This is a genomic window from Halobium salinum (assembly GCF_026586625.1).
In the GTDB taxonomy this organism is placed as follows: Archaea; Halobacteriota; Halobacteria; order Halobacteriales; family Haloferacaceae; genus Halobium; species Halobium salinum.
Window position 1 is genome coordinate 1 of the sequence record NZ_JAODIW010000005.1, and the last position, 226974, is coordinate 226974.

The 226974-nt window shown below is 65.7% G+C and carries 206 protein-coding genes and 7 pseudogenes; 122 read left to right on the forward strand and 91 right to left on the reverse strand.

What is annotated here, in order from left to right; translation table 11 throughout:
- Nucleotides 1-276: 276 nt before the first annotated feature.
- Nucleotides 277-753 carry a cation:proton antiporter regulatory subunit gene (locus N5095_RS01460; protein WP_267620284.1) on the reverse strand — a complete coding sequence of 159 codons (477 nt, stop codon included), beginning with the start codon at nt 751-753 and terminating at the stop codon, nt 277-279.
- Nucleotides 754-882: 129 nt separating this feature from the next.
- Between N5095_RS01460 and N5095_RS01465 the strand changes: the two genes are divergently transcribed.
- Nucleotides 883-2568 carry a cation:proton antiporter gene (locus tag N5095_RS01465; RefSeq protein WP_267620286.1) on the forward strand — a complete coding sequence of 562 codons (1686 nt, stop codon included), beginning with the start codon at nt 883-885 and terminating at the stop codon, nt 2566-2568.
- The gene (locus tag N5095_RS01470; RefSeq protein WP_267620288.1) at nt 2561-4219 is read left to right on the forward strand and encodes a cation:proton antiporter; all 1659 of its coding nucleotides are present in this window, start codon (nt 2561-2563) and stop codon (nt 4217-4219) included. The genes N5095_RS01465 and N5095_RS01470 overlap by 8 nt, the downstream gene beginning before the upstream one ends.
- A gap of 247 nt (nt 4220-4466) precedes the next feature.
- Here N5095_RS01470 and N5095_RS01475 read toward each other — a convergent pair whose 3' ends face one another.
- Nucleotides 4467-4889: a hypothetical protein gene (locus tag N5095_RS01475; protein ID WP_267620290.1), complete on the reverse strand. Its 423-nt coding sequence runs from the start codon at nt 4887-4889 to the stop codon at nt 4467-4469.
- Nucleotides 4890-5107: 218 nt separating this feature from the next.
- Between N5095_RS01475 and N5095_RS01480 the strand changes: the two genes are divergently transcribed.
- The 4 genes from N5095_RS01480 to N5095_RS01495 all read left to right on the forward strand — a co-directional run bounded on the left by N5095_RS01480 (nt 5108) and on the right by N5095_RS01495 (nt 9332).
- Entirely contained in the window at nt 5108-6004 is an 897-nt protein-coding gene (locus tag N5095_RS01480; RefSeq protein WP_267620291.1) for a universal stress protein, read from the forward strand.
- 49 nt (nt 6005-6053) lie between these two features.
- Nucleotides 6054-6935 carry a universal stress protein gene (locus N5095_RS01485; RefSeq protein ID WP_267620292.1) on the forward strand — a complete coding sequence of 294 codons (882 nt, stop codon included), beginning with the start codon at nt 6054-6056 and terminating at the stop codon, nt 6933-6935.
- Nucleotides 6936-7007: 72 nt separating this feature from the next.
- Nucleotides 7008-8408, forward strand: a complete 1401-nt coding sequence (locus tag N5095_RS01490) for a sodium-dependent transporter (RefSeq protein ID WP_267620293.1) — start codon at nt 7008-7010, stop codon at nt 8406-8408.
- 66 nt (nt 8409-8474) lie between these two features.
- Nucleotides 8475-9332, forward strand: a complete 858-nt coding sequence (locus N5095_RS01495; protein ID WP_267620294.1) for a universal stress protein — start codon at nt 8475-8477, stop codon at nt 9330-9332.
- 38 nt (nt 9333-9370) lie between these two features.
- On the opposite strand, the gene N5095_RS01500 is transcribed toward N5095_RS01495, so the two are convergent.
- On the reverse strand, nt 9371-9802 hold the full coding sequence (locus tag N5095_RS01500) for a universal stress protein (RefSeq protein ID WP_267620296.1): 432 nt from the start codon (nt 9800-9802) through the stop codon (nt 9371-9373).
- 153 nt (nt 9803-9955) lie between these two features.
- Here N5095_RS01500 and N5095_RS01505 point away from each other — a divergent pair, with 153 nt between their 5' ends.
- The gene (locus N5095_RS01505; RefSeq protein ID WP_267620298.1) at nt 9956-11485 is read left to right on the forward strand and encodes an SLC13 family permease; all 1530 of its coding nucleotides are present in this window, start codon (nt 9956-9958) and stop codon (nt 11483-11485) included.
- A 105-nt stretch (nt 11486-11590) separates the two neighbouring features.
- Here the strand turns inward: N5095_RS01505 and N5095_RS01510 are convergent, their stop codons facing one another.
- On the reverse strand, nt 11591-12370 hold the full coding sequence (locus N5095_RS01510; RefSeq protein ID WP_267620300.1) for an SDR family NAD(P)-dependent oxidoreductase: 780 nt from the start codon (nt 12368-12370) through the stop codon (nt 11591-11593).
- Nucleotides 12371-12739: 369 nt separating this feature from the next.
- On the opposite strand from N5095_RS01510, the gene N5095_RS01515 reads away from it, so the two are divergent.
- The 3 genes from N5095_RS01515 to N5095_RS01525 all read left to right on the forward strand — a co-directional run bounded on the left by N5095_RS01515 (nt 12740) and on the right by N5095_RS01525 (nt 15384).
- A complete protein-coding gene (locus N5095_RS01515) occupies nt 12740-13747 on the forward strand; it encodes a hypothetical protein (RefSeq protein ID WP_267620303.1) in 1008 nt (335 codons plus the stop codon).
- Nucleotides 13748-14072: 325 nt separating this feature from the next.
- Entirely contained in the window at nt 14073-14522 is a 450-nt protein-coding gene (locus tag N5095_RS01520) for a universal stress protein (protein ID WP_267620306.1), read from the forward strand.
- A 700-nt stretch (nt 14523-15222) separates the two neighbouring features.
- On the forward strand, nt 15223-15384 hold the full coding sequence (locus tag N5095_RS01525) for a hypothetical protein (RefSeq protein WP_267620308.1): 162 nt from the start codon (nt 15223-15225) through the stop codon (nt 15382-15384).
- Nucleotides 15385-15928: 544 nt separating this feature from the next.
- Here the strand turns inward: N5095_RS01525 and N5095_RS22615 are convergent.
- Both N5095_RS22615 and N5095_RS01530 read right to left on the reverse strand, forming a co-directional pair.
- A complete protein-coding gene (locus N5095_RS22615) occupies nt 15929-16111 on the reverse strand; it encodes a DUF8029 family protein (RefSeq protein ID WP_464368996.1) in 183 nt (60 codons plus the stop codon).
- Between the two features lie 129 nt (nt 16112-16240).
- A pseudogene (locus tag N5095_RS01530) lies at nt 16241-16465 on the reverse strand (DUF7995 family protein); the annotation flags it as partial.
- 290 nt (nt 16466-16755) lie between these two features.
- On the opposite strand from N5095_RS01530, the gene N5095_RS01535 reads away from it, so the two are divergent.
- The gene (locus tag N5095_RS01535; protein WP_267620310.1) at nt 16756-17214 is read left to right on the forward strand and encodes a hypothetical protein; all 459 of its coding nucleotides are present in this window, start codon (nt 16756-16758) and stop codon (nt 17212-17214) included.
- Between the two features lie 166 nt (nt 17215-17380).
- Here N5095_RS01535 and N5095_RS01540 read toward each other — a convergent pair.
- A pseudogene (locus N5095_RS01540) lies at nt 17381-17695 on the reverse strand (cation transporting ATPase C-terminal domain-containing protein); the annotation flags it as partial.
- Here N5095_RS01540 and N5095_RS01545 point away from each other — a divergent pair.
- Nucleotides 17691-17828: pseudogene (locus N5095_RS01545) on the forward strand (universal stress protein); the annotation flags it as partial. The pseudogenes N5095_RS01540 and N5095_RS01545 sit on opposite strands and share 5 nt — an antisense overlap.
- 632 nt (nt 17829-18460) lie before the next feature.
- On the opposite strand, the gene N5095_RS01550 reads toward N5095_RS01545, so the two are convergent.
- The 5 genes from N5095_RS01550 to N5095_RS01570 all read right to left on the reverse strand — a co-directional run bounded on the left by N5095_RS01550 (nt 18461) and on the right by N5095_RS01570 (nt 21143).
- The gene (locus N5095_RS01550; RefSeq protein ID WP_267620312.1) at nt 18461-18802 is read right to left on the reverse strand and encodes a type II toxin-antitoxin system PemK/MazF family toxin; all 342 of its coding nucleotides are present in this window, start codon (nt 18800-18802) and stop codon (nt 18461-18463) included.
- Entirely contained in the window at nt 18799-19164 is a 366-nt protein-coding gene (locus N5095_RS01555) for a MarR family transcriptional regulator (RefSeq protein ID WP_267620314.1), read from the reverse strand. The genes N5095_RS01550 and N5095_RS01555 overlap by 4 nt, the downstream gene beginning before the upstream one ends.
- Nucleotides 19165-19258: 94 nt before the next feature.
- Nucleotides 19259-19585, reverse strand: coding sequence for a DUF7558 family protein (locus N5095_RS01560; protein WP_267620316.1), 327 nt, complete (start codon nt 19583-19585; stop codon nt 19259-19261).
- Nucleotides 19585-19875, reverse strand: coding sequence for a DUF8069 family protein (locus N5095_RS01565; protein ID WP_267620318.1), 291 nt, complete (start codon nt 19873-19875; stop codon nt 19585-19587). Before N5095_RS01565 ends, N5095_RS01560 begins: the two co-directional genes overlap by 1 nt.
- Nucleotides 19876-20342: 467 nt before the next feature.
- Nucleotides 20343-21143 (reverse strand): tyrosine-type recombinase/integrase, encoded by an 801-nt coding sequence (locus tag N5095_RS01570; protein ID WP_267620320.1) that lies wholly within the window; start codon nt 21141-21143, stop codon nt 20343-20345.
- Nucleotides 21144-21352: 209 nt separating this feature from the next.
- Between N5095_RS01570 and N5095_RS01575 the strand changes: the two genes are divergently transcribed.
- From N5095_RS01575 to N5095_RS01585, 3 genes are all read left to right on the forward strand, one after another.
- Entirely contained in the window at nt 21353-21628 is a 276-nt protein-coding gene (locus N5095_RS01575; RefSeq protein WP_267620322.1) for a hypothetical protein, read from the forward strand.
- Nucleotides 21625-22053 carry a type II toxin-antitoxin system VapC family toxin gene (locus tag N5095_RS01580; protein WP_267620324.1) on the forward strand — a complete coding sequence of 143 codons (429 nt, stop codon included), beginning with the start codon at nt 21625-21627 and terminating at the stop codon, nt 22051-22053. The genes N5095_RS01575 and N5095_RS01580 overlap by 4 nt, the downstream gene beginning before the upstream one ends.
- A gap of 574 nt (nt 22054-22627) precedes the next feature.
- Nucleotides 22628-22858 (forward strand): hypothetical protein, encoded by a 231-nt coding sequence (locus N5095_RS01585; RefSeq protein ID WP_267620327.1) that lies wholly within the window; start codon nt 22628-22630, stop codon nt 22856-22858.
- 164 nt (nt 22859-23022) lie between these two features.
- Here N5095_RS01585 and N5095_RS01590 read toward each other — a convergent pair whose 3' ends face one another.
- Together N5095_RS01590 and N5095_RS01595 are read right to left on the reverse strand one after the other, a co-directional pair.
- A complete protein-coding gene (locus tag N5095_RS01590; protein ID WP_267620329.1) occupies nt 23023-24297 on the reverse strand; it encodes a phage NrS-1 polymerase family protein in 1275 nt (424 codons plus the stop codon).
- 331 nt (nt 24298-24628) lie between these two features.
- Nucleotides 24629-26530 (reverse strand): hypothetical protein, encoded by a 1902-nt coding sequence (locus N5095_RS01595; RefSeq protein ID WP_267620331.1) that lies wholly within the window; start codon nt 26528-26530, stop codon nt 24629-24631.
- Between the two features lie 31 nt (nt 26531-26561).
- On the opposite strand from N5095_RS01595, the gene N5095_RS01600 reads away from it, so the two are divergent.
- Together N5095_RS01600 and N5095_RS01605 are read left to right on the forward strand one after the other, a co-directional pair.
- Entirely contained in the window at nt 26562-27092 is a 531-nt protein-coding gene (locus tag N5095_RS01600) for a DUF7342 family protein (protein WP_267620333.1), read from the forward strand.
- 2 nt (nt 27093-27094) lie between these two features.
- Nucleotides 27095-27535: a toxin-antitoxin system TumE family protein gene (locus tag N5095_RS01605; RefSeq protein WP_267620335.1), complete on the forward strand. Its 441-nt coding sequence runs from the start codon at nt 27095-27097 to the stop codon at nt 27533-27535.
- Between the two features lie 161 nt (nt 27536-27696).
- On the opposite strand, the pseudogene N5095_RS22620 reads toward N5095_RS01605, so the two are convergent.
- Nucleotides 27697-27804: pseudogene (locus N5095_RS22620) on the reverse strand (DUF6788 family protein); the annotation flags it as partial.
- Nucleotides 27805-27990: 186 nt separating this feature from the next.
- Between N5095_RS22620 and N5095_RS01610 the strand changes: the two are divergent.
- The 3 genes from N5095_RS01610 (at nt 27991) to N5095_RS01620 (ending at nt 32011) form a co-directional block, all read left to right on the forward strand.
- Complete coding sequence (locus N5095_RS01610; RefSeq protein WP_267620337.1) at nt 27991-28731, forward strand: fumarylacetoacetate hydrolase family protein; 741 nt, start codon at nt 27991-27993, stop codon at nt 28729-28731.
- Nucleotides 28732-29436: 705 nt separating this feature from the next.
- Complete coding sequence (gene treF, locus N5095_RS01615) at nt 29437-31029, forward strand: alpha,alpha-trehalase TreF (RefSeq protein WP_267620339.1); 1593 nt, start codon at nt 29437-29439, stop codon at nt 31027-31029.
- A gap of 100 nt (nt 31030-31129) precedes the next feature.
- On the forward strand, nt 31130-32011 hold the full coding sequence (locus N5095_RS01620) for a potassium channel family protein (protein ID WP_267620341.1): 882 nt from the start codon (nt 31130-31132) through the stop codon (nt 32009-32011).
- 52 nt (nt 32012-32063) lie between these two features.
- Here N5095_RS01620 and N5095_RS01625 read toward each other — a convergent pair whose 3' ends face one another.
- Together N5095_RS01625 and N5095_RS01630 are read right to left on the reverse strand one after the other, a co-directional pair.
- On the reverse strand, nt 32064-33437 hold the full coding sequence (locus tag N5095_RS01625; protein WP_267620343.1) for a metallophosphoesterase: 1374 nt from the start codon (nt 33435-33437) through the stop codon (nt 32064-32066).
- Nucleotides 33438-33577: 140 nt separating this feature from the next.
- The gene (locus N5095_RS01630; protein ID WP_267620345.1) at nt 33578-34294 is read right to left on the reverse strand and encodes a hypothetical protein; all 717 of its coding nucleotides are present in this window, start codon (nt 34292-34294) and stop codon (nt 33578-33580) included.
- A 198-nt stretch (nt 34295-34492) separates the two neighbouring features.
- Here N5095_RS01630 and N5095_RS01635 point away from each other — a divergent pair, with 198 nt between their 5' ends.
- Nucleotides 34493-35104: a hypothetical protein gene (locus N5095_RS01635; RefSeq protein WP_267620347.1), complete on the forward strand. Its 612-nt coding sequence runs from the start codon at nt 34493-34495 to the stop codon at nt 35102-35104.
- On the forward strand, nt 35101-35769 hold the full coding sequence (locus tag N5095_RS01640) for a DUF2238 domain-containing protein (protein ID WP_267620349.1): 669 nt from the start codon (nt 35101-35103) through the stop codon (nt 35767-35769). Before N5095_RS01635 ends, N5095_RS01640 begins: the two co-directional genes overlap by 4 nt.
- 454 nt (nt 35770-36223) lie before the next feature.
- On the opposite strand, the pseudogene N5095_RS01645 reads toward N5095_RS01640, so the two are convergent.
- A pseudogene (locus N5095_RS01645) lies at nt 36224-37953 on the reverse strand (MFS transporter).
- Nucleotides 37954-38152: 199 nt separating this feature from the next.
- Between N5095_RS01645 and N5095_RS01650 the strand changes: the two are divergent.
- Nucleotides 38153-39472, forward strand: a complete 1320-nt coding sequence (locus N5095_RS01650; protein WP_267620351.1) for an AI-2E family transporter — start codon at nt 38153-38155, stop codon at nt 39470-39472.
- Between the two features lie 133 nt (nt 39473-39605).
- Complete coding sequence (locus N5095_RS01655) at nt 39606-40970, forward strand: TIGR00341 family protein (protein ID WP_267620353.1); 1365 nt, start codon at nt 39606-39608, stop codon at nt 40968-40970.
- 96 nt (nt 40971-41066) lie between these two features.
- Here N5095_RS01655 and N5095_RS01660 read toward each other — a convergent pair whose 3' ends face one another.
- Together N5095_RS01660 and N5095_RS01665 are read right to left on the reverse strand one after the other, a co-directional pair.
- Entirely contained in the window at nt 41067-41660 is a 594-nt protein-coding gene (locus N5095_RS01660) for a DUF308 domain-containing protein (RefSeq protein WP_267620355.1), read from the reverse strand.
- 135 nt (nt 41661-41795) lie between these two features.
- Nucleotides 41796-42407: an HdeD family acid-resistance protein gene (locus tag N5095_RS01665; protein ID WP_267620357.1), complete on the reverse strand. Its 612-nt coding sequence runs from the start codon at nt 42405-42407 to the stop codon at nt 41796-41798.
- 148 nt (nt 42408-42555) lie between these two features.
- Between N5095_RS01665 and N5095_RS01670 the strand changes: the two genes are divergently transcribed.
- Nucleotides 42556-43053, forward strand: a complete 498-nt coding sequence (locus tag N5095_RS01670) for a DUF1269 domain-containing protein (RefSeq protein WP_267620359.1) — start codon at nt 42556-42558, stop codon at nt 43051-43053.
- Between the two features lie 761 nt (nt 43054-43814).
- On the forward strand, nt 43815-44993 hold the full coding sequence (locus N5095_RS01675) for a M24 family metallopeptidase (protein ID WP_267620361.1): 1179 nt from the start codon (nt 43815-43817) through the stop codon (nt 44991-44993).
- A 35-nt stretch (nt 44994-45028) separates the two neighbouring features.
- Here the strand turns inward: N5095_RS01675 and N5095_RS01680 are convergent, their stop codons facing one another.
- Complete coding sequence (locus tag N5095_RS01680) at nt 45029-46009, reverse strand: NAD(P)-dependent oxidoreductase (protein ID WP_267620363.1); 981 nt, start codon at nt 46007-46009, stop codon at nt 45029-45031.
- 463 nt (nt 46010-46472) lie between these two features.
- Between N5095_RS01680 and N5095_RS01685 the strand changes: the two genes are divergently transcribed.
- The 3 genes from N5095_RS01685 to N5095_RS01695 all read left to right on the forward strand — a co-directional run bounded on the left by N5095_RS01685 (nt 46473) and on the right by N5095_RS01695 (nt 49657).
- Nucleotides 46473-47753 carry an amidohydrolase gene (locus N5095_RS01685; RefSeq protein ID WP_267620365.1) on the forward strand — a complete coding sequence of 427 codons (1281 nt, stop codon included), beginning with the start codon at nt 46473-46475 and terminating at the stop codon, nt 47751-47753.
- On the forward strand, nt 47750-49018 hold the full coding sequence (ilvA, locus tag N5095_RS01690) for a threonine ammonia-lyase (protein ID WP_267620367.1): 1269 nt from the start codon (nt 47750-47752) through the stop codon (nt 49016-49018). The genes N5095_RS01685 and ilvA overlap by 4 nt, the downstream gene beginning before the upstream one ends.
- A gap of 102 nt (nt 49019-49120) precedes the next feature.
- Nucleotides 49121-49657, forward strand: coding sequence for a DUF1349 domain-containing protein (locus tag N5095_RS01695; RefSeq protein WP_267620369.1), 537 nt, complete (start codon nt 49121-49123; stop codon nt 49655-49657).
- A 50-nt stretch (nt 49658-49707) separates the two neighbouring features.
- On the opposite strand, the gene N5095_RS01700 is transcribed toward N5095_RS01695, so the two are convergent.
- The 6 genes from N5095_RS01700 to N5095_RS01725 form a co-directional block, all read right to left on the reverse strand.
- Nucleotides 49708-51090 carry an aminotransferase class III-fold pyridoxal phosphate-dependent enzyme gene (locus N5095_RS01700; protein ID WP_267620371.1) on the reverse strand — a complete coding sequence of 461 codons (1383 nt, stop codon included), beginning with the start codon at nt 51088-51090 and terminating at the stop codon, nt 49708-49710.
- A 266-nt stretch (nt 51091-51356) separates the two neighbouring features.
- Nucleotides 51357-52979 (reverse strand): BCCT family transporter, encoded by a 1623-nt coding sequence (locus N5095_RS01705; protein WP_267620373.1) that lies wholly within the window; start codon nt 52977-52979, stop codon nt 51357-51359.
- Nucleotides 52976-53140, reverse strand: coding sequence for a hypothetical protein (locus tag N5095_RS01710; RefSeq protein ID WP_267620375.1), 165 nt, complete (start codon nt 53138-53140; stop codon nt 52976-52978). Before N5095_RS01710 ends, N5095_RS01705 begins: the two co-directional genes overlap by 4 nt.
- A gap of 108 nt (nt 53141-53248) precedes the next feature.
- Complete coding sequence (locus tag N5095_RS01715) at nt 53249-53473, reverse strand: Rid family hydrolase (protein ID WP_308203521.1); 225 nt, start codon at nt 53471-53473, stop codon at nt 53249-53251.
- Nucleotides 53470-54852, reverse strand: a complete 1383-nt coding sequence (locus N5095_RS01720; RefSeq protein WP_267620377.1) for an aspartate aminotransferase family protein — start codon at nt 54850-54852, stop codon at nt 53470-53472. The genes N5095_RS01715 and N5095_RS01720 overlap by 4 nt, the downstream gene beginning before the upstream one ends.
- 106 nt (nt 54853-54958) lie before the next feature.
- Nucleotides 54959-55750 carry an IclR family transcriptional regulator gene (locus N5095_RS01725; protein WP_267620379.1) on the reverse strand — a complete coding sequence of 264 codons (792 nt, stop codon included), beginning with the start codon at nt 55748-55750 and terminating at the stop codon, nt 54959-54961.
- Nucleotides 55751-56406: 656 nt separating this feature from the next.
- Between N5095_RS01725 and N5095_RS01730 the strand changes: the two genes are divergently transcribed.
- The 3 genes from N5095_RS01730 (at nt 56407) to N5095_RS01740 (ending at nt 59905) form a co-directional block, all read left to right on the forward strand.
- Entirely contained in the window at nt 56407-56778 is a 372-nt protein-coding gene (locus tag N5095_RS01730; RefSeq protein ID WP_267620381.1) for a VanZ family protein, read from the forward strand.
- A gap of 417 nt (nt 56779-57195) precedes the next feature.
- A complete protein-coding gene (gene rdfA / locus N5095_RS01735; RefSeq protein ID WP_267620383.1) occupies nt 57196-57819 on the forward strand; it encodes a rod-determining factor RdfA in 624 nt (207 codons plus the stop codon).
- A 145-nt stretch (nt 57820-57964) separates the two neighbouring features.
- A complete protein-coding gene (locus N5095_RS01740) occupies nt 57965-59905 on the forward strand; it encodes an archaea-specific SMC-related protein (protein WP_267620386.1) in 1941 nt (646 codons plus the stop codon).
- A gap of 296 nt (nt 59906-60201) precedes the next feature.
- Here N5095_RS01740 and N5095_RS01745 read toward each other — a convergent pair whose 3' ends face one another.
- The 3 genes from N5095_RS01745 to N5095_RS01755 form a co-directional block, all read right to left on the reverse strand.
- On the reverse strand, nt 60202-60966 hold the full coding sequence (locus N5095_RS01745; RefSeq protein WP_267620388.1) for an IclR family transcriptional regulator: 765 nt from the start codon (nt 60964-60966) through the stop codon (nt 60202-60204).
- A gap of 266 nt (nt 60967-61232) precedes the next feature.
- Nucleotides 61233-62327 (reverse strand): 4-hydroxythreonine-4-phosphate dehydrogenase PdxA, encoded by a 1095-nt coding sequence (gene pdxA / locus N5095_RS01750; protein ID WP_390202444.1) that lies wholly within the window; start codon nt 62325-62327, stop codon nt 61233-61235.
- A complete protein-coding gene (locus N5095_RS01755; protein WP_267620390.1) occupies nt 62320-63687 on the reverse strand; it encodes a four-carbon acid sugar kinase family protein in 1368 nt (455 codons plus the stop codon). Before N5095_RS01755 ends, pdxA begins: the two co-directional genes overlap by 8 nt.
- Nucleotides 63688-64006: 319 nt before the next feature.
- Here N5095_RS01755 and N5095_RS01760 point away from each other — a divergent pair, with 319 nt between their 5' ends.
- Entirely contained in the window at nt 64007-65146 is a 1140-nt protein-coding gene (locus N5095_RS01760) for an acyl-CoA dehydrogenase family protein (protein WP_267620392.1), read from the forward strand.
- A 32-nt stretch (nt 65147-65178) separates the two neighbouring features.
- On the opposite strand, the gene N5095_RS01765 is transcribed toward N5095_RS01760, so the two are convergent.
- Nucleotides 65179-65994 (reverse strand): enoyl-CoA hydratase/isomerase family protein, encoded by an 816-nt coding sequence (locus N5095_RS01765; RefSeq protein ID WP_267620394.1) that lies wholly within the window; start codon nt 65992-65994, stop codon nt 65179-65181.
- Between the two features lie 269 nt (nt 65995-66263).
- Between N5095_RS01765 and scpC the strand changes: the two genes are divergently transcribed.
- Nucleotides 66264-67736, forward strand: a complete 1473-nt coding sequence (scpC, locus tag N5095_RS01770) for a succinyl-CoA:acetate CoA-transferase ScpC (RefSeq protein WP_267620396.1) — start codon at nt 66264-66266, stop codon at nt 67734-67736.
- A gap of 49 nt (nt 67737-67785) precedes the next feature.
- Here scpC and N5095_RS01775 read toward each other — a convergent pair whose 3' ends face one another.
- The 3 genes from N5095_RS01775 to N5095_RS01785 form a co-directional block, all read right to left on the reverse strand.
- Complete coding sequence (locus tag N5095_RS01775) at nt 67786-68037, reverse strand: hypothetical protein (protein WP_267620398.1); 252 nt, start codon at nt 68035-68037, stop codon at nt 67786-67788.
- Entirely contained in the window at nt 68034-70025 is a 1992-nt protein-coding gene (locus N5095_RS01780) for a TRAP transporter permease (RefSeq protein ID WP_267620400.1), read from the reverse strand. The genes N5095_RS01775 and N5095_RS01780 overlap by 4 nt, the downstream gene beginning before the upstream one ends.
- A gap of 62 nt (nt 70026-70087) precedes the next feature.
- On the reverse strand, nt 70088-71230 hold the full coding sequence (locus N5095_RS01785) for a TAXI family TRAP transporter solute-binding subunit (RefSeq protein WP_267620402.1): 1143 nt from the start codon (nt 71228-71230) through the stop codon (nt 70088-70090).
- 800 nt (nt 71231-72030) lie between these two features.
- Between N5095_RS01785 and N5095_RS01790 the strand changes: the two genes are divergently transcribed.
- Genes N5095_RS01790 through N5095_RS01800 form a run of 3 tightly spaced genes read left to right on the forward strand, consistent with a single transcriptional unit; the run spans nt 72031 to nt 74803 of the window.
- Entirely contained in the window at nt 72031-73221 is a 1191-nt protein-coding gene (locus N5095_RS01790; protein ID WP_267620404.1) for a UxaA family hydrolase, read from the forward strand.
- The gene (locus tag N5095_RS01795) at nt 73218-73568 is read left to right on the forward strand and encodes a UxaA family hydrolase (protein WP_267620406.1); all 351 of its coding nucleotides are present in this window, start codon (nt 73218-73220) and stop codon (nt 73566-73568) included. The genes N5095_RS01790 and N5095_RS01795 overlap by 4 nt, the downstream gene beginning before the upstream one ends.
- Nucleotides 73565-74803: a UxaA family hydrolase gene (locus tag N5095_RS01800; RefSeq protein WP_267620407.1), complete on the forward strand. Its 1239-nt coding sequence runs from the start codon at nt 73565-73567 to the stop codon at nt 74801-74803. The genes N5095_RS01795 and N5095_RS01800 overlap by 4 nt, the downstream gene beginning before the upstream one ends.
- Nucleotides 74804-74834: 31 nt before the next feature.
- Here N5095_RS01800 and N5095_RS01805 read toward each other — a convergent pair whose 3' ends face one another.
- From N5095_RS01805 to N5095_RS01815, 3 genes are all read right to left on the reverse strand, one after another.
- Nucleotides 74835-75800 carry a C-terminal binding protein gene (locus N5095_RS01805; RefSeq protein WP_267620410.1) on the reverse strand — a complete coding sequence of 322 codons (966 nt, stop codon included), beginning with the start codon at nt 75798-75800 and terminating at the stop codon, nt 74835-74837.
- Between the two features lie 68 nt (nt 75801-75868).
- A complete protein-coding gene (locus N5095_RS01810) occupies nt 75869-76903 on the reverse strand; it encodes a zinc-dependent alcohol dehydrogenase (protein ID WP_267620412.1) in 1035 nt (344 codons plus the stop codon).
- Nucleotides 76904-76993: 90 nt separating this feature from the next.
- Nucleotides 76994-78085: a mandelate racemase/muconate lactonizing enzyme family protein gene (locus N5095_RS01815; RefSeq protein WP_267620413.1), complete on the reverse strand. Its 1092-nt coding sequence runs from the start codon at nt 78083-78085 to the stop codon at nt 76994-76996.
- Between the two features lie 179 nt (nt 78086-78264).
- On the opposite strand from N5095_RS01815, the gene N5095_RS01820 reads away from it, so the two are divergent.
- Complete coding sequence (locus tag N5095_RS01820; protein WP_267620415.1) at nt 78265-78993, forward strand: fumarylacetoacetate hydrolase family protein; 729 nt, start codon at nt 78265-78267, stop codon at nt 78991-78993.
- A gap of 49 nt (nt 78994-79042) precedes the next feature.
- Here the strand turns inward: N5095_RS01820 and N5095_RS01825 are convergent, their stop codons facing one another.
- The 3 genes from N5095_RS01825 to N5095_RS01835 all read right to left on the reverse strand — a co-directional run bounded on the left by N5095_RS01825 (nt 79043) and on the right by N5095_RS01835 (nt 82746).
- The gene (locus tag N5095_RS01825; protein WP_267620417.1) at nt 79043-80149 is read right to left on the reverse strand and encodes a Gfo/Idh/MocA family protein; all 1107 of its coding nucleotides are present in this window, start codon (nt 80147-80149) and stop codon (nt 79043-79045) included.
- Between the two features lie 11 nt (nt 80150-80160).
- Nucleotides 80161-81336 carry a mandelate racemase family protein gene (locus tag N5095_RS01830; protein ID WP_267620419.1) on the reverse strand — a complete coding sequence of 392 codons (1176 nt, stop codon included), beginning with the start codon at nt 81334-81336 and terminating at the stop codon, nt 80161-80163.
- A gap of 543 nt (nt 81337-81879) precedes the next feature.
- Complete coding sequence (locus N5095_RS01835; protein ID WP_267620421.1) at nt 81880-82746, reverse strand: fumarylacetoacetate hydrolase family protein; 867 nt, start codon at nt 82744-82746, stop codon at nt 81880-81882.
- A gap of 111 nt (nt 82747-82857) precedes the next feature.
- Here N5095_RS01835 and N5095_RS01840 point away from each other — a divergent pair, with 111 nt between their 5' ends.
- The 7 genes from N5095_RS01840 (at nt 82858) to N5095_RS01870 (ending at nt 90753) form a co-directional block, all read left to right on the forward strand.
- Complete coding sequence (locus tag N5095_RS01840; protein ID WP_267620423.1) at nt 82858-84210, forward strand: nickel pincer cofactor-dependent isomerase, group 22; 1353 nt, start codon at nt 82858-82860, stop codon at nt 84208-84210.
- 96 nt (nt 84211-84306) lie between these two features.
- Nucleotides 84307-85368 (forward strand): Ldh family oxidoreductase, encoded by a 1062-nt coding sequence (locus N5095_RS01845; protein WP_267620425.1) that lies wholly within the window; start codon nt 84307-84309, stop codon nt 85366-85368.
- Between the two features lie 81 nt (nt 85369-85449).
- The gene (locus N5095_RS01850; protein ID WP_267620427.1) at nt 85450-87048 is read left to right on the forward strand and encodes an ABC transporter substrate-binding protein; all 1599 of its coding nucleotides are present in this window, start codon (nt 85450-85452) and stop codon (nt 87046-87048) included.
- A gap of 40 nt (nt 87049-87088) precedes the next feature.
- On the forward strand, nt 87089-88036 hold the full coding sequence (locus tag N5095_RS01855) for a carbohydrate ABC transporter permease (protein WP_267620429.1): 948 nt from the start codon (nt 87089-87091) through the stop codon (nt 88034-88036).
- A 76-nt stretch (nt 88037-88112) separates the two neighbouring features.
- Complete coding sequence (locus N5095_RS01860) at nt 88113-89015, forward strand: carbohydrate ABC transporter permease (RefSeq protein WP_267620431.1); 903 nt, start codon at nt 88113-88115, stop codon at nt 89013-89015.
- A 115-nt stretch (nt 89016-89130) separates the two neighbouring features.
- Nucleotides 89131-90327 (forward strand): ABC transporter ATP-binding protein, encoded by a 1197-nt coding sequence (locus tag N5095_RS01865; protein ID WP_267620433.1) that lies wholly within the window; start codon nt 89131-89133, stop codon nt 90325-90327.
- A 99-nt stretch (nt 90328-90426) separates the two neighbouring features.
- Nucleotides 90427-90753, forward strand: a complete 327-nt coding sequence (locus N5095_RS01870; RefSeq protein WP_267620435.1) for a hypothetical protein — start codon at nt 90427-90429, stop codon at nt 90751-90753.
- Between the two features lie 286 nt (nt 90754-91039).
- On the opposite strand, the gene N5095_RS01875 is transcribed toward N5095_RS01870, so the two are convergent.
- From N5095_RS01875 to N5095_RS01890, 4 genes are all read right to left on the reverse strand, one after another.
- Entirely contained in the window at nt 91040-91816 is a 777-nt protein-coding gene (locus tag N5095_RS01875) for an SDR family NAD(P)-dependent oxidoreductase (RefSeq protein ID WP_267620437.1), read from the reverse strand.
- Between the two features lie 81 nt (nt 91817-91897).
- Entirely contained in the window at nt 91898-92239 is a 342-nt protein-coding gene (locus tag N5095_RS01880; protein ID WP_267620439.1) for a cupin domain-containing protein, read from the reverse strand.
- A 64-nt stretch (nt 92240-92303) separates the two neighbouring features.
- Nucleotides 92304-93446 carry a mandelate racemase/muconate lactonizing enzyme family protein gene (locus N5095_RS01885; RefSeq protein WP_267620441.1) on the reverse strand — a complete coding sequence of 381 codons (1143 nt, stop codon included), beginning with the start codon at nt 93444-93446 and terminating at the stop codon, nt 92304-92306.
- A 113-nt stretch (nt 93447-93559) separates the two neighbouring features.
- Nucleotides 93560-94480, reverse strand: a complete 921-nt coding sequence (locus N5095_RS01890; protein WP_267620443.1) for an NAD(P)-dependent oxidoreductase — start codon at nt 94478-94480, stop codon at nt 93560-93562.
- Nucleotides 94481-94629: 149 nt separating this feature from the next.
- On the opposite strand from N5095_RS01890, the gene N5095_RS01895 reads away from it, so the two are divergent.
- The gene (locus N5095_RS01895; RefSeq protein WP_267620445.1) at nt 94630-96324 is read left to right on the forward strand and encodes a TCP-1/cpn60 chaperonin family protein; all 1695 of its coding nucleotides are present in this window, start codon (nt 94630-94632) and stop codon (nt 96322-96324) included.
- A 52-nt stretch (nt 96325-96376) separates the two neighbouring features.
- On the opposite strand, the gene N5095_RS01900 is transcribed toward N5095_RS01895, so the two are convergent.
- Nucleotides 96377-97993, reverse strand: coding sequence for a TCP-1/cpn60 chaperonin family protein (locus N5095_RS01900; RefSeq protein ID WP_267620448.1), 1617 nt, complete (start codon nt 97991-97993; stop codon nt 96377-96379).
- Between the two features lie 134 nt (nt 97994-98127).
- On the opposite strand from N5095_RS01900, the gene N5095_RS01905 reads away from it, so the two are divergent.
- The 6 genes from N5095_RS01905 to N5095_RS01930 all read left to right on the forward strand — a co-directional run bounded on the left by N5095_RS01905 (nt 98128) and on the right by N5095_RS01930 (nt 105272).
- A complete protein-coding gene (locus N5095_RS01905; RefSeq protein WP_267620450.1) occupies nt 98128-99720 on the forward strand; it encodes an ABC transporter substrate-binding protein in 1593 nt (530 codons plus the stop codon).
- Nucleotides 99721-99807: 87 nt separating this feature from the next.
- Nucleotides 99808-100755: a carbohydrate ABC transporter permease gene (locus tag N5095_RS01910; RefSeq protein WP_267620453.1), complete on the forward strand. Its 948-nt coding sequence runs from the start codon at nt 99808-99810 to the stop codon at nt 100753-100755.
- 12 nt (nt 100756-100767) lie between these two features.
- Nucleotides 100768-101607, forward strand: coding sequence for a carbohydrate ABC transporter permease (locus tag N5095_RS01915; protein ID WP_267620455.1), 840 nt, complete (start codon nt 100768-100770; stop codon nt 101605-101607).
- A 92-nt stretch (nt 101608-101699) separates the two neighbouring features.
- A complete protein-coding gene (locus N5095_RS01920) occupies nt 101700-102866 on the forward strand; it encodes an ABC transporter ATP-binding protein (RefSeq protein ID WP_267620457.1) in 1167 nt (388 codons plus the stop codon).
- Between the two features lie 113 nt (nt 102867-102979).
- Complete coding sequence (locus tag N5095_RS01925) at nt 102980-104035, forward strand: isocitrate/isopropylmalate dehydrogenase family protein (RefSeq protein WP_267620459.1); 1056 nt, start codon at nt 102980-102982, stop codon at nt 104033-104035.
- Nucleotides 104036-104045: 10 nt separating this feature from the next.
- On the forward strand, nt 104046-105272 hold the full coding sequence (locus tag N5095_RS01930) for a hypothetical protein (protein ID WP_267620461.1): 1227 nt from the start codon (nt 104046-104048) through the stop codon (nt 105270-105272).
- Nucleotides 105273-105308: 36 nt separating this feature from the next.
- Here N5095_RS01930 and N5095_RS01935 read toward each other — a convergent pair whose 3' ends face one another.
- The 4 genes from N5095_RS01935 to N5095_RS01950 all read right to left on the reverse strand — a co-directional run bounded on the left by N5095_RS01935 (nt 105309) and on the right by N5095_RS01950 (nt 108851).
- On the reverse strand, nt 105309-106130 hold the full coding sequence (locus N5095_RS01935; protein WP_267620465.1) for a fumarylacetoacetate hydrolase family protein: 822 nt from the start codon (nt 106128-106130) through the stop codon (nt 105309-105311).
- A gap of 1 nt (nt 106131) precedes the next feature.
- Nucleotides 106132-106482, reverse strand: coding sequence for a cupin domain-containing protein (locus tag N5095_RS01940; RefSeq protein ID WP_267620468.1), 351 nt, complete (start codon nt 106480-106482; stop codon nt 106132-106134).
- Between the two features lie 188 nt (nt 106483-106670).
- Entirely contained in the window at nt 106671-107459 is a 789-nt protein-coding gene (locus tag N5095_RS01945) for an SDR family oxidoreductase (protein WP_267620471.1), read from the reverse strand.
- Between the two features lie 93 nt (nt 107460-107552).
- Entirely contained in the window at nt 107553-108851 is a 1299-nt protein-coding gene (locus tag N5095_RS01950; RefSeq protein WP_267620474.1) for a nickel pincer cofactor-dependent isomerase, group 22, read from the reverse strand.
- 112 nt (nt 108852-108963) lie between these two features.
- Here N5095_RS01950 and N5095_RS01955 point away from each other — a divergent pair, with 112 nt between their 5' ends.
- From N5095_RS01955 to N5095_RS01990, 8 genes are all read left to right on the forward strand, one after another.
- Nucleotides 108964-109941 carry a D-2-hydroxyacid dehydrogenase gene (locus N5095_RS01955; protein WP_267620476.1) on the forward strand — a complete coding sequence of 326 codons (978 nt, stop codon included), beginning with the start codon at nt 108964-108966 and terminating at the stop codon, nt 109939-109941.
- A gap of 117 nt (nt 109942-110058) precedes the next feature.
- Nucleotides 110059-110340 (forward strand): hypothetical protein, encoded by a 282-nt coding sequence (locus N5095_RS01960; protein ID WP_267620479.1) that lies wholly within the window; start codon nt 110059-110061, stop codon nt 110338-110340.
- Nucleotides 110341-110346: 6 nt separating this feature from the next.
- Entirely contained in the window at nt 110347-111486 is a 1140-nt protein-coding gene (locus N5095_RS01965) for a hypothetical protein (protein ID WP_267620481.1), read from the forward strand.
- Between the two features lie 127 nt (nt 111487-111613).
- On the forward strand, nt 111614-112360 hold the full coding sequence (locus N5095_RS01970; RefSeq protein ID WP_267620484.1) for an SDR family oxidoreductase: 747 nt from the start codon (nt 111614-111616) through the stop codon (nt 112358-112360).
- Between the two features lie 85 nt (nt 112361-112445).
- Nucleotides 112446-113549: a mandelate racemase/muconate lactonizing enzyme family protein gene (locus N5095_RS01975; RefSeq protein WP_267620487.1), complete on the forward strand. Its 1104-nt coding sequence runs from the start codon at nt 112446-112448 to the stop codon at nt 113547-113549.
- A gap of 323 nt (nt 113550-113872) precedes the next feature.
- Entirely contained in the window at nt 113873-114994 is a 1122-nt protein-coding gene (locus tag N5095_RS01980) for a Gfo/Idh/MocA family protein (RefSeq protein WP_267620490.1), read from the forward strand.
- A 235-nt stretch (nt 114995-115229) separates the two neighbouring features.
- Entirely contained in the window at nt 115230-116450 is a 1221-nt protein-coding gene (locus N5095_RS01985; RefSeq protein WP_267620492.1) for a mandelate racemase/muconate lactonizing enzyme family protein, read from the forward strand.
- The gene (locus N5095_RS01990; protein WP_267620495.1) at nt 116447-117334 is read left to right on the forward strand and encodes an HpcH/HpaI aldolase family protein; all 888 of its coding nucleotides are present in this window, start codon (nt 116447-116449) and stop codon (nt 117332-117334) included. Before N5095_RS01985 ends, N5095_RS01990 begins: the two co-directional genes overlap by 4 nt.
- A gap of 30 nt (nt 117335-117364) precedes the next feature.
- On the opposite strand, the gene N5095_RS01995 is transcribed toward N5095_RS01990, so the two are convergent.
- Entirely contained in the window at nt 117365-118609 is a 1245-nt protein-coding gene (locus tag N5095_RS01995; RefSeq protein ID WP_267620498.1) for a mandelate racemase/muconate lactonizing enzyme family protein, read from the reverse strand.
- 89 nt (nt 118610-118698) lie between these two features.
- On the reverse strand, nt 118699-119700 hold the full coding sequence (locus N5095_RS02000) for a C-terminal binding protein (RefSeq protein WP_267620500.1): 1002 nt from the start codon (nt 119698-119700) through the stop codon (nt 118699-118701).
- A gap of 133 nt (nt 119701-119833) precedes the next feature.
- Here N5095_RS02000 and N5095_RS02005 point away from each other — a divergent pair, with 133 nt between their 5' ends.
- Nucleotides 119834-121585 (forward strand): thiamine pyrophosphate-binding protein, encoded by a 1752-nt coding sequence (locus tag N5095_RS02005; RefSeq protein WP_267620503.1) that lies wholly within the window; start codon nt 119834-119836, stop codon nt 121583-121585.
- Nucleotides 121586-121704: 119 nt separating this feature from the next.
- On the opposite strand, the gene N5095_RS02010 is transcribed toward N5095_RS02005, so the two are convergent.
- Nucleotides 121705-122628, reverse strand: a complete 924-nt coding sequence (locus tag N5095_RS02010; protein WP_267620505.1) for a dihydrodipicolinate synthase family protein — start codon at nt 122626-122628, stop codon at nt 121705-121707.
- 268 nt (nt 122629-122896) lie between these two features.
- Here N5095_RS02010 and N5095_RS02015 point away from each other — a divergent pair, with 268 nt between their 5' ends.
- Nucleotides 122897-124183 (forward strand): MFS transporter, encoded by a 1287-nt coding sequence (locus N5095_RS02015; protein ID WP_267620507.1) that lies wholly within the window; start codon nt 122897-122899, stop codon nt 124181-124183.
- A 36-nt stretch (nt 124184-124219) separates the two neighbouring features.
- Here N5095_RS02015 and N5095_RS02020 read toward each other — a convergent pair whose 3' ends face one another.
- A complete protein-coding gene (locus tag N5095_RS02020; RefSeq protein ID WP_267620510.1) occupies nt 124220-124630 on the reverse strand; it encodes a cyclophilin-like family protein in 411 nt (136 codons plus the stop codon).
- Between the two features lie 111 nt (nt 124631-124741).
- Here N5095_RS02020 and N5095_RS02025 point away from each other — a divergent pair, with 111 nt between their 5' ends.
- Entirely contained in the window at nt 124742-125905 is a 1164-nt protein-coding gene (locus tag N5095_RS02025; RefSeq protein WP_267620513.1) for an enolase C-terminal domain-like protein, read from the forward strand.
- 104 nt (nt 125906-126009) lie between these two features.
- Nucleotides 126010-126978, forward strand: coding sequence for a mannonate dehydratase (locus N5095_RS02030; protein ID WP_267620515.1), 969 nt, complete (start codon nt 126010-126012; stop codon nt 126976-126978).
- Between the two features lie 19 nt (nt 126979-126997).
- Here the strand turns inward: N5095_RS02030 and N5095_RS02035 are convergent, their stop codons facing one another.
- Nucleotides 126998-128041 carry a zinc-dependent alcohol dehydrogenase gene (locus tag N5095_RS02035; RefSeq protein WP_267620517.1) on the reverse strand — a complete coding sequence of 348 codons (1044 nt, stop codon included), beginning with the start codon at nt 128039-128041 and terminating at the stop codon, nt 126998-127000.
- Between the two features lie 122 nt (nt 128042-128163).
- Between N5095_RS02035 and N5095_RS02040 the strand changes: the two genes are divergently transcribed.
- On the forward strand, nt 128164-129405 hold the full coding sequence (locus N5095_RS02040; protein ID WP_267620519.1) for a mandelate racemase/muconate lactonizing enzyme family protein: 1242 nt from the start codon (nt 128164-128166) through the stop codon (nt 129403-129405).
- A gap of 88 nt (nt 129406-129493) precedes the next feature.
- On the opposite strand, the gene N5095_RS02045 is transcribed toward N5095_RS02040, so the two are convergent.
- Nucleotides 129494-130300, reverse strand: coding sequence for an aldo/keto reductase (locus tag N5095_RS02045; RefSeq protein ID WP_267620521.1), 807 nt, complete (start codon nt 130298-130300; stop codon nt 129494-129496).
- Between the two features lie 304 nt (nt 130301-130604).
- On the opposite strand from N5095_RS02045, the gene N5095_RS02050 reads away from it, so the two are divergent.
- Both N5095_RS02050 and N5095_RS02055 read left to right on the forward strand, forming a co-directional pair.
- A complete protein-coding gene (locus N5095_RS02050) occupies nt 130605-131114 on the forward strand; it encodes an LUD domain-containing protein (RefSeq protein ID WP_267620524.1) in 510 nt (169 codons plus the stop codon).
- A complete protein-coding gene (locus N5095_RS02055) occupies nt 131115-133337 on the forward strand; it encodes an LUD domain-containing protein (RefSeq protein ID WP_267620527.1) in 2223 nt (740 codons plus the stop codon).
- A gap of 33 nt (nt 133338-133370) precedes the next feature.
- Here the strand turns inward: N5095_RS02055 and N5095_RS02060 are convergent, their stop codons facing one another.
- Complete coding sequence (locus N5095_RS02060) at nt 133371-134309, reverse strand: dihydrodipicolinate synthase family protein (RefSeq protein WP_267620530.1); 939 nt, start codon at nt 134307-134309, stop codon at nt 133371-133373.
- 274 nt (nt 134310-134583) lie between these two features.
- Here N5095_RS02060 and N5095_RS02065 point away from each other — a divergent pair, with 274 nt between their 5' ends.
- Nucleotides 134584-135456 (forward strand): amidohydrolase family protein, encoded by an 873-nt coding sequence (locus N5095_RS02065; protein ID WP_267620532.1) that lies wholly within the window; start codon nt 134584-134586, stop codon nt 135454-135456.
- A 54-nt stretch (nt 135457-135510) separates the two neighbouring features.
- Here N5095_RS02065 and N5095_RS02070 read toward each other — a convergent pair whose 3' ends face one another.
- Nucleotides 135511-136482 carry a carbohydrate kinase family protein gene (locus tag N5095_RS02070; RefSeq protein ID WP_267620534.1) on the reverse strand — a complete coding sequence of 324 codons (972 nt, stop codon included), beginning with the start codon at nt 136480-136482 and terminating at the stop codon, nt 135511-135513.
- Nucleotides 136483-136554: 72 nt separating this feature from the next.
- Nucleotides 136555-137211 carry a transaldolase family protein gene (locus N5095_RS02075; RefSeq protein WP_267620536.1) on the reverse strand — a complete coding sequence of 219 codons (657 nt, stop codon included), beginning with the start codon at nt 137209-137211 and terminating at the stop codon, nt 136555-136557.
- A gap of 161 nt (nt 137212-137372) precedes the next feature.
- On the opposite strand from N5095_RS02075, the gene N5095_RS02080 reads away from it, so the two are divergent.
- From N5095_RS02080 to N5095_RS02105, 6 genes are all read left to right on the forward strand, one after another.
- The gene (locus N5095_RS02080) at nt 137373-138575 is read left to right on the forward strand and encodes a sugar ABC transporter substrate-binding protein (protein WP_267620538.1); all 1203 of its coding nucleotides are present in this window, start codon (nt 137373-137375) and stop codon (nt 138573-138575) included.
- Between the two features lie 19 nt (nt 138576-138594).
- Nucleotides 138595-139602, forward strand: coding sequence for an ABC transporter permease (locus N5095_RS02085; RefSeq protein WP_267620540.1), 1008 nt, complete (start codon nt 138595-138597; stop codon nt 139600-139602).
- The gene (locus N5095_RS02090) at nt 139599-140444 is read left to right on the forward strand and encodes an ATP-binding cassette domain-containing protein (RefSeq protein WP_267620543.1); all 846 of its coding nucleotides are present in this window, start codon (nt 139599-139601) and stop codon (nt 140442-140444) included. Before N5095_RS02085 ends, N5095_RS02090 begins: the two co-directional genes overlap by 4 nt.
- Before the next feature lie 77 nt (nt 140445-140521).
- A complete protein-coding gene (locus N5095_RS02095) occupies nt 140522-141427 on the forward strand; it encodes an SMP-30/gluconolactonase/LRE family protein (protein WP_267620546.1) in 906 nt (301 codons plus the stop codon).
- Nucleotides 141428-141498: 71 nt separating this feature from the next.
- Nucleotides 141499-141846, forward strand: a complete 348-nt coding sequence (locus N5095_RS02100; protein WP_267620549.1) for an L-rhamnose mutarotase — start codon at nt 141499-141501, stop codon at nt 141844-141846.
- Between the two features lie 46 nt (nt 141847-141892).
- Nucleotides 141893-142354: a universal stress protein gene (locus N5095_RS02105; RefSeq protein ID WP_267620551.1), complete on the forward strand. Its 462-nt coding sequence runs from the start codon at nt 141893-141895 to the stop codon at nt 142352-142354.
- Nucleotides 142355-142396: 42 nt separating this feature from the next.
- On the opposite strand, the gene N5095_RS02110 is transcribed toward N5095_RS02105, so the two are convergent.
- The 3 genes from N5095_RS02110 to N5095_RS02120 all read right to left on the reverse strand — a co-directional run bounded on the left by N5095_RS02110 (nt 142397) and on the right by N5095_RS02120 (nt 145693).
- Nucleotides 142397-143398 (reverse strand): TIGR03560 family F420-dependent LLM class oxidoreductase, encoded by a 1002-nt coding sequence (locus tag N5095_RS02110; RefSeq protein WP_267620554.1) that lies wholly within the window; start codon nt 143396-143398, stop codon nt 142397-142399.
- 126 nt (nt 143399-143524) lie between these two features.
- Nucleotides 143525-144313 (reverse strand): SDR family NAD(P)-dependent oxidoreductase, encoded by a 789-nt coding sequence (locus N5095_RS02115; RefSeq protein WP_267620556.1) that lies wholly within the window; start codon nt 144311-144313, stop codon nt 143525-143527.
- Between the two features lie 60 nt (nt 144314-144373).
- On the reverse strand, nt 144374-145693 hold the full coding sequence (locus N5095_RS02120) for a nickel pincer cofactor-dependent isomerase, group 22 (RefSeq protein WP_267620559.1): 1320 nt from the start codon (nt 145691-145693) through the stop codon (nt 144374-144376).
- A gap of 151 nt (nt 145694-145844) precedes the next feature.
- Between N5095_RS02120 and ilvC the strand changes: the two genes are divergently transcribed.
- The 6 genes from ilvC (at nt 145845) to xacF (ending at nt 152661) form a co-directional block, all read left to right on the forward strand.
- Nucleotides 145845-146882 carry a ketol-acid reductoisomerase gene (ilvC, locus tag N5095_RS02125; RefSeq protein ID WP_267620562.1) on the forward strand — a complete coding sequence of 346 codons (1038 nt, stop codon included), beginning with the start codon at nt 145845-145847 and terminating at the stop codon, nt 146880-146882.
- 142 nt (nt 146883-147024) lie between these two features.
- Nucleotides 147025-147237 (forward strand): hypothetical protein, encoded by a 213-nt coding sequence (locus tag N5095_RS02130; RefSeq protein WP_267620564.1) that lies wholly within the window; start codon nt 147025-147027, stop codon nt 147235-147237.
- Nucleotides 147238-147406: 169 nt separating this feature from the next.
- Complete coding sequence (gene fba, locus N5095_RS02135; protein WP_267620566.1) at nt 147407-148420, forward strand: class II fructose-bisphosphate aldolase; 1014 nt, start codon at nt 147407-147409, stop codon at nt 148418-148420.
- Complete coding sequence (locus N5095_RS02140) at nt 148417-149961, forward strand: FGGY-family carbohydrate kinase (protein WP_267620567.1); 1545 nt, start codon at nt 148417-148419, stop codon at nt 149959-149961. The genes fba and N5095_RS02140 overlap by 4 nt, the downstream gene beginning before the upstream one ends.
- The gene (locus tag N5095_RS02145) at nt 149958-150989 is read left to right on the forward strand and encodes a 2-hydroxyacid dehydrogenase (RefSeq protein WP_267620569.1); all 1032 of its coding nucleotides are present in this window, start codon (nt 149958-149960) and stop codon (nt 150987-150989) included. The genes N5095_RS02140 and N5095_RS02145 overlap by 4 nt, the downstream gene beginning before the upstream one ends.
- Nucleotides 150990-151209: 220 nt before the next feature.
- Entirely contained in the window at nt 151210-152661 is a 1452-nt protein-coding gene (gene xacF / locus N5095_RS02150; protein ID WP_267620571.1) for a 2,5-dioxovalerate dehydrogenase, read from the forward strand.
- Nucleotides 152662-152838: 177 nt separating this feature from the next.
- Here the strand turns inward: xacF and dgoD are convergent, their stop codons facing one another.
- Nucleotides 152839-153987, reverse strand: a complete 1149-nt coding sequence (gene dgoD / locus N5095_RS02155) for a galactonate dehydratase (protein ID WP_267621069.1) — start codon at nt 153985-153987, stop codon at nt 152839-152841.
- A gap of 195 nt (nt 153988-154182) precedes the next feature.
- On the opposite strand from dgoD, the gene N5095_RS02160 reads away from it, so the two are divergent.
- The 4 genes and pseudogenes from N5095_RS02160 (at nt 154183) to N5095_RS02170 (ending at nt 157927) form a co-directional block, all read left to right on the forward strand.
- Nucleotides 154183-155403 carry an enolase C-terminal domain-like protein gene (locus tag N5095_RS02160; protein WP_267620573.1) on the forward strand — a complete coding sequence of 407 codons (1221 nt, stop codon included), beginning with the start codon at nt 154183-154185 and terminating at the stop codon, nt 155401-155403.
- 162 nt (nt 155404-155565) lie between these two features.
- Nucleotides 155566-155700, forward strand: a pseudogene (locus N5095_RS22460) (cell division control protein Cdc6); the annotation flags it as partial.
- A 147-nt stretch (nt 155701-155847) separates the two neighbouring features.
- Nucleotides 155848-156942: a substrate-binding domain-containing protein gene (locus tag N5095_RS02165; RefSeq protein ID WP_267620576.1), complete on the forward strand. Its 1095-nt coding sequence runs from the start codon at nt 155848-155850 to the stop codon at nt 156940-156942.
- Between the two features lie 178 nt (nt 156943-157120).
- Nucleotides 157121-157927 carry an SDR family NAD(P)-dependent oxidoreductase gene (locus N5095_RS02170; RefSeq protein WP_267620579.1) on the forward strand — a complete coding sequence of 269 codons (807 nt, stop codon included), beginning with the start codon at nt 157121-157123 and terminating at the stop codon, nt 157925-157927.
- Nucleotides 157928-157950: 23 nt separating this feature from the next.
- Here N5095_RS02170 and N5095_RS02175 read toward each other — a convergent pair whose 3' ends face one another.
- The gene (locus N5095_RS02175; protein ID WP_267620581.1) at nt 157951-158745 is read right to left on the reverse strand and encodes an ATP-binding cassette domain-containing protein; all 795 of its coding nucleotides are present in this window, start codon (nt 158743-158745) and stop codon (nt 157951-157953) included.
- A gap of 178 nt (nt 158746-158923) precedes the next feature.
- Between N5095_RS02175 and N5095_RS02180 the strand changes: the two genes are divergently transcribed.
- Nucleotides 158924-159859: an ABC transporter permease gene (locus N5095_RS02180; protein WP_267620583.1), complete on the forward strand. Its 936-nt coding sequence runs from the start codon at nt 158924-158926 to the stop codon at nt 159857-159859.
- 225 nt (nt 159860-160084) lie between these two features.
- On the opposite strand, the gene N5095_RS02185 is transcribed toward N5095_RS02180, so the two are convergent.
- Both N5095_RS02185 and N5095_RS02190 read right to left on the reverse strand, forming a co-directional pair.
- Complete coding sequence (locus N5095_RS02185) at nt 160085-160492, reverse strand: DUF8160 family protein (protein WP_267620587.1); 408 nt, start codon at nt 160490-160492, stop codon at nt 160085-160087.
- On the reverse strand, nt 160489-161295 hold the full coding sequence (locus tag N5095_RS02190) for a ParA family protein (RefSeq protein WP_267620589.1): 807 nt from the start codon (nt 161293-161295) through the stop codon (nt 160489-160491). Before N5095_RS02190 ends, N5095_RS02185 begins: the two co-directional genes overlap by 4 nt.
- Before the next feature lie 604 nt (nt 161296-161899).
- On the opposite strand from N5095_RS02190, the gene N5095_RS02195 reads away from it, so the two are divergent.
- From N5095_RS02195 to N5095_RS02220, 6 genes are all read left to right on the forward strand, one after another.
- Nucleotides 161900-162322, forward strand: a complete 423-nt coding sequence (locus tag N5095_RS02195) for a hypothetical protein (protein ID WP_267620591.1) — start codon at nt 161900-161902, stop codon at nt 162320-162322.
- A gap of 400 nt (nt 162323-162722) precedes the next feature.
- The gene (locus N5095_RS02200; protein WP_267620593.1) at nt 162723-163388 is read left to right on the forward strand and encodes a helix-turn-helix domain-containing protein; all 666 of its coding nucleotides are present in this window, start codon (nt 162723-162725) and stop codon (nt 163386-163388) included.
- 379 nt (nt 163389-163767) lie between these two features.
- On the forward strand, nt 163768-165144 hold the full coding sequence (locus N5095_RS02205) for a glycine cleavage T C-terminal barrel domain-containing protein (protein WP_267620595.1): 1377 nt from the start codon (nt 163768-163770) through the stop codon (nt 165142-165144).
- 53 nt (nt 165145-165197) lie between these two features.
- The gene (locus tag N5095_RS02210; protein ID WP_267620597.1) at nt 165198-166367 is read left to right on the forward strand and encodes a thiolase C-terminal domain-containing protein; all 1170 of its coding nucleotides are present in this window, start codon (nt 165198-165200) and stop codon (nt 166365-166367) included.
- On the forward strand, nt 166364-166795 hold the full coding sequence (locus N5095_RS02215; protein ID WP_267620599.1) for a Zn-ribbon domain-containing OB-fold protein: 432 nt from the start codon (nt 166364-166366) through the stop codon (nt 166793-166795). The genes N5095_RS02210 and N5095_RS02215 overlap by 4 nt, the downstream gene beginning before the upstream one ends.
- A gap of 180 nt (nt 166796-166975) precedes the next feature.
- Nucleotides 166976-167299 (forward strand): DUF8170 family protein, encoded by a 324-nt coding sequence (locus N5095_RS02220; RefSeq protein WP_267620601.1) that lies wholly within the window; start codon nt 166976-166978, stop codon nt 167297-167299.
- 489 nt (nt 167300-167788) lie between these two features.
- Here N5095_RS02220 and N5095_RS02225 read toward each other — a convergent pair.
- Nucleotides 167789-168506: pseudogene (locus tag N5095_RS02225) on the reverse strand (IS6 family transposase).
- A 665-nt stretch (nt 168507-169171) separates the two neighbouring features.
- On the opposite strand from N5095_RS02225, the gene N5095_RS02230 reads away from it, so the two are divergent.
- Entirely contained in the window at nt 169172-170026 is an 855-nt protein-coding gene (locus N5095_RS02230; protein WP_267620603.1) for a CPBP family intramembrane glutamic endopeptidase, read from the forward strand.
- A 177-nt stretch (nt 170027-170203) separates the two neighbouring features.
- Here the strand turns inward: N5095_RS02230 and N5095_RS02235 are convergent, their stop codons facing one another.
- On the reverse strand, nt 170204-170422 hold the full coding sequence (locus N5095_RS02235) for a hypothetical protein (protein ID WP_267620605.1): 219 nt from the start codon (nt 170420-170422) through the stop codon (nt 170204-170206).
- A gap of 809 nt (nt 170423-171231) precedes the next feature.
- Between N5095_RS02235 and N5095_RS02240 the strand changes: the two genes are divergently transcribed.
- The 5 genes from N5095_RS02240 (at nt 171232) to N5095_RS02260 (ending at nt 173594) form a co-directional block, all read left to right on the forward strand.
- Nucleotides 171232-171465, forward strand: coding sequence for a DUF2178 domain-containing protein (locus N5095_RS02240; protein WP_267620607.1), 234 nt, complete (start codon nt 171232-171234; stop codon nt 171463-171465).
- 3 nt (nt 171466-171468) lie between these two features.
- Nucleotides 171469-171669, forward strand: a complete 201-nt coding sequence (locus N5095_RS02245) for a helix-turn-helix transcriptional regulator (RefSeq protein ID WP_267620609.1) — start codon at nt 171469-171471, stop codon at nt 171667-171669.
- A 619-nt stretch (nt 171670-172288) separates the two neighbouring features.
- Nucleotides 172289-172624: a PepSY domain-containing protein gene (locus N5095_RS02250; protein ID WP_267620611.1), complete on the forward strand. Its 336-nt coding sequence runs from the start codon at nt 172289-172291 to the stop codon at nt 172622-172624.
- Between the two features lie 107 nt (nt 172625-172731).
- Nucleotides 172732-173013, forward strand: coding sequence for a hypothetical protein (locus N5095_RS02255; RefSeq protein WP_267620613.1), 282 nt, complete (start codon nt 172732-172734; stop codon nt 173011-173013).
- A gap of 35 nt (nt 173014-173048) precedes the next feature.
- On the forward strand, nt 173049-173594 hold the full coding sequence (locus tag N5095_RS02260; protein WP_267620615.1) for a winged helix-turn-helix transcriptional regulator: 546 nt from the start codon (nt 173049-173051) through the stop codon (nt 173592-173594).
- 38 nt (nt 173595-173632) lie between these two features.
- On the opposite strand, the gene N5095_RS02265 is transcribed toward N5095_RS02260, so the two are convergent.
- The 4 genes from N5095_RS02265 to N5095_RS02280 all read right to left on the reverse strand — a co-directional run bounded on the left by N5095_RS02265 (nt 173633) and on the right by N5095_RS02280 (nt 178150).
- Complete coding sequence (locus N5095_RS02265) at nt 173633-174649, reverse strand: phosphatase PAP2 family protein (protein WP_267620617.1); 1017 nt, start codon at nt 174647-174649, stop codon at nt 173633-173635.
- Nucleotides 174650-175039: 390 nt separating this feature from the next.
- On the reverse strand, nt 175040-175435 hold the full coding sequence (locus N5095_RS02270) for a PIN domain-containing protein (protein ID WP_267620619.1): 396 nt from the start codon (nt 175433-175435) through the stop codon (nt 175040-175042).
- The gene (locus N5095_RS02275; RefSeq protein ID WP_267620621.1) at nt 175436-175714 is read right to left on the reverse strand and encodes an antitoxin VapB family protein; all 279 of its coding nucleotides are present in this window, start codon (nt 175712-175714) and stop codon (nt 175436-175438) included.
- A 963-nt stretch (nt 175715-176677) separates the two neighbouring features.
- Nucleotides 176678-178150: a S8 family peptidase gene (locus N5095_RS02280; protein WP_267620623.1), complete on the reverse strand. Its 1473-nt coding sequence runs from the start codon at nt 178148-178150 to the stop codon at nt 176678-176680.
- Between the two features lie 616 nt (nt 178151-178766).
- Between N5095_RS02280 and N5095_RS02285 the strand changes: the two genes are divergently transcribed.
- Both N5095_RS02285 and N5095_RS02290 read left to right on the forward strand, forming a co-directional pair.
- Nucleotides 178767-180005, forward strand: a complete 1239-nt coding sequence (locus N5095_RS02285) for an RNA-guided endonuclease InsQ/TnpB family protein (RefSeq protein WP_267620625.1) — start codon at nt 178767-178769, stop codon at nt 180003-180005.
- A gap of 161 nt (nt 180006-180166) precedes the next feature.
- Nucleotides 180167-180994, forward strand: a complete 828-nt coding sequence (locus N5095_RS02290; RefSeq protein ID WP_267620627.1) for a DUF6159 family protein — start codon at nt 180167-180169, stop codon at nt 180992-180994.
- Nucleotides 180995-181334: 340 nt separating this feature from the next.
- On the opposite strand, the gene N5095_RS02295 is transcribed toward N5095_RS02290, so the two are convergent.
- Together N5095_RS02295 and N5095_RS02300 are read right to left on the reverse strand one after the other, a co-directional pair.
- On the reverse strand, nt 181335-182747 hold the full coding sequence (locus N5095_RS02295; protein ID WP_267620629.1) for a DUF6498-containing protein: 1413 nt from the start codon (nt 182745-182747) through the stop codon (nt 181335-181337).
- A 212-nt stretch (nt 182748-182959) separates the two neighbouring features.
- Nucleotides 182960-184378: a DUF6498-containing protein gene (locus tag N5095_RS02300; protein WP_267620631.1), complete on the reverse strand. Its 1419-nt coding sequence runs from the start codon at nt 184376-184378 to the stop codon at nt 182960-182962.
- Between the two features lie 336 nt (nt 184379-184714).
- Between N5095_RS02300 and N5095_RS02305 the strand changes: the two genes are divergently transcribed.
- Nucleotides 184715-185392, forward strand: a complete 678-nt coding sequence (locus tag N5095_RS02305) for a TIGR00266 family protein (protein WP_267620633.1) — start codon at nt 184715-184717, stop codon at nt 185390-185392.
- Nucleotides 185393-185430: 38 nt separating this feature from the next.
- On the opposite strand, the gene N5095_RS02310 is transcribed toward N5095_RS02305, so the two are convergent.
- The 4 genes from N5095_RS02310 to N5095_RS02325 all read right to left on the reverse strand — a co-directional run bounded on the left by N5095_RS02310 (nt 185431) and on the right by N5095_RS02325 (nt 187734).
- Nucleotides 185431-185637, reverse strand: a complete 207-nt coding sequence (locus N5095_RS02310) for a hypothetical protein (RefSeq protein ID WP_267620635.1) — start codon at nt 185635-185637, stop codon at nt 185431-185433.
- Nucleotides 185638-185729: 92 nt separating this feature from the next.
- Nucleotides 185730-185939: a hypothetical protein gene (locus tag N5095_RS02315; RefSeq protein ID WP_267620637.1), complete on the reverse strand. Its 210-nt coding sequence runs from the start codon at nt 185937-185939 to the stop codon at nt 185730-185732.
- A gap of 114 nt (nt 185940-186053) precedes the next feature.
- On the reverse strand, nt 186054-186404 hold the full coding sequence (locus N5095_RS02320) for a hypothetical protein (protein WP_267620639.1): 351 nt from the start codon (nt 186402-186404) through the stop codon (nt 186054-186056).
- A gap of 370 nt (nt 186405-186774) precedes the next feature.
- Complete coding sequence (locus tag N5095_RS02325; protein WP_267620641.1) at nt 186775-187734, reverse strand: inositol monophosphatase family protein; 960 nt, start codon at nt 187732-187734, stop codon at nt 186775-186777.
- A 68-nt stretch (nt 187735-187802) separates the two neighbouring features.
- Here N5095_RS02325 and N5095_RS22625 point away from each other — a divergent pair, with 68 nt between their 5' ends.
- A complete protein-coding gene (locus N5095_RS22625) occupies nt 187803-187970 on the forward strand; it encodes a DUF8030 family protein (RefSeq protein WP_464368998.1) in 168 nt (55 codons plus the stop codon).
- A 7-nt stretch (nt 187971-187977) separates the two neighbouring features.
- Nucleotides 187978-188256, forward strand: a complete 279-nt coding sequence (locus N5095_RS02330) for a DUF7347 domain-containing protein (RefSeq protein ID WP_267620643.1) — start codon at nt 187978-187980, stop codon at nt 188254-188256.
- 374 nt (nt 188257-188630) lie between these two features.
- Here the strand turns inward: N5095_RS02330 and N5095_RS02335 are convergent, their stop codons facing one another.
- Together N5095_RS02335 and N5095_RS02340 are read right to left on the reverse strand one after the other, a co-directional pair.
- Nucleotides 188631-188879, reverse strand: a complete 249-nt coding sequence (locus N5095_RS02335) for a hypothetical protein (RefSeq protein ID WP_267620645.1) — start codon at nt 188877-188879, stop codon at nt 188631-188633.
- A 158-nt stretch (nt 188880-189037) separates the two neighbouring features.
- Nucleotides 189038-189562 carry a hypothetical protein gene (locus tag N5095_RS02340; protein ID WP_267620647.1) on the reverse strand — a complete coding sequence of 175 codons (525 nt, stop codon included), beginning with the start codon at nt 189560-189562 and terminating at the stop codon, nt 189038-189040.
- A 439-nt stretch (nt 189563-190001) separates the two neighbouring features.
- On the opposite strand from N5095_RS02340, the gene N5095_RS02345 reads away from it, so the two are divergent.
- Together N5095_RS02345 and N5095_RS02350 are read left to right on the forward strand one after the other, a co-directional pair.
- Nucleotides 190002-190808 (forward strand): CPBP family intramembrane glutamic endopeptidase, encoded by an 807-nt coding sequence (locus N5095_RS02345; protein WP_267620651.1) that lies wholly within the window; start codon nt 190002-190004, stop codon nt 190806-190808.
- A gap of 119 nt (nt 190809-190927) precedes the next feature.
- Nucleotides 190928-191455, forward strand: a complete 528-nt coding sequence (locus N5095_RS02350) for a hypothetical protein (protein ID WP_267620653.1) — start codon at nt 190928-190930, stop codon at nt 191453-191455.
- 557 nt (nt 191456-192012) lie between these two features.
- Here N5095_RS02350 and N5095_RS02355 read toward each other — a convergent pair.
- The 3 genes from N5095_RS02355 to N5095_RS02365 form a co-directional block, all read right to left on the reverse strand.
- The gene (locus N5095_RS02355) at nt 192013-192258 is read right to left on the reverse strand and encodes an acetyl-CoA carboxylase (protein ID WP_267620655.1); all 246 of its coding nucleotides are present in this window, start codon (nt 192256-192258) and stop codon (nt 192013-192015) included.
- 175 nt (nt 192259-192433) lie between these two features.
- Nucleotides 192434-193411: a 5-oxoprolinase subunit C family protein gene (locus N5095_RS02360; RefSeq protein ID WP_267620657.1), complete on the reverse strand. Its 978-nt coding sequence runs from the start codon at nt 193409-193411 to the stop codon at nt 192434-192436.
- A complete protein-coding gene (locus N5095_RS02365; protein WP_267620659.1) occupies nt 193408-194313 on the reverse strand; it encodes a 5-oxoprolinase subunit B family protein in 906 nt (301 codons plus the stop codon). The genes N5095_RS02360 and N5095_RS02365 overlap by 4 nt, the downstream gene beginning before the upstream one ends.
- A gap of 204 nt (nt 194314-194517) precedes the next feature.
- Between N5095_RS02365 and N5095_RS02370 the strand changes: the two genes are divergently transcribed.
- Nucleotides 194518-195870: an acetyl-CoA carboxylase biotin carboxylase subunit gene (locus N5095_RS02370; RefSeq protein ID WP_390202479.1), complete on the forward strand. Its 1353-nt coding sequence runs from the start codon at nt 194518-194520 to the stop codon at nt 195868-195870.
- Nucleotides 195871-195885: 15 nt separating this feature from the next.
- Here the strand turns inward: N5095_RS02370 and N5095_RS02375 are convergent, their stop codons facing one another.
- Nucleotides 195886-196647 (reverse strand): LamB/YcsF family protein, encoded by a 762-nt coding sequence (locus tag N5095_RS02375; RefSeq protein ID WP_267620661.1) that lies wholly within the window; start codon nt 196645-196647, stop codon nt 195886-195888.
- Nucleotides 196648-196780: 133 nt separating this feature from the next.
- On the opposite strand from N5095_RS02375, the gene N5095_RS02380 reads away from it, so the two are divergent.
- A complete protein-coding gene (locus N5095_RS02380; RefSeq protein WP_267620663.1) occupies nt 196781-198196 on the forward strand; it encodes an aspartate aminotransferase family protein in 1416 nt (471 codons plus the stop codon).
- Nucleotides 198197-198429: 233 nt separating this feature from the next.
- Here the strand turns inward: N5095_RS02380 and N5095_RS02385 are convergent, their stop codons facing one another.
- Entirely contained in the window at nt 198430-199911 is a 1482-nt protein-coding gene (locus N5095_RS02385) for a CoA-acylating methylmalonate-semialdehyde dehydrogenase (RefSeq protein ID WP_267620665.1), read from the reverse strand.
- Nucleotides 199912-200080: 169 nt separating this feature from the next.
- Between N5095_RS02385 and N5095_RS02390 the strand changes: the two genes are divergently transcribed.
- The 6 genes from N5095_RS02390 to N5095_RS02415 all read left to right on the forward strand — a co-directional run bounded on the left by N5095_RS02390 (nt 200081) and on the right by N5095_RS02415 (nt 207919).
- Complete coding sequence (locus tag N5095_RS02390; protein ID WP_267620667.1) at nt 200081-201430, forward strand: aminotransferase family protein; 1350 nt, start codon at nt 200081-200083, stop codon at nt 201428-201430.
- A gap of 7 nt (nt 201431-201437) precedes the next feature.
- Nucleotides 201438-202004 carry an Lrp/AsnC family transcriptional regulator gene (locus N5095_RS02395; protein ID WP_267620669.1) on the forward strand — a complete coding sequence of 189 codons (567 nt, stop codon included), beginning with the start codon at nt 201438-201440 and terminating at the stop codon, nt 202002-202004.
- Nucleotides 202005-202118: 114 nt separating this feature from the next.
- Nucleotides 202119-203636 (forward strand): amidase, encoded by a 1518-nt coding sequence (locus N5095_RS02400; RefSeq protein ID WP_267620672.1) that lies wholly within the window; start codon nt 202119-202121, stop codon nt 203634-203636.
- Nucleotides 203637-203724: 88 nt separating this feature from the next.
- Nucleotides 203725-205104, forward strand: coding sequence for a dihydroorotase (locus tag N5095_RS02405; RefSeq protein WP_267620674.1), 1380 nt, complete (start codon nt 203725-203727; stop codon nt 205102-205104).
- A 97-nt stretch (nt 205105-205201) separates the two neighbouring features.
- The gene (locus N5095_RS02410; RefSeq protein ID WP_267620676.1) at nt 205202-206959 is read left to right on the forward strand and encodes a TCP-1/cpn60 chaperonin family protein; all 1758 of its coding nucleotides are present in this window, start codon (nt 205202-205204) and stop codon (nt 206957-206959) included.
- Between the two features lie 120 nt (nt 206960-207079).
- Complete coding sequence (locus N5095_RS02415) at nt 207080-207919, forward strand: polysaccharide deacetylase family protein (protein WP_267620678.1); 840 nt, start codon at nt 207080-207082, stop codon at nt 207917-207919.
- A 69-nt stretch (nt 207920-207988) separates the two neighbouring features.
- Here the strand turns inward: N5095_RS02415 and N5095_RS02420 are convergent, their stop codons facing one another.
- From N5095_RS02420 to N5095_RS02430, 3 genes are all read right to left on the reverse strand, one after another.
- Nucleotides 207989-209344 carry an MmgE/PrpD family protein gene (locus tag N5095_RS02420; protein WP_267620680.1) on the reverse strand — a complete coding sequence of 452 codons (1356 nt, stop codon included), beginning with the start codon at nt 209342-209344 and terminating at the stop codon, nt 207989-207991.
- Nucleotides 209345-209430: 86 nt separating this feature from the next.
- Nucleotides 209431-211239, reverse strand: a complete 1809-nt coding sequence (locus N5095_RS02425) for a hydantoinase B/oxoprolinase family protein (protein WP_267620682.1) — start codon at nt 211237-211239, stop codon at nt 209431-209433.
- Nucleotides 211239-213332, reverse strand: a complete 2094-nt coding sequence (locus tag N5095_RS02430) for a hydantoinase/oxoprolinase family protein (protein WP_267620684.1) — start codon at nt 213330-213332, stop codon at nt 211239-211241. Before N5095_RS02430 ends, N5095_RS02425 begins: the two co-directional genes overlap by 1 nt.
- 151 nt (nt 213333-213483) lie before the next feature.
- Between N5095_RS02430 and N5095_RS02435 the strand changes: the two genes are divergently transcribed.
- The 6 genes from N5095_RS02435 to N5095_RS02460 all read left to right on the forward strand — a co-directional run bounded on the left by N5095_RS02435 (nt 213484) and on the right by N5095_RS02460 (nt 219436).
- Nucleotides 213484-214014, forward strand: coding sequence for a GNAT family N-acetyltransferase (locus N5095_RS02435; protein WP_267620686.1), 531 nt, complete (start codon nt 213484-213486; stop codon nt 214012-214014).
- A gap of 82 nt (nt 214015-214096) precedes the next feature.
- Complete coding sequence (locus N5095_RS02440; RefSeq protein ID WP_267620688.1) at nt 214097-214531, forward strand: universal stress protein; 435 nt, start codon at nt 214097-214099, stop codon at nt 214529-214531.
- Nucleotides 214532-214659: 128 nt separating this feature from the next.
- Nucleotides 214660-215808: an ABC transporter ATP-binding protein gene (locus tag N5095_RS02445; RefSeq protein WP_267620690.1), complete on the forward strand. Its 1149-nt coding sequence runs from the start codon at nt 214660-214662 to the stop codon at nt 215806-215808.
- A 2-nt stretch (nt 215809-215810) separates the two neighbouring features.
- Nucleotides 215811-217052 (forward strand): ABC transporter ATP-binding protein, encoded by a 1242-nt coding sequence (locus tag N5095_RS02450; protein WP_267620693.1) that lies wholly within the window; start codon nt 215811-215813, stop codon nt 217050-217052.
- A 90-nt stretch (nt 217053-217142) separates the two neighbouring features.
- Nucleotides 217143-218402: a Zn-dependent hydrolase gene (locus N5095_RS02455; protein ID WP_267620695.1), complete on the forward strand. Its 1260-nt coding sequence runs from the start codon at nt 217143-217145 to the stop codon at nt 218400-218402.
- Nucleotides 218399-219436, forward strand: coding sequence for an LLM class flavin-dependent oxidoreductase (locus N5095_RS02460; RefSeq protein WP_267620697.1), 1038 nt, complete (start codon nt 218399-218401; stop codon nt 219434-219436). The genes N5095_RS02455 and N5095_RS02460 overlap by 4 nt, the downstream gene beginning before the upstream one ends.
- 15 nt (nt 219437-219451) lie before the next feature.
- Here the strand turns inward: N5095_RS02460 and N5095_RS02465 are convergent, their stop codons facing one another.
- Nucleotides 219452-220123, reverse strand: a complete 672-nt coding sequence (locus N5095_RS02465) for an isochorismatase family protein (protein WP_267620698.1) — start codon at nt 220121-220123, stop codon at nt 219452-219454.
- A gap of 131 nt (nt 220124-220254) precedes the next feature.
- On the opposite strand from N5095_RS02465, the gene N5095_RS02470 reads away from it, so the two are divergent.
- Together N5095_RS02470 and N5095_RS02475 are read left to right on the forward strand one after the other, a co-directional pair.
- On the forward strand, nt 220255-221010 hold the full coding sequence (locus N5095_RS02470) for an SDR family NAD(P)-dependent oxidoreductase (protein WP_267620700.1): 756 nt from the start codon (nt 220255-220257) through the stop codon (nt 221008-221010).
- 70 nt (nt 221011-221080) lie between these two features.
- The gene (locus N5095_RS02475) at nt 221081-221929 is read left to right on the forward strand and encodes an ABC transporter permease (protein WP_267620703.1); all 849 of its coding nucleotides are present in this window, start codon (nt 221081-221083) and stop codon (nt 221927-221929) included.
- A gap of 141 nt (nt 221930-222070) precedes the next feature.
- Here the strand turns inward: N5095_RS02475 and N5095_RS02480 are convergent, their stop codons facing one another.
- From N5095_RS02480 to N5095_RS02490, 3 genes are all read right to left on the reverse strand, one after another.
- Nucleotides 222071-222505: a DUF3830 family protein gene (locus N5095_RS02480; protein ID WP_267620706.1), complete on the reverse strand. Its 435-nt coding sequence runs from the start codon at nt 222503-222505 to the stop codon at nt 222071-222073.
- Complete coding sequence (locus N5095_RS02485; RefSeq protein ID WP_267620708.1) at nt 222502-223269, reverse strand: SDR family NAD(P)-dependent oxidoreductase; 768 nt, start codon at nt 223267-223269, stop codon at nt 222502-222504. Before N5095_RS02485 ends, N5095_RS02480 begins: the two co-directional genes overlap by 4 nt.
- A 90-nt stretch (nt 223270-223359) precedes the next feature.
- Nucleotides 223360-224355, reverse strand: coding sequence for an asparaginase (locus N5095_RS02490; RefSeq protein ID WP_267620710.1), 996 nt, complete (start codon nt 224353-224355; stop codon nt 223360-223362).
- 180 nt (nt 224356-224535) lie between these two features.
- Between N5095_RS02490 and N5095_RS02495 the strand changes: the two genes are divergently transcribed.
- Both N5095_RS02495 and N5095_RS02500 read left to right on the forward strand, forming a co-directional pair.
- Complete coding sequence (locus N5095_RS02495) at nt 224536-225948, forward strand: extracellular solute-binding protein (protein WP_267620712.1); 1413 nt, start codon at nt 224536-224538, stop codon at nt 225946-225948.
- A 48-nt stretch (nt 225949-225996) separates the two neighbouring features.
- Nucleotides 225997-226914 carry an ABC transporter permease gene (locus N5095_RS02500; RefSeq protein ID WP_267620714.1) on the forward strand — a complete coding sequence of 306 codons (918 nt, stop codon included), beginning with the start codon at nt 225997-225999 and terminating at the stop codon, nt 226912-226914.
- Nucleotides 226915-226974: the final 60 nt, after the last annotated feature.

A 226974-nucleotide genomic window follows, 5' to 3' on the forward strand; every position in this document is an offset into this window, starting at 1 on the left:
GCTGATTTCTGGCATAGAGCACCAAGAAATCACGTCGCCTCACTTTTCACGCTTAACTAAACACGACCCTGTTTCGTGCCATCAATTAGGAAAACCCCTCGTACCGTTCTATTACATAACATATTAACCGCGACGCAATGTGTAGCTTCGGTACGGACTGCTTTGGCCGCTGATTTCCCGGGTTGTCATTCAATTGGCTTAGACTGGTACTGGAGTGTACTCGGCGTGGCCTCTTCGTACGAGGACACTGCCTTTCAGACGGTGGATGTCGAGTTATCAACCCGTTACCAACTCTTCTAAGGTTTCGAATGCGTCTTCCGAACCTACGACAACCAGTACGTCGTCTGCTCGGATCTGGGTATCCGGTGACGGGTTCGAGACCGTAGTCGTCTCCCGCTGAATACCGATGATGGAAGCGTTCGTCTGCGTCCGAATTTTCCCCTCTCGAATCGTCTTTCCGGCAAGCGGAGAATTCACTGGGACTGCTATCCAGCGAATCCTGGCATCCTGAAACACATTCTCCAGATCTTCGGGTACCGGTTCGAAATACGTCCCATCGAAAATCTCCGCCAGCTTCCGGGCCTGCGACTCCGTCGTTTTGAACAGGCGCTCACTGTCGCTGTCTTCGTCTTCGCTCCAGAAGGCCTCACGATCTCCGTCGTTGTGCAGGAGGAGCGTGAAGACCCCGCTTTCCGCAAACGAAACCTGGTATCGCGTCCCCACACCGGGGAGTTGTGTCTCGCGTACTTTCATACAGTCTCGTTCTTCGGCCAACCATATCGCTGTTCGGCCCCAGAACGGAACCAGCCCCACATCATAACTCACCGGAGAGCAATGTATAGGTGAACGCCGGGCCGAGAATCAGGTGGAACACATATTCTGATGCAAGCAGAGACTGTCTCACTCACCGTCGATTTCTCTCTGATTATCGTCACAGCGGTCACGTTGAGCTACATCGCGCAACGAACCGGTCAACCGACGATCATCGCCTACATTTTCACCGGAATCGTCCTCGGGCCCGTCTTTCTGAACGTCGTCTCCGAAACCGTCATCGTCGATCTGATGGCGGAACTCGGGTTGGGCTTCTTGCTCTTTCTCCTCGGAATGAAGATGCGTATCGACGACATCCGCGAGATTCTTCGACCGATCATCAACATCGCGGTCTGGCAGACCATCCTTCAAACGGCGTTAGCCTTCGCTGTCGCGTGGCTGCTCGGATTCACGCTCGTCGAAACCGTCATCATCGCACTCGCAACGGTCTTCGGGGCGACGCCGATCATCGTGAAACTGCTCACCGATAAGGACGAACTTTCGACGCTTCCGGGACGGATCGACATTGGCGTCCTCATCATTCAGGACATCTACCTCGTCGTGCTCCTCGCATTGCTGAGTGCCGAGTCCCTCGGTTCGACGAGCGAGGTTGCGCTCAGTATCGGAACTATCTTTGCACTTATCGCGGGAATCGGTGCGTTCTCGTACATCTCTTCGAAGTACATACTGCCACGGTTGTTTGACCTCGTCGCTGACGATCAAGAGAGCTTCTTGGTTGTCGGAATTGCGTGGGCGTTTTTATTTATCGCCGTGGCAGAACAACTCGACCTCTCGATCGAGGTGGGTGCATTCCTCGCCGGGCTCAGCCTCGCTCAGGTATCCTACACGAGTGAACTCACCGAACGCGTCCGTCCACTAACTGACTTCTTCATGGTGGTGTTCTTCTCGAGTATCGGACTCCGACTCGCCGCCGACCAACTATTCGCGTACTGGGAAGAAGCGCTCATCGCATCTGCCCTGATGATGGTCGGGAACTTCCTCATTATGTTCGGGCTCATCAACTACGAGGATTTCACGCCCGAAACGTCGTTCATCGGGTCGATCAACCTGATCCAAGTCAGCGAGTTCTCACTTGTCGTCGGAGCAATCGCCGTGTCGCGTGGATTCGTCGACCTTGACATCCTCGGATTTCTCAGCCTGATGGCTATCGTCACAATGGCTCTTTCGACGTACGTCATCAATTACAACTATCAGATCTGGTCGCGCGTCGAGCCCTACTTTGCCCGATTCGAGAGTCCGGACAAGCGCGACGTCGAACTGCGGACGTACCGCGACCACGCCGTCGTGATCGGCTACGACGACGTTACGAAGCGGGTTCTCCCCCGCCTGAAAGAGTCGTACGGAGACGTCGTCGTTATCGACCGCAACCCGGGCCACCTGGAATTTCTCCAAAACTCCCCGTACGAGTACATCTACGGAGATTTCAAGCACGGGGAACTCCGGAAAGCCGCCGGGATCGGACGTGCAGCGTTCGTCCTCAGCTCGTCGGTGGAGCCAGACGTAAACTGGACGGCACTACGGGATGCCGATGAGGACGCGCTCGTTTTCGTCGAGGCTGATTCGAAAACCGACGCAGTCGAACTCTACCGACGAGGCGCGACGTACGTTATCATCAGCACTGCACTCACGGCAGATCAACTCGCGGCGACGGTCGAATCATATCTCGTCGATCCCGAAACGTTCCGTCGAGAGATAACCCGTGACAGGACGACGCTCGGTGGTGAAATCGATGGTTGAGTTGCTGACGCCACTGGCGACCATCTTCATCATCTCAGCTGTATTTTTGCTCGCGGCAAAGTACGTCGGAGTCCCGTCTGTTCCGGTATACATCGTCGTCGGTATAGTGATCGCTCCCCTTATCGGGCGTGGAGAGACGTTGGAACTGGCTCAGTTCGGAATCGCGTTTCTCGTCTTCGTATTCGGCGTCTACGTGGAGCCACAACGACTCCGCGTCGTCGCCAGGGATAGCGAACACATTGCAGCGATCCAATTCCTCATCGTCGGCGGGGGAGCAGTTGCGGGTGCCCTTCTGCTTGGTCTCCGACCGCTGGATGCCGTCTATATCGGGATTGGGGCGTCGCTCAGCTCGTCGCTCGTCGGACGCGAGTTACTGGGTGAAAACGTCCACCTCGACCTTGTCTACGGACGACTCACGCAGTCGATTCACTTCGTCCAGGATCTCTTTGCCGTCCTGTTCGTTCTCCTGTTGAGTGCCGCGGCCTTCGAGCTGGACGCGATTGCACTGGAACTCGGGTACGGCGTTATGGTTCTGATCGCAGCTCTATTCGTGCGGGTCTACCTCTTTGATCAACTCGTGCGGCTGGCTTCCGGCTCCGAAGAAGTGATCGCACTCACGGGTATCGCACTTCTCGTCGTGTTCGTCGCGGCAGCCGAGTTACTCGGCATTTCAATCGTCGTCGGTGCCTTTGCCGCCGGAGCGGCGATCAACCTCCGCTTCGAGGACAACCTGGCTTTGCTCAACGCCCTGGATTCGTTGGAGAGTTTCTTCACTGCGATTTTCTTCGTGACAGTCGGAAGTCTCGTTGCGCTGCCGACGGTCTATACTGCACTGCTTGCAGTCGGTCTGACGCTGATTGTCGTTCTGGTGAAACCACTCGTGACGATCGCTGCGCTCGTCCGCCGAGGATATGAGGTCCGCACAGCGACGCTGACAAGTTTGGGACTTGACCAGGTGAGCGAATTCACCCTCATCATCGCTATTCAGGCATTGATTTTGGGAAGGATCGGCCCCGAGGTCTTCGATGCCATCGTGCTCGCCGCAGCAGGAACGATGATCACGTCCACAGTGACACAGCAGTACGACGAGCGTCTGTTCCGATGGCTGGACGGTTGGATTCCATACGAATCTGCCCACGAACGGACGCGAAATCGGAGTTCAGTCGATCCAGGTCTCACCGATCATATCGTTATTGTCGGCTACGGTCAACTCGGACGACAGCTCGTCCGGGTATGTGAACAACTGGAGCGACCGTACGTCGTCGTAGACCATAATCCGGAAGCGCTCGATGAGATTCGATACGAATGTGAAAACTACGTCTTCGGCGATATACTGGCCGATGTCTCCCGTGAGATAGCTCACGTGAACCAGGCACAGGTGCTCATCTCTACGAGTCCCGACCGACGAGTGACAAAACATCTGCTCGCACTCGATATCGCTCCGGATGTCTTCGTGCGTTCGAGAACGGGTGAAGAAACAAACGCCCTATACGAAGCGGGAGCGGAATACGTGATCGTTCCGGACGATCTCGCAGCAGGTGCACTCCTTGATACCCTGGAGTCCGTGTTTGCCGGTGATATTGCGCCGGAGGATCTCCGGCGTTCAGAACTGCGGTCCCTTCTCAAATCCGGTCGGCTCGAAGAGGGATAGTTCCGAGCGGAATGCTCCCCCTTCCTCGACCCCTGTATGAGGTTCTTTCAGATCTATTGCCGTCAGCGTTGAGCGTCACTGTTCGCCACCCATCCCACAATTGATCTCAGCCCATCCATACCTGTATCTATCCATCTCGTGGTGTCGTGCGATATTCTCCATCTTCAAAAACCGTTACACGTCCGGTTTCTGCGCTCAGCGTGATTGTTGTAACTACCTCTGGACGAGCAGAGGTGTTCTAATGCGTTCATGTGCCGGGACCCATCCAGTCGGCGTCCTGTTTCGAGTGCTTCGGTGGATGTTCCGAACCGGCCGGATAATCGCGGAACCGAACCATTTGCTCTTGAACGATGCCATCCACGCTAATGACAACTGCCCCATCCCGTGACCGAGCAACCTCGGCCGTCGCTTCGTAGAAGCTATCTACGTCGTCAAGGACGTCACGACTGTCAGAGACAGGCCAGGGATTGTCACCCATCGGATCCGCGTGATCGCGGACAGGGTATCCCGATATGATTGCGAAGTAGATACCTGGGCCGGTGATGTAGGCCTCTTCCCAGCGCTCGAAGGATAAACTAATTTCTTCGATACAAAATCGAATAGTGTCGATTGGTTTCTGCACTCGTTTATGAGGTCTGTATTTAATGTCCAATGGATCGATCTGAGGCATACTCTGTACTCGGGGAGTCGTGAGTTAAGAGCGTCCGTTCCAATTACGGTCTCCTGAACACCCCCACCGGGAACTCACCTCTGCTGCTGACATTGTAGATGAAACGTGGCCGTTTCTAAGTACCCATGCGGGCGATCCGACTCGCTCTCATAACATTCTCCACTTGAGGTCGCTCTGGCAAACGATGAAGGAAGTACCCGACAAAACCTCATCCAGAGATGTACGACCATATAATAATCGCTGTGGACGGGAGTGACGAAGCGAGACGAGCAGCAAGACGTGGGCTCCGGCTCGCTCAGGACTTCGACGCGACTGTCGATGTTCTCTCCGTCGTCGAGCAGAAAGCACTCCGACTCACAGAAACGTCTGCTGAGAAAGCGCAGTTACGCGAACGTGGGGAGGCCGCCCTCACTGAAATCGAGGAACTTGCGTCAGAGATTGGACACCCTGTTACCACGAAACTGCCAGAAGGAAAGCCCGCTGTCCGAATCAGCGAGTACGCTGACGAACAGGACGCAGACCTGATCGTCGTCGGGCGACAGGGTTTGACCGGGCTCGGTCGGCGTCTCTTGGGTGGTGTCACCGAAAGGCTCCTCCACCGAAGTGACGTCCCGGTGCTCGTCATCTCCGGCGAGGACAACGGAGATGATGTGGAGGCCGAGTATTCACGAGTCCTCATCACGACGGATGGCAGTGAAAACGCCGAAGTGGCGATTCCCCACGGAACAGCCATCGCGCAGCATTACGGTTCAGACGTTCACGTGCTGAACGTCGTGGATATTCAGGCTGCAGGCGGTGCGTTCAACGCTGGGGGCCTCGAAGAGGAGTTCCTCGAACGACTCGACGCGAGAGGACAAGAAGCCGTTGACAGCGTTGCAAACAAAATCCAGGAATCCGCCCCAGATTTACCTGTTGAGACTGCCGTCGAACGGACGGCATCGTTCGAAGGAGCGGCTGCGGGTGTCCGTGAATACATCGAGGAAAATGAGATCGATCTCGTCGTGATGGGTTCGCACGGTAGGTCAAATCTCAAGCGACAGCTTCTCGGCAGTGTTGCCTCCACCGTGCTTCGAACGGTCGATATCCCTGTCCTCGTGGTCAAGCGGTCTGATTGACGCCCTCTTCGAGAGAGCTATTTTGTAGTTCCGGAGTGAACCGTAGAGTATGTCCTCTCGCATTTTAGTGCCAGTCGATGGCTCGGCCGAATCACGACTTGCGCTCACCCACGCTACCACGCAGTTCCCCGAAGCGCACATCGTTCTTCTCCACGTAATCGAACCATTTGCCGACCACTCGAAGGCTGCGGGACACCAAGGACAGCGAACAAAACAGGTCTTCGAAGAAAGACAGCAGCTATTAGACGAGATGGTGGAACGAGGGGACGAGTACGCAGGGACGTTCTCGACGGAACTCGTCTACGGGCGGCCAGTTCACGTAATTCCGAGGTTCGTCGACACACACGGAATCGATGAGGTCGTTATCGGCTCACGTGGGCGCGACGGGACGGCCCGGCTCTTGTTGGGGAGTGTCGCAGAAACGGTTGTACGTCGTGTTCCGGTTCCGGTGACGGTCGTCCGATCGAGAGCCGAAGACGACGAAGACGATTACCAGTCACCAGAACACGTGCTCGTCCCATTTGATCGGTCATTCTGTTCACGTAATGCACTCGAATACGCTTTCGAGCAGTTCCCGGATGCAACGGTGACCGCGCTCTTCGTGAAGTCTCCGTTATTCGAAGCGTACGAAACCATCGAATCAGAAGATGATCTCGACGACGTAATCGCTGAAGACGAAGAGATCGATGACGAGACTCATAATGTCTTTGAGATGGCACGGCGAATCACTGATCAGAACGAACGGACTGTCGAAACCGCAACGGCGGAGGGTGATCCGTCACGTGGGATTCTCGGCTGGCTCGACGAGAACGATGTTGATCATGTGGTGATCGGGTGTCACGGACGAGATGGTGTCGCCAGATGGGTACTCGGAAGCGTCGCAGAGACCGTCGTTCGCCGTGCACCCGTTCCAGTCACTGCGATAAAATAAGTAGTTCAGCTTCTGCTACCGCGTTGGGCAATACTGAGCTATAACAAACCGGAATCTGAAGAGAACTGTATAATGGATTTGTGGTCGTCACGCACCGGCTTTATTCTCGCTGCGACAGGTGCAGCTGTCGGTATCGGAAACATCTGGCGCTTCCCGTCGGTCGTCGGTCGAAACGGCGGGGGTGCGTATCTGATTCCGTTCCTTATCGCCGTGTTCGTCTTCGCAGTGCCGCTGATGATCCTCGAAATCAACAGTGGCCGGCGGACACGCACCGATATTGTCGCCACGTTCCGTGACGTTCGGCCACGATTCAGGATCTTTGGGTGGTTCATCGTCGCTATCGTCATTCTGGTTCTCAGTTACTATCTCGTCATCACGGGCTGGATTCTCGCGTTCTTGGGGGCAGCGGTAACTGGAGGAGACATTTCGTTGGCTAGCTTCACCGCGACGTACGCACCGGTGCTTTCCTTTACTGTCTCGCTCGGTATCGTTGCAGCTGTGCTTTCCCTCGGGGTGCGAGAGGGAATCGAACGATTGACGACGATACTCATGCCGCTCGTGTTCGTGATCCTCCTCGGCATGGCGGCCTTCTCGGTGACGTTGTCGGGATTTTCAGAGGGAGTGGCATTCTTTTTGACGCCCGATCTATCTGTGCTCTCTGATCCGCTCATCTGGAGCGCTGCATTCGGACAGGCCTTCTTCTCGCTATCAGCAGGCATGGGGATTCTCATCACGTACGGGAGCTACGTGGGCGAAGAGATGGACATTCCCGAGGCCGTGGCTATCATTGCGGTGGCGGACGTGATTGTTGCCGTCTTGGCTGGCATCGTCATCTTTCCCATCGTCTTTACGTTCGATCTCGAACCATCGCTCGGCACTGAACTGGCGTTCTCGACTCTTCCTGCAGCGTTCTCGCTTCTTCCCGGTGGCCGAATCGTTGCGGGGGCGTTCTTCGGTCTCCTCTTCGCGGCCGCGATCACGTCAGCCGTCTCAATGATGGAAGTTGGTGTCTCGACCGTTCGGGGTGAAACGCAATTCTCACGGCGACAAGCGACAGTACTCGTCTCCGTCATCGTTTTCTTCCTCGGGATGCCGTCGCTGTTGAGTTACACGCCGTTCCAACTCCACGTGTGGGGGACACCGTTCCTCGATCTCTTGGACAACTCCGTTGGGACGCTCGGGCTGCCGGTCACGGCGCTCATCATCTCGATCACGTTCGGCTATTTTGCGAAACACGAGGAGGTCCGGGTACCACGCATCGAGCGATTGACTACCACGTCTACGAAATACCTCCTTCCCCCGGTTCTCGTCGCAATTATCGCCTCACAGCTGTTCCTCGGGTTCGATTTCCCCGGCTGGCATACACTTCCTGGTAGTACGCTGGACCGAGCGCTCGTCTCCGCCGCGATCCTCGTCTGTATCGGTGTCCTGGCCTATCTCCTGCTTCGACTCCAACGAACGGCGGCTAAGTGACTACGACGCCTATTCTAGAGAGAGGGTAGTGAGAGTGTTAATGCATCATCCATACTAATAATCGCCATGGTCACAGAAACTCCGGGCGGGACACTTTTAGTGCCTGTAGCGAATCCAGAAACAGTCGAACGATTACTGGATACGGCTATCGATATCGCACACGGCCAGTCGATGCGTATCGTCGTGTTACACGTTGTCGAGGTTCCGCCCCAAGTTCCACTCTCCGCGGGTGACAGTCTTATCGACGACGATGGTGGAGAGGTACGACTTCTCGATGATGCAGTCAAACAAGCCGCAGACGCTGACGTCACGGTCGAATCACGGATGCGCTATGCACGGGACGTTGCGACCGGAATCGTGGGAGCAGTCGATGTGCACGATGCTGACGCCCTCCTCGTGGGATGGCGGGGACGACCTCGACGACGCGACATCATATTGGGGAGTTTCCTCGACCGAATTCTCGGTGAAGCACCGTGTGACGTCTTCGTCAAACGCATCCGCACAGCATCAAGAGACATTGACTCCATCTTAGTTCCAGTCGCAGGTGGCCCACACTGTGAGCTGGCCGTCGAACTCGCCGGTACAATCGCAGCACAGCACGACGCGCCCGTTCATCTTCTTCACGTTACCCACCCCGATGCAGATGACTCGACGCAGGAAGATGCCTCAGCACTTCTCCAGAACTATGGTTCTTCCCTCAGCGACATGGATATCAAAGCCGAGTCAACAACACTCCGGAGTGACCACGTTGCGGGTGCGATCACAGACGAAACTGCGGACCATGACCTCACCATCCTCGGCGCGACACGCGACCCATTTCTCAAGCGAAAGCTCGTCGGATCGGTCGCCGAAGGCGTTGGTCGGGCAGCTGCCAGTTCGGTCATTTTGACGCGTAAAGCTCCGAAAGACGAAGACGGCCGATGATACACGAGAGCGCTTAGAGCAATGAAACATCAAGTGGCTCACTCACCAGTACTATTGACCACCAAAACTGGTACTTGATCTGCCCGTAGAAGCGCCTCCGTTGTGCTTCCAAGCAGAATCGTCTTGAAGACGGATCGGCCTTTGGCACCCATGACTACGAGGTCGATTTCCTGCTCCTCTACGTACGAGAGGAGCTCTTCATGCGGGATCCCTTCTCGAACTGAGGTGACGATGGAAACGTCGGGCTCTCCCTCCGTCTCAACGGCTGTCAGTGCCTTTTCTCCATCTTCTCGAAGGTTCTGCCGTACGGTGTTGGGATCGACGATTGCGTTATCGTACCCTGTTCTGGTTTCGATAACGTAGACTGCGTGGAGTTCGGCTCCGTACTGTCGAGCCAAGTCGAGAGCTTGGCGTGTCGCGCGCTGTGCATTATCACTCCCATCCGTGGCGACGAGAATCCGGTTGTACATCACACCCAGCTACGTGTTGCGGAGCAAAGAACCAAGGGCTGACAAACGATATTCGGGACTGCTTCCCCCGTACAATTGTTTTCGTACCCGAAGCTTCACTGATACGTACCGTGTAGCCGTTCACACCCCTCGTAAACTAACTCAGTCTCAGAAATGGTCCTTCACAGTCGCGTCTCTACTCTCGCCACCCGACAGCAGGTCGGATTGGTTCTGGGGCCAGCACTGTTCACTGGCTTTCTCCTGTTTCCCTCGTTTAACATCTCGCCGTCCGCAAATGCAGCGCTCGCAAGCACTCTCTGGATCGCAGCTTGGTGGATAACCGAAGCGATCCCGATCCCAGCGACCAGCCTTCTTCCAATCGTTCTCTTCCCGCTAACGGGTGTGGTTGATGCCACCGGAGCGACAGCACCCTATGCTGACCCAGTTGTGTTCCTCCTCCTGGGTGGATTCCTCCTTGCACTCGGGATCGAACGCTGGGATCTCCACAGGAGAATCGCCCTCACCGTTGTGAGCCTCGTCGGCGTTCGAGCTGACCGCCTCCTGCTCGGGTTTATGATAGCAACTGCTTTCCTCTCGATGTGGATCTCGAACTCGGCGACGGCGATGCTGATGGTGCCAATTGGGACCGCGGTCATCATATCAGTCGGGACCGTTGACGAGTCTGATCGGGCACTAGTGGAGGGGGACGAAGAAGATGAACTCGTCGTGGGAGTTCGCACGGATCCGGATGACCGGCCCGCGACTGACTTCGGTCTCGCATTGATGCTCGGGATAGCGTATAGTGCATCGATTGGTGGTGTGGCAACCCTGATCGGGAGTCCTCCGAACGCGGTCTTCGCAGGCATCGCAGCATCCCGTCTGGACGTGCAGATCAGTTTCCTCGACTGGCTCGTGTTCGCGGGGCCACTCTCTATCGTGTTCCTGTTCGTCACGTGGCTGTTGCTGGTGAAACTCCTTCGACCTGAGATTCCACTCGACCGGGGGGCTGAGACCGTAGTTCGGGTACAACGTGAGGAACTTGGGAGGATCTCTCGTGGCGAACGGCGGGTATTGGTGGTGTTCACGCTCGTCGCAGCGGGATGGCTCCTCCGACCATTTGTCCTTCAATCATTGTTCCCAGCAATAACGGACACGGTCATTGCTATCGTTGGCGGGGTGCTCCTGTTCGTCGTTCCTGTTGACTACGAAAACCGTGAGTTTCTGCTCGACTGGAGTGATGCAATACGCTTGCCATGGGGCGTGCTCCTGCTCCTCGGGGCTGGGTTTTCACTGGCGAATGGATTTCGGGAGAGTGGACTTGACACCGTCATCGCCCAAGGTTTCGCTGGTATTGCGGGCGTCCCAGTGGTCGTGCTCATCCTTGTGATTGCTACAGTTGTGGTGTTTCTGACGGAAGTCACCTCGAACACGGCGACAGCGACGGTCTTTATGCCGATAATGATCAGCCTGGGGGTGACCCTCGGCGAATCACCGCTAATGTTGATGGCGACCGCTGCACTCGCGGCCTCAATGGCGTTTATGCTTCCGGTGGCGACGCCACCGAACGCGATCGTTTTCGGCAGCGGCTACGTGACGATTCCCCAGATGTCGCGCATCGGCCTGTGGTTGAACCTGCTTGGCATCGTCGCCATTATCGTACTCACGTACCTGTGGCTGCCAATCGCCTTCGCATTCGCTGGGTAGGCTGAGAAGTCGTGAACCATTGGGCGGTCCCTTCTCTTTCCTCAGGAAAAGTCCGGACACGGGTATCCCAACGTGCCGTCGTCCGGGAGTAGCTTCGGATACAGGTTATCGCCAGCTCGTCCACCCGCTGTCCACGACGAGCGATTCACCAGTGACGTAACTCGCCAAATCACTTACGAGGAATGTTGCAGCTCCAGCAACATCATCTGGTTGGCCGTATCGGCCGAGTGGTACCATCTGAGTGAACTGTTCGGCCTGTTCAGCGGCCGCCTCGGGTTCAGTCGCTTCGCCGCCAATCATCGTCTGAATGCCTCCTGGGTGGATTGTGTTGACACGAATCCCGTGCTCGCCGAGTTTGTGCGCGAGGGAATAGGTAAACGTCGTTAGTCCACCCTTCGATGCGGAGTACGTCGGCCAATTCCCGTTTCCGAAGAGACCAGCGATGCTGGAGATGTTGACGATGGATCCGCCGTCGCCGTTCTTGACGAGGTGTTCTCCCACGATCTGGGACCTAAAGTATACGCCTTTGAGATTGATGTCCATCATCCGTTGGTAGTCGTCTTCAGTCACCTCGAAGAAGTCTTCAGCGTGCCATATTCCCGCGTTGTTCACCATCACGTCGAGACCGTCGTATTTCTCTCCAGCCTCAACAGCTTCTCTGAGGTCTGCGCGTTTCGTGACATCGCACTCTACGAACTCTGACGATGTGTCGGTCTCCGTCTCAAGTAATTCGTGGGTTGGTGGACCATCTTCTTTCGGGTCTTCGCGGATATCGGCGACGATGACCGCTTCAGCTCCGTGCTCTGCAAACCCGTGTGCGATCCCTCTACCGATACCTGAAATCGCACCGGTGACGACCGCTGTCTGTCCATCGAGGAGTGCCATCCTTGTACACCCCCGTAAACCTATGCGGCTAGTTGCACGATGAGAGATGAAAGAGTGTCAATTTTAGAGGAGTACTTGAGATCGAAACTCAAACTATCACACCTGAGAGAGACAGTGTGTCGTTTTTCATTTGGCCACAGCAATGAAAACTGGTCCAGATAAAGCGATGATGTGCACGACAATTTTCAAACCCCGAGACGGACGATACTTCGAACCACGGGCGTAGCCGTCGCGGCCGCCGGTCTTAGCAGCACTAGAATGTCGGCCACATCAGAGAACGCGACAGAGGAGTCAGACGCTTCAATCTCGAACGAGACGGATTTAACGCCCATTACCGGACGGCGACGTTCGATCGGCGGAGGTCCCGTTGTGGACTTCGTTCAAACTGACGAGGGATACATCGCACTCCAAACAAGTGAACCGACAAGCACTCACGAACCCCCGGATAGCACCGGCGACGTCTGCATCCGACTAGTCGAAGTTGGGGCCTGCGGAGATGTCGTCGGCCAGATAACCGTTGGATGGGATGGATCGCAACATCCGCATGCATTTGCTCGAAGCAACGATGGGTACATTGTGGCCGGAACCACCCACCGCGAGGAGGATACAAACGACCGACAGTCGGGGTTCGTCGCCGAAATCAGCCCGGGAGGTGACGTCCAGTGGTGCATTGAAGCAGGCTCCAGACTCCAAGATGTCGTCACTGTTCTCAGTGGCGAGTACGTTGCAGTCGGGTCGGGAGGAGATGTAAACGAGCCTGGACCGGGAGAGAACGGTTTAGCGGTTCGCTTCGACGCTGGCGGTGAGGTTGATTCGGTTCGAGAATACCCCCGTGAGCGGCCTAATATTAATGGACAACGGTTCTATTCGGTCGCCCCGATGGAGGACGGTGGTGTTGTTGCTGCCGGTCAGCAGTCTCGTGGAATCTGGGTACTTGCAGTTTCCCCGACAGGGGGAGAGCGGTGGAGCGCTGGCCTCGAAGTAGACGAGGGACAAATACGTGACATCGTTCGGACGACAGATGGTGGGTACGCCTTAGTTGGATACGCGTTCTTTTCCGAGGGAGGATATGGCAGCGGTTGGGGTATAGGGCCGTTTCTTTGGAAACTAGACGGAAGTGGAAGCACACAGTGGGTGACGCGATTTTCAGATCCACCGTACGCCCGCGCAGTCGTTGAGACGGAGGCAGGGTACGCCGTTACTGGCGAGGAGTTCTCCGTCCTTGGCACTACTGCGCAAGGGACTCCACAGTGGTTAGTGCCGAGGACAGAGGGAATCGGACGGACTCTTCTCGCGAGGTCTGATGGTAGTCTCGTCGCTGGTGGATTCAATCGGGGGAGTGGGGAGCTCTTGGAGGTTCCGGCGTCCAAGCTTTAGCCGAAAACAGATTCGAAGTTGGGGTCAAAAAGCCTCAACGTATAATAGACGGTATCACGATGGCGATATATTGATCCTTGCCGACCGGAGTGGTAATAATCCGTGATTGCCCGGTAGACCCCCGGTTCATCGATAACCCTACAGGAATCAATGGCCCTGGATTCCTCGGTGCTCGGAACTGAGAGATAGCTGCCAGAGTTTGAGTATCGAAAGCAATGAGATATAGACGAACAGCCACCAGTAGCGCGCCCGTCGTTTTGAGGTCCCTCTCGAATGGTCGGAACCGGGACTGCTTTTATTTCCCTTGTCGACGAAGCCCAACCGAATGTACGACCATATTTTGCTCTCAACCGATGGTACGAACGCCTCCGAGGAGGCCGAATCGCATGCGATTGAATTGGCTGCAACTCATGACGCGGTATTGCACGTGCTCTACGTCGTCGACGAGGACTTAGTGACTTCCTATAGTGGTGACGAGTACGTCGACGAAGCGGAAGGTCTAGAACACGGCTTGGAAGAGCTGGGACGAGCTACAATTGATGATGTCCGTACTAGAGCGGGCGAACAAGGGGTTGAAGTCGTTGAAGCTCTGCAGCACGGCCAGCCCACCGAGAGAATCATTACATACGCTGACGAGAACAATATCGATCTGTTGGTACTCGGAACGAAGCGCCGACCGGCGGAGTACCGGGCACTTCTCGGGAGCGTAACTGAACGGGTCCTCCGGTTGACCGATCGGCCAGCGACGGTCATTAAGACCGAAGTCAACACATAGACGCAGTCACCGCTCCCGATTCTCCGAATTGGGCTAGAAATCACATGTGCTACTCTCGGACACCCCGTTTCTATTCAGAGAATAGTGGACGGAGTGCATGTCACCACAAGAGAAATAATACGATCCATACGTGGCACGCGTATCGGTACTGAGTCACGCCGATCGCATCGGAACTAGATTTTTTATGCTGATTAAATGTATATTCTATCTATGGTTGGTTTTCCTCCTAGTAGCCAACCACGCCAGAACCAGCAGTCGTCCTGAGAATCCGAAAATGAGTGACGAGCGTTATAGTCAAGAGAATTTCACCACCAACTCAAATCAGAACTCCAAAGAGTTCTAGCCCTCCCAGCAGAAAATCCCAGAAGCAATCACTCCCAGAAGAAACAGGGACGAACCAATCCAGAAAGCTTCGTTACGTGGGAGAGGGCTGTGAGCGTTTCCGTCTTATAGTCAAGTAAGTCATCGTGTGAATAATTATTTCTGCTCTGCAGGACTCGCGGCATGACCATAGGAACTGACTCACGTCAAGGCTGGCCAGAACAAAGTTCGTTTCTTTCAGCGTCGGCCAGCCTGACTCAGCCCTGCAGACAGAGCGTGTATCTAGTGCGGAAAGAACTCGAAAGATGTACGCAACGGGAAGAACTGTTAGTGTAACCCACTAGAAAAGAATTAACCCACATCCGATACAAGCACCTGTATGGACAGCCGAGGCAATCTCTACGTCGCTGCGTTTATTAGTGCGTCACTCTCGTACATATTCAACGTCCTCGCGTTTACTGGTAGCTTTGATGTCTTCCGTTGGTTCGTGTTCGCTGTCGTCTTTCTCGGGTTTACCTATGGGTTCGAGAAGTTCATATAGTGGCAGACTGGATAGCGGTGCCTCAATTGGGCCGAGTCGGTTTACCGTGCTGACTGCACTTTCTGTATGCAGCAAGCCGGGAGACAGTACGCACCCGCACCGTCTAGTTAAGGAGTGAGCAGGTCGAAGAGCTAGTTTCCTATGCTGCTCGAAGACCTGCTCATCCTTATCTAGACAGTGCCAAGTGGTCGTTTGGACTGGAAATGTGACACCTCTCAAAACCCGCCGTTGGCGGTGAGACGGGTGTTGTCGGGGGCTGGTGGAGGCTCCGACCCTTCACGGACGCGTCGAGCGTTCGGGTGTTAATTCCAACCGACCCGTGAGGGAAGGTCGAGAGGAATTAGTTTCACCTGCGGGTGCAGTGCATGCCCAAAACGGTGAAGGCTCGGAGCTTGGCCCCCGAGGAACTTCACAAAGTCGTCATCGGCGGACGTCCTGTCGAGGTTACGCAGCAGGCTGCCTCTGCCAGTCAGACCGAGTAGTTCTCTCTGACCTAAGTTAGCAGAAGAGGGCGGCCTGTTACTCACCACACGTCTCATCACAATCATGTGAGGAGAACCGTCACGACCCAGAGGGTACTAAAGATGACCATCGCCGCAACTACGATCTTCCAAGCCATGTCAAGTAAGACTCGGGCGACAAAAATGACGAGGCCTGCAACCATTAGCAACCCTATGGTTCGGGTGAACGGTAAGGAAGTCAGATATCTTTCCAAGCTGGGTGACATGTGGAGGGGTACACGTAAGGGAGACACGGAGTCACCGTGGACCTCTTCGTCGACAGCTAAATTAGTGGCGAGATGGCTGTCCGTCTTTGAATGATAGTAGATGGCACCGGAAGGACAAGCAGGCACGATCTAGAGGTCTTCACTCTCCCCCAGGAGTCGGTCCAACTGTCCACGGTGGCGAATGCCAGTTCCGTGTTCGGTGTACAGGAAGATCGTCGGGCCGTCGTACGCACCGACCTGGTAGAAAGCGTGCCGGGCGAGGTCCTCGTCGCGCATGATCTGCTCGTCTGAGAGCTCGTCGATGGTCTCTTTCACCCGGTCGAGATTGCGCTCGAATTCCTCCTTCGTCGCCTCCTATTTCGTTCTGAATGCCCTCCTATAGGTTTCCGATTCGGCTTCCCAAAGCATGGACACAAAATATGGGACAAGAGTCGTCAAGGCCCTCCATGTCCGACAAAATATTCGTTCCAGCTGACGGAAGTCGAAGTATGGGGGCGGCCGTTCGATATGGGCCCCGGTTGGCAGACGAATTCGTGGGAGTCGAAGTTCGACCCAGTCTCGTCGCCCGACAGACGGGTCGAACGTCGAAAGTGCCCGAAGCGATGAGTAGCCGAGGGGAGATGGAGTGACCGTGCAAGCTACTCATGAACGACCAGATTCACTCGCTCCGAGAACGGATTGGACAAGTCGACGATAGAATCGTCAGCTTCCTCGAACAATACGGACACCGCCTCCATAGGCGGTCTCTCGGTGTGTTGTTCATCTGGCTCGGGTTGCTCAAACCGATGGGCCACGAGACAGCGACGTCTCTGCTCGCACACACGGTCTACTGGGGGTCGCCCGATACGATGGTGCTCGTTCTCGGGTGGTGGGAGGTCGCCATCGGGCTTGCGATGCTCTACAAATCGTTCGTCCGGGTCGCTCTCTTCTTGCTCTTACTCCGAATACCGGGAACGATCTTGGCGTTCGTGCTTCTTCCCGACGTGACGTTCATCGAGTTCCCTCTAGTGCCGACCCCGGAAGGGCAGTACCTGCTGAAGGACCTCGTGCTGTTTTTCGCGGCTATGGCCATCGGTGGATCCATCCGACACGAGTATTCCTAAGAGCGTTCACGTCGAGCGAACCACGGAGTCCGTTCCGGCCCACGACAGGCGCTCGATTGCGGAACTCCCGTTGTCGGATGGGGTTCGGACGCAGCTTCGTGGACGACGCCCCGGCTCGGTACTGAGTGCCCTGCAAGCCGGATTCGGGTGAACAAGCACCGAAAGTTCAGCGAGAGTGTTCTTCGAAGCCTCCGTCGAGAGGGAGATATCGCTCAACCGTACGAGCGACGGCGAGATACGCGGCGAGACTGACGGCGAGCACCGCGCCGATAATACCCCAGTCTCCGAACCCGAGTGGCACTGTTCCAAAGTACTGATTGAGTGGGGTGTACAGAACGGCGAGGTGAAGTACGACTGAGGCTGCGACAGCGACCGTGAGCCACGGATTCGAGAACGTCGGCGTCTCGCGCATCCAACGGATGACATACAGTCCCACCAACTCGAGGAGGACCAACCCCGTAAACACCAATATCACCGCCCAAGGGATCGATCTGGTCGTGATGGGGATCAAAGGTCGAAGCGGTGTTGACCGCGCCCTGATGGGTAGCGTCGCCGAACGTGTGGTCCGACGCCCACCAGTTTCGGTCCTCATAGTACGAGGCAAACAAGCCTAACAGAATCCGGTTCCATTGATATCATTTTCCCACCGCGTAGCAGCCCTTATCGGAGAAGGGAGTAGCTGATGGCCTCGCCGCCGTGAACACGCCCGCGCAACAACCCACAGAGAAACGAATCAGACGAGGGCGTCGTCGTGGTTTGCGTAGATAGGTTGGTTCGAGTAGCCCGCACCGAGGGCCGACCGGTGACCGACCTGCGATCTGTATTCAACACGGGTGTGAAAAACTGTCACCAACTCGGTGATTACATCGAACTCTCTACGAATAGTCGGTCGCGAGCGACGCGGAGGGCGGCAGCGGCGAGCGAGGCGGGCCGGAGAGAAACACCGTTCAACTGGGCCCGACGCTCAGTAACCCAACCACCATCCTGGTGGACTCAGAAAGGGCGAGGCCGCCTCGGTTATCCCCCGACCCCGTAAGCACCGTAGGCACGAGGAGCGCAGCGTGGGTCGCGGGATGCCGAGCGGCCGAGGGCTTTCAGAGATGACGCTCTCGGTCAACGTTCCAAGGTCTTCAGAAACCAGCCGGCGGTCGTCCCGAAACAAAACTGTTAGCCGACACGCGATCGGGATTCCCAGTCCTCTCTCAGAGGTCGTACGGGTCGTCAAGCCCGGTCGTGATTCGGTCGGTTATTCTTCGGTCGGTGCCTCGAGATAGGTCTCAAGCTCGTCGACGACGGTTTGGACGAACGATTCCTTGAGTCGCCCCTGCCGTCGGACAATCGCGGCGTGCTTCGGCGACGCGACTGCCCACGGTGAGGCGTAGCTCTGCCTGGGCATCCCGCCCTCAACCCAGTCGGCGTCGTCGAGGGAGATGCCCTCGTCATGGGGTGTCGTCGTCAGCGTGACCGTCATGTACTCTTCGTCGCCGAACGGATGGCTGTCGTTGTTCAAAATCAGCCAGGGACGCGGGTTCTCACCCGACTTGAACGGATCGGGTCCCCAGACGACGTCCCCGCGCTGGTAGCTCATTCAGTCGCCTCGTCCTCGTCGTCGACGGCGTGCTCCAACCACTCGTCCATGTCTTCCTCGCCGAAGCGGTCGTTGGCCGCCCGCGTACTCTCGAGCATGCTGGCGTACGCGGCGACATCGTCGGCTTCACCGAGCGCCCAGTAGGTGCCCTTGTGCCGGACGAGACCCCGATCCTCGAGTCGAGAGAGGACGACGCTGATGCTCCCGGCTTTCACGTCGGTCGCATCCCGAATCTCGCTCTGGGTGAACGCCTGATCGGGATGGGCGGCGAGGAATCGCATCACGCGATCGGCGTTCGTCTCCCCAGAGTGCTGGAGGCGGTCCTCGGGGGAGGATTCGAACGTCTCGATGTCGATGGGCATATGTATTGCTTTGTCGCTGTATGTATTAGATGTATCGACGTATTTTAAGCCAGTTCGTTCTCGCTGATCGACTGGGAGTGGTGGGCCGAGCGGGCTATCCATCGACGACGTGCGTCTCGAGGTCCCGTGTCCAGTACGTCGCGGGGCCACCGGGGTTACAGCGAGTACACAGCTGCAACGGCCCTTCGAGATGCCCGAGTTCGACACGGAATCGCGTCAGTGCAGTGAGCGTATCGACGACGAGACCACAGCCATCGCAAACGTGGTAATCACGCTCGTCGGGGTCGGGCCGCGCTTGGACGGCACAGGCGACACAGATCTGGTGGGTGACCCGCTCGTCTTCCCCCCACGTATACGCTGTTCCTGCCGTGAATCCAGGTGCTGCATCACAGAAGGCACAGCCGGAGAGCGTCTGCTGCATCACTCGTCAGCCTCCCCTGTATCGTGGGCAGCCGACCAGCCGCAGTGGAACACGGCGAGTTGCCGAATCGAGTCGAACGCTTCGCCACTCGGTTCGTGGACCAACACTCGCTGCTCGGCGACCGCCGTCACGATACCGTCGTCGACGAGGTTACTGACGAGTTGTCGCGCCGTCGTCTTGTCGACGTCCGCCGTTGACACCCGGGCTGCATCCCGGTCCTGTGCGAGAAGTTCGGTTTCGAACCGCTCGTGATCGGCTGCTGTATCATCGAATGCGTCTGGAGCAGTCATGTAAATTCACGCTCCGGCACGCTCGCAGGCGCGCCTCGCGCCTTGGGCGTCGACAGACATGCCTCTTTACTGGGGAGGACCTGGCATACTCACTGCTTCGGAGAATGGATCAAATTCACGACTTTCTTTCACCGTAGTTGTCGGTGACTCAGCTTCTAGAGACAGAGCGTGAGTCTCCGAAAAGCGTTGAGCGAGAATAGACAGAAAAGCTATAATCAGTCGAAAGGAGCCTTCGATGTGTACCTCCTATTCGGTTCGCCTTCGACTGGTCCAGATATACTTCTAATCGGCGTTTTTTGGATTCTGGTAGCCCTCATGTTCGTCGGGATTTTACGGATTCTCGTTAGGAGATGGTCGTCACGGAACGGGGAATAACGGAATCGTCACCGTCCACGTATTCCTGTAGTTGCGGCACAACTCTAGGAGCTGACTCACGTAGGTTCCGCGTGAAAATAAAGGCCGAATCGCTACCGGGAGGAGTGAACTGATCGGAGCGCTCGACGCGTGGCCTCGGCAGTTCCATTGAGATACGTCTCGGCGGTTGCGAGCTTCTCCCAGCCCATGAACGACTGAAGTGGGAGTCCCGTCAGTCCGCGTGAGGCGTGGAACGTGCTCGCGGTCGCACGAAGTGCATGCGGGTAGACCCGGTCGCTGTCGAGTCCGTCAGCCACTTCGGCCGCGTCCGTCACGCGCCGATTGACGCTCCCGCGACAGTGTGGGTATGATTCCAAGTCCTCGAAGAACCGCTCGATCTCCATCTCGACCCGTATGTCGAAATCGAACGGGATTGCACGGGCACCCGCAGCAGTTTTCGGCGACCACCGCGTCGAAAGCGCCTGTTCAACGGATAGCTCCTCGTTGTGTTCGGCGATGGAGTGAGCGAGCCTCCGACAGTATCCGCATGGTCCGTCGTCAGTACGGCCCTTCTGACACCGATCGAATGCCGGGATGCGGATGACTTTCTCGCGCCAGTCGACCCATTGTTCGGTCATGTGAGTGACTTCGCCGGCTCGCATCCCGAGCCGCCCGGTCGCGAAGATCACGAACCGCGCGAGACTGGCGTACGGTTCCTCGAGTCGCCGGGCTCCTTCGAGGAGCAGTTGGAACTGACGGTCGGTCAACGCATCCTCTTTCGAGTTCAGAACCTGTTCCGAGCCGATCAGTCGATCACGCCAGAACCCATCCTGAGATTCACTAGTGTTCGCGGGGTCGACTTTCGAGCTACCGTGTCGTCTCTCGTCTGCTCTCCCGCTCGATGTGAACCGCATTGTATTCTCAAATACGAGAGTTCATACAACTAGGTTTCCTCGTGAGTCAGCTCCTAGAGTCGTGCCGCGAGTGTAGCGCTGGAATTCCTAACAGATTGAGTTCATATTGGAATTGGCGTGACCAACTTAGAGGGTAAGTTCAGCAGACTTTGGTTACACTAGTGGGCACAGTAGCAAACTTTACCCAGTAGTATGTTCTACTAAATGGCATGGCCACGTCGGTAAAGATGGACGACGACACCAAATCCCGTCTCGAACGGTTACAGGCCGAGATTCGGCTAAAGACGGGAAAGCGAGTGACGCAGCAGGAAATCTTGGCACGGCTCGTCGAGCATGCCATCGAGTCCAAGGCAGACCTCATCGACTCGTTCCGCGAGAAGCGTGTTCCGCTTGCTGAATCCGAGCGCGAGAAGTTCCACGAGGGGATGGTCTCGTCCGGAGTCACGACGACCGAGGAAGACATCGACGACGTGCTGTACGGATGAGTGTCTTCGTCGATACTGGCGTGTTCTTTGCGCACCACGATACGGATGCTGACCGACACGACCAAGCCGTCAGTGCATTCGACGACTTGTTCGACGGGGAGTTCGGACAACCGTACACGAATGACTACGTTTTCGACGAGACTGTGACGCTTACGCGTGCTCGAACGGGTTCGTTCGAGGCTGCAGATACTGTCGCCAGTCGCATTCTTGGAGAAGACCCGTTTCCGCGTGTCTTCGAGATGATTCACGTTGAGCCAGATGATGTACGCGCGTCACTGGAAACGTTTCGTCGATACAACGACCACGATCTCAGTTTCACTGACGCGTCAATAGTCACTCTGTGTGAGTCACGTGGCATAGATGCAGTGTTGAGCTTCGACACAGATTTCGACGGACTCGTTGACCGTATCGAACCAGGGTACTAGTGACTCACCGGGAGTGTCTTACTCAACCCATACAAAAGTTGTCAGATGTGGCGTGCTGAACGTAGAGGGTGAGTTCAGCACGCCTACCGCTCTTCGGTTCACACTGGATGAGTTGAAGAGACCGATAGGAAGAGCGCACGTGTCTCGCAGAAAGTATTTGTCTCACGAATCGGCATAGTGCATATGGACACCTCACTCGCCCTTGCCGTAGTCGTCGTTTTAGGACTAATTGCTATAATAGTGGAGATAGGACTCGAACTGAAGCAATATCTAAACAACCGAAGTGAGCAATCCGACTCGAGTACGGCTGAATCAAATACGTAATTCCTCTGTATCTATGATTCCGACTCTCCTCTACAGATGACGACCACCCAGTGACCGACTTGCGCCCTGAGTTCAGCACGACGAAACTGGCAGAGCTGCGAGACGTCGTGTCTCCTGGCGATAGACTTACGCTCTGTCTCTAGAAGCTGAGTCACCGACAACTACGGTGAAAGAAAGTCTCGAATCAGCCCTATCCTCTGAAGCTGTGAGACCCCAATCGTCAAACCGGAAGACACCGATACAGTCTGTAATGGAGAATTCGCGGACGCCGCTCACCTCCAGCGAGGAAGCTGCGCTCGATCACCTCGAGCGGTACCTCGACACAGCAGATGACGAGGTCCCCACGCGAGAGGGTGCTGTCGTCTATCTCATGGAGCAGGATATCGAACGTGCCGATGCGCGAGCGTACGTTGAGCAGTTACTGCTGAAGGGCTACCTCTACGAAGTCGAAGACGAACTGCGGTTGCCATCACGACTCTGAGGAGGTGGCCGGCCACTGTATCCTGTTGCCAGCTGTTACCGCTGGAGCACCTGATGGCTGTGAATAGAATGATACCGAAGCGGCCGCAGCCCGGAATCGGCTCAAAGCACTTCTTCTCGAAGAATATTGGAAATCGATAGGACGTTTCGAGGTTCGCTTCCTTTCTATGAACGACCCCCACCCACTAGCCGTTTCGCCTTCTCCCAGATCGACTCACCAGCTGATCCTGGCTCGTCAGCAACCTCCTGATCTCGGGCGGTCTGCTCTTGCACGGTTGACGCGGATGATGCTCTCAACTCGGCGATTTCCGCTTCGAGAGACTCGATTTGTTCCTGCTGTTGTTCGATGGTTTCCGCCTGCTGTTCGAGTTTCGCGGACAAAATCTGGTTCTGCTCTTTGAGATAAACACGCTCGCGACTATCCAACTGCTCGTCGGCTCCCGTCTGTGGCGTCCCAATTGACTCATTCACCTCTGTCGTGGGTGGCTGCTTGGGCTGACCTCTCGTATCGGAATGGTCGCTCTCTTCTTCAGTAGGTTCGAAGAAGTCCGTCGTGCTCCCGATAGCGCGCTCGATGGTTCGCTCACCGTAGGTCGCCCCATCAGCGAAGTGCTGTTCGTCCCACTTCGGGCGGATCAGTCCGGACTCACGAAACAGACGGTCGACACGCGTTGGGTCGCCGCCAGTCCAGAACGCAAGCAGGCAACAGAGCGCCATATCAGCTTCTGACTGGCTCTCGTAGCCATGGATGTCCCCACCCCACAGTCGGTCGAACTTCTCGCCGTTGGCGGCGGTCTGGGCCTTCTCGATGAGTTCCTCGTCAGTAAGATCGACATCTCCCGTCGGTGACTTCGTGGTACCCGTCGCCTGTTTTGGTTCCCCGCTGGCCATCGACGGCTTCCGGACGTATTCACGATGAACCTCCGCAAGTGCCTCCTGTCGTGCTTCGACCGTTTGCGGCGTGACATCGACGCGATCGCCAGTCATTGTGAAGAATCGCGCCGAGTCGTACATTTCCACGCTTCCCGTTCGATTCCGGCCCTCGGGTAACTCGCCCTCAACGAGGACGTGGAAGCCGGTTCCTGACGGTGATACCTCGGTGTAGGAGTCGAGTCGATTGACGATGTCTCGAGCATCGTCGTCTACGTGTCCTGTTTCAGGGTCACGGCAGTCGTCAAGGTCGACACCGACGAACGGATCGTTGTCGGTGAACACAAAGCCAAGTCCATCCGCTTCGTCGTTTTGAGCGTACTCGACTGCAGTCTCGAAGTCGGTCCATGTGTCTCGATCAGTCGATGACGCGAAACCACCGGTCCGGGGTGTGATGGGAATCTTCGTCGGCTTTCCATCGCGGGTTTGCTCGTTCCAACAGACCCACTGGTCACGTTCGACGAGCGCAGTCGGCAACACCCCTCTGTCGATGTGTTCTCGTTCACTCATACTCAGTAACTCCAATTGCGAGCCACCGCTCTCTGCTCGCTGACAAAATCCCCTTTTGAAACGCGCTTCAGCGCAACCTCCCGCCCAACGGCAACCCCCTTCTCTATATTAGTTGGTTTTCGGCTTCCGTTTACCCGGACCACCGCTGCCGTCTTGCGATTTACTCGGGACAGCTGGTCTGGCGATGATTGGCCGACTTGCTTTACCCGGGACAGCCGTCCCGTCTTGCGATTCCCGGTTCGATTCATTTTACCCAGGACAGGTACCCAGACCAGCGGTTCCGTCTGGCGATTTCGGCGAGCTATCGCCGAATGGAAGAACAATCCGAACATCAGTCAAGCAACTCCCATCCGGCTTCCGTCAGATCAGCGCCAACGTAGCACCTCACTCGACTTCCATCGACGCGGCGACGACTCGTCTCGATATCGAGGAGGCCGCGGAGGTTCCGCGAGAACCACACCTTTGTCTCAGTTGGTTCATCGTGATGCTCGGCGCAAATCACGTATGCTTGGTACAGGTCGTTTTTCGGTACGATTGCGTCGGGGTCCTCCTCAACGTATGTCTGTACGAATCGCTCCAAGTTCCACTCACCGTCGTCTAATGTCTCGATATCAGGTACAGTCTCATCGCTAAACGAGGGCTCAACAGTATCTGTGTTCTCGATCTCATCGGCGCTCTCCTCACTAGTTTCGCTCTCTTCTATCGATTCTCCGCATTGTCCAGTACAGTCCTTACCGGCTATCCGTGGTGAGTCCGTAATTAGTGTAGAGAGTGGTTGTGTTGTTCCATCTCCCCCATAGACTACCGGATCGCCTCCCTCGGGGAGGATGAGAATTCGATAGGTGTCGTGAGTGAATGCAGGAACCGGTAGCTCAACCTCTGGGACGAATGGCTTCTTGACCGTCACCCACTCCGCCTCGAACGCAGCCTTCGAGTCGTAGGTCTGGCGGGCATCACCAGTAGTGACGACGTATTCTCCCATCGTCTCATCGTAGGTATATACGCCGGGAACTGCGTGCTCGGAAATTGACTCGTCTTGCGAAACCCGGGTGTACTCCGTCCCATCACCGTCGAGGAGTACTATCTGATCGTCTTCGACACGCCAGACAGTCCGCCGCGAATCATCGGGACCGGTCACTGGCCGTACGGCCGAGAGCCGTTCACCGGTTGATGCTCGTCGAGCTTTGAGCGGTTCGTCAAACGTGTAGAGGTGTGGCGTTTCGTTCTCACCTGCACGTTCCTTGACCGGTGGTCGAAGAATGCGATCGACGCGCTCAGCCCAGAACGTCTCGGTTTTCTCTGGCCGAACGACGAATAGCGGGATCGTTTCCTCGTCCTGTGCCTTTCGGAGGTTCGTGAGCACTTTGACCGGGTTTTCGGGTGTCGTCGTCTCGACCTCGATAGCGAACTCCACATCCAACTCTGGATGGGTTGCCCGACCGTCGGGCTGTTCGCTTCGATCCTGTGTGAGAACACGAGCGTCGAACCCCGCCGCGGTTAACGCTCGCTCGATTTCGTAAACACCATCGTCGTGGTCGCTTCCTCCTGCCGCTTGCACGTCACCTGTGTCGGGCGTGACGACCTCCTCACCGCGTTCGGTGAGCGAGATGGCTAACTCCCCAGTATCGGTGTCCAAATCCACAGCAAGCAACTGTGAGCGCTCTCGGACTGCACCGAGTTCTTCGTAGCTCGGCGGGTCGGCATCGACGTCGGCGAATAGGCTCCGAAGCTCGTCGTCCACCTCCTCTACCGGAACGTCGCCATTCTCTTCTCGAACTCCATTGCGAAGCTGAATCGTACGGATGACCTTTGCGAGGGCCTGATCGAGATTTCCATTATCCGTCCCGAGCCTCACTTGCACATCCTCAGGCGAATCACGTGGCTCCGGGACCGAATCAGCAATTCCGAACTCCGCGTTCGTCCGCTCTTTTACGCGCTCAATTGCTGCCTCGACGCGCACTTCCTCGTCGCCAGTAAGTGGCTGGTCGCTCTCAGGGTGACCCGGAGGAATTGGAAGCGGGGCAACGCTGAACGGTGTCGGACCGGATTTGCAAAACTCCGGACTCGGTACCTGTGCGGGCGATACTGAGACGTTCCCAATCCCATCACGCAGATAATTATCGCTCCTTCGTACGTTTGAGTCATTCATTTGCAACAAACGTTTGTAACACGTGTTTGCAGCAGCCACGTGAATCAACGCTTCAGCCTCCGCCAATGCATCACTACCGGTCATTATATTACGCACACGCTCTAATAGATGCTCGATGGGAGCACCGAAACGCGAACGCAGCCCGCCCACCTCGGATTTCTCCGAGGGACTCGCCGAGCGACTGCAGGACGCGCCAGCCGACGAACGAGTCTACCGTATCGCGCTCGAGCTCCACGAACCCACACGAGTCACCGACGTCGCTGAGCGAGCTGACTGCTCGAAGAACGCCGCCCGTCGCCACCTCCGTCGACTCGTCGACATCGGACTCCTGACCCGCGTCACGGACAATCCAGAGACGTTCAGACGGAACGAGTCATACTTCGAGTGGCGACGCCTCAATCGTCTCTCGGAACTCAGCAACGAAGAGTACACAGAACGGCTCAAGGAACTCCTCTCCGAGCACGAGTCGTACCAGGACAAGTACGGCGTCGAGAAACCGGACGACATCGACCCGTTGAACTACGGTGACCACGGGGACGCAGAGCAGGTGTGGCTCGACTTGAACAACTGGGAAGCGGTCCGGACAGAGATTCGTGATCTCCGTCGGTCGCGTCCGGACGAGACGGTCGACGAAGGAGTCGTCTGACGGTGGACTACGGCGGTCACGAGCGGTCACCGAACCGCGCCCAGCTTCGTGAACTCGCGTCCCTACTCGAATCGGAATCGTGGATCGAGACGGTTTCGGTGTTCCCTCCGAACCGGCCGGAATCAATCGTCCTCGAACTCGTCGAGCACCACTACCCCGAAGAACAGATCGCGGAAGCCTACGTCGAGATTCGGTCTTACACGAACGGCGACTTCCATATCACCTACATTGAGGACCACTATGGGGAGCGGTGGATGTGTCGGTGGGATCGCCACGAAAGCACCGAGTACACACGCGACCATTACCACTCCCCTCCCCGAGCCCGTCATGAGGATGGAGAAAACCGGGACTACCCTCGAGAATTCGCGGCAGTAGTTGCTGAAGTGGTTGTACCATGGGTGTATGATCGGATGGGTGAGGTTTGGGAAAACGTCGATACGTAGCTTCGTCCGAAGAGAACCTGCTCGGGAGAATGTAGTCCGTTCCCGAAGCTGGGATGTAGGTGACTAGTTAACCAACATTGTCGGGGTGAAGCAGATATTCTTAACCAACACGCAGAATCCCAACGACAGTACACTCAACCGTTCAAGATGAGCGGCACTAGTCAACTCTTGTTCACAGGGCCTTTGTACTGACTCTTGATCGAGTCGCCTTCGCGCCACTGCCAGTACCAGTACCCGTTATCGTTGATTGTTTTCTTGGTTATCGTTGCCTTCGTAGGAACTCCTTCAGGAGGGGGGTCGCCTTTCTAGTCCACGTTCGCGTCTCGTTCTCCCGGAGTTTCTCTGTCCGCCCATCGGCGGTCGACGGAGATACGTGCTCTCGGACACCGGCTGAAGCCGGCAAGATGCGTCGACTTCTCCGTCATTGATATCCGCATAGAGAAGAGTACAGAATCGTGCAACTCGCGCGATTGCTGACAGCTGATGGTCCGGTCACTGGGCGTCTCGAAGACGGCGTCATTCACGCAGATGAGGGACGCTATCAGGTGGGTGTGGACGGACGACTCTTACCTCCGTGTACTCCCTCAGCGGTCTACTGTGTCGGGAGGAACTTCGCGGAGACATTAGAGCAGCGAGAGTACGACCGACCAGAGGAACCCGACTTCTTCATCAAACCCCCCACGTCGGTCACCGGTCACGAACAACCGATTACATACCCCGAATTTACCGAAGAGCTCACCTATGCGGGTGAGTTAGCAGCAGTAATCGAAGAGCGCTGCCGTAACCTTTCACCAGAGACGGTCTCGGACGTCGTGCTCGGGTACACGATTTTGAACGACGTCGATGCCCTAGACCAGCAGGGCAGAACCGCCCGAAAAGCGTTCGATGGGTCGGGTCCACTCGGGCCGTGGATCGAGACAGAAGCCGACCCTCGGGACATCGATATGTGGACCGATATCTCTGGGGAGCGCAGACAAGAGTCGAACACGAGTTTGATGCTGTTCAAGCCGTCCGAAGTCATCTCGTATCTTTCGAAGCGGTTCACGTTCCAACCGGGGGACGTGATCTCCTTCGGGAGTCCCGCGAATCCGGGTACCGTAGAACCCGGGGACACCATCGAAATAACGTACGAGGGCATTGGGACGCTCAGGAATACTATCGTAGATCAGCCCAGAACGGAGACTCCGACAGACTAAGTGGTTCGTACAGCTCTACGGCGCCTGCTGGTTTCCCACTAAGCATACGGGTTGCTTGATGGCCGCCGACCTCGACTTGTTCGTCCTCGCCGATGTCGGTGTCGGGGTCGACGCTTATCAGGAGTTGACCCTGCTGACCCGCTCACCACCCATCGTTGCACAGGTCTCGTCCTCCCGGTACGGAGGTAGATGTATATCTCGTCGTCCATCGATTCTAGCATGCCGGTCACATAGTGAACACACCTACCAGATGAGACCATCACCGGAACGACCGGGGAGATAGACGTTCTCGGGATGGACGCCGAGGGTGATTGTTTCGTCGACCGGGACGCTGGCGGCTCTTAGGTCGAATACAGTGCCGATGGCTTCGCTCGTGAAACCCGTTCTCGGTGGCCTCCCCTTCGATGAAGTTCGCCTCGGTCAATTGACTCGACACCGAATTCCAAGGCGATTCACCGATTCCGAGTATCGGTCGGACAGACCGATCTTCCAATTACTTCTACGTCGAACTGTGGTGCCAACGGTCGAGTCGTCCTCCCCGGACGAAGGTCCGAGGGAGCAGTCCCGACAAGTTCGACACGTCGGTGGTCGGAAACCCGCTGTGTCGACAGTTTCGCGCCACCAGCACGGTCGCTCAGGAACGTTCACGACGCTTTCGAGACCCGTTCGACGACGTTAAGAACGTGAACCCGGTTCGTAGTTGACGTGCCCTATCTCTCGTATCTGGAGGACGCTCTCTTCGAGGCGGTCCAGCGCCACGACGTGTTCGAGGACTCGAAGACGTTCGTCGACAGCGTGCCCGCCGAGGACCCCGAGACCATCAGCGAACGGTTCGAGTCGGTCAGGACCGACGAGGTGCCCGCCGTCGAGTCGTTCGTCTCCAACAACTTCCGTGTATCTGGTGACGACGAGTCGGTGACCGTTCCCGACGCCGGGTCGATGGAAGAGCACGTCCGAAAGCTGTGGCCCGCACTCGTCGAACACCCCACTGCGACCGACCCGGAGGTCGAGCGGGGAACCCTCCTCGCGCTTCCGCATCCCTACGTTACCCCCGGCGGGCGGTTCCGCGAACTGTACTACTGGGACAGTTACTTCACCGCCGAGGGACTGGCGGCGAGCGACCGGTTCGACCTCGTCGAGGCCTTCGCCGACAACCTGGCGTGGTGTGTCGACCGCTTCGGCTTCGTTCCCAACGGAAACCGGGAGTACTTCACCACGCGCTCGCAGCCGCCGACGTTCGCCGCGCTGGTCGACATCGTCGCCCGCGAGCGCGGCGTCTCGGCGGTCGAAGAGTACCTTCCGGCGCTCGAACGCGAACACGCCTTCTGGATGGACGGTGCCGCCTCGGTCGACGCCGCAGTCGAGACGGCGTCGGAGACGACCGCGGCCCAGCGAGCGGTCACGCTCCCCGGAGGGACGCTGAATCGCTACTGGGACGACGCCGCCATCCCCCGACAGGAGTCGTTCCGGGAGGACATCGACCTCGCGGAGCGGGCGACCGACCGCGACCCGAAGCGACTGTACCGGGACGTGCGGGCCGCCTGCGAGTCCGGGTGGGACTTCTCCACTCGGTGGTGCTGGGGGGAGGGGCTGGAGACGGTCCACACGACCGACCTCGTCCCCGTCGACCTCAACGCGGCGCTGTACGGGCTCGAGTCGTCGCTCGCGACGTGGCATCGGGCGCTCGGTAACACCTCGAAGGCGGACCGGTTCGATGCCGCGGCGACCCGCCGCCGGGAACTCCTCGACCGCCACTGCTGGGACGACGACGCCGGCTGGTACTTCGACTACGACTTCCGCGCCGGTGAGCACACGTCGACGTGGAGCCTCGCCGCCGCTGCACCTCTCTTCTTCGGCGCCGCGAGCGACGCCCAAGCGGCGCATGTGGCGTCGCATATCAGACAAAAGTTCTTGGAACCTGGCGGGCTGGTGACGACGCTCGTCGAGAGCGGCGAGCAGTGGGACGCGCCGAACGGGTGGGCGCCCCTGCAGTGGTTCGGAGCCGTCGGCCTCGAGCGGTACGGTCACGACGCGCTCGCCCGCGAGGTCGCGACGCGGTGGGTCGACCACGTCCGGAGTGTCTATCGGCGGACGGGGAAGCTCGTCGAGAAGTACGACGTCCGCGGCGACGGCCGAGGCGGCGGCGGGGAGTACCCGCTCCAGGACGGGTTCGGCTGGACCAACGGCGTCACCCTCGCGCTCGGCGACCGGTTCGACCTCGGTGTCGACGACGAGGCCACGAGGACCGTCGGCGACGGAGGACGGCGCGGACGAGGCGGCGAGAGCCGGTCGCAGTAGCGCGGTCCCGGAGGCCGTCGCGAGAGTATCCGTCATCACGGCTGGGGCCTCGACGTGGCGACCCGGCGAAGATATACTTCCTGTCGACGAACCGTTTCGTATGGTCAGAGCCTCACGACGCCGGGTCAGCGAACTGGTCGACCCGGGAACGGAGGACCGCTGGGGACGGCGTCTCACCGCCGCCGTCGTCCTACTCGCGTCGCTGAACGTTGTCGCCCTCGTTCTTCAGAGCGTCCCCGCGGTCTACCGGAGTTCCCCCCGGTTCTTTAGTGCGTTCTCGTTCGGGTCGGTCCTCCTGTTCACGCTGCTCTACGCCCTCCGCGTGTGGTCGGTGACCGCCTCGGCGAACAGACGCGACGCCGACGGTCGGCTCCGGTTCGTACGGAGCCCCATCGCGGTCGTCGACGTCGTCGTCCTCACCCTCTTCTGGGGTGGGCTCCTCTGGGAGGTCCTGTGGCCCACCACGGTACCGTCGGTGTTCGGGGCCGGAGCGGTCCGCGTGCTCTGGTTGGCGCACGTCTTCGAGCTTCCGCAGCTCAAACGGTCCCGAAGACGGTTCAAGCGCGTCCTCCTCGCTCAGCGCGAGGACCTCGCCATCGCGTTCAGCGGGGCCGGAATGCTCGTCCTCGTCTCCTCAACGCTCATGTACTTCGCGGAGCGCGGCGCACAACCCGACGCGTTCTCGTCAATCCCGGCCGCACTCTGGTGGGGCGTCGTGACGCTCACCACTGTCGGGTACGGCGACGTGATACCGGTCACGCCTCTGGGCCGTCTCCTCGGCGCCATCACGACGTTCGGCGGCATCGCCTTCTTCGCACTCCCCTCGAGCGTACTGGCCGCCGGGTTCTTCTCGGAGCGGACGGCCGAGCGAGAGGGGACGACCGAAGACGGACGAACGTGTTGTCCGCACTGTGGCAAGTCGCTCCATTCGGCGGCAGGCGGCGTCCGACCGGCCCTCGGTTCATCTTCGGAGGACGACTGAGCGGGCCCACCCGCTCGTCGGTGCGGGGACCCGGCGAAACCGGGGTGGCTACTCAGTCCTCGGCCTCGTCGGGTCGCTGTCGCAGGGCTGTCGCCCTCTCTTGTCGCTCCGCGGCCCACTGGTTTCCCACGACGGTTCGGCGTGGGACCGGGCTGTCTAGGTTCGGATGCCGCGTGAGGAGCCGTTCCAAGAGGCTCAGGTCCTTCGGGTCCGACTTGCCGATAACCTCGTACTCCACGACGACGGCCCCGTCTTTCTCGAAGAGCCGGACGTAGTTCAGCTGATACCACGGGTAGAACACTCGCGGGAGGATGCCGAGCACGACGGACTGCCGGGACAGTCGCTTCAGCCACGTCCCCGTGTTCACGACCGCGCGGTCGTCTATCTCTGTGACCGACGCACGGTGGGTGTGCCCGTAGACGAAGACGGCGACCTCGGGGTGGGAGTCGAACACGTCTCTCGCTCCGTCGAGGTACGTATCCCGCACCTCCTCGGGGTCGTCGCCCTCGTCCAAGAATCCGAACCTGCGCAGCGTCTGACGGACGTCTCTGACGAGGACTAACAGTGGGATAGCGATCACCGTGAGTAGGCCGATGACCACGACGTTGACGGCGAGGACGGTGTCGATGAGCGCCCCGACGACGCTCAGTTGGCCGAGTACGGAGAGGACGAGTTGATGCGGGGTCGACCAGAGGCCGACGACGTCAAGCAGAACGATGGCGAGATAGAGGAGGCTGACGTTGAACAGGAGGAGAAACGGCACCGCGGCGTACCGGATGAGTGGACTCATCTCGCGGTAGAAGTAGTTCGATATCATCCAGTCGGGGATCTGCGTCATCGGGGTCACCGACTGGATGTCCTTGAGCCAGTTGAACCGTCCGCGCTTCGAGAGCTTCCCCGCGCGACTCGTGATGTGGCGGTTCACGTAGTAGCCCGGCGGGTTCGCGTACGGGTTACCGAAGTCGGGGCTCTCGTTGTTCGGGTCGCGCTGTTGACCGTGTTCGATCCAGGCGACGCGGTCGCCGACGGGGCGGGTGAGGACGACCTCCTGTTCGAGCGTGACGTTGTACTCGGCGAGTCGGTCGACGTACTCCGGGTAGCAGGCGAGTTCGTAGTCGTGGTTCCCCGGCATGAACGTGATGGGAATCCGCTCGCCGGTCGCCCTGAACTGCTCGAAGAGCTCCGGGTAGCGTTCGACGAGCGTGTCGAACTTCGCGAGCCCCTCGAGTTCCGTGTACTCCCACAGCCCGAACGCGTCGCCGTTGACGATCAGCTCTACGTCCTCGTCACTCGCTTCGAGTTCACGGAGGAACGACAACAGTTCCGCCTCGAACTCCACGTTCTGGAGCTCCTCGTCCCCGCCGATGTGCAGGTCGCTGATGAAGTAGTACGCTGTCGGGTCCGACCGTGCCGTCTGTGGTGCCATTGGTGTGCTGTCCCGTCACCCAAGTCGTCGGCCGAACAACCGGCGTCGGCTCGGGACGACGCGATGGATACCCCGAGTACGTCGACCAGGTACTTGAACGGGTACGCCCGAGTCGATTTCGACGTGTGTCGGGTCGGCGATCACAGGACCGGTTCCCACTCCTCTGTCATCGCTCCCTCCCTCTCTTCGTTGATAGGGTGGTCTCCTGTCACAGTCCTCGCGAAGCGGAGTCGACCACCTCTTTCGAGACGGGTGATACAGCCCAAGTCGACGAGTCGGGAGATCGCGTGTCGGAAGGCGTCGTCGTCGGAGAACCCGTCGAAGAAGTGTCGGTCCCCAACGCTCCACCGGCGCTCGTACACCTCCACGACGAGGTCGCGTTCGGTGAGGACTTCACGGTGGAACGGCCGGTGACCTTCGTATACCACCTTGTCGTACCCCACTGCGTAGACAAACGCGTCCTGTGGGGTCAACTCGATCGGAGTGCCAGTGAAAACCCACCCGGCCATCCCGAGAACTGCCATCAGCCTCGATATCCCGGTTTCGTCGGCGACGACGAACGGGGAGACGGCGGGAAGCAACCCGGTAGCGTCCTCGACAGCAGCGCCGACGTCGAAGGTGAGATGCTGCTGCGTGACTCGGGTCACAGACCGTCCATCGTTGGGGCCGGCGCTCAGCAGTCCGCCCATCCTGGTGATCAGCCGCTCAACGAATGTCGGGGAGTCGACGACTGGTCGCACCGATAGGTGGTGCTCTAGCACCGGCCGGGCCAGCGCCGAAAAGCGGTGGTCCACAAGTATCGGCTCGGGGGAATCGACCTCGGCGAAGTCGCTGCTCCGAACGTGAACTGTCTCCATCGTCGGTCACGGCTAGTACGCACCCGGCTCGGATCAGCCTTGCCCGCGCCGAGTTCTGAACGGTGCCACGTCCTCCCGTTTCCGTATCAGATATCTTGATACCGGCTCAGGGTGTATCGTGGAGTGAACGCCGGAGATGTAGGCGTCGGGGTCGGAAGCGGTCGAGACGCCTGAAGTCCCTCCGGAAGGTAACCAATCATGAGTCAAGCGCTACCCGAAGAGTGGTTCATCAAGGACGCCCGCCTCAACGCGGCAATCGCGTGGGTGCTGACCGGACTACTCGTGTTGACAGCCGTCTCGAACTTCTTCTCCGGCCTGTTAGTCGCGATGGCCATTGCGGCCGTCGCTGCGGCCGTGGCGGTCGTCCCGGCGGCGGCTCACCGGTCCTGGACACGGACCGTCCCGTGGCCGATGTTGCTACTCGCGTCGCTTCCCCTGCTCGTCGGCGCCTTCAGCCCCTCGTTTCTCGGTGACACGCTGTCCGCGCTGGGGATTGCCGCGTTGGCGATTCTCGTCGTCGTCGCGCTCGAGATGACGACGACGATTCGGATGACACCGAACTTCGCCATCGGGTTCGTGATGATCGCGACCCTCGCGACCGCGGGGTTCTGGGCGCTCGGTTCGGCGGCGTCCGCCCGCTACCTCGGTACCGCGTTCGTCGAGACCAACGCGCAGTTGATGACCGTCTTCACGTCCGCACTGCTGGCGAGTGTCGTCTCCGCGCTGCTCTTCCGGTGGTACTTCCGGCGGCAGTTGGAGGCGAACCGTGAGCGCGAGCGTGGCCTCGTCGACCAGCGGGGTGTCGCATGAGAGTCAGAGACCGCGCCCGCCTCACCCCGGAACGGCAGGGTCGACTCGTTCGGGTCCTGCAGGTGGTGATGGCTGGCATCCTCGCCGTCGGACTGTGGTACGGAAACGGAGGTGTCGCGGTCAACGCCGCCGTCGGGCTCCTCGTCACGTTCCTCCCGGCGCTGTTGAAGCGCAACTACCGGTTCACCATGGACGTCGGCCTCGTCCTCTGGATTACGACGGCCATGTTTCTCCACGCGTTCGGGACGCTCCCGCTTCCGGGACTGGAGTTCCTGAGCCTCTACAGCGCGACGTGGTGGTGGGACCACATGACCCACGCGCTCTCCTCGTCGCTGGTCGCCGGGGTGGCGTACACCATCGTCCGCGCCCTCGACGAGCACAGCGAGTTCATCCACATGCCGCCCCGATTCCTCTTCGTCTTCCTGCTCATGTTCGTCATGGCGTTCGGCGTCGTCTGGGAACTCCTCGAGTTCTACATCGGCGTCTCGGCACAGCTGTTCGGCACGGCGGGGGTGCTCACGCAGTACGGACTGGACGACTCCGTCCTCGACCTGTTCTACAACACGCTCGGCGGGCTCCTCGTCGCCATCTTCGGTGCTGCCCACCTCACGGGGGTCTCCGGTCAACTCGCCGAACGACTGGGCGGTGCGTCCGCGAAACGCTGATCGACACCGTTCCATCGTTTTCGACTACCGAATCGGATTCGGCCCGGCTCGTCCCCCCACCGGAAGGTTGTCGCGTCGAAGAAGGCCCGGGATGAACTGAGAACGACAGGCGTTGTCGTCACCCATCTCGGGTGCCGTCGACCGCCGCGAACGGATGGTCGGGTACGTAGAGAGATGGAGAACACGCCGATGGGTCGAGTACTGGCGAGACCGCAATCAGACGCCGCAGTCGAGAAACGGTCGCGTGTGTCGAACGGTTTCACCGACGCAGTCGCGTCACCGGGGGCCGCAGGGTCCCGATTTCGACGGAAACCGTGTGTTACCTGGGCACGGTCGGACTAACGCTGTTACCGATGTTACGTACTGTCCGCGAACCGGTCGATTCCGTCTCGTTCGACCCGAGTCGCGAGGCGGTGCACTGGGAGAACCAGACCGGACCGGACCCCCGTCCGGGTCAGTCCTGCTCGGCGGGGTCGGACGGGACTCGCTCACCGGACTCCGGCGCGAACCCGCTTTGGTCGGCCGAACCCGCAGTCTGTGAACTCCCTCGCGGGAGCAGCGCAGAGAGGACCAGCGTGAACAGAACGACCACGACCAGTAGCAACAGCGTCTCCCGCTGCGCGGCGGTGATAGCCGCCTCGAAGACGGCCGCGAGCAGTTCCCGCTCCGAAGGCGTCAACCCCTCAGGAACGCTCGCTGTGTCTCGGCGGTCGCCGTCTCGGCGGCGTCCTGAAGCGCCAGTACGAGTTCGGTCCGCCGGTCCGCAGCCACCGGGCGGTCGGTCGCCGAGAGAACCCCGTCGACGACACCACCGTAGAACCGCTGGAGCAGGAACGACCCCACGACGGCCGTCCCGAGCGCGTACCCGAGCATCCCGACCGCGTTCAGCACGCCCGAGGCTTCCGCGGAGTTCGACGCCGGAACGGCGGAGAGCGTCATGTCTACCAACTGTGCCATCAGCAGGCCGAGGCCGAGGCCGAACAGCGTCATCGGGAGGACGGTCGACCCGATGGTCTGTTCGGGACCTGTACGCGCAACCAACAGTAGGAGCCCGACGCCCATGACGACGATGCCCGACTGGACGAGCGTCTTTTGGGGTACGTACGCACGCCAACCCGTCGTGAACATCGACGTGACGAGGGTCGCGACCGAGAAGGGGAGCATCGCGAAGCCGGCCTCGAATGCGGTGTACCCGAGCCCCGCCTGGAGGTAGACGGGGACGACGAAGATGAACCCCGCCATGACGACGGACCGGCTGCTGAACGTGAGGACTCCCGAGGTGAACCGGCCGTTGCTGAACACCTCGGTGGGGACGAGTGGTGACCCTCCCGCCCGCTCGATGCGCGCCTCGTACTGGAGGAAGGCCGCGAAGGCGAGGAGTCCGGCCGCGATACACCAGATTGCGGGGGAGGTCCCGGCGGGGGTGAACTCGACGCCCGCGACGACGAACGGCCGTGTCGCGGTTAGCCAGCCGTACCGCCCGCCGAGGAGGAAGCCGGTCACGAGCCCCGTCACCGAGACGACCGACAGGAGCGTTCCGCCCACGTCGAGCGACTCGCGCGTCTCGGTCAGCCGGTCCGGGGTCAGGTATCGGACGAACAGTAGCGTCACGGCGACGACCACCGCTTCCAACGCGAACCCCCACCGCCAGCTGGCGTAGGTCGTCAGCGCGCCGCCCAGGATTGGACCGACGGCCGCGCCGGTCGCGCTCACCCCCGCCAACGTGCCGAGCGCCTTCGCTCGGTCCGCCCCCTCGTAGCTGACGACGAGGACGGTGAACGTCAGCGGGAGGAGGACGGCGGCCGCCGCCCCTTCGATGACGGACCACCCGAGATACAGGACGGTCGTGTTCCAACTCACCGCCGCCAGTAGCGTCCCGACGGCGTACACGACGAGCGTGGCGGCCGTGAGTCGTCGAATCCCGAAGATGGAGGGAAGCTTTCCACCCGGGAGGATGAGCGCCGCCATCACCAGCGAGTAGAACGTGATGGCCCCTTGGACGACGGTGACCGTCGTATCGAGGTCGGAGACGATCGCCGGGATAGCCACGTTCATCATCGTCGAGTCGATGACCGCGATGAACATCGCGAGGTTCACCGCGATGGCCGGCCCCCAGTACGAAAGCCCGCGGTCGGCGGGGCGGGCGGGCGACTCCCCGTCGACCGTGTCGGTTGCGGAACCCATGTGTCTCGGGAGGGATACGTCCCCACGATAGAAATAGTGGCCTGTCGGTCGGACACCCGTGGACGATTCCAAACTCTGAGTCGGATATTCGGATTCGAACGCTCGAACTCGACCCTCGGGCGAGCGAAAGGCTATGTTCCGGCCGCACGTGCATCGACGTGTCGCGACCGTCCGAGAAGTGTCGTCGAACTACCCTGCCATGGCCGAAGAACACACCGAGACACCACCGACAGCGAACTCCGTAGCGGAACCCTCCGTACGACGCATCACGGCGACCGTAGAGTGGGGCCCCATCGACCGGGCCCGCGCGGCGCTGTGGGTCGTCGCCGTCGTACTGCTTCTCGGGCTCCTCTACGTCGGATGGCGGTACGTCGGAACGCTCGTCATGGGCGTGTTCGTCTACTACGTCGCACGACCGGTGTTCCGGCGCATCAACACCCGAATCGAGCGTCGGACGGTCGCCGTCGGGGTGACGCTCCTGGCGGTGGCGCTCCCGCTGCTCGTCGTCGTCGGGTGGGCGGTGGTGATTCTGGCCGAGGCGTTCGGCGACCTTCTAGGGTCGGACGCGTTTGCCGACCTCGAGGGGTTCGTCGGCTCCTACGCCGACCTGCTCGTGGGACTGGAGGCCGTAGTCGACGAGGTGCTCACGAACCCGAGGAGCCTGGCGGACCTCGAGTTCGGCCCCCTGCTGAACGACCTGCTCGGGTCGTTGCTCGCTTGGGTGGGGACCGTGTTCGACGTCGGGATTCACGGCTTCATCGTCCTCATCCTCGTGTTCTACCTGCTCAGGGACGACTACCGCCTCGCCCGCTGGAGCCGCGCCACGTTCGTCGACGCCGACGGGGTGTTGGAGTCGTACTTCGCGACCGTCGACCGCGACCTCCACAACGTCTACTTCGGAAACATCCTGAACGCACTCATGACCGGTCTGCTCGCGGCGGTAGTGTACACCGTCCTCAACTTCTTCGCACCCTCCGTCACCCGCATCCCCGAGGCGGCCTTCCTCGGACTGCTCGTCGGCGTCGCCAGCCTCGTCCCGGTCATCGGCATCAAGCTCGTCACCTGGCCGGTCGGCGCGTCCCTCCTCGGCCGTGCGCTCTGGCTGGACCCCGAAGCGGTTTGGTTCCCGGTCGTGTTCCTCCTCGTCTCGTTCGTCGTCGTGGACTACATCCCCGACCAACTGCTTCGGCCGTACGTCAGCGGTCGAACGCTCCACGTCGGCGCCGTGATGCTCGCGTACACCCTCGGACCCCTCCTGTTCGGCTGGTACGGCATCTTCCTCGCGCCGTTGTTGTTCGTCGTCGTCTTCGAGTTCGGCCGGCTCGTCTTCCCGTGGTTGCTCGCCCCGGAACGTCTCGAGGCGTCGCATTCGGGCTGGGACGAGCGCCCCACGGGGCCCGACCCGGAGACGGGTGACAGTCGGCCGGTGAACTCGACGGAGGACGTCGACCTCGCCGACGGCGTCGACGACGGAGGGCTCTCCACCACGACCGAGAGCGCCGACCCGACCGGAGAGTAGCTCCCGTCTCGGGCCTGCCGACCGCAGAGCCGTCTCTCGACTCGAGCGACTGAGGTACGGAGCGCGTTCTCCCCACGCGGTCGCCGTGCTCCCCGACGTACCGCTTTATCTTGACACGCATCCTACCCGTTGCATGCGGCTCGTTCAGGTACTGATTCCGGAGGGGACGCGCGAGAGTGTCGTCGCTACACTCGACGAGCAGGGTATCGACTACGCGATCTTCGACGAGGTCGGCCGCGGGGACTTCGAAGCGATGGTCCAGTTCCCCGTCCCACCGAGCGGCGTCGAGCCGATCCTCGACGAGCTGACGGTAGCCGGTGTCCAGGAGGACGCGTACACCATCGTCCTCCCGACCGAGACGGTCGTATCACGACGCCTCTCGGGGCTGGTCGAGCGATTTCCCGGCTTGCGAATCTCCCGGGACGAACTCTACGCCCGTGCCCAGGACCTCGCACCCGCGAACTCCACGTTCTTCGCATTTCTCCTGTTGAGTACGGTCATCGCGACTACGGGGCTACTCCTCGACTCGGCGGCGACCATCATCGGCGCGATGGTCGTCGCCCCGCTCATGGGGCCGGCGGTCGCCGCGAGCGTCGGGACGATTCTCGACGACCGCGACATGACGGCCCGCGGCATACGGCTCCAGGTGACGGGGCTTCTCGCCGCAATCGCGACCGCGGCGGTTCTCGGCTGGCTGCTCCAACAGACCGTCCTCATCGCGCCGGGGTTGGACATCCGGGCCGTTCCGCAGGTCGCCGAGCGGACGAGCCCGAACTTCCTGTCGCTGTTCCTCGCGCTCGGGTCCGGCATCGCGGGCGCCATCAGCATCATGCGGGGGTCGGGGTCGACCCTCGTCGGCGTCGCTATCGCCGTGGCGCTCGTCCCCCCCGCAGCTACGTCCGGACTCGGAATCGCGTTCGGGCTCCCCGGAGTCGCCATCGCCGGCGCGGTGCTGGTCATCGTCAACCTTCTCGCCATCAACCTCTCCGCGCTCATCCTCTTCTACCTGGCCGGGTTCAAGCCGCTGGACGCCGGAAAGTACGAGGGTATCAGGTCGTCCGTAGCCTCCCGGGTCGTCACCATCGTGGTCGCCATCACCGTCCTCTCGCTCGTCCTCGGGACCGTTACGCTGACCACCTACCAGACACAGGCGTTCGAACGACAGACCGAGGCCCTCATCGAACAGGAGTTCGAGGCGGCGGACGTCGAGGGGGTCGTCCTCGTTGGCGTCTCCGTCGACTACCAGCCCGTGGACCGACTCCTCGGCGACGAACCGGTAGTCGACGTGCTCGTCGGCATCCCACGTGACCTCGAAGCACCGCCCGACCTCGCCCAGCGGTTCGACGATCAACTGACCGAACGGCTGGGTCAGGACGTGATCGTCCGCGTCGGATTCATCGAGGCACAAGTCTCGGACGGTGAGCCGCCGAGCAGTCCGCTCGGGGACCGCTCCGCCACGACCACACGGCCGAGTGTCGTCCGGCTCCCGACTCACTGACCGTCGGCGCCCCGCCGCTGACCGTTCGTTGCCGTCTCGCTCGTCACCTTCAGGTGCGTCGAAAGAGGCGTCCACGCCGCGTCCCGCTCCGACCGTTCACCGGGCCGTCGACCCGGAGCCGACGACCCCTCGCGACCCGAGCATCGCGGCGACGCCGACCACCATCAGTCCGAGGCCGAACAGGGTTCCGAGCGCCCACGAAGCGTTGCTCGGCCAGGAGACCACGAGCAGCGCCGCGATAGCCACGAGGGCCACACCGAGAACCGTCGACGCGATGCGGTCGGCTTCCCGATGAAGCACTCCGGTGAGCCTGCCGACGCCGTCGAGGAGGAGCGGGACCGCGAGCACCACCGACAGTCGCGACGCGTCGAGAGGGAAGAACACGAGCAGTATCCCGACGAGGACGTACCCGGCCGCGCGGAGCAGTTCCGCGGCCACGTCGCCGAGCGGTGTCGTCTCCCGACGCTTGAGCCCCTCCACACGGACGACGCCGAGCACGACGAGCAGCAGACCCAGCCAGACGCTGAGGACAGCGCCGGTGAGCAGCGGCATCGCCACGGCGATTACGCCGACACCGGCGGCAATCACGCCGACCGCGAAGCCGTAGTCGTCGGTCGCCGCTTCGCTACCGGGTTCGTCGTCGGTCGGCTGATTCGGCTGGTTCGGTCGTTCCTCTCGTGTCGTCGTCATCGTATCGTACGAGTTCGAAGCCTCCGAAGCGTCGGAGAGGCGTTCGGGAGCCGACCGACGGACGGGTCGGTGTCAAGCGCTCCGTTTCGGTTCGCGGGCTCGCGTTTCGAGGGTCGGCTGTGCTGACTCACCCTGTCAGACCCCACCGACGCCGGCCGCGGGTTCCGTGGTCGTTTCGGTGAGGCTCCGCGCGCCGAGGGCCAGGGCGACCATCGAGGTACCGGTTACGAGGAGGTTGGCTCCGAAGAGGACCCCGACGGCCCAGAGTGCGGTGGTGGGGAACCCGAGCCACAGCATCGCGGCCAGCGCGATTCCGACGACCCCACTCGCGACCGTCCACACCCAGTACTTCTCACCGCGCAGTTGGAGCCCCATCACGACCTCGACGACCCCAGTAGCGAGGAGGTAGCCGATGACGAGCAGGGTCAACGTCGCGAGGCCGAACGCGGGGTTCAGCAGGACCGCGCCACCGGCGATGAGAGTGACGACCCCGAGAACGACCTGCCAGACGAACCCCCTCCACCCTTGCCCCCTGAACGCACCGACGAAATGGAGGACGGCGCTCCCGACGAGGAGCAATCCGACCAGCAGCGCGATAGAGATGCCGGTCAGGAGCGGGGAGAGCATCGCGAACACGCCGAACGCCGCGATGACGACACCGGCGACGAGGAACATCCGCCAGTTCGACTGGAGCGTGTTCGTCAGCGATTCTGTCGACTCCGGCATGTCCGCTTCACTCGTCGCCATATGTACGACCGTACGATGGCATCGTGTCGACTTAAGTAGCGTTCTCGTCTGCGTGGAGAATCACGTTCTTCAGAGGATCGTAACTGGCTGATTTCCCGTTTTTCCGTCAACAATGTTGATGATTAGCCACTGCCAGCTACCCGGTGCGATGAGTAGCTTGGTTGTACTCGCATTCGACACCGTAGACGGTGCAACGGACGTACGCGACAGGCTCTACGAACTACAGAAGCAGGAGCTCATCACGCTCGAAGACGCCGCAGTGGTCGTCCGCAACGAGGACGGAAAGGTGAAGGTCAATCAGGCACACAGTCTGGTCGGCGCCGGGGCGCTCGGCGGCGCGTTCTGGGGGATGCTCATCGGGCTCCTCTTCTGGGTGCCCTGGCTTGGGATGGCGATCGGGTCGGTGACCGGCGTGATATCCGGGAAATTCACCGACATTGGGGTCGACGACGACTTCATCAAGAGCGTGAGCGAATCCATCGACCCCGGCAACTCGGCGATCTTCCTCCTCATCCGCGACGTCCAGAAGGACCGCGTCCTGGAGGAGATCGAGGGGCACGCCCCCACCGTCCTCCGAACGAACCTCTCCCCCGAGCAGGAGCAGAACCTCCGCGAGGCCTTCGGCACCGAAGCACCCCCGGCCTGAGTCACGAGGGTAGTTCGACCGTCGCCGCTGTCCGGACGGCGGCACTCACCGGACGGACCACGGCTCCACCCTCCCCGGTCACACCTGGGTGTCGATAACCCCGGTCGATTGAAAGCTACATTGGTACAATTACTTACGAAGTATAGCCAAAGTAGATACGATACTCGACCACGGCCTGGCTAGATGGCGTGACTTCCAGACGAAAGAGCGTATGCGAGTTTTTGAATCTCTGGTCGAATCTGAGCGAGTCAGGCTTTAGTTCGATCGAGCGACTATTTCCCAACTGTCGATTATTAGTTTTTATTATACTGAACCGTAAGATATGTGAATTCTGCCTTTGCTCTCCATAATATCGAATATAATGGCCAGAGTGCGTCACTAACTGAGATTTTGTAGACAACTCACAACGACCGAGCCTGAGGTTGTTTTAACAATTATAATTGTATTTTTATGGAGGCCCATTCCGTGGCGTCGTTTAGCCGGCAGTCCGCTCTCGGGTTCCGACCTCCCGACGTAAGACACCCGTCTACAGGAAGCGAGGAGCGAGTCAGTACACGTCGTCACCTGGCAACGACAACCGAACCGACGGCACGTGTCGTCCCCGATACCGACAGCGACAGTCCCACACCGGCAGTCTGCCGGTGGACCACCGTGACGGACGAACCGACCACGTACCGCGAGGCGCCGCCCGCCGACTTCGACCGACCGTTCGGGCCAAACTATTTACAATCGCTTCACCAACCCCCGAGAGAGTCGTTCACATGCCCCGAGCCGTCTTCGACAGTAGCGAGTACGACCGTCGTATCGCCCGGACGAGAGCGCGGATGGAGGAGGAGGGGGTGGACGCGCTGTTCGTCAGCGACCCGGCGAACATGAACTACCTCACGGGCTACGACGGCTGGTCGTTCTACGTCCACCAGGGCGTCGTCGTCACGCGTGACCGCGACGAGCCGGTGTGGGTCGGTCGCGGGATGGACGCCAACGGCGCGCGGGCGACCACCACCCTCTCCGAGGACAGTATCCGCGCGTACAGCGACGACCACGTTCACTCCCCCCACGACCTCCACCCGATGGACTTCGTCGCCGAGGTGCTCCGCGACCTCGGCGTCGACGACGCGACCGTCGGCCTGGAGATGGACGCCTACTACTTCACGGCGAAGTCCTACACCCGTCTGCAGGAGCAACTCCCCGAGGCCGACCTCGTCGACACCACGCTGCTCGTCAACTGGGTTCGAGTCAAGAAATCCGACCAGGAGTTGGCGTACATGGAGGAGGCCGCTCGCATCTCCGAGAACGCGATGCAAGCCGGCCTCGACGCTATCGAGGAGGGCGTCCCGGAGTACGAGGCCGCCGAGGCCATCTACTCGGCGCTCGTCGACGGCACCGACGACTACGGCGGCGACTACCCCGCCATCGTCCCGCTGATGCCCTCCGGCGACCACACGGGGACGCCGCACCTCACCTGGACCGACCGACCCTTCGAGAACGGCGACCCCGTCATCATCGAACTGTCGGGCTGTCGTCACCGGTATCACTCTCCCCTCGCCAGAACGACGTTCGTCGGCGACCCACCGCAGGAGATCGAGGAGACCGCGGACATCGTCGTCGAGGGGATGGAAGCCGCACTCGACGCCGTCGAGCCGGGGGTGACCTGCGAGGCCGTCGAGAAGGCGTGGCGCGACGAGATAGCCAAACACGGCGTGAAGAAGGAGGACCGCATCGGTTACTCGATGGGGCTCGGCTACCCGCCGGACTGGGGCGAGCACACCGCGAGCCTCCGCCCCGGCGACGAGACCGTTCTCGAGGAGAACATGACGTTCCACACCATCCCCGGGCTCTGGTTCGACGACTTCGGCGTCGAGTTGAGCGAGACGTTCCGCGTCACCTCGTCGGGTGCGGAGGCGCTCGCCGACTTTCCGCGTCGGCTGTTCACCGCCTGAGTCGAACCCGCCCCCGGGCCGACCTGCTCTTCGTCCTACTCCCCGACCGGGGCTCGAACCAGATTCTCCAGCCCCGCCGCATCCTCGCCGGCGTCCAGTCGCTCGACGTTGCGTGCGACGATGTCGGCCAGTCGGTCCCAGTGCTTCGGCGTGTGGCCGCCCGTGTGTGGCGTGATGAGACAGTTCTCGAGGTCCCACAGTGGGTGGTCCCCCGACAACGGCTCGGGGTCGGTCACGTCGAGGGCGGCGCCACGAATCTTGCTCGTCCGGAGCGCCGAGACGAGCGCGTCGGTGTCGACGATTCCGCCGCGGGCCGTGTTCACCAGTACGGTCTCGGGTCCCATCGTCGCGAACGCCGCCTCGTCGATGAGCCCCCGCGTGAGGTCGGTGAGCGGGCAGGCGAGGACGACGTACTCGCTGCGAGCGAGGGCGTCGTGAAGGTCGTCGTCGTCGAAGCCGACCACCTCGTCGGTCGGACCGCCCTTCTCCGGGCTGTACCGTACGCCGATCGTGTCGACCTCGAACCCCTGCAGGCGCTGCACCACCGCCTTCCCGATGGAGCCGAGGCCGACGACGGCCACGGTGCTCCCCGTCAACTCGCCGGACTGGAAGTGGCGCCACTCCGAACGTTCCTTCCGGCGCCACCCCTCGTGGAGCCGTCGAGCGAACACCAACATGTTGCCGACCGCCTGCTCGGCGATGCCGGGCGCGTGGATGCCGCCAGCGTTGGTGACGGCGACACCGCGCTCCGCTAGCGCCGCCACCGGAACGTGGTCGGTGCCGGCGAACGTGCAGGCGAACAGTTCGAGCCGGTCTGCACGCCCGAGCAGGTCCTCCTCGACGGTGATGCCGGTGACGACCCGGGCACCCGGGACGAGTTCGCGCTCCTCTCGGGGCGTCCGAGCGAGCGCGACCGACCGGTCGGGGAGTCGGTCGCGGAGCGTCTCGGCGTACGACTCCATCGACAGCCCTTCGGTCCCCTCGCGGAGGACGACGACGTCGTTGTTCTCGGTCATCGGTTCTCGTTGTGTGTGAGTTCGTCTTAGTCCTTTCCGGTGTCTGGTGGGGCGATGTTCAGTTGAGAGGGATTGAGTCGGTAGAAGTGCTGTGTCGGTAGTTCACGAAGCCCCCGCGCTCGCGACTCGGGCGGCTGGCGAGACTCGTTCCACTCGTCTCGCTGCTTCCCGTTCGCAACGCTCACGGGTATCTCGCTGCGCTCCTCGGCTCGCTCACTGGGTTCGCTCGCCTGCGGTGATTACGTCGTCCCGAGAAGTGCCGTCGGCACTTCTCGTGGGCTCACGAGAGCGAAGCTCTCGTGAACGCCGGCCTTCGCCGCGAGCACGGCCCCTTCCGGAGTCCCACCCCGTATCGGAAGGCTGGCGGTCGTCGTCCCACTCCCAGCTCGGTGAGTCGCTCCCGAAACACGAGCCCCAGCGGCCGCGTCCACAGTTAAGTGTGTGGGGTGTGTTAGTGGCGGCCATGCCAGACCCCATCCGCGAGCGACTCACGGGGCTCCGTCGCGACCTCCACCGCTACCCGGAGCCGGGGTGGTGTGAGTTCTGGACCACGGCCAGGCTGGTCGAGGAGGTGGAGCGAATCGGCGTCGACGAACTCGCCGTCGGCCCCGAGGCGTACGACCCCGAGGACCGGATGGCGATTCCCCCCGAGGACCGAATCGAGGAGTGGTTCGAGCGCGCCCGCGAACGCGGCGTCGACGACGACCTACTGACGACGATGGCGGGCGGCAACACCGGTGCCGTCGCCGTCCTCGACCGGGGCGACGGTCCGGCCGTGGGCCTCCGCGTCGACATCGACGGGCTGTTCATCGAGGAGTCCGGCGAGCCGGGTCACCTCCCCGCGGACGAGGAGTTCCGCTCGGAAACCGGCGAGACGATGCACGCCTGCGGCCACGACGCCCACGTGACGTGGGGGTTGGCGACGCTCGAAGCGATAGCCGAGAGCGACTTCTCCGGACGGCTCGTCGTCTTCTTCCAGCCCGCCGAAGAGGTCTCGGGGGGCGGCCACCCGATGGCCGAGAGCCCGTACTGTGCGGACCTGGACTACCTCTTCGCGGTCCACGTCGGCTTGGACCACCCGACCGGCGAGGTGGTGGCGGGCATCCAGAAGCCCCTCGCGATGTGTCACGTCGACGTGAACATCCGGGGCACCTCGGCGCACGCCGGGAAGGCACCGGAGGAGGGGAACAACGCGATTCACGCCCTCGGAACCGCCATCGAGAGCGTGTACGGTATTCCCCGCCACTCGGAGGGGATGACGCGGGTGAACGTCGGCCGGGTCGAGGGTGGCACTGCCAGCAACGTCATCGCCGAGCACGTCGACGCCGTCGCCGAGGCTCGCGGGGAGACGACCGAGGTGATGGAGTACGCGAAGTCGGAGCTGATTCACCGCTTCGAGACGGCCGCCGAACTACACGGCTGTGAGGCCGACGCCACCGTCGAGAGCGAGAGCCCCCGCGCCGACAGCGACCCCGAACTCGCCGAGGTCGTCGCCCAAACGGCGGAGGGCGTCGACGGCGTCGACACCGTGCTCCCGGCGGCTGACTTCGGCGCCAGCGAGGACGCCACCTTCCTCATGAACCGCGTCCAGGCGGACGGGGGGCTCGCGACGTACCTCGTCGTCGGCACCGACCACCCGACCAGCCACCACACGCCGACGTTCGACGTGGACGAGCGGAGCCTCGACCACGGCGTCGACCTACTGACCGAGTCCATCCTCGCGGTCGCCGAGGACGGACCGTGAGCGGGAACTCGGAACTCGCCGCCGACGACGTGGTCACCCTCGCCGACGTGGAAGCGGCCCGGAAGCGCCTCGACGGGGTCGTCCATCGCACACCGCTCGACGGGTCGACGACGTTCGCCGAGCGGTCGGAGGCGGCGTCGGTGGGGCTCAAACTGGAGAACACGCAGCGAACGGGCTCGTTCAAGATTCGCGGCGCGTACAACGCGATGGCGCGGCTGGACGAGGACGCCCGCGGGCGCGGCGTCGTGACCGCCAGCGCCGGCAACCACGCACAGGGCGTCGCGCTCGCCGGTCGACTACTGGGTGTCGACGCGGCGGTCGTCGTCCCCGAAGTGACCCCCGCCGCGAAAATCGACGCCACGCGGGGGTACGGCGCCGAGGTCGTCGTCGAGGGTGCGGACTACGAGCGCGCCTACGAACGCGCCCGCGACCTCGCCGACGAACGCGGGGCGACGTTCGTCCACCCCTTCGACGACGCCGACGTGATCGCCGGGCAGGGGACGGTCGGACTGGAGATGCTGGCGCAGACGACGGAGCTCGACACCGTCCTCGTCTCCGTCGGCGGCGGCGGGCTCGTCTCGGGTGTCGCGACCGCACTGAAAGCCCACGACCCCGACGTACGGGTCGTCGGCGTCCAGCCCGAGGGGGCCGCCCACGCGAAGCCCTCCATCGAGGCTGACCGCATCCACCGCCTCGACGAGGTCGACACGGTCGCTGAGGGCATCGCCGACGCGCGTCTCCTCGACCTGACGTTCGCCGTGATTCGCGAGCGCGTCGACGACGTGGTCGCCGTGAGCGACCGCGAGCTCGCCGTCGCGACGACGTTGCTCGCCGAGCGCGCGAAGACGGTCGCCGAGGCGGCCGGTGCGGCCCCCGTCGCCGCGCTCCTCTCCGGAGCGGTCGACGTCGCGGACGAACACGTCGTCGCCGTCGTCTCCGGCGGGAACACGGACCTCACCGCCCACGCCGAACTGACGCGGACCGGGCTCCTGGAACTGGGTCGCTACGTCGAGGCCCGTCTCGCACTCGCCGGCTGGCCGACGCGTCTCGGCGACGTGACGGAGACGGTCGAAGCGGAAGGGGCCGAACTCGACAGCCTCGAACGCGTCCGCCGGGGCGGCGGCGACGACCCGAACCGGGTGCCGGTGACGGTCGGGCTGGCGGGGAGCGGCCCGGACCACCTCGCGGACGTCTTGGCGGCGCTCGACGACCTCGACGGGGTGGCGATTGTCCGGGACCCACCGCCCCAGCAGGGGCCAAAGTAACGCTCCGTGTCCGCGAACAGTTGTGCGGGGTAGTCGTGTGAAACGCCGGCCGTCCGAATACGCTACCGGGAGGCTTATCGACGGACGTGGAGACGCTCGGACATGGACTGGTACAACGAACCGACCTCGTGGAGCCAAGCGGACGACGAACTCGTGGTGGACGCCGACGGCGACACCGATTTCTGGCGGGTCACCGTCCACGGTTTCGTCGCGGACGACGGGCATTTTCGCTACGAGGAGGTCGAGGGGGATTTCACCGCGACGGTCGAAGTCGCCGGGGAGTACGCGACGCTGTACGACCAAGCGGGTCTGATGGTACGCGAAGACGAGGAGACGTGGCTGAAGTGCGGGATCGAGCTCGTCGACGGCGTCCAGCAGGCGAGCGCTGTCGTGACACGGGAAGTGTCCGACTGGTCGGTCGTACCACTGGAGGACGACCCCGACTCGGTGTGGTTCCGCGTCGAACGCACCGGTCCGGCTGTCGAGGTATCGTTCTCGCGTGACGGTGATTCCTACGCGATGATCAGACAGGCGTACCTGAGCGACGCCGACAGCCTCCACGTCGGCCCGATGGCGGCCGCCCCGCAGGGAGAGGGCTTCCGTAGCACCTTCGAGGGGTTCGTCGTCGAGAGCGAGTGAGCGAGTGGGTCAGGGGCCTCGTCGTCTGTCGGACCCTTCCCCGGCCTTCGTTACATCGGCGCCTTCGACGCCACGGCGTCCACCGCCTCGCAGAACAGTCCGATTCCGAGGTCTATCTCCCGCTCGGTGACGTCCAGCGGCGGGAGCAAGCGGACGGTCTTCTTCCCGCAGCCGAGGGTGAGCAGCCCCCGACGCAGCGCCTGTTCCACCGCCTCGTTCCGTCGCTCGGCCGTGTCGAACTCGACGGCGAGCATCAACCCCTTCCCGCGCACGTCCACGACGCAGTCGGGAGCGTCGTCGCGCAGGAACTCTTTGGCCTGCTCGCCGCGCTCGGTCGCGTTGTCGAGCAGGTCGTACTCCTCGATAGCGTCGAGGGTGAACGCCCCCTGCATCGACGCGAGGAGGTCGCCGCCGCCGAACGTCGAGCCGAGGCGATTCTTCTCGCTCGGGAACAGATCGGCACGGGAGACGGTCGCGCCGACGCGCAGCCCCTTCGCACTCGCGATTACGTCCGGCTCGATATCGTAGTGGTCCGAGGCCCACAGTTCGCCCGTCCGACCGACGCCGGACTGAATCTCGTCGACGACGAGCGGGATGTCGTGTCGCGCACACACGTCGCCGACCTCGGTCATGAACGCCTCGCTCGGGAAGCGGTAGCCGCCGACGCCCTGGATGGGTTCGAGCACCGCGAAGGCGACCTCCGCGGGGTCGAGGTGGCCGCCCTCGGGGGTGAGGGCGTTCCGGAACTGGGAGCCGTCGCCGGTGAAGAACCCGCAGCCGCAGTCGTCGGCCCGAGAGCCGGCACTCGACGCCGCGTCACAGCCGCGGTCGGCACAGAACGGCACGGTCTCGATGCCGGCAATCTGCGGGTAGTGGCGGGTGTACACGTCCTTGGATTTCGTGAGCGAGAGCGTCCCCAGCGTCCGGCCGTGGAAGCTCCCCGAGAACGCGACGCCGTACTTCGCGGCGGGCGCGTGGTCGTGGCAGATTTTCACCGCGTTCTCGACGGCCTCGGCGCCCGAGTTGGAGAGGAACACCGTGTCCATACCGTAGTGACTCGTCGCCTCGACGAGTCGGTGCATGAGGTGACTGGAGCCGGGGAACTCGGCGGTCTTCGGGTCGGGGCCGGCGCCGAAGTACACGTCCTGGCCGGCGATTTTCATCGGCTCGACGAGGTCGAACTCCCGGAGCTTCGAGAGCATCTTCTCGTTGTTGTACCCGAGCGGCGCGGCGCCGATGTGGCTGGTGAAGTCGAGCAGCACGTTACCGTCCACGTCGGTGACGAAGGGGCCGTCGGCCTCCGCTGTCACGTCCCAGACGAACTCGTGGGAGTACTCGCTCGGGGCGGCGTGCTCGCCGTGGAACGCTATCCACTTCCGGGCGTTCGGGCCGGGCAGCGCCTCCGCTGTCGGCTCGGCGGTGTCCCTGTCCATGCCACCAAGATACGACCGAGGTGAGTTAAAGATTACCACGACACGACCGAGCACACGACACGATTCGGCCGCCGTGACTCCGACGGGCGAGCGAGTTCGGCCGCGTCGTGACGCTCGGCTGGCCTTCACCGACGGAATCGTCGCACCACCGCGTCAGCGAGGCGGCCGCGCACGAACGCGCGCCCGTCGTTGCGCTCAGTCCCGGTGGTCGTCACACCACCACGTCGGCGAGACGAGCACGCACGAGCGCGTGCTCGTCGTGGCGCTCAGTCGTCGTCCTGTGCCACTTGGGACCTCCCCGCCGCCCCGTCACTCCGGCTCGGCTTCCCGAAGATGTTCGTGCGGTCCTGTAGGAGGACGCCGCCGGTCTCGGCCTGGAACGTCCGGATGAGCCCGAGCATCGCGACGAGACAGACCACGGCGAACGGTGCGCCGGTGATGATGGCCGCCGACTGGAGCGCGTTGACGCCGCCGACGACCATCAGGATGGACGCGACGGCACCCTGAAGCAGCGCCCAGAACACGCGGTTGATGGAAGAGGGGTGCTCCTTCCCGCCGGTCGTCATCATCGACACGGCGAGCGTCGAGGAGTCCGCCGAAGTGACGAAGAACGTCGTCACGAGCATGAGGAACCCGAACAGGAGCAGGGGGCCGACGAGCGGGAGTTGGCCGAACAGCACGTAGCCGGAGACGGCTTCGCTGTACTCGGTGACGGGGCCGAGGATGTTCGCGGTCCCCGAGTTCTGCATGATGACGCCGGTGCCGCCGACGATGGCGAACCACGGAACCGTCGCCATCGAGGTCGCGCCGATGCCGGCGAAGGCCACCTCGCGGACGCTCCGGCCGCGGGAGACGCGGGCGATGAACAGCCCGGCGAACGGCGACCACGCCAGCGGCCACAGCCAGTAGAACACCGTCCACGCGTTGACCCACTTGTCGCCGGCCTGGGTGGCGGCCTGCGTGTAGAGGCTCATCTCGAAGAACTCGCCGACGAACCCGCCGACCGCCTGGGTACCGAGTTCGAGGATGCGGATGGTCGGCCCGAAGACGAGCGTCGCGACCATCAGCAAGAGAAAGAGCACCATGTTGAAGTTCGACAGCCGCCGGATACCGCGGTCGACGCCGAGCACGAGCGAGACGGTGAAGATGACCGTCATCCCGGTGATGACGAGGATGGTGCCGATGTCGCCGAGCTGGATGCCCCACTGGAAGTCGAGACCGGTGATGAACTGGCTCCCGATGAACCCCAGCGACGTGGCGACCCCGCCGAGGGTCGCGAACACGGCGAGAATGTCGACGGCCTTCCCGAGGGGGCCGTCGACGTTGTCGGCGCCGAGAATCGGGGTCAACACCGCCGAAACGCGCAGCGGCGCGTCGTAGTTGTAGACGAAGTAGCCGATGGCGAGCCCCATCACGGTGAAGCAGGACCACTGGGTCAGACTCCAGTGGAAGATGGAGTACTGGACGGCGACGGGCATCGCCGCCGCCGACTCCGCGGGCACGTCGTACAGCGGCGGCACCGAGGAGTAGTGAAACAGCGCCTCGGCGGGCCCCCAGAAGACGATGCCCGCCGCCAGTCCGGCGGAGTACATCATCGTGAAGTACGAGAAGTAGCTGTACTCCGGGTCGTCGTCGCCGAGTCTGAGCCGGCCCCACGGCCCGAAGATGACGAAGCCCAGAAAGAGGACGAACCCGAGCATCACGAGGAGGAAGAACCAGTTGAACTGCGCGAGAATCCACACCCGTACGCCGTCGACGGCGTTGTAGGCGGCGTCCGGGCTGAGTGCGAAAGCGGCGACGAACAACAGGGTGATGAGCGCCCCGGCTCCGAAGATGACCGGTTCGACCTCCTCGAGGAACTCGGAAATCGCCCCGTCCGAGGTGCTCACCGTCGCTCACCCCCGTCGTCACGCGTGGCCGCGCCGGCCGCGACCCGGTCGCCCCCGTCGACGGCTCCCCGCCGCGTCTGCCGTCCGCCGCCCGCCGTCGGTCGACGGACGGACTGTACCCCGCTCCGGTCGTGTCGCCGGTCGTATGCTGTCGGTCGCATGGGAGTTCCCTCGGAACCGTGTGGTACGGTGCCGTTCGGCACGATAATCGGTGACGAACCGAATAAACGTTGTGGTCGCTCGAACCGGTCGAAACGGGAGCAGAGCCGCTACGGGCGCCGACCGCGGAGCCGACGCCTTCGGCCGGGGTACGCGACTGCGTCCACCTCGACAGGCACGTCGTCGGGCAGGCGCGACGCCTTGGCACAGACGCGGGCGGGTGGCTCCCCGTCAAACGCTCCGCCGTAGGCCCCGTTCACCCGGCCGTAGTCGTCGAGGTCGGTGAAAGGTGGTCGGTAGATGGGAGTCAGTGGAAGGTAGTCGCCCGTGGTCAGTCGGCGCGCTGTGTCGCAGTCGTCGCCGCCTCGATGGCGTCGACTATCACGTCGAGCGCCGTCTCGGCGAGTTCCTCGGTGAGCACGAGCGGTGGGAGCAGTCGAAGCACGTTGCCGTGGCGGCCGGCCTTCCAGACGAGCACGCCGTGTTCGAAACAGTAGTCCTGCACCGCGTCGGCGACGTCGTCGGCCGGGTTCCCCTCGGCGTCGACGAACTCACAGCCGACGAACAACCCCCGACCGCGCACGTCGGCGACGTGCGGGTTCCCCTCGCCGGCTTCCCGTAGCCGGCCGCGGATGTACTCGCCGAGGTCGCGGGCGTGGGCGAGCAGGTCGTGCTCCTGGATGTACTCGATGGTGCGGGTGCCGGCGCGCATCGCGACGACGTGACCGCGGTAGGTGCCGGCGTGGTCGCCGGCGTCCCACGTGTCGAGGTCCTCGTGGTAGATCGTCGCCGACAGGGGGAAGCCGGTGCCGCCGAGCGCCTTCGCGGAGGTCATCACGTCGGGGGTGACACCCTCCCACTCGCTGGCCCACCACTGTCCGGAGCGACCCAGCCCGCTCTGAATCTCGTCGAAGACCAACGGTACGCCGTGGTCGTCCGCCACGTCCCTCAGTCCCTGCAGGAACCCTTTCGGGGGGACGACGACGCCGCCCTCGCCCTGGATGGGTTCGACGAAGATGCCCGCCGGGTTGGCGAGCCCCCCGTAGGGGTCCTCGAAGATGGCCTGCACCTCCTCGAGCGCGTGCTCGACGGCGGCCTCGGGCGACTTCCCCATCTCGACGGGGTTCGGATACGGCGCGTGGACCACGTCGGAGAGGAGGGGTGTATAGTTGCCCTTGAACTTCTTGTTGCCCGTGATGCTCATCGCGCCGCTGGTCGCGCCGTGGTAGGCGCCGCGGAAGGCGACCAGCCCCGAACCCTCGGTGTTGTACTTCGCGAGTTTGATGGACGCCTCGATGGCGTCGCTCCCGGTCGGGCCGCCGAAGACGACCCGGTTGTTCCCGGAGAGGTCCCCAGGTGCGATTTCGTCGAGCTTCTCGATGAGTTCGATGCGTGCCTCGGTGGGGAAGTCGACGGTGTGGACGAGTTTGTCGGCCTGTTTGTGGACCGCGTCCAACACGTAGGGGTTGGCGTGGCCGACGTTCAACACGCCGATACCGGCGAACATGTCGATGTAGGTGTTGCCGTCGACGTCGCGGACGGTCGCCCCTTTGCCCTCTTCGAAGGCGACGGGGATATCCTCCGGGTAGGCGACCGCGCTGCTGTCGACCTCGCGCTGGCGCTCCAGCAGGCGCCGGGAGTTCGGTCCCGGGACCGTGTCCACGTTCGGTGCGTCGTCGTAGTGGAGCTCCTGAATCGGCGGACCTGCGCCCATGGCCGCGACAACGTGTAACAGTGCTAAATAGCTTGCCCACGTCTCCCACGGTGAGTGGACACGGTGCCCGTCGACCTGGAGTCCCCGCCCGAGTCGCCGACTTCGCTCACTCCCCCCGGTCTTCGGGGGTCCGGTACATCGCCGCGGCCTCCCGTTCGAAGCGGTCGACGGCCCGTTCGAGCAGTTCGACCTGAGCCGCCCGCGTCTCGTCGTCCACGAGGTACGCGGGGCCGCTGAGGTTCAGCGAACCGTACACCTCCCCGCGAGGCGAGCGCACGGCCTTGCCGACGGCCCAGAACCCCTCTATCGCCTCGCCGTCGTTCTCGGCGAACCCCTGCTCGCGGACCCGCTCGAGCTCCGCGAACAGCGCCTCCTCGGTCGTGATGGAGCGCTCGGTCGGGGCGGGGAGCCCCCAGCGGTCGAGTATCTTCCGCACGCGCTCTTCGTCGTAGTGAGCGAGGATGGCCTTCCCGGACGCGGTCGTGTGAACGTGAAACGGGCTGCCGTCGACGAGAAAGCGCGGGGAGTTCGCGAATTCGAGGTCGCCGTACAGCGAGATGACCCGGCCGTGCTCCTCGACGGCGAAGTCGGCGTCCATCGTCGACTCGTTGGCGAGCCACGCCACCGCCTCCTCGGCGACCCGGTGGTACTCCTTGCGCGTCCGGACGTAGTCCCCTAGGTGACAGAACTTCGCACCGAGGTGGTACCGGTTGTCCTCGTTGACGACGTACCCGTACGCGGCGAGCGTGTGGAGGTGGCTGTGGACGGTGCTCTTGGCCAACCCCGTCGCCTCGACGAGTTCGCGCAGGCTCGCGCCGCCGAGTTCGAGGATGTGCTCGACGATACGAAGCGACGCCGCGGTCGTCTGTAGCACCTGTTCCCCGTCCGGCTGTGTCATGTCCACACATCGAACGGCCGCCCCTAAATGCGTTCGTGCCTCACGGTGAGCCGGTGCCGACCGACCCGTCCTGTGCCGGGTGGCCGCGCGATAGAGAGGAACAACGTAAGGGAGCCGACTGAGCAACGTATCGACCAGTTTGTACAGTGACAACTCGTTCGTGGGAGGCGAACGTTCTTGTACTCGGTCCGACGCCTCGTCCCGGTCGGTACCGTGATTCGTCGCTCCGATTCCGTGTGACTCCGTGTCATTGTCCGTCGAGTCGTCCCTTCTGTCCTTTTCTTGTATAACTGTTCGGCTCCCAGGAACCGAGTCAGAGCTGTAGCGAGTCGAGTCGCCCAAATCAGGTGAGCGAAGACATTATGGACGGGGTATTCATCTGTCGTTCGGCAGAGCCGGACTGCCAAGTGGGGGTGTCGAGAGGCGGAGAGCGTGGCGACGAGCGTCGGCAGGGTGGACGGTCGTGACGGCTGCGCCCGGACGGGTTGACCCGACTACCGGTGTCTGACGAGACGGTCGGCGTGCGGACGGGAGAGGGTCGTTCGAGTGTGTCGTCGCCGTCCGAGTCACTCGCCGGTCGTCGCGAGTATCGGTCGCGACTCCACGGTCCAGCCGTGAGACGCAGATTCATCGTGCGTGGGCCCGTACGGTCGGCAATGACCCCGCGAGTAACGGAGGAGTGGAATCGGTGGCTGCCGACGCTCGTCGCCGCCCTCCTGCTCTTTGTCGGTACCGTCGTCCCGCTCCCCCGGCGACAGAACGCGTCATTCGGCCCCCTCGGTCCGGACAAACTCGGTCACGCCGTCGGTCACTTCGGCCTGACGGCCGTGTTCCTCCGCGCGCTCGGCGAGGGGCGCCCGGACGGTCGGTCGGCACTGGCCGCGGTCCTGCTCTCGCTGTGCTTCGGGACCTGCACCGAGCTGTTACAGGAGGCAGTCCCGGGGAGAGGGTTCGAACGTGCGGACGTTTTCGCGGGCGTCGTCGGCTCTCTCCTCGGCGTCCTCCTCGCGACCGGATGCTCGGAGTGAGTTCGGTGTCCCGGCTTCGTGCGAGAGTTCTATTCGGCCGAATCCGTCGATGACGCCGGCAGGTGGCGGCGCTCGCCCCCCACTCGTGTAGAGTGAGCACACCGCTCCCGTCGCGCCCGCATCCGTCGCGTGTCCCGGAGCGGCCAGCTCCGGCGCGTCGCCGTGGTTCTCGCGTGCTGACGTACCGTCTCGCCAGCGTGCTCGTGTGGAATCGTTCTACGACTCCCAACACGTTCGGAACGTTCTGCGGGTTCGGTGGTCCGTACAATCACGACTCGCGGGCCGAGGTCTCGACTGAGCCGGCCACGGGGTCGAACACCGGTCCGCGGGGGCCAGCCGCGACCGGGAACGAGGACCCACCGGTGAGCGACGACGGAACCGGGAGCTACTTGAGTTCGCATCCCCATCGTCGACATCATGACCGACAGCGACTCGGCGGACCCCCCGAGCCGTACCAAAGTGGGTCGGCTGATCGGAGAGTACGGCCTCGACGGCATCGGCGAGGAGTTCGAGCGCCGCTGGACGGGGCAGTCGGGCGAACGCGACAGCCTCCGGACCCTCGCGGACGCGTTCAACGAGCGCCTGCTCGAACGGGCGATGCGCGACGCCGGGATGGACCCCCTCGAGGGCGAGGTGGAGAACGTCTACCGTCTGCTCACCGACGAGGACGTGAGCCGAGGGGTCGAGACCGAGGTGACGGCCCGGCTCGAGGGGGAAGGAGTCGACGTGGAGCGTCTCATGACGGACTTCGTCACCTACCAGGCGATTCGGACCTTCCTCAAGGACGTCCGCGGCGCGGAGTACGAGGCGGACGACGGCGACAGCGTCGAACGCGCTCGGTCGAGTTTCGCCCGTCTCGTGGGGCGTACGACTGCGGTGGTCGAACAGAAACTGACGCAGCTCCGTTCGTCCGACGAACTCACGCTCGGGTCGTTCCGGGTCCGGACGGCCATCACCGTCTACTGTGAGGACTGCGAGACCCAGTACGAGGTCGATGCGCTCCTGAACGCCGGGGGCTGTGAGTGTGAGTCGGGTGACTAACGTTGTTAGTGGTGTTATTTTGACCGGCCGCTCGAACCCGAAAACCGCCCGACTGCGGCTCCGTCCCGCTGATTTGGTTCGAGCGCTCGCTGACCGACGCGCCCAGCAGTAGAATTAACTATCCCCAACCCCCAGTTGGCTATACATGAGTACGGAAGAGCTTTCGAAAGGGAGCGTGACGGTTCACGCCCGAAACGTGGGTGGTATCTCCGAGGCGGAGGTCAGCTTCGAGCCCGGCGTGACCATCCTCGCCGGGCGAAACGCGACCAACCGAACGTCGTTGCTGCAGGCGATCATGCTCGGTCTCGGGAGCGACCGGGCGTCGTTGAAGGGTGACGCGGACGAAGGGGAGGTGGAACTCGTCGTCGACGACGAGCGGTACACGCGGACGCTCAGCCGGACGGGCGGTGGCGTCGCCCTCGGCGGCGACCCCTATCTCGACGACCCCGAGGTCGCCGACCTGTTCGCGTTCCTGTTGGAGGAGAACGAGGCACGACGCGCGGTCGCCCGGGGCGAGGACCTCCGCGAAATCATCATGCGCCCCATCGACACGGACGCCATCAGGGCGGAGATCGACGAACTCGAACGCGAGCGGCGGGAGATCGACGACGACCTGGAGGAGCTCGAGGAGGTCGAACGCCGACTCCCGGAGCTCGAGTCGCAGCGGTCGAGCCTCGAATCGGAGATCGAGGAGCGGCGTGCGGAACTCGAGACCGCCGAGTCCGAACTGGAGGACCTCGACGCGACGGTCGAGGAGTCCCGCCAGGAGCGAGACGAGTTGGAGGCGAAACTCGACGAACTCCGGGAGACTCGCTCCGAACTCGACCGCATACGCCGGCGCATCGAGACGGAGGCGGGCAGTATCGAGTCGCTCACCGAGGAGCGCGAGGAAGTGGAGGCCGAACTCGACTCGATGCCGGCCGAAACCGACGTCGACGTCGACGACGTCGAGCGCGAGATCGACCGGCTCCGCGAGCGAAAGCGGACGCTCGACGGCGTCGTCACCGAACTCCAGAACGTCGTCCAGTTCAACGAGGAGATGCTCGAGGGGGACCGCACCGACGTGCGCTCGGCGCTGGACGTCGACGACGACGGCGCCGTCACCGACCAGCTCATCGAGGACCAGACGGTGTGCTGGACCTGCGGCAGCGAGGTCGAGAAGGAGCAGATCGAGCGCACCCTCGACCGGCTGAAAGGGTTCAGAAAGGAGAAGCTCGAATCCATCCGAACGACGGAGGACCGCCTCTCCGAGCTTCGCGAGGAGCTCCAGTCGGCGAACGCCGAGCGCGAGCGACGGGCCGAGCTACGCTCGAAGCTGGACCGCACCGAGAGCGAACTCGACTCCCGCCGCGAGCGCCGGGAGGAGCTCCGAGCGGAGCGCGAGGACGTGGAAGCCGAGCTCGAGCGGTTGGAGGGCGAGGTCGACCAGCTGGAGGACGACGAGTTCGGCGAGATTCTCGACAAACACAAGGAAGCAAACGAGATAGAGTTCGCGGTCGGCCGACTCCAGAGCGACCTCGACGACGTAGTCGACGAGATCGAGGAACTCGAGGGGCGCCTCGCGGACCGCGAGGCCCTCGAAGCGGAGCGCGAGGAGGTCTCGGACGCGCTGACCGACGCGCGGACCCGCATCGACCAGATCGAAGAGCAGGCCGTCGCCGAGTTCAACACCCACATCGAGACCGTCCTCGACATTCTCGAGTACGACAACCTCGACCGAGTGTGGATCGAACGCGTCGAGCGGACGGTGCGGGAGGGCCGCCGGAACGTCGAGCGCACGCAGTTCGAACTGCACATCGTTCGGACGAACGAGGCCGGGACGGCGTACGAGGACACCGTCGACCACCTCAGCGAGTCCGAGCGCGAGGTGACCGGGCTCGTGTTCGCGCTGGCCGGCTACCTCGTCCACGAGGTGTACGAGACGCTCCCGTTCATCGTCCTCGACTCCCTCGAGGCGATCGACTCCGACCGCATCGCCAAACTGGTGGACTACTTCAGCGACTACGCCGACTACTCGGTCGTCGCGCTGCTCCCCGAGGACGAGCAGGCGCTCGACGACGACTACCGGCGCGTCAGCGGCATCTGAGCGGGGGGCCGCTGAGGCCCCGTTTTCGCCCCGGACTGGCGTTTCTCGACCCGCTCTTGCCCTCTCTTGCCGACCCCGGCAGGCGGAATCGGCCCCGACGTCGGACCACCGCCACCCGGAGGCGACAGCGACGGGTGACGTCGGGGCGAGCTACCGTTCGAGTGAACCGAACGTCGTTTTGCATCGTCTCTGGCGACCGAACGACGATGCGTCTCGGCCAGGCCGTCCGGGGACGGACGGTCGGGGCCTCAAAAAGCGCGAAAAGTCGGGCCGAGCGGTCCGGTTTCCGCTCGAAGCTACGAGTACGACATGTTGAGTTCGATCACGTTGGCGGCGCTCATCACGAGTTCGGGAACTTCGGTCTCCAGCCGTTCGCCCTTCATGCGGCTCGAGGGGCCCGAGACGCTGACGGCGCCGACGGCGACGTCGTCGTCGTCGGTGACCGGGGCGGCGATACAGCGCAGTCCCGAGAGGCGCTCACCGTGGTCGATGGCGTACCCGCGCTCGCGAATCGCCGCCAGGTCCTCTTCGAGCGTGTCGCGGTCGGTGACCGTCGTCTCGGTTCGCGGTTCGAGTCCCCGCCGGTCGAGAATCTCGGAGACGCGCTCCTCCGGCATGTGTGCGAGCATCGCCTTGCCGAGGCCCGTACAGTGGAGGTGAACGCGCATCCCGGCGTAGGTGTCGACGCGCACCGCCTGGTCGCCCCGGGCACGGCAGAGGTAGACGCCGAGACCGTGCTCCTCGACGAGGAGGTTCGCCAGTTCCCCGGTCTGCTCGGCCAGCGCCTCCACCTCCGGCCGCGCGACGTCGTATATCTTCATCCGGTTGCGGGTGTGCTCGCCGAACTCCAGGAACTGCAGTCCGACGCGGTACGTCGTCCCGTGCTTGACGACGTACTCGTTCTCCCGCAGGGTGACGAGGTGGTTGTGAGCGGTGCTCTTCGGGATGTCGAGTCGCGTGGCGAGCTCGGTGACCCCCGCCCCATCGAGCTCCTTCAGCATCTCCAGGATGCGGAAGGTGGTCTCGGTCGCGTCGATGGTGACGTCGTGTTTCGTTGCCATGGTTGAAACACCCATGCACACGGAGCTACAAAACACTTGTTCCGTTCTACTGAACGTATTACGGGAAGCGCATGATTTAACACGGCCGACGCATCCCTTTCAGACGGAGCGAGTGGCACGTATCCGGCCAGTTCGGTCGCCGTCTCGGAGGCCAGCCGTTCGAGCGACGTGTTCGGTCGGTGTGAACGGGAGTTCTCGGAGCGACGACTGCTCGGCGGGGGGCGCGAGAACGTGGTCGGCCGGGAAGTCGGAGTGGGACGGCGCCGTCAGCGGGACCGGTTCCGCGCCATCCGGACGGCCACGTCGACGGCGTCGACCATGCTCGTCGGCGACGCGACGCCCTGGCCGGCGATGTCGAACGCCGTCCCGTGGTCGACGCTCGTCCGGATAATCGGGAGTCCGACGGTGACGTTGACGCCGCTGACGCCGCCGGCCTGCTCGAAGCCGAGGAGTTTGATGGGGATGTGGCCTTGGTCGTGGTACATCGACACGACACAGTCGTAGTCGCCGGCCGCGGCCGCGACGTACACCGTGTCGGGCGACTCGGGGCCGACGACGTCGACCCCGTCCGTGCGCGCCGACTCGACCGCGGGCGCGATTTCGGCGTCGTCCTCGTCGCCGAGCAGGCCCCCGTCGCTCGCGTGTGGGTTCAACCCCGCGACCGCGATTCGAGGGTCGTCGACGCCGAGGTCCCTGAGCGCCGCGTCCGTCACGTCGATAGTCGTCCGGACGCGCTCCTCGGTGACGAGGTCACAGGCCTCGCGGAGCGGGACGTGCGTGCTGACGTGCGTGACGCGGAGGTCGTCCTCGACGAGCATCATCGAGTAGTCCTCCGTGTCGGTGTAGTCGGCGAGCATCCCCGTGTGTCCGGCGTACTCGCTGCCGGCCATGCGCGTCGCCTGTTTGTTGATAGGAGCGGTGACCATGGCGTCCAGCGACCCGTCGACGCAGCCCTCGATGGCGCGCTCGACGTACTCGAGGCTCGCCCGGCCGAACGCCTCGCGGAGTTCGCCGTAGGCGTGGTCGTCGACGTTGTCGAGGTCGAGGACGGGAATCGCGTCGGCGCCGACCGCGTCGGTCCCGGCGCCGTCCACGGCGCCTCCGGACCCGCCCCGCGCCGCCCCGAAGTCGTCGACGGCACGGACCGCGAGTTCGCTCCCGCAGACGCGGACCGCGTCGCGCAGCACGTCGGCGTCGCCGACCACGACGACGTCCGCGCGGTCTCTCAGCTCCGGGTACGCCTTCACGATCACCTCGCTACCGATACCTGCCGGGTCGCCCATCGTCACGCCGACCAGCGGCCGGCGAGCGCCCGACCCGTCGGCGGCCGCGGCGTCGTCGCTGTCACGGGAGTCACGCATCGTCAGTCACCTCACCGCCGAGGTAGTTAGCGATTACGCCGTCGCCGCCGAACGCGCCCGCTTTCGTCACGAGCGGCGTCCCGTCCGCGACGCCGCCGCGGACCAGCCCGACCGGGATGCCGGCGCCGAGTTCTCGACCGACCGGGGCGACGGCCGCCGCGTCGAGCGCGTCGAGGGTCGCGCGGGCGACGGCACCGCCGGTGAGCAGCGAGTCGGTCGGCGGCGGGTCGGCGTCTCGCCACACCGCCGCGGCCGTCGCCGCCAGCGCCGTCGCCACTCGTTCCCCGACGCCGTCCGGCGGAACGCCGGCCGCCCGTCCCGCCTCGCGCGCGGCCGTCACGTCGTCCCGGTCCGTCGCGGCCGTGACGAGCGCCTGTCCGGTCGCTTCGAGCCGGTCGAGGCAGGCGACCGCCGCGTCGGTCGCCGCCGCCTCGGGTTCTCGAACCGCGGCCGCGGCGTCGAGTCGTACGACCGCGTCGTCCGGGACCCGGGCCACCTGGTCGAGCGTCGCCGCCGCCACGCTGCCGACGACCGCGAGCGCACGCCGGTCGGCCGCCGTCGCCGGGTCGAGGGTCGGAGGTCGCGACCCGTCGTCGGGGAGCGGAACGTGCCGGGCCAACCCGCCGCTCCCGGCGAACACGACCGAACCGGGGTCGGCGCCGTCGGCCAGCGCGGCGAGATGGTCGTCGTGGACGGCGTCGCAGGCGACGAGCGTGCCGGCCGCCGGCCTCGACGACCCCGACGACCTCCCGGCGTCGAGCGCCGCGAGAGCGCCGAGGCGCTCCGCGACGGCGTCCGGACCGCGGGCGACGGTGGCCGACGCGATACGGGGGACGGACGCTCGCTCCCGCCCACCCTCCGACTCCCCCAGCAGACGGGGGAGGTACGACGTCGCCGGGGCCTTCGCGTCGTCCCCGGCGGCGGTCGCCGTCACGGGCACGCCGTCGACGAGGTGATGACCCTCGGCCGTGAGCCGGCCGTTGGCGGGGAACGCCGGGGCGACGAGGGCGAGCGGGCGGTCCGCGGCCGCCCGCGCCGCCGTAACCTCGGCGGCGACGTTCCCCCGGAGCGTCGAGTCGACCTTCTTGTAGACCACCGCGTCCGGGTCGGCGGCGACGGTTTCGCGCACGACGGTAGCCACCGACTCCCGCGCCGCGTCGGCGTCGGCGTACCGGGAGTCGGTGTCGACCACCGTCACCGAGGCATCGTCGTCCGACTGGTCGGCCGAGGCCTCCGCCGGGCCGTCCCCATCGTCACCACCCACCTGGACCGTCGTCCGACAGCCACGGGCGGCGAACTCGTGGCCAGTGTCCATCGCCCCCGTCAGGTCGTCCGCGACGACCAACACCCGTCGAGTCATGGCAGCGAGTTCGGGGTGAGGGGCGAAAAACGCTCGGATGAGTGGGACTGCGGGGCGCGCGGACGGCGGTGTTCAGTTTCGCGCCTTCCGGACGGGGAAGGGACGGTGACCGCCCAACAGCCGTGGTGGGGTGGACCTCGGCAGGGAGACGCTCGTCGCGACGGTCTGAGCCGGTCAGAGACGCGACGGGGGATAGCCCCGACGCGACCAGGGATGGCTCCGAACGGACGTAGCTGCCCGGTCACTCATCGAGGCGTACACGGAGGACCCCGGCCAGCGATACCGACCATTTATGCTGTGGTATTCGAAAGAGTACGTGATGCGAAGTTTGACAGCGGAGCAACGCGACTACGCCGAGCGTGCGGAGTCGGTCGCAGCGGAGTTCGAGGAGAAGGCCTACACATGGGGCGGCGACGTCCCGTGGGAGAACCTCCATCGACTCGCGGAAGCGGACCTGTACTGCCCCTCTATCTCCGAGAAGTACGGTGGGCAGGGGTTGTCCGACGTGACGGCCATGCTCCTGACCGAGGCGGTCGGTCGGGTGTGTCCCGACACCGGCTGGTTCACCTACATGCAGAGCTCCGTCGCGCCGCGGGCTATCGACCTCTTCGGGTCCGAGGCGGTCAAAGACGAGTTCCTCCCCGCCGTGACCGCCGGGGAGAGCTTCGTCTCGATCGCCATCTCCGAGCCCGAGGCCGGTTCGGACGTCGGGTCGATGACGACGGAAGTGACCGAGGAGGACGGTCAGTTAGTCTGTAACGGCGAGAAGACGTGGGTCGGCGGGGTCCCGTTCGGCGACGCCGCGGTGACGTGGGTCCGGTTTCCGGAAGGGCTGGGGTCGGTCGTCGTCCCCTTCGACGACCCCGGCGTCGAAATCGAGGAGGTGTACACGAACATGGCCGGCTACGCACAGACACACTTCACCATCGACGACGTCGTGATTCCGGAGACGCACGTCCTCACCCGCGGGGAGGGGGCCTTCAAAGAGCAGTTGGTGTCGCTCAACTGGGAACGCCTCGGCAGTTCGATTCTCACCGTCGCGTGGGCCGAGGCGGCGCTGGAGCAGGCCTTAGCGTACGCCGGCGAGCGCGAGCAGTTCGGCCAGCGCCTGGACGGGTTCCAGGGTATCGAGTGGAAACTCGCCGAGATGTACCGACAGGTCGAGACGGCCGCCTCGTTGGTGTACATGTCCGCCGCGGGCGCGCAGGGACACGAACGGGCCCCGCCGCGGCTACAGACCTCGACGGCGAAGCTCCACTGCTCGCAAGTCGCCGAGGACGTCGTCAGCGAGGCCGTCCAGATCGTCGGCGCTCGAGCCTACCAGCAGGGCCACCCGCTCGAGCACCTCTATCGCTTCGCGCGGAGCAGGCGCATCGCCGCGGGCACCGACGAGATGCAACTGAACACCATCGCCGGCGCGTTGAAAGACGACGGGCTCCCGGTCGTCTCCGAACGGTAGCCGACCCGCTCTTTCTCTCGTCCCCTCCGGTCTCAGTCGTCGTACGACCGGTCGAACGCCGGCTCGCGGCCCTCGTTGAACGCCGCGACCGCCTCCTTGTGCTCGTCGTCGACGACGCAGTCCCACTGGTACTCGGCAGCTTTCCGGCAGTACTCGTCGAAGCTCTGCTGGGGGTCGACCAGCCGGTTCGTGTGCTGGACGGCCGTCGCGGGCTTGTCCCTGATCTCCGCCGCGAGGTCGCCGGCCGCGGAGAGCGCGTCGTCGGCGCGCTCGACGGCGAGACCGATGTCGACGGCGTCCTCGGGGGTGATGTCCCGCCCGGTGAGCAGGTACTCGCGGGCCTTCGACTCGCCGACGAGGCGGGGCAGGAGCCACGCGCCGCCGTCACCGGGGACCAGTCCGACGTTGACGAACCCCTCGCGCATCACGCCCTCGTCGCCGACGACGCGCAGGTCACAGGCCAGTGCGAAGTCACAGCCGGCGCCGATAGCCGGGCCGTTGACGGCGGCGATGGAGGGCGTCGCCATCGTCCGGAGGTTCCAGACGAACTGCTGGATGAGCCAGAGGAACGCGCCGTACTCCTCGGGCGATTGGGCGTCCCAGTCGGGCATCTCCGTCGTGTCCGCGCCCGAGCAGAATCCCTTCCCGGCCCCGGTCAGCACGACCGCGTAGACGTCCTCGTCGTCCTCTGCGGTCCGCGCCGCGTCGTTGAGTTCGAGCACCGTGTTCCGCGTGAACGCGTTGTAGACGTCCGGGCGTTCGATAGTGATGGTCGCGATCCCGTCGGTGACGCCGTAGCTGATATCCTCGTAGGTCTCCACGTTCCCGTCGTCGGTCCGTTCCCACATATAGATAGTCGTCGGGTCGCGGGTCGTTCGCTCGGCGGTACGTACCCGACGATTTATTATCTCAGATGCAGTCGTTCGAGTAGCGACTACCTATCGGCGGTCAGTCCGAGCGACAGCGGGCGCTACGGCGCGCGTCGCCGGCCGCTGCGCCGTCAACTACCCACAACAATGTCTACCCTCACGGACGGTGGCGGCAGGACCGCCACCAGCGACAGTCGTATCGTTCGCACGGCCGACTCGCCTCGACGGTCTCTCGGAGGGACGCACTCGTGACTCGCGCGCCGCCGGAGGGCGGGCCGGTCGAACGCCGGCTGTACGGTGACCTCCCGCTCGTCGACGCGGCCGACGCCGCGGCGGGCATCGCGGCCGACGCGACGGTGCTCACCAGCGGGTTCGGGAGCGTCGGCTACCCGAAAGCGGTCCCGCTCGCACTCGCCGAGGACGACCGCGACCTCGAACTCACCGTCGTCCACAGCGGCAACGTGGGCGAGGAAATCGACGTCGACCTCGTCGAGTCGGGCGCCATCGCACGACGCTTCAGCTATCAGTTCTCCAGTAGCGCCAGAGCGGCGAGCAACCGACGCGAAATCGCGTTCAGCGACCGCGACGCCTCCTCCCTCGGCGACGAGGTGCAGTACGGTGGCCTGGTCGACCCCGACGTCGCGGTGGTCGAGGCCGTCGCCGTCGGCGAGGGCTGGTTCGTCCCGTCGACCTCCCTCGGACAGGTGCCGGCGTTCGTCGACGCGGCCGACGAACTCGTCGTCGAACTGAACCGCACGCAGCCGCTCGAACTGCAGGCGCTCCACGACGTCTACCGGCCCGGGAAGCCGCCAGACCGGGAGCCGATACCGCTCACCGACCCGGGAGAGCGCATCGGGACGAACCACGTCAGTTTCGACCCCGGGAAACTGGTCGGCGTCGTCGAGACCGACATCGCCGACTCGACGTACACGTTTCGGGACCCGACCGACGACGACCTCGCCATCGCGACCAACCTCGGGTCGTTCCTCGCGGCGGAGATGGAGCGGTCGCCGGTGTTCGACGACGCGATCCACCTCCAGTTCGGCGTCGGGTCGCTCGGGAACGCGCTGATGGGCGAACTGAAGGAACTCGACTTCGGCGGCCGCGACGTCGTGTACTTCGGCGAACTCATCCAGGACGGCCTACTCGACATGCTCGACGCCGGTCGGCTCGAGTGTGCCAGCGCGACGTCCATGGCGCTCACCGAGGCGGGACAGGAGCGTCTCTTCGCCGACGTCGAACGCTACGCCGAGGAAGTCGTCCTCCGACCGGCCGACGTGGCGAACCACCCGGGGCTCATCGACCAGTTCGGGGTCGTCGGCGTCAATAGCGCCATCGAGTTCGACATCTACGGCAACGTCAACTCCACGCACGTCGGCGGAACGCGGATGATAAACGGCGTCGGCGGGTCGGCGGACTTCAACCGCAACTCGCTGGTCACCGTCTGCGCGCTCCCGTCGAGCCTGAAGGGCGGCGACGTCTCCCGGGTCGTGCCGATGACGTTCCACGTCGACCACACCGAACACGACGTCGACGTCTTCGTCACGGAGCAGGGCGTGGCCGACGTTCGCGGCCTCTCGCCGGTCGAGCGAGCGGAGCTGATAATCGAGAACTGCGCCCACCCGTCGTTCGCCGACGACCTGTGGGCGTACTTAGACGACGTGCGAGAACAGGACAGTCACGTCCCACACGACGTCGAACGCGCGGCGGCGTGGCAGTAGGCGGGTCCCCCTATTTTCGGAGAAATGGCGGTGAGAGCGGCGAGCGCAGTCAGAGCGGCGCGCCCGAGCCGCCGAGTAGGTAGAGGTACACCCACCAGATGTAGCCGCCGGTGAGCACGACGGCGGTCAGGACTTCGAGGACGGTGACGTACGTCTCGCCGTGGCGCTCGCGGAACGACTGGACGCGCTCGAACTGCCGCCACGCCGGCATGAGCGGTTCGGGGACGATCTCTCCGAGCCCGCCCGCGTTCTCCATCGATTCCTCTGCCATCGCTTCCGGGGATTCCTCGTTCGAACTCATGGGCTTGCACCTCTGTTGAACGGCAGTTCAAGGCCGTAGTTCATCACCTTCTCACCGACGAAGATGCCGGCGAACACCAGGATGCCGACGATCTTCACGAGCCTGCCCGGATACGCCATGATGAGGACGCCGAGCATGGCCAGCCCGGCCCGAAGAAGGGTGCGCTTGCCGAGGCTCATCTGGAACGGGTAGTTCAGCCCGTAGATGATGGTGATCGCACCCAACATCACGAGCGTCCCGACGATGAGGGTGGTGAGACCGACGTCCATGGCGACGAGTCCGGGGTTGTAGACGAACGCGACCGGGAGGACGAACAGCGGCGCGGCGATTTTGATGGCCGCCCCGCAGGTCTTCCAGAAGTTCGCCTCGGCGATGCCGGCCGCGACCACCGCCGCCGTGGCCACCGGCGGCGTAATGCCTGCCAAGATGGCCGCGTAGAAGACGGTGTAGTGGGCCGTGATCTCGGCGACGCCGAAGTCGGAGACGAACGTCGGCACGATGAGGATGGCGACGATGACGTAGGCTGCCACAGTCGGCATCCCGACGCCCATCAGGATGGCGACGCCCATCCCCAGCAGGACGGCGAACAGCAGGACGCCGCCCGAGATGTTGATCATCAGGAGCGCGATCTTCGCCGGGACGCCGGTCGTCCCGAAGATGTTGACGACGCCGCTGATGACCACGAGGATGATGGCGATGGGCGCGAGGATGATGGCCCCGCGGCGGAAGCCGAAGACGGTCTTGCGCACCTGCGAGACGAGCGTGCTGCCGGGACCCTCGTCGGAACCGGTCGCGAAGCTCTGGAGCACGGGTATCGTGATACCGGTAATCACCATGGCGATGACCGTGTACAGCGCGGAGGTCATCACGGTGTACTGCGCGAACCCGAGCAGGTAGATGAGCAGGCCGAACGGAATCCCGAACCGGACCGCCTCGAACAGTTTCTCCTGGTTCGACAGCGGGTCGGCGAAGAACTCCGAGAACTCCATCTCCTGGCTACTGGAGTCGCTGATCGCGGTGTAGTGGACCGCGATTCCGATGGAGGCCACCAGAATCGCCGCCGGCATGAGTCCCGCGACGACGATGTTGAGGTACGGAACGCCGAGGTACGACGCCATCACGAACGCCGAGGCCCCCATGACCGGCGGGAGCACCTGCCCGGAAGTCGAGGCGACGGCCTCGATGCCGGCCGCGCGGTGGCCGGCCATCCCGCTCTCCTTCATCGTCGGGATGGTGAACGACCCCGTCATCGCGGCGTTAGCGGTGTAGGAACCGTTGATAGAGCCGATGACGGCCGAGGACAGTACGGCGGTCTGTGCGACGCCCGATTTGACGTACCGCGCCGCCACGATGGCGATGCGCAGAATGAGATCGAACGCGCCGTAGGCGAACAGGAGACCCGCGTACAGCAGGAACGGTGCGATCCACGACGCCGTCAGCTGCGTGAGCGAGCCGTAGAACCCGTACAGGTCGGTCACCGTCGCCTGCAGCAGGGTCAGCTCGGTCATCCCCGCGTGCCCGAGGACGCCCGGGACGGCGTCCCCGAAGAGGGCGTATATCATCACCGCGATGACCAGCCCGAGGAACAGGTTCCCGAACTCCCGCCAGGTCAGATACAGCAGGGAGATGATGATGAGCCGCGCCAGCATGTACTCGTGTTCGAGCGCGAACCCCTGTCGGAGGAGGTACACCTGCTCGAAGTTCACCGCGAAGTACGCCGACGCGGAGATGAGGACGATGGACGCCGGCAACAGTACCGCGCCGTCTATCCAGTCCCCGTCTACCAGCGCCTCGCGGGTCTCGTTGAGGGCGTACACCGTCATGATACCGCCGACGAACACCGTCGCGTATCGCACCGTCGACCACGTCTGAGTCGTGGACCACCAGATGACGATGGCCCAGAAGAGAAGTGCGGCCGCCGTCACCGAGACCTCCAGCCCCTGGAGGAGCCCCGAGGAGTGATCAGTGTGTTCAGTTTGTGTGCTCATTATTGATTGGACCTATGTGTTGGTCGGCGTCCGTCACCGAGGGACGCCGCGCTCTGCATCGCTCACTCACCGACAGTGAGGCTGTCGTCCCACGCGTCGTTGTCCTTGTAGTACTGGGCCGCACCGGGGTGGACCGGGATGCTCTCGCGGGCCGAGCCGTACATCTCCTCGACGTTGGCGAAGTCGTTGAACTGGGCCTCGCCCTCGTTGACCACGTCGTTGTTCTCGTAGACGACGCGGCAGAGCTCGTAGACGGCGTCGTTGTTTGCCGCGGGGTTGAACGTGTAGTTGACTTCGAGGTCCCAGTGGAACAGCTCGTCCGTGTCGAACTCCAGGTTGCCGAGCTGCCAGTCGCTGTACGGCGTCGTGCTGGCACCGGCCCCGCCGTAGGACTCGGCGGACTCACGGAGCGCGTCGGTCGGTTCGACGTAGTGGACGTCGAGCCGCGACGCGATTTCGGTCACCCAGCCGGTGTACCGGACGCCGGGGGTCCCATAGGCGATACAGGCGTCGATGTTGCCCTCCTCCATCGCGCCGGGCGCGGAGTCGACGCCCATGTTCTGGATTTCCATCTGGTCGTAGACGTCGGCCGTCGGGTCTTGTGACCAGACGTCGAGCGTCGTCGCCCGCGTCGAGTAGCCCGGTTCGGCCGGGTAGACGTTCGCGCCCGCGAGGTCGTCGAACGTCTCGATGCCCGTGCCGTCCCGAGCGATGACGTAGATGCTGTAGGGGAACGCGTAGAACCCGTAATGCGGGATGCGCTCGACGCCTTGCTCGGAGAACTGACCCCGGCCCTCCTGTGCCTTGAGCAGGGAGTTGTTGTCGGTGATACCCGCGTTGAACTGACCCTGAGCCATCCGGTAGATGGTCCCGATGTATCCGGGGCTCTCGATGGTGGAGTAATCGAGCGAGTCGCTGGACTGGCTGACGGCGCGTTCGACGGCCAGTCCCACGTCGCGGGTCCCGCCGGCGGAGGTCCCGACGCGCAGCGAGAGGTCGCCCGAGCCGCCACCACCGCCGCCGCCGGACCCGCCGTCGCCGCCGCTGCTATCGTTGCCCGAGCCGTTGTCGCCGCCGGACTCACCGTCGCCGCCACTGCTATCGTTGCCCGAGCCGCCACCGCCGGTACAGCCGGCCAGGCCGATGACGCCAGTAGCTGCCGCACCGTACAGGAACTTGCGCCGCTGCATGCTTTCGTCAGACATCGTCATTGATGGACAATACCGGCGTGCTTAACAATCTATTCATTTTTTTCGCACACGTTTGTTGGCGACGCTCGTTCACTTCTCGAGCGATATCGCCGCTGGAATTGGAGAAGCTACGTGAAAGCGGTGAAGACCCGCTCTGCAGTGGCCAACGTGCTAGCTCGCCGTTCGGTTGCGCCGGCGCGGCGGTGTGGCCCGCGTCACGGGCGCGTCGACAGAATTAATCGACTTCGACGGTCACGCGCACGTCGCCGCCGGATTCGGTCGGGGCTGCACGAGGGTCCCGTACTGAACAGGTCGCCGGATTCTCGACGAAGGCCGGCGTTCACGGGAGCGCTGCTCTCGTGCAGTGTGGAAGACGCGCCGCGTTGTCCGTGCACACCGGAACGGCTCCGTCGCTCCGGATACTGCCCACGAGAAGTGCCATCGGCACTCCTCGGGACGACGCAAGCACCGCAGGAGAGCGAACGCAGTGAACGACCCGAGGGGCATGATTCGAGAGAGCAAAGCCCTCCCGTCGTTGTCGGACTGCGTCCGGCGAGCGGTCAGAGCCCTTCGAGTTCTGACGACATCACCGGAACGCGAAGCGTTCCGGTTTGCAACTGGAGCCGACGGCTCCGGCGACGTCACGATAGGCCGGCGGTGCCGGCCTTTCGAACGACCGCGAGCCGTCCGAGTCGAGGACTCGGGGCCTTCCGTAACTTGCTCACACGTTCCCCCTGCTGCCGGTCTCTCTCCCGACTAAATACCGCCGTGCGAGCAAGGGAAAGGCTAAACAGGAATGAACGTGACCATCAACCATGGTAGATACGTTCACGGGGTACCGGCGAGCCGACGGCCGCGTCGGCGTCCGCAACCACGTCGCGGTCCTCCCGACGTCGGTGGCGGCGTCGGCCGTGGCGGCCCGCGCCGCCGAGGAGGCGGGCGACTGGGCGCGGGCGACCCCACACCAGATGGGCACCTCACAGCCGGACCCGGCACGGGAACAGACCGAGCGCGTCCTCGCGGGCGTCGGGCGCAACCCGAACGTGGGCGCCGCGCTGTTGCTCGAACTCGGCACCGAGGACGTCGACGCCGACCGTATCGCGGACCGAATCGTCGAGACGGGGACGCCGGTCGAGACGCTCTCGATTCGGGAGGTCGGGGGTACCCGCGCCGCGGTCGAGCGGGCGGGGGAACTGCTCGCCGACCTGAACGCCGTCGCGGCGGACACCCGCCGCGAGGAGGCCGACGCGAGCGAACTCGTCTTCGGCGTCGAGTGCGGCGGGAGCGACGCCACCAGCGGCATCGCGGCGAACCCCGCCGTCGGCAACGCCTGCGACCGACTCGTCGAGGCCGGCGGCACCGCCAGCTTCAGCGAGACGCCGGAGTTCATCGGCGCGGAGCACGTCCTCGCCGAGCGCTGTGTCGACGACGAGACCAGGGAGCGACTCCTCGACCGCGTCGAGTCACGCGAAGCCGCCGCAGACCTGATGGGGGTCGACCTCCGGGGTGCACAGCCCTCCCCCGGCAACAAGGAGGGCGGGCTGACGACCATCGAGGAGAAGAGCCTCGGCGCGATCTCGAAGGGCGGGACGACGGCCGTCCGAGGAATCGTCGACTACGCCGAGCAGTTCCCCGTCGGCGGCGGGCTCGTCCTCATGGACACGCCCGGCTACGACGTGGAGAGCGTCGTCGGCAAGGTCGCCGGCGGCGCCCAAGTAGTCGCGTTCACGACGGGCCGGGGGAGCACCACCGGAAACCCCATCGCGCCCGTCATCAAGGTGACGGGCAACCCGAAGACCTGGGACCGGATGGCCAACAACATGGACGTGAACGCGAGCACCGTCATCGGCGGGGAGTCCCTCGAATCCGTGGGGGGGCGCGTGTACGACACCCTGCTCGACGTCGCGGGCGGCAGGCGCACGGAGGCCGAGCGCCGCCGACTGGAGGAGTTCGCCGTGAACGAACTCCAGCCGAACGAACTCGCGGCCGGGAGGGCCGAGCCATGAAGGGTGACGTGTTCGGCGACGTCGCGCTGCGGATGGCCCGCTCGGACAACGTGGCCACCGCCATCGCCGACCTCGACGCCGGCGTCGAGGTGGAGACCGACGCCGACCCGGTGGCGCTGGTCGACGACGTCGAGTTCGGCCACAAGTTCGCCCTCGCCCCCATCACGGCCGGCGAGGAGGTGCGCAAGTACGGGGAGGTGATCGGCCGCGCGACCGCCGACGTCGCCCCCGGCGAACACGTCCACGTTCACAACTGCGAGAGCATGCGCGGACGGGGCGACCTCGCCGCCGAGGCCTCGGAGGCGAAGGACGCCGCCGCCTCGGACAGCGGGGGTGAGAACGCGTGAGCGACGACCGGTACCGGCGGACGGCTCGACGGACGGGGGGTGACCACCGTGTACGGACGGACGGCGCCGGTACGTCCGACGCGTCGGACGGGGTCGACGGCCCGACAGGGTACCGCCGGGGCGACGGCTCCATCGGCGTGCGCGACCGGGTACTCGTCCTCCCGTCGGTCATCTGCTCGCACGTCGTCGCCGACCGCATCGCGGAGCGGGTCGACGGCGCCGTGAGCACGCCCCACGACCACGGCTGCGCCCAACTCGGCGCCGACGCCGACCAGACCGAGCGCACCCTGGTGAACGTCGCCCGCAACCCGAACGTCTCCGGCGCGGTCGTCGTCGGCCTCGGCTGCGAGGAAGTTCAGAGCGGGGACGTCGCCGCCGCGCTCGAGGAGTTCGGCGTCCCGGTGCGCGAAGTGTCCATCCAGGACGCCGGCGGGACCGACGAGTGTCTCGAGCAGGGGGTCGACGCCGCCGAGTCGCTGCTCGCGGGCGAGAGGTCCGGAGGGACCGCCGGCGCCGACGGCGCCCACAGCCCCGCCAGCGCCGACCCGACGCGCGTCCCCATCGACCTCGGCGACCTCACGCTGGGCGTCGTCTCCGGCGACCTCGCCGACTCGACCGTCGAAACGGCGGACCCCCTCGTCGGCGAACTCGCCCGCGAGGTGGTCGCGGCGGGCGGGCGCGTCGTCGCCGCCGGCGTCGAGCGCCCGGTCGCACACCCCGAGGAGGCCCGGGCGGCCGCGACCGACGGGGCACGCCCCGCCGTCGACGCGCTTCTCGACCGGCACGCGGACCGGCCGGCGAAGGTGACCCGCGTCCGTCGCGAGGCCGCCGACCGGTCGTACGCGGAGACGACGCGCGCCTGGGGGGAGCTTCCGGTCGCCGACGTGCTGTCGTACGGCGAGCGGGCCACGCACGACTCGGGGTTGGCGCTCGTCGACTCGCCCTCGGAGTTCGCGACCGCCGCGACGGGCCTCGCCGCCGCCGGCGCGCACCTCGTCGTCCACGTGACCGCCGACGGCGTGCCGGCCGGCCACCCGGTCGTGCCCGTCCTGAAGGTGACCGGCGACCCCACCACGGCGGGGGCGCTCCCGGACGACGTCGACGTCGACGCCAGCCGCGTCGACGCCGCCGGCCTGCGTCGAGCGGTCAAGCGCGTCATCGCCGGCGACTTCTGCTGTGCCGAGCGCCACGGGTTGACGCAGTTCGCCATCGACAGGGTGGGCCCCTCGGTGTAGAGGAGGTAGATGGCGGCGCCCGCCGACGCCGTCACTCCCGCACGTCCCCGTTCACGAGGTTCCGCGGCGCGTCCCCGTCGAGCGTCCGGAGGACGTCCTCGGTCACCGTCCGCCGGAGCTCCTCGAACGACTCCTCGGAGTACCAGGCGACGTGGGGCGTGAGCACGACGTCGTCGCGTCCGACGAGGGGCGACCCCTCGGGTGGCTCCGACGGGAGGACGTCGAGACCGGCGCCGGCGAGTTCTCCCGCGTCGAGCGCGTCGGCGAGGGCGTCCTCGTCGACGACCCCACCGCGAGCGGTGTTGACAAGCACCGCGGTCTCCTTCATCGAACCGAACGCGTCGCGGTCGAACAGCCCCCGCGTCTCGTCGGTCAGCGGCGTGTGGACCGACACCGCGTCGGCGCGCCCGAGCAGTTCGTCGAACTCGACCTTCTCGACGCCGTGTTCGGCGAGTACGTCCGCCGAGACGTACGGGTCGTAGGCGACGACGTCGAGGTCGAACGCGGCCGCCTTCTCGACGAGTCGCTGGGGGATGCGCCCGAATCCGACGAGCCCGAGGGTCGCGCCGGCGAGGCGGTGTATCGGCCGCTCGGCCGTCCAGTCCCACGTCCCGTCGGCGATGGCCGAGTCGTACGCAGAGGTACGCCGGACGCAGGCGAGCAGCAGCGCGAACGCGTGCGTCGACACCTCGTCGAGGCAGTAGTCCGGCACGTTGAGCACCCGCACCCCGTTCGCGCTCGCGGCGTCGAGGTCGACGCTGTCGACCCCGATTCCGTAGCGTCCGACCACCGCGAGGTCGTCGAGGGCGTCGAAGACGTCGGCACCGACCGGCGCGTACTGGACGAGCAGGGCGTCGGCCCCCGCGGCCGCGTCGACCACCTCCGCGGGGGTCTCGGCCTGTGCGGTCACGAGGCGGCCGCCGCGCTCCTCGACGAGTTCGCGCTCCAACTCCACGTCCGGGTAGTCGTAGTCGGTGACGACGACGGTGAACGTCATTCGTCCGACGAAGTCGGGTCGGACGCGAAAAAGCGCTTCGCCCCGGGTCGAGTCGACTCTCCTCTCCGTTACTCCCCGAACCGGAACGTCGGCTTGCACACCGCGCCGTCGAGGAAGTCCTCGAACGCCGTCACCGGGTCATCCGGGTCGTACGGCTCCGTGATGGCCGTCGGGTCGACGGAGCCGTTCTCCATCAGCCGGAGCGCCTGCTCGAAGTTGCGCCAGACGGAGCCGTAGGAGGCGTCGAGCGACACCTCTCCACGGACGAGCGGCGTGAGAAACAGTTCGCTCTCGCTACCGGGGAGGCCGACGACGACGATCTGACCGCCCTTCCGGACGTGCTCGGCCGCGACCTCGACGCCGGAGTGATGGCCGGTCGTGTCGAACACCACGTCGAACCCGCCGCCGGCCGTCTCGCGCTCGGCGACGTCGCCGAGGTCCGCCTCCTCGACGTTGATGGCCGTCAGGCCCTGCTCCTCGACGAGCGGGAGGCGGTACTCGGCGTCCTGTCCGAGCCCCGAGACGGTGACGTTGGCGCCGACGGAGTCGGCGACGAGGGCGGTGAGCACGCCGATGGGTCCCGGCCCCTCGACGAGCACGTCGTCGCCGGGGGTCATGACCGACCGTTCGAGCACCGCCCGCGTGGCGATGCTCGTCGGCTCCGTCAGCGCCGCCTCCTCCAGTGGGACGTCGTCGGGAATCTCGTGGAGGTGGTGGGCATCGACGGTGTGATACTCCCGCCACGCACCGTCGCGATGGAACCCCGTAATCTCGAAGTTCTGACAGACGTTCGACTGGTCGTTCTTACACTGGAAACACTCCCCGCAGTCGTGGATCGGCTCCTCGACCACCTTCGTGCCCGGCGAGAGCGTCGTCACGTCCGACCCCACCTCGACGACCTCGCCGGCGTACTCGTGGCCCATGACGCGCGGGACGTCGACGAACTCGTAGCCGGGGACGTACTTGTACGCGTGGGCGTCGCTTCCGCAGAGTCCCGCCGTGTGTACGCGGACGAGCGCCTCGTCCGGTCCCGGTTCCGGTCGCTCCCGTTCGCCGACCTCTACGCCGCCGCGTTCGCGTTCAGTCTGAATGATAGCCTTCATGCTCGCTCAACCGTGTGTCGTGTGCACGCACCACCCGCCGGTACCTAAAGGTTGGCTCCCTGGGGTGACGGCGGAGAGCCGTTTCCACGGTCAGGTCTCGTACCCGTACTCCGCGCGGGCGTCGTCCGAGACGGCGTAGCCGTGTCCCGGCGCCTCGGACAGGTGGACCCGACCGTCCTCGATTCGGGGCGCGTTCTCCAGCACGTCGCCCGCGTCGTACTCGGGAATGTACTCCACGAGCCACCCGCTCGGCGCGGCGCTGACGAGGTGTGCGGCGACCGGGTAGTAGACGTGCGGCGCGAGGCGGGCGCCGTGACTCTCGGCGAGACGCGCGACGTCGAGCAGCCCGGAGACACCGCCGCAGCGGGCGAGGTCGGGTTGGGCGACGCCGAGGCGCCCCCGCGTCAGGAGGTCGGCGAAGCGCTCGGGGCGGTACAGCATCTCGCCGCCGGCGACCGCAGGGCGCACCCGGTCGGCGAGGCGACAGTACCCCTCGATGTCGTACGCCGGGACCGGCTCCTCGACCCACGTTACGTCGTGCGGTTCGAGGCGGTCCAGGGTCCGGACCGTCTCGTCGACCGTCCAGGAGCCGTTCGCGTCGACCAGGACGTCGGCGTCGGGGCCGACCGCCTCGCGGACCGTCTCCACGCGAGCGGCCTCCGCCGACGGCGACCGGCCGCCGAGTTTGGTCTTGAACGCGGTGAACCCCGCGTCGGCGTAGTCGCCGTGGAGGGTCGCGAGGTCGGCCTCGTCCCGACGGGCGTCGAGCCGCGAGACGTAGGCTCGTGCCGACGGCTCGTCGCCGCCGAGAAACCGGTACAGGGGTTGGTCGGCGGCCTTCGCCTTGAGGTCCCAGAGCGCGACGTCGATGGCGCCGCGGGGCGGCGCGGAGAACCCCACTTCTCCCGGGTAGTACTGCGTTTTCTCGCGGGTCGCCGCTCGAATCGCGCCCGTCTCGAACGGGTCGCGGTCGACGACGACCTCGGCGAGCGTCCCGTCGACGAACTCGCGGTACAGGTCGGGCACGCGCCACGTCCCGAACCAGCCGGTCCCCCGCAGGCCGACGTCCGTGTCGAGTTCGACGACGACCCAGAAGCGCTCGCTCACGGTCGCCCGCGCGTCGCCGAACGCGTCGCCGGTCGGGATTCGCAAAACGGACGTCTCCACGTCAGTGATTCGCATGGGGAGACGTGTCTTTCGGAGGGGATAACTGCTCGGACGGGGACTGGTCGGCCGGTGACCCCACCCTCCTCACGGGGGGGCGAGACCGCACGGCGCGGCGCGGTGGAGCGTGCTTCTGCTCGCCGGAGTCGGTTGTCACCACCGGAACGGTTTTCACCGCCTCCGAACACATCGGACGTATGCAGCACGTCCGATTCCGAGACCCGGCGGGAGCCGTACGCACCGGCGAGTGGACCGACGAGGGCCCGGCGTTCGCCGGCCACACATACGACGTGGACGACGTCGACGTCCTCCCACCGACGACCCCCTCGAAGGTGGTCTGTGTCGGTCTCAACTACGCCGACCACGCCGAGGAGTCGGGAATGGAGGTTCCTGACCGGCCGCTTCTGTTCCTGAAGCCGCCGAACGCGCTGGCCGGCCACGGCGACAGCGTCCGGCTCCCGGCCGGAAAGGAGCGGGTCGACTGGGAGGCGGAACTCGGCGTCGTCATCGGCGAACAGTGTCGGCACGTCGACGAGGCGGACGCGATGGACGTCGTCCGCGGCTACACCTGCGTGAACGACATCTCCAACCGCGACGACCAGGAGGTCGAGCAGAACTGGGTGCGCGGAAAGGCGTTCGACGGCGCCGCCCCGATGGGGCCGACCGTCGCCACGCCCGACGAAGTGCCCGACGACGCCGGCATCAGCCTTCGCGTGAACGGCGAGACGAAGCAGGAGTCCTCGCGCTCCGAGTTCATCTTCTCGGTGCCGGAGCTGGTCGCGGAGATCACGACGTACATGACGCTCGAACCGGGTGACGTCATCTCGACCGGGACCCCGGCCGGCGTCGGCGCGCTGTCGCCAGGCGACCGCGTGGAAGTCGACGTCGAGGGGATTCCGACGCTCGAACACACCGTCGCGGAGTAACGGAGGCCTGCCACCCCGGCGGGGGTCGACGCCCCGCCGGTTACTCACCTCACCAGGAGGTTATCTCGACGTCCCTGAGCGGCCGCTCCAGCGGCACTTCGACGTGGCCGCCGGTGTACTCCGAGAGGTAGAAGCCGACGATTATCTCGAGCGAGCGGGTCGCCTCCTCGCCGGTCGAGGGGTTGTCGGCGTCGTCGTCGAGCATCGACTCGATGTGGCGGGCAGCGTTCGGGAACGCCCGTCGGTAGTCCTCCTCCCACGTCCACGCCCCGTCGATTCCGGGGAGCGACTGCTCGACGTGGTCGCCGTCCTCCAACGACCAGTAGCGCCACTCGCCGTCGTCGTTGTTCATGTACAGCTTCCCCGCGGAGCCGACGAACTGGAACGTCATCGAGGAGTCCGCGCGGGGGATGGTGCAGTCGACGGTCGCGAACGTCCCGTCGTCCATCACGACGAACCCGCCGCCGCCGGCGTCGTCGACGCTCCGCGTCGCCGACAGCGACTCCGCCGCCTCGTTCTCGCCGGTGACGTGACCCGCCACACGCGACGCGCGGGCGTCGAGCAGGTAGACGAGCGTGTCGAGGAGGTGCGTCGAGTTGCGCAGCAGCTCCATCCGGAACTGGGCGGTCACCGAGTGCATCTCGCCCAGCAAGTCCTCCTCCTGGACGAGCTCTCTGAGCCGGCGGAGTTTGTCCGTGAACCGAAACGAGTGGTTGACCACGAGTTCGACGCCGCGCTCCTCACAGACCCGACACATCTCCTCGGCGTCGGAGACGGCCGAGGCGATGGGTTTCTCACACCATATGACTTCGGGGGGGTTCTCCGCCCGCGCCGCGTCGAGCACGTGTTCGTGGTGGAGGTAGGAGGGGGTACAGACCGAGACGACATCGAGGTCCTCGGCGGCGAGCATCTCCCGGTGGTCCTCGTACAGCCCCGACTCGGGGAGCCCCCACGCGTCGCCGAACGTCTCCAGCTTCTCGCCGTCGACGTCGGCGACGGCGACGAGTTCGATTCCCTCCGCCGCCTCGAACCCGCCGGCGTGGCTGGCCTCGAAGCGCTTCGTTCCGATGTCCGCGGCGTCGTGCATGCCGAGGATGCCGAGCCCGGCGATGCCGCCCGCACCGACGATGCCCGCCCTGTAGGTCGGTTCGCTCATGCGTGCTCACCTCACTCGTAGACGTGGACGCTGCCGGTGGCGTTCTCCTCGATGTACTCCCAGTCGTAGTCGACGCCGAGGCCCGGCCCGTCGGGGACCGGCACCGTCCCCTCGTCGTCGATGGCGTCGATCATGTCCGAGTAGCCGCCGCGGTAGACGGGTGGCTGAGTGTTCGGGCAGTCGGGGTGGACCAAGGCGAGTTCGTAGTAGTTCGCGTTCCGGGTCGCGGCGATGCAGTGGCGCTGGGCCGGCCCTGGAGCGTGGAACTCCACGTCGAGGCCGAACGCCTCGGTCATGCGCGCGACCTTCATCGCGCCGGTGATACCCGCGTCGTACTCGGGGTCGGCGCGGACGAAGTCGGTGGCGTCGTTGGCGACGAAGTCGGCGTGGGGTTCGAGTCCCCGGACGTGCTCGGTCTGGAGAATCGGCGTGTCGAGCTGTTCCCGGAGCTTGCGGTGGCCGTGCTGGGAGATGCCGCCGTCGCGGTAGGGGTCCTCGTACCAGAAGAACCCCTGTTCGTCACACGCGCGACCCACGGTCAGCGCGTCGCCGAACGTCTCGTACTCGCAGGCGGGGTCGAGCATCAGGTCCATCTCGTCGCCGACGGCCTCGCCGACGGCGTGGACCGCCGCCACCTCCCGGGAGACATCGCGGGCGTCGTCGCCGCCGCCCCAGCCGTGGATCTTGAACCCGCCGTACCCCATCTCCAAACAGTCCTCCGCGAAGTCGGCGAACGCCTCGGGGGAGTCGAGTCCGCCCGCGTCGTCGCCGTGGTACGTCGACGCGTACGCGGGGATGCGCTCGCGGTAGGTGCCGAGCAGTTCGTGGATGGGCGCGTCGTAGTACTTCCCCGCGAAGTCCCACAGCGCGATGTCGACGGGGCCCATCCCCATCCGGTCGTACTTCCGGAGGGCACGTTTGATTTCGCTCCAGTGGCGCTCCCGGTGGAGCGGGTTCCGACCGATCAAGTAGTCGGCGAACGTGTTGATCTGGGCGGCCGCCGGGGAGTTCCCGCCGACGTACTCCCCGGTTATCCCCTCGTCCGTGTGAATCTGCAGGGCGAACAGTTTCCGCGTCGTGGTCTCGCCGGGGGCGTACACGAGGTTGAACCCGTGCTCGTCCGTCCCGACGTCCTCCAGCGGGTACTCGAACTCCGTACTCTCGATGCGCGTAATCTCCGGGCCCATGTGTGGGCCTCTACGGCACGCCTGATAAAATGTGGAGGTCAGCGACGCCTGGGTGCTGCTCCGGGCCGGGACGCCGAACGCTCGGAACCGCCGTCTCGCCGGTCGGGAGGCCTGAACGACGGGGTTCCACGGCGCTTCTCCGGCGGGGCTCGTTGCATCACACGAAAACCGGGCGCCTTTCGTCGAATTCACCGGTTATTTCGCACTCTGCCGTCGAATCAGCCTCCCACTCCGACGCACATCGTTCAGCCAGGATGAACAGCGTTTGTGATTCGACCGGCGTGCCATGCGGCCACACGCATCACGGACCTCGGTCGACCCTCGGCGTATAACAGGCATATGTTCGTTATTCTCGACGCTGATTTGTCAGTATTGACTCTTTCGGCCGTCGGCCGGCCGTTCATCCTAGCTGAACACATGTTCATGCGGTCGATTCCAGAGAAGCACGGCGTTTCAGCCCCGAGTTCGTGGGCCACGGTATCGTGAGTCGTGCGACAGAGCCGAACGGTGACGGGAGCGCGCGAAAAAAGTGGATTCGGGCGATTAGACGGTGACGACCGGGTTCTCGAGTCGGCCGATGCCGTCGACGTCGATGGCGACGAGGTCACCCGGTCGGAGCGTGAACTCCTCGGAGGGGACGAGCGAGGTGCCGGTCAACAGCACCGCCAGTTCGGGCACGGCGTTGTGGCGCGTGTAGTAGGAGGCGAGTTCCTCACAGCTTCGCACCATCTCGCCGGTGGAGGTGGACTCGTCGTACATCGTCTCGCCGTCGCGCGTGATGGTCATCGACATCCCGAGGTCGTGCGGGTCGTCCACGGCGTCGGCGGAGACGATACCCGGGCCGACTGCACAACAGCGGTCGTATATCTTGGCCTGCGGGAGGTACAACGCGTTCTCACCTTCGATGGACCGGCTGCTCACGTCGTTGCCGACCGTGTAGCCGACGACCTCCCCGCCGTACAGCACCATCGCCAACTCGGGTTCGGGCACGTCCCAGTCGGAGTCCTCGCGGACGCCGATGGCCTCCCCTGGACCCACGGTCCGCCCGGCGGTGGCCTTGAAGAATATCTCCGGCCGGTCGCCCTCGTACACGTCGAGATACATCTCGGGCATGCCGCTCTCGGCCTCGCGAGCCTGCTCGCTTATCTCGTAGGTGACGCCCGCCGCCCACACCTCGTCGGGGTCGAGCGGCCGCCTGGCGTCTTCGAGCGCCGCCGTCCCGACCGTCGGCGCCCGGTCGAGCAGGCGCTCGGTCACCGCGTCGATCGAGTCGCCGGCGATGGACGCGGCGGCAGCGAGGTCCCGGAACGAGCCGACGCTCCGGTTCGCTGCGGTCAGGTCGTACGCGAGGTCGCCTTCCTGGACGGCGAGGCGGTCGCCGTCCTCGCCGCGGATGCGAAAGTATCGCATACCATCTACGGCCGAGGCCCCGCGTAAATAGTTTTCTTCGTCCCCACCGAGGGGACGGAGCCGGGAGCGGGGTGCAGATTTATGTGGGTGCCCGTGACATGGGGTAGACACATGCACGAACCGGCAGCGCCGACAGTCACCCCCGTCTCCGAGGCGACGGTCCTCGACGCCTGCGGCGGGCGGGACCTCCCGCGGCTGGGGACCGTCGAACAGCAGTGGGAGACGGACCCCATCCCGGAGGCGGCGATTCCCGAGCGCGCGGCCGCGGCGGTCGACGCCCTCGCGCTCGACGACGTGCCCGACGGCGGCAGCGTCGCGGTCGGCGTCGGGAGCCGGGGAATCACGAACCTCCCGGCCATCGTCGCCGGCGTCGTCGGCGAACTCGACGCGCGGGGGTACGAGCCGTTCGTCGTCCCCGCGATGGGGAGTCACGGGGGCGCGACCGCCGAGGGCCAACGCGCGAAGCTCGAAGCACTCGGCGTGACCGCCGAGCGGGTCGGCTGTCCGATTCGCCCGACGATGGAGACCGTGACCGTCGGGACGACCTCCGAGCGCGGAATCGACGTCGCCCTCGACGCCAACGCGGCGGCCGCCGACGCCATCGTCCCCATCAACCGCGTGAAACAGCACACCGACTTCGAGGGGCGCGTCGAGAGCGGCCTCTCGAAGATGCTCGTCATCGGCCTCGGGAAGCAGCGCGGCGCCAAGACGGCCCACGAGTGGGCCATCGACTGGAGCTTCCGGCGGATGATCCCGGAGATCGCCTCCCTGATCGTCGAGGAGGCGCCCGTCGTCGGGGGGGTCGCCCTCGTCGAGGACCAGCGCGACGACACCGCCGTCGTCGAGGGAGTTCCCCCGTCGGGCTTTCTCGACCGCGAGGCCGAACTGCTGGAGACCGCCCGTGAACTTCTCCCCACGCTCCCCTTCGACGACGTGGACGTGCTCGTCGTCGACCGGATGGGGAAGGATATCAGCGGCTCGGGGATGGATACGAACGTCATCGGGCGGCGGGTGTACGGGCTCAACGAGCCGCCGCCGGAGCGCCCGGATATCAAGCGAATCTACGTCCGGACGCTCACCGAGCCCTCCCACGGTAACGCCGCGGCGCTGGGACTCGCGGACTTCGTCGGCGCCGACCTGCTCGCCGACCTCGACCTCTCGAAGACCGTCATCAACGGGCTCACCGCGAGCACCCCGCGCGGGATGCGCGTCCCGCCGCCCGTCGAGACCGACCGGGCGGGGCTCGTGGCCGCGCTCTCGACCGTCGGCGTCACCCCGACGGAGGAACTGCGGGTGCTCCGCATCACCGACACGATGCGTCTCGAGCGCGTGTACGCCTCCGGGGCGCTGGTCGCGGAGGCACGCGAACGCGACGACCTCCGCGTCGTTTCCGAACCCGAACCCGTCGACTTCGACGACGACGGGTCGTTCGCAGCGCCCTCGCCCGTCGACCCGGAGCACTGACCCGGGGGCCTCCACCTCACCCAACCCCATCACTCGACGAACGCGGCGTACAGCGCGACGGACCACCCTCCACCGACTACCACACCGACACTTCCAATGGCAGACGAACCCACCGACGGCGTCGTCGTCGACGCCGACTCGCTCGAACAGTTCACCGCCGACGTGCTCCGCGGGGCCGGTCTCGCGTCGGACGCGGCGGACACCGTCGCCGACACGCTCGTCGACGCCAACCTCCGCGGCGTCGACACCCACGGCGTCGTCCGGCTCGAACCGTACGCCGACCGGCTGGAGGCCGGCGGCATCGCCCGCAATCCCGACGTCTCCGTGTCGGACTCCCGCGCCGGGGCGGCCGTCGTCGACGCCGACGACGGGCCCGGCCAGGTCGCGACGCTCCGGGCCACCGACGAGGCGGTCGACCGCGCCGCCGACGCGGGCGCCGCCTTCGTCGGAGTGCGCAACAGCAACCACTACGGTACGGCCTCCTACTACACGAACCACGCCGCGGACCGTGGGTGTATCGGCATTTGCATGACTCACTCCGGGCCGAACGTCGCCCCGTTCGGCGGCGCGGACCCCTTCTTCGGCACGAACCCGCTCTCGATATCCATCCCCCGCGAAGAGGGGTTCCACGTCACCCTCGACATGGCGACGAGCGTCGTCGCGAAGGGCGCCGTCATCCTCGCGGAGGAGGAGGGGGAGTCCATCCCGGAGGAGTGGGCGCTCGACGAGTCCGGCGAGCCGACGACGGACCCCGGGGAGTTCCACGCGCTCCGGCCCGTCGGCGGGCCGAAGGGGTACGGGCTCGCGTTCGTCATCGACGCACTCTGCGGGGCGCTGCTCGACACCGCCGTCGGCGAGGACGTAGCGACGCTGTACGACGACGAGTCGGAGCCCCAGGGCATCGGCCACATGGTCGCCGCCGTCGACGTCGAGGCGTTCGCCGAGCGCGACGGGTACGAACGCCGCATCGGCTCGCTCGTCGACCAGCTCTCCGCGGCGCGACCGGCCGAGGGGTTCGACGAGGTACTCCTCCCCGGCGAACCCGAAGCACGGACCCGTGAGGAACGATTGGCGGAGGGCATCCCGCTCGGTAGCGGCGTAGTGGAGACACTCCAGTCACTGGGTGACCGATACGACGTTCCACACACAATCCACTGAGAAAAACTAACTACTTTCTCAGTTATTCTAATATGACACTGGCCCAAACTTATATGTGACAGCATTGAGTCACATGTTCTCATGGCTCGTGATAGCGGAGACCGGGTCGATCGGAGAGAGTTACTAAAGTACCTCGGCGTCGGCTCCCTCACCGCCGCGTCAGCCGGGTGTATGGGCGGGAGCCCGCCGGCAGGTGGTGGAGGCGGCGAAAACGGCTCCGGCGGAAACGCCTCCGGCGGTGGCGGTGGCGGCGGCGACGCCCTCGCTGCCGCGCAGGAGGTCGGGTTCGCGGACAACTGGAAGGACCGTCGGATGGCGTCGCTTGACGAGTGGCCCCTGGAGAAGCGCGAGCAGATCCCGCCGGAGGGAAAGCGCTCGGACGTGAAACCGTGGCGGAACTCCGGGGCAGTCAAGAGCGCCCCGTGGAGCCCACCGGACGGGTGGGAGGAGACGCCCGCGGGGGACGTAGAGAAGCTTCAGATTCTCAACTTCGGGTCGCTCGACTACGACCCGGCGACGGTCGCCACGTACGCGATGTTCGAGGAGGCGACCGGAATCGAAATCGAACCGCTGGAAATCGTCGTCGACCAAGCCGTGTCGAAAGAGGCGGCGTTCCTCTCGGCGAACAAGGGTCAACCGCAGGGGTTCCTCGTGGTCACCGGCCAGTCGCTCACCTCGTTCGTCCAGAACGGCTACCTCCAGCAGGTCGACCCGGTGATGGGGGAGGAGGAGATGTGGGACCCGTACCTCAGCCTCGCCGAGAACAACTTCCAGATCGACGGTCACACCTACCTCAGCCCGAACATCAACGAAGGGAGCCTCGTCCACACGCGACCGAAACTGATGCGCGAGAACGGAGTCGACGACGAGACGGTGCAGCGCATCCTCGACGGGGAGTACGACTGGAACGACATGGAGACTGTGATGGAGGCGTTCAAAGGGACTGGAATCGCCGGGTGGGCCTACCGCGGCGCCTCCCTCGTCTACACCGTGCGCGACTGGATGAAGATGTTCTACCAAGCGGGGGGCCAGATCGTCGGCGACGACGGGACGGTGACCTTCAACTCCGAGGCAGGCATCGTCGCCCTGCAGAAGATGGTCGAATGGCGCGAGAAGGGGCTCGTCCCGAAGGAGGTCGTCAACTACACTCAGGGGGACCTCGCCGACGGGTTCCTGTCGGGGCAGATCGCAATGGTTCCCGTGTTCGGCGACCTCGTCCCGCGCGCGGTCGAACAGCACGGGAAGGCGCCTAACTACCGCCCGACCGTCCAACCGAAGGGCGGCGAGTCGGCGCCGAACCCGAAACGACGAGGGATCGCGGCTCCGACCGGATTCGGAATCAACGTCAACGCCGACGTCGGACACAAACTCGCGGCGATGCTGTACATGGACGCCCGCTGGAGTGTCCCCAGCGGCTGGTTCGAGTTCGTCGTCGAGGGGAACCAGACGTACGCGAAGGACGTGTACGACCAGGCCTCCGAGACGGACGCCGCGCTGTTCGCGGACGTCCGCGGTCGAGCCGTCGAGAACAACGTCCAAGAGATCTACCCACAGTCGCGGACGATTCGCCAGACGCTGAGCGAGGAGCTCCAGACGGCGATTGCCGGCGACAAGTCGCCAGAGGAGGCACTGAATGCCGTTCAAGAGTTCGCGGACACGGTGCTCGGACAGAACGAATGATGCCCACTAAACACCCCACGCCTGTCCGGAGGAACTGACAATGGCGACCGACACCCAGACCGGACCGGGAACCCACGGCTACAGCGACGGCCTCCGTGGCCGGGTCGCGAAAGCGGCGAACGAACACGTGGTCCTGACGATGATGGCCCCGGCGCTGCTCGTCATCCTGGCTATCTTCATCTACCCGGTGACGTACATGGTGTACCAGTCGTTCTTCCTCGCCGTCCCCGGCGTACCGCTGCGGTTCGTCGGCCTCGACAACTACGTCGAGATGCTGGGTTCCTCGTCGTTCTGGAGCTACTTCGGCCACACCATGTTCTACTCGTTCGGCTCGCTGTTCCTGACGGTGACGGGCGGGCTGACCATCGCGCTGGCGATCAACCACGTCCAGCGGGAGTATCTCCGGAACACGTACTCGACGGTGCTGATGTTCTCGTGGGCGATCCCGTTGGCTGTCGCGGCGCTGATCTGGAACTGGATTCTCCAGGGCGGCGAGTTCGGTCTGCTGAACATGGTACTGACCGACCTCGGAGTCCTCGACACCGGGTACGCCTGGCTCGCCGACCAGACCGCCGCGCTCGTCGTCGTGACGATGGTCGACGCCTGGGCGCGGTTCCCGTTCGCGATGATCGTGTTCCTCGCCGGACTGCAGTCGATCCCACAGCACATGTACGACGCCGGCGACGTCGACGGCGCGACGACCTTTCAGGCGTTCCGCAACATCACACTGCCGTACCTCCGTCCGTACTTTGCTATCGTAGGACTGATCACGTGGATGTTCGCGTTCCGCGCGTTCGCCGTGATCTATCCCATGACCCAGGGCGGTCCGGGGACGGCAACGACGACGCTGAGCATCTACATCTACAGACAGGGGATGGTGAACCTCCAGTTCGGCTACGCCTCGGCGGTGGCGACGTTCCTGGTCGGCATCACCGTGATCGTGGCCGCCTTCTACGTCACCGTCGTCCTGGAGCGGATCGAGGAGTGACCACCATGAGACGAACACACCGACCCGACGAATTCGACCGGCACACCGACGAGGCGTTCCGTGGAGGCATCGCCCTATGAGCAACGTCGACGAAACGCGGACTCCCGGCATCGACGAGAGCCACGAGCGCGTGAGCTACCGGAGCCGCCAGCAGTTCTGGGACCTCATCGAGAGCCCGTACGTCGTCCACGCGGTGCTCGCGTTCGCGATGATGACCGTCCTCGTCCCGTTCGGCTGGGAGCTGATCACGTCGTTCAAGGCGAACTCGGCGATCTACAACCTGAACTACCTCCCGGCGAACCCCACCCTGCAGACGTACTACAACGTACTCATCGGCGAGGGGTACTGGAAGGCGATTCTCAACAGCCTGCTCATCTCGACGTCGACGACCGTGATCGTGCTGGCGCTGGCGACACCAGCGGGGTACGCGTTCAGCCGGTTCCGGTTCCGGTTCGACAACCTGCTGTTCATCGGGGTGATCTTCTCGCGGCTCTTCCCCCCGATCGGACTGGTGGTGCCGTACTACCAGATCATGGCGAGAGTGGGACTGCTCGACGACCTGCTCGGCGTCACGATCGCGCAGGTGTACCTCTGGCTACCGCTGATGATCTACATCATGCGTAACTTCTTCATCTCCATCCCGGAGGAACTGGACGAGTCCGCCCGCGTCGACGGCTGCACGCGCCTACAGGCGTTCCGAAAGGTCGCTCTGCCGCTCGCGCGGCCGGGGATCGCCGCGTGCGGCATCCTCACGTTCCTCTACTCGTGGCGAGAGTTCCTCTTCTCGCTCATCGTCACGAGCACGCTCGACGCGATGCCCATCTCCGTGGCCGTGTTCAAATTCGTCGGCGACGTGAGCGTGAGCTGGGCATCGATGGCGGCCGCGAGCATCCTCGCGATCATCCCGACGGTGTTCATCGTGGTGTTCTTCCAGCGGTACATCGTCACCGGACTCACCTCGGGGGCGCTGAAGGGATGACCCGCGAGCGACCCGCACTCGGTCGGCACCGACCGGTGCAACGCCGACTGACCCGCCCGCGTACGTGGGCGAGAGACAATCGAAGACACGGACGCGGACAGGAGGAAGCCGACTCATGAGCAATCAGACCCAATCAGATACCGCAGCGGGTCGCCCGACCGAGGGGCGCCCGCCCGAAGACACGAACGTTCGCATCGACGACATCACCAAGGTGTTCGAGGAGAGCGACGGCGGCGAGGTCGTCGCCGTCGAGGACCTCAGTATCGACATCCGCAAGGGGGAGTTCCTCGTCCTCGTCGGCCCCTCCGGCTGCGGGAAGACGACGACCCTGCGCACCGTCGCCGGTCTAGAGAGTCCGACCGAGGGCGCCATCCGCATCCAGGGAATGGACGTCACCGAGCTCGACCCGCGCGAACGGGACATCTCGATGGTGTTCCAAAACTACGCGCTGTACCCCCACAAGACGGTACGCGAGAACATCTCGTTCCCACTGGAGGTCAGGAGCTTCCCGAAGGACGAGACCGAGCGGCGCGTCGAGGAGGCGGCCGACCTGCTCGGCATCACCGAGCTGCTCGACCGCAAACCCAGTGCGCTCTCGGGGGGCCAACAGCAGCGCGTCGCCCTCGGACGCGCCATCGTCCGCGAGCCCGCGGTCTTCCTAATGGACGAGCCGCTGTCGAATCTCGACGCGAAGCTCCGCGTGCAGATGCGCACCGAGTTGAACGAGCTGCACAAGCGCGTCGGCAAGACGACCATCTACGTCACGCACGACCAGGCGGAGGCGATGACGCTCGGCGACCGCATTGCCGTGATGAACGACGGCCAACTCCAGCAGATCGGGCCGCCACAGCAGCTGTACGATCGGCCGACCAACCGGTTCGTCGCCGGCTTCATCGGCGAACCGCCGATGAACTTCTTGCCCGCAGAACTCGACTCGACCGGGGACGGCTACCGCGTCCGGACCGAAGCGTTCGACTTCGACCTGCCGCGGGAGAAAGCCGCCCTGTTGGACGAGAGCGGACGCTCGCCCGACAGCGTCACGCTCGGTGTCCGGCCGGAGGACATCGACGACGCCTCGCTCGTCGAGTCGGGGCCGAACCGGGCGCGGTTCGAACCGTACGTCAAACTCACTGAACCGATGGGGTCGGACAAGTTCCTCACGCTCACGCCCGAGGCGGGCGAGGGTCAGGAGCTGACCGCGCGGGTGTCGCCCGACAGCGACGCCGAGGAGGACGAAACGACGACGTTGTCGGCGAACTTGGAGAAGGTCCACCTGTTCGACGACCGTACCGGAGACAACCTCACGCGCTGACCGGGCGACGTCGACGGCAAGTATTCCGAGTATTCTTTCGTGTAAGTTTTCACCGAGCATAAACGGCTGACGACCCAGACGTCCGTCCGGGTGGTCACGATGTCGACAGGCAACGACGCGGACCAGCGAGACGCGACCGAGGAGCACGACTCGAGAGACAATGACGTCGACGACTACGACGTCCACGACGGGGAGCGGGGCGAAAGCTACGAGATGCCGGCCGTCGACGCCGGCACCGCCGCCACGAGCGTCTGGTATCTGTGGGTCGTGGCGGTCGTCGCGGCCGTGGTGGCGGGCATTTTCGCCACGTCGAGCATGGTGACGACGCCCGCCGAGCCGTTCTACGCGCTCATCTTCGGCGGCGTGGCCGTCGTAGCCGCCGGGTACGGGTTCTACACCGTGCGCGAGCGGACCCGGCCGTTCTGAGGCCGTAGGGGTGCGGCGGAGTCGGCCGTCGACCCCGAACGCCCGCTCACAGGCGCCGAGCCCGGCGAACCACATCCCGTAGCCGGGGTCTATCACCGTGCGGAGCCGACCACCGGTCGTGGTCGGAACCCCGTCCAACACCGTGGGGTGGAGTTCGACGGCGAGAACGTCGTCGGCAGCCGCCGCTGTGCGGGCGTGTAGCGATTCGACGAGCGAGGCGACGCCCGGCGGATTTGTCGCCGGAGGCGGCGCCGGTACGGCCGGTCACCGCCGGGAGCACCCCGGACTACTCGGGGAACGTGCTCCGGGTGAACCCGCCGTCGACCGTGATAATCTCGCCGGTCGTGTAGCTCGCGGCGTCGCTGGCGAGGTAGACGACGGCGCCCGTAATCTCCTCGGGGCGACCGAGGCGGCCGTCGACGGTCCGGTCGACGATGGTGTCGTGGCGGGGGGTCCCCTCGGTGTACGTCCCCGAGGTCTGCTCGGAGACGATGAACCCCGGCCGGACGGCATTGACGCGAATCTCCGGGCCGAGCTCCTCGGCCGCGGACCGGGTGAACGCGTCGATACCACCTTTCGCCGTGGAGTACGCCGCCAGGTTCGGGATGGCGATCTCCGAGGAGAGCGACGCGATGTTGACGACGCTCCCGGAGTCGATGGCCTCCGCGAAGACCTGCGTCGCGCGGAAGGTGCCGTCGAGTTGGACGTCGAACACCTCCGCCCAGTCGGTCTCGGAGGCGTCGCGCACCGACTTCCGGGCGATGTAGCTCGGGGAGTTCACCAGGATGTCGACGCCGCCGAGCGCCTCGACGGCGTCGTCCCGTAGGCGCTCGAGCGACTCGCGGTCGGTGACGTCACAGGTCAGTTCGGCGGTCTCGGCTCCGAGGTCCCGGAGTTCCGCCGCCGTCTCCGCGACGTTCTCCTCGGTCCGACTCGACGCGATTACGTCCGCGCCCTCGGCCGCGAAGCCGCGCGCGATACCACGTCCGATGCCGCTCGTGCCCCCGATTACGACGGCGCGCTTGCCGTCGACTGTTACGGGTGTGTGCGTGTACGATGTCACGGGTTCGCGTGGGACAGGCTGGAAGTTATACTTTCGCCCCCGGATTGCGACTTCGCCCGTCGGGTGGCCGACGGGTCGGCGTCAGTCCTCGACCCAGGGCGGGTTCGGTCGCGGCGGGCTGAATATCTCCACGCCCTCGACGGGCTCGTCGCCGCGGTTCTCGGCGGCGTGAGGGGCGTCGCCCGGGATGACGTACGAGTCCCCCGGTCCGGTGACGACCTCCTCACCGTCGACGGTGAACGTCAGCTCGCCCCGGGTGACGAATCCCGTCTGCTCGTGTTCGTGGCTGTGCTCCCCGACGACCGCGCCGGGTTCGATGCGGAAGTGCTGGACGCTGGTGCGTTCGCCGGCGGCCAACTGTGCGAGGTGGACACCCTCGAGTGCCTCCACGGACTCCTCGTCGGTGACTGAGACGACGTCCATGGGACCAGGTGCCGGTCTACGAACATAAAACCCGCCGGCGGCGGTCGTTCGGGGCGTAGCCTCCTCAGCCGTCGACCCGGTACCGCTCGACGGCGTCGGGCTCGAGCTCGACGCCGAGCCCCGGCCCCTCGGGGACGGTCACCCGGCCCTCGTCGTCCGCCTCGATGGGATCGGTGGCCAGCTCCTCCCGGAGCGGGTTCGCGGAGCGGTCGAACTCGAGCGGCGGGTCGCCGGGGAGCGTCGCCAGCAGTTGGAGGCTCGCCGCGAGCGCGACCGGCGTCCCCCAGACGTGCGGGACGAGCGGGACGCCGGCGCGCCGAGTCCCGTCGGCGACTTCGCGGGCCGGCGTCAGCCCGCCGACGTTACAGACGTCGGGCTGGACAATGTCGAGCGCCCCGCGAGAGAGCAGGCGGTCGAGGGCCGCCGGTCCGTGGCACTCGCCGCCGGCGACCGGCACGTCGAGTGTCCGCGAGAGGCGTTCGTACCCGTCGTGGTCGGTGGGTCGGACGGGCTCTTCGAACCAGCACACGTCGAGGGCGCCGAGTTCGCGGCCGATGCGGCGGGCGGTCGGACGGTCGTACGCGTAGTTGGCGTCGACCATCAGGTCGACGTCGGGGCCGACCCGGTCGCGGACCCGCCGGACGAGTTCGAGGTCCTCGTCGGGACCGTGACCGAGCAGCGCGAGTCCGACCTTGAGCTTCACCCGTCCGAAGGCGTCGGCGTTGGCGGTCGCCTCGTCGCAGATGGACGCGTACTGCTCCTCGAGGTCGTCCGTCGGCCGGAAGTAGTGGCCGGTGGCGTAGGCGTCGACCGCGTCGCGCTCGCGGCCGCCGAGCAGCGTCGCGACGGGCACGCCGAGGAGCGTCCCCTTCAGGTCCCACAGCGCGAGGTCGAGGCCGCTGAGCGCCGGGAGCGGGACGGTCGACTGGTAGGCCGCGCGGGCGCGGTCGTACAGGTCGCGGTGGAGGCGCTCGACGTCGAGCGGCGACTCGCCGACCAGCGCCGGCCCGAGCAGCGACGCGACGGTCTCCCTGGTGCCGGCGACCGGCCCCCAGCACTCCCCCCAGCCGACCGTCCCGTCGTCGGCCTCGATTCGGACCAGCACGGCGCTCCGCGTCTCGACCCACGCCTGCGCGTAGCCGAACGGCTCCTCGACGGGTGCCTCGACGCCGACGGCCTCGACGTTCTCGATGCTGACGTCTTGCATGGGTCGCGTCTCGTCGTGGACGTACTAAGCGTTCCCGCCGCGAGTGGGCGCGCCGTTCGGAGCGCCGACGACTCCGCTCACTCGGCCCCTACGAGGGCCCGGCTCGCCCCCGTTCACTCCTCGACCCGCGCCTCCTCGCCTGCCATCGCCTCCAGTACTTTGATGACGGCCGAGTGGTCGTCCCGGCCGTACCCCATCGTCTCCATCGCCTTGTACTGCTCGTGGACGACAGACGTGGCCGGCATCGGGGCGCCGTACTCCTCGCCCGCACGGGTGGCGATTCGGAGGTCCTTGTACTGGTACGCGGCGAAGAAGCCGGGGTCGAAGTTCCCCTCGATGACCCGTGGGGCGCGCGCGTCGAGCGCCCAGCAGCCCGCCGCACCGCCGCTGACGGCGTCGAGGACGGCCTCCAGGTCGGCGCCGGCGCGCTTCGCGAACAGCAACGCCTCGCTCACGGCCTGCAGGGTGGAGCCGACGATGATCTGGTTCGCGGCCTTGGTCACCTGCCCGGCCCCCGTCGGTCCGCAGTGGGTGACCGTCTCGCCCATGACCTCGAACAACGCCTCGGCCGCAGCGAACGTCGACTCGTCGCCGCCGACCATGATAGACAGCGTCGCCTCGACGGCGCCCTCCTCCCCGCCGCTGATCGGCGCGTCGAGGAAGTCAGCGCCTGCGGCTTCCAGTTCCTCGGCGATACGCTCGGTCGCGACCGGCGAGATGGTCGACATGTCGACCACGGTCGACCCTTCGTCGACACCGTCGACGACCGGGTCGTCCGCTCCGTCGTGCTCTCCCTCGCCAAGCACGACCGACTCGACGACCGGCGTGTCGGGGAGGACGGTGATTACCACGTCCGACTCCCGCGCGACCTCGGCCGGCGACGACGCCGGGGTCGCACCCGCGTCGGCGAGGCGGTCGACCGGCCCGTCGGAGCGGTTGTGAGCGACGACCGGGTACCCCGCGTCGAGTACGTTCTTCGCCATCGGTTCGCCCATGATGCCGAGGCCGACGAAGCCCACGGTCTGTGAGGACATACCACGGTGAGGGACGCCGACCGCCAAATAACCCCCTGCTGGACGGGGTCCGCTCCCAGTCGTTCGAGGGCGCCGAGCGGTGCGTTCCCCGGCCGACCCCGCCGCGGTCCCGCGAAGGGTTTAATTCGGTGACCCCGAAAGGGCCTCCCATGGCAGCCGACATCGATGGTGAGGCGGGGCTCGGAGTCGACGAGCGAGGGGAGTGGACCCTCCGCGACGCCGAGGCGCGCGAGTACGTCAGGGGTGCCGCCCGCGCGACGGTCTCGCTGGTCGAGTCGACGTACGGACCGCGCGGGTTGGAGAAACTGGTCGAGACGGCGAACCACCAGGGCGTACCGGAGACGGTACGGGCCGGCGACGCCGGTCGCCTGTTCGACGCCGTCCAACGCGGTGGAGGGTTCACCCACCCAGTCTCCGCGCTGTTCGTCGACGCCGTCGACGGGATGCAGCGCGGGCTGAGCGACGGGACGACCGCCGCGACCCTGCTCGGAGGCGCACTGCTCGACGAGGGGTTCGACCTCGTGGAGGAGGGGGTCGCGCCGGGGAGCGTCGTCGTGGGGTACGCGATGGCTCGGGCCCGGGCCGGCGAGACGCTCGACGCCCTCGCCCGACCGGTCGCCGTCGACGACGAGGCGACGCTCAGAGCGGTCGCGGAGACGACGATGACCGCCGACCTCGACCCGGCCGTCCGCCGACGGGACGCCGAACGGGTCGTCGACGCCGTCCGCGAGGTGGCGGCCGCGGACGAGCGCGGCTGGGTCGACACGGACGACGTGAAGGTGCTCGCCGCGCGGGAAGCGGGCGAGGAGTTCCACCGAGGGCTCGTCCTGTCGCGCCCCGCCGACGCCGGGCCGAACGGGGCCGGCGTCCCCGAGCCGCTGACCGACGCGACCGTGGCGGTGCTCGACGACGACGTCGACTTCGAGTCGACCGCGAGCAGCTTCGGGGGGGACGCCGGCGCCGGCGTTCGCCTCGACTCCGCCGACGCCGTCGCCGACTACCGCCGCGGCCTCGAGGGACGCATCGAGTCGACGGCGACCGGGCTCGCCGAGACGGGCGTCGACGTGCTGGTCTGCATGGAGAAGCTCGACGCGGACGTCGCCCGGGCGTTCGAGCGCGCGGGAGTCGCCGTCGTCGACAAGGCCACGTACCCGAAAGGCGACATCTATCGTCTCGCGCGCGCGACCGGCGCGACGGTCACCTCGAACGTCGCCGACCTCGGCCCCGACCGACTGGGCCGCGCCGGACGGGTCGTGGAGCGGCGGGTCGGCGACGAGGTGTGGACCGCGTTCGAGGACTGCTCCGGGCCCCTCTACACCATCGTCGCGGACGCGGACACCCCCGAGGCGGCCAACCGGCGCCGCGAGTCCATCGAGGACGCCCTGGAGACGACGGCCACGGCGGCGATGGACGGGCAGGTCCTTCCAGGTGCCTGCGCGCCCGCCGCGGCCGTCGCGGCCGCGCTCCGCGAGTACGCCCCGAGCGTCAGCGGGACGGAACAGCTCGCTATCGAGGCGTTCGCGGACGCGCTCGACCGACTCCCGTACGCCCTCGCGGCCAACGCCGGTCTCGACCCGATCGACGCCCTGACCCGCCTCCGGAGCGCCCACAGCGGCGGCAACCCTGGCGGTGACGCCCCAAGCGAGCCGTCGGCGTTGGGCGTCGACCTCGACACCGGCGCGCCCGTCGACGCCTGGGAGGCGGGCGTCGTCGAGCCGCGGCGCGTGTTCTCGCAGGCGGTCGAGACTGGCGGCGCCGTCGTTGAGCAACTGCTCACGATAGACGCCGTACTCTACCCGAACGTCGACCTCCCGGGGTACACGCCACGTACGGAACACGAGTAGGGTCGGAAAACGGGAACGGCGAGGGCGATGCGGACGGTCGGGGGTCCGTGACTCAGTCCGCGTTCGGTCTGCCGGCCCCGCCTGCTGGACCGGGACCCATCCCCTCCTCGCCCTCCGCGTCGTCGCCGAGGTCGGTCGCGGACAGGCGCTCGTCGATCCGCACCAGCTGGACCGCGAGGTCCGTCGCCGCCGTCAGCGTCGCGCGCTTGACCGGCAGCGGGTCGACGATGGGGTCCTCGGCGAGGACGTCGCGGGTCGTCCCGGCGAGCGCGTCGACGCCGACCGCGTCGCGATCCTCCGAGCGGGCGACGCGAAGGCGGATTTCGGCCTCCCACGCGTCCATCCCCGCGGTCCGGCCGAGTGCGCGGGGGACCGTCATCAGCGCGTCGCCGAACGCCTCGGCGGCGAGCTGCGACCGGTCGGGTATCGACCGGGCCTCCCGCCGGACCGCCTCGGCCGCGGTCGCCTCCGCGGCGCCGCCGCCGGGGACGACCCGACCGTCGCGGACGGCGGCCGCTGCCGCCGCGACCGCCGACTCGACCGAGCGCTCGAACGCCGTCGCGCTCCGCGGGTCGGGCGCGCGACAGAACAGCGTGTAGACGGCCTCGCCAGCCCCGTCGGTGACGAACGTCATGTCGCGGCCCGCCTTCCGTTCGACCCGAACGGCCGCGTCGCCCAGGGTCTCCGCGGTGACCTGTTCGAGCGTGGGGACGACCGTCGCGCCGGTTGCCCGGGCGACCCGACGAAGTTCGTCGGCGTCTAGGCGGTCGACCCCGAGAACGCCGCGTGCGGCGAGCTCGCTCTCGACGCGCTCGTTTATCGCCTGTTCGGTGAACACGGCGCCGCAGCCGGCCTCGACTGCGGCGTCGAGCTGCTCGGCGAACGCGGACCGTTCGTAGTCGGCGACGGCCTCGCGCTCCTCGAAGGAGTCGACGTCGAGTTCGACGCGTCGCGAGACGCGTCCCAACTCGGTGCCGACGGTCGGGACGTCGACGGTCGAAGAGAGGACGGCGACCCCCCGGCGGTCGGGCGTCCGGGGCATGGCCGGCGTCGTCAGGTTGCGGTCGAGGACCACACCCTCCACCAACTCCGTCTCGGCGGCCGCCCCGCCGGTGCGGGAGACGACCTCGATCGCGTCCCGGGCGCCGGGACCGACGTCACCAGTTCCGACCTCGTCGCCGAGCCGCTCCAGGGCCGCGGCGACCTGGTCTGCGACGGCGCCCCGGGCGGACGGGTCGCGTGTCCCCGTGAGCGCGGTCCGGGCAACCGCCGCCGGCCCGTACTCGTCGAGCGGACGCGCCGTGCGGTCGAGCGTCGCGAGCGCCCTCTCCAGTCCGGTTCGGTACCCCTGTTCGATCGCGGTGGGGTGGAGCCCCCGTTCGCGGAGGCGCTCGGCCTCGGTCAGCAGCGCGCCGACGAGGGCGACGACGCTTCCGGCGCCGTCGCCGTGGCGTTCGCGGAACCCGGTCGCCGTCGACGAGAGGAGCGTGACGGCCGGGTCGTCCACGTCGAGGCTGTCCAGCAGTTCGGTCGACGAGGCGGTGGTCTTGACGTTGCCGTCGGCGCCGACGAGTAACTTGTTGGCACCGAACGGTCCGAGCGCGGTACGGATGACGTCGCACACCGTCCGAACCTCCCCGACGAGTCCGACGTCGCTCTCGTCTGCCATGGTGGGCCATGGCCAGCGGGCGCCTATATATCTACCGCGACGAGTGTTCGCCCGATAGTAGGTTGTATTCTGATAGGTGGTCGGTGAAAGCGGGAGTAAACATTATAGTACAATGGTGATGATTAGCGTACGGTATGTCAACAGACGGCAGGAGTGAGAAGACAGCCGAGAGTACCGACGGGACGGGCACCGACCGTTCCCGACGTGACTTCGTCAAGGCGACCACGGCGGCCGCGTCCGCCGGTGCGCTGGGCGCCCTGGCCGGCTGTACGGGTGACGGTGGCGACGGTGGCAACGATACCGGCGGCGACACCGGTGGCGACGGGGACGGCAATGACTCCGGTGGTGGCGGCGGTGGCGGCGGTGGTGGCGGCAGCGAGTCCGTCGAAGTCCAGTTCCTGTCGGCCCAGGCGGCCGAGAATTCCTCGATCCGGAGCCACTTCCAGGAGTCGATGCAGGACTTCCAGGAGAAGTCCGGCAACGTCTCCGTCAGCCTGCAGACGGCGTCCTACGGGGACATGAAGAACAAGCTGGCCTCGACCGTCCAGTCCGGGAACCCGCCGGCGCTCGCAGAGTCCGGTTCGGCAGGGCTCCAGTTCTTCCTCAACGACCAACTCGTCGACCACACGAAGTTCTTCGAGGGGTCAGACACCTTCCCGGACGACTTCACGGTCCCGAACAAGGAGGTCGCGAACTTCCGCGACCAGTGGTGGTCGGCCGGCGCGATCCGCCACACCAGCAGCAACCTCGGAATCCGACCGAAGATTTTCAGCCAGGTCGGCATCCAGAACCCGATGGAGGAGCTGAACACCTGGAGCAAGTTCCACGACGCCATCGTGCAGATCGACGAGGAGATGGACACCATCGCCTACGAGGAGACGGGCGTCGCCGGCGACTTGGAATCCTACTGGGGGCAGGCCCGGACCGCATACACCGGCGGGACGGACCCCTGGATCCGCGGGAACCCCGACGACCCGGACGTGGTCATCGCCAACTCCGACATGGAGGAGGACCGCCGGCGGACCGACGGGATGATCAAGGCCTGCATTAAGCGGGCCAACGAGTTCAGCAGCGACGAGGCCGCCTCGCGCGGCGACGAGGAGATCCCGTCGCTGATGCTCACCGGCCGGGTCGCCTCGTTCACCTACGCGACGCCGACCGCCCGTCGGTGGTTCGCGGTCAACGAGGACGCGACGATCGGCTGGGCCGACGGCGAAGGGGACTTCATGCTCCTGCCGGACCCCAAGCTCGACGCCGAGTACGGGAGCAAGATCGGGGTCAGCGACCTCGAGGGACTCGAGGGCGAACACGGTGGCCACGTCTGGGGGCTCGAACAGGCCCACACCGTGTTCAGCGGCGTGAGCAACGCCAAGCAGCAGGGCGCCTGGGAGCTGTCCCAGTACCTGTTCAGCGACGACGACTTCGTGCTTCCGGCGTGGGGTGAGCACTACCAGTCCATTCCGGGTCTCGCCACGAAGATGGACCCGCTCCTCAACGAGTACCCCGACCTGCCCCAGAACTTCCAGCGGGCGATCGAGAACCAGAACCAGTACGCCGAGCAGTACGCGAACACGGGCGGGGCCTGGGACCTGCGTGCGACCGACCCCATCCGGTGGACCGACATCAACGAGACGATCAGTCAGGCCATCGCCGGCCAGCACAGCGTCGACGAGACCCCCGGTCTGGTCCGCGAGCGTGTGCTGACCCGAATCGAAGAGTCGGGCTGAAGCGACGCGCCGCCTCCGGGCAGCGCGAACCACTTCCCCCGTCGGCGGGGCCAAAGATTTATTCGTTACACATCGGTCATAGTCATCATGGCACAGGAACAGGGTCGGACAGCCGACCAGATACGCGAACGGTACGGTATCGGGGAGCGAACGCTCACGGATCGGATCAAGGACAACTGGGTGGGATACCTGTTCATCATACCCACCTTCATCGCCTTCACCGGCCTGTTCTACTTCCCCATCGCCCGGGGGGTGTTCATGACGTTCACGAACGCCTCGCTGGGCGTCACGGGGGAGTTCATCGGGCTCGACAACTACGCCTGGCTCCTGACGAACGACCTGTTCTTCTACTCGTTCGGCTGGACCATCGTGTTCGTCTTCGGGACCACGTTCACGCAGCTCGGGTTAGGTGTCGTCGCCGCGCTCCTGCTGAACGAACTCCGCGAGGTCGCGAAGGACTGGGTCGGCGTGTTGATCATGTCGCCGTACTTCTCGGCGCCGCTGGCCGGGGGTGTCATCTGGATGTGGTTCCTGGACTCCAACTTCGGGTTCGTTCCGAAGTTGTTCGGTCTCTTCGGCTTGACAGCCCCGTCGTTCCTCGCCGGGGACTTCTGGCCGTTCGTCTCGCTGATCGTCGCACAGACGTGGCACGACTACGCCTACTCGGCGATCATCTACGCCGCGGCGATCGTGAGCATCCCGAGCGAGCAGTACGAGGCCGCGGCGCTGTCGGGCGCCGGGCGACTCCGCCGGTTCCGGGACGTCACGCTGCCGCATCTGCTCATCCCGACGATCGTCATCCTCTCGCTGCGGACGGCCTGGAACATCGCGGAGTTCTCCCAGCCGTTCGCCCTGACCGGCGGCGGACCCGGGACGCAGACGATGCTGATGAGCATCCTCACGTACCGCGTCGCGTTCGTCAACACGAACTTCGCGCGGGCGTACACGATCGGGATGGCGATGGTCGTGCTGTCGATGTCGGCGGCCGTCATCTACGTCAAGGCAATCGACCAGGAGGACGACCTCTACGTCTGAGGTACTACTACCATGTTAAACCCAACCAAACGAGACCGGGCGCTGCTGTACGCCGGAATCATCGCGTTCGCGCTGTTCGCGGTGGTTCCGTACTACTGGATCCTTCGGACGTCGATCCTGACCAACTTCGCGGCGATCAGTCCCGACACCGGGTTCCTCCCGCTGGGGGAGCTGACCCTCGACCCGTACTTCGCCGTGTGGGCCGACTTCGCGTTCCCGCTGTACTTCAGAAACAGCATCATCGTCGCGTTCGGAGCGACGCTCATCTCGCTGTTCTTCGCCATTCCGGGCGCGTACGCGTTCGCGCGACTCGACTTCCCGGGTCGACAGGCGCTGTTCTACACCGCCGTGTTCACCATCATGTTCCCCTGGATCGTGCTGACGATTCCGGTGTACGAGGTGTTCTACTTCCTCAACCTGGTGAACACGCTGCCGGGCATCGTCATCGCCCTGTCGATATTCGTGCTCCCCCAGAACATCTGGCTGTTACAGGGGTTCTTCCGACAGGGGATTCCCGAGAACATCGAGGAGGCGGCACTTATCGACGGCCACAACGAGCTGACCGCGTTCATGCGCATCGTCCTGCCACTGAGCGCGCCCGCGATCGGCGCTGCCGCGCTGTTCGCGTTCCTCACCGCGTGGAACAACTTCCTGTGGGTGTTCGTGCTCACGAGCGACGAGGGCGTCCGAACGGCGACGGTCGCCATCCACTACATCCTCGGCAGCGACGTGCTGCGTGAGTGGAACACGCTGATGGCCTCGGTGGTGCTGCTCGTGGCGCCGCCGGTGATCTTCTACGGCCTCTCCCGGCGTTACCTCGGAGAGGGGCTCGGGGGGTCCCCGGGCGGGTGACCACCACCGGGGGATAATTTCCCTGCCGGGTCGCGTCGAAACGGGAGTCAAAGATATAAGACCACGCGGAAAACACACTGCAACGATAAACCATGGCACAACTCGAACTCGACAAAGTCACCAAGGTGTTCGACGACTCGTCGGGCACCATCGTCGCCGTCGAAGAGCTCGACCTGGACATCGACGACGGGGAGTTCGTCGTCTTCGTCGGCCCCTCGGGCTGCGGGAAGTCGACGACGCTGCGGATGGTCTCCGGACTGGAGACCATCACGGACGGCGAGATTCGACTCGGGGGCGAGCGTATCAACGAACAGTCGCCGAAAGACCGAGACATCGCGATGGTGTTCCAGTCCTACGCGCTCTACCCGCACAAGACCGTTCGTGGGAACATGGCGTACGGGCTCCAGCTGAGCACCGACCTCGACGACCAGGAGATCAACCGCCGCGTCGAGGAGGCCGCCGACATGATGGGCATCGAGGACCTCCTCGACAAGAAGCCGGCGTCGCTCTCCGGTGGGCAACAACAGCGCGTCGCGACGGGTCGTGCAATCGTGCGCGAGCCTGCCGTCTTCCTATTCGACGAGCCGCTGTCGAACCTCGACGCGAAGCTCCGCAAGCACATGCGCACCGAGCTGGCGCGCATCCACTCGGAGGTCGGCATCACGACCATCTACGTGACCCACGACCAGGAGGAGGCGATGACGATGGCCGACCGAATCGTCATCCTCAACGACGGCCGCCTCCAGCAGGTCGGTACGCCGAAGGAGGTGTACTACGAGCCCAACAACCGGTTCGTCGCCGACTTCATCGGCTCGCCGTCGATGAACTTCCTCGACGTGAAACTCGACCGCGACGGGACGGGAAGTGGGACGCTCGTCGGCGACGAGGTGAGCTACAAAGTGTCGGACGGGATGGTCGGGAACCTCGACGACGCCAGCTCCGACCTGGTCCTCGGCGTCCGGCCCGAGAACATCAGAATCGAGGCGGGCGCGCCGCCCGAGAAGAGCATCGAGGCGACGGTCGACGTCGTCGAGGTGATCGGGTCGGACAACTTCATCTACCTCGACCTGGCGGGACAGGAGTTCCGCGTCCGCACCCCCTCCGAGATCGAGCCGGAGGAGGATGAGACGGTGACGCTCACCTTCGACGAGGAGAACGTCCACCTGTTCGACGCTCGAACCGGAGATGCGCTCGTCCACGGGCGCTCCCAGGCGAGCGTGTCGGCGCCCCCGGAGCAGTCAGATACCGCCGCCGACTGACCGCTCGACGCCGACAGCTCACCCGACTCGCGGTACGTTCCGGCACCGACCGAGGGGCCGCTGGAACGACCGGGACGCGAACGTTTTTGAGGGTCGCTCCGACACGTGAGAGTATGGCATACGACATCGCCCTGATTCCGGGCGACGGGATCGGTCAGGAGGTCGTAGCGGCCGCGCGACCCGTACTGGACGACGCCGCCACGGACGCCGGCTTCTCGCTCGACTACGAACGCTTCGACTGGGGGAGCGAGCGCTACCTCGACGAGGGGGCGATGATGCCCGACGACGGGATCGACCGCCTCCGGGACCGCGACGCCATCCTCCTCGGCGCGGTCGGCCACCCCGACATCCCCGACCACGTGACGCTGCGGGGACTGATGCTCCCCATCCGCAAGCGCTTCAACCAGCAGGTGTGCAGGCGTCCGGCCGTGCTGTACGAGGGCGTCGAGAGCCCCCTGCGGGGGTACGGGGGTGGCGACATCGACCTCGTCGTCTTCCGGGAGAACACGGAGGGGGAGTACGCGGACGTCGGCGGGCGCGAACACCGCGGGTTCGACCACGAGGTGGCGATACAGAGCGCGGTGTTCACCCGGCAGGGGACCGAGGACGTCGTCCGCGCGGCGTTCGAGGCCGCGACCGAGCGCGACGGCAAACTGACGAACGTGACGAAGTCGAACGCCCAGGCCTACGGGATGGTGCTGTGGGACGACGTCGTCGCGGAGGTAGGCGAGGAGTACCCCGACGTGGAAGTCGAACGCCTGCTCGTCGACGCCGCCTCGATGGACTTCGTCCGCCGGCCCGACGAGTTCGACGTCGTCGTCGCCTCGAACCTCTTCGGCGACATCCTCACCGACCTCGGCGCCATCGTCACCGGGAGCATGGGGCTCGCTCCCTCCGCGAACGTCAACGTCGAGGGCGACTACCCGTCGATGTTCGAGCCCGTCCACGGGAGCGCCCCCGACATCGTCGGCCAGGGCGTCGCCAACCCGCTCGCGACCGTCCTCTCCGGGGCGATGCTGTTCGACCACCTCGGCGAGGAGGCGGCCGGGGAGCGCCTCCGTGGGGCCGTGGCCGACCAACTCGCCGACGGCGACGCCCCTCGGACGCCCGACCTCGGCGGCGACGCCGGCACCGAGGCGGTCGTGCGGGACCTCAGAGACCGTCTCTGAGTGGGTCCGGATGGAGCCCCCATCCCGCGACGCGTTCGTCCGTCGGCTCCGCGAGTTGGACCGCGAGGCGCTCGTCCGGCTCGTCGGGGACCTCGAATCGACCCGGGGCGGGACGGTCGAACGGACGGACGGGGGGTTGCTGGTCGAGCGCCCGTCCGGCGAGCACCGCCGGCTCGTGGTGGCGACGACGGCTCGGCGGGCAATCGACATCGTAGCCGGAGCCGATTCCGCCGTCGACGCGGTCGTCCTCGGACGGGCGCTTGATGGCGATGCCGACGCCGGCGCCCTCGACGGAACCCGGGTCGTCGGTCCGGACGACCTCCACGCGATGGCGCTGTACGCCGTCGACCGCGAGGACCTCCCGCCGCTTCTCGACTGCCACTTCGGAAGCGGCGCGTTCGACGACGCCGGCGGAGAGAGACGCTTCGGCGGGTTCGACGTTCGGCGGGTTGTTTCTCGGGCGAGTGACGTACCGGACCGGCAAGCGACCGGCGCCGCCGCGGGTGTGCTCCTCGCAGTCGTCCTCGCGGCGCTGGTCGTGACCGCCGCACCCGTGACCGTCCCCTGGACCGGTATCGGGCCCACCGACGCGGGGGGTGCCTCCGACGGTCGGACCGCGACCGAGGCGGAGACGACCGCTGGACGGTCGACGGGGGGACCGACGACGAGTCCGGCGGCCCCGGCGGGGGCCCTCGGCGCGACCGACCGGAACGGGAGCGCCTGCCCCCGGCCACCACGGGACGCACATCCCGCGGCCCTCCGGCCCGAGCCGGTCGCCGTCGCCACCGCCTTCGGGCTCGACGGCTGGACGATTCGGCTGGCGACGAACGTCAGCTCCTTCCGGGGGCCGAACGAGCTCTCGATTCCCTACCTGCCGGAGGTTCGCCACGAGACGAGCTACCGGAGCCCGTCGGGGGCGACAGTCGTGCTCACGGTCGATCGGTGGCCGGACGACGACCGCGCCGCCGCGGCGGGCGCCGCGCTGGCCGCCGACCGGACGGTGGCCCTCCGGTGGGGTCGGTACACGATGGGCGTGCTCGTCTACCCGGTATCGGACGGAACGAGTACGGCGGCAGAACGGTCCGGCAGCGGGCCGGGCGACGCCGACCGCCGAAGGTCGGCAGAGACGGGCCGCCTGTTGCTGTCGCACGCGACGACGCCCGACGGCCTGCGGCTGGGAGCGGACTGCGTCGCGGAACTCACGCTCGACGGGAACGCGACCGGTGCGGGAACCTGACGGGTCACCGGGGACCGCCTGAGTCGCCGCCGCACCTCACCTGACGACGTCGGCCGCCACGGAGCCGACCCCGTCGACCTCCGCCCGCACCGCGTCACCGGGTTCGATCGGGTGGGCGCCGGGCGTCCCGGTCGAGATGACGTCCCCAGGTTCGAGCGTCATCACCTCGGAGTGGAACGCGACCAGCTCCCGGGGCGGGAAATGCATGTTCGCGATGCGGTTCTCCGCGACGACCTCGTCGTTCACGACCGTCCGCACCGAGACGTCGTCGAGCGCCATCCGGCCCTCGGGGACGGCGACTTGCGGGCCGACCACGAGGAACGTGTCGAAGCTCTTCGCGCGGGTGAGAAATCTGGGGTTACGCCGGAGCACGTCCTCGGCGGTCATGTCGATGACGGGGACGAACCCCGCGATGACCGAGTCCGCGTCCTCTACGGCGACGTCCCGGCAGGTGCGCCCGATGACGACCGCCAGTTCGGCCTCCGCAGTCACCCGGTCCGTGCGCTCGCGGGGCGGGAGCCGGATGGGGCCGCCGGGGCCGGTGGCCGCGGTGGCCGGCTTGAAGAAGCTCGCCGGCTCGTCCGGGCTGTCCTCGTCCAGGTCGGCCGCGTGGTCGCCGTAGTTCAGACCGATGCCGAACAGCTTCCCCGGGTCGGGAAGCGGCGTGTCGAAGGAGAGTCGGTCGGTCGGGGTCGGCGACGCAGTCGCCTCGGTCGGGTCGGGGAGGTCGCCGGCGGCCGCCCGCGGGAGCGCGTCCCGGACCGTCGAGAGCGAGGGGTCCGCGGCCGACAGCGGGCGGAACCCCTCGTCGTCGCCGAGCAGCGCGCGGCCGTCGGCGTCGCGGGCCAGGTAGCGCACGCTACTCCTCCTCGCGGTCGGTCCAGAAGTCGAAGGAGCGACCGGGGGCGAACACGTCGAGGCCGACGGCCCGCTCGTCGCCGGTGTTCTCGACGCGGTGGGTCTCCCAGGACTCGAGCAGCACCGAGTCGAATCGTTCTAGAGTGACCTCGTCGTCCTCGGTGGCGACGGTGAGTTCGCCCTCCAGGCAGAGACACACCTGCTCGTTCTCGTGGTCGTGCATCGGCGAGGAGTGCCCCGGCGGCTTCTCGAACCACTCGAAGGAGAACTGCTCGCTGCCCGCCATCGATACGCGTCGCCATCCCTCGTCCGGTTCGTACGTCTCCGCGTCCTCGAAGTCTACCTCTCGCATGGGTGCCCGGAACACGTGTGGGAGGGCACATCAAGCTTCGGCCGGGGGCAAAGAATCGGGAAGAACGGGAGCGAGAACGGGGTGCGTGAACGCGCGTCGCCCGACGTTCATAGAGGTTATCGTAGCTCCTCGTAGAATTCTCGCCCCCACGGGGGGCGAGAAACTCCGTCCGGCTACGATAACCCCTATCAGAGGTTCGCGCCGGTCGTCCCGCCGTCGATGGGGATGGCGGTGCCGTTGATGTAGCCGGACTTCGGCGAGGAGAGGAAGGCGACGGTGTTACCGAGCTCCATCGGGTCGCCGATGCGTTCGAGCGGGTTGGTCGCCCAGTCCCCGAGCCCCTCCTCGTAGGAGTCGTACTCGCCGCGGTCGACGGCCTGGTTCACGAGGTCCTCGATGCGGGAGGTCTCGTGCGGGCCGGGGAGGACGGCGTTCGAGCGGACCTCGGGGGCGAACTCCTTCGAGAGGGTCTTCTCCAGCCCGATGACGCCCATCCGCACCGAGTTCGAGAGCACGAGCGAGTCGATGGCCTCCTTCACGCTCCGGGAGGTGATGGTGACGATGGTGCCGCCGTCGCCCTCCTTGAGGTGGGGTTCGGCCGCGCGGGCGAGCCGGACGACGCTCATCACGAGCAGCTCGTACGCCTGCTGCCAGTCCTCGTCGTCGGTGTCGAGGAAGGCGCCGGAGGGCGGCCCGCCGGCGCTCGTCACGAGGTGGTCGAGGCCGCCGAACTCGTCGACCGTTCGCTCCACGAGCGTCTCCACGTCGTCGGGGTCCGTGAGGTCCCCCGCCTGCGTGACGACCTCGCCGGTCGCGTCCGCGCGAATCTCCTCGGCCGCCTCCTCGAGGCGCTCCTCGTCGCGTCCGTTGATGACGACGTTCGCGCCCTCGCGGGCGAGCGCCCGCGCCGACGCCTTCCCGAGACCGCTGCTGGATGCCGTTACGAGTGCCACGTTGCCGTCGATTTCGAGGTCCATTGCGGCCGGAACGTCGAACCCGGAGGGGTAAAGAGGTTTACCACGGGGCAAGCCGGCGACGGTGGCGGAAGAACGTGGCGTCGGGACGGTGATTCAGCCGTCATCGGCCGGTTCGAACCGTGCCTCCCCGTTCGAGAAGCTCAGGCGCGAACGCCCGACCGCCTCGACGTGCTCGGGGAGGTCCTCGGCCAGCGCCGGCGACACGCGAAAGGAGGAGAGGTGACCCGTGTCGCGTATCCAGGCGACGCGGACCGTCTCGGGGTCGTAGGGGCCGGCGGAGGAGAGCGCGGCCCGGAGCGCGCGCTCGTCGTCGGGGAGGACGACCGGAAGCGCGGACTTCGACAGCGACCCGCTCGTGAGCGCGTTGGCGTACATCTGGTCGAAGTCGAGTTCGGCGGCGACGGCGGCGGTCGTCACGTCCGCGAGACCGATTCCGTGGGCGTTGCCGTGGGTCGCCTCGGTTAGCCCCCGGACGACGATGCGGTCGATGGCGGGGTGCTCCGGGTCGTCCGTGTTGAGCGCGCTGTACCGCCCGATGACGTTGGTGTCCATCCCGGTGCCGGAGACGTCCTTCCCGACCTCGTCGACGACGAGGGCGTCGAGGTCGTCGAAGGGGAGCGTCGGCATGTACTCGTAGGCCCGTTCGAGGAGCGCCGTCTCGGCGTCGGGGAGCGCGGCGGCGGCGAGCCCCGTGACCTCGGCCGTGTCGTCGTAGAAGTTCTCGACGACGGCCACGCCGCCGAGCAGGGGGACCGACTCGCGGACGACCTCGAACGTCGCGTCGAGGGACTCGACGTAGCCGTCGACGAGCGCGCGGTCGTGGATGGCGCTCGCGCCGGCCTGCTTTCCCAACCCCACCGCGGTCATCTTCGTCAGCCCGCTCTCGAAGGCCCCGCGGAAGTTGGTGTGGGCCTTCACCCGGTTGACGACGAGGACGCCGTCGGCCTCGACCGCCGGGAGCGCGACGTGGACGGGGTCGCCGGCGGGCGTCTCGCCGACCACCTCGGTCCCCATGCGGGCGTCGACGGGACAGCCGAGCGTCTCCTCGTCGAGTCCGAGCGCGGCGAGCGTCCGGCGCTGGCCCTCCGACGTCGCACCGCCGTGGCTCCCCATCGCCGGCACCGCAACCGGGTCGAACCCGCGCTCCCGGAGTTCGTCGACCACGGCCGTAGCGACCGGGACGACGTCCGTGATGCCGCGGCTGCCGAGGCCGACCGCGACGGTCGCGCCGGCCGGCAGCGAGTCGAGCGGGAGGTCGGCGACCGCCTCGCGGGCCGCGGCGGCCGGGTCGTCCACCTCGGGCGTCGGCGGGTCGTAGCTGACGTCCACGAACTCGGGGTAGGACACCGGCGGAAGCACGTCGTCGACGGTGTCGGCATCGGGGAACTCCATGTCTCTGTTCACTCGACGGGGCGCCGGAGCGATAAAGCCCCGCCCGACGGGAGGTCCCGGCCGGGTCAGGGCCGTGCATACCTATTTCTCCCGGGAGCCGGTAGGGCGGTACATGTCGACGGACGAGAGCGGCCGGATAGACGTGCTCGTACTCAGAAAAGGCGCCCACGGCATCTCCACGACGGAGTACGTCGACGCGCTCCGGGAGCGGTTGCCCGACGGCGTGCGCGTCGAGCGGGCGGGGACCGCAGCGGCCGAGCGCGAGGGCGTCGGGACGGCCCGCGTCGTCACCGGCGGGAGTATCGACCGGGAGAGCCTCGAGCGGGCGTCGAACCTGGAGCTGTTCGCCTGCACGTCGGCGGGCGTCGACGACCTCCCCCTCGACGCGCTCGCCGACCGCGGGGTGGCCGTGACCAACGCCTCCGGCGTCCACGGGCCGAACATCGCCGAGCACGTGGTCGGGAGCATGCTCTCGTTCGCTCGGGAGTTCCGCCAGTTCTGGCGCCAGGAGGAGCGAAACGAGTGGCGACGGGGGCAGGCGAGCGAGCTGTACGGGAGCACCGTCACCGTCGTCGGCCTCGGCGCCATCGGCGAGGCGATCGTCGAGCGGCTGGACGGGTTCGGCGTGACGACGGTCGGCGCGCGCTACTCGCCGGAGAAGGGCGGCCCGACCGACGAGGTGGTCGGCTTCCGCGACGACGAGGCGTTCGCGGACGCCCTCTCGCGCAGCGACTACGTCGCGCTGGCCTGTCCGCTGACCGAGGAGACGCGGGGGTTGATCGGCGCGGCCGAACTCGACACGCTGGAGCCTCACGCCGTCTTAGTGAACGTCGCTCGCGGGCCCGTCGTCGACACGGATGCGCTCGTCGGGGCGCTGCAGGGGAACTCGATCGGCGGCGCCGCCCTTGACGTCACCGACCCGGAGCCGCTACCTGGCGACCACCCGCTGTGGGACCTCGACAACGCGTTCGTCACGCCCCACAGTTCGGGACACACCCCCGCGTACTACGAGCGGTGTGCCGAGATACTCGCGACCAACTGGGAGCGGCTGGAGGGCGACGACGACGACCTCCGCAATCGGGTGGCCTGACCGGGCCCTCCCGGGACGGCGGCGGAGCGCCGCCCGAGGCCGGGCCGACGCGGGGAGACCGCAGGACCACGGGACGACGACGATGTCTTTATGTTCGAGCGCCGTCGTTGCCAACGTATGGCACACGGTCCCGACGCGGTCCACCGAATCGTCGACGACGCGGGGTGGTCGTACCCGGTGTCGGCGGGGCGCCTGGAGCGCAACTACGCGCTCGAGAGCGTGCAGATCGACGAGAAGGGGAACACGATGATGCTCTCGGAGCTGCTGGTGACGGCCGACGTCGAGCGGTTCGAGGACCGGGCGGACCTGGAACGGAAGCTCGGCCCCGTCTGCGAGGCCGAGAGCGAGGCGCGCAGCCCGGGCATCGTCGGACGACTGAAGCGGACGTTCCTGGGCTGAGTCGCGATGGGTGTGAACAAGCTCCGGACACTGAGTTACGGCGGCGGACTGCTGGTCGGGTTGACCGCCCTCTGGGCGATGGTCAGCTACGGCGGGTCGCCGCTCCGGTTCGTCGGGGGGTTCGCGTTAGCCGTCGTCGCCGCCGGCCTCCCCGCTGCGCTCGCGCACTCGAAGGCGGGCATCCGCTCGTACTACCGGCGCTACGCCGACGAGGACGCCGGGTTCAGCGAGGAGCTGGGCGCGGTCTACGTCTCGGAGTCGTCGGTGGACGACGCCTTCGAGGCCCTCGAGTCGGTGTACGCGGCCCTCGAGGGAGACGGCACGTACGACCGCGTCGAGCGCGACGCGTTCGACGAGGGGCCGGGGCTCACCGTCACCTACAGCGGCTTCCACAACTGCTTCGTCCGGGTGACCGACGGCGGGCGGATGGTCGTCACCGGCGCCTCCGAGAAGACGGGGACGCTCGCCGACGCGGTCGCGAGCGCCTGTTCGTTGTCGTTCGACCGGACCCGCGACAACCCCTTCGAGGGGGTCGAACCGATACGGGGCGCCCCGCGCGTATTTCTCGGCGTGTTCGTGTTCGCGATTCTCGTCGTGGGCGTCTTCGCCCTCGGCGGCGGGGCGTACCCCTCGGACGCGTACAACCCGGCCGAGCGCACGGCCCTGATGGTGATAGACGCGAGCGGCGACGTCAACCCCGGGGTGTCGCCGACGGAGACCCAACTTCGGAAGGCGTCGTTCCTCGTCGGCATCGTCGACGAGGAGGCGACCGAGATTCGGTGGGAGGGGAACGACAGCGCCGAGATAGCCGGTCACGGCAGGCAGGCGCTCGCGGTGTCGAGCGACGCCCGCGACCTGCTCGCGACGGCCCGCGAGGGGTCGGTTACGCCGGAACAGGTCGAGCGGGCGGACCGCCTCGACGCCGAACTCCGGGAGGCCGAGCGGTCGGTGGCGACGGCGCTCGCCGAACGGGCCGACAGCGAGGCCCTCTCGGGCGACGTCGCCGCACTCCGGCGGCTCGGCGAGCAACTCCGCACGGACGCGGCCGCCCGGGGCGCGGCGACCGAAGACGGGAACGCGTCGCCGGCCGCCGCGACGTCCGCAGTGACGACCCCGGGCGGGGTGGGCGCCGCGACGACGGGCTGAGAACTCGGTCGAGGTGGTCGAGGCGGCGATGACACGGCGACCCACAGAGAGAGTGCGAGGTCGACACCAGCCCCGTCCGACCGACCCCACCAGCCCCATTTTTGGTACTAGAGCGTGAGGACGGGGTATGGTAGCAGACGACCCGCTAGCGGGGGCAGCGACGCTCGTCACCGGGGCGACCTCTGGAATCGGCGCGGCGACCGTCCGCGCGTTCGCCGAACGAGGGGCGGACGTCGCCCTCGCGGCGCGACGCGAGGACCGGCTGGAGTCGCTCGCCGACGAACTGGCGTCCGAGCACGGCGTCGAGGCGCTCGTCGTCCCGACGGACGTCACCGACGAGGACCAGGTCGAGGCGATGGTCGAGGAGACCGTCGACGCGTTCGGCGGCCTCGACGTGGTCGTCAACAACGCCGGACTGGGCCGCGAGGGCGACGTCGAGGAGCTGTCGACCGAGAAGTACCGCCACATGATGGACGTGAACGTCGATGGCACCTTCTTCACGTCGCGGGCGGCGCTCCCCCACCTCACCGACTCCGAGGGGAGCCTCGTGTTCGTCGGGAGCTTCGCCGGGCAGTACCCTCGCCCGGACGCCCCGGTGTACGCGGCGACGAAGTGGTGGACGCGCGGGTTCGCGCTCAGTCTGGAGGGCGCCGTCGGCGACGACGGCGTCGCGGTGTCGGTTATCAACCCGACCGAGGTGCGCACGGAGTTCGGCTCCGAGGACGGCGACCCGCTCAAGCGCGAGTTCGAGGCGGGCGAGGTGACCGAGCCGCCGGAGGTCGCCGAGGCCATCGTCTTCGCGGCGAGCCGCGAGTCGCCGAACGTCGCCAGCGAAATCGACCTCTACCGGCGGGACAAGTTCGCACACTTCTGACCCGGTCGTGCGCCGGATGCCGACCGGTTGTCGGATGTCCTCACACCCCAACCCTTTTGCTGACCGGTCGTGACCGGTCGCACGCATGACAGTCAGCGACATCGAGAGTTTCGCCGTCTCCATCCCGCTCGACGAACCGGTCGCGTTCGCGACGCGCGTCGTCGAGGAGCGCGACCACGCCGTCGTCCGCATCCGCGACGACGCGGGCAACGAGGGAGTCGGCTACACGCTCGGCTACGGGGGCGCGACGCTCGTCGCCGACGCCGTCTCCGACCTGCTCGCACCCATCGTCGAGGGGGAGGACCCCGCGGACACGACCCGCCTCTGGCGCGAGATGTTCGACGGGACGGTCCAGATCGGCCGGAAAGGCGTCCTCCTGCGGGCCATCTCCATCGTCGACATCGCGCTGTGGGACCTGAAGGGCAAGCGGGCGGACCTCCCGCTGTACAAACTGCTCGGCGCGAGCAAAGACAGCATCCCTGCCTACGCCAGCGGCGGCTACTACCGCGACGAGAAGGGGCTAGACGGCCTGCGCGAGGAGATGGAACGGTACGTCGACCGCGGCCACGACGCGGTGAAGATGAAGGTGGGGCGCGAGTCCCTGGAACGCGAGGTCGAGCGCGTCGCCGCCGTCCGGGAGACCATCGGCCCACACCGGACGCTGCTGATGGACGCGAACGGGAAGTGGAAGCACAAGCAGGAGGCGGTGCGGGCCTGCCGGGCGTTCGCCGAGTACGACCCGTACTTCATCGAGGAGCCGGTGATGCCCGACAGCGTCTCGCTGATGGCCGAGGTGAACGACGCGCTCCCGTACCCCGTCGCCGCGGGCGAACTGGAGTTCTCGCGCTACGGATTCGCCGAACTCCTGCGCGAGGGCGCCGTCGAGGTCGTCCAGCCCGACGTCTCCGTCGTCGGCGGGGTGACCGAGTGGATGCGCGTCGCCAACACCGCCGCGTCCTACGACATCCCCGTCGCCCCGCACTACAACTGGGACCTGCACGTCCACCTGCTGGGCGCCATCGAGAACGGCCTCTGGGCGGAGTACTTCTACCGCGACTCGGACGTGAAGGCGTTCGACGACGTGCTCGAACACCCGATGGAGGCCGAGGACGGCGAACTCCCCATCCCGGACCGTCCCGGCCACGGCGTCACCTTCGACGACGACGCGCTGGAGCAGTATCTGATCTGAGGACTGAGGGTCGACCTCCAGGCCCCTGCGTTTCACGGTCCCGTTTGGTCGATCGACTCACTGAGCAGAGGGATGGCGGCGAGTGGCCGAACAGCCGCTTTTGGGTGGGAATTCGGAAGGGGCCGGGTTCTCGGCGAACGCGGCCGACGCAAGCACTGGAGCGAGGCGGAGCCGAGCGAAGCGCGCAGCGAGGCCCCGGATCCGAGAACCCGGGGGCTTCCGTATCCATCGATTCGACGCTTGTCCCTCCGGTTTTATCATAGCTGACCACTACTCAGAAAACCACCCCAAGCGTGAAGCGCCGTCCCGTCACACGAACACACATGTCACATCGAGTCGCCGTCGTCGGCGTCGGGCCGGGACGGGAGACGGACATCAGCGGCCGGAGCCACGCCTTCGCGTACGAACACGCCGACGCCTACCGCGACCGCGACGACTGCGAACTCGTCGCCTGTGCGGACGTCGTCCCGGAGTACGCGGACCGGTTCGCCGCGGAGTACGGCGTGTCCGAGGGCGGCGTCTACGAGGACTACGCAGCGATGCTCGACGGGAGCGACCCGGACCTCGTGAGCGTCTGCACCCCAATCCCGACCCACGCCGACATCGTCGTCGGCTGTGCCGAGCACGGGAGCGTCGAGGCCGTCCACTGCGAGAAGCCGATGGCCCGCACCTGGGCCGGGGCGCGGGCGATGGCCCACGTCTGCGACCGCGCGGGCGTCCAGCTCACCTTCGGCCACCAGCGGCGCTTCGGCGACCCGTTTCGCCGGGCGAAGAGGCTGCTGGACGACGGCGTCGTCGGCGACCTCGAACGCGTCGAAATCTCGTGGGGGAACTTCTTCGACAACGGGACTCACACCCTCGACCTCGCGGCGATGTTCAACGACGAGCACCGCGGGGCGTGGGTGATGGGCCAACTCGACTACAGCACCGAGCACGTCCGCTACGGCGTCCACACCGCCGACCACGCGTTCGTCTCGTGGCAGTACGAGAACGGCGTCCACGGGGTCGCCGCGACCGGCGACGACGTCCCGCTGTCGGACGGGCCGTACGACTTCTACGACTGCTGGTTCCGCCTCGTCGGCGGCGAGGGGGTAATCGAGATCGGCCGGCGCGACGGGCCGGGACTCGCGTACCGCCGCGACGGCGAGGGGTGGACCGAGGTGGAGGTGGCCGACGAGTTCGACGGCCGGGTCGACCTCGCCATCGACGACGTCCTCGGCGCGCTCGACGGGGAGGCCGAGACGGCGTTGGAGGCCCGTCACGCGCTGAACACGACGGAGATACTGTTCGCCGGCCACGAGTCCTCGCGCCGACGGGGTCGCGTGGAACTCCCGCTCACCGGCGTCTACGACCATCCGCTGGAGTCGCTGGTCGAGGCCGGGGAGGTGGTGCCCGAGCGCGGGGACGACCGACCGCCGCATCCGTCGGAGACGGACGGAGCGTAGGGAAGCGAGGGACGGGACGGCGTCGGCCCGACGCTCTCGGCGCTGCAAGTACTCTTCGTGTCTCGGTGTCTCGGTGTCTCGGTGTCTCGGTACTCCCGTCGCTCCCGGCACGAACCGTCGCCGTGCGAACTGTTATGGTGTAGCGCATACCTCTCGGAGGTACGATGCGACCACGAGCCAGCGGTCGGAGAGACGGACAGCGTAGCGACTACGAACTGCCCGGCGGGAGTCTTCGATGAGGGACTTCTCGAACCACGCGCCGACCCGCGGGGAGGGTCGGGATGTGGAGATCACCGGCATCGAGACCTGCGTCGTCGAAGGGAACTTCGAGTGGAACCTCGTCCGCGTCCACACCGATGCGGGCGTCACGGGCCTCGGGGAGTCCTACCGCGGCGGCGGCGTCATCGAGGTGATGGAGTACATGGAGGAGTTCCTGATCGGGGAGAACCCCCTCGACGTCGAGCGGCTGTTCCGCCGGATGGTCCAGGAGACGTCCGGCCACGGCGGGACGACCGGGAAGGTCGTCACGGCGGCCTCCGGCATCGAAATCGCCCTCTGGGACGCCGCCGGGAAGATTCTCGGCGTGCCGACGTACCAGTTGCTGGGCGGGAAGTACCGCGACTCGGTGCGCATCTACTGCGACTGCCACGCCGGCGAGGCGTTCGAACTCGAACACGGCTACCACGCGGCCCACGACGACGACGCATACTCCGTCGAGGCGTACGCCGAGGAGGCCGAACGCGTCGCCGACATGGGGTTCACCGCGCTGAAGTTCGACCTCGACCAGCCGTTCGACAACCACCCCGACCCGTACAACGGTCGGGTGAGCAACGCGGCGATTCAGCGGAAGGTCGACACCGTCGAGGCAATCAGGGAAGCCATCGGCTACGAAATCGACCTCGCGTTCGACATCCACTGGGACTACTCCATCGACAGCGCGAAGCGCATCGCGAACAAGCTGGAGCCGTACGACCTGATGTGGCTGGAAGACGTCGTCCCGCCCGAGAACATGGACGCCCAGCGGGAGGTGAACCGCGCGACCGACACGCCGCTGGCGACGGGGGAGAACCGCTTCCGCGTCCACGAGTTCAAGGAACTGCTGTACGACTTCGGCGTCGACGTCGTCACGCCGGACCCGAGCACCTGCGGCGGCCTCGCCGAGTCGAAGGCCATCGCCAGCCGCGCCGAGGAGAACTACATCGCCTTCTCGCCGCACAACGTCTGCAGTCCGGTCGGGACGGTGGCCTGCGTCCACCTCGGCGCGGTCGTCCCCAACTTCGACACCCTGGAGTACCACGCCCTGGAGGTCGACTGGTGGGACGACATGCTCGTCCGCGACGAACCGCTCATCCAGGAGGGGTACATCGACGTGCCCGAGACCCCGGGGCTCGGCATCGAACTCGACGAGGACGTCGTCTCCGAGCACCTCCTCGACCCCGGCACGATGTTCGGATGACGGAGTACGGCGGCGAGAGCGGGGGCGGCGAGTCGAGCGACGACGCGGCGGGGAGCCACGCAGGTACCGAGTCCGACGCCAACGACGCCAACGACGCCGACGACCCCGGCCCACGGCTCCGCCGTGCCGCGACGGCCGACGAGCCGCTGCTTGGCGGGTGGCTCTCGGTGCCACATCCGATGGTCGCCGAACTGCTCGCCGGGAGCGGCTTCGACTTCCTCTGCGTCGACGCCGAGCACGCGCCGGTCTCCTTCGAGACGATGGCGAACCTGCTCCGGGCGGTCGACGCCGCACCAGGGGGAACGGAGACGCTGGTCCGCGTCGGCGGCCACGACCCCGTCGAACTGAAGCGCACGATGGACCTGGACCCCGATGCACTGCTCGTCCCGATGGTCGACACCGCCGAGGAGGCCGAAGCGATAGTGGACGCGACGCGCTACCCGCCCGCCGGGAGTCGCGGGGTTGGTCTCGGACGCGCGACCGACTACGGGCGCGACCTGGACGGCTACGTCGCGTCCGCCGACGACCGCTTCGCGCGGTTCGTCCAGATAGAGTCCGAGGAGGCGGTCGAGAACGTCGCCGACATCGCCGCGGTCGACGGGGTCGACGGCGTGTTCGTCGGCCCCGTCGACCTCTCGACGTCGATGGGGCTGCTCGGGGCGTGGGACGACGAGCGTTTCCAGGACGCGGTCGACCGCGTCCTCTCGGTCGCCGACGACGAGGGCGTCGCGGTCGGGACGCTCGCGACCGACGCCGAGTCGCGGCGGACGCGCCTCGCCGAGTGGGGCGTCGACTACCTCGCCGCCGGCGTCGACGCGACCTACCTCGAGGAGGGCGCACGGCGGACGCTGTCTGAGTGTGCCGACGCGCTGAAAGAGCGATGAAGTAGCGTCGCGGCGAGGGCGGGGAACGACCTACTCTCCGCCCGGCTTCACACCCTCGTCGTACTCGAACTCGGTCCACGGCCCCTCTATCTCGGGGTACTCCTCGACGACGTCGAGGTTCACCTCCACGCCGAGGCCGGGGCCGTCGGGGACCGTGAGCGTTCCGTCCGAGAGGTCGAGGTCGGTGTCGAGGACCGCCTCGGCGAGCGGGAACGGGTACATCCCGGCGACGTCGTCGCCGAAGACGGGGTACTCGAGGAGCCGCGTCTCCGGCGCCGCCGCGGTGAGGTGGGCGTTCGCGACCAGCCCCAGGTTCGTCCCGAAGTTGTGGGGGACGAACCGGACGTCGCGCCCGGCGCAGTGGCGGGCCGCACGCATCGTCCCCGTGAACCCCTCGTGGTGGCGGACGTCCCCCTGGAGGAAGTCGACGCGCCCGTCCTCGGCGAGGGCGACGAGCCCCTCCGGCGACTCCTCGCTCTCGCCGCCGGCGAGTGGGACGTCGGTGCGCTCTGCCAACCGGGCGTAGGCGCCGTGGTCACCCGGTTCGACGGGTTCCTCCACCCAGTAGGGGTCGTGTTCGGCGAAGTCGTCGAGGAGGGCGACTATCTCGTCGAACGTGTAGGAGCGCTCGCCGAGTTTCCACCAGGTGTGGGCGTCGACCATCAGGTCCATCCCGTCCCCGACGCGCTCTCTGAGCAGGCGGAGGGTTCGACGGTCCTCGTCGGGGCCGAGCCCGGGTCGGTACTTGTAGCCGCCGAACCCGCGCTCCTGGATGGCTGCGGCCTGCTCTGCGTACCCCTCCGGTTCCATGTACATCCCGGCGCTGGCGTACAGCGGGAGCGATGTGCTGATGTCGGCCGCCTCCTCGGCCAGGAGTTCGTAGACGGGTGCTCCCGCCGCTTTCCCCCACACGTCGTGGGCGGCAACGTCGACCGCCGAGATGGCCTGCGACTCGAGGAGCCGCGGCAGCCCCAGGTCGCGGATTCGGGTCGCGAGCTCCCCCGGGTCGTCCGCGTCGGCGCCGGCGACGGCGTCGGCGACGTCCGACTCGAGGAGGTCGACGAACCCGCCGTGGGAGGCGCCCTCGAAGTACTCGCGCATCGCCGAACTGCTCGCGCCGCCGGGGGCGAAGCCGACCGCGCCGTCGGCGGTTTCGAGCCGAACGAGCACGGCGTCGCGCTTCAGGAGCCGGCGCACCCCGCCGTAGAAACGGCGCTCCTGCGGGGGGTCGATCGGCGAGCTCAGCGTCCAGGCGGAAATGTCACTGATTCGCATGCGAACCCGTCGCACCCGAGAGAGCATAAAGCCCCACGCGGCTGACGACGGAGACGGGGCAGCCCTCGACGCGGCGACTCACGTTCCGGTTACTCGGGGGTCGCCGCCGCGTGTTCCGGCTCCCGGCCCTCGAACACGGCGCGAATCCCCTCGGCGGCCGTCCGGCGCTTCTCGTCGCTCGCGGCGCCCGAGTACCACGCGACGTGCGGGGTCAGGACGACGTTCTCGTGTCGCGCCAGCGGCGTCTCGAAGGAGGGGGTCGTCCCGTCGAAGCGGTCCGCCGGCTCGTCGGCGAACACGTCGATTCCGGCGCCGGCGATGTCACCGGAGTCGAGTGCGGCGTCGAGCGCCGCCTCGTCGTGGAGGCCGCCGCGGGCGACGTTGAGGAAGTACGCGTCTTCGCGCATCCGAGCGAAGGCGTCGGCGTCGAACATGCCTCGCGTCTCGTCGAGCAGGGGCGTGTGGACGGAGACGACGTGTGCACGGTCGAGCAGGGGTTCGAACTCGACCTTCTCCACGCCCGCCGTCTCCATCTCGTCGGCGTCGACGTACGGGTCGGTGGCGACCACGTCGGCGCCGAACGCCCGGAACTTGTCGGCGACGCGGCGGGCGATGGCGCCGAAGCCGACGAGCCCCACGGTCATCGTCGAGAGCCGACGGACCCGCGCCTCGCCGAGGCGCTTCTCCCAGACGCCCTCGCGGAGCGAGGCGTCGTACCGCCGGAGGTCGCGTTCGAGCGCGAGCGCGAGCATGAGCGCGTGGGTCGACACCTCCTCCAGGCAGTAGTCGGGGACGTTGAGCACGTACATCCCCGCGTCGGTCGCGGCGTCGAGGTCGACGTGGTCGACGCCGATGCCACAGCGGGCGATGGCTCGGCAGCCGTCGAGCGCCGCTATCACCTCGGCGGTGTACGGGGCCGTGAGCAGGCGGTCGAGCACGGCGTCGACGCCGACGAGTTCGCGGCGCAGGTCGTCGGTCGTCTCCACGTCGACCGGGCGGAACGCGACGTCGAGCCCTTCGAAGACCGCCTCCTCGACGGCGAGGTCGAAAGCGGAGCCGGCGGTGACGCCGACGGTGTACTGGTCTGCCATGTGGAGACACGACAGCACCCCTCGTGAAAAGTGTACGGCGCCGAGGCCGGACGTGCGTAGCGACACAGGGGTCGGTGCTGCGAGGGCCGACGGCGGGGAAAAGGCTAATCCGGTGCGGGCGGTCGGTGTGAGCATGACGGACGCCGACGCGGACGCGGACACCCACGGGAACGGGAGCGACGCCGGACGGGCGGCGAAGACGGGCGGCGCCCACGTGTACGAGGCGCTCGTCGACGCCGGCGTCGACACGCTGGTCGGCATCCCGGGGACCCAGACGCTCCCGCTCGACCGGACGGTCGTCGAGCGCGACGAGATGCGCTACGTGATGGCCCGCCACGAGACCGCCGTCCCGCACATCGCGTGGGGATACTACGAGGCGTCCGGTCGGCCGGCCGCGACGCTCACCGTCCCCGGTCCGGGCGACACGAACGCGATGCACGGGCTGAAGAACGCCTACGAGGACTCGGTGCCGATACTCCACGTCTCCGCCGACGTCGACCCCGACGAGCGCGGGAAGGGGCCGATTCACGAAATCGAGCCCGACACCTACGACAACGCCGTGAAGGCGAACGTCAACGTCGAGCGCCGACGCGACCTGCCCGCCGACGTCGCACGGGGGCTGGAGACCGCGCTGACGCCGCCGACCGGACCGGTCAGGCTCGGCGTCCCGAGCGGCATCCTCGACGCCGAGTTCGCCGCGCCCGCCGCCGAGGTCGCCCCCGAGCAGACGAGTTTCGACAACGAAACGGCCTACGACGACGCCGTCGCCCGCCTCGCGTCGGCCGAGCGACCCCTGCTCTACGTCGGCGGCGGCGCCCGCCGCGCCGAGGGAGGTCCCCGGGCCGTAGCCGACCTGGCCGACGCGCTCGACGCCCCGGTCGTGACGACGTACAAGGGAAAAGGGGTCTTCCCCGAGGACGACGACCGTTTCCTCGGCGTCGCCGGTAGCCACCTCCCGTCAGGCGCCGAGCGCGTCCTCGGGTCGGCGGACGTCGTCGTCGCCCTCGGCACCGACTTCGACGGCGTCACCACGGCGGGCTGGAGCCTCCCCATGGGCGACGCGCTGGTCCACGTCACGCTCGACCCCGACGCGATCGACGCGAGCTACGACACGGACGTCGCAATCGTCGACGACGCGGCCGACGCCGCCGACCGACTGCGCGAGGGCGTCGAAGAGCAGGGCCTCGAAGGACGGGACGGGTCCGCGACCGGCGACGGCTGGGACGGGTCGCGCGTCGCCCGCGAGGTCCGCGAGGAGTACGACGATCACCTCCGGGGGCTCGGGCTGTTCGACGGCGGGTCGCCGGCGACCACCCCCGAACTGCTCGCGGCGGTCCGGGAGGTGACGCCCCGAGAGGCGAGCGTCGCCGTCGACGTCGGCGGGTTCCGGCTCTGGGCGATGCAGACGTTCCCCGCCTACGCCCCCGAGGGGTTCGTCGCGGCCGGGTCGTGGGCCGGGATGGGCGTCGGACTCCCGGCCGCCATCGGGGCCCAACTGGCCCGCCCCGACCGCCCGGCGCTCTGTCTCACTGGCGACGGCGGGCTGTTGATGTGTATCCACGAACTCCACACCGCGGCGGAGTACGACCTCGATATCACGTGCGTCGTGTCGAACAACGCCGACTACGGCGTCATCAGCAAGTCGCCGAAAATCGAGGGGTACGGTGACGGCCACCAGTTCACCTGGACCGCACCCGACTTCGCGACGGTCGCCGAAGGGTTCGGCTGGGAGGCGGTCCACGTCGAGTCGGCCGCCGAGGCCGGGGAAGCCGTCGCCGACGCGATGGACGCCGACGGGCCGGTGCTCGTCGACGTCGACGTCGAGACCGACGAGCCGTCGGCCGCGGAGGCCTCCGCGTACGACTCGACCGTCGCGCTGGACTGAAGGGGAACTGCGGGTCGGAGTCGAACGGGGACCGCGGCCCGTTCGGCGCTCGGACGGCGAGAGAGAGAGAGGGGTGCTCGACGGCGGTTCCCGGTCGGGAGGGGCGAGGGACGCCGGAGTCAGTATTCGCCGCTCACCAGGTGGTCGTAGTACTCCCGGGCGCGTTCCTCGTCCTCCTCGGAGAGGTCGACCAGCGGCGGGCGGACCGGCCCGCCGTAGTGGCCCGCGAGTTCCATCCCGAACTTCACCGCGGGGACGTTGTTCGCCGCCGGGAGGTGGCTCTCGGCGCCGGCCTCCTCGCGGAGGTCCTCGTAGGGGCGGAAGCGCTCGCGGATGTCACGGGCGCGCTCGTACTCCCCCTCTCGCAGGGCGTCCATCAACGCGAGGGCGGGTTCGGGGGCGAAGTTGCCGACGCCGGTGGTGAACCCCTCGGCGCCCTCGACGGCGAAGGCGGGGGCGAACCGTTCGGCGATACCGTTCGACCAGACTACGTCGCCCTCGGTGGTGGCGACGGCCTTCGAGAACGCCTTCACGTCGTTGACCGCGTACTTCACGGCGACGACGTTCTCCTCCTCGGCGAGGTCGGCGATGAGGTCGTCGTCCAGTTCGTCGCCGCGCTTGTAGAGGACGACCCCGAGGTCGGTCGCGTCGACCAGTTCCTCGTAGTACCGCCGGAGCCCGTCGCGGTGGATGTAGGTGTGGACGGGGTGCATCACCATCACCGCGTCCGCGCCGGCGTCCTCGTAGCGCGAGAGTAGCGAGCGGGCAGTCGGGAGGCTCCCGCCGAGGCCGGCGACGACCGACCCCTCGCCGCCCATCGCGTCGGCGGTCGTCTCGACCACCGCGACGCGCTCGTCGTTCGAGAGGGAGTAGTACTCGCCCGTGTTGCCACAGGGGATGACCAACCGTGCGCCGGCCTCCCGCAACGACTCGACGTGCTCGGCGAGTTCGTCGTGGAGGACGTCGGCGCCGTCCTCGGAGAACGGGGTAGGGTTGGTGAAGGCGACGCCGCGCAGGTCCGACTTGAGTGACTCGTACGCCATCGTCGCGTGCCACCACTACCCACGCTTACAAAAAACCCCGCGGAACCGGGGACGGAGGCGTCGACACCGGTCGGGGTCGAGTCGGCTGCCCCGATACCGGCCGAAACGGTCCCCACCAACAGCTTTAATCGTGGCTCCGCTGTGCGACTAGCTGACACATGGACGCCCGCGGACGGGCGGAGCGAGCGACCCGTGCAGCCGAGCGCCCGCCCTCCCCTCGCACCGAGCGCCTGCCACACGCCCGCGTAGAGGTGGTGAGCGCGCCGCCGTGACCCCGGCCCTCCCCTCCCGGAGCAGCGACCGCGTCCAGCGGTCGGCGATCGGCGTCGCCGCCGCCGCGAGCAAGTTCGCGCCGATACTGATGGGAACGGCGATGGCCGTCTACATCGGCCGGCGCGGGGGGTCCCCGCTCGCGGTGAGCCTCGTGCTCGCGCTGTACTTCTTCGGGCTGATGACGTTCGCGCCCGTCTGGGGCGCGCTCGCTGACGTCACCGGGCGCCGGCGGGACGTGCTGCTGGCCGTCTCGGCGCTGGGGGCTATCGCCGCCCTCCCGCTCGTCGTCGTCGACGGCATCTGGCTCCCGCTGACGGCCCGAACCGTCTACGCCGCCTTCGCCGCGGGGTACCTCCCCGTGATGCTCGCGGTCGTGAGCGAGCGTGGCGGGGCGGAGGCGCGCGGGCGCTCGGTCGGCTTCTTCTCCAGTGCGCAGGCGGTCGGGTTCACGTTCGGCCAGCTGTTCGCGGGCGTCCTGCTCGGCCTGCTCGCCGCGCCGGAGCTGTTCGGCGTCGTCGCCGCGGCCTCGGGGGTCGTGTTGCTCGCGGCGCTCGTCGTCGAGGACCCGAACCCCGACCGCCACCGACGCGTCGCCCCCGGCGAACTCGCCGGCGAGGTGAAGCGGCGGCTGTTCCCCAGCGCGGCCGGCCGCGAACACCTCTACACGAACGGACTCATGTGGCTGTACGCCGCCACACTGCTCCGGAACATGACCGTGCTCGGGACGACGAGCCTCCTCCCGGTGTACATCGTCACCGACCTGGGGCTCTCGGAGTTCCTGATGGGCGCGCTGCTCGCGGTGAACCCCGCCGGCCAGATAGCGACGATGTACCTCGTCGGCGAGTACGCGGACCGCCTCGGACGCAAGCCGTTCATCACGCTCGGGATGGCCGGCTCGGGGGCGTTCGCCGCGGCGATGGCCGCCGCCGCGCTCGTCCCGTCCGCCATCGGCCGGGCCGTCGTCGTCGCCGTCGGGATGGCCCTGCTCGCGGTCGCCTTCTCGGGGACGCGCGTCGGTGCGGTGTCGTTCATCGGCGACGTCGCCCCCGAGAACCGCGAGTCCGAACTCATCGGGTTCCGTTCGACCGCCCGCGGCTTCGGCGGCATGGTCGGCCCGGCCCTGTTCGGCCTCGCGTCGACCGTCACCTCTATCGAACTCACCTACGCGGTCGGGAGCCTGCTCGCGTTCGCGGCCGCCGTCCTGACCCAGGTCGCGCTCGTCGAGAGCTTCGAGACGCCGGACGCCCCCGTCGGCGCGGAGCCGGAGTCGGACGCGGACTGACCCCCCGTCACGGGCCCGCCGACTCTCGCGTCCGGGTCAATCCGACCGGCGCAGCCGGAGGCGTGCGCCGCCGTCCAAATCGTCGAGCCCCGAGACGTCGTCGACCGTCGCGAACACCCCGACCGGCGAGGCGGCGACCGGTACCGCCCCGTCGCTCGCCGGCGTCGGCCCCCAGAACAGACAGACCGCCCGGCCGGCCGGCCAGTAGGCGAGCGCGCCGACGGGCACCTCCCGGACCCCGTCTTCTACCGGCGCGTCGATTCCGGTCCGCACGTACAGTTCCTCGCCCCACCGGGCGGCGTCACCCTCGACGGGGAGCGCCGCCGAGACCGCGTCACGGAGCGCCGGTTCGGCGTCCGTCCACGTCGCGTCGAGGGCCAGGTCGTCGACGTCGACGAGGAAGTCGGTGTCGGTCGGGTCGTCGCTCGGCGTGTCGGCCGGTGACATGGGACCGTGCTCGGAGTCGGGAACCAAAAGGATTCGTCCGTACTCGGAGCCGACCGACGTGACCCCGACCGCCGGGCGAAGCTTCTTGTCGGCCCCTCTCGACCACGGACCATGCCACCGACTATCACGTCCGTGGAGGCGTTCGCGTTCACCTACGACCGGGAGCACGTCCGGAGTCAGACGGTCGGGCCGCTGGTGTACGCCGAGGGGGAGACGGCCGAGCTGACGGGGTACGCCGTCCGAATCGACACCGACTCCGGGGTCACCGGGGAGTTCGTCGGCGGGACGGCCTCGGGCCACGCGCAGATAGCCGAGGTGGCCCCCTACCTGGTCGGGGAGAACCCGCTCGACCGGGAGCGCCACTGGTCCGAACTGAAACGGGCGCTGCGCGCCACCGACCGGATGGGGCTCGGGCCGCTGGACATCGCGCTGTGGGACCTCGCCGGCGAGCGCTACGACGCGCCGGTTCACGAGCTACTCGGCACGTACCGCGACCGACTGCCGGCGTACGCCTCGACGTACTTCGGTGACGCCGACGCGGCGGGGCTCGACACGCCGGCGGCCTACGCCGACTACGCCGAGGCCTGTCGCGACGCCGGCTTCCCTGCGTTCAAGGTTCACCCCGTCGAGGGCGGCGACGTCGACCGGGACGTCGCGACGGTTCACGCCGTCGCGGACGCGGTCGGCGACGACCTCGACCTGATGCTCGACCCCGTCTGCGGGTACGGGACGTTCGCCGAGGCGCTCGCGGTCGGGCGGGCCTGTGACGAGTGCGGCTTCTACTGGTACGAGGACCCCTACCGCGACGCAGGCACCTCGGCTCACGGCCACGGGGCGCTCAGAGACCGCCTCGACACCCCGCTGCTGCAGGCGGAGATGATTCGAGGGGTGGAGGCCCACACCGACTTCGTCGACGCCGGCGCGACCGACTTCGTCCGCGCCGACCCGGTCTGGGACGGGGGCATCACGGGTGCGATGAAGATCGCCCGCGTCGCCGAGGGCCACGGGCTCGACGTGGAGTACCACCTCGCCGGCCCGCACACCCGCCACTGCATGGCCGCCACCCGCAACGCGAACTACTACGAACTCGGCCTGGTCGGCCCGGAGGCGTCGGTACCCCACTCCGAGCCGCCGGTGTACGATTCGTACACGGACGGGGTCGACGCGCTCGACGGCGACGGGACGGTACCGGTCCCCGACGGGCCGGGGCTCGGCGTCGACTACGACTGGGCGTACATCGAGGACAACGCGACCGACGTCGTCGTCGCCGAGTGAGGGGTGAGCGGGTCGGGTGGGCCGGGCGGTCGACGACCCGAGCGCGTTTCGTCCTCGATCCTCGGTCGCCAAGAGTTATCAGGGTGCGCACGGACCGACGAGACATGGTTGAGCCTGCACTCATCCTCCCGCCGGAGCCGGACGACCGCTGGAAACTCGCGAGACAGATGGGCGTCGAGAAGGCCGTCGTCCACCCGCTCGAAATCGGCGAGGACAAGCGCTTCTGGGAGTTCGAGGAGCTGCGCGGCATGGTGAACTGGTTCGAGGGCGCCGGCCTCGACGTGGCCGTCATCGAGGGGAGCGTCCCGATTACGGACAAGACGCGCCTCGGGCTGGAGGGGCGCGAGGAGGAGATAGAGACGTTCAAGCAGTTCCTCCGGGACTGCGGCGAGTTGGGTATCCCCACCGTCTGCTACGACTGGATGGCGAGCGTCCGCTGGGCGCGCACCGACGTCCACATCGAGAGTCGCGGCGGGTCGCTCACCTCCGGTTTCGACCTCGACCGGATGGAGGGCCTCCCCGAAGGGCGAGAGCCGGTCGACGTGACCCACGAGGAACTGTGGGGGAACTTAGAGTACTTCCTCGAGGAGGTCGTCCCCGTCGCCGAGGAGGCCGGTGTGAAACTCGGGCTCCACCCCGACGACCCGCCGCGCGAGGAGCTGGCGGGAATCCCCCGGATAATCAACAGCGTCGAGGCGTACGACCGCGTGCTGGACATCGTCGACAGCCCGCACAACGGCGTCACGTTCGGACAGGGGAACTTCACGGCGATGGGCGCAGACATCCCCGAGGCCATCCGCCACTTCGGCGACCGCATCGTGTTCGCACACTTCCGCGACGTCGAGGGCGACGCCGACGGGTTCGTCGAGACGTGGCACGACGACGGACCGACGGACATGCTCGAGGCGATGCGCGCGTACCACGAGGTCGGCTTCGAGGGCGTGATGCGCCCGGACCACGTGCCGACGATGGCCGGCGAGCAGAACGACAACCCGGGGTACGAGACGAAAGGTCGGCTGTTCGCCATCGGCTACATGAAGGGGCTACTGGAGGCCGTCGAGAAGGGGTCGTGAGGCGAACGCGGCGGGGGTCTCACTCCCGGAGGACGGAGACGTCGAACACCGGCTTGCACGTCCGCCCGGCGAGAAACGCCTCGAACGCCTCGTCGGCGTCGTCGAGTGAGAACCGGTCGTCGAGGAGCGTCCCGGCGTCGACGTCGCCCGAGCGAATGAGCCGGACCGAGCGCTCGAAGTCCTCGTAGGTCGAGGCGTACGAACACTGGAGGTCGACCTCGGCGCGAACCAGCGGCGAGTACGGCATCGTCGTCTCCCCCGTCTGTCCCACGAGGACGACCTGCCCGCCCTTGCGCACCTCGTCGACCGACATCCGGAGTCCGGAGGGATGGCCGGTCGTGTCGAAGACGACGTCGTATCCGACGCCGTCTGTCGCCGCTTCCCGCCGCGCCGCCGGGTCCTCGGCTTCGACGTTCAGCGTCTCGAAGCCGAGCTCCTCGGCGAGCGGGAGCCGGTACTCCGCGTCGCGGCCGACGCCGGCGACGACGACATCCCCGCCCTGGGCGTCGGCGATCTGTGCGGTGAGCAGTCCGATGGGTCCGGGGCCGGCGACGAGCACCCGGTCGCCCGCGTCGAGACGGGAGTTGTGGATGACCGCGCGGGCGCCGATGCTCGTCGGTTCGACGAGGGCGGCGTGTTCCGGCGGGATGTCGTCCGGGACGGGGTGGAGCGCGTCCTCGGGAACGGCGATGTAGCCGGCGTAGGCGCCGTCGTGGTCGACCCCGGTGATGACGGCGTCCTGGCAGACATTCTCCTCACCGAGTCGACACTGGTAACACTCCCCACAGCCCCGGATGGGGCGCTCGACGACGCGGTCGCCCGGCGAGAACGCCGTCACCGCCTCGCCGACCGCGACGACGCGCCCCGAGTACTCGTGACCGATGACCGTCGGCAGCTCCATCCGCTCGAACGCCGACTCGAACTCGTAGATGCCCGCGTCGCTCCCACAGAGACCGGCGTAGTCGACTTCTATCAGTGCCTCGTCGGCGGCCGGTTCCGGCTTCGGACGGTCGACGATACCCATTGCACCCTCGGTTCGGCGTTGCTTGGCGAGTCCGCGCATACCCGGATAGGCGGTCGGTCGGACCAAAAATGTGGCGAGCCGAGCGCCGAGACGGCGGACTCGACTCGGCCGTGCCTACAGATGCCAAACGTGAAATGTCCGCACCCAGATGTCGCAGGCGCATGCCCGACTACCGGAAGCTACGCGACCCGAACGCCGAGTACACCATGCGCGACCTCTCGGGAGAGACGATGGGGCTGGAGGCCGACCGCGGCGGCCCCCGCGACGTCGAGATAACCGACGTGCAGACCACGATGGTCGACGGCAACTACCCCTGGATTCTCGTGCGCGTCTACACCGACGCCGGAATCGTCGGCACCGGCGAGTCCTACTGGGGCGGCGGCGACGCCGAGATTATCGACCGCATGACACCCTTCCTCGTCGGCGAGAACCCCCTCGACATCGACCGTCTGTTCGAGCATCTCATCCAGAAGATGTCCGGCGAGGGCTCCATCTCCGGGAAGGTCGTCTCCGGCATCTCCGGCATCGAGATCGCCCTCCACGACGCCGCCGGCAAGATTCTCGACGTCCCGGCCTACCAACTCGTCGGCGGGAAGTACCGCGACGAGGTCCGCATGTACTGTGACTGTCACGCCGGCGACGAGTCCGAACCCGCGTCGAACGCCCGCGAGGCCGAGCGCGTCGTCGAGGAGTTGGGGTACGACGCGCTGAAGTTCGACCTCGACGTTCCGTCGGGCCACGAGAAGGACCGCGCCAACCGCCACCTCCGAGGGCCGGAGGTACAACACAAGGTCGACATCGTGGAGGCGGTCTGTGAGGCGGTCGGCGACCGTGCGGACGTCGCCTTCGACTGCCACTGGTCGTTCTCGGGCGGGAGCGCGAAACGGCTCGCGGCCGGTATCGAGGAGTACGACGTCTGGTGGCTCGAAGACCCCGTCCCGCCGGAGAACCACGACGTCCAGCGCGAGGTGACCCAGTCGGCGCCGACGACGCCGGTCACGGTCGGCGAGAACGTCTACCGCAAACACGGCCACCGGCGACTGTTCGAGGAACAGGCCGTCGACATCGTCGCGCCGGACCTGCCCCGAGTCGGCGGGATGCGCGAGACGCGGAAGATCGCGGACATGGCCGACACCTACTACGTCCCCGTCGCGATGCACAACGTCTCCTCGCCCATCGGGACGATGGCCTCCGCGCAGGTGGCGGCGGCCATCCCGAACTCGCTGGCCGTCGAGTACCACTCCTACCAGCTCGGCTGGTGGGAGGACCTCGTCGAGGAGGACGACCTCATCGAGGACGGCCGGATGGAGATTCCCGAGAAGCCGGGACTGGGTCTCACGCTGAATCTGGACGCCGTCGAAGAGCACATGGTCGAAGGGGAGACGCTGTTCGACGAGGCGTAGACCGGCCGAAGCAGTTCGGTCTCCCGGTCTCTCGGCCCCAGTCACCTAACCCCGTTCACACCGACCACTCCGATTTCTCGCACCGCCGCTACGCCGACCAGGGGGCGCCCTCCCGCTCGATGAGGCGCTCCGTCCGCCGGACGCCGTCGATGGATTCGACCTCCGCGCTCGTCAGCGCGAGGTCGAGCGCGGCCCTGTTGTCCGCGATGTGAGCCTCGCTCGTCGCCTTCGGGACGGCGGTCACGTTCTCCTTCGAGAGGAGCCAGGCGAGACAGACCTGCGCGGGGCTGACTCCGCGCCGTTCCGCGATTCGGACGACCTCGGGCACGTCGAACGCGCCGCCCTGCGCGAGCGGGGAGTAGGCGACCTGGTAGTAGTCGTGTTCCCGGGCGTGTTCTAAGAGCGCCTCCTGCTGGAGGAGCGGGTGCATCTCCACCTGGTGGGCGAACAGCGGAGCGTCGAGGACGTCCAGCGCCTCGTCGAGCAGGTCGGGGCCGAAGTTGGAGACGCCGACGTGGTCGACGGTACCGCGGTCGACCAGTTCGTCGAACGCCGGGAGCGTCTCGGCGGCGTCGTAGTTGCCGACCGGCCAGTGAACGTACAGCAGGTCGAGAGTGTCGACGCCGAGTCGGCGCAGACTGTCCTCGACGCCGTCGAGCACCTCGTCGTACGCGAGCCCCGTCTGCTCCGGGTGGAGTTTCGTCGCGACGAAGACCTCCTCCCGCGGGACCGACGCGGCCGCGATTCCCTCCCCGACCGCACGCTCGTTGCCGTAGAACTGGGCGGTGTCGACGTGCGTGTAGCCGGACTCCAGCGCGAGTCTGACGCTCTCTGCGCACTGTTCGGGGTCGGTGTTCTGCCACGTGCCGAGTCCGAGCGCTGGAATTCGGTTCATAGGGACAGCAACGCCGGTTCGTGCCATATAACTCCGGGTTCGGCCAGACGCCGGCCCCGCCGGTGTGCTGGTCGGCCGCCGGGTCGACCGGTCCGGCCCCGAGACCGAACACGACGAAGGAGTTCGGTCGGGCGGTCGGCTCCGCGGACCGTGTGACCCGTGTCTCGCCTCCACGAGGGAGCTACTGCTTCGTCCGGTCGAGCACCGGGATGGCCGTCCCGCCACCCGTCGTCGGAGGGGCGCCCCGACCGCAAGCGGCGGGGTGAGGAAAACGATTAACCGTGCTCCCGCGCGACACGCTACCATGTCAGCCACACGTATCGCCGAGTTCGGCGAGTCGCTGGAGGCCCACGGGGTCTCGTGGGCACGCACCGACGCCGACGGGTTCGCATCGACGCTAGTCGAGTCGCTCGTCGAACCGGCCGTCGGCGTCCCGCTCGGCTACGAAGGGGTGTCGCTCGACGATGCACCGGTGACGGTCGACCCGACGCCCGCGGAGCTACGCGCGGCGACGACGGGCGTCACCCCCGTCAGACTGGGCGTCGCCGCCTACGGGAGCTTCCTCGTCGACTCTGACGCGAAGGGGTCCGAGCCGGTGAGCCTCTACCCCGAGCGCCACGTCGCCGTCGTCCGCGGGAGCGACCTCGTCGCCGACCTCCCGGCGGCGCTCGACGAGTTGGGGGCGTCGTACGCGGCGGAGCCGTCGAGCGCGGTGTTCGCTACCGGGCCGAGCGCGACCGGCGACATGGGCGCACTCGTCGAAGGAGTCCACGGGCCGAAGCACGTCCACGCGGTCGTGCTGGAGGACCGGTAGATGGCCGTCGACGACCCCACGGAGAAGGCGGCCCACATCCGCCACCTGCTCGCGACCGAGCGCGAGGCGGTCCGGGAGAACACGAGCCACTTCAACCGCGAGCGCTACCGCGCGTCGGCCGAGTACGAGGGGTACGAGGAGCTCAGGAGCCGGGCGCGGGAGATCAAGGAGGACGCCATCGAGCGCCTGCCGGAACTGGTCGAGACGGTCCGCGAGTCGGTCGAGGCGAACGGCGGGACGGTGTACGTCGCCGACGACGCCGCGGACGCGAACCGCTACGTCGAGGAGGTCGTCCGGGACCAAGGCGACACGGTCGTGAAGTCGAAGTCGATGACGACCGAGGAGATCGACCTCAACGAGGCCCTGGAGGCGGCGGGCGCCGACGTGTACGAGACGGACCTCGGCGAGTTCGTCGTGCAGGTCGCCGACGAGGCGCCCTCACACATCGTCGGCCCCTCGCTGCACAAGTCAAGCGACGACATCGCGGCGCTGTTCAACGCCCACTTCGACCCGGAGGAGCCGCTCTCGACCGCCGAGGAGCTCACCGAGTTCGCCCGCGACTACCTCGGCGACCGTATCGTCGAGGCCGACGTGGGGGTCACGGGCGCGAACTTCGTGCTCGCCGAGTCGGGGACCATCACCCTCGTCACGAACGAGGGGAACGCCCGGAAGGTGGCGGCGACGCCGGACACGCACGTCGCCGTCGCCGGGATAGAGAAGCTCCTCCCCTCTATCGAGGAGCTGGGGCCGTTCACCGAACTCATCGCCCGCGCCGCGACCGGTCAGGACGTCCCGCAGTACCTCTCGATGCTCACGCCGCCCTCCGACTCCCCCTCGCTCGACTTCGACGACCCCACCACGCCGCTGTCCGAGCAGGGAAGCGAGAATCGGGAGTTCCACCTCGTTCTCCTCGACAACGGCCGGACGGCGATGCGCGACGACCCCGAACTGCGGGAGACGCTGTACTGTATCCGCTGTGGCGCCTGCGCGAACTCCTGTGCGAACTTCCAGCAGGTGGGCGGCCACGCCTTCGGCGGGGAGACCTACACCGGCGGCATCGCCACCGGCTGGGAGGCCGGCGTCGAGGGCCTCGACACCGCCGCCGAGTTCAACGACCTCTGTACGGGCTGTTCGCGCTGCGTGAACGCCTGCCCCGTCGAGATCGACATCCCGTGGATAAACACGGTCGTCCGTGACCGCGTGAACAGGAACGGCGACGAGGGGCAGTTCGACCACCTCGTCGAGGGGCTCACGCCCGACGCGGAGCCGGGCGGGATGGACCTCGGCAAGCGCTTCTTCGGCAACTTCGAGACGGCGGCGAAGCTGGGGAGCGCGACGGCTCCGCTGTCGAACTGGCTCGCGAAGTCGGGGCCGGTTCGTGCGGGCATGGAGCGTGCCCTGGGAATCGACCGCCGGCGCGACCTCCCCCGGTTCGAGCGGGAGACGTTCCGCGACTGGTTCGAGGCCCGCGGCGGCGCGCTGGTCTCCGCCGACGAGGCGACCCGCGAGGCGGTGGTGTACCCCGACCTCTACACGAACTACGTCCGGCCGGAGCGCGGGCGCGCCGCCGTCCGGGTACTGGAGGCGCTCTCGGTCCGCGTGCAGGTGCCGGACGTCCCCTCCAGTGGCCGGGCGCCCCTCTCGCAGGGGATGGTCGCCACCGCCGACGCGAAGGCCAGCCGGGTGTTCGGCGCGCTCGCGGAGCACCTCGACGCCGGCCGCGACGTCGTCGTGGTCGAGCCGAGCGACCTCGCCATGTTCCGCCGGGAGTACGAGAAGTTCCTCCCCGAGGCCTCCCACGAACGCCTGTCGGAGAACAGCTACGAGGTCGTCGAGTACGTGTTCGGCCTACTGGAGAACGGCGGGGACGCCGAGGCGCTCGCGGGACCGGACGCCGACGACCCGGGCGTCGCCTACCACAGCCACTGCCAGCAGCGGACGCTCGGTGCCGCCGCTCACACCGAGGCGGTGCTCGACCGACTGGGGTACGACGTCGTCCTCTCGGAGGCCGAGTGCTGCGGGATGGCCGGCAGCTTCGGCTACAAGCGCGACTACTACGAGCTCAGCATGGCCGTCGGCGAGGAGCTGGCGACGGAGTTCGGCGGCGCCCACGAGGGGCGACGGGTCGTCGCCAGCGGGACCTCCTGTCTCGACCAGCTGGACGACCTCCTCGAACGGAAGCCGGCACACCCGGTCGAACTGCTCGACCCGGCGCGGCGGTGAGCCTCGGGTCGATGAATCGCTGAGGCGCCGCGTTCAGTCGAGGTCCGCGGAGTCGACGACGTCGAGGGCGGTGTCGACCGCATCGCCAATCTCCGCCCGCGTGTCGTTGCCGAGTTCGACCAGCGGCGGGCGCACCGTCGTCCCGTCGAGGACGCCCCGTTCGGCCAGCGCGGCCTTCGTCGCCGGCGCGAAGCCGTGGGCGACGCACTGCTGGAACAGGGGGGCGATGCCCTCCGAGCCGATTCGGCGTGCGGCCTCGACGTCGCCGGCGGCCGCCGCCTCCGCCGCGGCCGCGAACGCCTCCGGAATCGCGTTCGAGAGGGCGTTGATGCCGCCGGTCCCGCCCTGCAGCATTCCGGGGACGAGGTAGCTGTCGAACCCCTGGTAGCAGTCGAAGTCGTTCGGGGTCCGGCGCAGCGCCTCGACGAAGTAGTTGAAGTCGCCGCTCGAGTCCTTCAGTCCCCGAATCCGGTCGTGGTCTGCGACCGACTCGACTACGTCGGGGGCGATGGCCTGCCCGGTGCAGGCCGGGATGTTGTAGAGGTAGAGGGGGAGCGCGGCGTCGTCGGCGACGCGCCGGAGGAACTCGGCGTTGCCCTCGGGGTCGTTCGCCGTGTGGAAGTACGGGAGGACGATTAGACCGACGTCGGCGCCGACGTCGGCGGCGGTCTCGACGCGGTCGAGCGTCCCGGCGACGCTCGTCGCGGCGGTGCCCGCCATGACCGGCGCGTCGCCCGCGGCGTCGACGGTCGTCTCCAGTACGGCGCGGTACTCCGCCGCGTCGAGGCTAGCGAACTCGCCCGTCGTGCCGCAAGGGACGAGACCCTCGACGCCGCCCTCGCGAACGTGGTCGACGAGGGTGGCGAGGGCCTCGTGGTCGACCGCTTCGTCGTCGTCGAAGGGGGTGACGAGGGGGCACCAGGTTCGGACCGGGTCGTCGTTCGAATCGGGCTCCGCGTCGGTGCCGCTCATCGGCCCGTCGACCTCGTGAGTCCGAGCGTCGCGGTCGTCCGTTCGGTCCTGCCGAGTGGCACGGTCGAGTCCGTCGGCTCCGGAAGCTGTGGCATACGACGTCGACTCACACGGCGCCGAGCATAGGCGTTCCGACCGCGGAAAGACCCGCGAGCGGCAGCGAGGGCGGGAAGCCGCGCAGGCGGAGGTTTCTTGCTCCGATGGCGAGTGGGTTCACCCACCATGCGAACGCATGCCGATACCGACGGCCACCCCGGAGGGGAGGGGTGAGCCGATGCGGCTCGTCGACACTCACACCCACGCGTGGGGACCGGACACCGCGGAGCTCCCGTGGCCGGCCGAACTGCTGCCACCCGGCTGGGAGGGCCCGTACACGGCACACGACCTCGTGGCCGACATGGACGCGGCGAGCGTCGACGAGGCGGTCGTCGTAACGACGCCCCTCTACGGCCGCGGCGAGCGCGCGAACGAGTACACCATGCGCGCCATCGAGGCGTACCCCGACCGCCTCTGGGGCGTCGCCCTCATGGACTTCTTCCGGGGCGACCCGGACGAGGTGCACGCGGCCCTGCGCCGCGTCGTCGGCCACGACCGGGTTCTCGGCGTCCGGATGCACGCCTGTCTCCGATACGAGGAGCACTCCTCCGAACTGGACCGGACGGCGGACTGGATTCTCGACGACGCGCTCGACCCGGTCTGGACGGAGGCCGCCCGGCTCGACACGTCGGTGTTTCTCTTCCCGAAGGCCGACCAACTGTCGATGGTCGGGACGCTCGCCGAGCGCCACCCGGAGGTTTCGATGGTGGTCGACCACATGGCGTACCCCGACGAGACGACCGCCCCGGACGAGCCGCCCTGGACGGACTTCGAGGCCCTGGCCGACCACGGCAACGTGGCCGTGAAGGTGAGTTCGCTCCCGCGCTCCAGCGAGGAAGCGTGGCCCTACGAGGACCTCCACGGGTACGTGCGACGCCTGGTCGACTGGTTCGGTCCCGAGCGGCTGCTGCTCGGCTCCGACTACCCGTGGATGGACGACTGGGCGACCTACGGGGAGTGTCTGAACTGGGTCGAGGAAGCCCCCTTCCTCTCGTCGCGCGACCTGTCGTATCTCTCTCACCGGAGCTTCGAGCGCGTCCACGAGGTGTAGTCCCCCCGGAGGTCGTACCCTCTCGGGAAGCCGGACGCCGTTCGGTCGCCGGGGTTACTCGTCCCAGGGGACGTCGGCGTGGAGGCGGCGGACCGCGTCGAGGTCGGTCAACGCCGAGACGGCCCCGGGCGCCGTCGTGGCGACGGCGCCGGTGGCGTTGGCGAGGGCGAGCGCGCGAGCGCCGTCGCGGACGCCGTGTGTGAGCGACGCGACGAACCCCGCGAGAAACGCGTCGCCGGCGCCGGTCGTGTCCACCACCTCAACCTCGTAGCCGGCGTGGCTCGTCTCGCCGGCGACGGGGCTCTCGGCGGTTCCGTAGCAGTACGCGCCGTCCCGGCCGAGCGTCAGGACGACGGTGTGCGGGCCGTGTGCGGCGACGGCCCGCGTGAGCGCCGCCGGGTCGTCCGCCTCGAACCCGGCCGCGGCGAGGTCTCCGGGGGTCGCCTTGACCACGTCGACGTGGGCCAGCGCGCCGCGGACGACGGCGCCGAACGCCTCCCGGCTGTACCACATCTCCGGCCGCCAGTTCGGGTCGAACGAGACGGGACAGCGGCCGTCGGCGCGGGCCTGCAGGTCGAGCGTCGCGGTGCGGCTGGGTTCGACGCTCAGGGTGACGCCCGTCGTGTGAACCCACCCGACGGCGTCGAGCGTCTCGTCAGGGACCGTCCCCGCTTCGAGGCGCGTGTCGGCCCCGTCCTCACGGTAGAAGGTGAACGAGCGGTCACCCTCGGCGTCGTGAGTGACCACCGCCAGCGTCGTCCGGGCGGCCGCGTCGGTCACCAGCAGGTCGTCGGGAATCGCAGATTCGGCGAGGTGTGACCGGAGGAACGCACCGAAATCGTCGTCGGCCAGGCGCGTCCAGAACAGTGGCGGGACCCCGATTCGGTCGAGAGCGAGCGCGACGTTGGCGGCGGAGCCGCCGAACTTCGGGGCGTAACCGCCGGCGCGCCCGGGCGGACCGGGCCGCTCGGGGACGAAGTCGACGAGCGTGTCACCGGCCACCAGGATGGGTCGGTCGACGGCCATGCAGGGGGGTCGCACGCGCCGGACATAACTGCTCCTCCGGCCGCGGCGGGGACGGGGACGTCGCCGGGGGTCTCACTCCCCTATCGGACTACCCCGGTCCCCCCAGGCGGCCTCGAACCCGGCCATCCCCTCGGCGGTCTTCGGGTGTCCGACGTGGGCCTCCAGCACGTCCGGCGACATCGTCACCGCGTCGACGCCGGCCTCGTACAGCGCCAGCGCCTGCGTGGTGTTCCGAACGCTCGCCGCCAGGACGTCCGTCTCGAACCCCTGGGCGTCGTAGATTCGGCAGATGCGTTCGACCGCACCGACCCCGTCGGCGCCGGCGTCGTCGAGGCGTCCGACGTAGGGCGCGACGAACGAGGCGTCGTTCTTCGCCGCCAGGACGGCCTGTTCGGCCGAGAACACCACCGTCGTGCCCGCCGGGACGCCGTCGGCGCGGAGTCGGGCGAGCGCCGCGAACCCCTCGCGGGTCGCCGGGAGCTTCACGACCACCTCGTCGGCCCACGCCTGGTACGCCCGCCCCTCGCGAACCATCCCGTCGACGTCGGCGGCGATGGTCTGGGCGAACACCGGCCCGTCGACGGTGTCGGCGACCGACTCGACCGCCTCCCGGTACCCCACGCCCGCCTCGGCGACGATCGACGGGTTGGTCGTGACACCGTCGACGACGCCGAGCGCCGCGACGTCGCGGATGCGGTCGACGTCCGCCGTATCGACGTACAACTTCATGGGAGGTGGTACGGTCGCGGCGGGATGAAGCTACCGCTCGTCGTCGACGCGCCGACGGGCGCCTCCGCCGAACGGCCGTTCGGGGTGAAGAGCCGCCCCGTCCGGCGTTTTTTCCCGTGTTGGGAAGATTTATCACGAACCATCAGAAACATCTTCGTGGTATGCGAAGCGATAGCAGGCGCAGGTTTCTGAAGGCGACCGGGGCCGCGGTGACACTCCCCGCTATCGCCGGCTGCACAGGCGGAGGCAACGGCGAGGGAACGACGGGCGGCGGTGGGGGTAACGACTCCGCCGGCACCACGACCGGCTCCTCGGGCGGCGGCGGGAGCGGGAGCCTGCAGAAGGTCGGGATGTCGGCGTACGTCCGCGGCGGGGCCTGGATCACGGCGTATATCGAGGCGGCGAGGTTCTACGCCGAGGACCAGGGAATCGAACTCGACGTGCGCCCGAACCAGCAGAGCGCACAGAAGCAGGTCCAGGACATCCGCGAGTTCGCTACCGGGGACCACGACGCGATTCTCGTCGGCGTCTGGCAGACCGGTGCGGCGGAGGGCGCCATCAACCAGGCCATCAACCAGGGGACGCCCGTGTTCGCGACGAACGCCGACACGTCGAGTTCGGAGATTCCGCTGTACGTCGGGTTCAGCAACTACGACGGCGGCGCGAGTTCGGCCGAACAGATGGTGAAGGCGCTCGGGGAGCAGTACCCCGACGAGAGCACCTGGCGCGTGTTGAACGTCCGCGGGCCGCAGGGGAACCAGTCGGCGAACCAACGGTCGAACGGGTTCCTGGAGACGGTGGAGGAGAACGACAAGGTGGAGGTGGCGGCGACGCTCAACGGGGAGTTCGCCCGGGACGTCGCCCAGTCGACGGTACAGGAGTGGGTCCGGTCCAACGGGCGGGTCCACGGCATCTACTCCGGCAACCTCTCGATGGGGCTCGGCGTCGTCCAGGCGATGCGCAACCTCGACATGCTCGTGCCGAAGGGCGAGGAGGGCCACGTCGTCCTCACGCAGATGGACGGCAGCCCCGAGGTGAACCCCCTCGTCGGGGACGGGACCATCGACGCCGCGGTCGACCAGCCGAACTACTTCTACAACCCCATCGCGCTGAAGTACATGAAACAGTACGTCGAGGCGGGGAACGACGCGAGCGTCATCCCGTCGGTCGACTCGGAGGTCACGGCCGACCAGTTCAGCGTCGAGTCCGCCCAGCACAAGGGCGTCGACATGTGGTCCGAGCAGATCTGGGAGCCGGGGGTCATGCGCGAGCAGAACGGCCACCCCTGGTTCCGGACCAACAGCATCGTCATCACCCAAGAGAACTACGACGAGCCGTACCTCTGGGGTAACATCTGGGGCTGACGCCCCGTCTTCTCCCACTATGTCTACAGAACAAGGGTTTCTCAGTCGGACGTTCGGCGACAGCGACGACCTCGCGTTGACCCTGCTGGACAACATGATCTGGCCGATTCTGGCCGTCGTCATCCTCGGCGTCCTCGTGTTCGTCCCGCAGACGTTCCGCTCCATCCAACTCATCCTCTGGGGAGCGGTGCCCATCGGTCTCCTGGTGCTGGCCGAGAGCCTCTGTCTCCTCTCGGGGCACTTCGACCTCTCCATCGGCTCGATCGCCGGTTTCTCGGCCATGTTCACGGGGATGCTCCTCGGCACCTGTCCGAGCTGCTGGGGGGTGACGACGAGCCCCTGGGTCGGCTTCGGCGTCATCCTCCTGACCGGCTCGCTCATCGGCCTCGTCAACGGTGTGATGATAGCGAAGGTCGGCCTCAACCCGTTCCTCCAGACGCTCGCCTTCCTCATCGTCTTCGAGGGGGCGAAAACCGCCATGCAGACCCAGCCGGTGACCGGACTGCCGAGTCTCTACGTCCGGGTCGGCGGGACGCCCAACCTCGCCATCGGGGTGATGCTCGTGGCGTTCCTCGTCTTCGGCCTCGTGTTGCGGTACACCTCGTTCGGCCAGGCGGTGTACGCGCTGGGGAGCTCCGAGGTGTCCGCCCGCGAGGTGGGAATCGACACCGAGCGGCTCGTCATCGTCATCTACACCATCAGCGGGCTTCTGGCGGCCATCGCCGGGCTGATGCTCACCGGCTTCGTCGGCGTCGTCCCGCCGCTGATCGGCGAGGGGCTGGTGTTCCAGGCGTTCGCCGGGGCGGTAATCGGCGGTATCAGCCTCTTCGGTGGCCGGGGGAAGATCACCGGCGCGCTCGGCGGCGTCATCCTCATCCAGCTGGTGCAGTCGGCGCTGAACAACAGCCCCGCCATCGGAGCGACCCAGATTCAGATGATCAACGGGCTCGTGCTGCTCGGCGCGATCTTGCTGTACAACACGCAGACCAAGCTCCGCTCTCGCATCCTCGCGAGTGGTGCGACATGAGCGTCGAGGACGACCCCGCGACGACGGAGCGGGAGACGGCCGAGGAGGAGGCGGCCGGAGACGCCGGAGCCGCCGCGTCGGCGACGCCGAAGCTCCGCGCCGAGAACGTCACCAAGCAGTTCGGGCGCATCGTCGCCGTCGACGACGTGACCCTCGACGTCCGGCCCGGCGAGATATTCGCCCTCGTCGGCGACAACGGGGCCGGCAAGTCGACGCTGATGAACGTCCTCAGCGGCGTCCACGCGCCGACCGAGGGGCAACTGTACAAGGACGGCGAGCCGGTCCAGTTCTCGAACCCCTCCGACGCGCGGGCGAAGGGAATCGAGACGGTGTACCAGGACCTCGCGCTGATGGACGACCTCGACATCGCGACGAACATCTTCATGGGGTCGTTCCCGAAGCGCGGGGTCGGGCCGTTGCGGGTTATCGACTGGAACGCCACCTACGAGCGCTCCCGCGCCATCATGCGCGAGCAGCTCGGACGGGAGATGGACATCCAGACGGAAGTGGAGTTCCTCTCGGGCGGACAGCGACAGCTCGTCGCCATCGGACGGGCGCTCGCGTTCGACCCCGACGTCATTATTCTCGACGAGCCGACGAGCGCGCTGTCCGTCGACGCGACGCGGCTCGTCCAGAACACGCTCGACCGCCTCGCCGAGGAGGGTATCACCATCGTCATCGTCAGCCACAACATCGAGTCCGTCCTCGAACACGCCGACCGGATCGGCGTCCTCTACCAGGGGAGCCTCGTCGACATCATGGCCCCCTCGGAGACCGACCTGGAGGAGCTGAACGAGCTGATGACGACCGGGACGCTCGAGACGGGCCTACTCGACGACTGAGCGCCGGGCGGGTCCGTGCGGACCCGTGCGGGCGCCGCCGGCAGTACGTTTACGCCCCGGGGAGCCGACGTCGGCGTATGGCGGACACGATTCGACCGGAACTCGTCGTCGACGTGGAGTGTGAGACGGGCGAGGGGCCGCTGTGGCACCCCGACGAACGGCGACTGTACTGGTGTGACATCCCGAACGGGCGGGTGTACCGGTACGACCCCGACGCGGGCGACCACGAACTCGTCTACGAGGACGCCGACGAGCGCATCGGAGGGTTCACGATACAGGCGGACGGCTCGTTGTTACTGTTCCAGGAGGCCGGCGCGGTCCGCCGGCTGGACCAGGGGAGCGGGACGGTCGACGTCGCCGTCGAACCGGACCCGGACCGGTTCCACGAGCGGTTCAACGACGTCGTCGCGGACCCCGAGGGACGCGTCTTCGCCGGCGTGATGCCGGACACCGACCGGGACCTCCCCGGCCGGCTGTTCCGTCTCGACACCGACGGGACGTTCGAGCGCGTCCGGGAGGAGTGCGTCCTGCCGAACGGGATGGGGTTCTCGGGCGACCTGTCGTCGTTCTACTTCACCGACACCGGCGAGGTCGACCCCGACCACCCCGGGTGCGTCTACCGGTACGACTACGACCGGGCGACGGGAGAGATATCGAACCCCGAGACGTTCTTCGACGCGAGTGGAATCGAGGGGATGCCGGACGGGCTGACGGTCGATACGGAGGACCGCGTCTGGTCGGCGTTCTGGGAGGGCCACAAACTGCTCCGGGTCGCCCCTGACGGGACCCGGGAGCGGACCGTCGAGTTCCCCCCGCGGAAGGTGTCGTCGGTGACGTTCGGCGGGGACGGGTACGACACCGCGTACGTGACGACGGCGTGTGAGGAGGGACGGGAGCGGGAGGGCGACGGGGCGGGCGGACTCTTCCGCGTCGACCTCGACGCGACCGGCCGCGAGGAGTTCCGCTCCGACGTCGAGGTGTGAGTGGCAGACCGGCGGCGGTCGCCTCTCGGGTCCGGCGCAAGGCTCATGCACGCGGGCCGGGTCGGTCCGTCATGGTCGAAACCGAACGCGCGGTGTACGTCCAGCGGCTCGACCCCGACCGACGCGAGGCGTACGTCGAGGCCCACGAGGAGGTCCCCGACGGCGTGACGGACGCGATGGCGCGCGGCGGGGTCGAGGAGTTCGAACTGTACGTCCGGGACGACGTCGCCGTCTGCATCCTGGAGTGTCGGGACCTGGAGGCGTACCTCGATGCCGTCGACGGCGACGAGGCGGTCGCCGAGTGGGAGCGCTACACCGGCGAGTTCAAGCGGGAAGGCGTCGACGCCGACGCGGACCCCGAGTCCGGCATCCCGTTCATGGAGCGAATCTGGCGGTTCGACCCCGACGACCGGCAGTAACTCCCGATTCGGAAGGATTTTTGGCGGGGTCTCGTGAAGGGGTACCATGGACCTCTCGTTCGAGACGATCGTCCTCGCCGTCGGACCGCAGGACGACGACCGACTGGACCGACTCGCCGAGGCCGTACTGCAGGTCGCGAAACCCACCGACGCGACGGTCGTGCTCACCCACGTCTTCAGACAGGGGGAGTTCGAAAACGTGGCCGCGGGGCTGGACCTGCCGAACGCCACCGCCGAGGATATCGACACGGTGCTGAAGCGCCATCAGTCCGTGCGCCGCCTCGAGCGCCTGTTCGAGGAGCACGCCGTCGACTACGAACTCCGGGGTATCGTCGGCGACGTCAGCGACTCTATCGTCGCGTTGGCCGAGGAGACGGCGGCCGACCGCGTCGTCGTCTCCGGGGCGACGCGCTCGCCCGTCGGAAAGGCCGTCTTCGGGAGCACGACCCAGGACGTGCTCCTCGGGGCGCCGTGTCCGGTGACGTACGTTCGCTCGCCGGACAAGTAACCGGACGGTTCCGGTGGGACGCGACCGCCGAGTCGACGGCGACTACTGGAACTCCGGCATCACCTCGTCGCTGAACAACTCCATCCCCCGGGTGTCCGGGAAGTCGAGGAACATCAGTTGGAGCTTCCCGAAGCCGAGGTCGCGAATGTCGTCGATCTGTGCGGCGACCTGTTCGGGCGTGCCGATGAGCATGCTTCCTTTCTCCCGGGCGTCCTCGGCGTCGCGAAGCTGGTCGTCCATGTCGGACTCCTCACCCCACGGGAGCGGGAATACCTCGTCGACGACCCGCTCGAGTTCGGCCTCGTCACGCCGAACGAGCACGTGGGCGAGCCAGGAACGCTCCACGTCCCCGGGATCCCGCCCTTCGTTCTCGAGATACTCGTCGAACTTCCGGACCTTGAACTCGATGGGCTTCCCCCGAGCGCGGGCGCTGATCTCGACGTTCCACTCGTCGGCGTGGCGGGCGATGAGTCGGAGCATCCGCGGCCCGGCGCCACCGACGACGATGGGTGGGTGTGGGTCGCTGGTGGGTTTCGGGTTGTTGAGCGCCCCGTCGATGGTGTAGTGCTCGCCGTCGAAGGTCGGGTCGTCCTCGGTGAACATCGCCTTCACGACTCGAATCCCCTCCTCGAGCATCTCGATTCGGGTGTTCACGTCGGGGAACTCGTACCCGTAGGCCCGGTGTTCTTCCTCGTGCCAGCCGGCGCCGAGGCCGAGGCGGAGCCGTCCCTCCGAGAGCACGTCGACAGTCGTCGCCATCTTCGCCAGCAGCGCCGGGTTCCGGTAGGTGACGGAGCCGACGAGCGGCCCGAGGTCGACGTCGTCGGTGCGCTCGGCCAACGCGCTCAACAGGGTCCACACCTCGTACTCCTCGGCCTTCGGGCCGAGCATGAAGTGGTCGGGCGCCCACAGCCCCTCTAACCCGGCGTCGACCGCCGCGTCCACGCCCGTCAGTATCGTCTCGCGTTCGAGCGTGTCGAGCATCGGTGTGTCGCGGTGGACGCCGGCGCCGGCGTAACACTGCACCATCCAGTCGAACTGCATACTCGTGGTCGGGTGACTGGCCGGTTAACCGTTGGGGAGGGCGCAAACCCGCGGTCTCCTCCCTCTCCCGGTCGGCCCCGGTCGACGCGAATCCGTCCGGGACTGTCCGGGGCCCAGCCCGACGCCTCAGAGCCCGCTGTGGGCGAGCCACCCGCCGTCGACCGGGAGGTTCGCCCCGGTGACGAACCCAGCCTCGTCGCTGGCGAGGAACACCGCGGCGTCGCCGACGTCCTCGGGCGTGCCGAACCGGGGGACGAGCGTCTGCTCGCGCGACTTCTCGACGTCCTCGTCGGTGTTGATGTCCTGGAGCGGCGTCTCGATGTACCCGGGGTTGATGCAGTTCACCCGGACGCCGTCGTCGCCGAGTTCCATGGCCAGGTCCCGCGTCATGTTGACGACCCCGCCCTTCGCGGCGGCGTACGGCGGGCCGCCGCCGCCCTCGAACCCGCGGACGGAGCCGACGTTGACGATCTGTCCCCCGCTCTCCACGAGGTGCGGAATCGCGTACTTCGCGCAGTAGAACGCCCCGCTGAGGTCGACGGCGATCGACCGCTCCCACTCCTCGAGCGTCGTCGTCTGGGAGTCACCCTCTATCTGGATGCCCGCGTTGTTGACGAGTACGTCGACGCCGCCGTACGCTTCGACGGTCGCCTCGACCATCGTCTCGACGCTCTCGGGGTCGCCCACGTCGGTCTCGACGAACGTCGCGTCGCCGTCGGTCTCCGACGCGACGAGTTCGTCCGTGGGTCTCGTCACGTCGGTGTCGTAGCGCTCGCCCTGCTTCGGCTCCCGGCGGACGTCCGCGACGACGACGGTCGCCCCTTCCTCGCCGAACCGTCGCGCGATGCCACGTCCGATACCACTCGCCGCGCCGGTCACGATAACCGTCCGGTCCGCGTGTCTGCCGGCTGCCATGGTCCCGACTCGGCGGCCACCGACTTAACGCTGTGTCGGCGCGGGCGCCGAGCGTGACACTCAGCCCTCGAACCCGAACGCGAAGTCGCCGTCGCCGTCGAACGCCATCTCCCGACGCTCCCCCACCTCGACGTCGTCGCGCTGCGCCAGTTCGTCGGCGACGGGCTCGGAGACGTACAGTTCGTCCGGGTGGAGCGTACTCCGGATGTACCCGATGCGGAGGTCCTCGGGGTCGCGAACGCCCGTAATCGAGTACGCGAGCAGCAGCGCGGTCCGGTCGCTCGGCGAGACGATAGGGACGAACGCGCGGGAGGGCTCGCCGCTCGTCACGGCGTTCACGTAGGTGTCCGAGAGGTTCAGCTGGGCGACGAGGTCCTCGTGGACGAAGTCGGCGAGCCCCATCCCGATGCCGTTGCCGTGGGAGGCGTCGGTGACGTCCCGGACGTAGATGCGCGTGATGTCGGGCAGGGCTGGCTCCTCCTCGTCGAGGAACTGGTAGCGACCGACGACGTTGGTGTCCATCCCGGTGCCGGAGACGTCCTTCCCGATCTCGTCGACGACCAGCAGGTCGAGGTGGTCGACCGGAAGTTCGCCGAACAGCTCCTTCGAGCGCGCGAGCAGTTCGGGCTCGCGGTCGGGAATCTCCCCGACCGGGACGCCCTCGACGAGCGCGGCGCGGTCGTTCGCGTTCTCGACGAGGGCGATGCCGCCGACGACGGGGGCGTGCTCGAAGATGGCGTCGGCGCGCTCCTGAATCACGGTGTCGAGGCCGCGGGAGATGGCGGCGTTGTGCATCTCCTCGGCGCCGCGCTGCTTGCCGAGGCCGACGACGGTCATCTTCGTCAGCCCGGACTCCACCTCGTTGCGGAAGTCGGTGTGGAGCTTCACGCGGTTGGCGACGAGCACGGCGTCGGCCTCAAGCGCGACCGTCGACACCGGAATCGGACGCCCCTCGGGGTCGTCGGCGACGGACTCGACGGCCATCGAGTCGCGTATCTCACAGCCCAGCCGTTCCTCGGTGATGCCGTACTCCTCGAGGACACCACGCTGGCCCTCGGGCGTCGCGCCGCCGTGGCTCCCCATCGCCGGCATGACGAACGGCTTCAGGCCGCGCTCGGAGAGCTCGGCGACGGCCGCCTCGACGAGTTCGGGCATGTCGTGGATGCCGCGGCTGCCGGCCGTGACGGCCACTTCGGCGCCCTCGTCGAGGTCCGAGAGGGCGGGAATCTCCGCGACCGCGTCGCGCGTCGCCGCGGAGACGTCGTCGACTCGCGGCGGGTCGCGGTGGCGCTCGGCGTGGGCGAGGCGCGGGAAGTCGTCGATGCCGACGTCGTTGACGTCCGCGAGCGTCTCGGCGTCGGGTACGTCGAGTTCGACCATGAGAGTGGGTCGCAGGCGCGGCCGCTTAGTTCTGTCTCCGGCAGCGTGTCTCGCCTCCCTGGTCCGGCCCGCCCGAGCGAGCGCACGGTGAGTCTTGCCGAACCGGGCCGAGTCGAGCAAACGCTTAGTCGGTCGCCGTACATCGTCGGGCATGGAGCCGACGGACGACAGCGAAGACAGCGACGCGGCCGAGACGACGGCGACCGTCTACCACGAGAGCGACGCGAGCCTGGACCCGCTGGACGGCAGGACGATAGCCGTCCTCGGCTACGGGAACCAGGGCCGCTCACAGGCGCTGAACATGCGCGACGAGGGGCTCGACGTCGTGGTCGGGAACCGCGCGGACGACTCCCGGGAGCGGGCTCGTGAGGACGGGTTCGACGCCTACCCCATGGCCGAGGCGACGGCCCGGGCGGACATCGTGCTCTTTCTCGTCCCCGACGAGGTCCAGCCCGAGGTGTACGAACGGACGGTCGGACCGAATCTCGACGCCGGCGACACGCTCGTGTTCGCCTCCGGCTACAACGTCACGTACGACTACATCGAGGTCGACCCCGCGGTCGACGTCGTGCTGGTCGCCCCGCGCATGATCGGGGCGGTCGTCCGCGAACTGTACGAGGAGGGCCGGGGCGCCCCCGCGCTGCTTGCCGTCCACCGGGACGCCACGGGCGAGGCGAAAGCCCGGGCGCTCGCGATTGCGGCCGGAATCGGGAGCATGCGTTCGGGCGTCGTCGAGACCGACTTCGAGACGGAGACGCGCACGGACCTCCTGAGCGAGCAGGGGCTCTTTCCGGTGTTCGCCGCCGCACTGCTCGCCCGTTTCGAAGTGGAGTCCGAGGCGGGCGTCCCGCCCGAGGTGACGCTGCTCGAGTCGTACCTCTCCCGCGAGATGGCCCACATCTTCGAGAAGTGCGCGACCGAGGGGCTGATCGGACAGATGGACCTCCACTCGCGGACGAGCCAGTACGGCCAGTTACTCGGGCTGGAGGCGTTCGACCGCGAGCCGATTCGCGAGTTCATGCGCGAGCGACTCGAAGCCATCGACTCCGGGGCGTTCGCCGAGGAGTGGACCAGAGAGCAGGAGTCCGAGGACTCCCGTCTGGAACGCCTCCGCCGGCGGTACGAGGGGAGCGAGTTCGTCGAGACCGAGCAGGCGACGCTCGACGCGTTCGGGCTCCGGGAGACGTAACGCGGCTCGACGTCGACGCCGTATGTGACCGTGAACGTGGGGTCGAGTGCACGTGCACGTAGAGTGCACGTGGGATGCGAGTGTGGATGACAGCCACACGAACTATGGGCGAGGCGGCCGTCGGACCGACGGAGGGTTCACGATGGACATCACCGACACGAACGATATCGAGTTGTCGCGGGGCGAGGCGCAGACGGTCGTCGCGGCGCTGGCGGAGTACGAGACCACCGCCCAGGGGACCGAGGAGGAGTCGGTCGTCTCAATTCGACGCCGCTTCGAGGAGGAGTACGACCTCGGCGGCGGGGACGACGGGGACGGCGACGACGGGACGCCGACGTCGTCGCGCCCGACCTGAGGCGAGTCACGAGTACCCCGAGGCGAGTCACGACCAACTCGAACCGAGTCGGGGCCACCGCCACGGTCGTTGCCGGCGGCGCCCACCGCGGGCGTCTCGCCGGTCCGACCCCACGACGACCCCGTACCGTTCCGATAGAATTAATCGGCGGTGTTCGGTCAGGTAGCGTATGTCACACCACGCGGGTGTCGATCTCCGGGGGCTGTACGAGCGGGCCCGGGAGGGCGGCTACGGATTCTTCGCCAGCAACGTCACCCACTTCGACGTGCTCGTCGGCCTGCTCCGGGGGAGCGACCGCGCCGACTCGGACCTCGTCGTTCAGCTCGGACGCGAGGAGGCGGCGTTCTTCGGCGACGGCGACCCGGCGGTCGGAATCCGCGTCTTCGGCGGCTGTCTCGACGCCTTCGCGGCGCGCTTCGACGTCGAAGTCTTCTGCAACGTCGACCACGTCCACCTCCCCGAGGACGACGACTTCCTGACGGCGTGTCTCGACTCGGGCGTCCCCGACTCGGTGATGGTCGACGCCTCCGCCGAGCCGTTCGAGCGCAACGTCGAACTCACCCGGGAGGCCGTCGAGCGCGCCGACGAGGCGGTGCTCGTCGAGGCCGAGTTGGGCCGCATCGCCGGCGTCGAGGGGAGCACGGAGACGCCGGACGACGAGGCGTTCTACACCGACCCGGACGACGCCGTCGAGTTCGTCGAGCGGACGGGCTGTGACCTCCTCGCGGTGTCGGTCGGCACCCAGCACGGCGTCGCCTCCGGGCGCGACCTCGACGTTCGGCCGGACATCGCGGCCGACATCGGGCGGGCGCTCGCCGACGCCGGGGTGGACGCGTTTCTCGTCGTCCACGGCGCCTCGGGGCTCGCGGACGAGCAGTTGGCGGCGCTCCTCGACGCGGGCGTCGTCAAGTTCAACAAGAACACCCGGTACCAGTACGAGTACGCGCGGACCGCCGCGGACTTCTATCACGAACACGCCGACGCGGTCCGACCCCCCGACGGCGTCGCCGACGACCGGGCGAGCTTCTTCGCCGGCAGCGACTGGGCGCCTGACAAGACGTACTTCCACCCGCACGTCGTCTCGAACGCGGCCCGGGACCGAATCGCCGACGTGATGACCGGGCTGTGCGAACTCACCGGGAGCGCCGGCGAGTCGCTTCGGTCGAACCGAGCGAACCGATGACGGGCGACGTGCTCGTCGGCATCGACGCCGGACTCACCAACGTCACGGTGGCCGCTTACGACACCGATGGGACCGAACTCGCGGCCGCGTCGCGGTCGACGCCGGGGTCGAATCCCGCCACGGAACCCGACGGGACGGCCGGCGAGTCGGCCGACCGCGAGGAGCAGGACCACGACCGCCTGTGGGCGGTCGTCGCGGAGACCGTCGCGGCGGTCGTCGGGAGCGACGACGTTCCGACCGACGCGGTCGCCGGCGTCGGCGTCGCCGGCCACGGTCACGGTCTCTACGGGGTGGACGCGGCGGGCGAGCCGGTCTGTGGAATCAAGTCCACCGATAGCCGGGCGCTCGACGCCCTCGACGAACACTGTACCGAGGTGGGCCGCGAGCGCGCCGTCGACCGCCTCGGCTGGGAGCCGTTCGGGGCAGACCCGCTGAGCCTCCTCGTGTGGCTTCGGGCCAACGAGCCGGCGACGTACGACCGCCTCGACACGCTCCTGTTCTGCAAGGACGTGCTGACCCACCGCCTCACCGGCGAACGTGGCACGGACCCGACCGAGGGGAGCGTCTTCTACGGTCCCGACGCCGAGTACGACCGGGAGGCGTTCGACGCGCTCGGCGTCGAGGCGGCGTTCGACGCGTTGCCGCCGGTCGTCCCCAGCACCGAGTCCTGCGGGGCGGTGACGGCCGAGGCCGCGGCCGACACCGGGCTCCCCGAGGGGACCCCCGTCGCCGCCGGGCTACAGGACGTCGGCGCCTGCACCTTCGGCGCGGGACTCGTCGAGCCGGGCGACGGGCTCGCCATCCTCGGGACGTGGGGCCAGAGCGTCGCGGTGCTCGACTCGCCGGCCGACGGCGAGGGCGGCCTCCCCCGTCGATACCTCGACGGCTGGTACCGGTATCGGGGAATCAGGGCGGGGGCGGCCTGCGTCGACTGGTTCGTCGAGCAGTGCGGCGGCGACTGGCGTCGGGAGGCAAAGAAGCGCGACGTCGACCCCTACGAGGTGTACGAGGAAGCGGTCGCCGGGGTCGACCCGGGCGCGGAGGGGCTCGTCTTCCACCCGTTTCTGCAGGGGTCGACGGACGCCCCGAACAGCGCCGGCGGGTTCTACGGGCTCCGGCTCTCGCACACGAGCGCGCACATGCTGCGAGCCATCTACGAGGGGGTCGCCATCACCCAAGCGGGTGCGCTCGACACCCTCGCACCCGATATCGGGACGATTCGACTGACCGGCGGGGGCGCACAGAGCGACGCCTGGTCGGGACTGTTCGCCGACGTCGCCGACACCCCGGTGACGGTCCCGGACGCGCGTGAGACCGGCGCGCTCGGGGCGGCGCTGTGCGGGGGAACGGCCGCGGGCGTCTACCCGGACGCGGCGACGGCGGTCGAGCGGGCGGTCGGGACCGCCCGGTCGTACGAGCCGAACCCGGCGGCGGCCGCCGCCTACCGACGCGTCTCCGAAGCGTTCGACCAGGCCGCCGACGGGATGGAAGCCCCCTGGGAAACGCTCAAGGCGTTCAGGCGGGAGGGTCGAAGCGGATGAAGGTACTACTCTGCGGGGACCCACAACAGCCGAGCGAGTACATGTACGAGGCGCTTGGGCGGCTCGAGGAGCGGGGCGTGACGTTCGACCGGATGGACTGGATGGGCGACGCCTCGCCCGCCGAGTTCCGGAACGTGACGATGGACATGGAGTCGGCCGGACCGGGGAGCTACGACACCGACGCCATCGCCGCGAAGCTCGACGGGGCCGACGCGCTGGTCGTCCACAAGGCGCCCGTCTCCCGGGAGCTCATCGAGGGGGCGGACTCGCTCGAAGTCGTCGCCGCCGCCCGCGGCGGCACCGAGAACGTCGACGTCGAGGCCGCCGCGGACAACGGCGTCACCGTACTCCACGCGCCGGGACGCAACCGCGACGCCGTCGCCGACTACGCCGTCTCGATGCTGCTCTCGCGGCTGCGGGAGATTCCGTTCAACCACGCGGAGCTCTCCTCGGGGGAGTGGAGCCAGGTGTTCGACCCCGACCGGCTCCCGCCGGACGTCCGGACGACGACGGTCGGAATCGTCGGCTTCGGCCACATCGGGCGGGGGGTCGCCCGCCGGCTCGCCGGGTTCGAGCCCGAGATTCTGGCGTACGACCCGTTCGTCGACGACGAGGATGTCCGCGAACTGGGCCCGGAGCCGGCCGACCTGGAGACCCTGCTGGCGGAGTCCGACGCCGTGACGCTCCACGTTCGCCTCTCGAGCGACACGGAGGGGATGATGGGCCGCGAGGAGTTCGAGCGGATGAAACCCTCGGCGTACCTGATCAACACCGCCCGGGGCGGCCTCGTCGACGAGGCGGCCCTGGTCGAGGCGCTCGAGGACGGCGAGCTCGGCGGCGCGGCGCTGGACGTGTTCCGGGAGGAGCCGCTGCCCGCGGACCACCCGCTGTTCGACCGCGACGAGGTCGTCCTGACCCCGCACGTCGCCGGGTCGACCCGGGACGCGGTGCTCGGCGGGCCCCGCATCATCGCCGCCCAACTCGACGACTACATCGACGGCGAGACGCCCGAACACGTCGTCGGGTGACGCCTCCGGTCGGTCGAGAGGAGGAAGAAGAACAGAAGAGGAGACGGCCGAGGCCCGGAGCAGCGAGAGCCCCGCTTCCGGCGGGATAGCCGTTTCGAGCGTCTCGGTACACCGTCCGGTCGTCAGCCCTTCGACCCGTCGGGGGCGCCTCGACTACGGGAACCGCGAAATTCTCGGTGAAGAGTAGAGTCTAATAGTTGGCTCAGAGAGCGACTATCGTATGCCGCAAGCACACAGCTACTACTGTGACGGCGAGTGGGTCGACTCCGACTCGGGCGAGACGTTCGCGGTCCGGAACCCGGCGAACCCGGACGACGTGGTCGCCGAGTTCCCGAAGGTGACGGTCGAGGAGACCGAGAGAGCGATCGAGGCGGCCGTCGACGCACAGGAGGCGTGGGCGTCGACGCCCGGGCCGGAACGAGGGGCCGTCCTCCGGCGCGCGGCGGCGCTGCTCGACGAGCGCTCCGAGGCGGTCACCGAGACGCTGACCCGCGAGGAGGGGAAGGCGCTCCCGGAGGCTCGCGGCGAGGTCGGACGTGCGGTGGACATCCTCTACTACTACGCCGAGAAGGCACGCGACCTCGGCGGCGACGTGAAGGCGTCGAGTTCGGCGGAGACGACCCTTCGAACCTCCGTCGAACCGCTCGGGACGGTCGGACTCATCACGCCGTGGAACTACCCCATCGCCATCCCGACCTGGAAGCTCGCGCCCGCGCTCGCCGCGGGCAACACGGTCGTCCTCAAGCCGGCCTCGATGGCACCGACGGTCGCTCGGGAACTCACCGACTGTCTCGCCGAGGCGGGCCTGCCCGACGGCGTCCTCAACGTCCTGACCGGCTCCGGGTCGGTCGTCGGCTCGACCATCACCGAGCACGAGGACGTGGACGCCGTCTCCTTCACCGGGAGTTCGAGCGTGGGCTCGCAGGTCGGCGAGACCGCGGCTGCAACCGGCAAACGCGTCCAACTCGAGATGGGTGGGAAGAACCCGACCGCCGTGATGCCCAGCGCCGACCCCGCGGAAGCGGCGCGTATCGTCGCGGACGGCGCCTTCGGCGTCACCGGACAGGCCTGTACGGCCACCTCCCGTGCTATCGTTCACACGGACGTCTACGACGAGTTCGTCGACGCGCTCGTCGAGGAGGCGGAGTCGAAGGAGCTCGGCCCGGGCCTCGACGGCTACGGGATGGGGCCACAGGTCAGCGCCGACGAGCGCGAAAGCACCCTCGACTACGTCGAGGTCGGCGAGTCGGAGGGGGCGACGCTCGAGACCGGCGGCGGGGTGCCCGCCGAACCGCGCCACGAGACCGGCCACTACGTGGAGCCGACGGTGTTCTCCGACGTCGACTCGGAGATGCGCATCGCACAGGAGGAGATATTCGGGCCGGTGGTCGGGGTCATCCCGGTCGGGAGCTTCGAGGAGGCGGTCGACGTAGCCAACGACACCGAGTTCGGTCTCGCGGCCAGCGTCGTCACCGACAGCCTCGGCGAGGCGGAGCGCTTCGGCGACCGCGTCGACGCGGGCGTCATCAAGGTCAACGAGAAGACCACCGGACTCGAACTCCACGTTCCCTTCGGCGGGATGAAGGCCTCGTCGAGCGAAACCTATCGCGAGCAGGGCGACGCCGGCCTCGACTTCTACACGACGACCAAGACCCGGTACATCAACTACTGAACCGACTGCTGCGTCTCCCCGCGTCTCCTTCCGCTTTCGCACCGGTCCGATGTCGTCGGGCGAAGAGACGAGAGGGGGGACAGGAGGAGGGAACAACACGGCGGATGCGGTGGCACGCTGTCGCCGCCACGTCGTCGATATCTACCCGTACGTGGACACACAGCGTGAGAACGCGCCCTACCACTCGGCGACGCTCCCGTCGTCGTGGCGCCAGACGGGGTTGTGCCAGTCGACGTCGCCGGACTGTGCTCGTACGTGTGATTCGTCGACGTCGATACCGAGACCCGGGCCGTCGGGGATGTCGACGAAGCCGTCCTCGTACTCGAACACGCTCGCGTCCGCGAGGTAGTCGAGGACGTCGCTTGTCTCGTTGTAGTGGATGTCGAGACTCTGCTCCTGGATGAGCGCGTTCGGGGAGCAGGCGTCGACCTGGAGACACGACGCCAGCGCGACCGGTCCGAGCGGGCAGTGCGGTGCGAGTGCGACGTCGTACGCTTCGGCCATGTCGGCGATCTTCTTCACCTCGGTGATGCCGCCGGCGTGTGAGAGGTCCGGCTGGACGACGTCGACGGCCCCCTGCTCGAAGACCTCCTTGAAGTCCCAGCGCGAGTACATCCGCTCACCGGTCGCGATGGGGGCCGACGTGTGTTCCGCGATCGCCGGCAGGGCGTCGTTGTGTTCGGGGAGAACCGGTTCTTCGACGAAGAACGGGTCGTACGGCTCGAGCGCTTCGACGAGCCGTTTCGCCATCGACTTCGCCACGCGACCGTGGAAGTCCACCCCGATGTCGACTTCCGCGCCGACCGCGTCGCGCACCTGTGCGATGCGGTCGACCGCGTCCTGGACCGCCCGTGGCGTGTCGATTCGGCGCAGTTCGGGCGTCGCGTTCATCTTCAGCGCGGTGAACCCTGCCTCCACCTGCTCGGCTGCGGCCGCCCCGACGTCGGCGGGACGGTCACCGCCGATCCACTGGTACACGCGAATCCGGTCGCGGGCCTTCCCGCCGAGCAGTTCGTGGACCGGAACGTCGAGCCGTTTCCCTTTGATGTCCCAGAGGGCCTGGTCGATACCGGCGATGGCACTCATGAGAATCGGCCCGCCCCGATAGAACCCGCCGCGGTACATCGTCTGCCAGTGGTCCTCGATGCGGGTCGGGTCCGCTCCCAGCAGGTACGAGTCCATCAGCTCCGCCACGGCGGCCCGGACAGTTCGGGCGCGTCCCTCGACGATCGGTTCCCCCCACCCGACCGTTCCATCCGACGTTTCGACGCGCAGGAAGAGCCAGCGTGGTGGAACCTCGAACAGTTCGTAGTCGACGATCTCCATGGTCTCTGTCCCTCTCATCTGGCGGTGAGCCCGTAATAAGTATTGGTCCGCCCGACGGCCCCGACCCGGTGGTGCTCCGGAAGGGACCGGTGGGTTTCGCATCCACCGACCGGCCTCACACCCTCACCCTCCCCGACCGAACGGACCGACGGTCCCACCCATACATTGACGTGTCGGGAGGAGTAGAGAGTCGTCATGCGGATTACTGACATGGAGGTCATCCCGGTCGCCCACCGGGAGCCGCCGCTCCGAAACTCGTGGGGAGCACACAGCGAACTGGCCGCACGCACGGTCGTCCGACTCACGACCGCCGACGGGGAGGTCGGCGTCGGCGAGACCTACGGCGACGAGGCCGTCATCGACGCGCTCGAAGGCGCACGCGACCTCGTCGAGGGGATGAACCCCTACGAGTCCAGACGCCTCCGGTACAAACTCGGCGACGACATGGCGTACGGCGCGATCGACACCGCTCTGTACGACCTCATCGGCCGCGTGGTCGGCGAACCCGTCTACAACCTCCTCGGGGGGAAGGTCCGGGAGCGCGCCGAGTTCTCCGCGTACCTGTTCTACAAGTACGCCGACTCGGACCCGGACACCGCGGCGATTTCCCCGGGGGAGGTGCTGTCGCCGGAGGCGATGGTCGAGGAGGCCCGCGAGTTCGTCGACCGGGGCGGGTTCGAGACCATCAAGGTGAAGGGCGGCGTGCTGGAGCCCGACGCGGAACTCGAGACGCTGCGGCTGCTCGGCGAGGAGTTCGGCCCGGACACCCCACTGCGGCTCGACCCCAACGGGGCGTGGTCCGTCGGGACCGCGACGCGGCTCGCCCGGGAGATGCGCGAGGGGGACTTCCGCGTCGAGTTCCTCGAGGACCCGGTCGTGTCGATGAACGCCCACGCGCGGCTCAAGCGTAACGTGGACTACCCGGTCGCGACCAACATGTTCGTCACCGAGTTCGACCACGTCGCGCCCGCCGTCGAGACGGGGGCCGTCGACGTCATCCTCAGCGACCACCACTACTGGGGCGGGCTGTCGGGGAACATGCGCCTGGACCACGTAGCTCGGACGCTCGACCTCGGCGTCGGGATGCACTCGAACTCCCACCTCGGCGTGTCGATGGCGGCCATGGCCCACGTCGCCTGCGCGATGCCGACCGTCCGGTACGCCTGTGACACCCACTACCCGTGGATGGCCGACGACGTGATCGAGTCGCCGTTCGAGTTCGAAGGTGGGACTATCGACCCGACGGACGCCCCCGGACTGGGGGTCCGTATCGACGAGGACGAACTCGAGCGGCTCCACGAACAGTACCGGGAGGAGGACGTACTCGCGTACTCGAGTGTCGACTCCATGGCCGCCGAGTACGCCGACGCCATGGCCGATCGGACCGACTGGTTGCCGAACAAACCCATCTGGTAGGTCGGGTGGGGTGGTCGACGACCGGGGATGGTGGCGGTGCTTCTTCGACCTGCGGTCGAGGTCGCGCGCGTCCCGTCCACCAATCGGGCATCGAACGTCGGTCGGACGTCGGTCGACCCCCGCGTCCAACGGTCCGTCGATGACGCCCGGGAGGAATTCACCACGCAGGACCGCGTCTGCCGCCTCCTCGAGGAGCAGGCGTTCCTCGGTGTCACCGAGAGTCACCACACCGGCGGCGGTCGTAGACAGGGGAGTTATCTCGAACACCGCCCGATGTGGGCCCCGAAATCGCTCTGAGCGTGTCGGATGGGTAACCGACGGCGGACAGTCACGACCGAACACGTGCGAGCACCCCTCGCTGCTCCCGAGATGCGACTGAGGGACGATCTGTACTGCCTATCCACCGACACCTCTTTGAGTCGGCGAATAGATACAAGTGAACGTATGACACGCGACGTAGACAGACGCCAGTTTATCCACGGCGGCGCCATCGTCTCGGCGGGACTGCTCGCGGGGTGTACCGGCGACGGAGACGGCGAAGCGACCACGACGGGAAGCGGCGAAACGACCGCCGACGGGAACGGGACGGCGTCGGGCGACTCCGATACGACGGCCGGCGGTAACGAGACGGCCGGCGGGGACGAAACGGCGTCGGGGTCGGGTTCCACGCCGTCGGTGGCTCTCTCCGTCCCGTCGCTCGAGTTCACGTTCTTCGCACGGATGCAGAACGCGTTCAACGAGGCGAAAAATCAGGGGAACATCGCCGACAGTTCGACGTTCTACGACGCCGGTAACAACCAGAGCACGCAGGTTTCGGACGTCGAAACCGCCATCTCGAACGAGGTGGACCTCCTGATGATCTCCGCCATCACGGCCGAAGGCGTGATCAACGCCATCAGGCAGGCCAACGAAGCCGACATCCCGGTCGTCGCCATCGACCGCAACGTCGCCGAAGGAGAGACGATCACGTACGTCGCCTCGGACAACGTGCAGCTCGGGCAGCGGTCGACGGAGCTCTGCCTTCGGTTCATGGAAGGGAGTTCCGACGCCGACTCGTACAGCGTCGTCCAACTCGAAGGTACGCCCGGGGCGAGCGTCACCAACGAACGCGGACAGGGGTTCCAGCAGGCCGTCGACGAAAACGACAGCCTGCAGAGACTGGCCAGCCAGACGGGGGAGTTCTCCACGCAGGACGCGCTGAGCGTCATGGAGGACTTCATCACGCAGTACGGCGACGAGATCGACGGCGTGTTCTGTCAGAACGACCTGATGGCTCTCGGCGCACATCAGGCGCTCCAGAACGCGAACATGTCCGTCCCGATAACCGGGATCGACGGGACGGAGGCGTGGGTGGAACGGTTCTCCGACAACCAGTACTACGGAACGCTCGCCCAGCTTCCGGAGGACATGGTGAACACGGGAATCGAGAGAGGGAAGGCCCACCTCGCCGGGGAGGACGTCGAGGACACCATCGTGGTCGACGGGCTCGAGGTCACACAGGAGAACGCGTCGGATTACCTCGACCAGTACTTCGGGTGACCGGCGCGCCGTCGGATACCCGCCGAGCAGCCGGGTTATCGGTGGGCGGATACCCGCCGACCGGGTTCGAGCCGCCGGACCAGCGATCGGCGCTCGGACACCTCTCGGTCGGGGACGGGGAGCCGAGCCGTCGTACACCGGTGCGCTCTTCTCGACGTGATTCGACGTGAGACGTGTCATGGTTGGACACACCAAGTACGACTATCGAGGGGAGTCGGCCATCGTCACCGGGTCGACGACGGGAATCGGGCGCGGTATCGCGGAGGCGCTGGCCGACGCGGACGCGAACGTCGCCGTCAACGCCCCGGACGAGTCCGAAGTCGACTCCGTCGCCGCCGAGTTGGACGAGCGCGGGGACGGTGCGGTGGTCGGCGTCGCGGCCGACGTGGGCGAGCCGGCACAGGTCGAGGCGCTCGTCGACCACGCCGTCGACGCGTTCGACGGTATCGACCTCCTGGTCAACAACGCCGCGGTCTGGCCGAACGAGGAGTCGCTCGTCGAATCCGAACTCGACCAGTGGGACCGCACGATGGACGTCAACGTCCGGGCACAGTACTACGCATCGAAGCTCGTCGCCGCGCACATGATCGACCGGGGGGAAGACGGCTGCATCGTCAACGTGACGAGTCAGGCCGGGGACCGCCGAACAGGACCGTTCGGCCTCTACGGCATCTCCAAGGCGTCCATCAACGGCCTGACGTGGCGGATGGCACAGGAGCTCGCCGAGCACGGCATCAGGATGAACGCAGTCTCGACGGACGTGACCGAGACGGCTCAGACCCGATACGAGGCCGAACAGGAGGCGACGACCGACCCCGAGCGGACGGCCGAGGAGATACTCCGGGCTCGCGGCGAGAAGCGACCCCTCGGCCGGCTCGGTCGACCCGAGGACCTGGCGGATGCGGTGCTCTGGCTGGCCAGCGACCGGGCCTCGTACGTCGTCGGGGACGTCGTCAGGGTCAGCGGCGGCGGCAACCTGCAGTGACGACCGGTGCTCGACGGACGCGCTCAGTCGACGGCAGCGTGCCGCTCGTCTTCGCTCGACGGCTTTCCCGCGACCATGCGCTTGACGATCTCGTCCTGCGTGACGGTGGCTCCGTCGAGGACGCCGGCGTCGGTTCCCTGATGCAGGATCTGGACCCGGTCGGCCGCCCGGCGGATGTGGTCGAGGTTGTGTGAGATGAGGATGATAGAGATGCCCTGTGCCTGCATTCGGTCGATGAGGTCGAGCACTCGCTCGGCGCCCTCGACCGAGAGCGCACTCGTCGGTTCGTCCATGATGACGATCTTCGGGTCGGAGAGCAGCGTTCGGGAGATGCTGACGAGCTGCCGTTCGCCGCCCGAGAGGTTCGACACCTTCTCTTCGACGTCGACGCCGATCTCCAGCTCCTCGAGGAGTTCGCGCGCACGCCGTCGCATGGAGCTCTTGTCGAGTATTCCGAACAGCCCACCCGGACCGGAGGCCCGCTCGCGACCGAGGAAGACGTTCTGCGTGACGGTGAGGTTGCCGGCGACGGCGAGGTCCTGAAACGTGGTCTCGATGCCGAGGCGCTTGGCGGTCCGAGGGGAGTCCATCTCGACGACCTCGCCGTCGACGCGAATCGTGCCGTCGTCCGGTCGGACGGCGCCGGCGAGACACTTGATCAGCGTGGACTTGCCGGCGCCGTTGTCGCCGGCGAGCGCCAGCACCTCGTTGCGACGGAGCTCCAGCGTCACGTCCTCCAGCGCCACGACCTCCCCGTACCGCTTCGTTATGTCCTCCATCACCACGATGGGGTCGTGACCCTGCGTTCCCTCGTCCATGTGTGGGCATCCATGACGTGGTAGCAAAAACCTTCGCACGGGAACGACGACGAGCGCTCCCCCTGGCGCTCGCGGAGTGGTGACAGTCCCCAAAGTTATAATATCGCTCCCGAGATAAGCCACGCTAATGTCGTCCTCGGCCGTCGACGTGAGCGTCGTGAGGCGTCGACTAACGCTGATGGAGCTGAGTCGGTACGGGCCGGTCATCGGGTTGATCGGGCTGTACGTCGCGTTTACGCTCCTCAACGACCGGTTTCTCACGGTCCAGAACCAGGTGAACGTCCTCCAGCAGGTGTCGATAATCGGCATCATGGCTATCGGAGTGACGTTCCCGATCCTCTGTGCGGAGATCGATCTGAGCATCGCACAGGTGATGGAGGTCGCCGGGCTGACGATGGCGACGCTAGCCGTCGGGGCGCGACTCTTCGAGGGCTCGGCCCTCCCGGTCCCGGCGGCCATCCTCGGCGGCCTGCTCCTGGCCGCGGCGTTCGGAACGCTCTCGGGGTACGTGACCGCCCGGTTCGGCGTCCCGTCGTTCATGACGACGTTGGCCGTCCTCTTTCTCGCGGACGGTCTCGGCCTCATCGTCTCGGGGAACCGACCGATCATCGGCCTCCCGGCCTCCCTCACCGGCGTCGGCGGGTCGCGCGTCTTCGGATTCCCGAGCATCGTCATCGTCTTCGCCGTGTTGCTCGTCCTCTCGCAACTGCTGCTCTCGTACACCCGGTTCGGGCTCTACATTTACGCCGTCGGCGGGGATCGAACGGCTGCCGAGCGAATGGGCATCGACGTGATGACGGTGCGGATGGGGACGCTCGTAATCTCGTCGTTGTTCGCGGCCGTCGCCGGCCTGGTCACACTCGGACGGATCGGGAGCGCAGTTCCGACGATGGGCGCCGGACTCCTGCTCCCACCGATCGCCGCGGTCATCCTCGGCGGGGCCGACCTGTTCGGCGGCTCCGGCAACATGGTCGGAACGCTCGTCGGCGTCCTCATCCTCGGCGTCCTCCAGAACGGGTTGAACTTGCTGGGCGTCGACCCGGCGGGACAGCTCGTCGCGCAGGGGATCGTCCTGATGCTCGCGGTCCTGGCGAACGTTCTCGGTCGGGACTGAGGGCAACGAGGACGGACGGGGCGCGCTCGAACCGCCGAAGACCGACACCACGTTTCAAGAACTCAACTGGTCGGAGCGGCCTTCCGCGTCGGCTTCTTCGCCGAACACACGCTCCGGCCACTGGAGGTGGTCTCACAGCGGCTGTTCTCGGGGCGAATCGAGGACGTCCATCCGTGAGATGGTCGACGTTTCCGCGACAGGAGTTCGGCCGAAACGCCCGCCGACTCAGCGGAGGTTCAACTCTTCGAGGCGCGCCGCGAACGCCTCGGGGTCCATCTCGCTGACGGTTTCGATGCCGTCGGCGACGACGACCGGGTAGTAGTGGCGGTTCTTCTTCGGCTTCCAGTCGAGGTCGCGCCCGCACTCGTACACCAGTCGGTCGAACTCCGCGTCGAGCGGTCCGTCGATGTCGTCCGGGAGGTAGACGTACGTCCCGTTCCACTCCTCCTTGACGTTCCGAACGTTCCGACTGCGTTCGCCGCGTTGGTCGTCTTCACCATGTTCGTCGTGCTCGGCGTTCTCCCCGTCGTCGGAGCCGTCGGCCCTCTCGGCGTCCGCGTCGTCCTCGTCGCCGGCGAACCGGCGGGACATGCGGTCGGCGACGGCCTTCCCGCGGTCGCTCCGGTCGCTCATCGCGCCACCTCCTGTCTCCCGGCGAGCTCGTGGAAGTGGTCGGCGAGGTCGAGGAGGACCTCGCGCTGGTCGCAGTCCTCGTCGTGTGCGAACATCGAGACGCCGGCGTTGAACGCCCGCTTGATGGCCGCGCGGGAGCGCAGTTCGTACACCGGGATGCGGTCGGCGAACGTATCGTCGAACCACTCCAGCATCCCCTTCTGTTCCCCGTCGAGGGGGTAGTCGACGTTCGAGACGACGAGCGCGCGTTCGTTGATGCTCGTCCCGTAGTTGTCCTCCAAGGTGTCGATCTGCTTGAACAGCAGGTCGAGGGCGCGGATGCTGGTGTCCTCAGCCTCCGCGGGGATGAGGAGGTTCGGACAGGCGAGTAGCGCGTTGTCGGTGAGGATTCCGAGGGAGGGTGGACAGTCGACGACCACGAAGTCGTACCCCTCTACGTCCTCGAGAAGCATCGAGAGTCGCTCGCGTCCGCGCATCGCGCTGACGAGCTCCTGTTCTAAGTTGAACATGTCGATGTTCGCAGGGAGCACGTCGAACTCGTCGTGTTCGTAGACGAGCGCCGAGACGTCGTGCTCGCCGGGGTCGGTGAGCGCGTCGTACAGTGACGGCGGCTCCTGCGTGTAGGCCTCGTCGTAGCCGACGCCGGTGGTCAGGTAGCCCTGGGGGTCGAGGTCGACGACGAGCACGTCGGCGCCGCGGTACGCGAGCGCGCCCGCGGCGTTGATAGCGACGGTCGTCTTGCCGACGCCGCCCTTCTGATTCGAGACGACGATGGGGTACGGTTCGGAACGTTCGGAGCTCATCACGTGTTCACCTGGGTCGGACGTCACTGCACGGTGAACGGGCTTAAATCTCCGTCAGACACGTGTCTGACTACCGGCCGTCGTCGGTTGGGCGACCACCCATCGGAACGGTGGACCCCCCGACCGTCGGTAAGAGATAATCGGTAGTAAACCACTTATTGGGCAGTATTCCGAACTAGTTCGGCGCGCCGACCGTGATCGGGAGACGTAGGGAAGAGGCCATTTGTCGTTCTCCCTTTGCTCTGCTTCGACGCGCTGATTCGAGTGAACGGTCGGCGCGTTCGGCGCGTTTTGAGTAGTGCACACTGCTCAAATATTCCGCCTGGTTCGGTGGCCCATCTCGAGATTTTCCTGTGCTGGACAGTAATCATCGAACGTCGACGCATGTCCGATCGATACTGCGAGCATCGTCGTCGCGGCCAACGAGCACAACGGAGTCGGAACGGTGAACGTTCCGAACACAGTGTGATGGTAGAACGACCCGGGCCCGGTTCGACTGGGACACCCATCGTACTCGCCACCGCCGACTCCACCACGTCGAGACGCTACCGCGCGGATACTGCCGGCGGTGTTCGGCGGAGTTCCCGTAGAGTGTGAATCCGTCGTGACTGTCGTGTTCACCGGAGTCGCCGTATTCGGCGCTCAGTTCGAGTTCGATGCTCACCTCGCGTTCGTCGTGCTCGTCACGCTCGTAATGTTCGGTGGGTTCGACACATTCGGCACATTCGTCGCGTTTAGCGCGTTTGGTGCATTCTGCGCGTTCGGCGCGTTCGGAATTCCGAACGTAGAGAAGGTGGCGACTCGGTCGCTCGCTTCCTGTCTCGAGTTCGGTACCACTCTCCGGATCACTCGAACGTCGCTCGACGTTCCCGACTACCCCACGCCTTCAGTCGAGAACGCTCACGACATCAGGGTGGGTGGCCATCACTCGTCCCGTAGTCGTTCTCGCCGTGAGACTGCGTACCGTGCGGAGGGGTCGGAACGCACGGTCGTCTCGGGGCCTCGGATAAACGGGTTATACGATTAAGCCAGAAGCCAATGCCAACGTAGCCCTTCTGTTCTCCTGTATGGCACGGAGAAGCAGTGCCGACGAGCGAGTGGGAGCAACCGAGTCGAAATTATACCTTCCCGCCGGGTCCAACCCGTCGTTCGTGGTCAGTCGCTTGGAGCGGGTTTGGGGGACGCTGTTCAACCACGGCGTAGAAGCGGAGACGTAGCCGCGGACGAACACGGTGAAACGGTCGGCTCGGAGCAGATGGGTCGGTTCCGACTGGACTCCTCAGTCCGAACCGACACCCGTGAGACGGGAGTTCTCCTGTAGTACCTCCCGCTTCAGTAGCGAGCGTTACACCGTGGACTTCGTCGGGCGTCTGAAGAACCGTTAAGTACAGCGGTCGTGTTGCTAGAGACCGCTATCCGAGAGAACAATGACCGATATCAAAGCGGTCGTCCGAATCCAGCACCCCGACATAGTACTCACAGAGACGGTCTGTCACGACCAGAGCTCCACGGTCAGGTCGGTGTCGGAGGCGGGAACTGACCCGACGTCGGGGAAGTTCTTCTACCACATAGAGTCGTCCGATTTCCGCCAGTTCGAAGAGGGGTTGCGAAACGACAGAACCGTTGGTGAATTCGAACGAGTCATCGAGACCAGAGACAGAGAGGCAATCTACAGCTTCGAGTATACGGACGAAGCGAAAATCGTCTCTCCGGTCGTCTCGGCCGCGAACGGCGTCGTTCTCGACATGGAGAACGAGGGAGACGCGTGGGTCCTATCGGTGTGGGTCCCCGAACGCACGGACCTGGCCCACGTCTGGGACTACGCACGACAGCACGGGATCGATATCGAGCTGCTCCGGGTGAACGATTACGACAGCTTAGGTGATACGGACGCCGGGCTGACCGATAGCCAACGAAAAGCGCTCCTCGTCGCGGTCGAACGGGGGTACTTCGAAGAGCCACGGGACGCGACCCTCAGCGAGGTCGCCGCCGACCTGGGTATCTCTCAACCCGCAGCTAGCGGTCTCCTTCGGCGTGGGATGAAGCGACTCGTCGTCTCGTCCGTGGTCGACGACAGCGAACGGCCGGAGTGATAGAACAGTACATCGGCCCGGAGCGACGATAGACACGCAGCGATATCGTCATCGCGTTCTCTGCCGGGAGTCCTCCAGTTGTGGTTGCCCCTCGTTGTTCGCACCGTTACGCCGAGCACCGTGCCGAAAGGGTCGAAGAGTCATGGTATTCGCTATCATTGGTATAAACGGGTTATATCGATAAGCTGCAGAACAATGCGGTCTCGGGTCGTCCGTGCTCCCGTATGCTACGTCAGAGGCTCGTCGACGACCGAAGGGGCGTCACCGAATCGAAGCTCTTCCTTCCCGCCGTGGTCTCGCCACTCGACCCCGGCCGGTTCGGACGCCTCCGGGCGAACCTGGCTACCCAATGCGGCGGATTAAGGAAAGGAGAGCGCCAATGACGGGACACAACCACCATCCGAACCACCCCAGCGTCGACCAGTCGGACCGTACCGTCCCCAGAAACCTCCGTCAGACGGGCGACGCGGACGTCGACCTCCTGATGTCCACCCGGGTTCGGCAGTCGCCGTTCTGGCACCTCTCGGTCGAAGAGGGGTGTCGGCAGGCGACGGTCTACAACCACATGTGCCACCCTCGCGGGTACATCGACCCCGAAGAGGGAGGGTTGGAGGCCGAGTACGAGCACCTGGTCGACGACGTGACGCTGATGGACGTCGCAGTCGAGCGCCAGATTCGTGTCGCGGGCCCCGACGCCGAGTCGTTCGTCAACTACGTGGTCACGCGAGATGCGACCGACATCGAGCCGATGCGTGGCAAGTACGCCATCTGCTGTAACCCCGAGGGCGGTATCCTCAACGACTTCGTCCTGTTGCGACTCGACGACGACGAGTTCTGGTTCTCCATCGCCGACTCCGACCTGTTGCAGTGGCTACAAGGGGTCACCGTCCAGTCCGACTTCGAGGTCGACATCGACGAGATCGACGTCTCGCCGATGCAGGTCCAGGGTCCGAAGTCGCCCGACGTGATGACGTCACTCCTCGGCGACGTTATCGAGGACATCCCGTACTACGGACTGATGGAAGCGACGGTCGGCGGCGTCCCGGTGCTCGTGAGTCAGACGGGCTTCTCCGGAGAGGCGGGGTTCGAAATCTACGTCCGCGAGGCGTCGAAGAACGCCGAAGCGGTGTGGAACCCGGTGCTCGAGACGGTCAAAGACCACGGCGGTGCCGCGACGGCGATCTCCCATCAGCGACGTATCGCCGCCGGAATCCTGTCGCTGGGACAGGATATGGACCACGAGACGTCGCCGTTCCAGGTCAATCTCGGGTATCAGGTCCCGGACGACAAGGCCGCCGACTACGTCGGCAAAGCCGAACTGGAGCGCCAGCGGGACGCCATCGAGAACGGCGAGTTCCCGTTCACGCACAAACTGGTCGGCCTGAAGATGGCCGGCGAACCCATCATGGACTACGCCCCAGACTTCTGGCTCGTCTCGGACCCCGAGACCGGCGAGGAGTGTGGCTACCTGACGTCGGCGTGGTGGAATCCGGACCTCGAGACCAACATCGGCCTCGGATTCGTGCCGGCATCGACGTTGCAGGCCGCGACCGACGTTCCGCTCGACGACTCGATATACGACGTGGACGTCGACGTGGAGTTCGAAGTACACCTCCCGGACGAGTACGCCGACGAACCAGGCGAACCCGTATTCGCGACGCTGGCGAAGGTTCCGTTCAAGGAGTCGGTCAACCCCAGCGCCCGCGAACAGGCCAAGATTCACGCCCGGGACGAGATGGGTGGGTCGAAGTCGTAGTCGGCGGACGAATGCGAATGGCTAACAATCACCACTGAAACCAATAAAGACGCATGCCAGAACCAGTCATCGCGTCGGTCGGCGCCTCGCCGCTCGGCCGCACGGACCTCCCGGGCCGCGACCTGTTTTCGGTCGCCCTCGCGGAGGCGTTCGACGGACTGCCCGACCCCGCCGACCTCGTCGAGGCGGTGTACGTCGGCAACCAGTCGGAGAGCTACGAACACCAGATCATGTACGGGACGCTGTTGGCCGAGTGGGCCGGCCTCCGTCACGTCCCCGCCGAGCGGGTCGAGGGGTGTGCCGCCGCGGGCGCGCTCGCGCTGCGCCACGCCGTGAAAGACGTCCGCAACGGGGAACACGAGGCCGTGCTCGCCTGTGGCGTCGAGAAGATGACCTCCGCGGGCACGAGCGGCGCGACGGACGCCCTGTCGGCGGCGTTCGACCGAGCCATCGAGCAGCGTTCCGGTATCACCGCGCCCAGCCAGTACGCACTGCTCGCCCAGCGTTACCTCCACGAGACGGACGCCACGGAGCGCGACCTCGCCGAAATCGCGGTGAAGAACCACGCCAACGCCGCGCACAACCCCCGGGCACAGTTCCCGAAGGAGATAGACGTGGCGACGGTCCTGGACTCCGACCCCATCGCCCCGCCGCTGAAGCTCTTCGACTGCGCGCCGGTCGGTGACGGCGCCGCGGCCGTTCTCGTGACGACCGAGGAGTTGGCGGCCGACCTCGACCGCCCGCAGGTGCGCGTCGCGGGCAGCGGCGCCTCCGCGAACAACATCGCGGTCGCCGAGCGGGACATGACGGACATCGCGGGCGCTCGCATCGCCGCCGAGACGGCCTACGAGGAGGCGGGCATCGACGCCACCGATGTCGACTTCGCGGAGGTCCACGACGCCTTCACCGTCTGTGAGGCGCTGCTCGCGGAGGCCGTCGGCTTCGCCCCCTCCGGGATGGGCTATCAGAGCTACCGGGAGCCGGCGGAACGGGCCGACGGCTGGACGGACGTGCAGTTGAGTCCGAGCGGCGGGCTGAAGGCCCGCGGCCACCCCATCGGCGCGACCGGACTCTTGCAGGCGCTCGAAGCCTACGAACAGCTCACGGGGGCCGCAGGCGACCGCGCGGTCGAGGGGGCCGAGACGGCCCTGTTGCTCAACGAAGGGGGCGTCGCGGACGCCGTCACCGTCGGTCACGTGCTCACGACGGCGGAGGCACCATGAGCGACGCCGACCTCGACGCGACCGACCCGCGGACGCTCCCGGGCTTCTTCGACGCCCTCGCGGACGGCGAACTCCTCGGCGGAGTCTGTGCGGACTGCGGGCAGGTGCTGTTGCCGCCGCGGCCGGCCTGCTACGCCTGCGGCAGTCGCGCCGTCGACGTCGAACCCCAGTCACACGACGGTGAAATCTACACGTACACGGCGGTCCACACGCCGCCGCCGGCGTTCGCGGCGGACGCACCCTACACGGTCGCCGTCGTGGCGCTCGCGGACGGCGGCCGCCTCCTCGGGCGCGTGGCCGCCGACTACGCCGACGTCGCTATCGGCGACCCGGTCGAACTCACGGTGCGCGAGCCGACGGCCGCGGAGCGGGAAGTCGCACTCGACTACGAGACCGACTGGCCGGTCCACGTCTTCGAGCCGCGGTGAGGGCCGTCCGGTCGTCGATACTCTGCACCCATGGCGATATCGACTGCAGCCGGCCATACAACGTTGTGGGCATCATGATACCGATTACATCGTCAGGAAGCTGTCCGCCGTCGACCCGACCGGGCTGCATGATCTCGTCACCGGCAGTGGCTCAACGTGCGTCTTCCCGCGCGCATACCAGTGGGAGACGGAGGACCACCTCACCGACAACGTGATGTACTCGCTGCTGCGCAGATTTACGCTGCAACCGACGTCGACGACGAGACGAAGACTGCAGAACTCGAGGTCCTCGTCGAACGGGCGGCCCACGTCGGGATCGCTATCTCAGTCGATGCAGCGAGGAACGACCTCGGGGAACACGATATCGAAGTCCCGTCGTACAGTTGGGTGCATCCGAACGACTTTCGTCTCTTCGAACTCCACGGACGATGTTACCCGTGGGCGACCGAGGAGGCGTTGCTCGAGGCTACGGACGAGCTGCCAGAGTTACCACGGCCAGGGTAGGAGCAGTAGGTGATCGGCAGACGCAGACAGTCGGACTCACGTTGGTCAAATCAACGCTTCGACAGCGGTGTGTTCACAAAACGGCCGCTCTCGAACGAGATGAGTACGTCCGTTACTGTCGATAACCAGCGTATCGTCCGTCCTTTCGATGGAGCCGGTTCACCTCGTCGAGGCGGCTTCAATCGCGATTCAATTTAAGTACTGTCGACGGGTTCTGGGTGCTGAGGAGCGTTCGAGGAGGTACCCCAGTCCGTAGTTCCGCGATACTCCAGAGGGAGCAGTAGAGGGAAGCCGCGAGGGAGACCGTTACTAGAGTTGTTCCCGTGGATTCTTTCATTTCCAGTAACTGGTTTGATGGAGTAGATATGTATTGCGACCAGTTAGGTGGCTGCCTCGAGAACGATGCTGGCGACCATCCACAGATCAGCACGTGACTCGGACGGTCTGCAGAGAACACCAGTGCGAGGAGAACTCGTTCATCGGCACTGTCTAGTTAGCCTCCTCGACCGGTGTTCGTCCATCAAGTGCTTGATACGGCCGTTGAAAATTATACTAGTGGCCGAACAGCGCAAGTCACCGGCGAACGCTCAGCCGACTGCCCACCCACGAATTATGGAAGCGGTCGACTCGCATTTTGAAGGTGTGAAACCACTTATCGAGATGGTTTCTGTCGGTATAGTCGACCTGACCGCTCAACCCTAATCGAGAGAGGGCAGTCCGGTAGCCGAACTGGTCGACCAGAAACACCGTGTCTTCACAGTCATGTTTCTCAGCGACTCGGTAAAGGGATGCAGCCGCCGGATCGGTTCCGTGTCGTTTGAACAGCTGTACGTCGAGAAGTAATTTTGTGTCGAGGTCTATTGCAGCATACAACCAAGATCACTCGCCATTGATTTTGACAGCGGTTTCGTCGACCGCGACCCGCTTCGGCTGTGCCGTCACCAGAACGCTCCGCGTTCTGGCTGGCTGCACGGAGCTCCGCTCTCGTGAACGAAGGCGGGTCAGGAACGCTGTCAGCCAAGCGGTGAACCCATTGGAAAATCGCCTGAAACGACCGATCTACGCCGATCAAGTGTAGAATCGCTTCTGTCTCTCTGAGCGATAACCCGGCAGCGGGAGCGGACGGCGACGCCCGTTAGGGCGTTCGCCGTCCGCCTCCACGCTGCCAACATTCAAGCGTAGCTGTGTCTAAACTCTCTTTGAGCAGGTTTTCCCACGGTGGGGGCGAGCAGTCCTATGGCGGCGTCAACTAAAACCAGAGGGACGACAAGTACGAGCAGCGTCACAATGAGCCGTCAGAGGAGTCGAAGTCCCGTTTAGCCGAGTTCCACAAGATACCATGGAGCATCGCCCGGCCGTCGACGGAATCGAGTCGGTGCGACACGGGTGGTGATTCGCAACGCGTGTATTCCGTGTCGTGGTCAGCACCGCTTCGACATCGCTCCTGGTTCGCTGTCGGCACCTACGCGAACACGGCTCCAGCGTCTGCCAACGCCTCAGTACCTCTCTCAGTGTCGATAGCCTCGTTCAGCTAGTCAAGGAGATATGGGTGAACCGAACTACGAGTCATGAACCCCGTACTCTCTTCGAGGTGGAGTATGATCCCATCTGCTTCTAATTGACTGTCTGCTCGGAGATATGTCTGAGTAGGGCCGGCGAGAAGGCCTTAGAATGACTCGTGACGACCGGTCACCTTACGCAGTATGGCTGTGAACCGCAACAGGATCGCCCTGGAACTGCCTGCGAGTCGAATACAGATGCAGTAGTACGAGCACCTTCCAGCGACGCCGAGCACTGTTTCGAAGCCGGGTAGGCAGGGGTCGGTCACTCCTCCTGTCGGCCGGTACAAATATTTGTCAATCGAAGTCGTTCATGAGCCGTGATATTGTTATGACTCATTCAAATTCCACCTCCGATAGTAGAGACGTTAAAATCGTCGATATCGCTGCATTTCTCGTTTTGACGTTCGCGTGGTCGTGGGGATTTTGGGGATCAAGAATCCTCCTGGAACTGGGTCTCATAGAGGGAGCACCGGTCCTGCCGAACCTCGGTGCGTTCGGGCCGACCGTTGCTGCGTTTATCCTCGTCGCGTATGCGAGCGGGCTCGGGGGCGTACGCCGACTTCTCGGCCGGGCGATACAGCTCGACTACTCCAACCGGTGGCTTCTCGTGGCTCTACTGCTCCCTCCAGCGATTGTCGGTGGTGCACTCGTGGTTGCGGTCGCCACCGGCACCACACCGACGTTCCCATGGGCTGGTCAACCGATTGTCCTGCTCATCGCGTTCGTCTGGATTCTTCTCCTGGGCGGGCCGATTCAGGAGGAGTTCGGGTGGCGTGGATACCTCCTTGATCCGCTTCAGGAGCGACTCACCCCCCTCGGTGGTGGAGTCGCAGTCGGTCTCATCTGGGCCGTCTGGCACCTCCCGCTGTTCTACATCCCGAGCGCGACGATTTACTACCAGAACCCGTTCCTCGGTTTCGTCGTCTCCATTACCCTCCTCTCCGTGCTGATGACGTGGGTGTACAACAGCACGAACGGGAGCCTGCTTCCAGTGCTTCTCATGCACACGTCGTGGAATTGGGCACAGGGGATGTTTCCCATTCTTGAGTCTGACCCGGCCAGTCTCACGATGGTTGGATTGCTCGTAGTTGCCACCGTCGTCGCGGTGATGTACTCTGGGTCGAGGCGACTGGGACGGGTTGCAGACGTCGCCCGAACGGAGTAAATCTATCGAAGGGGGATACCGGCTGTCGTCGGTGAATTGACTCTCTCCAGTCTTCTGAACACACCCCCTGACTGTTACTCTTCTGAACACACCCCCTGACTGTTACACACCGTTTTTGACGACGTTCGGGTAGATTTTTTCGGGCGCGCTGAACTCAGGGTGCGAGTCGGTCAGCTACTAGCTACCGCCGGACTGGTCGAACAGCGCCACGACCGTGAACCCAATATAGAACCCCAACGTGTGGATGCCGACCTCAGTGACGAACTCGGTGACCGTCTTGATGTCCTTCAGATGAATGAAGAGAACGTCGGTCGTCACGACGAAGACGGTAACTAGGAGACAGAGCGTGAAGCGACGAATACTGAAGAGTGGGCTCAAACGGAGGAAGTCGAACATTCCTGCGCGATGTGTTCAGAACGGACGAGCAAGGGTCTTGCGTCCTGATGGGCCGTCTGCTGAACACACGCTATGTCTCTAGGAGCCCGAGTTAGTTCGATTGCCGTTGGAAGAAAGAGCCTTCGTTTCGACCGGATTCGACGTGGCTCAGCTTTTGGAGTTGTGCCGCGCATTCAGTAACGAGTAACCTCGGTGAAGCGACGTTCGTTAGCTGGAGCGTGGATTGATTGGAGGAGTGGGTTCGTCTTTTTGCCCACCGACCACAATAAGCAAAGCCGCAATACCAACGATGAAATACAGTACCAAATCGTTTTGAATGCCCTGCTGAGTGAAAGTCTGGATGGCAAATGTAGTAGCCATCACTCCGAATCCGATAGCTGTCCAACGAGCCCTGTATGCAAGGCCGACAACGGTTCCCCACGTAAGCAACGTCGTCATAGTCGCTCCGACGACCGTCGAAACCGAGACACCAGCTACCGCTGACGGGGAGAATATCTGAAGGAGAGCAAGAACCCCGATAGCAGGGAATCCGACGACAGCAAGTGGACGATACAGCGCGGATGTCACTAATGAATCATTGAACCCCGGTCAATGTGAAGGTTGTGTGGGGGTGACTCCATTGCTGAACTCACGCTCTGTTTCCAACATCTGAGTCACCACGACCACTGCTGAAGAAAACACCCTTTGTTCCAACCGAGTTCAACGTGACTCAGCTTCTATAGCGGTGCCGCGAACCTAGGAGCGATGAGCGAATACCGAACTGCTGGATGGAAAGTTTCATTGACATAGCGCAAAGCTTCCTTTACACAATGGTCGAAATCCCACTCATAGGACGAGAGGATGAACGGGCGCAGGAGGTCGGTCGGCGGGCTGGAACTAACGCGTTTGTCGTCCTCTCAGCGCTGTTCATCGCGATTATCGTCCAACATGTCGTGACCGGGGGTGTCGGGAGCCTTGACGCCGTAGGTTTCGAGATAGGGGCCTTACTGCTCGGCTGGATTGTTTACGTTGCCACAGGCATCTACTATACCCGAACGATGTGACTCATGGAAAATGACCTCGCTGTTCGACGAGCCAAGCACGAATTGACCCAGAGCGACCTAGCAGACGCAGTAGATGTATCCCGGCAGACAATTAGTGCAATTGAAGGGGGCCGCTACAACCCCAGTCTTGATCTTGCGTTTCGATTCGCGCAGTATTTCGACTGTTCTATCGAGGATATATTTGAACCGCCACAAGATGGTTGACTCACGCTCTGTCTTTAGAGCTGAGTCACTCCGGACTACCTTGAAAGAAACACGCTTTGTTTCGACCGGGTTCGACGTGAGTCCGCTCTTGGAGACATGCCGCGAGTCTAGCAAAGATGGATTTATCCAAGTGACAATTCAAGCAATTGTATGTCGAATGCGTTGCAGCTCTATTACCGTTTAGAGGAGCGGGTTGAGGAATTACCTCGATTGTGGTATGCCGTCGCGATTGGCTCGGCTTCTTGTCTTGGAATGCTCGCAGGGAGTCTCGTGCTGAAGGAAATCACGGTCGCCGACGCAGCCATGATGGGAGTTATGGCGACTATTGTCTACTATGCGCTTGAACCCCGATAGAACAGCCGTTTCCACTACGAGATAGAGAGGTGCTGCGTTAGACCCACGCTCTATCTCTAGGAGCTGAGTCGGTGCGGGCCACGGTGAAAGAAACTGCCTTTGTTTCGACCGTGATTAACGTGACTCAACCCCTAGAGACGTGCCGCGTCTTGACTGAGACAACGGCGATCTCGGTGGGTGATGAGTTTAACCCACGTACCACTCTTTGACTGCCGTACCATACGCCTGAAATACCTCAGCGTCCTGTTTCCAGTAAGAATAACTCATGAATCGGAAAGCGCTTTTCAGTCTCGTAGGCGTTATCACATTGCTCGGGGTTGCTGGCGTCGGCTTCGCGGCAACGGGTGGCTTGACGGCTGCAGAACCCACCCTCTCTGAACAGGAAGCTATGAATATCGCAGAAGAGCGAGTCGGGGGAACCGCTCAGACCATCGAACAGGAGAACGAAGGTGGCGGTCCCGTTTACGAAGTTCTGGTGCAGCAGTCAGACGGGGAGATGAAGGAAGTAGAGATCGACGGGGACAGCGGCGAAGTGCTGGAAGTCGAGAACGCCGATAAGGAAGAGAACGAAGAGAACGAAGACGAAGCCGACGAGAACTGACGGGAGAGTCAGAGCTGTCCCGGAAGGTCTCTCCCTCGTATTCTCCGAGAGTTTCCATTCCAATACCTTGCTTTAAAACCCGTGCCAAGTCCATCTATCGCAACTCTATGGTCGAAATCGAAATACTAGTTAATGCTGTTACTCTCGTCGTCGTTCTCGTTGTTTTCACGTTCGTCAGTATCGCGTTCTATCGAACCCGTATTCGGCGTCTCCTCGTCCTCCTCCTGTTGAGCGCACTACTGGGTGTGAATATGGTCGTCTCGATCGCCGAAGACCTCCTCGAGGGCACGATCCCGTTCATCGAGGTGTTCACGAGTTTACTCTCCCTTGGAATTGCTCTCCTGCTTCTGATCACACTTATGCGTCAGTTCTCGTGGGAGCCACGATGAATTCGTGTCCGATCTACAGTTGCCGGTGGTGAGAAATGGAGGGCTCCGACCGGGACAGAGAACCATCAGACGCCAATGATCTGTCGCTGGCTACTCGGAGAGAAATCTTCGGTCGTGTGAAGGACAACCCCGGCATCCACTTCAGTCAACTCAAACGAGATCTCGATATGGAGACTGGACTCCTTCAGTATCACCTGAGAGAACTCGAGGAGTACGGTGCCCTCGAAAGTGAGGAACATCAGGGAAAACGTCGAGTCTTCGTCGCCCGTGAACTCAACGAGGAGGAGCGGTCGATCCTCGCGGTGTTGCGATACGAGACGACTCGACGTATTCTTCTCTACCTGCTAGAGAACGGACCGGCACGGAACGGGGAGATCGCTGAAGCCGTGGGAGTAACCCCGGCGACGATTTCCTATCATATGTCGACCTTAGCGGACAACGACATCATCGACTCGGTACGGGACGGTCGGGCGACGCAGTACGAAGTGACTAATGAAGAACTCGTCGTCCAGCTCCTTCTCCGGTACCGAGAGAGTTTCGTCGACCGCGCTGTCGACCGAATCATCGACTTCTGGGGATGAGACAGAGAACCGATTGGTCGATTTTCCGAGGACCTCGGTCAGCCCCCTCCGCTTATGCGCTCAGCCAAGGACGGTGTGGCGATCGTTGCGCCTGCCGCGACAGCAGTACCGACGACCGTGACCAGAAGAGGTGGAGAGGTAACGTAAATACCGACCCACAGAGCGGCAATCGGAATACCTGCGATGATCGTTTCTCGAAGACCGAGCTGGCAAGAAGGTCGAACCGCATACCAGGCAACCCCTGCACCGATAGATCCACCGAGCCACTGACCGGCGCTCCAGACTTCCCCGGCTGGGGAGACAGCGCTTGCACCGACTGCAAGGACTCCAAGAACCGACCCCAGAACGAACACGCGCAACGGCTCCCGACTCCCGACCGAGGCAGCGACCGCGAAGAGGCTCACGCCAGCAATTACTCCGACTACGATGTCGACGAGGAAGTGGACGCCGAGGGCGATTCGAGAGAGAGCTACGAGGGCGATTCCGATAGCGGCGACCACCCATCTACTAGTTCGTGATCCCACCTCTAACCGGTAAGCTAACGCTGAAAAGACGGCTGCCGTTCCGAGAGCGTGTCCGCTCGGGAACGCATACCCAGCTCCGGTCGTAATACTCCGAAATGGACCACCGAGGACGGCTGGAAGCCAAGCCGGAAGCTGTACCGTCCCGGCCCCGGGAGGACGCGGCGCGATGAAGAAGTTCTTGAGTAGATCGATGAACGAAAACGCTGCGAACGTTACTGCGAGTACGAATGCTCCTTCTTGTGGCCTCTGAACGAGCGACCGCTGTGTCCCAATTAGATAGAGGAGCGTAGCGATGAGTAGGAGAAACCACGGATCGCCGAACTGAGTGACGAACCCAGCAACTGTGAGAGCAATCCCCGTTTGGAATGAGAAAATTTGGAAAAAGCCGATACCTCGGCGGGGGACGGCAATGTCGAATACTACTACGGAAGCTATGATGGCCGCAGTTAACGCGGTCAGGACAGCCGCAATGCGCTGCCAATTAAATCCATCTCCCTCTGATCGATTAGGGATTCCGTCACTAATCGTCATGAGGTGTCTGTCCTGTCGATCGTCGGTCTGATTACTCCTGAAGAGGTGGTACAGAAATCGCCAATCACAAGCAGAAGAGAAGGTCTACTATCTGAGTTCGGCTGACCCGATGTGGTGTTCATCTACGTCTCAATAATCGCGTCTCCCACTTGGGGCGTCTGGTAGAGCAGTCTAAGAGTAGCAGATCAGTCAAGATAGCTGTAAATTCCACTCTATGTGGATAGAATCGTCCTCCAAGACACACGCTCTGTCTCTATGAGATGAATCACTGACAACTACGGTGAACGAAAGTCGTGCACCGGATCCACCTTCCGAAGGCACGAAAGTCGAAGGTATCGAAGACTCGACAGCGAGAGGCACAAAAGCGTGAAGCCAGGAACGGTAGCTCTATCAATACGATTCCACTTCGATCCTCTCGAATTTCTCGAAATCCTTAGTGTTGTCCGTAACGACCGGCGCACCGAGGTCGTTGGCCACGCCCGCAAGGAGGATGTCCGTCGCCAACTTCTCGTGATACTCGCCCGCTTCTCTCAGTTCGGCCTCGATCTCCGCCGCTTCGAGACCATGCGAAAGGAGGTACGGCTCGACTCGAACCCATTGGAAGTCGTTGCGGATGTCCTGCTGAGTGGGCGTTGGAGACTGAATCAGAAAGCGCCCTACAGCGATTTCCTTGAGGTTGATAGTGGACGTGACGAGCGTCTCACTCTCATGCTCAGAGAGGTAGTCCTCAACCCGAGATTCACCGTTCTGATGGTCGATCAAAAACGTCGTGTCGAGAAACTTCATTCAGGCTTCCCGCTCCTCCTCATCGTCACCCGACTGTATCCGCTCGATGACCTCGTCTTGGCGCTTCGAGAGGCCCTCACTCATCTCTTCACGCTGGTCCTTGACGACTCTCTCGAACTCCTCAGCGTCCTCTTTCATCCGCCCGAACGAGTGGCGCCAATCAGACTGCTCACCGTCGAGGATTCTATCCACGACGTCGCTGAAGCTCTCTCCCTCCCGCTTCTCTGCGGCGAGGCGCTCGTAAACCTCATCCCGGAGTCCGACAGTCTTCGTTCCCATGGTCTGTGTTTGTGTATGCAAACACAAAAACATGCCGCGAGCGTATCAGCTAAGCAGCCAAACATACTTACTGACCGACAGCAACAGACCGACATGGTTAGCGTCTCTAAGTACTGGTCCCGCAAACGCGGTCGAGGTCTTCTTATCGCAGTATCCGCCCTCATAGCCATCCAACTCTCCTACGATTACTGGGCGGCAACGGGACAAGGTAAGAGTTACATTATTTTCATTGCTGTGAGCGTACTGTTGGGTGTACTCTTTGCTATACTTGCGCTATTTGACAACGGTTCGATGTCGGACTGAGACACACGCTCTGACTTTAGGAGCTGAGTCAGTTCGGACTAGGTTGGAAGAAACACACTTTGTTCCGACTGGGCTCGACGTGACTCAGCTCCAAGAGACGCGCCGCGAGTCTATTGGATGCGACCTCTTGACCAATGCTCAGCAACTGTAAAGACAGCTGAAATACAAGAAGGACTCGAGAACATGTCCTTTCTGCGCCGAGTGTGGTGGAACCTCTCTCCTACCGCTCGCGTTGGGCTTTTCGGCCTCGCCACGATCACCTCATTCGCAGTCTGTGTCAGTGGATGGCTGATTGTCCGGCTCCAACTCCTTACTCCTGCGGAGCGGGAGCTGCTGACTGTTCCAATGCTCATCTGTGGGCTGTTTCTTCTTGGGTTGTCTGTCTTCATCGCACTAGATTCACCCGCTACTCCGACTGCTGAATAGACACTCTGTCTGTAGGAGTTAAGTCAGTTCAGCCACCGCTGAAAGAAGCGAAGGAACACAGACTGTCGCTCTCTGGTCGTGTTCAGTTGAGCGCGAAAGCGAAGTGAGCATACCTCTCCCGTGCAGACGGCACGGCTCTGGAGGGCCAAACAAACCAGACGTCTCCGAGCCGCCTGACTGGACGAAAAGCAGTTTTTTCGATGCGTCTGTGGTCTTTCTTCGGTATGACTCGGTTTAGGGGCCCCTACCGTTGTCAGGACCTTGGGAAGATTCAGACGCACCGCCTTCACTACCAGTACCGAGTGACCGGACAGCAGCCCCGGTATCGAGGTGACCTTCACCGTGGTACAACGGACTGCCGAGGTCGGTTGCGGTCTCCTCTAAGTGATTTCGGATTTCGTCAGGAGTCATCTCTGGTCGGAGACTTCGGATAAGCGCAACGACTCCTGCAACCTGTGGTGAAGCCATACTCGTTCCAGCTTTCCACCCGTATGAGGGCTCGAACGGCGGGTCGGGAGCATCGTCGTCATCAGTATCTTCCCCAGAAAAGGTAGTACTCAGCACAAGGTCGTATTTCGCGTTCTCGACCGAGTCTAGTGCTTCGAGATCGGCGTCACCTCCTGGTGCACTGATATCGACAGCTTCCGGCCCGTAGTTAGTATAGAATGCGGGGTCGTGCGTCGGTTCTTCGAGGTGCTTGAGGGCCGCTCGGTAGTTACGCTGTTCCTGACCTTTGCCGTTGCCTGGCCCACCCCACCGATAACCGATCGGACCGGTTGCACTGATGCTCATGTAGTTGTCAGCCTCGTTCGGGAGGCTGATGACGTCACCATCATCGTCGAGATTCGCGCCGTCGTTCCCGGCTGCCGCGACAAGCATCATTCCTTGCTCGTTCGCATACTCACTGGAAGACGTATACGCTTCCCTACGCACTTCGGCTGCCTCGGACCCTTTCGGAAGAGGATACGCACCGAGGCTCAAATTCGCAACGTCTGCATCGATGTTCGCGCTGTAAACGATAGCCGCGATGATATTCCCGAACATCGCAAACGGACCGGAGAACACTCGACAAGCGACAAGGTCGGTATCGGGTGCCATGCCGAGAACTCCGATCCCGTTGTTATCTTCTGCAGCGACGATTCCACCAACGTGCGTTCCGTGGTCACTTCCGACCGGATTGAAATCACCGCTGTCCTGAGTGAAGTTTTCAGAAAGATCGGAATTGAGAGGTCCGTCTAAATCCGGATGGTCCCCGAAGATACCCGAGTCGATGATGGAAACACGGGTCCCTTCGCCCCGTGTGATGCCGTGGACATCGGGTACGTTTTGGGCTTGCTTGTCCCACTGTAGATAGTACAGTGGGTCGCGTTCATCCTTTGGACCGCCCCAGGGTGGAGGCCCTCCAGGCTTGCTATCGCGCTCAACCGGCGGGCCGGCGTCATCTCGGTCCTCGAGTGAGAGTTTGATGTCCGGTTCTACTCGTTTTTCGTCTACTGCAGAAGGATTGCCTCGAACGACGGCGAATTCGATTTCATTGAGCCAGTAGATGATTTCGACGTCGTCGAACCGTCTCTTCGACAAGCCGCTCGTATCCACGATGTATCGCTCCTCTGCCGGAGCAGCCGAAACTGGGATTGTACCGAGCGTGATTCCACCGACTGCAGCACCTGTCTTCGTCAGAAACGATCGACGGCTATGATCTTCCATTGCAGATCATGTTCAATCAGTCAGTTGATTATGAGTTTTGAAACCCAACAAATTATCTTATTTATATATTTAATTTCACCTATTAGATTTTATTATATAATTTGAAATATTCTATTGAATAACTAGTATTTTCATACGAAATTCAAACAGAGGCATAGGACAAACCGAACTATTCGACAATCAGATCTCATCAGTGGTATTCGACCGTCGCGGAAGCAGATGCTGTGCCTTGGAAGAGTGCTTCAATGACCTGCTTCTTGAGCAACAGCATGTCCTCACAAAACACTAACTCGATAGTAGAGGGCAGATACTCATTGAACAGGGCTCACTCAACTCGAGCAGGAGGCAGAAACACGAGCTGCGTAGGAACGGCCCACTGTTCCTCCTCTGTCACGGTAGTTTGCTCACACCTGGAATCGAACTCCGATTGGTGCTGTGTGAATGTATCAGCCACCTTCTCTGTCCGTTCATTATAATGAATGCAAGGCGAAAACCCGCGCCTTCAGGCGCGGGAGGAAACCGACAATCCCTCTTACAAACCACGCACGATCGCAGGCCGGCTCCCCAACGCCAACCCAAGTTATTATAAACACTAACCACCACGTATGAAATACAGATGGTGGACGACTTACGCACTCGAACCGTCCCCGTCAAACTCGATGTGGGCGAGAGTGCCGCCAGTCTCCTCCACCAGACAACCGACCACTTCCTCGACGCCGCCAACCACGTCGTCACCGTCGCGTGGGAACCTGACTGGAAGATCACCAGCAAACAGAAACTCCACGACCAAACGTACTACGACGTTCGAGACGACTCGCCACTTCCGGCCAACCTCGTGCAATCCGCACGAAACCGAGCCGCAGAAGCCGTCAAAGGCTGTATCGAACGCTGGAAGGAAGGCAAGAACGCCTCGAAACCACATTTCACGTCACGGTTCGCCAGTTACGACGTCCGAACCGTCACCGTCAACGACGACCACTGCACGCTTGCCACTATCGACGGGCGAGTTACTGCAGAGTTCGTTCTACCGGACGAACAGCGAGATACGCCGCACTCGGCGTACCTGTTCAACGATGACTACGACGTGAAAGGAGCCACGCTCCACTACGACACAGTTGAGGACTGCTTCTACCTCCATGTGCGGACAAAGCCCGCCGTGGAGAACGATGATGCCGACACAGGCGACGCCAAGCACGTCTCCGTCCTTGGTGTTGACCTCGGCATCACAAACATCGCAACCACCTCAACTGGACGCTTCTGGAGCGGTGGCGAACTCAACCACTGGCACCGCGAATACGAGAAACGCCGAGGGGACCTGCAACAGACCGGGACCCGATGGGCACACAACAACGTCCAACGAGTCGGTCGCAAGCAAACCGGACGGTTCGAGCAGATGCTTCATACCATCTCAAACGACCTGGTTGAAGAAGCTCTTGAGAACGACTGTACGCATATCGTGTTCGAGCAACTCAAGGGCATCCGCGAACGCCTACCGCACGCGAAGGCGGTTCACAAGTGGGCGTTCCACCGCCTATTCGAGTACGTCACGTACAAGGCCGAGTCTGAAGGGCTTGTGGTGAAGCAGGTTAATCCTGCGTACACGAGTCAACGTTGCTCAAAATGTGGATTCACCCACAAGGATAATCGTCCGCACAACAACGGGCAGGACGAGTTCGAGTGTTTGAAATGTGGGTACGATGTTCACGCGGATTACAATGCGGCGAAGAATATCGGTCTGAAGTATCTCCGCGACCAGCAAAAGTCTGGGCGTGGAGGCGCACCTGTAGGCGTGCGCTTGAACAGCGGGACGTTAAACGTGAACGGCGAATATTCGCCTACCGCTCTCAGCGGTTAGAACGGGAGTCCACGCTGAATGCCATGGCGTTCACGCCGTGGTAGCTTACTGGTGGGTATGTGAGGCAAGCCGAATTCTGCGATCATACCGGGAGATACGGTACTTGAGGCAGTTATCTTAGCGATACAACACTTATATGTCTGCATAGAGATGGTTCAGATATGGTAGGACGATTCACTCGCGGCCTCCGAGTCGTCGACGACAGCGTCGACGTCTTCCGCGACAATCCCCGCTTGGCCATCCTTCCATTGTTGAGCCTTCTCTCGATTGGAGGTGCATTCGCCATCGTGCTCGGAACCGCTCTCCGATACGGAGCAGTGAGTTCAGTTCTCACGAGCGACCTCCTCCAGTACGCCGCCATCTTCGTCGCAATCGCAGTTTCGTCGAGCGTCGGGACCTTCTTCAACGCCGCTGTGGTCCACTGTGCATTTCAGTACTTTGACGGCAAGGAGACGTCCGTACGTGGTGGACTCGCCGCCGCATGGCAAGTCCGCCGGAAGATCGCACTCTGGTCAGTGACCGCTGCGACACTCGGGACCGTTCTGTACATCATCGACGAGAACTTCGGTGCGCTGGGATCGCTCGCACGGGTACTGTTTGACCTTGCCTGGGGTCTGCTGACGTTCTTCGTCATTCCTGTACTCGTACTTGAGGATACGAAGGGCCTCAGACCGCTTCTGCAAGAAAGCGGTACGGCGTTCCGTGAGACGTGGGGCGAAAGCATCACCGCTTCGCTTGGGATCTCGTTCGTGTTCTTTCCCGTTGGGGTAATCGGACTTAGTGTACTCGGATGGGCGTATCTGTTCGCAAGCGGTGTCCCAGCACTTCTCATAGGGTCGGCTGGATTCATCGTTCTCGTCGCAGCAATGGTCGCAGCGCAAGTGCTCGGAATGGTTGCCCGAACAGCTCTTTACCGGTACGCCGTCGCCGATGAGAAGGTCGGTCCGTGTGCAGGCCGGAACCCCGAGACTATCTTCCCATCGGACTGAAGTACCTCTCCGGTCCAGCCGTTCTACCGTCGAATGCGAGTTCGACAATGAGTGAACTGATGGACGAATCTCAATCCAGACAACCCCCGGGTGTACGTGTCGGCAACGACTACCATGGGTTCTCGTCTAATTTTAGTCACAAAGGAACGCTTTCGGCGGTGAATCATACGGCAGACGGCTAATGCGAATTGTGTCGGAATATCAGTATTCAAATCTACCCGTCATTTCGTTTCAGTCGAGAAGATCTACGGGACACGAAGTAAGCTGACGGCGCTGAACTAGTATAGAACTCAGCTATTCACCGGTAGTGCTAATCTCTCTAGCCGTCAAAATTCTAATGCTAGATGCGTGCAAGTCCGACCCAGAGAAGCACCCCAACGTGAAAGAGGATGAACGGCGCGAACAACACACCAAGAGCCATCGCGAACTCGGGACTGACGTTCGGGTCTAAAATGAGCCCAGCTGGGAGTATCAAAAAGAACAGGAACAAGAGCCCGACAGTAGCGACGACACTAAGGTCCTGTTCGGGACGTTCAGTCTTCTGCACCGGTAATCCAAGTGTCTTGACGGCCTGTTCGATATCTACGACGGGGCCGAGTTGGACCTTCGAACCCTCTACCTCCTCAACTCCGGAAATGGTGAGCGTCCCCGTATCGAGCAACCGATCCGCAATCGCGTTCTTCACCGAAAACGACGACCGCGCGATGTCGGCCGTCCACTGGGGGGATTCAAGCAAGGTGTCGTAGGCGACAAGTAACTTGCCACGACGCTGATACTCAATAGTCCCATAGCGAAGGTAGTAGCTGAGGATACGGACTCCGGCGATAGCAAGGATAATCAGCGCCGTAATCACAATCCACGATGATTTCCCGGAAATGAGCGCGAGGACGAATAGACAGAGAACAATGATTCCGAGTCGACTGGCGAAGCCGAAGAGGATGTACGGCAGACTCGTGAGTATGACCGGCGTCCGAGTGACGCGAACACGGCTGTCCACGGCCGCGTCTGGAAGGTCGATTTCGGGTGGGGCTTCACGAACCTCCTCCTCGTCGAACAAGTGATCACCGAGTCCGAACAACGGTTTCTCGACGCGTTCTGCGTAGAAGCCGTACACCGACAGGAGCGTCTTTCCGAGAACTGCGACGGCAAAGAGGAGGAGGTTCGTGTCCGAACCACTACTCCCAATCGTTAGGAGGCCGACCCACATGAGCGAGAATGTGAGTAGCATCGGCGTCCGGAGTATCTCTCGTGCCGACACCTCCCTATAGCGCTCGTCTCGAACGTACTCGGTTATGAACTCAGCGAGTTGTGTGACCACCAACCCGAAGATGCCTGCGATTAGTCCGGCAGAGAGAACCGAGCCCAGCGATGACGACCAGAAGAGCAGCGTCATCGGAACGAGGAACACGGCCCAGAAGCCGAGTATCGTGAGCGCGAGCGGGATGTTACGCGGATAGACCGGTGGCCAGTCCGACCGAAGATCCCACCCACCTCGTTTCTCGCGGAGTTCGTGAAGCGGTTCGATGCCGCTCGTAACGTCCGGGGAGCCACGCTCTGCGAGGAGGGCTTTGACCACGGCGATGAGGACGGTCACGAAAGCTTCGACCCAGTAGAGTACGAGCAGCGACGTGAGACTCCAGTCCCAAATAGTGATACCTATGAGCGGGAAGAGATTCACGCAGGCAACCGCAAGCATACCGACCAGCAGTGTCGCAACGGAGGTGAGGCGCGCGCGGACCGGGCGGTCGTTCACGGTAGGACGAGGGAATAACTGGTTATTGATTTGTCGGTACAGTATCGAGTATTCCAGCACTTAGCCTGTCCTTGTCGACTTCTCGAGCGTCAGCCTCGGAGTCAATCCCCGAGCCACCCGCCTCACGTATCTGTAGCGTTCGAGCAGTCTGCGAGCGATATTAGTCGCCCCTTGTTCTGGTTCACCCTCTGGGCGGGCGACCAGCGAACCGTTCACGAATGTGCGAGCTTCCAGAAACCCATCGGAACGATACCGAGGAGCGGAAGCGATACTGGAAGGAGCACCCACGAGACGGACGGACCGACTGGTGTGGTAGCCACGACGATACTGCTGACGGCGATGAGGGCGGCCGAACCGACCGCAGCACCGACGAATCGCCAGTCGAGTGGCGAGAGATCGGTCGACTGGAGAGGAATGTCGAACGCCTTGACGAACCTCTTCGGGTCGCTGACTGGGCCAAGCGTCCGCTCGGTTCCACCGCTGTCCCAGCCCGTCGTAACAGTGATCGTTCGCGTCCCGAAGTGCCGGTCAGAGGGGCGCGTTTCGACGACAGTAGCGTCACGGAGTTCGGTGAGTGGCGTTGTCCACTGTGGCTCGTCAGTTAAGCGGTCGTAAGCGACGAGCTGGCCACTTATCCGATAGTACGTCGTCCACCAATTCATCAGAACGACCTCTATGGTGTCGCCGGCGACCATGAGGCCCAATAGGACGAGGCCGGCGAGGCCGCCCGCGAGCCAAAGCGTTAGTGAGGGCTCTCCTCCCCCGAGAAACGCGGGCACGCCGAGCCAGACGAACCCAGCCAACACGACGTAGAACGGTCCCGTCTCCGAAAGAACACGCCAGACTGCGGCTGCCGCGATCGACCCCTGGTCGACATCGACCGTAGCCGACGGTTGGCCCACAGGGACGTCGACCGAATCGGCGGTAGTGGTGCTGTTGGGCCCGGAGAGCCACCTAGTTAGTCGTCCAGCGCCGCCGTGTTCGGCACTGAAGCCGGACCACTCAACGAGCACCTTCATAGCTACGAATGCGACGAGCACGGATTTTGCTCCTCCAACTACGACAATGAATAGAAAGACCGCGAGGAAGAGCCCTTGGCGAGCGGGAATTTCGATGACGGCGTACGGCGAAATCTCCGCGTACCGGCCGTTCCGAAAGTAGATGTGTACCGCTTCTGCGACCTGACCGACAATTAGCGCAACGACGCTGAGCAGTACTTCCGGGCGGCCGAGAATGTCGAGGACCGCGACGACCTCCGAGACCGGAGCGAGAACGAAGAAGCCGACCCACACACTACCGCTGACGACTGCGACGGTGAACGGGACGTTCCGTGGATAGACCGGCGGCAAACTATCGTGAACGGTGATATTACCGCGCTTGTTCGTGAGAGCGCTCTTGGAGACGCTGAAGACGCCGTTCTCGCGGTCGGAAGCGGGCGGCTTGCCGGCGAATAGTGCTTTCACTCCCGCGAGCGGCAACAGCACCAGTAACTCGAGCGCGTAAATAGTGACGAGCGTCTCGGGGTTCCAGTCGAACCACGCCACTCCCGCGAGCGGGAGGATGTTGGTGGCGAGAACGGGGAGAAAGCCAAGTGCGGCCTGTGAGGGGTTGCTGTACCGGATGGAGGACACTGGTTGCCCTCTCTCTCGTCGGTGGATATGTCTGGTGGAACGGCTTTTTGAGTTGAACTGGTGGCATCGAATTGTAGAGTGTGAAGTCCGTGTTCAGCAAAGTGGGAGCGAATTACACAGCATATGACAGTAAATGTTTCATCGACCACTCGGGTATCCCCTCTCGTTTGATAAATTCCGGGTCTGTCCAGTCACCAGAACCAGGAGGCCACCGACTTCTGGCATAGAGCACCAAGAAATTACGTCGCCTCGCTCTTCACGCTCACCGAACACGACCGGATAGGCAGTAGGAATTTTAATTATCGGGGGGTCAAGTTATTGTGGTGAGACCCTCCAATGGAGTACGAATTCACCCACAAGCCATCGTACACGCACTTGATTGTGACTCTGGAACCGAGCGAATCAGTGGTCGCTGAACCGGGCGCGATGGTCGGTCACTCTGCGAACGTCTCAATGGAAACTGAGACGAGTCGAGATGGGCTGCTCAGTTCCGCAAAGTCATTGCTGGGTGGAGAATCCGCGTTTGCTAACAAGTTCACTGCCAGAGACGAACCAGGAACAGTAACACTCGCTCCTCCGTCACCGGGCGATATCATGTCCTACGAGCTTCACGAGGAGACTCTGTACTCTACGGATGGTGCGTTTCTGGCAGGGAGTGACGGCATCGATATCGACTCAGAGCTAGGTGACTTCAAATCGATGTTGGGCGAGGCGAGTTTGACTCCCTTGGCGCTGAAGGGGACTGGAACGGTATTCGTCGAAGCGTACGGTGGCTTGGAGAAACTTGAGCTAGCGGCTGATGAGTCCTACGTCTTGGACAACGAACACTTGGTCGCATGGGATAACAGCGTCGACTACTCAATTGAGCGAGTCGGAAATCTCAAATCGTCGCTATTGAGTGGTGAGGGGCTTGTTTTCGAGTTCACCGGACCAGGGACGGTTTGGTACCAGACGCGTGATCTGGACGCGTTAGTGTCGACACTTGCTCAGCGAATGCCCGGTCAAGGACAGTGAACATGTCGACATTTGTCTCGAACGGGAAAAGAATCCAACTACCGCAACCCTGCGAGAAGGAGAATAACTCCGAAGACGATACCTAGACCGAGGAAAGTCGCTCCGGCAACCCCGTAGAGTTCGGCAGTAGTGTACTGGAACTGGGCTCCATAGCGCGTGATTCCAGCGGCGATGAGAAACGTGACACCGGAGCCCGCGAGGACAGTGGCGATGTCGAATCCGCCGGGGTTTCCGATATCGGCCATTGGTATAGTCGTTAGCTGTTTGCGAACGTCGAAAGTCCTGACGGCAGTTGTAGAGAAAGGGAACTGTGGTCTCGTGAGCTGTACAGTGCCAATCAGATTTGGGCGCTAGTCGCCTCCTCGGATTCGAGGGTTTCAGCCCACATCATGAATCGCTCGAATCCCAGTAGGATGACGAGGAACACAACCGCGAACACACCGGTTTGCGCGAAGTTGAGTAGACCCGTGAACGCGATCACGGTGAAGATGTACGCAGCGAGAGCGGCAACCAGACCAGCGACGTAGAGTCGAGTGCGAATTTCCATTACTGCCCTTTATCGCGTTCTCATAACTTAACCACCGCTGTGAGGAGCGATGGAATATAGCACCCCGAATCGAGTCGGATTAGGGTTTGAGCGTATTGATCAGTTCTCTCTCGTTCAATATATCCAGCAGCATATGCGAAATCCTCGGACACGTCCGGAGAGCGCGACGTACCGCTCGCCGTTCTCCTGGTTCTTCACCGGCGTTCCCTCATCACGCCGGTGCCTACCCTCGAGATACTGGTCCTCGGAGTGGTAGTCTTGGATGCCGAGCACGTGTAATACACCAATCCACATCATCGTATGCTGGAGCAGGGCGACGATGACATGTTTGATAGACGCGTACTGGTAGTTCGTTAGGTACGCGCGGATGTCCGGAGCGGGGTCGGCTTCCAGCATCACGCTCCGCACGTGCTTCCGCGAGTCGACGGACGGCGGGAGAACCTTCGTACTTAAGTCCTGATACACACCGTCGACGGACTCCAGCCAGAACGAATACGCAAAGCGTGTCCATCGGTGATTTCTCAGGCGGTGGTGCGAGGTCGCCGTCGTCTCGCCTCCAGATGCGGTTCAGTAGGTTAGGAGAGGGTCTACATCTCATCTGGTGGGAGCGTCAGTGAAAGACTCGCGGCACCGCTATAGAAGCTGACTCGCGTCGAGCCTGGTCGGAAGAAAGGTCATTTCCTTCATCGTCAGTCGGGATGACTCAGCTCTCAGACAGGGACACATCAAACCTCGGTCGAATACGGTTGAGTGGGTCGACATCGAGTTCTTCGAGGGGCTCTCCGCGGCCGCCGTAACTCGACGGTCGACACTCCCCGAACAGCACGGAGCCGAGCTACTCCGACGCCGCTTCTTCGATCTGCTGTGTGGCCTCGACGACTTCCGCGTGGGCACGGCCGTTCGACGCGACGAGACCGCGGCTCCCGTAACACCAGTCGTTCCCTCGGAGGTCGGTGACGGTCCCCCCAGCCCACTCGACGAGCGCGGCGCCCGCGATCGTATCCCAAGGGTTCAGATCGTCGAGGTTGGTTATCGCTGCCTCGATTTCGCCCGCGGCGACGGCGGCGAGGGCGAGTTGGGTCGACCCGTAGCGTCGGAGGTCGCTGAACCGTCTGACGACCTCACCCGTCGCGGTTGCGAACTGGTCCCGACTATCGAATCCCCACCAGTACGTCGGTGCGACCATGAACCCGGTCGGATCCGACCGGTCGCTGACCGAGACTGGTCTGTCGTTTCGCCGGACTCCGGTCGGATCGCCGGTGTAGATGTCGTCCCGTTCCGGAACGACAGTCGCGGCAGCAACCGCCTTCGCGCTATCTATCGCCGCTACGCTGGTACACCACAGGGCGTTGCCACGCGTATAGTTGTACGAGCCGTCGATGGGGTCGACGGTGAACGCGAGTCCGTCACTGGGCACCTCTTTCGTCGCCTCACCCACCTTCTCCTCCCCGATGATGGGTGCATCCGGATACGCTCGGGTGAGGGTGTCGATCGCGGTTGCCTGAGCCGCTCGGTCGGCGTCGGTCACGACCGCCGCCTTCGAGTCCTCTTTGTACTCTACGTCGAGTCCCGTTCGGAAGAGATTCTCCGCCGCAGCCCCGCCCGTGACGGCGGCCTGTTCGACGACCGGGGCGTAGGGGGAGGGCGCCGACGCCTTCGAGGACGCTTCCTCCGGCGACTCTCCGTCCCCCTCGGACTGTTCACCCTGTGCGGACGCCGAGGTAGCGATTCCGATGCTGGTGACTCCACCCGCGACTCCTTTCAGGTAATTTCGCCGATTGAATGAGTCGACCATCCGTCGGCGTGATAGAGTATCACAGCCAATAAAAGCAAGTGATTATCCTCCGTCGTACCTGTCGAGTCGTGCAGAGGCGTCTCGACTGGCACGGACCAACAGTCGAGCGCGAAGCGGTTCGCGGGGAGTTGATCAACCGGCTCTCGCGGTCGTCCTTCCGGGACGGAAACGGGCGATTCTCGACGAATAGTCGGGTTCTCGTCCCCTGGAAATCGATACGTCGGAGGCGGTCGTGACACCTGCATGGACGATTCCGCTCCCGACCACCGGCCTCCCGAGGAGGCGTTCGCACTCCTCGGCAACGACTTACGTCTCCGCATCGTCCGGGCGCTCAGCGAAGCGGGCGAACCCCTCCCCGTCTCCGGCCTTCGGGAGCGGGTCGAAGAGCGGGATAGCGGTCGATTCAATTACGACCTGGTGAAACTCGACGGCTGGTTCGTCACTCGAGCGTACGGCCTCAATCACCATATTCGTGCTGAAATTTTCATCTCCTGGATAGAGAGTCGAACCACATCTTTCTGACCGGCCTGCGCCCAGTACTCGGTAGGGGAAATTCGAACAGCTGACAACTACTTCTGAGTCGCAAACATGGACACACTCCGTCCCTAGCAGCTGAGTCAGTCCGACCGGTACTACAAGAAACACCCTCTCGTCGGCCCGGAATCGGCGTGAGTCTGCTCAGAGAGTGGTGCCGTCTTTGAACATCACCCCCCTAACATTCGGATTACGTTTGCCTACCGGACTGCCGAAGACAGAGGGAGAAAGATTCGGCACCGTCTGTACCTTCTGTACCTGCTGAACCTTCCGAGTCGTCCGAACACTCAAAACGCGCAGAACACGTTCGGAACGACGACGGGGTGGCTCGGGAGCGGCCGAGAGACGTTCGAGAAGCGGTACTACTCCGAGTGGACGACGTACCCGCGTTCGCTCCGTTCGAGGCGCACGTAGGCGGGGAGCCGTTCGTCGTCGACCGGCGACAGTGCGAGGAGTTCGTCATCGGTCGTCCCGACCCACTCCCTCCCGGTCTCGGTGTCCCAGCAGCAGGGGGTCCAGTCGCCAGCCTCGAAGCGCGCCCAGATTTGACTCTCCGTAACGAACTCACCCGTCGACGACCGGTAGACGGTCTCTTCGATGTCCTGGGACACGTCCACATCTCCACGACCGATTCTAAGTACCTGTTGTACCACCATCGAACGTGTTTAAATAGGTCGGAGAACCCGAAGGCGGGACGGATGGTGTCCCGGGGTTCGCACTCGCAGTCCCCGTCGGCGTTCGAGACCGCGAAGATAGCGGTTCGCGTCCGCTACGGGTCGCGTCTGACGCCGATGCCGCCGTCGTCGTCGTCTCGGTCGCGGTTGCCAGACGACCGCTCCGCGGGGACCAACAGCCCGTCGCCGGTCAGTTCCCGCACGAGGTGGAGAACACACTGGGGGACGAGCCGGTCGTCCCAGTGGTCGGCGGTGGCGTGGACGCGGTGGTCACCGACTCGGACGTACCGGAGGATAGGCACCGGCCTGCGGTCCGCGCCGGCTTCCGGATAGGCGACGAAGTACTCGAACTGCCGGTCGGTGGCGTCGTGGACGGTGATTTTGAACAGTGGTGAGAGACGGGTGGTCTCGCCCTCGGTGCCCGCGGTCCGCGGTGTCACCGCCTGCGGCTCCCCGGCGAAGGTGACCACTCGTCCGTCGCAGCTCGGACAGCGTCCCGGGTGGCTCCCCGTACCGAGGTAGGTGTAGTCGTGCCCACACTCGTAACACCGGAGGTCCGACTCGAGGTCGGCGGTGGGGGTGTGGGATGCGTCGTTTCTGGTGCCCGGATCGAAGCTCATAGAGATAACCTCTATTCACGGCGTCGCCCGGGCCCGTTGTAGCTTCGATGCCAACAGAGATTGGTTTGTCGGTAACCCCGACAGTCAGTCCATCACACACCTCTGACCGCCGATGCCGTAATCGGCCGTCTCGACCGGTGTGAAGGGAGTATCCGAATAGGTGACGGGCGGCGACGAGTTCGGGCGCGCGGACGGCGTACGGGAGCAAATATCGTGGATTCGAGCCGGTCGAGACCGGCGTCGGGCGCTCACGAGCGGCCGAGCACCATCGGCGGGAGTCGAGAGTGTCGACAGCGACGAGAATCGGCCGGCGGTACTGACCGAGGAGCTACCGCTCCGGTCCCGTCGGAGTCAGCGGGACTTATACACGCGACGCCCGTACGACCGACCGAATGCGCTCCATTCACTGTCACGTCTACGGTGGCGGGGGTGACGCGCCGTGAGTACGGCGAACCGCTCCGTCGCCGCCGCGGTCGCGACGCTCGTCAGCGGGACGGCGCTGGGAATCTTCGGGCTCGCCTTCGGGACCGTGCTCGCGCTGATCGCCCTCCTCGTGCTCGTCGCCGGCGGCATCGTCGAGTTCACTGCGACGGTCACGCTCGTCGTCGGCCTCCTAATGACACAGGGGGTCGGCTGCTTCTGTACGGCCATCGGTTACAGTCGGTACCGGCACCGACTCACCGGACTGCTCGAGCGCGTCGTCGGCGAGCGAAGCTGGCTCGCCACACGGCCGTTCCGGATTCCGGCACGCGTCCCGACGCTGAAGGACCTCGCCTACGTCGCCGGCGCCTACGTCCTGGCGTTCGGCGGCGTCACGGTGGTCGGGCTCCTCGTCTCCGCCACCGGCGTCGAGGCCGCGAACAACGCCGCCGCCGAGACCGGGATGCAGAACCCCGAACTCCTGCTCCTGCTGATTCCGGGTTCGATTCTCCTCATCGGCCCGGGAGAGGAGCTCCTGTTCCGGGGCGTCGTGCAGGGTCGGTTCCGCGAGCACTTCGGCCCCGCCGTCGCTATCGTCTCGGCGAGCCTCCTCTTTGCGGCCATCCACTTCACCGCGTTACAGGGTGCCGCCGGGGCGCGGCTGGTGACCATCGGCATCCTCGTGGTCCCCGCACTGGTGTTCGGCGTCGTCTACGAACTCACCGACAACATCGTCGTCCCCGCGCTGGTCCACGGCCTGTACAACGCGACCCTCTTCGGCCTGCTGTACCTGAGCACGGTCGTCGCGCCGACGATGGGCGCCTGACGGCGCGGGTCTCGGAGCGTGACGGGCGCTCGCCGGGGGTCACCTCGGGGTCGGCTGCGCACGTTTCGGTCGGTCGCCATACTTATATGCTGCATTGCGTATCCACAGGTGAACCCCAGATGAGCAACCGTCCCACCGCTCCGGACTCCGAACACGGCACCGCGTCGGTGGCCGATGTCGCGCGTACGCTCCGCTGTTTCGCCTGCGAACGGGAGTACGCCTACCTCGGCACCGACGGCCACCCCGGTGTCTGTCCGTCCTGTGACAGCCGTGCGGTCTCTTTCAGCGGGGAGCCACGGGTTGTTTCGCCGGAGCGCGAACTCGTCGAGAAGTCCCACCTGCAGTTCTCGAACGTGCTCCGGGTAGTCGTCGTCGACGATACCGACCGGCGCTTCGAGTACCTCTTTGCACTCACGGGCGGCATCGGTCAGGACCCGCTCACGGCGACGGCGAAGTACGTCCGCGTCGGCGACCACGTAATCGAGCCGACCGCGGGCGGCCCATACGCCGAACTGTTCCCGAACGCCGTCGGTTCGGTCGTCCGCGAGATCACCGGGAGCCCGCTGTCCCTACCCGGTGACCGCGACTCCACGGACACCGGCTCGGGGGACGTGGGACCGGACGGTGGACGCGACTCGCGGCGCTGAGAGACACAGCGACCCCTGGAGGCTCCTCGGTCGACGGTGTGGCCCCGGGCCGATGGGTCGTCTCCGATTACTCAACCTGCCGCCGAACGGTCCACCTCGGGAGCGGTCGGCTCGGCTCGCGTGCTCGCTCTCCATCCCCCGGTTGTACCGCTTCATTCTTATGAAAATAGTTAGATTCGATATGGTCGCTTCAATCTCGGTGCTGAAGCTGTCGGACCGTGACGGAAGAGGCATGTGGATACGACGGCTCTCGACTTTTCGAGTGTGATTTTCTCCTCGATTGACGCCTAAAGTGCTGCGGCGCGTACAGAGAATGCGCCAGCTATTATGATACTATCCAGTTAGACGCTTCAGCGGGCGTTCGCCCTTCATTCTCGCTGCCAGCATACGAGCGTAGCTGTGCCCAGAATCCCTCTGAGTCGACCTGCGTGCCGTACTGAATGCGAGTTCTTCGACCGGATTACCCTCGTCCGGACGATGCCGGCCCCTCGATTAGACCAGCAACGTACCGGTCGTGCAGTCTAACGAATTCTGATTTTGCGCTATCGTGGCGCCGGTCACTCCACCTCCAGTTCGATGAGTTCGTCGCCCGCCTCGATTTCGGCTTCGTCGTCGACGAGAATCTTCGAAACCGTCCCGTCGGTCTCGGCCGTCACGTCGTAGAAGTTCTTCATCACCCCGACCAGACAGACGGTGTCGCCTGCGCTGACCGTGTCTCCCTCTTCGACGAGGGGGTCCGCTTCGGGGTCCGACCGCCGGTAGAACACCCCTGGCATCGGGGCTGTAATCGTTGTCTTGCTCATAGTTGTTGGTTTTCTGTCGTGTGTCCGCTGTCGACTCGTCGTAACCGTACTCCGTGGGCGTATTTATGTATTCGTCAACTATTACCACAGCAGCAGTTGACGGGCGGTGCGTAGCACCGGGACCGGGGAGTATCGCCGCGGAGGGTGTCACCGAGGGAGTGCTCCCGACGGGCCCTCAGTCCACGTCGACCGAGAGGGACGTTGCCACCTTGTCCAGGGCCTCCCGTCGCTCGGCTCGAGCGTCGAGCGCCTCGTCGACGTCGACCGACTCGAAGAACACGGACTGGTGGGTGCGACGCTGGGCGAGCAGGCCACGGTCGGCGCTGATTACGGTGCCGACCGTCGCGTATCCGCCGCCGGTCACGGCGTCCTGCATCAGCACGATGGGCTGCTGGGGCACCTGGATGGAACCGACTGGGTAGCCGAGGTCGACGACGTTCGACGGGTCGGGGCCGGCGCCGAACGGCTGTTCCCGGGACTCGAACTCCATATCCGGACCTTCGAGGCGGTACCCCACCCGGTCTGCGTCGGCGGCGACCGTCCACTCCGCGCTGCAGAGTTCCTCGCGGCTCTCGTCGGTGAGCCGGTAATCACACAACCCCAGGACGACGCGGACCGTGTCCTCGTCGTAGCTCGGTACGTGGTCGTCGTCGACGGCCCGGCCGACGAGGGCACCCCGGTCGTGGGTCGCCTCGCCGACGGCGAGTTCGTCGCCGGCTTCGAGGGTCCGGCCCTCGTGGCCGCCGATGCCCACGAGGGTGTACGTCGAGCGGCTCTCCATCACCGGTTCGGTGTCGATTCCGCCGGCGACGGCGAGGTAGGTCCGGGTGCCGTCGACGGCGAATTCGAGCGAGAGCTCCTGGCCGGCGTCGACAGCGATGGCCTCCCACATCGGCACCGATTCCCCGTCCAGTTCGCCGTCCATCGTCGCGCCGGCGAGGGCGATGACCCCGGGTTCGGTGAACCGGATATCGGCGCCCTGGTAGGTCATCTCCAGCGTCGCGGCCCCTTCGTCGTTCCCGACGAGGAAATTCGCGACCGCGTGGGCGTAGGGGTCCATCGCGCCGGAGGGTGGCATTCCGATGTGGTAGTGGCCGTGTCGACCGGTGTCCTGTACCGTCGTCGAGATGCCGCCCGCGAGGATTTCGATCATCCGTAGAGCACCTCCTTCAGCTCCTCGTTGTACCCGTGTGGGTCCGCGAAGAACTCCTCGGGGGAGAACTCCACCGTCGCCGTGTCGAACTCGAAGCTCCCGTCCTCGACCGCTTCGCGGACGGAGTCGTACTCTTCGCGGTCGATGCGCCGGAAGTTGAGGATGTCGCCCGGGTTCGGGAACACCATCGACTCCTCGAAGTCGGCGAGTTCCTGGTCGACGTCGAGCACCTCGACGGGTGTTCGTCCGTACAGTTGGTAGCCGCCAGCCCCCTGTACGGGATAGACGGCAGTAAAGGCGCCACCGTAGCCGACCGCCCGGGAGGGTGTGTCGGTGCGCGGCTGGACGTACTTCGGGACCTCGATCTGCTCCTCGCGGGGGACCATCTGGAAACAAAACGGGAGACCGGGGACGAACCCGACCATCGTCACCATGTGGGGCGACCCCGTGTGGGCGTCGATGAAGTCGTCGACGCTGTCGAAGCCGTTCAGCTCGGCGGAGTACTCGAGGTCGGTCGCGTCGGGGTCCTGGTGGTTCTCCCGGAAGCGCATCAGCGTCTCGTGGGTCCACTCGTCCTGGTACAGCACGGGGAAATCGACGATACGCGTCTCCCACTCGTAGCTCGAGATGTCGGTGTCGGCGGCGACCGCCTTCACCTCGTCGACGAGTTCGTTCGGGCCGATCTCCTCCGGTTCGAACCGGAGCAAGTACGAGGCGTTCGCCGGACAGATTTCGGTGACCCCCGGCAAGTCGCGCTCGCGGAGCTGCTGGGTCACCGCCATCGCCCGGAAGTTGGCGTCGAAGCTCATCTCCTGGTCGAGCTCGACGAAGATGTGGTCGTCGCCACCGTGTTCGTACCGGGGCTCTGGGAGGTCCTTCGGTGTGATGCTGTTCGCTGCCATCGTTCTTGTCCCTCGTTCACAGTAGACGTATGTATAGGTGCCGCTCACTCGAGTCGCTCCCGTCGCCCGGACTCGACGCCCGTGGAGGCTCCACGTGGCGACGGGAACACGGACGCCGTCCGCGCCTCCCGTCGGCTCGAAACGTCGCCACGTCTACCGGTTTCGCCCCACGAACTTATATGATAGAGCGGGAAACGTCGGAGCATGTTCGACAGCGTACTCGTCGTCAACCGCGGGGAGATAGCCGTCCGCGTCGTGCAGGCCTGCCACGAACTCGGCGTCGAAGCCGTCGCCGTCTACAGCGACACCGACGAGTCGGCGAAACACGTCCGCCGTGCCGACCGGGCGATGCACGTCGGCCCGTCGACGGCGTCGAAGAGCTACCTCGACCAGGATGCCATCTTCGAGGCCGCCCACGAGGCCGGCGTCGACGCCATCCACCCCGGGTACGGCTTCCTCGCGGAGAACGCCGGCTTCGCCCGCCGCGTCGAGGAGGAGGGGTTCGTCTGGGTCGGCCCCTCCGGCGACGCCATGGAGGCTCTCGGCGAGAAGACGAACGCCCGCCGGCTGATGGCCGAGGCCGACGTGCCCATCGTCCCCGGGACCGACGCAGTGACCGAACCCGAAGCCGTCGAGGCGTTCGCCGACGAACACGGCTACCCGGTCGCCATCAAGGCGGACGGCGGCGGCGGCGGGCGCGGCCTCGTCGTCGTCGAGGGCCCCGACGAGGTGGAGGAGGCGCTGACGAGCGCCATCCGGGAGGGCGAGGCGTACTTCGACAACCCCGCCGTCTACGTGGAGAAGTACCTCGAGAGCCCCCGCCACATCGAGGTACAGGTGCTCGCCGACGGCCACGGCAACGTCCGCCACCTCGGCGAGCGCGACTGTTCGATGCAGCGCCGCCAGCAGAAGCTCATCGAGGAGACGCCCTCGCCCTCACTCACCGACGCGGAGCGCGAGGAGGTGTGCGAGGCCGCACGTCGGGGGTTGGCCGAGGCCGGCTACGAGAGCGCGGGCACGGTCGAGTTCCTCTACGAGGACGGCGAGTTCTACTTCCTCGAGGTGAACACCCGTATCCAGGTCGAACACACCGTGACGGAGGCCGTGACCGGGGTCGACCTCGTGGCGTGGCAACTGCGCATCGCCGCCGGCGAGCCGCTCGACTTCCCGCAGTCCGCCGTCGACCCGGTCGGCGCGGCGATGGAGTTCCGCATCAATGCCGAGGACCCCGCCGAGGAGTTCCGGCCGATGCCGGGCACCCTCGCGAAGTACGCCCCGCCCCGGGGTATCGGTGTCCGCGTCGACGACGGCGTCGACCAGGACGACTCGGTGTCGCCGTTCTACGACTCGATGTTCGCGAAGTTCGTCGTGGTCGCCCCCGACCGCGAGACGCTGGTCCGGCGCGCCCGCCGCGCGCTTCGCGAGGCCGATATCGAGGGCGTGCCGACGACCATCCCGTTCCACCTCGCCGTCCTACACGACGAGACGTTCCTCGGGAACGAACACACGACGAAGTACGTCGACGAAGTGTTCGAGTTCGACGAAGAAGCGGTCTGAGACGGACCGGGGCGCTCAGGCCAGCTCGTCCAGCCCGACGAGGTCGATGCTGTGTTCGTCGGCACGCTCGTGGATAGTCTCCAGCAGTTCGACCGCGTTCGGCCCGTCACCGTGGATACAGATGCTCTCTGCGGGTACGTCGATGACCTCGCCGTTCACCGCCTCCACCTCGCCCTCGGTGGCGATGGAGACGAAGCGGTCGGCGACGAGGTCGGGGTCCTTCGGTTCGACCTGTTTCTCGACGATGAGGCTCCGGTCGGGGTTGTAGTCGAGGTCGACGTACCCCTCGAAGACGGCACGGAGGTCGTCGAACTCCTCGGCCACCTCGTAGATGTTCATGTCCGTCGCCAGGTAGACGAGTTCGGGGTCCACCTCGAGGACGGACTCCATGACGGCGCGGGCGTGGTCTGCGCTTTCGGAGAGCATCGAGTACATTGCGCCGTGGGGCTTGACGTGCTGGACCTCCAGGTCGTGACGGGCGGCGAACCCCATAAGCGCGCCCAACTGGTAGACGACGTAGTCCCGTACCTCCTCGGGCGTCGCGTCCATCGTCCGACGACCGAACCCCATCTTGTCCGGCAGTCCGGGGTGGATACCGACGCCGACGCCGTGCTCGGTCGCGAGTTCGACCGTCTCGCGCATCACGTGGGGGTCGCCCGCGTGGAAACCGCCCGCGACGTTCGCGGAGGTGATGTACGGCATCACCTCGTCGTCGCGACCCATCTTCCAGTTGCCGAAGCTCTCGCCCATGTCGCAGTTGATGTCGATTTCGACCATGCCACACACTCCCATCGAACCGGAGATATAGCTTGTGACCGAGGCCGTCCCGTCGCCGATTTCGCCGACGGCTCTCACGGCAACCACGATACGGTGTGCCAAACTATATGCCCCGGCTCCGCCGAGTAGTCTCATGAGCGCGGGCCCACCCATCGAAGAGCTACACATAGCCGACGCACCGCAGATGAAAACCGACGTCCCCGGGCCGCGGTCGACGGAACTCATCGACCGGCAGCAGGAACTCGACAGCGCCGCGGTCGCCTACCCGAAGCGGGTTCCCATCGCGCTCGACGAGGCACGAGGGGCGACCGTCCGCGACGTGGACGGCAACGTGTTCCTCGACTTCTTCGCCGGCATCGGCGTGTTGAACGTCGGGCACTCGAACCCCTACGTCGTCGAGGCCGTCAACGACCAGACGGAGAAGTTGGTCCACACCATCGACTTCCCGACCGAGGCGCGGCTGGACTTCATCGAGGCGATGGACGGCATCGCACCTGACGGGCTCAGCGGCGAGAGCAAGATGGTGTTCGGCGGCCCCAGCGGCAGCGACGCTATCGAGGGCTCCATCAAGCTCGCGAAACACTACACCGGCCGCCACGGGATGCTCGCCTTCGAGGGGTCGTACCACGGTGGCACCGCCGGCGCGCTGAGCCTCACGGGCGGCCGCAAGTACAAGGCGGGCTACGAACCGCTCCTGCCCGACGTGGTCCACGCGCCGTACCCCTACCGCATCGAAGAGCGAGGGAGCGACGCCGACGCGACGGCCGTCTGTCCGGCAGCGGACTGCTGTGGCGACCTCTCCTGTGCCCGGGCGCTCGACCGCGTGCAGTCCGTTCTGGAGGACCCCTACGGCGGGAAGCAGACCCCCGCGGCCATCTGGGTCGAACCCATCCAGGGGGAGGGCGGCGTCGTCGTCCCGCCGAAGGGATTCCTGCGGGGGCTGCGCGACCTCGCCGACGACAACGACGTGATGCTCATCTTCGACGAGATTCAGTCCGGCTTCGGCCGCACCGGGGAATGGTTCGCCTCCGAGTGGGACGGCGTCACCCCCGACGCGATGACGCTCGCGAAGGGTATCGGCGGCGCCGGCGTCCCGCTCGGTGCGATGCTGTACCACGAGAAGTTCGACACGTGGGGGCCCGGTGGCCACATCGGCACGTTCCGCGGCAACGTCCCGGCGATGCGCGGCGGCATCCGGGCCATCGAGTACATCCGGGAACACGACCTGCTCGCCCACGCCCGCGACCTCGGCGAGTACATCCGCGACCGTCTCCGCGAGGCCGCGGACGCCAACCCGGAACTCGTCGACGTTCGTGGCCGCGGCCTCTTCATCGGCGCCGAGTTCCGCGACGAGTCCGGGACGCCTCGCAAGAGCGCGGTGAAGGCGGTCCAGCAGTACTGCTACGAGCGCGGCGTGCTCGTCTGGTCCGCCGGTCGCCACGGCAACGTCCTCCGCCTGCTGCCGCCGCTCGTGATGACACACGCCCAGGCCGAAACCGGCCTCGACGTCGTCGTCGAGGCCATCGAGGCGCACGCGCCCGACGCGTGAGCGGTTCGTAGGAGTGACCCGAGTCGGTCCCTCTCGCCCGACCGACTCGCCGCCGGCTTCGACATCCGTGGACCTTCACAACGTTCCGACCACGCTAAACGCTCCTCGCGTTCAGTACAGGTTGAACGCTCAGAACAAATTGCGCCGGGCGGGAAGCCCGCATCCCGGGTCGGTGCGGAAGACCGGACCGACCGCCCGGAGCGCCCGCCGCGTAGACGTCCGCTACCCGCCGCTCACGCGTCCGGCCAGCGCTCGATGTAGATGGCCTTGTCCGTGTAGAAGTGGATCATGTCCTCGCCCTGGGCGTGCAGGTCACCGAAGAACGACTCCTTCTGTCCGCCGAAGTGGAAGAACGCCATCGGCGCGGCGGTGCCGGCGTTGACCGCGAGGTTCCCCGCCTCGGCCTCGTGTTTGAACCGGCGGGCCTCGCTGCCGCGCTCGGTGAAGAGGCTGGCGGCGTTGCCGAACTTGCTCGCGTTCAGCGTCTCGATGGCCTCGTCGAAGTCAGCTACCTTCGCGAGCCCGACGACGGGACCGAATATCTCCTCGCGGGCGATGACCATGTCGCCGGTCACGTCGCCGAAGACGGTCGGGCCGAGGAAGTTGCCGTCCTCGTACCCCTCGACCGTGATATCGCGGCCGTCCCGGAGCAGGGTGGCGCCCTCTTCTACGCCGGTCTGGATGAAGTTCAGCACGTGGTCCACGTGGTCGGGCGTGATGAGCGCGCCCATGTCGGTGCCCTCGTCGAGGCCGTAGCCGACGGTGTAGTCGTCCGCGGCCTCGACCAGGAGGTCCGCGAACTCGTCGTACACGTCCTCGTGGACGAGGACCACGTCGTTAGCGAGACAGCGCTCGCCGGCGCAGGCACACGAGGAGGAGAGCGTCTTCTCGGCGGCGAACGCGAGGTCGGCGCTGTCGCTGACGATGACGTGGTTCTTCGCGCCGCCCTGGGCCTGCACGCGTTTGCCCGCCGCCGCGGCGGACTCGTACACGTGCCTCGCGACGGGGGTGCTGCCGACGAACGAGATGCCGGCGACGCCCTCGTGTTCGATGAGGGTGTTCACCGTGTCGGCGCCGCCGTTGACCAGCGAGACGACGCCGTCGGGGAACCCTGCCTCGTCGACGAGTTCGAACAGCTGTTGGGCCACGAGCGGGTCGCGCTCGCTCGGCTTCAGGACGAAGGAGTTGCCCGTCGCCACGCAGTAGGGGAGGAACCAGAGGGGAATCATTCCCGGGAAGTTGAACGGCGTGATGGCCACGAACGTCCCGAGCGGGCGACGCACCGCGCTCTCGTCGATGTCGGGGGCGGCGTTGGCGAGGTTCCCCGCCTGCATCATCGTCGGGATGCCACAGGCGACCTCGACGTTCTCGATGCCCCGCCGCAGTTCGCCCTTCGCCTCCGCGAACGTCTTGCCGTGTTCCCGCGAGAGGGTCCGAGCCAGGTCGTCCTGGTGTTCCTCGAGGAGGGTCTTGAATCGGAACAGGGGTTGAATACGGGCCTCGACCGCTTCCGAGCGCCACGACTCGAAGGCCGTGTTCGCGGCCGCGACAACCTCGTCCACGTCGGCCTCGGTGCTGAAGGGAACGTGCGCGAGGGTTTCGCCCGTCCCCGGGTCGACCACGTCCTGTCCCTCGCTCCCGGTGACCTCGCGCCATTCCCCGTCGACGTAGTTCCGCACGCTCCCGTCGTCGGTCAGCGACTCCGTGCTAGCCATGGACGACCCACTACAGCACGCGGCATAAGTGTTCGCTGAACAGCGTTCAGGGTGTCGGGAAGAAAACCGGAAAACGTCCGAATTTGGTCCTCTGGGGCAGTATTCTGTCCCTTAGCCACCACGTGTGACCAAAGATTAATCACCCCGTCCGTGGAAGTCGTGGTATCCGATGACAAGCGACGAGTGTGCGACCGACGGCGGAACCGACGGACTGAACGAGGTGGAGGCGATGGACAAGGAGTACGTGTTCGGCACGTGGTCCTACCAGAAGGAGGTCTCCCCGACGGAGATGGTCGACAGCGAGGGGGTGTACTTCACCGACGCGCGCGGCGAACGTCGGCTCGACTTCTCCGGTCAACTGATGTGCGCGAACCTCGGCTACTCGGCGGACCGCGTGGCCGACGCGATGGCCGAGCAGGCCCGTCGCGGGCCGTACTTCGCGCCTTCGATGACGACGGAGAACCGCGCCCGGCTCGGGAAGCATCTCGCCGACATCACGCCGGGAGAGCTCTCGAAGACGTTCTTCTCCACGTCGGGGACCGAGGCGGTCGAGGCCGCCATCAAGATCGCCCGTCTCTACACGGGCAAGCACAAGATCGTCTCGCGCTACCGCTCGTACCACGGCGCGACCTACGGCTCCATCAGCGTCACCGGCGACCCGCGGCGACTGATGGCCGAACCGGGCATTCCCGGCACTATCAAGGCTCCCGACCCGTACGCGTACGGCTCGACGCTCGACCCGATGGAGAGTCTGGAGTACATCGGCGAGATGCTCATGCTCGAGGGCGACACCGTCGCGGCCGTCCTCGTCGAACCGGTCGTCGGCTCGAACGGCATCCTCGTCCCGCCGAAGGAGTACCTCCCGCGGCTGAAGGAGATCGCCCACGACCACGGGGCGCTGCTCATCGCCGACGAGGTGATGGCGGGCTTCGGTCGGACGGGCGAGTGGTTCGGCTGTGACGTGTTCGACGTGGCACCCGACATCATGACGATGGCGAAGGGGCTGACCGGGGCGTACGCGCCGCTCGGCGCGACGGTCGTCACCGGCGAAATCGCGGCCCACTTCGAGGAGAACATGTTCTGTCACGGCCACACCTACGCGGGCCACCCGGTCGCCGTCGCCGCCGGCCGCGCCGCCGTCGAGACGTACATCGAGGACGACCTCATCGACCACGCGCGCTCGGTCGGGGACTACCTCGGCGACCGACTCGACGAACTCGCCGAGGACCACCCGAGCGTCGGCGAGACCCGCGGCGTGGGGCTGTTCCGCGGCGTCGAACTGACGAAGCGCTCCGACAGGCGGGAGCCGTTCGGCCACCGCAAGGACAAGATATCGACCGGGAAGACGGTCGTCGACGAGGTGTCCGGAGAGGCGTGGGACGACGGCGTCTACCTCGCCAACATGATCAACACGCTCATCATCGCGCCGCCGCTGGTCATCTCCGAGGACGAAATCGACGAGGCCGTCGCGGTGCTCGACGACGCGCTCCGCCACTCCGACCGGGCGATGGAGGCCTGAGTCGGCGATGGAGCGCGGGAACGGCTCGGGTGGTGCCGGTCGAGTCCCCGACTCGCGCGTCGACACCGAGACGGACGCCGCCGACTACGACCTCGACGAGACGGACCTCGCGCTGCTCGAGCGCATCGAGCGGGACTTCGACGTGAGCCTCCAGCAGTTGGCCGACGAGGTGGGCGTCTCGAAGTCGGCGGTCCACTACCGGCTGAAGAACCTAGAGGCGGCCGGCGTCGTCCGCGGTCGGGTCGCCGACCTCGACCCGGCGGCGTTCGGCCTCGACACGGTCGTCGTCACAGAGGTCACCGTCGCGCACGAGGCCGGATACGCGGAGGACATCGGTGAACAGCTCGCGGCGCTTCCGGGCGTCGAGCAGGCGTACTACACGATGGGCGACGTGGACTTCCTGCTCGTCTCCCGACTGCGCACCCGGGAGGGGACGAACGAGCTCATCGACAGCGTCGTCGCCATCGACGGCGTGAACGAGACGGCCTCGCGGTTCGTGATGAAGGAGCTCTCGACGGGCGGGAAGCTGCTCGGGAACCTCTCGCCGGAGCGGCGGGCGGCCCTGCTCGAATAGGGCCGCGGGGTAGAGTTATCTGTATCCGCGTAGAGGCTGGGGTATGAGCGTCCGGGCAGACGGTGAGGAGCCGCGGCGACGTATCGGGCAGGACCGCTTCACGGGAGTGCGACCGTGAGTTCCGTCGACGACTCGAGCAGGGACGACGACCGAGAGACGGTGCGCGCGCAGGCGGACCGACTGGGGCTCTCGGTCGGCGACGACCTGCTCGGTGAGCTCGCTACGGTCGTACGCCAGGCGGCCGAAGGGGACGCGAACCCCTCCGAGAAGGGCGACGGGGCGGTCGACGTACCCGAAGCCCCGGGCGAGTGGATGTGCCACGCGGGCCACCGCGCCGAGGACTCCGAAAACGCGCTGCTCGCGGTGTACGACGAGTCCCGGACACGGACCGACGTGGGGCCCCTCGCGGGCGTCACCGTCGCGGTGAAGGACAACATCGCGGTGCGCGGTCTCGAGATGACCTGCGGCTCCGCCGCGTACTCCGTCGTCCCCTCCTTCGACGCGACGGTCGTCTCCCGCCTGCTCGACGCGGGCGCGACCATCGTCGGCAAGGCCAACATGGAGCCGCTGGCGATGGGACCGACCGGCGAGTTCAGCGACTTCGGGCACGTGACGAACCCCCTCGACTCCGAGCGGGTGGCGGGTGGCTCCTCGAGCGGGAGCGGCGCGGCCGTCGCGGCCGGCACCGTCGACCTCGCACTCGGCTCCGACACCGGCGGGAGTGTCCGCATCCCCGCGGCCTGCTGTGGTGTCGTCGGGGTCAAGCCCACCCACCGACTGGTCCCCCGGTACGGGTTCGTCGACTTCGCACCCTCCCTCGACACCGTCGGCCCGCTCGCACGCGACGTTTCGACGGCTGCCACCGCCCTCGAAGCCATCGCCGGTCCCGACCACCGCGACCCGACCTCGGTCGACTGCACCGCCTCGTCGGGGACCCCTCTCGACGGCGTCACCGAGGAACTCGCCGACCCCGACGACGCCGCGGGGCTTACCGTGGCGGTCCCGGAGTCCCCCCTCGGACGGGCCGACGACCGGGTCGCCGCGGCGGTCGAGGGCGCGGTCGACCGTCTCGGGGACCTCGGGGTCGCCACCGACCGGGTCACCCTCGACTTCGACGGCCTCGACGACGCCTATCTGAACGTCGGCGCGGCCGAGTTCTCTTGGCTACTCGCCGGGAGCGGCGTCGTCAGGGGACAGGGCTCGGGCTACAACGAGGAGCTCCTGGCGGCGTTCCGCAGCGCTCGACAGAACGGCCTCGGCGACCACGTCGCCCGACGGGTACTGCCTGCGGCCGTCCTCGACGCCGAAACGGACGGCGAGGCGTACGCCGCCGGTCGCCGTCGGGCCGTCGCGTTCGCCGAATCGCTCGCCGCCGTCTTCGAGTCGGCGGACGCGCTCGTGCTCCCGACGCTCGGCGTCCTCCCGCCCCGGGTCGGAGAGACGACGACCCGCGAGGACCTCCTCCCCCTCGTCGCGAACACGGCGCCCTGCAACCTCGTCGGCGTCCCCGCCGTGACGGTGCCGGTCGCGACCGTCGACGGCCTCCCGGTGAGCGCACAGGCCGTCGCCCCGCGCTTCGCGGACGCCACGGCGCTCCGCGTGGCGGGCGCTCTCGAGCGGGTCGCCGAGTGAGATACTCGGGGAACGGCTCGCGGCCGACGGTCGCGACGGTCCCGTGGTCCGTGTGAACACTTTTGTACTGGCACGGGGTGGCACAGGTATGGCGGTAGACCTGCGAATCAGCGGCGGGACAGTCGTGACGGCGACGGACAGCTTCGAGGCGGACGTGGCGGTCGACGACGGGCGAATCGTCGCCGTCGGCGACGCCGGGTCGGTTCCGGACGCCGAGGAGACGGTCGACGCGTCCGGCTTGCTCGTGATGCCGGGGATGATAGATCCCCACGTCCACATCGAGGACCACTTCTCGGTCGACACCTACGAGACGGGCACCGGCGCCGCCGCCCTCGGCGGCATCACCACCTACATCGACTTCGCCTGGCAGGCGTGGGTCGGCGAGCTGAGCCAGTACGAGGAGGAGGGCACCCTCCTCGAGGGTATCGAGGAGAAGCGGGAGAAAGGGGAGCGGGCCGTCGTCGACTACAGCGTCCACGGCGCCATCACCCGCGAGGACCCCGACGTACTGGAGGAACTCGCCGACGTAGTCGACGCCGGCGTCACCTCCTTCAAGATGTTCACGGCCTACGAAATCGGTCTCGGCAACGGGTTCATGAACCGCGTGCTCGAGCGCATCGCCGACCTCGACGCCGTCGGCGTCTTCCACACGGAGGACCCCTCCGTCTGTGACGAACTCACCGACCAGTTCAAACGGGAGGGAAAGGGCGACCCCGAGTGGTACCCGCAGTCCCGCCCGGACTACGCCGAAGCGATGGCCGCCGAGGACGCCGTCAGGATGGCACGGGAGGCCGGCGCGAAGTACTACGGTATCCACACCAGCTGTCGGAAGTCCGCCGACGTGCTCGAGTCGTTCCGGGAGGACGGCTCGAAGGTGCGCGCCGAGACCTGCACCCACTACCTCGCGCTCGACGACTCGATATACGGCGAGGTGGGGAACCAGGCGATGATCGCCCCACCCATCCGCAAACCCGACGACAACGAGGCCATGTTCGAACACCTCCGGCGGGGGAGCCTCGACGTGGTGTCGACCGACCACTGCGGCTACATGCTCGAGGGCAAGCAGGTGGACAACTGGTGGGAGAGCACCTTCGGCGCGAACTCCCTGCAGGTGAGTCTCCCGGTCGTCCACGACGAGGCCGTCAACAAGCGCGGCTTCTCCTATCCGTGGCTCGTCCGGGTCATGAGCACGAACGTGGCACAGACGTTCGGCCTGCCCGGGAAGGGGACCCTCGACCCCGGTACGGACGCCGACATCGTCCTCTTCGACCCCGGAGAGACGTACACTATCACGGCCGCGGACAACGCCTCCGCCGCCGACTTCTCCATCTACGAGGGCCGGGAGGTCACCGGTCGAGTCAAGCGGACGTTCGTCCGCGGGGAACTCGTCGCCGACGACGGCGACGTGGTCGGCGAGCCGGGTCACGGACAGTTCGTCGAGCGCGACCTGCCGGACTGGGAGGTCTAAAGGCGGGGTCGACGGGCGCATCGTTCACCCACAGCCGTCGTGTGTCACGTGAACACGGGGACAACGTTTTCTCCCTTCACGGTATGAGTCCGGGTAGATGAGTGCCCAACGAGAGGCGAGTGGGGAACCGGAACCGCAGCCGCAGTTCCCCCACGCCAACATCGTCGCGGTCCGAGCGATGGCCGACGTACTGGAGTCGACGCTCGGTCCCGTCTCCCACGACAAACTGGTCGTCCACCGGCTCGAAAGCCGGACCGAGACCGGGAACCCGGGCGTCCCCGCAACCGACGAGTACACCGTCACGGGCGACGGCGCGACGCTCCTCGAGGAACTCCCCGTCCAGCACCCCGTCGCGCCGATCGTCCGGCGCATCCTCGGCCCCGAGCGGCCCGGCGACACCGACGTCGAGGGCGAGGATATCCCCGACGGCGTGACGAGCGCCGTCGTCCTCTGTGCGAACCTCCTCGACGAGGCCGAGTCGCTGCTGGCGGACGGCGTCCACTCCCACGACGTGCGAGGGGGGTACGCCCTCGCACTCGACGCCGCACTCGCGGCGCTCGACGGGGAGAGCCGCGCCATCGACTCGTTCGCCGCCGACGCGAGAATCGAGCGCGCCCTCGCTCGGACCGCGATGACCGGCAACGACGTCGGAGGACTGGCCGACCGCTGGGCTACCCTCGCCGTCGAGGCGGTCGACGCCGTCGGCCGGCCGACCGCGGCGACGTTCGCGGTGCGGGCCCTCGGCGCCGGGTCGCTCGCGGACTCCCACCTCGTTCGCGGCGCCGCCCTCGACCGCAACGGCCGGGCGAACCGCGAGATGCCGAAGCGCGTCGAGGACGCCACCGTGCTCCTGCTGGACGGACACACCACGGGGGGCCTGCAGGACCCCGAGTGGGACGAGGACGCGACGCTTTCGGTCACCGCCCCCGGGGACATCGACGGGGTGCGAGACCTCTACGCCGCGAAGCGCGAGGAGGTGGTCGAACACTACGTCGACCTCGGCGTCGACGTGGTCGTCACTCGGCTGGGAATCAACGCGGGGTACCAGCGCCTGCTCGCCGACGCCGGTATCCTCGGCGTGCGCGGGGTGAGCCCCCTCGAGATGAAGCAGGTCGCGCTCGCGACGGGGGCGAGTCTCGTCCACAACCCCGCGGACGTGGAGGCGTCCGACCTCGGTCACGCCGGAGTCGTCGAGGAGCGACGTATCGACCCGCGCCGCGGTCGGCGGGCGAGCCGCCGGATGACGGTGTTCGACGACTGCCCCGACCCCCGGTCGGTGACGGCCGTCCTCCACGGCGTCACCGGACAGGTCGCCGAGCAGGCCTCGACCGAGGTCCGCAAGGCGGCCGCGGCGGTCGCGACCGCCCGCGGCGTGGGTGCGTCCCGCCCCGGCGTGGTTCCGGGCGCCGGTGCCACCGAACTCCGGCTCGCGGCCGCAGTTCGCGAGTCGGCGACGGGCGTCGACTCGAAGGCACAACTCGCTGCGCTCGCGTTCGCCGACGCGCTCGAGAGCGTCGTGGCGTCACTCGTGCGAAACAGCGGCGGCGACCCGCTCGACGTCGTCGCCGACCTCAGGGCAGCCGACCACGCGGGCGAGGGGCCCGCGGGCTACCTGCTCCCCGGGCGGATCGTCGGCGACCCCGTTGCGGCCGGGGTCGTCGGTCCGGCCGCCTACACTCGGCGGGCGCTCGTCGCCGCCGTCGAGGTCGCAGACCTCCTCCTCCGCGTCGACGACGCTATCGACGCCACCTTCACCGAGGAGCCGGCGGGCCCGGACGACGTCATCTACGACGAACGCGCCGAGAACCACATGGACCACCTGGAGAAGAACCCGGGGACGCGCTGGGACCGGTAGGTCCTCAGAACGGTCCAGTGACCGGGGTGGGATAGCAGGAAAACCGACAGAGGGCGCCCACGAGGTCGCCGCCTGTTAACGAACCTTTATGAGGTATCGCGTGGACCCACAACTCGAGTCATGGCAAAAGCTACCGTCTGTCTGACGTACGACTTCGACGCCGTATCGACCTGGCTGTGGTCCTACGACTCGTGGGACGAACCGACCCGACACTCCCGTGGGGTGTTCGGGGCGGAAGTGGGCGCACCGCGCCTCCTCGACCTCCACGACAAGTACGACGTGCCGGCGACCTGGTTCATCCCGGGCCACACCATCGACAGTTTCCCGGAGATCAGCGGGGAAGTGTGGGACCGTGGGTACGATATCCAGCACCACGGCTGGAGCCACACCGGTCCGGCCACCTTCGAGTCAGAGGAGGACGAACGCGCCGACGTCGAGCGCGCCCTCGACTGTATCGTCGACCTCACCGGCCGGAAGCCTACGGGCTACCGTTCGCCGGCGTGGGACTTCTCCGCGCACACCCTCGACATCCTGGAGGACATCGGCATCGAGTGGGACTCGAGCAAGATGGCCTCGGACTTCCACCCGCACTGGGCCTACGGCGGGTGGAGCGCCCCGGAGGACGACGCGTACGACCGCGGTGAACCGACCGACATCGTCGAACTTCCCGTCTCCTGGCAGCGCGACGACTGGCCGGCCTTCACGTTCACGTGGGCACGCCCGCACCGGATGGGGTACGTCAGCGAGGACTCCATCTTCCAGCGCTGGTACGACCAGTTCGACTGGATGTACGAGAACGTCGACGGCGGCACGTTCATCCTCACGATGCACCCGCAGGTCATCGGGCAGGCCCACCGGCTCATGCGGCTGGAAGCGCTCATCCAGCACATGCAGACGAAGCCGGACGTCGAGTTCAAGCTGATGGACGAGGTGGCGAGCGACTTCCGCGAGAACAACTGAGCCGGCACCGACGACCGATTTTTCGAGCGTCCGCTTCGCCCGAGCGACGCGTCGGCCCGAGCGTTCCTCTCAGAGCGACCCGAGCAGGTCGCGCACGCCGTCCTGCTCCCGCAGCGACCGGAACCGGTCGAACGCCGTCGCGGCGGTCGGCTCCGGCACCGCGCGGGTCGCGCAGTCGACGAACTTCTCGCGCAGCGCCCGCTCGCTCATCGGGTTCTCGGGGGTGCCCGGCGGGCGTTCCATCGTCCCCTCGTAGGTCTCTTCGCCGGCCACAATGCGGACCCGGGTGTGGTTCGACTTGTACGGGAGCGACTCGTCGACGTCGAAGCCCGCGCGCTCTCTGACGCGCTCTACCTCCGAGTCAGAGAGCGCCTCGTCCTCGAAGGCGGCGAGCCCGACCCGGTCGCGGGCGACGCCGCAGGCCAGCGCGTACTCCATCGAGAACTTCGCCTCCAACCCGGTCGCCGGGTCGGGGTAGACGAGCGCGTCCCCGGCGCCCCGTGAGACGGTGGCCTCAACCCGGTCGACCGCCTCGGGGTCGACCCCGTTGCGCTCGACGAGGTCCGCCGCGACCGCGAGGCTCGTGTGCGCGAAGTAACAGCAGGGGTACTTCTTGACCGAGATTCCGGTCTCGACCAGCCGCCACGGCGCTCCGGGCGGGTCGGCCTCCCGCTCGTCGCCGTCGGCGTACCGGTCCCAGAACCCCCGCTCGCCGCTCACGACCGCGTCGCCGGCGGTGACCCCCTCGGCGGCGAGCAGCGCCGCCGTCACGCCCGAGCGTCCGGCGAGCCCGGCGTGGACCGGCTTCGTCATCGACCCGAAGTTGCGCTTGAGGCCCGCGGGCGTCGACGCCGCGACGTTGAGCGCGCGTTCGGTCGCCTCGGCGTCGAGGTCCAGCAGCGAGGCCGCGGCCGCCGCGGCGCCGAAGACGCCGAACGTCGCCGTCGGGTGCCACCCCTGCTCGTAGTGGGTGGGGCTGATCGGCTCCGCGAGGTAACACTCCGCCTCGAAGCCGGCGGCGAAGGCGGTCACGAGGGCCGGACCCGAAGCGCCGACGTGCTCCCCGACCGCGAGGGCGGGGGCGACGAGCGTGACGCTCGGGTGGCCGTCCATCGCCCACGAGAGGTCGTCGTAGTCGAGCGCGTGCCCGGCCGTCCCGTTCGCAAAGGCGGCCTCCGCGACGGACGCGCTCCCCTCGACGCCGAGGAGGGAGACCCCGTCGCTCCCCGCACTCGTCGCCCTTACGACGCGGTTCGCGCGGTCACCTGCACCTTCGACGGCCCCCGCGAGCGTCACGCCGACGGTGTCGACGAACGCCCGCTCTATCGTGTTGACCGCGCCCGTCGGCACGTCCTCGAACGTCAGGTCGGCGACGAACGACGCGAGCGTCCGCTCCGGCGCCGCCGCTTCTCTCGGCTCGGGCATACGTTCGGTCGTTCGAGAGAACAGCGCTAAAGCGTTGCGTCGGTCGTACCCCCTGCCGTCAGCGACGAGGCCGCTCGGGGTCGGCCTCAGTCCCCGCGCAGCGTCGCCGTCGCCGCCTCGTCCATCTCGCCGTCCTCGATGACGACGCCGTAGGACTCCCTCGCCGCCTCGGCGGAGACGAGGCCGTCGAGGTAGTCCTCGTACACCTGCTCCGCCGGCCGGTCGTGTGGGTCGCCGTAGCCGCCGCCGCTGGCAGTCTTGATGAGCACGCGGTCCTCGGCGCCGAACTTGTACCCCGACTCCTTCGAGTTGAGGTCGACGGTCTCCCCGTCGGCGGTGATGTGCTTCAGGTCGCCGTGGGTCCCCTCCTCGCCGCCGAACAGGCCGTGGGGCCGGTAGGTGTTCCCGTCGCCCTCCATCGTCATCACGGCGTCCGTGAGGAACCGGGACTCGCGGACGATGCCGTGGCCGCCGCGGTGTCTCCCGGCGCCGTGACCGTCCTCGCGGAGGTGGTAGCGCTCGACGCGCATCGGATGGGAGAGTTCGATGTCCTCGACGGGCCGGTTCTTGGTGTTGTGGACGAGCGCGTCCACGGCGTCGAGACCGTCGGCCTCGGGACGCCCGCCGTAGGAGCCCTCGTTCACCTCGAGGTACACCCAGTACTCGCCCCTGTCGTCGGTGCCGCCGTAGCTGACGAAGTACACCTGCCCGCAGGTGCCGGCGCACACCCGGTCGGGGAGCACGTCGGCGAGCGCCTCGATGATGAGGTCGCTCATCTTGTCCACTTGGTTGATGCGGGCGAATGCCGAGGTGGGCGGCGTCGGGTTGAACATACAGCCCGGTCGGGCCTTCGGGTGGACCGGCGCGAACGTTCCGGAGTTCTGTGGCAGGTAGTCGTCGCGCACCGCCGTGTCCATCAGGATGGAGCGGATGGTGAAGTAGATACAGACGTCAGTCGAGCCGTGGAACGGGATGTTGTACCCGGTCGGCGTCTGGTCGGCCGACTCGCTCATGTCGACGGTGATGTCGCTACCCTCGACGGTGACCTCCGCCGCGATTTTCAGGCGCTGGCCCCGGTTGCGGCCGTCGTCGTCGAGGTAGTCCTCGGCGTAGTACGTCCCGTCCGGAATCTGCTCGATTTCGGCGCGAAGCAGCGCCTCGGCGTAGTCCATCAGCGCCTCCCCGGCCTGCTGGATGCGCTCGAGACCGTACTTGTCGACGAGCGCGAGGTAGCGCTCCTCGCCGACGTGACAGGAGGAGATCTGCGCCTGCAGGTCGCCGATGACCTCTCGTGGGGTACGGACGTTGTCCTCGATGAAGTTCCAGATTTCGTCGACGCGCTCGCCGCCGTCGTACACCTTCGTCGACCGGAACAGGCTCCCCTCGGCGTACATGTCCTCCAGGTCGATGGCCAGCCCGGGCGTCGCCGAGCCGATGTCGAGGTGGTGGGCCGTGTTCGCCGCCCACGCGATGTGCTCGCCCTCGTAGAATATCGGGACCGCGACCGCGATGTCGGGGGAGTGACTCGCCCCGTAGTGCGGGTGGTTGTGGATGAACACGTCACCCTCCTGAATCGCGTCCTCCCGGCTGACCCCGCGCTCCTCGAAGGTGTCGTACATCCCCTGCAGGTAGCCGATGAGCGAGCCGACGTGCATCGGCGTGGAGTCGCTCTCACAGAGTTCGCGGCAGTCGGTGGTGAAGATGCCCGCGCCCATGTCCTCGCTCTCCCGGATGATGGAGGAGTACGAGGAGCGGATGAGCTTGTACCCCATTTCCTGGGCGATGGTGTCCAGTTCGCCGCCGATGACCTGCATGGTCACCGGGTCGATGTCCCGGTCCGCCACGGCCGCCGCGGCGCTCGCGCTGCTCGTCTCCTCCTGGCTGTCTCGTGTCATCAGTCGTCCCTCCGGAGTTCGACCGCACCGTTTCCGAGCACCGTCGCCGTCCACCCCGGGTTGACGACGACCGTACTGTCGAGTTCGTCGACGATGGCCGGCCCCTCGACGACGTTGCCGTACTGCAGCTTCTCGCGGTCGTATCGCGGCACCGTCCGCTCCTCGGGCGCCGCGCTCGTGCCGAACAACACCGCCGACTCGGTCGTCCTCGCGGCCGATGGGTCGTCGCCGCCCTCCTCGAGAACCGGCGGGTCGTACGACTGGATGTCGCCGACGGCCGTCACCCGCAGGTTGAGCAACTCGACCGGGTCGTTCTCGAAGAAGTGGCCGTACTCGGCCTCGTGTTTCTCCTCGAAGCGCTCGCGGGTCCGGGCGTGCCAGTCCCCGTCGGTGCCGTCGAAGTCGACGTTCAGTTCGTACCCTTGGCCCTCGTAGAGGCAATCGATGGACGTCCGGAACGACCACTTCGACTCGTCCACGTCGTCGCGGGCGAGTTGCGCTCGCCCCTTCGCCTCCAGCCGGTCGAACGTCTCGTCGATGTACTCGCCCGCGACCGATTCGAGGCGTTTGCTCACCGTCTGTTGGTAGTCATACTTGACGTTCCCCGTCAGAAGGCCCCGCGCCGAGGCGATACCGGGGGACGGCGGAATCAGCACGGTGCCGACGTCCAACTGTTCGGCGATGCCGGCGGCGTGCATCGGGCCGGCGCCGCCGAAGGCGACGATGGTGTACTCGCGCGGGTCGTACCCTCGCTGGACCGTCTGCTCGCGGATGGCGCGGTACATGTTCATGTTCGCGACCTCCAACGTGGCGAGCGCGGCGTGGTCCGGGGTCTCGAAGCGCGCCTGGTCGACTCGGTCACAGAGCTGTGTCTGGATGGCCTCCCGCGCGGCGTCGGCGTCGAGGTCGAGTGCGCCCCCGAGGAACGCGCCCGGGTCGATGCGCCCGAGCGTCACCTGCGCGTCGGTCGTCGTCGGCTGGTCGTTGCCGCGGCCGTAGCAGACCGGTCCCGGCTCCGCGCCGGCGCTCTTCGGGCCGACGTTGAACCCCATCGCACGGTCGAACCAGGCGATGGAGCCGCCGCCGGCGCCGATGGTCTCGATGTCGAGCATCGGGACGATGGCGGGGTACCCCCCGACCGTGCTGTCCCGCGGGTCGCGTTCGAGGACGCGACCCGGGACGACGGAGATGTCCGCGCTCGTCCCGCCCATGTCGAGCATGATGAGGTTCGGCTTCCCGGCCTGTCGGCCCTCGAACTCGGCGGAGAGGACCCCGGCCGCCGGTCCGGAGACCAGCGTCGTCACCGGGCGTTCGGCGACGGTGTCGACGCTCGACATCCCGCCGTTGGACTGCATGATGAGCACCTCCGCGTCGAACCCCTCGTCCGCGAGGCGGTCCTCCAGTCGGTTCAGGTACGTCGACATCACGGGCTCGAGGCGAGCGTTGATGGCGGCCGTCGTGAACCGCTCGAACTCGCGGAACTGCGACACCACCTCGTGTGACGTCGACACCGACACGTCCGGGAACTCGGCCTCGATGATTTCGCGCGTACGGGCCTCGTGGTCCGGATTCAGGTAGGAGTGAAGGTAACAGACGGCGACCGACTCGACCCCGTCGTCGACCAACTCCCGTATCGCCTCGCGTACCTCGTCCTCGTCGAGTGGGGCAACCACCTCGCCCGGCGGCTGGATTCGCTCGGTCACCTCCTTTCGGTGGCGGCGTTCGACGATGGGGTTCTCCTGCCACGGGATGGTCTGTTGGAGCGAGAAGCTGTGGGGCTTGCGGTGGCGCCCGATGTGGAGGATGTCGCGGAACCCGCGCGTCGTGAGCATCCCCGTCTTCGCACCCTCGTGTTCGATGAGCGCGTTCGTCGCCACGGTCGTCCCGTGGAACACCTGGTCGACCTCGCCGGGGTCGAGTTCGGCGAGTTTCGTCACCTCCACGATGCCCGACACCGTCGACTCCGACGGGTCGGCCGTCGACGGCGTCTTGTAGATGTACTCCTCCTCGTCCGTGACCAGCGTCACGTCGGTGTTCGTCCCGCCGACGTCGACGCCGATTCGGACACCGGCGGTAATGCTACTGCTGCCCATATCTATGCGTACACATCCCACACGTCGGCTTAGTCGTTTCCCTCAGGGCCAATCGCCGGTCGTGGCCCTCCACCGCGGTCGAAGCCCGACGTTTCGGCGCGCTCGGCGGGAGAGTTATGTACCCGTTCGGTGTCACGGACGGTGAGACGCGATGAGTGACACGGATGCGGATACGAGCACGAACTCGGGGACCGACACGACCATCGTCGAACTGACCAACGAGGCGGGATGGCTGGCGGCCTACCCGGTGCTGTCGGAACTCCGGCCGGTCGACGAAGCGACGTACCTCGAGTACCTTCGCGCGATGACGGCGGAGGGGTACCGACTGTTCGGCCTCGTCGAGGGCGGCGGAGCGGCAACCGGGAGTGAGAGCTTCGCCGTCGACGACTCCGGCGCCGTCCCGCCTCCGGAGGCGTTCGTCGCGGTCGCGGGCGTCCGCATCTCGACGACGCTGTACCACGGGAAGCACGCCTGGGTGTACGACCTCGTCACGCGGCCGGAGCGGCGCTCGGAGGGCCACGGGGAACGTCTCCTCTCCTTCGTCGAGGCGTGGGCGACGGCGCGCGACTGTGCGGTGGTCGAACTCGCCTCGGGGCTGTGGCGGGAGGACGCCCACCGCTTCTACGAGGGCCACGTCGACTACGAGCGGTACTGCTATACGTTCAAGAAGGACCTTTCGTAGGGCTTGCCCGCCGGGTGCGAACCCACATCGACACCGCCTAGCACACAGACTTATGAGGTGGTTCCGCCAATTCGACCCGCAGATGTTCGACCACATCCTCATCGCGGTCGGCGAGGAGCGCATGGACGTCGCGACCATCGCCGAGTACGCCGTGGCTGTCGCCGAGAAGTTCGACGCCGACGTAACGCTGTTTCGAGCCTACCCGAAAGGGGAGTTCGACCGTCGACTCGCGGAGTTCGAGTACGACGCCGCCGACCCGACCGACATGGCGAAGCGAAACTCGGTCGTGCGTGAGGCTGCACACATCGTGCGGGCGGCCGGACTTGACCTCTCCATCGTCGGTGCCGTCGGCGACCCGGCGACGACCGTCGTCGAGTACGTCGACTCCCACAGTGTCGACCACGTCTTCATCGGCGGTCGGAAGCGCTCGCCCACCGGGAAGGCCATCATGGGAAGCACGAGCCAGGACATCATCCTCCGGCTCTCGGTCCCGTGTACGGTGATGCAGCTCGGGTGACGGCGGCCCGGTCCTGGCTCCGTGGGTCGCTCACTCCCGTCGACCGTCCCGACGGAGGGGTTCTCCCCGTCTCGGTCGTGTGGTGTGGTATCCAAAAACATTAAAGCGGCCGTTGGTGATGACCTACCATGGGTACGGTAAGCAGAGCGGATACTGCGATCTCCGTCACGTCTCTCGAGAAATCGTTCTCGAACGAACAGGTGCTCAGGGGCGTCGACTTCGACGTCGCCCCTTCGGAGTTCTGTGTCGTGGTGGGACCGAGCGGCAGCGGGAAATCGACGCTGCTGAAGTGTATCGCGGGTCTCGTCCCGTTCGACGCCGGGAGCATCCACCTCGACGGTCGAGCCGTCGACGAGGTGGACGTCGAGGACCGCGAACTGGGGTACGTGTTCCAGGACTTCGAGGAGCGGCTGTTCCCGCACATGAGCGTCGCGGAGAACGTCGCCTTCGGACTGCGCCAGCGCGAGAACCCCCCTTCGGCGAGCGAGGTCGACGCGCGAATCGACGAGATGCTCGACCTCCTCTCCATCCCCGAGACCCGGGACAACACCCCGTCGGAGCTGAGTGGGGGCCAGCAACAGCGGGTCGAACTCGCCCGTCAGCTCATCAGGGAGTGTGACGTGATGCTCCTCGACGACCCGCTGGCCGACCTCGACTACAAGCTCCAGAAACGCATGGAGTTGGAGATGCGCCGTATCCACGACGACCTAGGGAGCACGTTCGTCTACGTCACGCACAACCAGGACCAGGCGCTGAAGCTGGCGGACAAGCTGGTGGTCGTCAACCAGGGGATGATCGAACAGATCGGCACGCCCGAGGAGGTGTACGCCGAGCCGGAGACCGCGTTCGTCGGGCGCTTCATCGGCGACACGAACCCGCTGCTGGGCGACGTGGTCCGAACCGAGGGATCGAACGTCGTCGTCGACACCCCCGTCGGCGAGATTCACGCGGCTCCCCGGGAGAACACCCCCGAGGTCGGCACGGAGGTCATCGTCCTGGTTCGGCCAGAGGACCTCACACTCGGTGCGGACGCCACGGGCTGTGACAACCGCTTCTCGGTCTCCGTGGAGGACCGCACGTACACCGGTGAACTGACGGAGTTCACCGTCTCGCTCGGCGACGACGTTGAGGAGTTCCAGGTCGTCCGTGACGGGAACGTCCCCCGGGAGGCGGTCGGGAAGCGAACGACCATCGGCTGGGACGCCGACGAGGGCGTTGCCTACGACACGCTCAGCGTCGTCGACACCGTGACCGTCGAGGACCTCATGGAGGTGTGACGATGGCGAAATCTGCACGCGGCGGCGACCCCGGGGGCGACAGCCACGCAGGCGGCGCGAACGAGGGACGCGACGACGTCCTCCGAGTGGAGGGGCTGACGAAAATCTACCCCGACGGGACGCTCGCGGTCGACGATATCGACTTCAGCATCCGCCGAGGTGACTTCTGTGTCATCATCGGCCCCTCCGGCTGTGGGAAGTCGACCACCCTACACTCCCTGGTCGGGAAAATCGCCCCGACGGAGGGGGCAGTTGTCCTCGACGACGAGGACATCACGGGTACCCCCACCTACCAGCGCGACATCGGGCTCGTCTTCCAGGACTTCCAGCTCTTTCCCCACCTCAGCGTGGAGGAGAACATCACCTACGGGCTCGAACGGACGAATGTTCCCGTCGACGTGGTCGACGAACGGCTCGAGAACGTCCTCGAGATGATGCAGCTCCACGAACTGCGCGGCCGGTCGCCGAAGGCGCTCTCGGCGGGACAGAAACAGCGCGTCGCGCTCGCCCGCAGCCTCGTCCTCGAACCCAAACTCCTGCTGCTCGACGAGCCGCTCGGCGACATGGACTACAAGCTCCAGAAGCGCATGGAGCGCGAGCTACTGCGCATCCACCGCGAACTGGACACGACGTTCGTCTACGTCACCCACGACCAGACGCAGGCGATGCGGCTGGCCGACCAGATCGTCGTGATGAACGGCGGGAAGGTCGAACACTCCGGGCCGGTCGACGAGGTGTACGACCGCCCGCGGACGGCGTTCACCGCCGCCTTCGTCGGCGACTCCAACCTCTTCGACGGCGAACTCGTCGCCGTCGCCGACGACGGGGAGACCGCGACGGTCCGTGCCGACCTCGGCGAGTTCACGGCGAGTACGGCCAACCTCGACTCGGATCCGGAGGCGCTCGTCGGCGAGCGCGTCCTCTTTGCCGTCCGCCCGCAGCATCTCGAACTCGTCGGCGAGGCCGGTGGAGCCGGCGACGGGCGCGAGAACGGCGGCGTCTCGAACGTCGTCGACTGCGCCGTCGAGGACGTCATCTACCAGTCGGGGAAGGGGACGCAGGTCATCCTCTCGGCGGAGACCGAAGCGGGCGGGACCGAGGAACTCCAACTGCACTCCGAGGAGAAACTCGTCGTCGACGCCGAGCGCGTACAGGTCGGCTGGACGCCCGAGCACACCCTCCTCTTCGAGCGCCCGAGCGTCCTCCCGGACATCGACCTCCGGGCGGACATCCTCGGGAAGTAGTCCGTCTCGTCGGCCTATTCTCCTCTCTCGAATTCGAGTGCGTGTTCATCACACGCAAAGACTTATCGCCACCTTTCTCGATGCTGTGGTATGCCACTCCGCCTCGACAGGGAGCGGTTCGTTGCAACGATGGAAGAACAAGCCCGCATCGGGGCGACCGAGGCGGGTGGGCTTCACCGGCTCGCGCTATCGGACGAGGACAAGGAGGTACGGGACTGGTTCACCGAGCGGATGGAGGACGCCGGCCTCGCCGTCCGCGTCGACGAATTCGGCAACATGTTCGGGCGACGGGAGGGGACGAACCCGGACGCGAACCCCGTCCTCGTCGGGTCGCACCTCGACTCCCAGCCGTACGGCGGCATCTACGACGGTCAGTTGGGCGTCATCGCCGCGCTGGAATTCGTCCGGTCGCTGAACGACGCCGGCGTGGAGACCACCCACCCGATAGAGATAGTCAACTGGACGAACGAGGAGGGGTCGCGCTTCCAGCCGGCGATGCAGGGGAGCGGGGTGTGGGCCGGCGCCCAGGACATCGAGACGGAGTACGCGAAGACCGACGAGGACGGCGTCTCCTTCGTCTCCGAACTGGAGCGAATCGGCTACCGCGGCGACGACCCCGCCGAACCGCGCGAGGAGTACGAGGCGTACCTCGAACTCCACATCGAGCAGGGGCCGTACCTCGAGGAGAACGGGAAGGAGGTCGGCGTCGTCACCGGCATCGTCGGATTCACCTGGGGCGGGCTGACGTTCCACGGCGAGGCCGACCACTCCGGGCCGACGCCAATGCACTACCGATCGGACGCGCTGGTCGCCGCCGCCGACGTCATCACCGCTGTGCGCCGAATCCCGGGGACGCTCGGCGAGCGAACGGTCGGGACGGTGGGGTACGCGAAGGTCCACCCGAACTCCATCAACATCATCCCCGACGAGGTGACCATCACGTGGGGCTTCCGTGACCCGGACGACGAAATCATCCAGGAGGCGTACGAGCGCGTCCTCGCGGAGGCCGAACACGCCGCCGACCGCGAGGGTGTCGACTGGGAGCACGAGGAGCGCATGCGTGCCCCGAGCGTCACCTTCGCGGACACCTGCGTCGACGCGGTCCAGACGGCCGCCGACGACCTCGGCCTCGACAGCATGCGTATCTTCTCGGGCGCCGGCCACGACGCGACCCACCTTCACAGCGTCTGTGACACGGGGATGGTGTTCGCGGTGAGCGAGAACGGGAAGAGCCACAACGAGTCCGAGTACACCTCGTGGGACGACTGCTACGCGGCGGCGTCGACGCTCGCGGAGGCCGCGGTCAACCTCGCGGGTCGGGGTGACGAGCCCGAGGAGGCGGCGCGATGAGCGACCCGACCTTCGACCGCCTCGGCATCTGGAACTGGGAGCGTCCGGACATCCGCGACGAGATTCGCTACGCACAGTACGCCGAGGAGAAGGGGTTCGACACCGTCTGGCAGGGCGAGTCGAGGCTGGTGCGCGACGCGATGACGGTGATGGGGGCGTACACGCAGGTCACCGACCGCATCAAGTTCGCGCCCGGCGTGACGAACTGCTACACCCGAAACGTCGCGCTGATGGCCCAGACGTTCTCGACGCTGCACGAACTCTCGGGCGGCCGGGCGATGCTCGGCATCGGCGCGTGGTGGGACCCGCTCGCGAGCAAGGTGGGAATCGACCGGCAGAACCCCCTCCGCTACATGTGGGAGTACTGTACCGTGCTCCGGCGCCTGCTCGACCTCGAGAACGTCACCTACGACGGGCAGTTCATCCGGGTCGAGGACATCGAACTCGACCTCGTGCGGGCGAACGCCGACCCGCGAACGGTGCCCATCTACATCGGCGCGACCGGGCTGACGATGAACAAGATGTCCGGCGAACTCGTCGCGGAGGGGGTAGTCGACGGGGTGTACATGAACTACCTCATCCCGCCCGAACACAACGAGAAGGCGATGGCGAAACTAAAAAAGGGCGTCGAGAAGCGTGGCGGGAGTATCGAGGACGTGGACCGCCCACAGCTCGTCGCCGTGTCGATGGACGAGGACCGGGACGTGGCCATCGAGAACGCCCGCGGACTCGTCACCCAGTACATCGGCCAACAGCCGCACATCACGAAGGCGTCGGGTATCGACCCGGACGTCGGTGAGCAGATCGGCGAGGAACTCGGCGGCTGGCCCGCCGACGCCGAGGACATCGAGCGCGCGAGCCGCCTCGTCCCCGACGACGTGGTGACGAACGTGGTCGCCGCGGGCACGCCGGAGGACTGCGTACAGAAGGTCGCCGACTACTGCGATTCGGGCTGTACCGAGCCGTCGCTGTACTCGCTCGGGCCGAACGTCGAGGAGGTCATCGACACGTTCGCCGAGTTCAAGGCGGAGTGACGCGCGGACTCCTTTTCATCCCACCGTCTCGAGATACTCCACCACCTCACCGACCGGCCGCACGTCGGCGTACTTCGCGTTCATGTCGAAGAGGTTCGCCTCGTGTGGTTCGACCGCACGGTCGCCGACGGCGCCCTCGGGGACGACCGCCCGGTAGCCGGCCGCACAGGCGTCGACGACCGAGGCCCGGACACAGCCACTCGTAGTGCAGCCAGCGACGACGACGGTGTCGACGCCCCACGCGACGAGCGTCGACCCCAGTTCCGTCTCGTGGAAGGCGCTCGCCTGGCGCTTGTTCAGGGTGTGGTCCCCTTCCTCGACGGCGAGGCGAGCGTCCAACTCGACCCACTCCGAACCCGCCGTGAGCGTGTCGAGTCGGGGTATCTTCTCGCCCCAGACGCCGAAGTCGGCGCCGTCGGGGTGGGTACTGACGATGCGCGTCAGGACGACCGGCACGTCGCTCCCGTGAGCCGCGTCGAGCAGGCGGTTCGTGCGCTCGACCACGCCCGAGAGGTCGCCGCCGAGCGGGTTCGTCGCGTCGGTGAACCCCCGCTGGAGGTCGACGACGAGGAGGGCCGGCCGGTCGCCGTAGCCGACTCGCTCGTCCATACCGGCCCGCTCGTACACGGCCGACTTCGTCGCCCCGTCGGTCCCGTTGCCGTCGCCGTCGGTGTCACTGTCGGTCATCCCTCGACCGTTCGGCGCGTTGTGTGATAGCTTTGGTCGCTATCGCCGTCCCGGAGTGGTGGCGGCGAAGTGCGCGTTGACCGACCCGGTCCGAACTGAACACTTTTGTTCGAGGCGTGGGTTCGACTACCATGGCTCGACTCGACGGCAACACGGCGATAGTGACGGGTGCGACGAGCGGTATCGGTCGCGGTATCGCGCTGGGCCTCGCGGAGGCGGGGGCGACGGTCGCGGTCAACTACCCGCCGTTCGACGGGGAGAGCGACCGTGCCGCTGCGGTCGTGAACGATATCGAAGCCGGCGGGGGCGAGGCCGTCGCTCTCGAGGGGGACGTGAGCGACCCCGAGAGTGTCGAGGCGATGGCCGAGGCGTTCACCGCCGAACTCGGTGTGCCGGACGTCGTGGTCAACAACGCCGGTATCGTCACGCAGTCGCCGCTCGCCGAGATGTCCGTCGAGATGTGGGACGACGTCGTGGACGTGGACCTTCGCGGGGTCTTTCTCGTCACTCGGGCGTTCCTCCCCGGGATGCTGGAGTCCGGTGGAGGTTCCGTCGTCAACGTCGCCTCGCAGTTGGGCATCAAGGGTGCCGAGGAACTGGTCCACTACTCCGCGGCGAAGGGCGGGGTCATCGCGTTCACTCGAGCGCTCGCGCGGGAGGTCTCTCCCGACGTTCGCGTGAACGCCATCGCGCCCGGTCCAGTCGAGACAGAACTACTCGGTGACCTCTCCGAGGAGTGGCGCGCGGCCAAGGAAGCGGAACTCCCGATGGGTCGGCTGGGCGAAGTCTCGGACGTGGTGCCGACGGCGGTGTTCCTGGCGAGCGACGACGGCGCCTACTACACCGGTCAGACGCTCAGTCCCGACGGCGGCGACGCGATGCACTAACGACGGCCCTCTCGGTCCTTGCTACCGCACCCCGTGGTTTTATGAGGGTGTGCGGGTATCTCGGTGGTAGATGGCAACGAAGACCGCGCGTACCGGCGAGGTTTCCGACAGTTCGGGGGTGGCTTCGCTCTTCGAACGTATCGACATGAAGCATCTGCTGCTGGTGTACACCGCGCTCATCGCCGCGTACATCTACCTGCCCATCCTCTCGGTCATCGGCTTCTCGTTCAACTCCGGCGGGCTGACGTTCCCGTTCGTCGAGTTCACGACCCAGTGGTACTCGGCGCTGCTGGCGAACGACGCGATGATGTCGGCGGTGTACCGCTCGCTCCAGCTCGCGGTCGTCGTGATGCTCATCACGACCGTGCTGGGTACGGCTGCCGCGCTCGCGTACCGGTACGAGTTTTGGGGGCAGCGTGGGCTGCTGTTCCTGCTCATCCTCGGCATCATCACGCCGGGCATCACCTACGGTGTCGGCGCCACGCTGTTCCTCAACGAACTGCTCGGGTTGAGCAAGGGGCTCTGGCTCGCGGTGCCCGTCCACGTTGTCTGGACGCTCCCCTTCGCCGTCATCGTCCTGCTCGCCGGGTTCCCGCCGAACCTCGCCGAGAACGAGGAGGCCGCCCGCGTGATGGGGGCGAACAAGCTCACCGTCTTCAGACAGATAATCCTGCCCCAAATCGCGCCGACGGTGCTGGGCGCGGCGGTGTTCGCGTTCACCCTCTCCTACAACGAGGCGACGCGCAGTCTCCTCCTGCTCGGCAACAACAACACGATGCCCCTCGAAGTGTTCTCCATCGCCTCCGCGACCCGGGCCACGCCAGTGCTGTTCGCGCTCGGTAGCGTCACCACGGTCGCCTCCACGCTCCTGTTGGGGCTGGCCGGCTTCCTCGTGTTCTACGGCTCGCGCGGTCGCTGAACGGTCGTCGGTCGAATCGACACCCGGTCCGTTCTCCCGTGTCCCGCCGCTTCGTACGCTGTGCGTGGAACTGCGTCGGGCTCGTCGGCCCCGATTTCTGACGAACAGGTAAAGAGGAAGAAGGCGACTTCGCCGTCGGCGCTACTCCCCGTCCGAGCCCTCGACGATACGAGCGCGGACCCCCTGCATCCCGTCTCTGAGCGTCAGTTCCTCCAACTCCCGAAGTTCTTCGGCCGACGCTTCCAGGGTCGCGACGTGGTTCCCCGCCAGCTCTCCGGCAGGGCTCTTGAAGCAGGTCGGGCCACAGGCGAGTAGTATCTCCTGTTCGTTCCGGTAGCCGGGGTAGAGCAGCACGTCCCCGCGGGAGGGGTAGACGGTGTGGTTCTCCCGAGGGACCCCATCGAGGTCGGCCTCGTCGATGTTCACCCAGACGGCGTGGCCGCTCCAACGGACGTGCATCAACTCGGAGTCGAGGGGGAGGAACTCGCGAAGCGCCGCTACCGACTCCGGCGCCTCGTCTTCGAGCAGGTCGCCGGCGAAGGTGTCGTCGCCGACGGTGAGCTCCAGCCGGCTCATTGTGCCGTCCACCCCCCGTCGACGGAGAGCACGTGCCCCGTCACGAAGTCGCTCTCGTCGCTCGCGAGGAACAGCGCGGCGTCGGCCACGTCCTCCGGCTGCCCGAAGCGCGGCCAGGGGGTCCGGCGCTGCCAGTCCTCGAGAAGGTCCTCGTCGGTCTCGCGCCACTCGGCGTTCTGGGCCGTCTCGACGATGCCCGGCGCGAGCGCGTTGACGTTCACCTCCCGGTCGGCGTAGTCGAGCGCCATCTGCCGGGTGAGGTTCGACACCGCTCCCTTCGAGGCGCAGTACGCCCCGCTCTGCCCGCCGCCGACCAGACCGTAGATGGACGAGAGGTTGATTACTTTCCCGTTTTCGCTCTCTTCGAGGTGAGGGAGCGCCGCCTTACAGCAGTGAAAGAGCCCCCGGAGGTTCACGTCCATGATGGCGTCCCACGCCTCGGTCGGTGTCTCGTCGACGGGGTACTGATAGTAGATGCCGGCGTTGTTCACGAGAACGTCGAGGCCGCCGAACTCGGAGACGGCGGTCTCGACCATCGCCTCGATGTCCCTCTCGTCGGTCACGTCCGTCTCGACGTACGTGTACTCGGCGTCGACTTCGTCCAGTTTCTCGACCACCGACCGTTCGCTCTCCAGTTTCGGTTCCCTCCGAACGTCGGCGAGGACGACGCTCGCCCCCTCCCGACCGAAGGTCGTCGCGATGGCGTTCCCGATGCCGGAACTCGCTCCGGTGACGACGGCCACGCGGTCCGCTAGTCGTGCCATACACACTCTACCGAGGTGGGCGACATGTAGCTATCGACGGGGTCGACCGGAGGGGTTGAGCGACCGATTGCAGAGGGGGTCGACACCCGCTCACCAGTCGTCGAAGAACCGGCTCACGTCCTCGGCCTCGTCGGCGACCGCGAGAGCCAGGAGAAGTCTGATTCGCGCCTTGTGTGCCGGGAGGTCGTCGCCGGGGAGCGCACCGTGACTCGCGAGCGTCGCGCCACCGCCGCCGGTCCCGTACTGTGGGGCGACCCGTCCGGCGAGACAGCGCGAGGTGACGACCACGGGGACGCCGGCGTCGACGGCGTCGGCCACGGCGTCCCCGAGCGCGGCGGTGACGTTGCCGAGCCCGGTACCTTCGACGACGAGACCGTCGACCCCCGCGTCGAGCGCGCGGCGGACCTGTCGTCCGTCGACGCCTGCGCCGGTCTTGACCATCTCTACGTCGAGTGTGGCGGTCGTTTCGAACCCCTCGCCGTCGATGGGGAGGGCTGCGGTGTGGCTCCCGGGCGGACGGGTGAACCGGACGCCGTTGCCGTCGACGTGTGCGACGGGCCCTGCGTCGGGCGAGGCGAACGTTTCCAGTCGGCTGGTGTGGGTCTTCGTCACGTCGCGGGCGGCGTGCAGCGTCTCGTTGAACGCGAGATACACTCCACCTTCGCCCGCGAGGCGCTCGTGGGCGGCAGCGCGTACGGCGGCGAGGAGGTTCGCGGGCCCGTCGGGGCTCACCTGGTCGGGTCGACGCTGGGCACCGGTGAACACGACGGGCACCGGAAGGTCGAGCAGGAGGTCGAGTGCGTACGCCGACTCCTCCATCGTGTCCGTACCGTGTGTGACCACCACGCCGTCGGCGCCCGCGTCCGCCGCGTCGAGCGCGGCGTCGTGAAGCGTCCCGAGCGTCTCGAAGTCCATGTCGAAGCTCGGGCGTTGGGCGACCTGCTCGACCGTCAGTGACGCGTACTCCTCGATTTCGGGGACGGCGGCGACCAGTTCCTCGCCGCCCATCTTCGGCGTCGCACCGGCCTCGCTCTCCGTGCTCGCGATGGTCCCGCCCGTACTCAGTACCGTCACCTGTGTGTCCATCTCGTCTCGGAGGTGGACCAAGTACGGGTTAGCTGTTTCGCCGAAATGGGGTAAGACCCCGCTCGTAGGCATCGGTTCGTCCCGAAGGCATCGGACTATCTCGAAGAACGTGTATTATTCGGGGTCTCAGCCATTGACCCCATGTAGTAACTATAAGTAGTATCAGCGTCAGCATCTCTCATGGGTAACGGTATCAGTAGGCGCAACTTCATGGCGAGTACCGGTGCAGCCGCTGGCGCGGCTGGGCTCGCCGGATGTACCGGTGGAAACGGCGGCGATGGAAACGGGAGCGGTGGCGGTGGCGGTAATGGGAGCGACGGTGGCGGCGGTGGCGGCGGCGGCACCTCCGACGGCTCCCGCCCGATGAAGTGGATGGGGCCGGCGTGGGCCGTCCGCGACGGCCAGAAGGAGAAGTTCACCGAGATGACCGGCATCCAGATGGAGACGACGAACGCCGACATCCCTACCACACAACAGAAACTGCTGAGCGGCGACCGGGAGACGTTCGACGCGTTCTCCATCGACACCTCCGGCTCCGGGGCGATGACGAAGGACAACGACGCCAGCCTCCCGGTGCCGAAGGACGCACTCGACAAGTGGGACGAGAGCAAAATCACGGAGCTGTTCACGAACCCCGGAGAACGCGTCGACTACCTGGGTGCACAGACCGACACCATCCTCTCCGAACTGTGGGCCGACGAGGACCGGACCCAACTCCGGTTCCCCCCGCACGTGTACAACTTCGACGCCATCGGGCTCAACCCGAAGATGGTCGACGAGAGCTCCGTCTCGAAGTGGAGCGCGCTGTTCGACGAGCAGTACAAGGGGCGGGTGGCGATGGGCGCCGTCTCGGCCATCACCATCCCCGAGGCGCTAATGCATCTGATGGACAACGACATGATGGACGGGTCGGTCGGCGACCTGAACGACCCGTCGGAGGACCAACTCGACACGGCGGTCGACTTCCTCATCAAGCAGAAGCAGGGCGGCCAGTTCCGCTCGACCTGGGTCGCGTACGGTAACTCGGTCAACCTGATGTCCAGCGAGGAGGCGGTCATCGGCGACATCTGGCAGCCGGCCTGCCTCGACGTCCGCCGCGCCGGAACGCCCTGCACTTACGCGACGATGAGCGACGGGGTCCAGGGGTACCGCTACTGGTTCGGCGGAATCGCCCCGGTCGCCCCCGGCGCAGAGAGCCGCGGCAACGTCGACGAGGTGCACACGCTCATCAACGACGTTCACTACGGCGCGTGGTTCCCCGGCTACATCCAGGGTTGGGGCTACTCCGTCCCGCACTACCCGAACAAGGAGCTCGTCCGCGACGGGTCCGACGACTCCGGTGAGGGCATGGGGCCGGAGTACTACGACTGGGCGTACGAAGGGAAGGCGACGTACCAGGCGGTCGACGACCCCGGCCTGTTCGACCCCCAGCAGTACGAGTGGTCGATGGAGGAGGGCAGCCCCGCTTCCGACGGCCAGAAACGCAACAGCGGCCCGGTCGAGGACCGCATCGACCGCATCGGCTTCTTCCAGAAGTGGCCCTCGAACGCCGACTACATGCTCGAGCGCTGGAAGGAGTTCACGAGCGCGTAACTCCGGGAACCGGCTTTTTACCAACAGATGCCTGATAGTCACAGTCACATGGCGAGTCAAGAGACGAACGACGGTACGGTACAGCAGGGCGGAGCGCCGCTCGCGGAGCGGGTCAAACGCGCGAGCTTCGGCGAGGTCCAGGCGCTGGTCGGTCCGACGGTCGCCTGGTTCGCGCTGTTCCTCATTGCGCCGCTGCTGGTCATCCTCTACTACAGCTTCCTGACCTACACGAGCTTCAGCGTCGAACACACGCTCACGCTCTCGGCGTGGGAGTCGGTGTTCGAGCCGACCATCTACGACGTGTTCCTGCGGTCGCTGGTCATCGGCGTCGCGGTCACCGCCGTGACGCTGCTGTTCGGCTACCCCCTCGCGTACTACCTGCGGTTCTACACCAGCCAGAACGGCGGCATCCTGCTGCTGCTGTTTCTGGTCATCCCGTTCTGGACCTCGGCGGTCGTCCGGACCATCGGCTGGTACCCCATCCTCGGGCGCACCGGGGTGGTGAACAAGCTGCTGGTGTCGTGGGGGCTGGTGGAGGCGCCGCTCGGGTGGCTCCTGTTCTCGCCGTTCTCCCAGATCGTGGGCTATCTCGCGGCGTACGTGGTGTTCATGGCCGCGCCCATCTACATCTCGCTGTCGCAGATCGACGAGGACTTGCTCGACGCCTCGGAGACGCTCCGGGGCAACCCCGTGGAGACGTTCCGCTACGTGACGCTCCCGCTGTCGATGCCCGGCGTCGTCATCGGCGTCATCTTCGTGTTCGTCCTCTCCATCGGGGACTTCACCGTCCCGCAGTTCCTCAGCGGCGGTGAAGGGACCATCACGACGCTCATCTACCTCTCGGTGAACAACGGACTCAACTACCCCGACGCGGCCGCGCTCTCCATCGCGCTGCTCGTCGTCATCTTCGCCATCGTCTACGTGTTGACGCGCTTCGTCGACATCAGCCAAATCGCGAAGAGTTAGAGCCGAACTGCGATGCGGCCTTTTTCGACGTGCTCCACGTCCCAGTGCCGACGGCGGCTG

What these genes read in the sequence shown, in the direction of transcription:
- N5095_RS01460 (WP_267620284.1), bottom strand. Translation starts at nt 753, where the DNA reads ATGAAAGTACGCGAGACACAACTCCCCGGTGTGGGGACGCGATACCAG.
- N5095_RS01465 (WP_267620286.1), top strand. Translation starts at nt 883, where the DNA reads ATGCAAGCAGAGACTGTCTCACTCACCGTCGATTTCTCTCTGATTATC.
- N5095_RS01470 (WP_267620288.1), top strand. Translation starts at nt 2,561, where the DNA reads ATGGTTGAGTTGCTGACGCCACTGGCGACCATCTTCATCATCTCAGCT.
- N5095_RS01475 (WP_267620290.1), bottom strand. Translation starts at nt 4,889, where the DNA reads ATGCCTCAGATCGATCCATTGGACATTAAATACAGACCTCATAAACGA.
- N5095_RS01480 (WP_267620291.1), top strand. Translation starts at nt 5,108, where the DNA reads ATGTACGACCATATAATAATCGCTGTGGACGGGAGTGACGAAGCGAGA.
- N5095_RS01485 (WP_267620292.1), top strand. Translation starts at nt 6,054, where the DNA reads ATGTCCTCTCGCATTTTAGTGCCAGTCGATGGCTCGGCCGAATCACGA.
- N5095_RS01490 (WP_267620293.1), top strand. Translation starts at nt 7,008, where the DNA reads ATGGATTTGTGGTCGTCACGCACCGGCTTTATTCTCGCTGCGACAGGT.
- N5095_RS01495 (WP_267620294.1), top strand. Translation starts at nt 8,475, where the DNA reads ATGGTCACAGAAACTCCGGGCGGGACACTTTTAGTGCCTGTAGCGAAT.
- N5095_RS01500 (WP_267620296.1), bottom strand. Translation starts at nt 9,802, where the DNA reads ATGTACAACCGGATTCTCGTCGCCACGGATGGGAGTGATAATGCACAG.
- N5095_RS01505 (WP_267620298.1), top strand. Translation starts at nt 9,956, where the DNA reads ATGGTCCTTCACAGTCGCGTCTCTACTCTCGCCACCCGACAGCAGGTC.
- N5095_RS01510 (WP_267620300.1), bottom strand. Translation starts at nt 12,370, where the DNA reads ATGGCACTCCTCGATGGACAGACAGCGGTCGTCACCGGTGCGATTTCA.
- N5095_RS01520 (WP_267620306.1), top strand. Translation starts at nt 14,073, where the DNA reads ATGTACGACCATATTTTGCTCTCAACCGATGGTACGAACGCCTCCGAG.
- N5095_RS01525 (WP_267620308.1), top strand. Translation starts at nt 15,223, where the DNA reads ATGGACAGCCGAGGCAATCTCTACGTCGCTGCGTTTATTAGTGCGTCA.
- N5095_RS22615 (WP_464368996.1), bottom strand. Translation starts at nt 16,111, where the DNA reads ATGTCACCCAGCTTGGAAAGATATCTGACTTCCTTACCGTTCACCCGA.
- N5095_RS01535 (WP_267620310.1), top strand. Translation starts at nt 16,756, where the DNA reads ATGAACGACCAGATTCACTCGCTCCGAGAACGGATTGGACAAGTCGAC.
- N5095_RS01550 (WP_267620312.1), bottom strand. Translation starts at nt 18,802, where the DNA reads ATGAGCTACCAGCGCGGGGACGTCGTCTGGGGACCCGATCCGTTCAAG.
- N5095_RS01555 (WP_267620314.1), bottom strand. Translation starts at nt 19,164, where the DNA reads ATGCCCATCGACATCGAGACGTTCGAATCCTCCCCCGAGGACCGCCTC.
- N5095_RS01560 (WP_267620316.1), bottom strand. Translation starts at nt 19,585, where the DNA reads ATGCAGCAGACGCTCTCCGGCTGTGCCTTCTGTGATGCAGCACCTGGA.
- N5095_RS01565 (WP_267620318.1), bottom strand. Translation starts at nt 19,875, where the DNA reads ATGACTGCTCCAGACGCATTCGATGATACAGCAGCCGATCACGAGCGG.
- N5095_RS01570 (WP_267620320.1), bottom strand. Translation starts at nt 21,143, where the DNA reads ATGCGGTTCACATCGAGCGGGAGAGCAGACGAGAGACGACACGGTAGC.
- N5095_RS01575 (WP_267620322.1), top strand. Translation starts at nt 21,353, where the DNA reads ATGGCCACGTCGGTAAAGATGGACGACGACACCAAATCCCGTCTCGAA.
- N5095_RS01580 (WP_267620324.1), top strand. Translation starts at nt 21,625, where the DNA reads ATGAGTGTCTTCGTCGATACTGGCGTGTTCTTTGCGCACCACGATACG.
- N5095_RS01585 (WP_267620327.1), top strand. Translation starts at nt 22,628, where the DNA reads ATGGAGAATTCGCGGACGCCGCTCACCTCCAGCGAGGAAGCTGCGCTC.
- N5095_RS01590 (WP_267620329.1), bottom strand. Translation starts at nt 24,297, where the DNA reads ATGAGTGAACGAGAACACATCGACAGAGGGGTGTTGCCGACTGCGCTC.
- N5095_RS01595 (WP_267620331.1), bottom strand. Translation starts at nt 26,530, where the DNA reads ATGACCGGTAGTGATGCATTGGCGGAGGCTGAAGCGTTGATTCACGTG.
- N5095_RS01600 (WP_267620333.1), top strand. Translation starts at nt 26,562, where the DNA reads ATGGGAGCACCGAAACGCGAACGCAGCCCGCCCACCTCGGATTTCTCC.
- N5095_RS01620 (WP_267620341.1), top strand. Translation starts at nt 31,130, where the DNA reads ATGGTCAGAGCCTCACGACGCCGGGTCAGCGAACTGGTCGACCCGGGA.
- N5095_RS01625 (WP_267620343.1), bottom strand. Translation starts at nt 33,437, where the DNA reads ATGGCACCACAGACGGCACGGTCGGACCCGACAGCGTACTACTTCATC.
- N5095_RS01630 (WP_267620345.1), bottom strand. Translation starts at nt 34,294, where the DNA reads ATGGAGACAGTTCACGTTCGGAGCAGCGACTTCGCCGAGGTCGATTCC.
- N5095_RS01635 (WP_267620347.1), top strand. Translation starts at nt 34,493, where the DNA reads ATGAGTCAAGCGCTACCCGAAGAGTGGTTCATCAAGGACGCCCGCCTC.
- N5095_RS01640 (WP_267620349.1), top strand. Translation starts at nt 35,101, where the DNA reads ATGAGAGTCAGAGACCGCGCCCGCCTCACCCCGGAACGGCAGGGTCGA.
- N5095_RS01650 (WP_267620351.1), top strand. Translation starts at nt 38,153, where the DNA reads ATGGCCGAAGAACACACCGAGACACCACCGACAGCGAACTCCGTAGCG.
- N5095_RS01655 (WP_267620353.1), top strand. Translation starts at nt 39,606, where the DNA reads ATGCGGCTCGTTCAGGTACTGATTCCGGAGGGGACGCGCGAGAGTGTC.
- N5095_RS01660 (WP_267620355.1), bottom strand. Translation starts at nt 41,660, where the DNA reads ATGACGACGACACGAGAGGAACGACCGAACCAGCCGAATCAGCCGACC.
- N5095_RS01665 (WP_267620357.1), bottom strand. Translation starts at nt 42,407, where the DNA reads ATGGCGACGAGTGAAGCGGACATGCCGGAGTCGACAGAATCGCTGACG.
- N5095_RS01670 (WP_267620359.1), top strand. Translation starts at nt 42,556, where the DNA reads ATGAGTAGCTTGGTTGTACTCGCATTCGACACCGTAGACGGTGCAACG.
- N5095_RS01675 (WP_267620361.1), top strand. Translation starts at nt 43,815, where the DNA reads ATGCCCCGAGCCGTCTTCGACAGTAGCGAGTACGACCGTCGTATCGCC.
- N5095_RS01680 (WP_267620363.1), bottom strand. Translation starts at nt 46,009, where the DNA reads ATGACCGAGAACAACGACGTCGTCGTCCTCCGCGAGGGGACCGAAGGG.
- N5095_RS01685 (WP_267620365.1), top strand. Translation starts at nt 46,473, where the DNA reads ATGCCAGACCCCATCCGCGAGCGACTCACGGGGCTCCGTCGCGACCTC.
- N5095_RS01695 (WP_267620369.1), top strand. Translation starts at nt 49,121, where the DNA reads ATGGACTGGTACAACGAACCGACCTCGTGGAGCCAAGCGGACGACGAA.
- N5095_RS01700 (WP_267620371.1), bottom strand. Translation starts at nt 51,090, where the DNA reads ATGGACAGGGACACCGCCGAGCCGACAGCGGAGGCGCTGCCCGGCCCG.
- N5095_RS01710 (WP_267620375.1), bottom strand. Translation starts at nt 53,140, where the DNA reads ATGCGACCGACAGCATACGACCGGCGACACGACCGGAGCGGGGTACAG.
- N5095_RS01720 (WP_267620377.1), bottom strand. Translation starts at nt 54,852, where the DNA reads ATGGGCGCAGGTCCGCCGATTCAGGAGCTCCACTACGACGACGCACCG.
- N5095_RS01725 (WP_267620379.1), bottom strand. Translation starts at nt 55,750, where the DNA reads ATGACACAGCCGGACGGGGAACAGGTGCTACAGACGACCGCGGCGTCG.
- N5095_RS01730 (WP_267620381.1), top strand. Translation starts at nt 56,407, where the DNA reads ATGACCCCGCGAGTAACGGAGGAGTGGAATCGGTGGCTGCCGACGCTC.
- rdfA (WP_267620383.1), top strand. Translation starts at nt 57,196, where the DNA reads ATGACCGACAGCGACTCGGCGGACCCCCCGAGCCGTACCAAAGTGGGT.
- N5095_RS01740 (WP_267620386.1), top strand. Translation starts at nt 57,965, where the DNA reads ATGAGTACGGAAGAGCTTTCGAAAGGGAGCGTGACGGTTCACGCCCGA.
- N5095_RS01745 (WP_267620388.1), bottom strand. Translation starts at nt 60,966, where the DNA reads ATGGCAACGAAACACGACGTCACCATCGACGCGACCGAGACCACCTTC.
- pdxA (WP_390202444.1), bottom strand. Translation starts at nt 62,327, where the DNA reads ATGCGTGACTCCCGTGACAGCGACGACGCCGCGGCCGCCGACGGGTCG.
- N5095_RS01755 (WP_267620390.1), bottom strand. Translation starts at nt 63,687, where the DNA reads ATGACTCGACGGGTGTTGGTCGTCGCGGACGACCTGACGGGGGCGATG.
- N5095_RS01760 (WP_267620392.1), top strand. Translation starts at nt 64,007, where the DNA reads ATGCGAAGTTTGACAGCGGAGCAACGCGACTACGCCGAGCGTGCGGAG.
- N5095_RS01765 (WP_267620394.1), bottom strand. Translation starts at nt 65,994, where the DNA reads ATGTGGGAACGGACCGACGACGGGAACGTGGAGACCTACGAGGATATC.
- N5095_RS01775 (WP_267620398.1), bottom strand. Translation starts at nt 68,037, where the DNA reads ATGAGTTCGAACGAGGAATCCCCGGAAGCGATGGCAGAGGAATCGATG.
- N5095_RS01780 (WP_267620400.1), bottom strand. Translation starts at nt 70,025, where the DNA reads ATGAGCACACAAACTGAACACACTGATCACTCCTCGGGGCTCCTCCAG.
- N5095_RS01785 (WP_267620402.1), bottom strand. Translation starts at nt 71,230, where the DNA reads ATGTCTGACGAAAGCATGCAGCGGCGCAAGTTCCTGTACGGTGCGGCA.
- N5095_RS01790 (WP_267620404.1), top strand. Translation starts at nt 72,031, where the DNA reads ATGGTAGATACGTTCACGGGGTACCGGCGAGCCGACGGCCGCGTCGGC.
- N5095_RS01795 (WP_267620406.1), top strand. Translation starts at nt 73,218, where the DNA reads ATGAAGGGTGACGTGTTCGGCGACGTCGCGCTGCGGATGGCCCGCTCG.
- N5095_RS01805 (WP_267620410.1), bottom strand. Translation starts at nt 75,800, where the DNA reads ATGACGTTCACCGTCGTCGTCACCGACTACGACTACCCGGACGTGGAG.
- N5095_RS01810 (WP_267620412.1), bottom strand. Translation starts at nt 76,903, where the DNA reads ATGAAGGCTATCATTCAGACTGAACGCGAACGCGGCGGCGTAGAGGTC.
- N5095_RS01815 (WP_267620413.1), bottom strand. Translation starts at nt 78,085, where the DNA reads ATGCGAATCACTGACGTGGAGACGTCCGTTTTGCGAATCCCGACCGGC.
- N5095_RS01820 (WP_267620415.1), top strand. Translation starts at nt 78,265, where the DNA reads ATGCAGCACGTCCGATTCCGAGACCCGGCGGGAGCCGTACGCACCGGC.
- N5095_RS01825 (WP_267620417.1), bottom strand. Translation starts at nt 80,149, where the DNA reads ATGAGCGAACCGACCTACAGGGCGGGCATCGTCGGTGCGGGCGGCATC.
- N5095_RS01830 (WP_267620419.1), bottom strand. Translation starts at nt 81,336, where the DNA reads ATGGGCCCGGAGATTACGCGCATCGAGAGTACGGAGTTCGAGTACCCG.
- N5095_RS01835 (WP_267620421.1), bottom strand. Translation starts at nt 82,746, where the DNA reads ATGCGATACTTTCGCATCCGCGGCGAGGACGGCGACCGCCTCGCCGTC.
- N5095_RS01840 (WP_267620423.1), top strand. Translation starts at nt 82,858, where the DNA reads ATGCACGAACCGGCAGCGCCGACAGTCACCCCCGTCTCCGAGGCGACG.
- N5095_RS01845 (WP_267620425.1), top strand. Translation starts at nt 84,307, where the DNA reads ATGGCAGACGAACCCACCGACGGCGTCGTCGTCGACGCCGACTCGCTC.
- N5095_RS01850 (WP_267620427.1), top strand. Translation starts at nt 85,450, where the DNA reads ATGGCTCGTGATAGCGGAGACCGGGTCGATCGGAGAGAGTTACTAAAG.
- N5095_RS01855 (WP_267620429.1), top strand. Translation starts at nt 87,089, where the DNA reads ATGGCGACCGACACCCAGACCGGACCGGGAACCCACGGCTACAGCGAC.
- N5095_RS01860 (WP_267620431.1), top strand. Translation starts at nt 88,113, where the DNA reads ATGAGCAACGTCGACGAAACGCGGACTCCCGGCATCGACGAGAGCCAC.
- N5095_RS01865 (WP_267620433.1), top strand. Translation starts at nt 89,131, where the DNA reads ATGAGCAATCAGACCCAATCAGATACCGCAGCGGGTCGCCCGACCGAG.
- N5095_RS01870 (WP_267620435.1), top strand. Translation starts at nt 90,427, where the DNA reads ATGTCGACAGGCAACGACGCGGACCAGCGAGACGCGACCGAGGAGCAC.
- N5095_RS01880 (WP_267620439.1), bottom strand. Translation starts at nt 92,239, where the DNA reads ATGGACGTCGTCTCAGTCACCGACGAGGAGTCCGTGGAGGCACTCGAG.
- N5095_RS01885 (WP_267620441.1), bottom strand. Translation starts at nt 93,446, where the DNA reads ATGCAAGACGTCAGCATCGAGAACGTCGAGGCCGTCGGCGTCGAGGCA.
- N5095_RS01890 (WP_267620443.1), bottom strand. Translation starts at nt 94,480, where the DNA reads ATGTCCTCACAGACCGTGGGCTTCGTCGGCCTCGGCATCATGGGCGAA.
- N5095_RS01895 (WP_267620445.1), top strand. Translation starts at nt 94,630, where the DNA reads ATGGCAGCCGACATCGATGGTGAGGCGGGGCTCGGAGTCGACGAGCGA.
- N5095_RS01900 (WP_267620448.1), bottom strand. Translation starts at nt 97,993, where the DNA reads ATGGCAGACGAGAGCGACGTCGGACTCGTCGGGGAGGTTCGGACGGTG.
- N5095_RS01905 (WP_267620450.1), top strand. Translation starts at nt 98,128, where the DNA reads ATGTCAACAGACGGCAGGAGTGAGAAGACAGCCGAGAGTACCGACGGG.
- N5095_RS01910 (WP_267620453.1), top strand. Translation starts at nt 99,808, where the DNA reads ATGGCACAGGAACAGGGTCGGACAGCCGACCAGATACGCGAACGGTAC.
- N5095_RS01915 (WP_267620455.1), top strand. Translation starts at nt 100,768, where the DNA reads ATGTTAAACCCAACCAAACGAGACCGGGCGCTGCTGTACGCCGGAATC.
- N5095_RS01920 (WP_267620457.1), top strand. Translation starts at nt 101,700, where the DNA reads ATGGCACAACTCGAACTCGACAAAGTCACCAAGGTGTTCGACGACTCG.
- N5095_RS01925 (WP_267620459.1), top strand. Translation starts at nt 102,980, where the DNA reads ATGGCATACGACATCGCCCTGATTCCGGGCGACGGGATCGGTCAGGAG.
- N5095_RS01930 (WP_267620461.1), top strand. Translation starts at nt 104,046, where the DNA reads ATGGAGCCCCCATCCCGCGACGCGTTCGTCCGTCGGCTCCGCGAGTTG.
- N5095_RS01940 (WP_267620468.1), bottom strand. Translation starts at nt 106,482, where the DNA reads ATGCGAGAGGTAGACTTCGAGGACGCGGAGACGTACGAACCGGACGAG.
- N5095_RS01945 (WP_267620471.1), bottom strand. Translation starts at nt 107,459, where the DNA reads ATGGACCTCGAAATCGACGGCAACGTGGCACTCGTAACGGCATCCAGC.
- N5095_RS01950 (WP_267620474.1), bottom strand. Translation starts at nt 108,851, where the DNA reads ATGGAGTTCCCCGATGCCGACACCGTCGACGACGTGCTTCCGCCGGTG.
- N5095_RS01955 (WP_267620476.1), top strand. Translation starts at nt 108,964, where the DNA reads ATGTCGACGGACGAGAGCGGCCGGATAGACGTGCTCGTACTCAGAAAA.
- N5095_RS01960 (WP_267620479.1), top strand. Translation starts at nt 110,059, where the DNA reads ATGGCACACGGTCCCGACGCGGTCCACCGAATCGTCGACGACGCGGGG.
- N5095_RS01965 (WP_267620481.1), top strand. Translation starts at nt 110,347, where the DNA reads ATGGGTGTGAACAAGCTCCGGACACTGAGTTACGGCGGCGGACTGCTG.
- N5095_RS01970 (WP_267620484.1), top strand. Translation starts at nt 111,614, where the DNA reads ATGGTAGCAGACGACCCGCTAGCGGGGGCAGCGACGCTCGTCACCGGG.
- N5095_RS01975 (WP_267620487.1), top strand. Translation starts at nt 112,446, where the DNA reads ATGACAGTCAGCGACATCGAGAGTTTCGCCGTCTCCATCCCGCTCGAC.
- N5095_RS01980 (WP_267620490.1), top strand. Translation starts at nt 113,873, where the DNA reads ATGTCACATCGAGTCGCCGTCGTCGGCGTCGGGCCGGGACGGGAGACG.
- N5095_RS01985 (WP_267620492.1), top strand. Translation starts at nt 115,230, where the DNA reads ATGAGGGACTTCTCGAACCACGCGCCGACCCGCGGGGAGGGTCGGGAT.
- N5095_RS01990 (WP_267620495.1), top strand. Translation starts at nt 116,447, where the DNA reads ATGACGGAGTACGGCGGCGAGAGCGGGGGCGGCGAGTCGAGCGACGAC.
- N5095_RS01995 (WP_267620498.1), bottom strand. Translation starts at nt 118,609, where the DNA reads ATGCGAATCAGTGACATTTCCGCCTGGACGCTGAGCTCGCCGATCGAC.
- N5095_RS02000 (WP_267620500.1), bottom strand. Translation starts at nt 119,700, where the DNA reads ATGGCAGACCAGTACACCGTCGGCGTCACCGCCGGCTCCGCTTTCGAC.
- N5095_RS02005 (WP_267620503.1), top strand. Translation starts at nt 119,834, where the DNA reads ATGACGGACGCCGACGCGGACGCGGACACCCACGGGAACGGGAGCGAC.
- N5095_RS02010 (WP_267620505.1), bottom strand. Translation starts at nt 122,628, where the DNA reads ATGGCGTACGAGTCACTCAAGTCGGACCTGCGCGGCGTCGCCTTCACC.
- N5095_RS02020 (WP_267620510.1), bottom strand. Translation starts at nt 124,630, where the DNA reads ATGTCACCGGCCGACACGCCGAGCGACGACCCGACCGACACCGACTTC.
- N5095_RS02025 (WP_267620513.1), top strand. Translation starts at nt 124,742, where the DNA reads ATGCCACCGACTATCACGTCCGTGGAGGCGTTCGCGTTCACCTACGAC.
- N5095_RS02030 (WP_267620515.1), top strand. Translation starts at nt 126,010, where the DNA reads ATGGTTGAGCCTGCACTCATCCTCCCGCCGGAGCCGGACGACCGCTGG.
- N5095_RS02035 (WP_267620517.1), bottom strand. Translation starts at nt 128,041, where the DNA reads ATGCGCGGACTCGCCAAGCAACGCCGAACCGAGGGTGCAATGGGTATC.
- N5095_RS02040 (WP_267620519.1), top strand. Translation starts at nt 128,164, where the DNA reads ATGCCCGACTACCGGAAGCTACGCGACCCGAACGCCGAGTACACCATG.
- N5095_RS02045 (WP_267620521.1), bottom strand. Translation starts at nt 130,300, where the DNA reads ATGAACCGAATTCCAGCGCTCGGACTCGGCACGTGGCAGAACACCGAC.
- N5095_RS02050 (WP_267620524.1), top strand. Translation starts at nt 130,605, where the DNA reads ATGTCAGCCACACGTATCGCCGAGTTCGGCGAGTCGCTGGAGGCCCAC.
- N5095_RS02055 (WP_267620527.1), top strand. Translation starts at nt 131,115, where the DNA reads ATGGCCGTCGACGACCCCACGGAGAAGGCGGCCCACATCCGCCACCTG.
- N5095_RS02060 (WP_267620530.1), bottom strand. Translation starts at nt 134,309, where the DNA reads ATGAGCGGCACCGACGCGGAGCCCGATTCGAACGACGACCCGGTCCGA.
- N5095_RS02065 (WP_267620532.1), top strand. Translation starts at nt 134,584, where the DNA reads ATGCGGCTCGTCGACACTCACACCCACGCGTGGGGACCGGACACCGCG.
- N5095_RS02070 (WP_267620534.1), bottom strand. Translation starts at nt 136,482, where the DNA reads ATGGCCGTCGACCGACCCATCCTGGTGGCCGGTGACACGCTCGTCGAC.
- N5095_RS02075 (WP_267620536.1), bottom strand. Translation starts at nt 137,211, where the DNA reads ATGAAGTTGTACGTCGATACGGCGGACGTCGACCGCATCCGCGACGTC.
- N5095_RS02080 (WP_267620538.1), top strand. Translation starts at nt 137,373, where the DNA reads ATGCGAAGCGATAGCAGGCGCAGGTTTCTGAAGGCGACCGGGGCCGCG.
- N5095_RS02085 (WP_267620540.1), top strand. Translation starts at nt 138,595, where the DNA reads ATGTCTACAGAACAAGGGTTTCTCAGTCGGACGTTCGGCGACAGCGAC.
- N5095_RS02090 (WP_267620543.1), top strand. Translation starts at nt 139,599, where the DNA reads ATGAGCGTCGAGGACGACCCCGCGACGACGGAGCGGGAGACGGCCGAG.
- N5095_RS02095 (WP_267620546.1), top strand. Translation starts at nt 140,522, where the DNA reads ATGGCGGACACGATTCGACCGGAACTCGTCGTCGACGTGGAGTGTGAG.
- N5095_RS02100 (WP_267620549.1), top strand. Translation starts at nt 141,499, where the DNA reads ATGGTCGAAACCGAACGCGCGGTGTACGTCCAGCGGCTCGACCCCGAC.
- N5095_RS02105 (WP_267620551.1), top strand. Translation starts at nt 141,893, where the DNA reads ATGGACCTCTCGTTCGAGACGATCGTCCTCGCCGTCGGACCGCAGGAC.
- N5095_RS02110 (WP_267620554.1), bottom strand. Translation starts at nt 143,398, where the DNA reads ATGCAGTTCGACTGGATGGTGCAGTGTTACGCCGGCGCCGGCGTCCAC.
- N5095_RS02115 (WP_267620556.1), bottom strand. Translation starts at nt 144,313, where the DNA reads ATGGCAGCCGGCAGACACGCGGACCGGACGGTTATCGTGACCGGCGCG.
- N5095_RS02120 (WP_267620559.1), bottom strand. Translation starts at nt 145,693, where the DNA reads ATGGTCGAACTCGACGTACCCGACGCCGAGACGCTCGCGGACGTCAAC.
- ilvC (WP_267620562.1), top strand. Translation starts at nt 145,845, where the DNA reads ATGGAGCCGACGGACGACAGCGAAGACAGCGACGCGGCCGAGACGACG.
- N5095_RS02130 (WP_267620564.1), top strand. Translation starts at nt 147,025, where the DNA reads ATGGACATCACCGACACGAACGATATCGAGTTGTCGCGGGGCGAGGCG.
- fba (WP_267620566.1), top strand. Translation starts at nt 147,407, where the DNA reads ATGTCACACCACGCGGGTGTCGATCTCCGGGGGCTGTACGAGCGGGCC.
- N5095_RS02140 (WP_267620567.1), top strand. Translation starts at nt 148,417, where the DNA reads ATGACGGGCGACGTGCTCGTCGGCATCGACGCCGGACTCACCAACGTC.
- N5095_RS02145 (WP_267620569.1), top strand. Translation starts at nt 149,958, where the DNA reads ATGAAGGTACTACTCTGCGGGGACCCACAACAGCCGAGCGAGTACATG.
- xacF (WP_267620571.1), top strand. Translation starts at nt 151,210, where the DNA reads ATGCCGCAAGCACACAGCTACTACTGTGACGGCGAGTGGGTCGACTCC.
- dgoD (WP_267621069.1), bottom strand. Translation starts at nt 153,987, where the DNA reads ATGGAGATCGTCGACTACGAACTGTTCGAGGTTCCACCACGCTGGCTC.
- N5095_RS02160 (WP_267620573.1), top strand. Translation starts at nt 154,183, where the DNA reads ATGCGGATTACTGACATGGAGGTCATCCCGGTCGCCCACCGGGAGCCG.
- N5095_RS02165 (WP_267620576.1), top strand. Translation starts at nt 155,848, where the DNA reads ATGACACGCGACGTAGACAGACGCCAGTTTATCCACGGCGGCGCCATC.
- N5095_RS02170 (WP_267620579.1), top strand. Translation starts at nt 157,121, where the DNA reads ATGGTTGGACACACCAAGTACGACTATCGAGGGGAGTCGGCCATCGTC.
- N5095_RS02175 (WP_267620581.1), bottom strand. Translation starts at nt 158,745, where the DNA reads ATGGACGAGGGAACGCAGGGTCACGACCCCATCGTGGTGATGGAGGAC.
- N5095_RS02180 (WP_267620583.1), top strand. Translation starts at nt 158,924, where the DNA reads ATGGAGCTGAGTCGGTACGGGCCGGTCATCGGGTTGATCGGGCTGTAC.
- N5095_RS02185 (WP_267620587.1), bottom strand. Translation starts at nt 160,492, where the DNA reads ATGAGCGACCGGAGCGACCGCGGGAAGGCCGTCGCCGACCGCATGTCC.
- N5095_RS02190 (WP_267620589.1), bottom strand. Translation starts at nt 161,295, where the DNA reads ATGAGCTCCGAACGTTCCGAACCGTACCCCATCGTCGTCTCGAATCAG.
- N5095_RS02200 (WP_267620593.1), top strand. Translation starts at nt 162,723, where the DNA reads ATGACCGATATCAAAGCGGTCGTCCGAATCCAGCACCCCGACATAGTA.
- N5095_RS02205 (WP_267620595.1), top strand. Translation starts at nt 163,768, where the DNA reads ATGACGGGACACAACCACCATCCGAACCACCCCAGCGTCGACCAGTCG.
- N5095_RS02210 (WP_267620597.1), top strand. Translation starts at nt 165,198, where the DNA reads ATGCCAGAACCAGTCATCGCGTCGGTCGGCGCCTCGCCGCTCGGCCGC.
- N5095_RS02215 (WP_267620599.1), top strand. Translation starts at nt 166,364, where the DNA reads ATGAGCGACGCCGACCTCGACGCGACCGACCCGCGGACGCTCCCGGGC.
- N5095_RS02230 (WP_267620603.1), top strand. Translation starts at nt 169,172, where the DNA reads ATGAGCCGTGATATTGTTATGACTCATTCAAATTCCACCTCCGATAGT.
- N5095_RS02235 (WP_267620605.1), bottom strand. Translation starts at nt 170,422, where the DNA reads ATGTTCGACTTCCTCCGTTTGAGCCCACTCTTCAGTATTCGTCGCTTC.
- N5095_RS02240 (WP_267620607.1), top strand. Translation starts at nt 171,232, where the DNA reads ATGGTCGAAATCCCACTCATAGGACGAGAGGATGAACGGGCGCAGGAG.
- N5095_RS02245 (WP_267620609.1), top strand. Translation starts at nt 171,469, where the DNA reads ATGGAAAATGACCTCGCTGTTCGACGAGCCAAGCACGAATTGACCCAG.
- N5095_RS02250 (WP_267620611.1), top strand. Translation starts at nt 172,289, where the DNA reads ATGAATCGGAAAGCGCTTTTCAGTCTCGTAGGCGTTATCACATTGCTC.
- N5095_RS02255 (WP_267620613.1), top strand. Translation starts at nt 172,732, where the DNA reads ATGGTCGAAATCGAAATACTAGTTAATGCTGTTACTCTCGTCGTCGTT.
- N5095_RS02260 (WP_267620615.1), top strand. Translation starts at nt 173,049, where the DNA reads ATGGAGGGCTCCGACCGGGACAGAGAACCATCAGACGCCAATGATCTG.
- N5095_RS02265 (WP_267620617.1), bottom strand. Translation starts at nt 174,649, where the DNA reads ATGACGATTAGTGACGGAATCCCTAATCGATCAGAGGGAGATGGATTT.
- N5095_RS02270 (WP_267620619.1), bottom strand. Translation starts at nt 175,435, where the DNA reads ATGAAGTTTCTCGACACGACGTTTTTGATCGACCATCAGAACGGTGAA.
- N5095_RS02275 (WP_267620621.1), bottom strand. Translation starts at nt 175,714, where the DNA reads ATGGGAACGAAGACTGTCGGACTCCGGGATGAGGTTTACGAGCGCCTC.
- N5095_RS02280 (WP_267620623.1), bottom strand. Translation starts at nt 178,150, where the DNA reads ATGGAAGATCATAGCCGTCGATCGTTTCTGACGAAGACAGGTGCTGCA.
- N5095_RS02285 (WP_267620625.1), top strand. Translation starts at nt 178,767, where the DNA reads ATGGTGGACGACTTACGCACTCGAACCGTCCCCGTCAAACTCGATGTG.
- N5095_RS02290 (WP_267620627.1), top strand. Translation starts at nt 180,167, where the DNA reads ATGGTAGGACGATTCACTCGCGGCCTCCGAGTCGTCGACGACAGCGTC.
- N5095_RS02305 (WP_267620633.1), top strand. Translation starts at nt 184,715, where the DNA reads ATGGAGTACGAATTCACCCACAAGCCATCGTACACGCACTTGATTGTG.
- N5095_RS02310 (WP_267620635.1), bottom strand. Translation starts at nt 185,637, where the DNA reads ATGGCCGATATCGGAAACCCCGGCGGATTCGACATCGCCACTGTCCTC.
- N5095_RS02315 (WP_267620637.1), bottom strand. Translation starts at nt 185,939, where the DNA reads ATGGAAATTCGCACTCGACTCTACGTCGCTGGTCTGGTTGCCGCTCTC.
- N5095_RS02325 (WP_267620641.1), bottom strand. Translation starts at nt 187,734, where the DNA reads ATGGTCGACTCATTCAATCGGCGAAATTACCTGAAAGGAGTCGCGGGT.
- N5095_RS02330 (WP_267620643.1), top strand. Translation starts at nt 187,978, where the DNA reads ATGGACGATTCCGCTCCCGACCACCGGCCTCCCGAGGAGGCGTTCGCA.
- N5095_RS02340 (WP_267620647.1), bottom strand. Translation starts at nt 189,562, where the DNA reads ATGAGCTTCGATCCGGGCACCAGAAACGACGCATCCCACACCCCCACC.
- N5095_RS02350 (WP_267620653.1), top strand. Translation starts at nt 190,928, where the DNA reads ATGAGCAACCGTCCCACCGCTCCGGACTCCGAACACGGCACCGCGTCG.
- N5095_RS02355 (WP_267620655.1), bottom strand. Translation starts at nt 192,258, where the DNA reads ATGAGCAAGACAACGATTACAGCCCCGATGCCAGGGGTGTTCTACCGG.
- N5095_RS02360 (WP_267620657.1), bottom strand. Translation starts at nt 193,411, where the DNA reads ATGATCGAAATCCTCGCGGGCGGCATCTCGACGACGGTACAGGACACC.
- N5095_RS02365 (WP_267620659.1), bottom strand. Translation starts at nt 194,313, where the DNA reads ATGGCAGCGAACAGCATCACACCGAAGGACCTCCCAGAGCCCCGGTAC.
- N5095_RS02370 (WP_390202479.1), top strand. Translation starts at nt 194,518, where the DNA reads ATGTTCGACAGCGTACTCGTCGTCAACCGCGGGGAGATAGCCGTCCGC.
- N5095_RS02375 (WP_267620661.1), bottom strand. Translation starts at nt 196,647, where the DNA reads ATGGTCGAAATCGACATCAACTGCGACATGGGCGAGAGCTTCGGCAAC.
- N5095_RS02380 (WP_267620663.1), top strand. Translation starts at nt 196,781, where the DNA reads ATGAGCGCGGGCCCACCCATCGAAGAGCTACACATAGCCGACGCACCG.
- N5095_RS02385 (WP_267620665.1), bottom strand. Translation starts at nt 199,911, where the DNA reads ATGGCTAGCACGGAGTCGCTGACCGACGACGGGAGCGTGCGGAACTAC.
- N5095_RS02390 (WP_267620667.1), top strand. Translation starts at nt 200,081, where the DNA reads ATGACAAGCGACGAGTGTGCGACCGACGGCGGAACCGACGGACTGAAC.
- N5095_RS02395 (WP_267620669.1), top strand. Translation starts at nt 201,438, where the DNA reads ATGGAGCGCGGGAACGGCTCGGGTGGTGCCGGTCGAGTCCCCGACTCG.
- N5095_RS02405 (WP_267620674.1), top strand. Translation starts at nt 203,725, where the DNA reads ATGGCGGTAGACCTGCGAATCAGCGGCGGGACAGTCGTGACGGCGACG.
- N5095_RS02410 (WP_267620676.1), top strand. Translation starts at nt 205,202, where the DNA reads ATGAGTGCCCAACGAGAGGCGAGTGGGGAACCGGAACCGCAGCCGCAG.
- N5095_RS02415 (WP_267620678.1), top strand. Translation starts at nt 207,080, where the DNA reads ATGGCAAAAGCTACCGTCTGTCTGACGTACGACTTCGACGCCGTATCG.
- N5095_RS02420 (WP_267620680.1), bottom strand. Translation starts at nt 209,344, where the DNA reads ATGCCCGAGCCGAGAGAAGCGGCGGCGCCGGAGCGGACGCTCGCGTCG.
- N5095_RS02425 (WP_267620682.1), bottom strand. Translation starts at nt 211,239, where the DNA reads ATGACACGAGACAGCCAGGAGGAGACGAGCAGCGCGAGCGCCGCGGCG.
- N5095_RS02430 (WP_267620684.1), bottom strand. Translation starts at nt 213,332, where the DNA reads ATGGGCAGCAGTAGCATTACCGCCGGTGTCCGAATCGGCGTCGACGTC.
- N5095_RS02435 (WP_267620686.1), top strand. Translation starts at nt 213,484, where the DNA reads ATGAGTGACACGGATGCGGATACGAGCACGAACTCGGGGACCGACACG.
- N5095_RS02440 (WP_267620688.1), top strand. Translation starts at nt 214,097, where the DNA reads ATGTTCGACCACATCCTCATCGCGGTCGGCGAGGAGCGCATGGACGTC.
- N5095_RS02445 (WP_267620690.1), top strand. Translation starts at nt 214,660, where the DNA reads ATGGGTACGGTAAGCAGAGCGGATACTGCGATCTCCGTCACGTCTCTC.
- N5095_RS02450 (WP_267620693.1), top strand. Translation starts at nt 215,811, where the DNA reads ATGGCGAAATCTGCACGCGGCGGCGACCCCGGGGGCGACAGCCACGCA.
- N5095_RS02455 (WP_267620695.1), top strand. Translation starts at nt 217,143, where the DNA reads ATGCCACTCCGCCTCGACAGGGAGCGGTTCGTTGCAACGATGGAAGAA.
- N5095_RS02460 (WP_267620697.1), top strand. Translation starts at nt 218,399, where the DNA reads ATGAGCGACCCGACCTTCGACCGCCTCGGCATCTGGAACTGGGAGCGT.
- N5095_RS02465 (WP_267620698.1), bottom strand. Translation starts at nt 220,123, where the DNA reads ATGACCGACAGTGACACCGACGGCGACGGCAACGGGACCGACGGGGCG.
- N5095_RS02470 (WP_267620700.1), top strand. Translation starts at nt 220,255, where the DNA reads ATGGCTCGACTCGACGGCAACACGGCGATAGTGACGGGTGCGACGAGC.
- N5095_RS02475 (WP_267620703.1), top strand. Translation starts at nt 221,081, where the DNA reads ATGGCAACGAAGACCGCGCGTACCGGCGAGGTTTCCGACAGTTCGGGG.
- N5095_RS02480 (WP_267620706.1), bottom strand. Translation starts at nt 222,505, where the DNA reads ATGAGCCGGCTGGAGCTCACCGTCGGCGACGACACCTTCGCCGGCGAC.
- N5095_RS02485 (WP_267620708.1), bottom strand. Translation starts at nt 223,269, where the DNA reads ATGGCACGACTAGCGGACCGCGTGGCCGTCGTCACCGGAGCGAGTTCC.
- N5095_RS02490 (WP_267620710.1), bottom strand. Translation starts at nt 224,355, where the DNA reads ATGGACACACAGGTGACGGTACTGAGTACGGGCGGGACCATCGCGAGC.
- N5095_RS02495 (WP_267620712.1), top strand. Translation starts at nt 224,536, where the DNA reads ATGGGTAACGGTATCAGTAGGCGCAACTTCATGGCGAGTACCGGTGCA.
- N5095_RS02500 (WP_267620714.1), top strand. Translation starts at nt 225,997, where the DNA reads ATGGCGAGTCAAGAGACGAACGACGGTACGGTACAGCAGGGCGGAGCG.